Consider the following 221817-nt stretch of genomic DNA (forward strand, 5'->3'; position numbering starts at 1 on the left):
GGGGGGGGGGGGAGGGGGGGCCCCGCCCCCTCTTCCCCCACCCCGGCGGGGGGGGGCGGGGGGGCGGGGGGGGGGGGCCGGGGGGGCCCCCCCCCCCCCCACCCGCCCCAAAACAACCCCCCTCATCAAAAATGATGACCCTGCCACATTTGGCTTTTCCGTCGTGGTTCCATGCGAAATACAGGCCGGGATTTTGGAGAACACGACCGGTTTTGCGGACAAAAGGGGAAGGGGGTGGCCCCCACCCCCCCCTCCTTCGTTTTTTCTAAGAGGGGGTCACCCTCCCCCCCATGTGCCGGGCCCGGTGGGGGGTACCCCCCTCCCCCATCAGTTCGTACGGGGGGGTCCGGACCTGAGGGAATTGTGTACACAATAGACCCATCAGAGCAGAACGTAATCACTGGCCGGCACAGGATTCCCTCCCCATTCCGAATTATTTTTCCCTGTTCCGGACAATTCTCAACCAATGCCCGCCTTCGACCCCTCGCTCCTCGGGATCTTCGTCTTCGGCCTTATTGCCGGCATCTGCCCGTGCAACAGCGTCCTCTGCCTCGGCCTCATCGGGTACCTCACGAGCGGCGCCACCAAACTCTCCCTCTCCGCCATCCTCCGGCTCGTCCTCGCGTTTACCCTCGGCACCATCCTTGTCCTCCTCCCGCTCGGGCTTGTCGCCGGGTTCCTCGGCCATTACCTCCTCTTCTTAAACAGCACCATTGCCTGGTGTATCGGCGGCGTCCTCCTCATCCTCATGGGCTTCCAGCTCCTCCACCTCTACAAACCGCCCATAAAAAGCATCTTCTCCCGGCTCCGGGCCCCGGTCTCCTACACGGTCACCGGTGCCTTCCTTCTCGGCCTCTCGTTCGGGGCGATCACCATCGGGCGGGGAGCGCCCATGCTCATCGTTGTCCTCACCTACATCGCCCTCTCCCAGACCGCGGTGCAGGGAGTCTTTACCATCCTTGTCTACGCAGTAGGGATGAGCATCCCGCTCATAGTCATCAGCTCGGCCGGCGGTGCGGTCGGGAAGAAGATCAAGGAAAAAGCGAACGTCAGCGGCGAGCTTGCCGACCGGGTGATCGGGATCGCCATTATTGCTATCGGGGTGTACTTCCTGTATTTGGCGTTCGGGTGAAATCAAACAAAAATTTCTCGATAATAAATAGAAAGGGATTTGATGTAGGAATAGGTGATCTGAATTGAATAACACCGTTGACCGAATAAAAACCATTTTTATTTTTTAAGGTGATTGAGGGGAGAGAATGAACCGGTATGTAAACATCGGGATAATTACACTAGGCATAATTGTAAGTCTGGTTGCAGTTGCTACCTTTACAATGAACCAGCACGGAAACACGAAGATGAATGAGATCTATACATTTCCTGCCCCGGAGGAACGAGTCATTGCGTCATTTGGTTTAAATGAGACAAACCCGGATCGAACGGTTTTTTTAGAGAATCCGAATCTCATGGATTCATTTATTATTGCATCCGAAGCGGATATCCAGCCCTATCATTATCCCGACGGACCAGTAATCGGATTTGGGAAGGAGGGGAATGGTTCAGTTGCTGTAATGATAGATGAGACATGGGAAGTAAATCAGTCCGTTGTCAACACGATATACGACCGTCTCTCCTCACGGGGAAAAACATTCAACATAAAGAGTGTCCCATGTAAATTTATCCGAATGAGTTTTTTGAAATCGGATATTGCCAAGGATACTATGCCCTGATTGTCTTCGGATATAGAACCTTAACCATGAATTGCCATTCCGGTAAAGGATTAAACCATGATTGACCAGATTGAAAAAATCCTGAAGTATTGCGTGCTCGGGCTTCTCGCCCTCTTTGCACTTGCCACCCTGTTTATCTTTGTGATAAACTGGGAAACATGGTTCTTTGGGATCAAGCTGGATGGTCTTCCGGCCGGTATCGCCCTTGGTGCAACCTGGCTCACAGCGGCCCTGCTTGCAGCAGCATTCGTCCTCTTCCCCCGGCGGGATCGGTTAACCGGGGGACTGGCGGTTATCTATTTTGGATTCCTGTTTGTTAATTCATCAATGAAAATCCAGAGGGGCTCGTACAGTTTCCAAGGGTTCTCGGCAGTCCTTGCCGCATTTCTCCTCATCTCAATCGCATTCTTCATTATCGCCATAATAAAAGGACATCTGGACAAAACATCCTAAAAAATCATCATAATGCATCGATGAAATCCTCTCGGGACACAAATCCCGTCAGAATTTGATCAAGGAGAACAGGAATTCCGAAAACTCCCGGTGACCTGCACCGGGCTCCCGGAAAAAAATGAGATTTACTCTTTAACCGGTGAAACACCGGAGATCTTGATGTAGCGGCGGGCAAGCTTGTGCTTGCTGCCGATAACCGCAAACGTCCGCTCTTCCGCCTGCTTGGCATTGGGCGCTGCAATAACTTTCGTGTAGGGCATCCAGTCTTCGCCCATCAGGAAGGTACCTTTCACTTCAAACTTCTGCTCTGCTGCCATGATAATTACTCCAGAAATCCAAATACGTCCTCGACCCTGCCGAGTTCAAACCCGCTCGTCGCATTGCCGGCCATGTATCCCGTATCGTTCACGAGAAGGCCGGTCCCCACAAGGCCGCTGCCCATGTTGATCGTGCCGGTCCCGACCGGGATCTTCGCGATCTCTTCTAACCGTGCAATCTCCTGCGCAGTTGCCCGCGGGTGAATAATGACACCCTTGTTCGTTGCGACACCGGCCATGCCGACCGTCCGCACCCCGCCGAACGTCAGGGGGATCACCTCGACCCCCAGAAATGCGCCGATCTCCTCGGCGATCTTCTCGGGAAGGTCCGGGTGGACCACGGCAAACGTATCGTTTACCATGATCACGTTCCCCGCCGCGTTCATCGTGTCGGAAAGGAGCATGACCTTACGGTGCTTCTCTAAGACCGCAAGTTCTGCATCGGTTGCAAGCCCCGAGACCACGAGGCCCCGGCTGTTGCCTGCTACAAGCGAGCCCACGATCGAGCTGCCCTGGATCGTAGTCACTACGAGTTCTGCGCCGAGACCCTCGCGGACAGCGGCCCGGAACTCCTCCGGCGCATCCGGCGGGATCACCGCAATATCGCCTGCTACCCGGGCAAAAACCCCGATATTGGGGTCCCCGGCAAATGTGGTCGTGCGTTCCATATGCTTACGATTCCGGGGCCAGTTCTGCCTGAACCTGCCCGTCCTCCATCTTCATGGCGCGGACCCGGATCTTGGACGGCGGCTTTGAGCTGCCCCGGCTCCACACCTTCTCGTTAATGGACTTGTCAAGCTTGACTTCCTCGGTCTTCATGTGCTTGGCAAGGTACCGGCGGATATCCTTGATAGCGCCGTTCGCCCGCTTCCACCGGGGCATTCGCCTCGCATCCCGGAGCGGGATAATATAGATGTGTTCCTGCATCTGGTCTGCCATGATCTTACACCTTCAACTGGCTTCTGCGCCAGTTGCGTCTCTTCGGGTGGGACACAACCGCTCTTTTCGTCCTGATCATAACCCACTGGGGCACACGCCGGTTCTGGTCGCATGCCTTGGCGAGCCGGATCTTCCTGCCTTTGCTGAGCCTGCTCATAGTAAATTCACCGTTACTTTGTCTTTTTTCCCACCACAAGGGACTGCTCGTGGTGCGGAGGGAAGAGGGCGGCGGGATCTGCGCCGCGGGCACATATCGCCGCCCTGATCTCGGATTCGTAATCGCCGTTTGGGATCGTCCCGGTCTCCCCGTACTCGACGAGGAAGTACCGGTCTGCCAGCCGGTCGATCTCGGATCGCATGTATCCAAGGAGCGGGCGCACATAACTGCTCCCGGTCCTGCCGCAGATGCTCTGCACCTGCGACCGTGCGAGCATCGGGACCCGGTCATCGAACCGTGTCCCGTCGCCCACAACGGTATACTCTCCGGCAAGGGTCTCGATGGCAGTCTGGTGGATGCGGTTGATGGCATCGTTCGGATACCCGTCCGCAATCACCATTTCTGCCATCTCATCAGCCATTCCCGGGGGAAATACCCGTTTTATCAACGGGAACCCCAGCACCTGCGCGGCATGTTCTATTGAAGGGATTAGGCGGGTGCGGTCGAACACAAACGTGTTGAGTTCAACCTCGTAATACGTACCCAGCATTACTGCTGCAAGGGAACTATCCTTCCCGCCGCTGTAAAGCACTCCTGCTTTCATCACTTTCTGGTGATCGAGTAATCCCTTTTTGCCGGCGCAAGCTGCCGGAGCAGGTCTTTTAGCTGTGCATCGGTGATCTTCTGCTTGAGACGCCCGCTCTGGGCGAGCATGACAAGCTGTTGTTCCACGGCGCCGGCAAACTCAGGTTTTGTGAGTTTGATGGTGTTTAAGCGTTCCCGGGCATCGGGCTCGAGAACCTGCATAAGCACCATCTGCACCTGCTGCTTGAGACGCTGCTGCTGTTCGAGTTCATCCTGCATGGCTGCCTGCTGGCCGGCCTGCTGCTGGAGTTGTGCCATCCTTCGTTTCCGGATTTCACTGAGCTCGTCGTCTCCCATGGAATGTCACCTGGATTAGCTTTCAGGCTTCTTGCCTTCAGCTTTCTTGCCTTCGCCCTTCTTTGCTGCAGGCTTCTTCTCGCCCTTTGCATCGTCGGACTTGGCTGCCTTGTCGCCGCCCTTTTGGGCCTTGCCGCCTTTCTTGCCGGCTTCGGCCTTCTTGGGCTCTTCGGCAACCGGCTTTACCCTCTTCGGGACCGGTGCCGGCGGGTGGACGAGCACTTCTTTTGCCGTGTTGTCCAGGTACGCCATGCCGGCAGGGGAAACCCTGCGGCCGGTCTTGTCGTGGATAATTAAGCCCGCGGCTTCAAGCTGCTGGAGAGCTTTACGAAGAATCGATCCGCTGCCCTTCCGGAAAGCATTCGGTTTAGAGCCGCGGTTCTTGCTCCCGCCATAGAAACTCCGCATCCGTTCGACACCCAGGGGGCCGTCGACGTAGACGCGTCTCAGCACTGCTGCTGCCCGAATAAACCACCAGTCGGGGTCCTCGGGCGGCATCTCCTTATGTACCCCGGTCTTCGCGAAGGCAGCCCATGCCGGCGGCTTGATCTCCTGCCGGTTCTTGAGCTCCTCGGCAACCTTCCTGATCAGGTGGTCGGCCGGGACATCATATACGGTCGTCATGACTAGTCCTCACTGTTCTTTAAAATAAATAACAGTCTTAACTTATTGGGTAGCGAGGTTCTTATATATTTCGAGGTCACGGAAGCCCCGGTGACGCCGGGAAAATAAAACAGTTACTTTTTTGGTTTTTTGCCGCGTTCGGCAAGCACCATCGTCTTTCCCCGGACACTTACGAGTTCTGCCTTTGCGGCTGCGGCAACCGCTGCCGGGTCGACCTCGGTGTTCTGGAGCCATTTGACCTTGATGGTCTTGCGCTTCTTGAGCTGGGCAGCGATCTCCTCGACCGTTGCTTCGGTGCAGCCCTGCTTTCCGATCCAGACCGTGGGCTTGAGGTCCTGCATTCCGGGATCATTCGGTGTTGTCATGATGGTTCTCCACCCGGTACCGGGTTGTCTTTTTGCAGGACAGGCAGGTGACCGCCACATGGCCCGGGTGAATCCGGACCCGCATGTTTGCCCCGGGCACCAGGTACCGGTAGCAGTGGTGGCAGTACCGGCGCCGGAACCCGGCATCGATCCGGACCCGCTCGCGCATGGCGATCTTCCTTGCAATCTCCACGTACCGGTCGCTGTATTCGGGGTGCTCGGGAAAGATCCGTTCTGCCTCGGCAAAGAGCACCGCGATGCGTTCGCGGGCCAGCGGTTTTGCCGGGGGGATGCGGCGTCGGTCTTTCATGGTTGTTGTGCCTGCCCCTTTCTCTAGGATGTCATACTATTGACGCCCGCAACTATTAAAAGAACGGGACTATCCGGTAACGGGACCGTGCCTGCCGGGCCCTTACATCCGGACTTTGACGCTGCGGCCTTCGATCGTGAGCCGGTCTTCGCAGAAGAGCCGGACTGCTTCGGGGAGCGCGATGTGCTCCTGGATGAGGATGCGGTTTGCGAGCGTGTCCTCGTCGTCGTCGTCCAGTACCCGGACGCAGCGCTGGAGGATGATCGGGCCGCCGTCGAGGCTCTCGTCCACGAAGTGCACGGTGCAGCCTGCCAGTTTTACCCCGTGTTCGAGCGCCTGCCGCTGCGCATGGAGGCCGGTGAAGCTGGGAAGGAGCGCCGGGTGGATGTTGATCATCTTCCCGGCATATTCCCGGACAATGGCCGACCCGAGGATGCGCATGTACCCGGCGAGCACGACGAGATCGGGGTTCTGCTCTTTGAGCGCCGCAAGGAGCGCCTGCTCGTAGAGCTCCCGGGTCGCATATGCACCGTAATCGACGATGACGACCGGGATCTTCGCGGCATTCGCCCGCTCGATCGCATAGGCCTTGGGGTTGTCCGTGACGAGCGCCACGCAGTCGGCGGGGATTGCCCCCCGCTGGAGCGCCCCGATGATGGCCTGGAAGTTCGACCCCCGTCCCGATACGACAACAACGATCCGCTTTGTCATGGTACCTTCACCGTTCCGCAGTATGCTCGTCCTTATCCGCCGATTCCGGGCGTACCACGCACTTGATCTTCACGATCCGCCGGCCATGCATCTGCATGACCACAAGGGTGATCCTGCCGGCCTCGATCACTACCTTCTCGCCCGGGTGCTGGGGGATATGCCCGAGCCGGTCGATCAAAAGGCCGCCGACCGTCTCGTACGCCTCGCTCGTGGGGAGGCCGATGTGCAGGTCCTCGTTGATATCGTCCACCCACATCTGGGCGTCGAGCACATAGACCCCTTCGGAGATCGTCTGGACGTCCGGCTCTTCCTTGTCGTACTCGTCCATGATGTCCCCGACGAGTTCTTCGAGGATATCTTCCACCGTTACGATCCCGACAAAGCTGCTGTACTCGTCGATCACGATCGCGATCTGCACCCGGTGGACCTGGAGCTCTTTTAGGAGATCGTCGATCTTCTTGGTCTCGGGGACAAAGGTCGGGTCGTACATGATCTCCGTAATCGCGAGATCCTTCCTCTTCGAGGCCATGGCGGAGAAGACGTCCTTGACGTTCAAGACCCCGGTGATGTTATCGAGCTGCTCGTGGTATACCGGGATGCGGGAGAAGCCGGTCTCGCTGAAGATCCGGATCGCCTCGCTCGCCGTGGTCGTGTCTTCCATGGCGATCACATCGACACGGGGCGTCATGATCTCGCGGGCGGTAGTGTCCCCGAATTCGAGCACCGAGTAGAGCATCTCCTTTTCGTCCTGCTCGATCGTGCCCTCCTCTTTCCCCACATCGATCCATTCCTTGATCTCCTCTTCGGTGACCGCGGGTTCGGAGGTATCCTTTCCCATGCCGCGGGACGGGTACACCTTCTGGATGGCCCAGATGACCGGCGAAAGGACGCGGGACAGGGCAAGGATTACCGGCGCTACTGCCCGGGGGAAGGTATCCGAGGCACGGGACGCATAGATCTTGGGGCCGATCTCGCCGAACATTAAAAGGACGACCGTGACCACCCCGGTCGCAATCCCGACACCGATGTTCCCGAAGATGCTGATCGCAACTGCGGTTGCAATCGCAGCTGCGGCGATGTTGACGATTGTGTTCCCGATTAAGATGGTGATCAGGAAGTGATCCGGGTTCTCCTTGAGCTTTGCGAGCGCTGCCGCTCCGGGTTTGTTGTCGTTTACGAGTGTCCTGACCTTTGCTTTGGTAATCGAGATCAGGGCGACTTCCGAGCTTGAAAAAAATGCAGAAAGCACGACGCAGATGACAAAGAGCACGAGATAAAAAAAGTCCTCAATCATCCTCTTTCACGCCGTGCAAAAACACGCCAGGTTCCTTGGTTCATAATAGTTCTTGGTAGTGAAGTTATGGGAGATGTGATTTAATAAAACCAACGGGTTGTGTCAGGCGGTCTGTTTTAGGGGGCCATGCATGCCCGCATGAAGGCATTGTCCCGCGAGAGGATCGCAGTCTTCCCGGATGAGGATACCGGCCGGCCGAAGTTGAGGTCGTCGATCTCAAGCATCAGGCCGCCCGCATAGTGCCGGTCGCGGAGTGCACCCAGGATATTCCCGATGGCCGGGCTCTCGTCCAGGGGGAAGTGGAGCCTGCCCTTCTCCACCCGGCTGATATGGACGTTTGCGAGCCGGTCGCCGCAGAGCCGGATATATTCCATCGCGGTCTCCTCCGATGCAGCAAGGGCATGGGAGGTATCGAGCGTGAACTTCAGCCAGGGTTCGCGATCGAGCACCTCGCGCATTCGCTCCGGCGTGCAGATCAGGGAGTTGACCGCGGGCTCCATGTTCTCTATCGCAACCGTGACCGAATCTCTGATCGCTGCCTCGCGGAGCCTCCCGATATACAGGTCGAACCGCGCAAAGTCCGCATCGCCCGGCGGGCGTTTTGCGGTCCGCCGTCCCGGGTGGACGGTGAGCACCGCTGCCCCGAGCATCCCCGCCATCTCAAGGGACCGGACCGCCCAGTCCACCGAGACTTCCGCAACATCGGGGTTGATCGAGCAGGGATTGAGATCGAGGACCGGCGTGTGGACGGTGAGCGTGTGGATCCCGGGATGCGCTTTTTTTACAGCGAGCACCTCGCCCGCGGGAAGATCGCGGAGCCAGAAGTGGGGCGTCTCCAGCCAGTATTCTACCCCGTCAAGACCAGCCTGTGCGGCAAACGAAAAGATCTCGTCTGTGGTATATTCATGGAAGAACATGCTCGAAACGCCGAAGGCAGTCATGATACTACTAATTGATAAACGGAATCATGCATAATATTTCCTTCATGGACTGGTTCTACCGCGACGAGCCGGCAGAGGCGCCGGAAGCCCCGGCTGTCACGGATGCCCCGCTCACGGTAGCCGAGGTCTCTGCAAGGATCGAGACCCTGCTCGACAGCCCGGATCTCCAGGATATCCGGGTGCTCGGGGAAGTGACCAACTTCAAGCACCATTCCCGGGGCCATCTCTACTTTTCCCTTTCGGAGAAAGGCGGGGGGAGCACGGCGGCGGTCATCAAGTGCGTGATGTGGCGTTCCGATGCTGATCGCCTGGCCTTCGAGCCGGAGGACGGCATGGAAGTGACGATTGCCGGCTCGGTCCGGGTCTATGCGCCCCACGGGACTTACCAGATACAGGTAAAATCGATTGCCCGGGGCGGGGCCGGGGAGAAGTACCTGCTCGTGGAGAAGTGGAAAAAGGAACTCGCGGCCGAGGGTTGTTTTGCCACCGAAAGGAAACGGGAGCTCCCGGCCTTTCCCGCACGGGTGGGGGTCGTTACTTCAGAGACCGGGGCGGTGATCCACGATATCCGGACCGTGATTGCCCGGAGATACCCGGTGGAGATCGTCATCTCCCCGACTGCCGTGCAGGGCGAGACTGCGCACAGCGAGATCGCCCGGGCAATCGAACGGGTTGCGGGGCACGTGGACGTGGTGATCGTTGCCCGGGGAGGGGGAAGTTTCGAGGACCTCTTCCCCTTCAACCACCCCGACGTGGTGCGGGCGATCGTGGCCTGCCCGGTGCCGGTAGTCTCGGCGGTCGGCCACGAGGTTGACGTGACGCTCGCCGATCTCGCAGCGGATATCCGGGCGCCCACCCCGTCCGCTGCCGCAGAGCTCGTGGTGCCGGACAAAAAGGATCTCCGGCTCGCGCTCCGCGAGCTAAAAGGGCAGATGGGCGCGGCGCTGCAGGCAAAGGTGGCGCGGGCACAGGACGATCTGACCGGCCTCAGGGACCGGCTGCGCCCGCAGCGGTTCGCGAAAAAAGTGGAAGAGAAACGGCAGGCCACGGCAGATCTCGCCGACCGGCTGGAGCGGGCATATGCCACCCGGTGCGAACGCGAGCGGCTGGTGCTCTCCGGCCTGCGGACGGCGCTTGAAGGGAGGAGCCCCAAAGCACTCCTTGCCCGGGGATACTGCGTTGCAGAAAAAGACGGCATCCTTGTCACATCGGTGGATGCCCTCGCCATCAGCGACCGGCTTTCCTTACGATTTTCGGACGGCAGGAGTAAGGTGATTGTGGAGCGTGTGGACCATGACGGAAACCTATGAAGAAAAGATCGCATTGTTACGCGAGATTATCCAGAAGATCGAAGACGGATCTACGAGCCTTGACGAGAGCATGAAACTCTACGAGCAGGGCGCAGTGCTGGTCAGGCAGTGCGAGACCCTGCTTGCCGCGGCAGAAGAGAAGATCACGACCCTTGCCCGGGACGCGTGACTGTCAGGGTCACGGTCATCTCCGCACCGTTTTTGAGCGCAGCGATCAGCTCCCGGGGCAGCGTTGCCGCCACCTGATCGGAGCAGATCCCGATCGTCCGCCCGCAGGTAAACGTGCTCCGGCGCCAGACCAGATCGGCCGGGTGGTTGAGGAGGAGGCCGTCTGCACCCCGCGACCGGATCACGGCCTCGAATCCTCCGGCACGAAGACGGGTCACGAGCACCGCATCGTCGTGGGCAAGGCACTCCCTGAATTCCGGGGAGAGCCCGGCACAGCCCTTGTCGGCGCCGACCGCGATGATACAGTTGCCGTTCTCGGTAAGGTGCTCCTCGCAGGTCACCTCGAATGTCGTCGGGTGGGTGCCAAGGACAAGGGAGTGGCCCCGGCATACAATGGTTTCCCGTGCCTCCATGTTTTATCATGTGGGGGTGCCATTCATATTTTAATGTTTATCACCGTTTTATGTCCCGTGTGCAACGAGGAGACCGAGCACGAGGTCTTAAGTGAATCCCGTGACCTCCTTGTCAGGTGTACTGCCTGCGGGCACCACCACCATATCCCCAAAGAGAAAGAGCAAAAGCCGCTTGTGATAAAGACCATCATTTCCCGGGAAGGAGCGTCGATCACCGGCAGTATCGAGTTCGATCCCGACGACGAGTGCTCTGTTGACGATCATCTCGTAGCCGAAAGCGGGGACGACGCCTACGGGGTCGAAGTCACCTCCATCGAATGCGGGGAGAAACGCCCGCAGCGGGCAAAGGTCAAGGATATCACCACCCTCTGGACCCGGACCATCGACCGGGTTGTCGTGAAGATCTCCATCCACGATGGCAGGAAGACCATCCCGCTGTACAAGGAATGCGATGGCGAGGAGGAGTTCGCTGTCGGTGAAAAGTATATTGTTGACGGGAAACGCTTTGTCATCTCCCACATCAAGCTGCGCGACGGGCCCCTGATGCGGAAAGATACCTGGAAGACCGTGGCCCACCGGATAAAACGGGTCTACGGGGTTAAGGGATAACCTGCCCGGGCCCCCCGATCCGGGGGCTGTTTTTGCTTTTTTTTAATATCTTTTTGGCTTTTTTCGTAAAGACCCCTGCCGGGGCTGGCGGGGTCCCGCTGGATTTGCCGAAAGATGCCTCTATTTTCATGCCCGACCCCCTGCACCCGCCCGGTTTGTTTCGTGCATGACCGGGGAACAAAAAGAGGGGGATGCCACCACCCGGTTTACCCCGGTAAAACCAGGCAATGTGAGGGGAACGATCGCGGCCCGGGAGGGATACCGGAACCCGTTTTCGTACACTAATATATGGTCCGACCCCCTGCATGACCGGACAAAAAAGGGTGCACCATACGGGCAGTTTTACGAAGAGAGTTTAGGGCAAAAAATCGGGAAATGGCATGCAGGGGGTCGGATGAAAAAAGAGCGGGTACCGGAGGGGGCGGGAACGGGCAGGCCGCCAAAAAAACCGAGCGTACACGAGTCCGGCCGACCGCAGCGGTTCTTTTATCGGTTACGGCTGCACGGCAACCACTACACAAAGGCTGGCTAAAAAAAAAGATCCGGTTATCCGGAGGTACGATCAGGACGATGCCTTATTGAGGGAGGTGACGGTTATATCCACGGTGGGATACGCAAAGTCGATGGTGATATCGTCAGCGGTCTTGTTGGTTACCTCGCCAAGGCGCATGTAATAGTCGCTTGTCGAGTTGCTGTATTCTGCCTGGGGATTCGAAGAGACCCCGAGGGCAAGGACACTGCCGACTTTCATGGCGGAGAAATTGACCTTGTGCGCTTCCAGCTGGTCTGCCGTCCAGACCTGGGTCATGGGCTTGCTCTCGGTCAAGGGGATCGTTTTCTGACCTGTTGCACGCATCCCGACAATCCCGTTGCTGATCGCATCGTACTCGTTTGCAAACAGGGCAAACTGGGTCGACCAGCCGGTCCCTTCGCTGTACACCTGGACCGGGTACACGGACGATGTCGCAGACTGGTTCGCGGTCACGGTGAGCTGCTTAGAGTACAAGATATTCGAACCGGAGCTGAGCGCCTGCTTGTACACCGTGGCATCCGTGGTGACAAGGGGGTTCCCGTGCGCATCTTTCAGGGTATAATCCACAACGGCAACATCGCCCGGCTGTACCACGGCAAGGGACGAGATCCAGCTCGATCCCATGGCGGAGATGATCATCATTGCGGCAAAGACCACGCAGATCCCGACGGCAAGTATTTTTATCCAGAGTTTTCTCGATTTTTCATCCTGTTTTTTCGTGCCCATTCCTACAATCCTCCTTATTATGTCCATGCCAAACGGTCATAAACTATTCTAAAAGACCGCACCCGGCAGAAATACCGCAGGATTGCAAAAAAACAGGTTTTGGGAACGCCGTGGGGGAATGCCCCCCCACGAACAGCGTCCCCCGCCCGGCATCTGGACGCGAGAGGGAACTGGGGGTGTTTTTCACCGGCCCACGCATTTTACCGATCCCTTTAAAGTAATACGCGCCGGAATCTGTACTGATGGACAAGAAAAAGGTCAAGGACTATATGACCTACGACGTCGTCAGCGTCGATCTCCACGGCACCGTAGAATCGGTGATCGAGAAGATCCAGCAGACCAAGCACGACGGCTTCCCGGTCGTGGACGGCGACAAAGTGGTCGGGTATATCGCCGCCCGGGACCTTCTCTTTGTCAGGCCCGGCGAGACGATAGAACAGGCAATGTCCGGCGAACTGATCGTAGCCGATCCCGAGATGGATATCACCGATGCCGCACGGGTGATCTTCCGGAGCGGGATCCAGAAACTCCCGGTCGTGGACGAGAAGAACCACCTTCTTGGGATCATCTCGAACTCCGATGTGATCCGGTCGCAGATCGAGCATGTCTCCCCGGAAAAAGTATTCAATTTCATGACGACCCTAAAGAAGCTCTACGGTGTCGACCCGACCCTCACGCGGGGCATCGTGCCCGTAAAGGACCTTCTCCCGACCCAGTCCAAGATCTACGAGGACGAACTGGAAGGGCGGATCTACGAGATCAAAAAGGGGCTTGCCGAACCCATCATCGTTGTACGGCGTCCGGGACGGATCATTCTCGTGGACGGCCACCACCGGGCAGTAGCGGCAAAACGCCTCGGGATCACTGCGCTTGATGCTTACATCATCGAGATCAACGAGGATATCGAACTCGGGATGGAGCGTACGGCAAATACGATGAACTTAAAAACGCTCGACGATGTGCAGGTTCTGGACTATGCCCGCCACCCGCTCGTTGCAATCACGCACCGACTGGTAAAACGGCCATAAAAAAAATAGTTTTTACGATCCCTCGCACCGGAGATCGAACTTATCGTTTAAGATATGCTCTTTTACTACGGTATCGTCGCAGACAACAACCTCGGGCCAGACCCGGGTCTTTGAATGGACGATCACCCGGTCGCGGAGGACGACCCGGGGGCCGATCACCGTGTCGTTCTCGATACTGCACCCTTCGCCGACATGGGTGTCGTTGTCGAGGATGCTTCCCGAGATGGTGGTATTGGGTCCGATCACGGCACGGTTGTACAGGGATGACGAGAAGATCTTCGCATTGTTCCGGATGATACAGCGCTCACCGATGCTCGTGTAGGGTCCGATCAGGACATTGTTTCCTATCGTTGTCCCGGAGCCGATCGCTACCGGCCCGATCACCCTCGTGTTCTTCCCGAGCGTGATAGAATCCCCGAGCTGCACCGGCCCCTGCACATGGGCCCCGTGCATGGAGAGGTCGCCGATGATATCCGTGGTCATGATATCCTGGAGCTTCCACCGCTCAGCCTGGCGGAGCGAGTGGGGGCTGCCGACATCGGTCCAGTTCCCGCGGGCAAGCCAGCCTTTGAGGGTCTTTCCCTCCTCCATTAAGTGCGGGAAGAGGTCGCGGGCGAAATCGAACTTCTTTCCTGCCGGGATATGGTCGAAGACCTCGGGCTTGCAGACGTACATCCCCGTGCTTGCAAGGTTCGAGAAGATCTCTCCCGGGGCAGGCTTCTCCTTGAACCGTTTTATCTCGTAGTTGACATCGATCTCGGCAATACCGTACTCCCCGGGATCGTCGATCGAGATGAGACCGATGGAGGTGATCGCCTTCTCGGTCCGGTGGAACCGGTAGAATTCGAGGACGTTTAAGTCAGTGACATGGTCCCCGCCCACCACGAGGAAGTCCTGCCCGTCGAGGTACTTTTTCGCATTCCTGACGCTGCCGGCGGTCCCAAGCTTGGTCTTCTCGTGGACGTACGTTATATCGACACCGAAGAGCGAGCCGTCGCCAAGGGCGTTCTCGATATCCTGCCCCTTGTACCCGAGCGTCATCACCACTTCGCGGAACCCCAGGTTGGAGAGATGGGATACCAGGTGCTGGATGGAGGGGCGGTTGACAATCGGGATGCAGGGCTTCGGGCGTTCGAATGTGAGGGGGCGGAGGCGCGTTCCTTCCCCCCCGCACATAATACACACCTTCATGGGAGGTAATTTTGGTGCTGAATTGCTTTAAGTATAGTGCCTGTCTACCTATGGGATAACGAGCGAATGCTTATGGGATCCGATACGTACCGCGAACTTGAGGTAACGAAGGGCACGGTCCAGTGCCTCCCGGAAAAACGCGAGCCGGTAGCCCACTGCCGGCTCTGCATCCACTGCCGTGAATTTAAGATTAAGGACCAGTACGTAAAATCCCCGTCCCTTGCCTACTGTGTAAAATGCCAGGTGACCGGCGAGGTCGATCTCTCGGTTGTCCAGGCAGTCCGGTGCGCCGACCGGCAGGGAGAGGGGTTCCATAATATTGCAGATATCATCGGGTGAACGTACCCCGCCATTCACCGGATCAGTGCGACAATGGCATCCATGTCAACGTGCTGCTCGTAGATATCGGCAAGATCGTCGTAGGGGTCGCTGCCGGCGGCGGGAACCGGCGTATACGCGAGTCCTTTTTTTGCATACAGGCAGCCGAGGAGGGCATTGACCGCAGAGGGGTTTAAGAAGAGCCCGTGCATGTAAGTCCCGAATACGAGACCGTCCGGGCTGACCCGCCCGTCACCGGCAAATGCCTCGCGATCCTTTCCCTCCCCGGTCGTGCCCATGTGGATCTCGTACCCGGTCACGGTGCCCATTGCCGAGAGGATCGGCGGTACCGGGCACGCCCCGCGGCTGACCTGCGTGGTGTTCTTGGAATAGGAGGAAAACCGGGTAACGCAGTCGAGAAGGCCCAGACCTGCATACGTTCCTGCCGCCGATTCGAAACCGTCGTCAACCAGGCTTGTCCCAAGCATCTGGTATCCCCCGCATATCCCGATCACCGGTATCCCCGTTTCCCGCGCTGCAATGATCCGCCGGTCCATCCCGGCTTTTTTGAGTGCGGCGAGATCGTCGATGGTATTCTTGGTGCCGGGAATGATGACGGCATCGTAACCTTCGAGAGCTGCATCGCAGGGAAGGTACTCGACCGAGGCATACTGTTCGAGGAGTTCGAAATCCGTAAAGTTCGAGATATGGGGCAGCCGGATAACGGCTATCCTGACCGGGAAATTGTTCCTGGCCTTATCGGCTATCGAAAGGGAGTCCTCGCTCGGGAGCGGGAGGGAGAAATACGGGACAACGCCAAGGACCGGAAGGCCCGTGAGCTCCTCGATCTTTGTTATTCCCGAGGCAAAGATAGCCGGATCGCCGCAGAACTTGTTGATGATGATCCCTTTTACAAGAGGCCGCACGGTCTCGGGCAGGAGCTGTATCGTGCCGTAGATCTGGGCAAAGACACCTCCCCGCTCGATATCGGCAACAAGGAGGATCGGAAGCCGGAGACGCTCTGCAAGCAGGGTGTTTGCGATATCGCGGTCATAGAGATTGATCTCCGCCGCACCCCCGGCCCCTTCGACAACAACCTGCCCGTACTCCGCTTCGAGCCTTCTGAATGCAGCGACCGCTTCTTCGAGGAGATGCGGGGTTTCTGTATAATATTCTGCGATCGGGACATCCTTATACGGATGGCCGAACAGCACCACCTGCGAGACGCAGTCTCCCTTGGGCTTGAGGAGGACCGGGTTCATGTCCGTTGCCGGGGCAAGCCGGGCTGCCCAGGCCTGCATTGCCTGTGCCATCCCGATCTCCCCGCCGTCTGCGGTGACAAAGGAGTTGAGGCTCATGTTCTGGGACTTAAACGGCGCTACCCGGAAACCGCGGCGGATCAGGCACCGGCAGAGTGCTGCAACGGTTACGCTCTTTCCCACATGGGACGAGGTCCCGACCACCATGAGCGACATTCTTACAGTCATTAGAATCCCCGCACATAAAACAGATACGTGTCAGAATCGCGTGCAAAACCATCAGTACGGGACGTATATCGCCCGGACAATGCCAAGTAATAAATAACCAGAACTTAAAAATAGCTGTAATGATTGGTGGCATTTGCCCGACGTGTGGACTTCCTAGGGAATTATGTATCTGCGAGGAGGTAGCAAAGGAACAGCAGCGGATCAATGTAAAAGTGAACAAACGCCGGTACGGGAAAGAAGTGACCGTGATAGATGGTCTTGACCCTACCGATATTGATCTCGAAGACTTATCCAAATTCATGAAAGGGAAACTCGCCTGCGGTGGCACGGTAAAAGGCAATTCCATTGAATTGCAGGGCAATCACCGCGAGCGGGTAAAAGAGCTCCTCTCTCTCAAGGGATACAGCACGGAAAATATCTCTTAAAAAATCTTTTTTCGTTTTTCATTCAGCCCTGTGCGCCGGATACTTTCAGGTTTTCGTCCGGTTCGCTGCCCGTACGGTTCAGGCAGTCAGTATCTCTCAAAAAAGGGGTCCTGACCGATCCGGTACCGCACCGAACCGATCAGATGAAGAACCGGAACACAAACCAGGAGATGACGAGCATGATCGCGGAATACTTCAGACCGGCAATAACCCGTCCCTCGCCCATCTGCCCGGCACAGAGGCCCGAGAAGAATCCCTGGATCATTGCTGCGTGACAGAACAACCGTTTGTACGCCGGAAGATCGATCCGGGCCATGAACTTGCTGCTCGCCCCCGTTGCCTGTGCCGCTGCCCCGGCCGTAGCCATCGTACTTAAGAACGTGCTCACGAGGATGGCAATGACAAACATGAACACCGCCCATGAGACAAGGACGATGATTACGTAGATCAGCATATTGTTGCGGCGTTCCTGGGCAAGGTTCACGGTTTCGAAGGTATCGTTTGCCGCTGCACGCAGCACCTCGCTGATATCGCCCCCGGCCTTGCTTGCCTTGGCAATGAGATCGACGCTCCGGTCGGCAAGGGGGGTGCCAAGGTTCCGCCCGAACCGGTACATGGCCTCGACAAACCCGACCCCCCATGACATCTCGTTGTCCAGTTTCCGGATATGGGGGGTGAGGGCGCCATACTCTGCATTGGCTACCAGGTGAACGGCATTCGGGAGGGTCATGCCGGAATCGTTCATTCCTGCAAGATCCCGGAAGAAGTTCGGGAGCGCTTCCTCAAGGTTCTTTTTCCGGCTCTGCTCCCGGAAATCCAGGATCGCTACCGGAACAATCGAGATGAGGATGGCAAGAACGGCAAAGTCATCGATCATCGTCGAGGTAAAGAGGACCCTGATGCCGTACACCTGCACCATGGAGAGAAAGCCCCCGAAAAAGACGATCAGGGACAGGGGAAGACAGACCACGAGGATGTTCTCCGGTTTTTCCGTGAGCACCCGGACCGGGTGTCTAAGGAACCTGCCAAACCCTTCCCGGCTTTTCCGTTCGGCATCCAGCCTGCCGGAGATGGTGGTGAGCTCGTCTTCCTCCGTATCCGCGTTCTTCTTATAGTGGGGATCTTCGGGAAGAGGGGAGCGTTCCTTTTTTTGCCCGAACAATCCTGTGAAGGTATCCTTGATCGCCATATCAGGTCTCCGGGGTCATGGAACTGATCATGATAATGAACATCGACGTGCCAAAGGGGATCATCAGGTAGATGACCACATAGAGAAAGATCGGCTTGGAATCCCCCCCGATGACGGACATAATGGACTGGAGGATGATCAAAAACAGGGTTCCCGCCACCATTGCAGTGACATAGGATTCGGCAATGAGCGCCAGGGTATCGAGGAACATCTTCTGGGACTGCCGGTTCTCCAGCGCGTACTGGTTTGCCTTGGTGCGGAAATATTCCGTAAGGTTTCCTCCGCTCGATATGCTGGCCATGGCACCCTGTAAGAACTCCTTCATCCGGTGGGAAGGGGTGCTTGCGGAGACTATCCTGAGCGCATCGATAAGATCCCTCCCGAAGATATCGATCTCGCGGGCTACATACCGGGCTTCGGCTGCGCTTTCCCCGTAGATCGGGCTGTCGCCCAGCAGGCGGAAGATCTCCGCCGGGGTGATCCCGGCCGTGGACATGGAGGTGATATAGTTGATGGCGTACGGGAGGGTTGCGTCGATATTCCTGCGCCGGTTCCCTGCCACCATGGAAGGATAGGCCAAAAAAACCACGTAGGTCATTCCCCCGAACACAAGGAGGGAAAAGACTACGACAAAGAACGTCCCGAGGATGAGGCCGTACTGGTTGAGGAAGAGCATCACGGACGGCACTTCGCCCTTGTAGTGGATGAGGTTGGGGAGTTTTAAGACCCAGGTAAGGAGGCCAAGACAGATGGCGGAGACCAGTCCTACGATAACGGAACTGACAATGGCAGTCGAAGTATAGACTTCAAACGGGGTCCTGAGCCGGGCAGAGAGCAGATCGTTTCTGAGCTGGGCATAATCTCCCCTCCGGGCCTTCATCCGCATCCCGAGAAGGTTGAAGCAGAACCGTTCGAAACTATTCATACAGCTCCGCTCTCACCCGTTCGATAACTACTTCCGGTTCCCGGTAATACGAGATTAAGATCTTTGCCACATCCTTGTAGTGACGGATCTTCTTGATCCGCATCCACTCAAGGACCTCCTGCCGGCGCTTGAGTTCCTCCCGCATCCGGTTCTCGTTCCAGCCCCGGGCCTCCATGATCTCCTCGAGGATATAGGACTTCCCGGAATAGGCGATCTCGTCTGTTGCCGACTTCCAGCGGAAGACCTCGTTTGTGATCAGTTCGTTTGTCCGGGGATCGATATCGAGGATCTCGACGATCTGCTTGTTCCGGCGGATCCGTTTGCCCCCCATCCGGGCCTGTACCTGGATACAGACGATATCGAGCGCAGAGAGCATGTTCCGCGGGACATCCATGGGGGGGTTCTCGATACGGTGCACGACGCTTGCGACCGAGTCCGCATGGATGGTCGAGTACGTAACATGGCCGGTGCTCATCGCCTGGAAGAGCGTCTGGCACTCCTTGCCGCGGACTTCACCCACGATAATGTATTCGGGGCGCTGACGCATGGCGGCACGCAGGAGCTCGTACATGTTGATCTCCCCGCGTCCCGAGGTATCGAACGAGTCCCGGGTCACGCTCGGGATCCAGTTGGGATGGGGGAGCTTTACTTCCCTCGTATCTTCGAGGCTGACAATCTTTGCCATCGGCGGGATAAAGAGCGAGATCGCGTTTAAGGACGTGGTCTTCCCCGAAGCGGTTCCCCCGGCAAAGATGGCAGATTTCCCGTTCTCGACCGCCAGCCAGATATAGGCGAGGGAGAGCGGGGCAAACGTGTGCCATTCGATGAGATCGGTCGGGGTGATCGGTTCGTCCTTGAACTTACGGATCGTAAAGGTCGAGCCATGGGCGGTGACCTCCTGCCCGAGGGTCATCTGGATACGCGATCCGTCGGTCATGGTAGCATCGAGGATGGGTTCGGCAATGGAGATGTACTTCCCTGCACGCTGGGCAAGTTTTGTGACAAACGAATCGAGTTCCACGGCATTATGGTACATCAGCGTGGTCTTCATGGATTCGTAACTGGAATGGAACGCAAAGATGGGCGTATCCACACCGTCGCACGAGATATCCTCGATATATTTGTCGTGCATGATTGCATCGATCAGGCCGTCGCCCAAAAACTCCTTGTGCATGTTATAGAGGATCTTCTCGCGCTGGACGGGGCTGAGCCTGATGCCGTAGTCAGAGAGGATATCGTCGACGGTTGCCCGGAGCTTGTTCTGTGCCTCTCCTTTTGTGATATCCTTCGTGTTGATATCCAGGGTTTCAAAGAGCCGTTCCTTGAGCTCGGAGAGGAGCTCTTTTTCCGGTTCGGACAGGACCGGCTCGATCACCTGGTAGGTGTATTCATGGGTTGCATGATCGTAGATCACCCGCACGTAGGCATACGGTTCGTTGACCGGGTACATCTCCATCTCTTCGATGCCGGGTCCCGGTTCAAAGCTCAGATCCACAAGCGGCCCGTGGACGGATGCCTTGTACTCTTCGGGAATGGCATGTATAGCGCTAAAAAGGGACGACAGGCCGGATTTTTTCGCCGGTTCCTTTGGAAGGGCGTCAGGGTCCGGTGCAAACTCAGTTTCGAGATCCTTGAAACCCGCCGTAGAGAATTCGCGCTTCCAGATCTCGGCCAGCTCCGGGGGAAGGGAGACGGTTCCGGTCTTTTCAAAGGCGTTGAATCCGCCGTGAAGTTTAATCTCATCGATCTGGAACGTGGCGCCTTTGGGGAGGATAAGACCGGAAATTTCGGTGATCTGATCGACAGATATCACCCGGTCGCCGGCTTCCGGTTCCGCCGTTGAAGAATCGGAACCCTCCTCTTTTACGGAGACCTTTCTCTTCTTAAAAAAGGACGCAGCCCCATGGGTACGGGGGTCTTCATCAAGGATTTCAACGACAGGTTCTGCCGCCGTACCGGTGTCCTCTGGAGGAGGGGGGGTCTTCTCTTCCTTTTGGAGGGGCGCCGGCTGTGGCGCAGCCCCTGATTGCGCGAGAAACTTTCCCAGCACGGCCCGTACATCCCTGCCTTTGAGGTCCTGACCCGGAAGGTGCGGTTCCTCATCCGGGAGATCTTCAAAAAGGGCATCGTCTTCCGAAAGCCCGGTCTCCGTATCTGCCGGGGGAATACCGAAGTGAGTTCCCGACGGGGATGCCGGATTCTCTTTGGGGGGGCTGACTTCGCGGATCTTTTTTAAGAGGGCGCCAATATCGGTCTCTTTTTCTTCATCGTCTGATGTCAACCCGACCATCCTCCCCGTGACAAAACGCGGCACCCCTGCATTTAAAAATCCTATTTATCTCTGACTATATCTATCCTCTGGATTACAACCGTCAGGTCAGTACCGCGGATACGGTTCCCCCGCAGGGTCATACGGCTTCTTCCTATTCGCTCTGGAGGCTCCGGATCGCCACCCGCAAGAGCCCCAGCTGGACATCGGCCCGGGCAATGACACAGAGAGAGAGATCGCCGCAGGGGGCAATGATCACTTTCTTCTCGGCAGTTTCAAGGATCAGCTGTTCGGCCGGGCCGAAGTCCATATCTGCGGCGATCCGCGATCCTGCCCTGATGAAATCTTCTGCAAGTGCGGCGACATGCTCGAAATCCGCCTCGCCTCGCGACAGAACGGGAAATCCTTCATAAAATGCCGAAACTGCAATGACCCCGGGCTGCGAGGCAATCTTTGCAAGCAGCGCTTCGTTAAGGGGGGAGAGGGGGGAGGGCAACTGCCGGGCAGAATCGCTTCCTTTCTCTTCGGGTACGGTAGTCCCCCGCTCATATTCGGGATCTATCAGCAGGCCGCCCTGCGCACATAATGCCCGTGCCTCGGCAAAGTCCCCGGACCCATATGCCCTCAGGATAATGTTCTGCCGGATACCTTCCTCTTCGGTATCAACATCCCCCAGCACGTATTGCGCCGCAGGTTTTCCTTTCCAGGTACCCTGCCGGTTCGTGTAGTACGCAGCGATCAGTTCCCCGGTTCTCGCGAGAAGGAATCCCCGCCCCTTGTCGGAATCGATCTCGATGGCACCGGTAAAAACCTTCAGTTCCTGGATCATCCCTTCTTTGTGGGGAGGGGTAAGAACCCGTCCCCCGGTACCTGCGGGTAACTTCATAATACCGGGGCAGTAAGAAAACGGTTACAGCGCTGCAATGATGCGTTCCTTGTTCTTCTTGAGTTCGTAGCGAATCCGGCCAATATTTGCCGTTGTGTCCGCAACAAGGGCGATCAGTTCGTCCGCGGACAGGGGGGCAAGCAGTATCGGACCTTTCTCCAGTTCGACGAGCATCTGGGAAAGTTCGCCTTTCCCCAGGGTATTTCCCATGGCTTCGGAGGTCCCAAGACCCGTTGACGCCATGGCACCCAGTGCCTCTATGTCCACTTTGCCGGAGACAGCACTTTCAATAACAAACCCGTCCCGTCCCACGACAACGGCAGCGGATACCCCCTCCACTCTCAAAAACTCCTCTAACAACGGTTTGAGCATATCTTCACCACAGATAAATGACTCATTCTTGCTTTTTCTTATTAAACATTGGTTTTATAAACGACAACGCAGGAACGGGCCTGAAAACCCCGGGTTACCCCGAAACGGCAGGTCTCAGGTATCGTTACGCGGTCAATGGGGATCTGTCGCATATCCATAAAGAAAGTATATAGTTGCCCGGGAACATTAGAGGGAATATGCAACTTCCCCGCGGAACATTCCGGGAGATCAAAAAGAACCGGAAAACCGGAGATGTTCTCAGAGAACTGCAACACGACCGGTTTTCCGGGATCTGCTGTATTTCCTGCCATGATGAAGTCTGCACGCTGGTGATACGGGCAGGAGACTGCATCCTTGCCGAATACGGCACAGGCAAAGGGGATGCAGCGCTCGATACTATCCTGCATTCTTTTGGAGATGAGGATGTCGATGCAGCCCTTTCCTCGTTTGACGAGGTACAGATCCGGTTGTCCCTCGAATTCAATACCGCAGAGCAGGTACGGCTCGCCGGGCACCGGGCTTCCCAGGCACGCTCCTCATCACCCGGTAAACACCATACCGTCCTGCCGGAACATCGTCCCGAAAAAGTGCATCAAACACCTGCCGGCCAAAATAAACCATCAGATCCGCAATCAGCGATCCGGACAGCCCGTGCAGGGCAGGGAGATTATGAGGGCAGTTCCAGCCTGCATGCAGGATCGGGGGATGATGAAGACCTCTTCGATTCCATGAATATTGAAGAAGTGACCGGCAAACTCAGGGCAGAATGTAAAACTTTAGTGAAAAACCTGGACCTTGAACACCTGATGGAACGGGATTCAAAGTGACGGGGGATGCCGTATTTCCCTGATTTTTGGTATTGACAACGGTATCCTCTGCCTTGCCGGGGGAATCGTACTTGCCGGAGGAACAGCTGCGGCTCTTCTTTGGATCAGATCCCGGGCTGCAGTGCGAGAAAAAAAACTGTACAACCCACCTGAACCCTCCCATGAAGCGCCCACGGCCCGGCAGATTCAGGCACCGCTACAGGATCCCCCCGGAACTCCGCGAATCGCATCTTCCCCTGCTGCCGGTAACGAGGACCAGAATGTTCTCAAAGGTGCGACCAGTCTTTCCCAGAGCCTGAGTGCACTTGCAACAAAGTACTCTCTCGATGAGGTTACGCTTGCAACAGCAGACGGGCTCCCGATCGCATCTTCCGTCGGGTCCCCGCGGGAAGAGGAGATCGCCCGGTATTGTGGCATCCACCGGGATTCTTCCGGAAGACTACCCGGGGGGATCGGGATGTACGATGTGGAGCACAGGGGATCGTCACTTGTCCTGATAGTAAAAATTCCCAAGAACAGTACTCCTGCCCCGGGACAGGCGCTCGTGCATGAGACAAAAGCTATTTTAAACTGGTGGATGTAACACGGATATGAAAGATACGAATACCATAGTTCATCTACCTTTATATCGGAGCTAATTATCGTCCAGGCTGACAGGTGTTTGATGGTCAGGGTTTACACAATCGCATCCGGGAAAGGCGGTACCGGGAAGACCACCGTTTCTGTCAATCTGGGGACCATGCTTGCCCAGCTAGGGAAAGAGACGTACCTGATGGATGCGGACATCGGTATGGCAAACGTAGGATTGATCCTCGGGCTCCAGGACGCCCCGGTCACCCTGCACGAAGTCCTTGCCGGGAAAAATACCATCGATGAGGGGATCTACAACGGGCCGGCCGGGCTCAAGGTCATCCCGAGCGGGATCTCCCTCCAGGGATTCCAGCAGGCCGATCCGGACAAGATACGCGATGTCCTTTCAGAGATTGTCAAACGGTGCGACTATTTATTAATCGACGCACCTGCGGGCATCAGCAAGGACGGCGTAGTCCCCCTCGCTGTTGCCGACGAGGTGATCCTTGTCGTTAACCCGGAGTTATCTTCAATTGTGGATGCCTTAAAGACCAAGATCCTCACGGAAGTGGTTGGGGGACATGTCCTTGGGACGATTGTCAACCGGGTAGATGCAGAAACAAGCGAAGCGGTCTCCGCGAAAATGGAGAAAGTCCTCGGGGTAAAAGTCATCGGGATCATACCGGAGGACCCCAACGTGAGAAAGGCGGCTGCAGGGCGTTCCCCCATTGTAACCAGGTACCCTGACTCCGCCGCCTCGAAAGCCATAAAGAAGATCGCCTCGGAACTTATCGGGGTAGCGTATAAAGACGATACGCCCCCGGCAAAAGGCCGCGGGGGATTTATCGAACGGTTCTCAAACGCCCTCTTTAAAAAGAAAGCAAAAAACTGATTGTATCGTTTTTTATCAGCAGGAGAACCGGCCGTATACGATGGGCAGAACTCAGATCTTCTCTGCCATCTTGATCTCGGTCGGCGTTTTTTCCCGGATATGGATGGAAACACCGATCATCTCGTTTTTATCGTCCTTTACCGGACGTGCCGTGAGGGAAACGAACCGTTTCTTGTTGGAAAGCGAGACAAGTACCGTATTGAGCTCGTAGTTCACCACGATTTTGTCACGGATAACATCCAGTGCCGGATCATTGATCCGTTCGCCGGTCTGTTTGTTCACCAGGATCATGATATTTTTTAGGGGTTTTACCAGGGCTTCCTTTTCTGGAATATCCAGCAGCCTGCAGGCATAGGGATTCAGGAAAATAATTCTTCCCCGGACATCGGTGATGATCACGGGATCAAGGGCCGCCATGATCTTCTTGATATCCCACAGGGAGGCCTTATCGTAAAAACGCTTGCGCATATTGTGGTTATACAGGGCAATCTCGATATTCGAGACGATCTCGTTTGCGTTGAACGGTTTGATAATGAATCCGTAGGGTTCTGCCACTTTTGCCCGCGAGAGGATCGTATCGTCGCACTGGCCGGTCAAAAAGATTACCGGGATACGGAAGATAGCATAGATGTACCGGGCCGCGGTGATGCCGTCGAGCACTCCTGCAAGGTTAATATCCATGAGGACAAGATCGGGCAGAACCTCCGCCGCCTTCATAATAGCTTCTTCACCGGTGACAACCTTGCCGACAACACCGTATCCCTTCTTCTCCAGGATCACACTGATGAGGTTGGAGATAATCTCATCATCTTCTACGATCAGGATGGTAATTACGCCCGGCATAGTGTTCACAGTGAGAAACTGATAATCCCGGTTTAACAATAGGAAACGGGATTATTTAAATTTAGATTCTTATACTTCCGTGAGATATACATTCGATTAAATTATATTTCAATACAATTGAAAACAGATTTATTTTTTATTTCAGATATATCGGCAGACCTCGTTTTCATCGGGAATTTTTCTGAGGGTCACAAAACACTATCGCGACACCGGTTTTTGTGCCCCGGATTATGCAGATTTGTTGGTGATGGTAAAGACACAGTATTCATCCCCTTTCGAACGGCACCTGACCTCGCGGCACTGGACCCTGATCCCAAACGATCCCTCAATAATCCCGGCAAGGAGCCCGGCGGTACAATAACAGACATTCTTTCCGGTAGTACCAAACGCCTCGGATTCGGCAGTATGCTCGAGCGTGATCGTCTTCTCCTTCTTCTCCTCGTTCCATTCGCTTTTAACAAATCTGAACCAGCCCATCTGGGAATAGAACGTGAATGCCATATCGGAGAGCACGGTGGGCTCGGTAATACCCATCTTCTTGTAGTGCCCGACATTCTCCTTCCCCAGCTCCATATAGGCACGGTAGTTGACGCCCCCCGCCGGCAGTTCGCCCATGGTCTTTGTTAAGGAGTGCATCATGGAAGAAAAGACCAGGCGCGGCATCATAACGACAGGATCGTCAATCAGCTTGATCGTCCCTTCCACCGGACGGTGATCGATAAACTCGGTAATGGCGGAATCTCCTTTGACAACGGCCTGCGCCTTGAACTTCCAGCTGGGATCCACCTGGTCGACCACGAATTCGCAGCAGTCGTCGCCGTTTGCCACGCACCGGCGTTCGAGGCAGTACCAGTTCTTTTCGGTCACCGCCATCATCACGCCCTCGATCCATCCCATATGGACGCCACAGACCGGCATCTTCCAGTCTTTAAGGATCTCGGATTCGAAGGTATGCTTTGTGCGAAGGACGATCCGCTTTTCGCTCTGTTCCACGAGTTCGAACGGGGCACCCCAGCCCTGCTGGTGCTGGAGCTTCAAGACCAGCAGTAAAAATTCCGCCGGGGATAACTCCATCCCGGATTTTTTTAAGAAGGTATAGAGCCCGAGGGATCCCATCCCCACGGACCGGAAGAGCTTGCGCACCGCTTTTACTGCCAGTTTTTTGTTGAGATGGCTCTCGTACATATCGTAGATGGCCTTAATCAGGTAATTGGGGTTGCTTGCGGTCCTTACCCCGAAAACAGAGTATGTTCCTTCGAGCGGATTGAGTTCGATATACGGGGTGATGTCTTTTTCCCCTTTGATAAGCGCCTTAAAATCTTCCGGTCCTACCTTCATGAACGATACATCTGCTATAATATAATTAATGTATTTTGCCCGGAAATTCAGCAGGTTCCCGGCAGAACCTCGCCGTATTTTATGAGATATATTTACAGATCCAGTGTATGAGACGAGGTCGTTTGGGTAAACTCAACGGGAAACTGCGTTACCGACGGCGACCGGTCCTGGATAATGCAGGTATAGTCCCCGTACATCACCCGGAAACCGGCTTCGCCGTTCCCGGTGGTAATATCGCTCCCGACAATTTTACCGTCCTTCCGGAGGGAGACACGGACACCGTTCTGGGGCTGGTTTCCCTTACGGACCTGGATAGTCACGACCCCAATCCCCTCCGGGCGCTTTCCGATCTCGGGGAGGGTACGCGAGATATCCTTCCCGATATGAGACTTTTCAAAGATCCGGCACCCCATAACCAGCGTCCCGATACGGTCCTCACGGACCTCACAGATACCGTATCCCCTGCCCGAACGGATATGGACAACGGCATTGTCCCCGTACAGTACACCATCCGGATCCTGATAGATCGCACCTTCGGGCTCGCCGTTGTGGAAAGCCAAGTAATACCTGCGGTTCTTGTCCTGTGCTGCGGCCAGCGCATTCAGGCGACGGGCTGTCGCAATGGACAGGAGTTCGGAAAAATCATAGGATCCCTGAAACTGCAACCCGTCACTGATCGTTTCCAGAAATTCCGGTACATCCATTTTTGTCATCTCCTATCGTTGGCAAGGGGCAGGAAAGCGGGAGTTTTTCCCGTCAGTATAGTTACCGTACCATTCACATACGCATCAATAAATTTATGGTATCTCCGGCAGGACACCTCCAGGCATCCCCAAAAACCGCCCTCCCCGAACTGGCACAACTTCTTTTCCGTATCGGTAGTACCCGGTAATCGCCATGCATAAGTTATAGGAACTCTAACGTAGCTGCTAGCTATGATATTTTATCCGCTCGTCATCTCCGCTGTTGCGGTTCTTGTCACCCTTGTCTATGCCTCGTACCTGGACATCAGGGACCGCCGCGTACCGTTCAAAACCTGGTACCCGATGCTTGTCGTCGGTATCTCGGCTGCAATGGTCCTTTTCTACCAGCAGACCGGGAACTTCAGCCTGATCGTAGGATATCTTGCCCTGATCGCCAGTTTCTTTTTTGCCGATTATATCGACAACCGCGATCCGGAGGTTCCTTTTAATTTCCTCTACCTGGCAGTAGTGCTTGCCCTGCCCCTGATCTCATGGTTTATTCTGCCGTTTGTGACCGGGACAAAGGCCATAGAGACCCAGCTGATCCCCTGGTATGTACTGTTTGCCGGCCTCATCTCCTACATCTCCTACCGGGAATACAAGAAAAAACCGGTCAGGAAACTCAAAACCAAGCAGGTGAAAAAAGAGGCCGAGGCCAATGTCGAAGATGTCTTAAGCCGCTGGTACTTCGTCCTGATCGTCATCATCCTTGCCATCGCCTCATTCTATATGATTGGCGGAGGGAACTGGGGCGTTACCGGCCTGTACATCGCCATGGCAGCAATATTCTGCGGGGTCTTCTATGTATTCGGGCAGATGCGCCTGTTCGGCGGAGCAGATGCGTGGGCGCTCATCTTTATCGCGTTCTGCCTCCCGACCTTCCCCCTCACCCCCCTGCTGAACACACCGCCGCTCGGGTTCCTCTCGTTCTCGGTGCTGATCAATGCACTCATCCTCAACCTTGTAGCACCGATCGGGATATTCCTCATAAACGTTGCAAAAGGAAACCGTGCGCCGCTCCAGTACATGTTCTTCGGGTTCCCGGTCAAGGGCGAGAAGATCCAGGAATCCTGGGGCTTTGTGATGGAGGACTTTACCGAGAAGAACGGCAATGTAGAGCGGAAGTTCATCGGGTTCTGGGACTCCCTGCGCCGGATGCGGTCTGACGAGGGCCGGATCTACACAAAAGATCTCCGGGAGCACCCGGAGGAGTACGAAAAGGAGCTCGGGACCTACAAAAAGGCCGGCACGGTCTGGATCTCCTATGCAGTCCCGTTCATTGTCCCGATCACGGCCGGCCTGGTAACGGCAATATTCTTCGGGGACTTCCTGCTCGCGATCACGTCCGTTATCGCCGGAGTCCTGTAAATTATGCTTCCCCTGAACTTTGCCGGTGACGGGCTGATCCCGGTGATCGTGCAGGATGTGACAACGCGTGAGGTCCTCATGATGGCATACGCAAACGAGGAGGCCGTACACCTCACACAGTCAACCGGGTATGCCCATTACTACAGCAGGAGCCGGAAAAAACTCTGGAAGAAGGGAGAAGAGAGCGGACATTTCCAGAACGTAAAACAGGTGCTGGTAGACTGCGATGAGGATTGCCTTATCTATGAAGTCGAACAGACCGGGGCCGCCTGCCATACCGGGTACCGGACCTGTTTTTACCGGACACTTGAGGGAGAGACCATCGGGAAAAAGATCTTTGACCCGGAAAAAGTCTATGGGAAGACCGGCCACTGATGCCGGTGCATACCACTAAAAAAATCTGAAAGAGTACCTGCGAGACAACCTGTATGAACGATAGCCTGGACAAGCGGGAGGCAGCCAACCGGTTAAAGGCACAGACCGCACACCTGTCGGTGATCTCCAATACCGGTCTTGTGATCCTGAAATTTGTGGTGGGTTTTGCCATCGGTTCGGTGAGTATCATCTCCGAAGCGATCCACTCTTCCATGGATCTGCTGGCCGCAGTCATCGCCTTTTTCTCCGTGAAAAAATCGGCCGAGCCGCCCGATGCCGGCCACTCGTTCGGGCACGGGAAGTTCGAGGATATCTCCGGCCTTGTCGAGGCGCTGCTCATCTTTGTTGCGGCCATTGTAATCATCATCGAGGCAGGACTCAAACTCTTAAGCGGGACCGAACAGGAATTTTCGCCCACGCTCCTGTATGCCGGTATCGCGGTGATGGGGATCTCGGTCCTTGCCAACTGGTACGTTTCGACACGCCTCATGAAAGTGGCAAAAGAGACGGAGTCTATCGCCCTTGAGTGCGATGCGTGGCACCTGCGGACGGATATTTATACCTCGCTCGGGGTGTTTGCCGGGCTGATCCTTATCCATTTCACCGGCCTGACCATCCTTGACCCGCTCATTGCAATTGCAGTCGGTCTGGTGATCCTGAACGCTGCCTGGAGTCTCCTGAAACGATCGTTTGCCGATCTCATCGATCATTCCATCCCAAAACAGGACGAGGACCGGATTATCGCGATCATCTGCGATCATGCGAGCGAATATGCCGGGTTCCACGGCCTGCGGACCCGCCGGTCCGGCCCGGAGATCTTCATCGAATTCCACCTTGTCGTGCCCGGGGAGGTCTCCGTCACCCAGTCGCACGATCTCGCGGACCATCTCGAATCCGATCTCTGCGTGGAGTACCCCCGGGCAAATGTCACCATCCACATTGAACCCTGTACCCGGGGATGTACCAGGTGCGGTTCATTCTGTACAGTATCTGAAAAGAAGGGCTCCGGAGAAAAATAGGATTGTCGGGGAGCACCCGGCAATCGTTGGAAAAAAAAGGTTCCGGAGTGCCTCAGGGGAGTCCCGAATCAGCCGGATTTTCCCTGCGGGCGTTTTGGCTGTTCCCGGACTTCCTCGACAATATAGTTGATGACATTCTCGGATATATCGCCGGAATATTCGCCGGCCCTGCGGATGCTTTCGACGATATAGCCCAGGGAAATCGCAACAACGGTCTCCTGCTTGAGCGTCATATTGCTGATATCGCCGCAGATCCGTTCCAGCGCGGAGATGGATTCAATGGTCTTGTGAGCCTCGCGGATATCCGCACTGAAAAACGAGCTGATGCTCTTGTTAAAAATGTCCATCGAGAGGCTGCTTGCCTTCTTTATATCCCCGATAACCTTCTTTTCAATATCCGCATCGATGATCGGCTGGGCGTTTTCTGCGATTCGTACCGCGTGGTCCCCGATCCGCTCGATGATCCTGCTGATAAGGTGGTAATACATCGCCATCCCGGCCGAGATCCCCATCTTCCGGGAAAGGGAGGGGTTCTGCAGGATCATATTGGTCTGCCGGGCAATCAGCCAGTTTAACCGATCGGAATCGGTGTCGCGGTTGATCACATCGAGCGCAAGGGCATTGTTGTGCGTTTCGAGCGCCGTGACCGCGTCTACGTGCATGTTCTTTACAATAACAAACATCCGTTTGATCGTATTGTCAAACGGCATCTCCGCCGGGTTAAGGAGATCCTTTATCACGATAGCAGTATCCGTCTCTTCCGCAACTTCCTGCCCGATGGTCATCTGGGTAAAATCCCGGACAACGCTCCGTACAAACGGGGGAAACCGCTGTTTCGACGAAAGCCGGATCACGGTAAAACCGGTAATATATGCGCCGATCAGAATGCGGAAGAGGAATGACGGGTCCGTGATCTGCCCGGTATCGATCTCCTTTACGCGCTGGATCGGTTCATCCGTAGTCTTTTTCGAGACTATCAGCGTGCCATCCGGCTGGACGATAAGTCCCACCGGATCGTTTTTCTTGATCCGCATCTCGGATATCCACTCTTTGGGAAGGGTAACCACATACGAAGAACCCCCCGTCATCTGCACACGACGAATTTCCATCTCCTCATCCACTCCCTGAAACCCTGCGCAATATGATGCTACGATATACCTCTATCTGTCTCTTTATTGCATATATATATGTATATTCTATGTCGAAAAACTGTATATTCGGACGGGGAGATGTCATGATCGAACACCATGAACAGTAAACGGAGTTCGTACGTAATTGTGACTGTGTGCCTTGCGGCACTCCTTCTTGTATCGCTTCTTGCAGCAGGCTGCACGGACAGTGCCAAGTCATCGGCAACTCCCGTGCCCACTACGGCAAATGCAGTAAGTTCCCCGGCAGCAACAACCGTTGCAACAGCAGCAGTAACCGCAGCCGCCACTCCGGCAGCAGCCTCCTCCGGACAGAAACAGACCATTACCATCAGCGGCTCGACAACCGTCCTGCCTATCGTGCAGAAGGCAGCCGACCAGTATATGGCGGCCCACCCTGACGCAGACATCCAGGTCTCCGGTGGCGGCTCGGGCGTCGGCATCCAGGCAATCGGCGCAAAGACCGTGGATATCGGGATGAGCTCCCGCGATGTAACCAAGGACGAGCTCGCCAAGTACCCGGGCTTTAACATCACCACCGTTGCTCACGATGGCATTGCCGTCATTGTCAACCCGCAGAACGAGATCCCGTATATCACGCCGGACCAGGTCAAGAAGATCTACCTTGGCAAGACCACCAAGTGGACCGAGATCACCGGTGCAAATGTCCCCAATACCAACAACGCGATCGTACTTGTCGGCCGTGACAGCGCTTCCGGTACCCGGTCGTACTTCGATGAAACCGTTCTCCTGAAAGCTACTCCCAGCAGCAAGATGCTTGAGAAGAACTCGAACGGCGCCGTTACCCAGACAATCGCCCAGACCCCCGGTGCAGTCGGGTATGTCTCGATCGGGTATATCACACCCGATGTAAAGGCAGTTCCGATCTGGTACAATGCAGACAAGATCATCACCCCGAGTGCAGCAAGCGTCAAAGACAAGTCCTACCCGCTCTCCCGTGACCTCTACATTATCACCAACGGCCAGACCTCCTCACTTACCCAGGACTTCATCCAGTACCTCTTAAGCGCTGACGGCCAGAAGATCGTTGCCAATGAGGGATACGTCCCGCTTACGGCCTGATCTCCCCACCTTACCTTTTATTTTTTTATTACCAGTTACGAGGCGACAGACATGGATCTTTTGACGAAATACAGGACTGCTGCCACGGGCAGCGCTGCCCGGCTCTTCAGGATTAAAGAACAGGCAGTCAGGTCTGTCTTCTTCTGCACAGCCCTCTTTGCCGTTGTAGTTATCTCGTTTATCCTCCTCTTCTTGCTCCGGGACGGGTATCCCATCTTTGAGACCGTGGGAATCCCGGCATTCCTCTTCGGGATGTCATGGACACCGACCGCCATGGAGCCGGCATACGGGATTTTTCCCTTAATTGTCGGCACCATCTTCGTTACCCTCGGTGCCATGATCTTTGCCGTCCCGCTTTCCCTGGGCTGTGCCATCTACATATCGGAGATCGCGTCTCCCCGCATCAAGAGCATCTTAAAACCGGCCACGGAACTTCTCGCAGGCATTCCTTCTGTCGTATACGGCTTTTTCGGCCTGATCGTTCTTACCACGCTCATCCGCGAAGTCTTCGACCTCCCGACCGGGGAAACCTGGCTTGCCGGGTCGATCCTGCTGGGCATCATGGCCCTCCCCACGATCATCAGCGTGTCGGAGGACGCCATCAGTTCCGTTCCTCACGAGTTCCGCGAAGGGTCCCTTGCGGTCGGGGCAACCCGGTGGGAGACTATCAGCCGGGTTATCGTCCCGGCAGCCCTTTCGGGAATCGCAGCCGCGATCATCCTCGGGATCGGACGGGCAATTGGCGAGACCATGGCGGTCCTGATGGTCACCGGGAATGCAGCCATCCTGCCGGACCCCATCTGGAACGTCCTCTCCCCCATCCGCACGCTTACCGGCACGCTCGGTATCGAGATGGGCGAAGTCTCGGTCGGGGGAGACCATTACCATGCCCTTTTCGGCGTTGCCGTGGTCCTTCTCCTCATTACGCTGATAGTAAACCTGAGTGCGGTCCGGATCCTCAACTACCTCAATGAAGGGCGGACTTCCCGAAAATCTGCCGGCAGATCTTTCCTTTCTTTGCAGGCACGTGACAGGCTCCGCACAACACTCTCCTGGGGGCTTGCAGCCGCGGGTGCAGTCTTCCTGTGCATCATAGCACCCCCCTGGATTGCGCTCCCCCTGATTGCAGGAGCTGCACTCTGGTATTTCTACGGACGGCAGCGGATCAGCAGGTACCAGTCGGAAAAGATTGCGATTGGCCTGCTCGTTATGGCATCCGTAATCGTCATCGGGATCCTCGTCTTTATCCTGCAGGACATCGTCGTTAACGGGCTGCCGGCATTGAGCTGGGAATTCCTGACCCAGCCACCCACCGATCTCGGAAGATCGGGCGGGATCTTCCCGGCCATTATCGGGACGCTCTACCTCGTCTGCGGGGCGATCCTGATTGCCCTTCCTCTCGGGGTCGGTGCGGCCATCTACCTGGTCGAGTATACCCGCGAAGGAAAGATCACCCGGCTGATCCGGACCGGGGTCGACCTGCTTAACGGGACGCCCTCGATCGTGTTCGGGCTCTTTGCCTTCTCGTTTATCGTAATCTACCTCAACGTCGGGGTATCGCTCCTTGCCGGGCAGATCACCCTCGCCCTCATGGTCCTCCCGACTATCATCCGGACAACGGAAGAATCCCTCAAAAGCATCCCGCAGTCCCTCCGCGAGGGAAGCCTGGCCCTCGGCGCTACCCGGTGGCAGACCATAAAAAGCGTGGTCCTTCCCCCGGCAATACCGGGGATCGTCACGGGAGCCATCCTTTCCCTCGGGAGAGCCGCCGGGGAAACCGCACCGATCATGTTTACCGCGGTCGTATTCTCGTCCCGCTTCCTCCCGACTTCCGTCTTCCAGCCGGTCATGGCTCTGCCCTACCACCTCTTCATCCTCGCGACAAACATCCCGGGGGCTTCGGTGAACAAGTACGGTACGGCACTGGTCCTGCTCATCTTTGTCGTGGGAATCTACTCGGTTGCCATCCTTGTCAGGAACCATTATGCAAACAAGATACGGGGATAACGCATGTCAGAATCCATCATTTCGGCAAAAAACCTGAACCTCTGGTACAATGAGAAGCATGCTCTCCAGGATATCACCATGGAGATCGAACCGAAAAAGACCACCGCGCTGATCGGTCCTTCGGGCTGCGGGAAATCCACGCTGCTGCGCTGTTTCAACCGGATGAACGATCTGATCAACGAGGTAAAAATCGAAGGCGAGATCTGTCTTGACGGCAGCAATGTCCTCTCCCGGGACACCGATGTCGTAGCCTTAAGAAAACGGGTCGGTATGGTCTTCCAGCGCCCGAACCCGTTCCCCAAGTCCATCTATGAAAACATTGCCTATGGCCCCCGGGTCCACGGGATCAACGACCGCAGGGAACTGGATGCAATTGTGGAAAAAAGCCTGAAACATGCAGCGCTCTGGGACGAGGTCTGCGACCGACTCCATGAATCGGCTCTCGGGCTTTCGGGCGGCCAGCAGCAGCGGCTCTGTATCGCACGGACGCTTGCCGTCGGACCCGAGGTCATCCTCATGGACGAACCCTGCTCGGCGCTCGACCCGATAGCAACGGCAAAGATCGAGAACCTCGTTGAGATGCTCAAGAAGGATTACACGGTAATTATCGTCACTCATAACATGCAGCAGGCCGCCCGGGTGAGCGACTATACCGGGTTCATGTATCTGGGCAAACTCATCGAGTACGACAGTACGACTACCATCTTCGAACACCCCAAAGAAGACCTGACCGAGAATTACATCACCGGCAGGTTCGGGTGAGGGGAAATTATGACGGATAAATTCCATTCGGAACTCAAAGACCTAAAAAAACACGTCTCGGAAATGGCACGGTTTGCCCTCCAGATGCTCAAGGACTCGCAGGAGGCATTTCTCAACCAGGACGAGGCGCTCGCGGCAGCAGTGCTTGTCAGGAAAGACCAGATCCGGGAACAGACGGTCGCTCTTGAGGAGACCTGTTACCAGCTCATCGCACTCAACCAGCCGGTGGCAAAGGATATGCGGATCATTGCCTGCTCGCTCAAGGTGATCTCTGCCTCCGAACGGATCGGCAGGTACGGGAAGTCGACGGCAAAGATCGTAAAGGAGATCGCCGGCAAACCCCATATCGCGAACATGATGAGCCTCCCGCTCATGTCGGAATACGTGATCGCGATGATCGATGACGCACTGACTGCCTATGAGACAGAAAATCTCCGTAAAATCGAAGGTTTTTCGGGACGGGACGATTCCATCGACGCCCTCCGCCATTCCATTTTCCGGGAAGCCATCACCTACATGATGGAGAACCCCAAGACCATCACCCAGGCCACGTATTACATCATCCTTGCACGGTATCTCGAACGCTGTGCCGACCACGCCTGCAAGATTGCCGAGAATGTCCAGTATATGGAGACCGGGGAACGCGTCGAGATCAAGTAATTTTTTTTGTTTGCACGTTCCTTTGAGGTTCATCCGGTCTTTCCCCATCCTTTTTTCCCGTGCTCGGAATTGGCGAATGCATAATTTTTCCGGCCACAAAAATATAGAGAAAATATTTATTGTATATAGTTAATCTCTAATGTATGTGTTCTGAAATACGGACTGTCCCGGGAAAAGATCCTTCTGCAACGATCCCGGATCCCTGCACTACCTGCCCTGCTGACGATCCCACGGTTGAGCGGGACGACCTGCTCACCGATATCAACGGGTGTTCCTATATCGAAGTCAGGATCTGCGATCTGGACCGGTTTTGTTCGAAATAACCGGAGTTTCTTTTTTTTAAAGGGTGTGGCGGGCAGGATACTGCAGGGCTCATTGTTCCGCCGTAACTATTGTGTACGCTATATTCTAAATAAGAAAATATGATATTACGATGACACCCATGTGTGCATACCGATAGTACCATGAGAATCCGCACACGTTCCTTTGTCATCCTCGTCACCGTCCTGGTACTCTTTCTTGCAGTTCTGGGGTTTATCACCCAGTTCCTGATCCTGGGATCGTTCCAGTCCCTCGAAGATCGTGAGATGACGGCAAATGTCCAGCGGGTCGTTGCGAATCTCGACGACCAGAAACAATCGCTCTCCCTGACCTGCCAGGACTGGGCCGGAAGGGACGACATCGCTGCACCGATCGATTCCCGCGATCCCGGGAATACGCAAAAAGTTCAGACCGCGGATCTCGCCCCGGGCTCGGCGGATATTGATTACCTCGTTGCTTATAATGCGGAGGGAAAACTGGTCTTTTTTGAGGACATCAACCACCCCGACAACGAGACACTGCCGGCCTCCGTAACCCTTGACCGGATAATAAAAGAGAGCATCCTCCCGGAGGGGATGCCTCTGGGCGTCTCGGGAAGAGGCGGCATTTCCGACATGGACGGCACGCCGGTCCTGCTCACGGGCTGCATGATCCGCGGAAGCAATACCTCGGAACCGGTAAAGGGAACCCTGGTAGTAGCCCGGAAAATTACCGATGAACGGATCAACCAGCTGGAGAACAACCTGCAGATACCATCGATCACGTTCTCCCGGTACGACGGGAATGCCAGTGCCCTGGTAACCGACGATCACGGGATCACCGACATGAAAAAAGGCAGGATCCTGACCCGGCCTTCTGGCAGAACGGAGATGCAGGGCGTTGCCATGGTCACCGGGATCGAGAACAAGCCGACATTTATTCTCCTGAAGGTGACCACCGACCGCCCGGTCTACCAGCAGGTCCAGGCATCGATCCTGATCGTTGCCTTTGCCATCATCATCCTCGGCACCTTGATCATCCTGTCGGTTCAGTTCCTGTTACAGCGGTTCGCGCTCGATCCGCTGGACAGGCTCAACCGGAACGTAAAAGAGATCGGAACTTCCGGCGAGCTTTCCGGGAGGGTACCGGTCTCTGGTGACGAGGAGGTGGTCTCGCTCGCCCGCTCGCTCAACCGGATGCTCGATGTGATAGAACACCAGCGGGACAAACTGGCAACCGCCCGGCAGGATCTTGCCTCCCGCAACCGCGAACTCGAAGAGCTCAACCGCAAGGCAAACCTGTACCTCGATATCTACCTCGATGTGCTCACGTACGAGATCCTCAACGCCAACATGGGCCTTGCCGGATATGCCGAGTACCTCAAGGATACGGCAAGAGGAAACGAACGGGTCCTGCTCGAACGGATCAGCGAGCTCGCAAGAAAGAGCAGCAGCGTGATCCGCAATGTCGAGACTATCAGCAGGATCTACAAGACACCTCCCGAGGTGGTGCCGGTCAACCTGCTTGCGATTATTAAAAAAGAGGCTGATGCACGCCCGGGCACCCGGATCGTAATCTCCGGGTGCGACACCGACGTAATGGCAAACGATATGCTGGGGGTTGTCTTTGATAACCTCTTCTCCAACAGCCTCAAGTTCGGGGGAAGCGGTGTTGCGATCGCGGTCAGCGCACAAAACACCGGTTCCGGGATGCTCGAAGTATCCGTGGAGGATAACGGGCCCGGGATCGACGATGCCGCAAAACCCCTCGTGTTCGACCGGTTTGTCCGGGGCTCGACAGTACGGAGCAGTTACGGCCTGGGGCTCTCTATCGTGAAGATGCTTATCGAGAGTTACGGGGGAACGGTCCGGGCGGACGATCGCGTTGCCGGCAACCCGGCGCAGGGAGTAGCGATACGGTTTACCCTCCGCCTCGCCCCGGCTGTGCCGGACCGCAGCCCGGAATCCCCGGGCAGTGCCTGAAATTCCCGGAAAATATCTCTATATTTTATAGAGGCACTTGTAGCAACTATACTCTATGTCGATAAAGAATATATTTTCCGGCAACAACAGGTTAGTTGTACAGTCCGGGAATACCCGCATCATGACAGGGGTCCCCGTGAGCACTGACGGTTCCAGACCGTAACCCCCTGTCCCCGGACTGTCCAGCAATCCACATCAGTTCCTGACAATCCGGGCCCCCACGGTTATCGGGGGGCCCGGGTTCACTCCTGAGATCGGGTCTTTCTTTTAAAAAAATGCCAAAAAAGATTATTCTGGTTGCGATCCACGGAAAGCAGGATGCTGCCCGGGGATCATTTGTTGACGATAATCGTGCCCCTGATGGCGGCATTATCCGCGCAATGGTACGTATAGGTGCCGGGGATAGTGAACGAGAACTGGTACCGGTGGTTGGTTACGAGAAGGGGCGAGGTAAACGCATCCGGCATCCCGGGATCGGAGGTAACAATATGGTTGCCGATATCGGTATTAATCCAGGTGACCGTTACCCCCTTGTCGATGACCAGGATCTGGGGGTTGACACTCGCGCTTCCGATAAGGATCGTGGTTTTGGGGGAATATACGGGGGTCGGGGGCGGGGTTTTCGATGACGATGTATCTGTGCAGCCGGCAACAAATACCAGGGCGGCGGCCACTAAAAAAACGCCAAGGATCAGGATGAGAGGGCCGGATCGAACATGCATACCATACAATTTGTCGACAATCATTAAAAATTCGCGGGTAGTGCCAGTATGCCCCATCTCCCGGGTTACGACGGAAAAACCCCTGCATACCGGGATGAAAAGACCATGCCCGGGCCGGGTTTAACTAGATAAAAAGGCAATGGGTAGGTATGTCACTTTTTGTATGGTCTGACGACCTGAGCGTGAAGGTGAACGCAATTGACGACCAGCACAAGAAGCTCATTATGCTGATCAACTCCCTTCACGATGCAATGCGTGCGGGCGAAGGAAAACAGGTCCTGGATAAGACCTTAAACGAACTTGCGGAGTACACGGTCTACCACTTCCAGACCGAGGAGAAGTACATGCAGCAGTTCCATTACCCGACCTATCTCCAGCACAAGGCGCAGCACGATGCCTTTGTGAAGAAAGTTGCCGATTTCCAGAAGGAGTACATGGCAGGGCGGCTCGGTCTGACGCTCGATCTCATGAAGTTCCTGCGGGACTGGGTGGAGAACCACATCAAGTCGACCGACAAGGGATATTCAGCCCTGTTCCTGAAAAACGGGCTGAAATAACAAGATTTTTCTTTTATCGGGAATATCCGGAAAAAACCCGGCATTCTTTCTTTTTTATTCTTCGTTACCCACCGGAGGAATCCATCTGTCCGTTCCCCGGCAGGAATCTGGGAACAAAAAGAGGTGAAATGGATGCGTCCTCATGCTGCAGGCAGCAGGTGGACAATGGTCTGGAGAATCGCGATGATGATGTTAAGGAACAGGGTCCAGTCAAACATTTTCACGCTCACCTCCTTTTTGGTGTATGAATGATACTTCCCCCTGTTTTGGTATAAAACTGGCGATGAGTGAAAAATATTTTTTCGTTAACTTTGGAGAGTGGTTCAGAAGATCATGATGCTTACCATGCATTTTTCTGGGAAAAACGGGCTCCTGGGATCTCTGATCCGGCGCAAACCTATTTCACGATCCGGTATCCATGCATCGTAAAGGAGCCGGACCTGTCCCGGCAGATCAGGACCGGTCTCTTGGGAGTGACAGCGATGTACCATCCTCAGGATCCGGACACAAATAAAAAACGGCCGCCCCAACACGCGACCCTTCCCCATGCAGGTGAAAACTCCAGACCTACGGAGATGTTAGCCTCGTGGCTCCAGCAGATTGTCGACTGTTCACCCATCCCGCAGTTCGTCATCGGCAAAGACCACCGGGTAAAGTTCTGGAACAAGGCACTCGAACGGTATTCCGGCCTCAGGGCCACAGAGATGGCAGGGACTAACCGGCAGTGGCAGGCATTCTATAAGGAGGAGCGCCCCACCCTGGTCGATGTGCTCCTTGAGGGGAAGACCGATGAAATTACCCAGCTGTACGAAGGCAGGTATAACAGGTCGGTCCTCATTGAGGACGCGTGGGAGGCAACAGACTTCTTCCCCCAAATTGGTAAAAACGGCACGTGGCTTCACTTCACGGCAGCGCTGATCCGTGACGATACCGGGGATGTCATGGGGGCAGTGGAAACCCTCGAAGACATTACCGACCTGATGAAAGCCGAAGAACTGATCGCGTATATGACCGAGATGACGATGCGGGTTGCCCACCCGGTCGGGATCATCCGGGAGAACCTGCAGGACATTGCCCGGCTTACCCGGGAGGGAAAACTGGTCCCGGAGGAGATCGGGATACTTCTCGATACCCAGGTGCGTAATGCAGCGCAGATCCAGAAGAACACAGAGGACTTCCAGAAAGCGGTTGTGGAGAAACACCAGGAGATCCCGGAAGCATACCGCAAGTTCCTTTCCGGGTGATCTCGCGTGCCGACGATTGTGAACGCGGACGAGCTTGCACAGAAGCGGATCTTTCTGGTTCTTGCCACCCCCGGCAGCATACGGCAGTGCAATATCGACCTGATCCGCCAGATTACGGAGAGTGGGTTCCACACGATCGTTATCACGACGAACTTTCCGTACAGCATCCTTGTCAGGCTGTATGCGAAGCAGGGGATCGATTCGGGGAAGGTCTCGTTTATCGATGCCGTGACGCATAACTCGGTCGGTTCTGCCAAAAATATCCCGGGGGTAGTCCGGTTCGTCAACCACCCGTCCGATCTCACCGAGATGGGCATTGCGGTGACCGAGGTCTTAAAAGAGCTTTCAGGGAAAAAAGTCTGTATCCTGTATGATTCCATCAGTACGATGCTCATCTATCTCTCGTCGTCCAACATCTCCCGTTTTATCCATTTTGTTACAAACAGGCTCCGGCTCACGGATGTCTCGGGTATTTTCCTTGCGGTGGAGAAGGGGCTCGACCCGATGCTGATGACCCAGCTCACGACCTTTGTGGACACCGTGATCGATACCGGGTGAGTTCCCGGATTTTTTTAAAAAAGCAATTTGAGAGAGGGGATTATTTCCCGATCCCTTCCGGCCCTGATCGTTTTTGTCTGCCGGGCCGCCCGGTACCAGTACCACACGTTTTCCCAACTAGGATAAGGAGGAGGGTCGGCCCGGGCCGGAGGGGGGGGTACCCCCCACCTGCTCCGGCATATGGGGTGGGGGGTGATCCCCTCTTTGAAAAATAATGGGTGGGGGGGTAGGGGCTACCCCCCCTACCCCCTTGTCCGGAAAGCGGCTCCTTTTTTGCACAACCAAAACCTGTGTTTCGCGTGGAATTACGACGAGGGGGAAAACCCGGCACGATCACCATTTTTTTTGAGGAGGGGGGCCAATCCGGGCCGGAGGGGGGGGAGGGTACCCCCCACCTGCACCGGCATATGGGGAGGGGGGTAATCCCCTCTTTGAAAAATAATGTGTGGGGGGGTGGGGGCCACCCCCCCTCCCCCATTTGGCAGATATCCCCCTGCCTTTCACATTTTTTTATGACAAATTGTCGGAACAGTTTCGCGGATAAATAAATTCTAAAAATAAGCCGCATAAATCAAACATATTTTAAAATTTCAGAATCTTCGTTTTCCCCGCCCTTACCCTTATAAACCCCAGCGCCGTATAGTATTCCTATCAACGATCTGATCCATCGTTGAATCCGAATATAAGAGCATACTATATGAGAGGAGCAATATTTTATGATACTGGTACCAGATACGAGCGTCCTTATTGACGGGCGCATAACATCGATGATAAAGGCCGGTGAATACAAAGGAGCAACAATAATCGTCCCTGAAGCGGTCATCGCAGAACTCGAGGCCCAGGCAAACAATGGACGCGAAATAGGGTTCTCGGGCTTAAACGAGCTCCAGTCGCTCTGCAAGATGGCCGAGGAAAAAACGATAGAACTCAAATTCTCCGGTATACGCCCCTCGCTCGAGCAGGTCAAGCTCGCAAGCGGCGGCGAGATCGATTCGATGATCAGGGGGATTGCCATTGAGAACGCTGCACGATTTATCACGAGCGACAACGTGCAGGCAGAAGTGGCACGGGCAAAAGGGCTCGATGTCATTTACCTGAAACCGCAGGTCACGGATTTTGTCCCGCTCGGGATCGACCAGTTCTTCGACGAGCACACCATTGCCGTCTACCTAAAGGAACGCGTCTCCCCGATGGCAAAGAAAGGCACGATAAACGACATGAAACTCGTGAAGATCCGCGACCAGCCAACGAGTGAATACGAGCTGCGGAACCTTGCGCAGGAGATCCTCGAACGGGCAAAACGCGACCCGGACGGATTTATCGAGGTCGAAAAGCGGGGCATCACGGTCGTCCAGATCGGGTCCATGCGCATCGCGATAGCGAGAAGACCCTTCTCTGACGGCATGGAGATCACCGCAGTCCGCCCGATTGTCGACGTAACGCTCGACAACTACGCAAAGTCAGATCTCATCAAAAAGAGGATCGTCTCCGAGAAGCGGGGGCTCATTATCGCCGGTTCGCCCGGCGCCGGCAAGACCACGCTCGCCCAGGGGATCGCAACCTTCCTCTCCGACAGCGGGTATGTGGTAAAGACCATGGAGGCTCCCCGCGAGCTCCAGGTGCCCGACCAGATCACGCAGTACACGATGCTCGACGGCAGCATGGCAAACACTGCCGATGTCCTCCTGCTCGTGCGCCCCGACTTTGTCATCTTCGACGAACTCCGGAAGAACGAGGACTTTTCGGTCTTCTCCGACATGCGCCTCGCCGGCCTCGGCATGGTCGGCGTGATCCACGCCAACAGCGTCCAGGAAGCGCTCCAGCGCTTCTCGGACCGGGTGGACTTCTCAGTCCTCTCCCAGGTGGTCAACACCATCGTGTTCCTGGATAAGGGCGTCATCACCCGGATCTTCGACGTCAGTTTCACCATCAAGGTGCCCGAGGGCATGGCAAGCGAGATGCACATCCGGCCCGTAACCACGGTTACGGATTCCGAAGCTGGCAGCCTCGTGCTCGACATCTTCCGGTACGACGGCCAGACCATCGTCATGCCGGTGATGGAAGGCACGGCTGCCCCGGCAGCCTCCGCACCCACCCTCCGGGTCCCGCAGGTCACCAATGTCGGCCAGCCGGTCTCGCCGGTCAACAAGCCGGGCAGCTCGCTTGCAAACATCCCGGATGCGACCCCGAAAAAGGAGAGCGACGACCGGCCCGGCTGGAAGCTCACCGAAAAGGAGATCCAGCGCGAGATCGGACGCTACACCGACGGCGAAGTGGATGTCCAGATGATCAGCGACACCAAAGCCGTTGTCTACATCGACGACAAGGATGTGCCGGCCGCTATCGGGAAGGGCGGCAAGAACGTCTCGGCAATCGTTAACAAGATCGGCATCGGCATCGACATCAAGCCGCGGACCGACCTTGACCGGCAGCAGGCCCAGCCGCAGAAGCCGGAAGCGGAGTTCTCTGCCGGCACGGGGATCAAGATCCAGACCGACAAGAAACAGCTCGTGATCCTTGCCCCCGAACAGTCCGGCAAGATCGTCGATGTATTTGCCGGGAAAGAGTACCTCTTCACGGCGACCGTGAACGAGACCGGCGAGATCAGCCTTGCAAAGAACTCGAGCATTGCGCAGGAAATGATCCGGCGTTACCAGAACAACGAGAACATCAAGCTGCGGCCGGTATAGGAAAGTTGGAGATTTATACCCTAGCAGTTCCCATAATGTGAGGAGAAGGTGAAGGGATTTTGAGCGAATTCGATCTGGGAAAATTTGAGGAAGAGGCCCACGAACGATGGCTCCATGCGTTCGAGGCCAACCCCTCCAGTAAGGAGAAGTTCTATATCACCGTCGCGTTCCCGTACCCGAGCGGTGCAATGCACGTCGGTCACGGCCGTACCTATATCGTGCCCGATGTGATTGCACGGTTCTGGCGGATGCGGGGCAAACAGGTGCTTTTCCCGATGGCGTTCCACGTCACGGGCGCACCGGTGGTCGGCATCTCAAAGAGGATCGCACGGAAAGACGAGAAGACAATCCGGCTCTACCGCGACCTGTACAAGGTACCGCAGAATGTGCTCGACGGGTTTGTTGACCCGCTTACCATCGTCAAGCATTTTGCCGCCGAATACCAGCGCGTGATGACCTCCTGCGGCCTTTCCATTGACTGGCGCAGGCGCTTTATCACGGTCGATCCGACCTACAGCAAGTTCGTCGAGTGGCAGTGGAAACACCTGTACGAGGCAGGCCACGTGATCAAGGGCGTCCACCCGGTCCGGTACTGCACGGTCGATGACAACCCGGTCGGGGACCACGACCTTCTCGAAGGGGACAAGGCAGAAGTGATCAAGTTCACGCTCGTCATGTTCCACTATGGCGATGCCCTCATCCCCACCGCCACCCTCCGGCCCGAGACGATCCACGGGGTCACGAACCTCTGGGCAAACCCGAACGTCACCTACGTGAAGGCTATCGTTGACGGCAAAGCCTGGATCATCTCGAAAGATGCCGCCGAGAAGCTCGTGCTCCAGGACCACACAGTCGAGATCAGGGAAGAAGTCCCGGGAAAAGACCTCATCGACAAGACCGTGAGCCACCCGCTCTGCGGTACCGTCCCGATCCTCCCCGCCGATTTCGTTGACCCCGACATGGCGACCGGCATGGTCATGAGCGTGCCCGCCCATGCACCGTTCGACTATATTGCCCTCCGCGACCTCCAGCAGCAGGGAAAATACGCCACTATCAGGCCCGTCCCGCTGATCAAGGTCGAAGGCTACGGCGAAGTCCCGGCGCAGGACGCTGTTGAAAAGGCAGGGATCAAACACCAGATGGACAGCCGGATGGATGCCCTCACGCAGGAGATCTACTCTGCCGAGTTCTCGAAGGGGAAACTCTTCCCCCAGTTCGGCGGCAAGCCCGTCCGGGTTGCCCGTGAGGACATGGCGCAGGAGATGCTCGACAAGTACGGCTCGGTCGTTATGTACGAGTTCGACCAGCGTCCCGTCATCTGCCGGTGCGGCAACAAGGTAAAAGTCAAGATCCTCCACGACCAGTGGTTCCTGAAGTACAGCGACCCCGCATGGAAGCAGCAGGTGAGCGACCACTTAAAGGACATGGCACTCGTGCCCCCCGAGGTCCGGGCGGAGTTCGACCGGACGGTCGGCTGGCTTAAGGACTGGGCCTGCACCCGCCGTGTCGGTCTTGGCACGAAATTCCCGTGGGATACCAAGCAGCTCATCGAACCCCTCTCTGACTCGACCGTGTACATGTCGTATTACACGATCGCCCACAAGATCCGCGAGATGGAGCCAAAGCTCCTCACCCCCGAGGTCTTCGATTACATCTTCCTCGGGAAGAAGTCTCCGGACCTCCCCGAGAAGAAGAAGCTCGATGCAATGCGGGAAGAGTTCCTGTACTGGTACCCGTACGACTTCCGGTTCTCGGCAAAGGACCTGATCAGCAACCACCTCACCTTCCAGATCTTCCACCACGTAACGATCTTCCCGAAAGACAAGCTCCCGAAGGGCATGGTCGTCTTCGGCATGGGCCTTTTAAACGGCGCAAAGATGTCCTCCTCGAAGGGGAATGTTTTCCTCCTCGAAGATGCGGTCAGCGAGTTCGGCGCCGATACGGTCCGTATGTTTTTGACCGGCAGCGCCGAGCCGTGGCAGGACTTTGACTGGAGAAACGAGCTCGTCCTCTCCACGAAAAAGCAGATCGAACGGTTCTATGCAACCATCAGGGAGCTCAAAGATGTCAGAGGCGAGCCGCAGGATATCGACAAGTGGCTCGTAAGCCGGCTCCAGGAGCATGTGGCAAAGATGACTGCGGCCCTGGACAACTTCCAGACCCGGCAGGCGCTCCAGGAGGCATCCTTCGGCATCGAGACCGATCTCAAGTGGTACCGCCGCAGGCTGCCCGAGGGGTCGAACGGCAGCAGCGAGCTTGCCACGCTCTGTTCGGTCTGGACCCGGCTCCTTTCACCGTTCATCCCGTTCACCACCGAGCACCTCTGGAAGGAGCTGGGCAATAAGGACATGGTCTCCTTTGCGGAGTGGCCGGTTGCGGACTCGAAGCTGATCAATACGAAGATCGAGCTCTCCGAAGAGCTCCTTGCCCGGACGGTCGAGGATGTCGAGTCGATTAAAAAGCTGATCCAGATCACCCCGAAATCGATCACCATCGTGCTCGCCCCCGCGTGGAAGCATGAGGTATTCCGGACGATTGCACAGTCGACCGACCGGAACACGGTGATAAAAGAGATCATGAAGAACGATGCCATGAAGAAGCGGGGCAAAGAGGCCACCGATGCGGCAAAACAGTGCACCACGCTCATCCACCGCCTGCCCCCGCAGATCGTGGAACAGCTCGCAGAGGAGCCCTTAAACGAGCGTGCGGTCTTTGAGGCTGCGAAAGCCTTCCTCGAACGCGAGTTTGGCATCCCGGTCCACATTGCAGATGCGGAATCGAGCGGCCATGCAAAAGGCGCAACCGCCCTGCCGTTCAAGCCGGCGATCGTGATCGAGTAATTTTTTTTTTTTTTTACTTTTTTTTGCGTACACGTGGAGAACGGGTTCTCACGGAATGTACGATACGGGGAATACAGGCTCGTTACCGGTTCCCGCCATTCACGCTCTCTGCCCGATAACCGTGCGCTGCAAGGATTGCACGGACCCGCTCCACCCATGCGGGATCGCCCGCGGGGCTTGCCGGGCAGGGGAGCGGTTTTACCTCCTCGTCCCAGACCCGGGCGAGCACCGGATCGGCGGTCTGGATATCCGCCCTCCCGACCATCCGGCCCACCGGCACTCCGGTGGCATCGAAAATTACCATGTGGTAACAGCGGAACTCCCGGCAGAGCCGCGGCCGGGTGGCATGGATGGCACAGACGTGCCCCGGTCCTTTCGGGTTCCGGCGCAGGAAGATACAGCCGTCATGCGATCCGGGCCCGCTACAGGAAAAATCCTCATCGATCTCTTCAGCGAATTCCGGCGCAACATGCACCGGGAACACCTCTCCCGAGAGGGTATTTTTGCAGTAATAGTCCCTCTCCGAAAGCTGCCGCTCGATCCCGATATACCGGCCAAGACTCCTGCAGCATTTCCCGCAGTGATCGCAGACAAATTCGGCCATAGGTCAGTACCGTAACGGCCGGAATAAAAAAAACACGTGCGGGGTTATTCCCCTTCCACGCTCTTTGCCCGTTTTACCCGTTCTTTCGTGGAGAAGCCGGTCACTGCGTCGAGAAACTTCCGGAAGCGCTTGTTCGTATCGATGATAACCTCGTCGTTCACCGAGGAATCGGACTCCGTGTCGATGCGAATTGTTTTGCCGCCGGCACCGCAGGTCGCTTCCAGATTTTTTATTGCGCCGTAACGGATCCGGTAGGTGTTCCCGGTCTTTTCGGGTTCGACACCAAAACAGTTTTTCAGCTCCGCAACCAGCCGCTCCTCAAGATCTTTTGTTAATCCGCGCTTGATGGGGTACTCCTGCATACTCTTTTTTTAGGTTGTGCGTGTATGTTAACTTAATGACGGCAGATGCTTCTAACGATCTTAAGATTTTTTCAAAACCCCTCTCCAGTGAGGACACGGCCGTGCTCATGGGGTTTCCCGGGAGCGGACTTGTCGGCACCATCGCCCTCCAGTATATGGTCGACCAGATGGAGTTCGATCTTGTAGGCACCATGACCTCGCGGTACTTCCCGCCGCTTGCCATGATGAACAAGGGGATCATCAACGACCCGGTCCGTATGTATACGAAAAACAATATCGCCGCGATCGTAGCCGATATCCCCATCCACCCGATGATCTGCTATGAGATTTCGAACGGGATCCTCGACTGGCTGGAGCCCTTCAAACCAAAAGAGGTCCTAACCATTGCCGGGATTGTAACAAATGAGCCCGAAAAACGGGTATTCGGAGTCGCAACAACCCCGGAGGCATTAAAGCGGATCGAGGAGCACACCCAGGTCCTCCCCGTCGGAAGCATCTCGGGGATTGCATCGAGCATTCTGACCGGCTGTAAGATCCGGGGCATCCCGGCCTACGGTCTTCTCGGGGAGACGGTGAACGCACCCGACCCGCGCTCGTCGGCGGCAACCATCGAGGTGCTCAACAAGATGTACAACCTCGGCCTCGATGTCAAGCCTCTCCTCGAACAGGCAGAGGAGATCGAGCAGAGCATGCACAAGTTATCCGAAGAAGTCCAGCAGTCTGCGGATGCCACGCCGAAAAAAGATCTGCCGATGTACGGGTGATCTGTCATGAAATGCGCTGCACTCACCAGTATTTCGCCCGATGTGATCCGCGATCTGCGGTCGGGACGGCCCCGGACCATCGAACTCCAGAGCACGCATAACATTGTGACCCTTGCCGATGTGGAACCGGGCCCTGATGTACATATCTTTATGACCTCGATCGATACCGAGGACTTAAGCCCCGGGGATTCCGGGATCTGCGTTTACCTGATATCGTCAGCGATCTCGATGAAACGGATTGTAGAGTTTTCGCAGGGGACTTACTACGAGGAGCGGGAGCGGATGTCCGCACGGATACAGGTAAAATACTGCGCATCCTCCGTGGTAAAAGAGGTCTTCCACGAAGGGATCTGTTCACCGACGCAGGTGGAAGTGCTCAAATCGTCCTGCTACCACGCGGGATAACCGGCATTCTTTTTTTATTTTGTTTTTGGAAAACGGTGTTTTCCGTATAAATCCGGTCCCTATAAAAAAAGTATGGCGGGAGTATCAGACCGTCCTGCGGAGCACAAGTGCTGCAAGGCCGACTGCACCGATGATAACGAGCCCTTCAACCGGGGAAGCTTTCGTTGTGGTCGGTTTGGCCCAGGAGGTAGGAATCTTTACCGTAGTGACCTTTAACGATGTTTTTACCGTTGTCGGTGTCGATGTCGGTACCGTTGTCGCGGTCGCCGTCACTGCCTGGGAGAGATCGGCGACGATGGTGGTATTGCTGCCATACGTCACCTTGACGGACTTTGACCAGGTGGAATACCCGTCCATGGTGAGTTTGACGGTGTGGGAACCGACCGCAAGACCCGGGATAATACAGGGAGATACTCCCTTGTAGGTTGAATCCACATAGACGCTTGCCCCGGCGGGCGTGGAGGAGAGATCGATGGTTCCTACCTTATCGGTCGTAACCACAAAGGACAGCCCGCACTTCTCGGCGCCGGTCGAATCTTTGACGCAGATCTGGTACGTATCCGGACTCACCGTTGACAGATCGAACGTACCGGTAACGGAAGTCGCGGTTATGGTTCCAAGACTCGCCGTGAGGTTGGTGTAGTCCGAATTGAACAGGTACAGGCTGGAGACCGAGGACAGGCCGGTTCCCGCAACGGTAACTCCCACGCTCGACGTATTTGCCTGTGCAGTGGCTGGCGTGACAGATGATAGCGTCATCGTGCTCTGCACGGTAAACGGGGTTGGAGAGGTAGCAAAACTCCCGTCCTGGTTGGTTACGACAACGTCCCAGGTCCCGGCAGCTGCTCCGTACAGGGGAAAATTACAGGTGAGCGTCGTGGTACTGCTCCCCGGAGAAGCGATTGTGGCGGTGATATTGCTCTGCCCGGATTTTCTGAGCACCACCGATCCGAGGCTGGGGGTCAGATTGAAGTTCGATCCGGAGATCACGACATTGGTGAGCGTGCCGCTGTTATAGCCCGAGGAAGGACTGATACTGGTAATTGAGGGGTCTGCGGCAACAGGGGTGGCAAGAGTGACCAGCAGGAGGATCCATGCTAGGCACGCCAAAAAATGTGAGCCTTTCATATACTACTTTGCTTCTTTCAGATTTTATAAAGGATACGGTGAAACTATAAAAATAACCTGTTGGGTTTTCATCTGGCCGCAGGAAGCGAAACCCAGACAAAATATCGGCTCTTCCTGGGAGAGGTAGGCCCGGGAAAATACCGTGATTTCCCCGGACTGACGGTACAATACCGGATAGCGGGGGTATGATATCCGGAAAGGGAGCCATCCGGTTAAAAAAATTATTTTTTCCGGCGGAGAACCACAATCCCCAGACCAATGGCGCCGAGCACGACTGCCCCCTCAACCGGAGAAACCTTTGTGGTTGTTGCCGCTGCGGTTGTTATCTTGGGGTACGTTGTCGGTACCTTTATCGTCGTTACGGGTATCACCGTCTTGATAGTAGTTGGCATCGGGGTCGGCGGATTAGTAATAACGGCTGTTGCCATCGCGGTCAGTTCTGCATCAACCGTTGTCGTGTCACCTGATGTAACCTTTACAATTTTCGACCAGTCCACATACCCGTCTTTTGTAATTTTTACTATATGCGAACCCACCGTGAGACCTGTTGCCGCATAGGGAGTTGTGCCTACAGAAGCCGTATCGATATACACGGTTGCTCCTGAGGGGGATGACGAAATATCAATCTCGCCCACTTCATCGGTGGTGACTTCGAAGGTAACCGACGAGGAACATTTGACCGCTCCCACAGAATCCATGACACATACTTTGTAGGTCTCTTCGGATGCATCCGTCAGATCGAACGTCCCGGTAACCGTTGTTGAACCCGCAGAGATATCTGATGTGGTGATGTTGTCGTAACCGCTCTTATAGAGGTAGACCTCAGTTACATCGGACAGGCTGGTGCCGGTCAGGGTAAATGACGCATCATCGGTATTGGTCTTTGCATACGTTGGAGAGATTGACGACAGGGTCATGTCATCGGAGATCGTAAACCCGTCATAGGTACTCTCCGACCCGTCATCATTGACCACCACAACAGTCCAGGTACCCTTTGTTATTGATGATGAAATTCTACTGCTGGAGAATACCGCCACAATTTTTGTAGTACTCTTGGAGGAAATTGAGGCGGCGGTAATATTATCTTCTCCATCCATCATGAGCCGGACATATTTGTACGAGCTCGAGGTGGGCAGATCAAAACCGGTACCTGTGATAGTCATCGTAACCGAATTGCCACGATAGGCAGATGTCGGGCTGATACCCGAAATCGCCGGATCGGCTGCAACAGGTACTGCAAGTGTGAGCAGCAGAATCATCCCTGCAAGAAATATGAGGAAAATTGAATGTTTCATGGTCGTCATCCCTTATTGTAAGGTTCTACCTCGCAAAAGGGGATATATTGAGTTCATAGGAGGGCGGAATAATTGAACCGGGGAGTATTAATTAACCCTTTACAGGAGCCGGTAAACAAGGCCAATCCAGGCAGATACTACTTCCACGAGTCTTCAGATACTCGTTCCCTCCTAGGGAGGACACAGATTAATTAGCCCGGACCACGAACCTAATAGGCGTCATAAGGGGCTTGTGGCTTAGCCTGGACATAGCGCCGGGCTTCTAACCCGGATGTCGGGGGTTCGAATCCCTCCAAGCCCGTCGTTTTTTATTTCACTTACGTTAACGGGATGAACCTTTTTTTAAAAATCCGCAAAAAGGCCGTTTGAACGGGAGGGTAAAAGAAAAAAGAGAACTTACTGGTCTTCCGCCGGCTGGGCCATGGGTTCTTCCCCGGGCTTCTGGAGGATCTGGACATCGGCAATATTGTGCTGCCTCTGGGCCAGTTTCTTTGCCTTGAAAATATTCTTGCCGTTCTTGCCGATCGCAATACCGCGGTCCTCATCGCTGACATCGACTATCGCCGACCGGGCATCCTCTTCGCCGGAAAATTCAATGCTTGTCACTTTCGCGGGCAAAAAGCAGTTCTTTAAGAACTGTTCGGGGTTGCTGTTGTATTCCACAACCTCGATCTTCTTTCCCATCACTTCGGACGCCTTCTTGATCGAGGCACCCTTCTTCCCGATTGCAAGCCCCATATCGCCGGGGTTTACCACAAAGATCAGCCGCTCGTTCCGATCGTCGACAACACAGTCGCGGCTCCCCGCGCCGGTCAGCGATTCGAACTGGGAGATCAGGCGCATACAGTCTTCAGTCAGTTTGACTTCGACCATATCATGCCGTCCTCTTAAGGGAAAGGATGTCTGACTCGCCGGGGCTTGCAATGGCAAGCGCGCTCACCATGAACGGCTTACCGCATGCCTTGCCGAGTGCAACGCTCGATCCGTCGAACGTGTGGATGAAGATATTTTCATAGCCCGCAAGCTGTGATTTAAAGTTCTCCGGGCAGTTTGCCGCGATGACGACCATCTGGGCCTTGCCCTCTTTTACGCATTTTTCCGTGTTGTTCTGGCCGAGAATAACATTCCCGGTCTTGATTGCTCTTCTTAAGGAAGCATTAAAATCCATCTGCAATTCTCCTAAAATTGTTATAAGATTCCTCGTTTATCCACTTAATTGTCTCGTTGTTTGACGGCCACGAGCCGGACATCCCCGGTGCCGAGCTGGATCGGCTGGCCGACGATGACGTTCTCGGTAACACCGCTTAACTCATCGGTCTCGTTTGCGACCGCGGCGTCAAGCAGGTGGTTGACGGTCACTTCGAATGCTGCACGGGAGAGGACACTCTCCTTCTCCCCGGCAATCCCGTGACGGCCGATCTGCTTGACTTCGCCTTCCATGCACATCATGTCGGCAACGAGCATGAGATGCCGGACATCGACGAGGATACCCTGTTCGTTTAGGGTTGACTGGGCCTCGTGGATGATGGCATTTCGTGCGGCTTCGACACCGAGTACCTGGGCGATCTCACTGATGTTGTTCGTGCGGGTACGGGTCGTATCCACACCGGCAACGTCAAATACATCCTTTAGGTTGGATCCTTCAGTATAAAGTATATACTCCCCGCCCTCTTTCCTCACGACGACCCGCGCGATATCGTCAATACCCTGGACAATGACATTGCGCACATGTTCGGCAAGCTGGAAGAGGTTCTGGTAACTCTCCCGGTCCTTGGGGGTGAAGATGATCACGGCCTTTGCTTCGTCAATATCGTTCTCGAAGTCGCGATAGTGCCGGCGGTCGCGGATCTTCTTTGGCGCGACTTCCATGATCTCCGCAGGAGTGATCTTACGCTTCTCGCACACCTTTGTGTTGAGGTGAACGACGACCTGCATGTTTTCCATATCGGTCGTGATATCACCGAATTCATGGAGCGGTGCCGCTTCGATCTGCCAGCTGACTTCCCGTGCCCGGTCCCTGTCAATCCCGTAATCGGGCTCGAGGTACACGGTCATGGTCGGGGTGCTGGGCTCTTTTCGGGCATCCATGATCTCGATGAGCCGGGGCAGACCCAGTGTCACGTTAATTTCTGCGACACCGGCATAGTGGAAGGTACGCATCGTCATCTGCGTGCCGGGTTCCCCGATGGACTGTGCCGCAATCACACCGACTGCCTCGCAGGCCTCGATGCGGGTCGAGAGGAATTCCTTGTTGACCCGCTCAAGGATCTCCTTGAACTGGGCATCGGTGATCTCTTTCCCGTCAAGGAACGTGCGTAATTGCTCCTTTGTCTTCTGCAGGAGTGCCGCGGCCTCGATCTTCTTTTCGTACTTGTCCGCGATCATGTTATACCTCCTCTTTTAGGACTGCCTCGACGATACCCTTGACATCCACCGGATCCCCGAACGCACTCTTGGTCGGGTCGGTGCTGTCCTCGCCGTACTGGAACTGGATGATCCTGCCGCCGGTTGTCCTGACGGTGCCGTCGTACGCTACCTTGAGGTCCTGAAGCGCGTTAATCATACGCCGCTGGAGGTACCCGCTCTGGGATGTACGGACCGCAGTATCCACAAGCCCTTCACGGCCACCGATTGCGTGGAAGAAGAACTCGGTAGGGTTTAAACCGCCCTTGTAACTGTGCGCAATGAACCCGTGCGCATCAGCACCCCGGTCACCGCGTTTAAAGTGCGGGAGGGTACGGTCATCATACCCACGGACGATACGTTCCCCACGAACGGACTGCTGGCCGATACAACCGGCCATCTGGGTCAGGTTGAGCATCGAACCACGGGCCCCGGAGACCGCCATTACCACGGCGCTGTTCCCGAGACCGAGGTGACGGCCTGCAATCTGACCGGTCTGGTCACGGGCTTTCCCGAGCACCTGCATGATCTGCATCTCGAGGGTTTCCTCGACCGTACGCCCGGGCATCGGTTCGAGCTGGCCGTCTTCATAGATCTTGATCCTGCGGGCGACATCGAGTGCCGCATTATTCAAGACATCGTCAATCTGGCCGTACTCGGTCTTGGAAAGGTCTTCGTCGTCGATACCGAACGAGAACCCGTCGATCATGATACCGCGGATGGAGAGCTTGGTGACCTGGTCGATGAACTCCGCTGCACGCTTCATCCCGTACTGGCGGATGATACGGTTGACAATCTGGCCGTCGAATGCACCGATTGCCTTCTTATCGATGGTACCCGATTCGAGCTTCCCGTCGAAGATCCGGACATAGGCGTCACGGTCGCAGAGTTCTTTTTTACAGGTATCGCAGTTCTGGCAGGAACTGGCCTTAAAGACCATGTTCAGGGCTGCCGGGAGGATCTGGGAGAAGACCTGCTTGTTGCTCCAGTACTCGACACCGTCCTCGGTCTTGCCGGCCGGGGGCATGTGCTCGATCTTTACCGGTTTTAACAGGTACAGGGTCTCTTCCTTGTTGAACCACCGCACCAGGTGGGTCAGCATGAAGATACCGGAGATGTGGTCGTGGATACCGCCGATGATCGGACCGCCGAATCTCGGGGAGAGAATATTCTCCTGCACGGAGCAGAGCATCGAGGCTTCCGCACGGGCTTCCTCGGTCTGGGGGACGTGCAGGTTCATTTCGTCCCCATCGAAGTCGGCGTTGTACGGCGGGCAGACGGCCGGGTTGAGCCGGAAGGTCCGGCCTTCCATGACTTTTACCCGGTGGGACATGATGCTCATCCGGTGCAGCGAGGGCTGCCGGTTAAAGAGCACGACATCGCCGTCGCGGAGCTGGCGTTCAACCGTATAGCCGGGCTCGATCATCTCGGCGACGGTCTCGAGGTTGTCCGCACCGAGGCGGAGACGCCGGTTATCCGGCCGGATCACATAGTTCGCACCGCAGGGCGCGTTGACGTTCGGGCGGACCGGGCCGGTTCTTACAACCTGCCTAAGTTCCTCGATGTTATAGGAGGTTACCCGGACCGGCACGGTCATCTCATTTGCGACCGCGCGGGGGATACCGACTTCGGAGACCGAGAGGTTCGGATCGGGAGAGATAACGGTACGGGACGAGAAGTTCACACGCTTCCCGGAGAGGGAACCACGGAACCGTCCGTCTTTTCCTTTGAGACGCTGGGAGAGCGTCTTTAAGGGCCTGCCGCTCCTGTGGCGGGCCGGGGGACACCCGGCAACTTCGTTATCCAGGTACGTTGTCACGTGGTACTGGAGCAGTTCCCAGAGGTCCTCAATGATCAGCTGAGGCGCTCCTGCGTCCTGGTTCTCCTTGAACCGCTGGTTGATACGGATGATATCCACGAGCTTGTGGGTAAGGTCGTCTTCCGACCGCTGGCCGTTCTCGAGGATAATAGACGGCCGCATCGTGACCGGCGGGACCGGGAGCACCGTGAGGATCGTCCATTCGGGGCGGGCAACCTTCGGGTTGATACCGAGCGGGACAAGATCCTCGTCCGGGATCTTCTCTAATCTCGCGCGGATGTCGGCGGGCGTGAGCTTGTGCTCGACCTTCTTGCCCTCCTCTACCATCACTTCGGAGAAGGTAGTAGGCTTCTCGAAGTTGATCTTGAGCTGCTGTTCGCCGCAGTACGGGCAGACGCGCTCCTTTTTCACATCCTTTTCCGAGATCTGGTCCCCGGTTGAGTCCTCGTCGGTCCCGACGACTTTCTCGATCTCGTCAGGCGAGAGGAGCACCCGGCCGCAGGAACGGCAGGTGACACGGAGAAGTTTCCGGATAAGCCGGGTGTACCCGACATGAATCACCGGCTTTGCAAGCTCGATGTGCCCGAAATGTCCTGGGCAGTCGCTTGCTTTCTGGTCGCAGGTCTTGCACCGCAGGCCCGGGTCGATGACACCGAGGTTGAGGTCCATGAGACCCTGCGGATAGGGGAAACCATCATCATCGTAGGTGTCTGCCCAGATGATCTTCCTGACACTCATCTCCCGGATCTCCTTGGGGGAGAGCAGGCCGAACTCGATTTTTCCGATTCTCTTTGGGCTTGGCATGACTGTTTGGCACCTCCTTATACAACGTCCTCTAACCTGAGGCGGGGTGCAATTCCCATGCTCTTCATCTCATCTAAGAGGAGCTTAAAGGCGTAACTCATCTCGACCGAGTAGATATCGGTCTCGTTACCGCAGGCAAGGCAGCGGGTCATGTTGCGCTTGCGGTCGAGCATTGCAACCATCCCGCACCGGGCGCAGACATATTCCTGCACCTTATCCGATTCATCGAGCAGCCGCTCCTTTAATGCCATGGCGGCGCCGTGGCCGATCATGACATCACGCTCCATCTCACCGAAACGGAGACCTCCTTCACGGGCACGTCCTTCGGTAGGCTGGCGGGTCAGGACCTGCACCGGCCCGCGGGACCGGGCATGCATCTTGGAACTAACCATGTGGTACAGCTTCTGGTAGTAGATCACGCCGATATAGATATCGGCCTTGAATGCCTTGCCGGTATAGCCGTCGTACATCACTTCACGGCCGGTATGGGAGTAGCCGAGTTTCCTGAGCGATGCACGGAGGTCGGCCTCACTCTCGCCACCAAACGCCGTCGCATTAATCCGACGGCCTTCGAGCGACCCGACTTTCCCCCCAATCATCTCAAGCATGTGCCCGATGGTCATACGGCTCGGGATTGCATGCGGGTTAATCACAAGGTCCGGGGAAAGGCCGGCCTCGGTAAAGGGCATATCTTCCTGGGGGACAATCAGGCCGACAACCCCTTTCTGCCCGTGACGGGATGCAAACTTGTCGCCGATCTCCGGGACACGGAGGTCACGGGTCCGCACCTTCACGAGGCGCGAGCTGTTCTCACCTTCGGTGATGATAACCGTATCGACGATACCGTGCTCGTTACTCCGCATGGTGACCGAGGTGTCGCGGCGCTTCTCTTCCGCGATAAGTTCCCCGGTGGGTTCTTCAAGGAACCGGGGCGGGGAGGTCTTCCCGATGAGGACATCCTTTTCTGCAACGATGGTCTCGGGGTTGATCACACCGTCCTCGTCAAGGTTCTTGTACGAGTCTGCACCGTGGGCCCCGCTGACTTCCTCGTTCGGGACCTCGATCCGGTCGATCTGGCCGCCCGGGTACCGGCGTTCTTCGCCTTCGTAGGTCCTGAAGAAATGGGAGCGGCCGAGGCCGCGGTCGATCGAGGCCTTGTTGAAGATGAGCGCATCTTCAATATTGTAGCCTTCGTACGAGAGGATAGCCACGACAAAGTTCTGCCCGGCCGGCCGGTCGTCCGAACCGATCAGCTCGGAGGTCTGGGTGTGGGTGAGCGGTTTTTCCGTATAGTGGAGCATGTGGCCACGGGTATCGGGCCGGAGCTTCATGTTTGCCGAACCAAACCCGAGCGCCTGCTTGACCATCCCTGCGCCCATCGTGACACGGGGACTTGCATTGTGCTCCGGGAACGGGACGTGTGCTGCACCGATACCGAGGATAAGCGACGGGTCGATCTCAAGGTGGGTGTGCTCGGGGGTGATATCCCCGGGGTTCATCGCAATATAGAGATCTTCTTCCTCTTCTGCATCGACAAACTCGATCATGCCGTGTTTGACGAAGTACGAGAAATCGATCTCCTTTTTCGCGAGTTTCCTGATATCGTCTTCGCTGATGAGGGACTTCCCGTCCTTTAAGACGATGAGGGGGCGGCGGGCGCGGCCCCGGTCGGTCAGGATCACTACATCGCCGTTGAACTCCTTATAGGAGACGTTGACTTCAGCGGAGATTGCACCCTGCCGGCGCATCGTGCGGATATTCTCCACCAGGGTCTTTGGATCGTCAACGAGGCCGACCAGTGCCCCGTCGACAAATACGCGTGACTTCTTCATCGGACCTCACCCCGGATCTGTTCCACGTTTAAGGTATGCAGGATGCGCATGATCTCCTCTTCGTCGTTAACACCCTTGCTGATCTCGACCATCTGTGCGAAGTTTTTCACGAGACCACAATTTGGCCCTTCAGGAGTCTCGCTCGGGCAGATCCGGCCCCACTGGGTCGGGTGCAGGTCACGGGCCTCGAAGTGGGGCTGTGAGCGCGAGAGCGGAGAGATCACACGGCGCAGGTGCGAGAGGACGGCCATGTGGTCGACGCGGTCCAGAAGCTGCGAGACACCGGTCCTGCCGCCCACCCAGTTACCGGTGGCAAGCGGGTGGAGGAGGCGCTCGGTGAGCACATCGGCGCGGACTGCGGTTGCAATCGAGAGATCGCGGTGCCGCATACTCGCGCGTTCGAGCTGGTACTTGATATCACGGGTCAGCCGGTTTAAGGAGATACGGAAGAGGTCTTCCATAAGGTCGCCGGCGAGCTTGAGCCGCTTGTTCGAGTAGTGGTCCTTATCGTCGATCCGGCGCTTGTTTAAGACAAGATCAAAACAGGCTTCTGCCATGCGGCCGAGGAAATGCGCCTTTGCCATCCGGACCGAGGCTACTGCCTCTTCGTATCCTTCGTCGCCTTCCTTCAGCGTCGCCGGCAGGGCATAGTTGAGGTGCGGGAGCAGGTAGTTGTCGAGCACGAACTCTGCGCGCTTCTTCTGGTAGTCCCGCGTCTGGTTGGGCGCGAGTTTCTTACCCACGTACATGACGCCGTCCTCGACCGAGTCGCATTCGCTCTCTTCGAGGTTCTGCATCATGAAGGTAAGGATATCCTCATCGGTAGAGACCGCATTCACGACCTCCTGGTCGTTTGTCATGCCGAGCGCACGCATCAGGTCCACAAACTTGAGGTGCCCGGCAACGGACGGGAACGAGACCTCTAACAGGTTCTTCTTGTTCCTCTCGACAACGACAAGCGCACGGTAACCGCGGAACTGCGAGAACACCTTTGCTACATAGATACGTTCGTTGTACCGTTCGGTGAACTCGGTCATGATCTTGTTCGAGGCAAGATCCTCTAAGGTCATGAGCACGCGCTCGGTCCCGTTCACGATAAAGTACGCACCCGGGTCGAATGCATCTTCCCCGTGGGAGACGCGCTCGTCATCGCTCATGCCGTACAGGTTGCAGGCAACCGAACCGACCATGATGGGCAGCTGCCCGATGGTAGTGACGATCGGCTCCTGACGATCCTCGCCGTGTACGAGCGTCAGTCCCAGCTGGATCGGGGCCGCATAGGTAAGGTTCCTGAGACGCGCTTCGCTCGGGTATAACTCGGCCTGCGAACCGTCGGCTTCCCGGACGAGCGGTTTTTTGACCTCGATGCTTCCGAGCTCGACCCAGACCGGTTCGTTGTTCTTGCCCCGGTTTTCGATGTCGGTCTCGATGATCTTCTGTTCGTTGACCACTTTCTGGAGATTTTCCGTCAGGAAATAGTTAAAGGAGTCAAGCTGGTGGCGCGCAACATGCTCCCGTGCAAAGTATGCCCTCGATAATACGCTTCTGTCAATCAGATAGACCGCCCCCCGGCCATTATTTCTTGGGTCTCCTGATAACGAGCCGGTAGGCTTCCGCCCTGCCGGCAGTATGGCTCTTCCTGATAATCCGGATCACGTCATCGACTTTGGCGTCGATGGACTTAACAGCAGGATCGTCGTGATAGATTTTTGGTAACTGTTCGGTTGTAATATGGTAGCGGGAGAGCAGCGCTGATACTTCCTCCTCGCTCATAAGCTGGTGATCCGGCACCATCACATGTGACAGCACAGTTAACTTCGTGCTCAATGAAAAACCCCCTTAACGTTGAAACGATTGCCTCTCAGATGCATCACCGCAAAAAATCCACGATTGGATCGTGGTAACGGGCCCGGAGGGATTTGAACCCCCGACCACCTGGTTAAAAGCCAGGCGCTCTACCGAACTGAGCTACGAACCCCGGTACAAATAAGATGTACAGCATTATAACAATGCCAGAAAACTATATAAACATTACCCCCGATCATGCCATTCATTCCTGCTGCCCCGCAGGAGGTGCGGTTCTGGCAAGGAGTTCCTGAAGCTCCCGGATCCTCCGCTCGGACGAGGCTACCTTCTCCTCAAGGGCCCGTACGGCAGCCATTTCATCAGGCGAAGGAGTGCGCCCGGCCTGATCCCTCCCGACTGCCGATCTGAGGACAACGAGAAGGTTCCGGTCGACTTCGATCGACTTGCGCAAGGCACCATACTCTTTTATGAGAGAAGGATCAACCCCTTTACCTTCAGCCAGGAGTAATTCCTCTTTTATATCGTTTCTCCGCGAGAATATCCGCTGGATCGATTCGATCAGCTGCGCCGGGTTGACCGGTTTTGATACAAAATCGTCGATACTCAGGCTGTGCTCCTTAGCTTCGGCAGGAGTGATCTTCTTTGCCGAAAACATGAGCACCGGGATCTCCCTGGTATCGGGATCCCCCTTGATCTTCTCTAACGTCTCCCACCCGTCCATGGGTTCCATCATGATATCGAGGAGGATCAGATCGGGAATTGCGGATTTTAAGATCCTCAGGCACTCGTCCCCGCCATGGGCCATGATAGGAGAATATCCCTTGCGGGACAGGATGGCGGCAAGCCCGTCGACGATAAACTGACTGTCGTCAACAATTAAAATTGTGGTATCCATGAGGGGGGCTCCCGGGTAGGGCCTGATATAAAGGGGCCGGCATGTGCTGCCCTGCTTATATGATATGCTGCGGAACTATTCAAAGGTATATCCGATCGCACTGATCAACGCCGTATTTTTTTATGCAAGTTTCCCGGCGAGTTCGGTCTTTAGCTGCTGGAGCCGGGCTTCCTGGAACCTGAGATCGGTGTCCATGGTTTTTAAGGCACGGGAGAGATCTTCACTGACCCGGACTTTGGTGTCATTGAAGCTGTAGGTTGTTTCGAGGATCTTCATTAAGCGTTTATTGACGTCGATACCCTTAGAGAGCCGGGCATATTCGCCGACAAGTTCGTCATCGGCCCCGGATTTTGCAGCCTTATCCACATCGGTCCGGATATTCTGCCGGCGGCTGAGTACGTGTTCGATTGCATCGTAAAGCTCGCGGTGGGTGATGGGCTTGAGCACATAGTCCTCGATAAAAGGACCATACTCCTGTGCTTCGGCCGGGGTCAGCTGCTTTGCGGTGAGCATGAGTACCGGCACCTCTTTGGTTGCCGGATTTTCCTTGATCTTCTCCAGGGTTTCCCATCCGTCCATGGGTTCCATCATGATGTCGAGGAGGATCAGATCCGGGGTGACCGTTTTTAGGATCTCCAGGCACTCTTCGCCACCATAAGCAGCCACCGTCCGGTACCCGCCCCGCTCAAGCATCGTCACAAATACATCTACGATAAACGGACTGTCATCGACCACAAGAATCGTGTACATCGTTACATCACCTCCCCGATCTCTGCAGCAACGGCGCAGATACGCGAAGCCACATCATCTTTCTGTGCAGTACCGTTAAGGACTGCTGCGATAAGAAAATGCGCCCCGGCACCCATGACCAGCAGGGACGACCCGGCCGCCTGAATGGTAATGGAAGACGGGTCTTCCATATCCAGAAGGTGCCCGGCAGATTCTGCAGATGCAAAAAGGGTAGCAGAGAGCGCTCCGAACCAGGGTTCGTTTAAATTCCGGTTAAAATATTTTCCCTGGATAATACCGTCCCGTGAAACTAATGCGCAATCCGTCACACCATCAATGACCCGTATCTTTTCAATAAATGCTGCACGTTTATCCGCACACATCTCTCAAGGGCTCCCGGTGTTTCCCTGTCTGCACTCAATCATAATTCAAAATAACACCATATATACATATCCTTTTTTTAATTTTTTTTGAGAATTTACCGGTGAGATCTGCCGGGAATGGCAAAAAATATCAAAATACCGGATTGCGGCAAATGGTTTTTGAGAGTTTTTACGGATGCAGGCGGGATTCCCGGGATCACTCCGACAGGGATTTTTTACCAGAGGAACCTGCCTCAAGCAGGAACCGCAGGAATATACCGGTTACGCCGGCCGGCCTTTCTCACATTCGTTGAAATACCCGGCCTCCGGATCGTAAAGGTGATCCCACGCAATCAATCGTACTTGTAAAACCCCACACGAGCAAACCCGGCTCATCAAGACCAGGAACGTCCATAAGACCGGGCAGCTGTTCCCAGCCAAAAACAAGAAAGGTAGATATGGAATATCTGCGAATAGTAGAGAGCGGGGCCATAGGGTAGCCTGGCCATCCTAGGAGACTGGGGGTCTTCTGACTCGCGTTCAAATCGCGATGGCCCCATTCGTATCGTTGTTTTTTTTGGTGACTTGTGCCGTGAAGATTACGGAAACATGTATCGACTGCCTCATCTCCCGGGTCGGGATGGAGTGCGGCCTTGTCGGGGCGGACCCGGAAACGACCCGCCGGGTCTCGTCAGCCTGCCGCTCGTACCTGGTATCCATCAAGGACCAGCCCCTCACCCACCCGCAGATCGCAAGCCTCGTTCACAACCATGCCTACCAGCTGCTCTCTGCGTCCGATCCATTCCGTGCTCTCAAAAAACAGGGAAATGCAGAAGCCTTATCGGTCTGCAAAGAAGTCAGGCCCACCCTTAAAACGTTCCGGGACTTCGTGCTTGCCTCGGTGATCGGTAATACCTTCGATTACGGTGTCAAGGGCCACACGGTCACGGATAACTTCTCCGCTTTTTTCAAAGATGAATTTGTAAAAGGATTAGCCATCGACGATACCGACCGGATCTTTCCCCTTGCAAAAAAGGTGGTCTACTTAAGCGACAACTGCGGGGAGATCGTCCTTGACCGGGCCCTGATCCAGTACCTCAAACACGGGGGCGCACAGATCACGCTCGCGGTAAAAGCCCTGCCGGCGCTCAACGATGCAACCCTTGAAGATGCGCGGGAACTCGGTCTCGACCGGATCGTGGACTGCCTTACCACCAACAGCACAAAAGCGGAGATCGGTCTTTGTCTGGAAGAAGCCCCGCCGGAACTTACCCGTGCGATCAAAGACTGCACCCTCATTATCGCCAAAGGTATGGCAAATTTTGAATCCCTTTTCGAGCGTGACGATCTCCCCCCCGTTGCATTCCTGATGGCTGCAAAATGCAAACCTGTTGCAGAGATGGTCCAGGTCCCGGTCGGCGCAAAAGTTGCACTCTTAAAAATGTGATCGTCGGGGAAAAAAGCGTTCCATAGGAATTTAACTGCCCGGGCCCATCACTATTTATGGTACTGCTTGAAGGAATGGCACTGGGATGGCTCCTGATTGTCCTTGGGGCCGTCCTGCTCCTGGTCGAAGTCCACAGCCCGGGTTTTTTTGCCACCGTCCCTGCAACCGTGCTGATCATCATCGGCATCCTCCTCCTCCTGGGAATTGATATCTTCAACTCGGGGTGGGGCGTTATCGTCGGCGTTGTTGCAGCCCTCTGCGCCGCCGGGGTCACGGTGTGGATGTACAGCAGGATTAATCCCGAGGGGACCCCGACTACTATCAGCCGGGACTCGCTCATCGGAAAAGAAGGGATGGTCATTGCCGATGTCGACGCGACAACGATCAAAGGCAAGGTCAGGATCGGTACAACGGAATGGAGTGCCCACTCCACCGGCCTGATTATTCCTGTCGGGAGAAAAGTTCGGGTTGTCGATTCCGAGGGCGTCCATATTGTTGTCGAGGGGGTGGACTAAGCCATGGCATTCATCGAAACGTTACTTACCATATTTTTGATCCTTGTCATCGTCATCATCTTTGCAAAAGGTGTCGTGATCATCCAGCCGTACGAGCAGGGTCTCCAGATCCGGCTCGGGAAATATATCGGGCGCATGAACCCGGGGTTCCGCTGGATCGTCCCGTTCGTGAGCGACGTGACAAAACTCGATCTGCGGACGCAGGTCGTGGATGTCCCCAGCCAGGAAGTGATCACCAAAGACAATTCGCCGACAAATGTGGATGCGATTGTCTACGTGCGGGTGATCGATCCCGAGAAAGCCTACTTCGAGGTCTCCAATTACCGGATGGCGACCGTTGCGCTTGCGCAGACCAGCCTCCGTGGCATCATCGGGGACATGGAGCTCGACGAGGTTCTCTACAACCGGGATGTCATCAATACAAAACTCCGGGACATCCTCGACCGTGAGACCGACCAGTGGGGAGTCAAGGTCGAGCGGGTGGAGATAAAGGAAGTGGACCCGGTCGAGGCCGTCAAGAACGCAATGACCGAACAGACCGCAGCAGAGCGGGCACGGCGTGCGGCAATCCTCCGGGCCGATGGGGAGAAGCGTTCCGCGATCCTCAAGGCAGAGGGCCTGCGGCAGAGCATGATCCTCGAAGCGGAAGGAGAACGCCAGAGCAAGGTGCTCCGGGCCGAAGGGGAACGCCTGTCAAGGATCCTCCAGGCGCAGGGCGAGGCTCAGGGCCTGCGCATCCTCTCGGTGGGTGCGGCGCCGCTCGACAAGCGTGCGATCACCGTGCTCTCGCTCGATGCGTTGAAGACCATGGCAAACGGTCAGGCGACCAAGATCATCTTCCCCTTCGAGATCTCCCAGCTGATCCGTCAGGGTGCTAAGTTCCTCGGGGCCGATGAAGAGACTGTCGACGATATTGCGGGCAGGCCGGTCATGGACGAGAGCATCCTTGGCGACATTCCTAAGCGGGAGGCAGTCGATGCAATCCTCAAGGAGATCCAGGACGCAGTTCCCAAGGTCTCCGAGGAGGAGCTCAAGGATACGAGCAAGCGCCGGTTGCCGGTGAATAAAGATGGCGACAGCGAGCCGGTATCACCAGCCAGGGAATAATTCCTTTTTCCCGGATGTGGCTGAGGTCTCGTCCGGTACTTTTTTTCGCGAACAAAAAACAAATTCTAAAATTTTTTAGCCGAAAAAAATACCGATCCGGACGATTCGGTTTTTTTAAGCAATAGTGCCGAGAAAATCACGTCAGAAAAAGAAAAATATTGTCGGTTGTACATCCGATAATCGCCTAATTATCCGAATATCGGTAAGGTAACTTACCCACACTTTTCGGGCAAAAAATCGCAGTACTTTTTTGTTCGAATCTTTTTTAATGATACATCTGCCCGTTATCAGACATTATCTGAACTAATGAACGAATGGGGATGATGATACTACGGCTCATGATCACACACGACGGCAGCGAAAGCTATCGCCAGACACACCCTGCAGTAAAAAATCGGAAAGGTTCTGCCCGGCAGCCGCTCACATATGCAGCAAATACGGCAGCATGATAAGCGAGATCAGGACAACGATCATCACGTAGCTGACCGCCCCGACCACATAGCTCGAATACTTAATGAGCCCGCGCCGGTCGAGGAGCCGGTCGACTCCTTCCTTGAAGATATACCCGCCGTCCAGCGGGACCATCGGGATCGCATTGAAGATCCCCACGTTGATGTTGATCCAAGCGCACCAGAAGAGGATGTGGATCGCATCCCAGAACCCGGCAAACGGCGCCTGGTAATAGGACGTATCGGGCGTATCGAACGCTAAGATGCGCAGGTACTGGGCAGCATCCCCACTCGCAAAGGGCACGATCAGAAACTCAAAGAACCCGACCGGTGAAAGCATCGACCCTACCGCAGACTTGACAGCAGTACCGTCATAGTACTGGACTCCCATGAAACCGCTCGTCTGGTTATTGCCATATTCCTTTGGCCATGCAGCAAGCGTGATCGTATAATCGGCTGCGGTCCCGTCCTTTACCGTGGAGAGCTTCACCGTATCCCCGGGTTTTGTTGTATTGAGGATCGCAGAGACATCCGCCCGGCTCTCCACCGGGATCCCGTTGATCGCGGTTACTACCGACCCCTGCGCCACGCTCGCGTTATCGGCCGGGTAGCCCTTGTAGATCCCGTGGACTGCCGGCTGCGTGGCCGGCACCACCATACCGAACATGAGGATGATCAGCACAAAACAGGTAAACCCCACGACAAGGTTGTTCGTGATCCCGGCGCCGAACATCCGCATCTTGGGCATGCCTTTTTTCTGTTCGAGCTCCTCGTCATCCGGCTCAACAAAGAACCCGATGGGAATAACGGCAAGGAGCACGCCCATGCCCCTGACCTTGATATTTTCCACCCGGCAGAGGATTGCATGCCCGAATTCGTGGATCACAATGGTTAAGAAAAATGCAAACCAGACCGCAAATGTCGAGGGAACATACTCGTTGATCCCGGGGAGCAGAAGAATGTTCTGCGGCTCGTAGATCCCGGTCGGCTCCGGTTTGATCATGAGGGTATACCGGATCGACAAAAAGAGCATAACGGTGATAAAAACGGAGACAATGATAACCGCAATGACACCGACCGTTCCGTAGATCCTGAAAAACGTGCGGAACCGGGTAAACTTATCGAAGAACGCAACCCTGTGGGTCTTGATCGCCATGATCGGGCCGTAAAAAACAATATGGTCGGCCCAGAGGTTTCGCGAATGAATAATATACGCGACAATGGCGTACAGTGCCACCAGGGCAACGAGGATCAGGATCCAGTCCATCCATATCTTTTGGCATGGGGAACCTGATAAAGGAATGGAGGTTTATATACGAGGAGAAAAACGCCGCAACAAAAATTTTAAAAAAATGCCGCAAGGCTGCTCTGGGATTTTTTCCCGAGCAGGGCGCTGACCGTCTTCCAGCTTTTCCGGGCTATAGGCGGGGGAACGCGGTGCTCGTCGATATATGCGGAGAGGTACGCGATGGTAACCGGGTCGGACGGGTACCCGCTCCCGATATCGCCATACTTTTCCTTGAGTTTTTCAATCTCCCGGTCCCGGGTGACTTTCGCGATGATGCTTGCTGCGGATACGATTGGGTAGGTATCATCCGCGTGGTGCTCGGATACGATCTCGCAGGGGGTCGCAAGGTGGCTCTTTACGGTCTCTGCATACCGGAGCGGGTTGACATCGCAGGCATCGACATACGCGGTTTTGGGATGCGCTTTCTCGATCACCTGCGCATGCGCCCGGGCAACGATGGCATTCATCGTCATCTCGCGTCGGATACGGTCAATCTCTTCAGACGGGAGGATGACAACAGCGGTCCTGCACCGCTTTTTTATAAGAGGAAAGAGCCGTTCCCGCTCGGCCGGTGAGAGGGTTTTGGAATCCTTTACCCCGAGGTCGTCAAAGACAGCGGCGGAACGAACAGCCACTCCCGCAACCACCATCGGCCCCAGCACCGATCCTTTTCCCGCTTCGTCGACCCCGCAGATCACGGTACCTAAGGTCTGTTGCGCAAATTATTTCAATGGCGATGATGGTAACCGGTAGTCATGTATATTATCATCGTGGGGCTCGGCGGCATCGGACGCAGCCTTGTCAGGCAGGCGGTCGAACACGGCAACAACGTCGTCGTGATCGACCATGAAGAAGCCCGGTGCAGTGAGATCCTGGAGCACTACGATATCCTTGCGATCACCGGTAATGCCACGGACAAGTCCACGCTTGAGGAGGCCGGCATTGACCGGACCGATGCGTTTGTCGCAACAACGAGCGACGATGCGGTCAACCTGATGACCTGCTGGCTTGCAAAACGGTTCCACGTCCCTACGGTCGTTGCCATCGTCAACCAGTCAGCCCACTCAGAATTCTTTAAGGAAGTCGGGGTCAGGATCAGCGAGAACCCGGACGACCTCGTGGCATCGCGGCTCTACTACTGGACCGAGAACCCGCAGCTCCAGCAGCTCGCCTCGATCCCCGGCGGCAGCATCTTCGAGATCGTGGCAGAAGAGGGCGCACCGATCGTGGGCCACGAGATCCATGAACTCAAAGTGAAAGACTTCGTTTTCATCGCCATCCGGAGAACCGGCGGCGGGCTCATTATCCCGAGCGGGAATGTCCGGATCCAGGCCGGGGATACCTTCACGGTCTTTACCAAGAAAGAGGCCGAGGACGACTGCCTGCGGCTCTTAAACAAACAGTTAAAAAAATCAACGGAGTGAGGCCGCAAGGGCCCCGAGCTCCACGAGCAGCTTCGGGTTGGCCTTCAGCAACTCTTTTATCAGCGAGAGTGTGGAGAACTCTTTTAAGTCCATCTTCGATACGGAGTGGATGATCGTGTTCATCTTCTCGTCGGACTGCTTGATCATGTACTCCTTGATGTGGTAGTTGCGCTCGATGGTCTTGCCCATCGGTGACGCACGCCATGCCTTGTCGTAGGCCATGAGCGCCTTTTTCGAGGTGTCGCCCTTTGCAATGCAGGCTGCTGCGGTCTCGGCGGCGAGCTTGCCGGTAAACATTGAATTGTAAATACCGCCGCCCGTAAGCGGATCCACGACACGGGCCGCATCGCCGGCAAGCATCAGGCCGTCGGCAACCGTGCATTCCAGCGGCCGGCAGACCGAGACGCCGCCGACAATGCTTTCGATGGTCTTGCCATGCGGGAACTTCTGCTTGACGAACTTGTCAAGATAGTCCTTTGCCCGGTGGCCCTTGCCGCTCTTCCGGCCGGAGATCCCGATACCCACATTTGCCGCCCGCCTGCCCTTGGGGAAGATCCAGAGGTAGCCTTCGGGGGCGACCTCGTTTCCGATATAGAAGATCGTTGCATGGGGGTTGATGTCGATATCGGTCATCACGTACTGGACCGAGCTCATGATCTCCCGGACCGGGACGGTCGTATCGATACCCGCCCACTTGGCAAACTTGGACTCGATGCCATCGGCTGCTATTACGACCTCGGCATTGACCTTCTGGACATTGCCGCAGGATTCGAGCTGGGCGCCTTTGACCCGCCCGTTCGACATCAGCGGGGCCGAGGCCCGGGTCTTGACAAAGACATCCGCACCGGCCTCTGCCGCCCGCCAGACCAGTTCCCGGTCAAAGACCTTGCGGTCGAGGATGTACCCTACTTTTCCCCCGGCCATGGAGGATTCGAGCGTCATCTCAAAGCCGTCGGGTGCCACGACAACCGCCCCGGTCATCTCCGCAGAGATCCAGCGCGGGTCAGCGTCGATAAACTCGGCAAGGGCCTCTTTCCCGATTCCCTCCGCACAGCGGACCGGGGCACCGATTGCCGGGCGTTTCTCGACAAGGCAGACGGAGAGCCCTTTTTCTGCCGCGGTCTTTGCAGCGATGGCACCGGCCGGGCCGCCGCCGACGATCAGGATGTCGTATTTACTTTTCATGCACGACCTCCAGCGCTCCCAGCGGACAGACCTTGGCGCAGATACCGCAGCCTGTACAGTTCTCCTCAACCGAAAGGTATGCGTCGATCAGTTCCAGTGCGCCTTCAGGGCAGACTGATACACAGCATCCGCAATACCCGCAGATATCCCGGTGTACATTAAGCATTGATCGAATATGTTGGAGGCCGGTTTCATTAATCTTTACGGCTTGTTCTCGGATTGTCGGGTAACGGCCGGGTAAGTTCACCCGGCATGTTTGGAATCTTTTAAATACAATCGCTAGGAAATCTACTTCCTGCTACTCTAAAGGCATCAGGTACGGCACACACGGGTACACACCGTCCCTCCTCTCGCGTACATACCAGCCTGACGGGTACAATACAAGGTGACCAGATGGCACAAAAGACCACGATACCAAAGGTGACAAAGGACCAGATCAGCCCGATTGGTTCTCTTATAAAAAAGAAGGATCTCTCGATTGTTGATTTCAAATTCAACGACCTGCCGGGACTCTGGCAGCATTTCTCTATCCCGGCAAAAGAACTCGCAAAGGAAACCGACCCCAGCTCCGGCATCTGGGCAGAAGGGATCGGCTTTGACGGTTCGTCCATCCGGGGGTTCCAGAAGATCCAGGAGTCCGACATGGTCCTGTACCTGGACCCGTCGACGGCAGTTGTCGACCCGGTCTGCGAAGTCCCCACGCTCTCCATCGTCTGTAACGTCTTTGACCCGATCAACAAGGTAGCCTACAGCCGCGACCCGCGATACATTGCCCAGAAGGCAGAGGCATACCTCAAGTCCTCCGGCATTGGCGACGAGAGTTTCTGGGGACCGGAATACGAGTTCTTCCTCTTTAACGATGTGAGATACTCCCAGACCGTCAACGAAGGATTCTACTCGGTCGATTCCACCGAGGGTATCTGGAACTCCGGCCGCGACGAGGACCCGAATCTCGGCTACAAGATCCGGCACAAGGAAGGATACTTCCCGGTCCCGCCGCACGACTCGCTCCAGGATGTAAGAAGCCACATCATCAACAAGATGATCGATACGGGCATCCCGGTAGAAGTCCACCACCACGAAGTGGCAACAGCAGGACAAAACGAGATCGATATCCGGTACAACTCGCTTGTCAGGCAGGCCGACAACTGCCTGATGTACAAATACATCGTCAAGAACGTTGCCCTCCAGTTCGGCATGGTTGCAACGTTCATGCCAAAGCCGCTCTTTGGCGACAATGGCTCCGGCATGCACACCCACCAGTCCATCTGGAAGGGCGGCAAAAACCTGTTCTTCGATCCGAAAGGCTACGGTATGATCAGCCAGACCGCAAAGTACTACATCGGCGGTCTCTTAACGCATGCAAATGCGCTCATGGCCTTCTGCGCCCCGTCAACCAACTCGTATAAGCGTCTCGTGCCCGGCTACGAAGCACCGGTCAACCTCGTGTACTCGCTCCGGAACCGCTCGGCGGCAGTCAGGATCCCGATGTACTCCGAGAACCCCAAGTCGAAGCGGATCGAATTCCGTCCGCCCGACCCGACCTGCAACCCGTACCTTTCGTTCTCGGCCCTCCTGATGGCCGGTATCGACGGTATCAAGAAGAAGATCGACCCGGGCAAGCCCTTCGAAGGAAACACCTACGAGCTCGACGGCAAGGCGGCAAAGAAGCTCCCGACCGTTCCCGGCTCGCTCGAACAGTCCATCGATGCACTCGAAAGCGACCACAAGTTCCTGCTCGAAGGCGGCGTCTTCACACCGGATGTCATCGAGGCATGGATCGAGCTCAAGCGTGCAGAGATCGACGCAGTCCGGCTCCGCCCCCACCCGTGGGAGTTCCAGCTCTACTTCGACGTATAATTCAAACTACCCTTTTTTTCGTAACCTTCTCACGGGCAGGAAAATTCCGGGACACTGCTTCGGCGGGATTTTTTAAAAAATAGGTATCCTGCATTCCTTTGGCAATGTTCTTACGGACTCCCCCTAGCGAGACGGGTATGGCCGTGCCACCCGTCGAGCGCGAGGGGGCAGGGGGGCGAGTGCTCGCTATCGGTAAAAGTGGCAAGAAGCACGGTCTCAATACGTTGTTTTCTTTACGATGAATGTACTGGTGTATCCTGCCCAGACCTCACACCAGCGAGAACGTCCCATACTTCCCGCCGCCGCCCGGGTGCAGCACGACCCGGTTCTCCCGCAGTGCGGATACCGCCTCTGCCACCTTCGGGTGGATGGCTCGGATCTCGGCAAGCGGGACATCCGTGATAACCGCGATCTCGTTCCCGAACGCGGTGATAAACGCATCGTAAATCCCCCGACATTTCTTGGTGTTCGGCGACGATGCGCCTTCAACCGTCTGGATGATCTGGGCCAGCGGCAGCACGTGGAGATACGGCGGCCGGGGCCGGGCGGTCCCGCCTTTTGCGAGTTCCTTTGCCCGGTCAAAGACGCCTTTTTTGATCTGCCCGCCATCCGCAGGACACCGCCAGTGATGCCCGATCGCTTCTTCAAGAGAATATTGCGTGTAGCAGCGGGTGCATGCCGTCCGGTTGTACTTTCCCTCTTCCGGGAAGAACCCGGCATTTAATGCAACCTGTCCGGACCGGATCGCGGCAAGCACGCCCTTGGGAGTATTTGCGCGGAGGGTAAACCGGGTAAACTCCCGCCCGAGCTTGTCCGGCGTCGGGCTGTGGGCATCGGAGTTGGTGAGAAACGGGAGATCGTAGAGATCCGGGATGGCGGCTCCGTACGAGCTGTCCGCAGAGAGGCCGAGCTCCACAAAATCCACCGGTTCGCTCCCGTAGCAGGCGGAGATGCTGTCGAAATAGGCATACATTGCCGTCCACGGGGTAAAGGCATGGGCCGGCCCGACAAGGGCACCCACCTCGTGGGCCCGCCGGGCAATCTCCTCCCCACTGAGGTACACATGGGGCCGGCCGCTCGTTACAAAACTCTTTGCTGTTCCTGCCAGCAGCTCGCGGAGCTGGTCGAACTGGGCGGGATCCTCGGCAAGGACAACATGGTGAACCCGGCTCTTGTCCTCGATCTCTGCCTGCGGGACGATGGTGATGCCAGCATCGTTCTCAAAAAACGATTTCCATCCGGCGAGCCAGTCCGGCTGGAGTGCATCGCCGGTGCCAAGCACCTGGATCCCCTTGGTGACACAGCCCCGGATTAGCGCCTCCGGCTGCATAAACCGGGAGACGGCAATGGAATACGGCGAATGGATGTGCAGGTCGGCATTGGCAAGCATGGCTGTCTTTTCAGTTTGGACACTGCACGATAAAAAAGCCGTTGACCCGTGCCGGGCACATGCGGGAGTTTTAAAAAAAAGGTTCAGCCGATATAGCTGAGCTCTTCATCCTGCTGGAGCTTCTCGTTCTCCAGCAGGCCCTGGACCACTTTTTCCATCTCGGCGGCCCGGTCGTTGAGCTGGGTCGGGTCGATCGGCACGGCAATGATCTTCGAGAGCACCGCAAGCACGCCAGCGGCGCTCATCGGGTCGACGATATACCCGCTCGTCTCGCCCATCAGGCAGACCCCGTCGATCCCCCGCATCCCGCTCATGCCAAGGATCAGACCTGCCGCCCCGATGATCCCGCCGCCCGGTTCGTCGCGCTCGAACGTAACGCCGGCAGCCTCGATCTCGGGCTTGAGCTCTGCACGGTTTGCCGCACCGAGCACCCGGGGCGCATTGACCAGGTGGCCGACCCCGAACCCGCCGAGCGTATAGATCCTTTTTACGCCGAGCTCTGTCGCAACGTCCAGGTAGGCATCGGCCATGAGGTAGTGGCCCTCGTTTGAGGTGCTCTGGAAATCGCCCACGAGAAAGACGATATCGTGCGGCTCTGCCCGGTACAGGTAGATCTCGTTTCTCGGGAGCCGGGCGATACCGTTCTCATCGAGGATCACCTGCGGGGGCAGGTAGATCGCATGGATATCGCCGATCTTTTGTGCCCCGAGCATGTGGATCATGTACTCGGCCACGAGTTTTCCCACCTGGCCAATCCCGGGCAGACCTTCGATGAGCACGGGATCGTTAAGATGGTGATCCGCAAACGAGTCCTCGTACCGGATGCTGATATCGTCAATCATGGAGAGGTTCCCCTTTTAGCCATCCGCCGGTACCTGCCGTACCGGTCTTCCACGGAGAACCGGGCCGGGTGGGCCGGTACAGTAGCCGCTCCGCAGGTCGGACAGGACAGCAAAAGAGTATAGGTATGGTCTTTTGGGCAGTAACGGATTCTGCCGCTCATTGACTTTTCCCGGACTTGGGCTTTTTGATCAGTTTGCCCTCGCCGCCGGCCTTTTCAAGGACCGCAATGGCAGCATGGGCAGCCTTTTCAAGGGCCTTTTCCGCTTTCTTGTAATCGGGTGCAGTTACCTTGACCCGGTAATGGGGGGCGCCGAGATATAAGATCTCGATCTCGGCACCGGCGCTCTTTGAATCGTGGGCTTTTTTGAGCGCGGATTTGATGACCGAGACCCCGTCAGGCTGTGCCGACATCATTTCGAGCTGCCCGGTCACTTCCACCTTCGGGATCTTGAGATTTTCATGGGCAATATGCACCAGTGCTTCGCCGGCATTCTTTGAAAGTCCCAGCTTTTTGACCGTGGCCTCACTCTCAAGGACCAGATCCTCAAAGACCGGGTAGAATTCGCCGTACTTGTCGTAGATTACCTGCTCGATCGCAGCGGCAGGTTCCCCGGCTTTCTCCGCAGCAAACCCGATCCACTTCTTTGCCTTGGACTCGTTTTTCCATTCCCGGATCTTTTCGCGGCGCTGGTGCTCGTTAACGTCTTTTAACGAAAGATCGATGTGCCCCCGGTCCCGGTCCACATTGAGGACCTTGCAGACGATCTTCTGGCCCTCGCGGATGTGGTCCCGGATATACTTGATCCAGCCGGTTGCAATTTCGGAGATGGGAATGAGCCCCTGCCTGCCGTTGTATTCGTCAAGGGAGACGAACGCTACGAAATCCTTGACCGTTTCAACGGTGCAGACGACCAGTTCCGATTCTTGGGGCCATTCTCTGTCCGGCATGTCAGCGGCGCTCACTTGAACTCAGAGACGACTTCTGCCTTTAAGGTCGCCTTTCCGCCGGTTGGCGTTGCAAGATCCTTTCCGCAGACAACACACTTGACGGTTGTGCTGGCCTTGGAGAAGATCGTCTGTTCATTGTCGCAGTCCGGGCACTTGACCTTTACAAAGCTGCTCCGGTTTTCACGTGCTTCGCGTACCATTCAACTCACTCCGTCAACTCGAACTTGGCAACCCGGTATCCCTTGCGGAGATGTGCCTTTCCACAGGTTGTGCAACGGTACCTGACGTTGATCTTCTTTGTCGGTTTGTCGCCACCGGGGACTTTTGAGAACTTGCCCATGTTGCCTACTTTACCCCTGCGTGCTTTCTGGCGGTCGATCCAGTGAAGGCCGGTTGTCTTGCTCTTCTTGACCTTCTCCACTTCGTGGATCTGGTGACTCCTGCAGAATGGGCAGTAGGTTTTGAATTTTGCTGGCATCTTCATGATGATTTCACCGAAATACAAATCCGATAATCGAATCCCAGTATTATTTACTAAGGTTCATATTTAAGATATGGGTGCAGCCGGCATCCGGTCCGGACCCCGGCACCCGTATCGTCTCGTTTTTGTGCAATTCTCTCGTGGCGAAGAGTGTAAAGTTTTGGCGTCGGAATCTTAAATAGATTCGGATATACCGCCTTAATTAAAAAACAGGTGCGCCCGGTGCAGGTGCTCGTTTAGGCTACTTGCAGGTCGGGAGCGTGATGGCCGTAACAATCCCCCGGTCGCTTAATACCGCTGCGTTCCGCTCCGGGAGGGTTACGATATCGCCTTTCGCGAGCGCATAGTTCCGCCCGTCGATCCCCATGAAGGTGTCCATGTCCGCACGGACCCTGACGAGCAGGTAATGCGGGGTGAGGGGCGGTTCTTCGGGAGCCGCTGCGGCCACAGCGGGTGCAGGCTCTCCCGCCTCCCCGGCCTCTCCCGATGCCGTCTCGTACGCCGCCTCCCAGTCATCCTCGCTTGCATCGGTTGGGGCAGCGGGAGTAGCAGAGGCCAAAGAAGCCGGCGCTGCAACCGGTGCCGGTACAGGGACGAGCGGTTGCTTCTCGTTTTTCAGGAGCGTCCCCTGGCAGGCCAGAAGGCCGGCTGCGACCTGCTCGAACATGCTCTTCTCGGCCGGAAGCATCCGTTTGACCTCTTCACGGTCATAGTAATTGCCCTCGGCGTGCATGAGGGCGAGGGCAAGGATCTTGCGCGAGCGGATAGAGAAGAGATCGTGCAGGGTCTCTTTCATCGCGATCGTCTCCTCAATGAGCGCCCGGGCCTCGTCCGAGAGCGGGTCCTCGATCGCGTACACCTTCTTTAAGAGTTCCGCGATCTCGCCGTGCGTCCGGTCGAAGAGATCCGGGGATACCTGGAGAAGTTTCCCGGTTTCGCGCTCGGAGAGCAGGATGCTGCGCAGATCGTCAAACCCCATATAAAATGCCCCTTTTTTTCTTGAAACGGAAGGTTATGCAATTTCTGCTATGCCGCGGCAGCAGAGGAAGACCGCCACCGCTTCAGGTACTGTAGTGATCCCCTTTTGGATCTGATAAGTGCTTCCCAGCATCGGCATGGCAAGCGGGAACCGGGCGTCGACTTTTACCTCCCGCTCGGAAAAGACCACGGCATCGGTGAGGGGGTCAAAGCCGGCAAGGTCGCGGAGTTCGAGCTGCTGGACCTGCATCCCGCTCCCGCCGTGGAGGGAGGTCGGCATCCGGATCAGGCGTTTTATATCGGTCGTGACCGGCTCATCGGCAAGCGCTGCCGTGTCGTTGAGGCGTTTTTTGAACTCGCCCTCCTGCTCCTGGAGCGCTGCCCGGATCACCCGGTCCTTGAAGATCGTGGGATCGATCTTTGGTTTTGCAACCTCCGCCTCCATTTCGCTGCAACGTTTCAAAAAACCGGCTGCGGAGTCCTTTCCCACGCCTTCAAGCCCGGTCAGGTACTTCATTGCATCCTCTTCGGAGAGACTCGCGATCCATGCAAGGTACGCACCGAGCGCCTGCCGGAACCGGGCCGGCCACCCGGGCCCGGACGGGTTTGCGCCAAGCAGGATGGCCGGGTCAAGGCCGATCCCGCAGATGTAATCCACCAGTTCCCGCCGTTCCGCGCTCCCCCACCCGCGAAACGCAAGGTCGCGGATATGGACATGGTAGCCCCGGCCTCCTGAAAAGACGAGCTCGATCTGCTTTTTGTCGACCCCGAGTTCGCCGGTCAGCATGTCGAGGAGTTTCTCCGTCTCGGCCTTTACTCTCGCGAGCATCTGGTCGTAGGGACCTTTCACGATATGGTCAGCGTCGAGGTCGAAGATCAGGTCGGCCCCGCACCATCCCTTCTCCGCCATGGTCGGTGCATCCGGCTTCTCGTAATAGGCGGTCGAGTAATAGATATGCGAGGGAACGAGGTTCCGGATATAGTCCGCCATCTCCCCCCGGCCGGGAAACGCGGTGTGCCGGCGCATCCGCATCTCGGTTGCCCCCGGGTTAAAGAGGACAAAGCCCCACTCGCGCTGTTCGAGCGAGGACGGCGCAACAAGCACCGCCTTTTTGTAATACTCGGCAAAGCGCTGCCGCACGAATTCCGTGGTGGCCGGGTTCATGGCATCTCTTTTACCATGTAGGGCCCTTTTCGTTCATATCCCTGTCTCCGGTAATAGGGCCGCACCCCGATCCCGCTCATGATCGCAACGCGCCGGTACCCTGCCGCTTGTGCAATCTCCTCGGCCCGGGCAAGCAGCATCCGGCCGAAACTCCGGTGCTGCCACTCCTCGATCTCCGCGGCATCGCTCCCGACCGGGACCAGGCTGCCGTACACATGGAGCTCGCGGACGAGCGCTGCCTCGTGGAGCTCGGGCCGGAACTCGGAGGACGGGAACCGGAGCCGGGCAAACCCGATGAGCGAGTCCCCGGATACGGCGGATATGAAGTGCTCCTTCCCACCGCAGCACTCGTACGTTGTCACCCGGATCTCGGCCTTCTCGTCCGAGGGCAGGCGCCCGATCTCGCGGCAGCGGATGCAGTGGCAGCGCCGGCCCTGTGCGGTAAGCCGGTTCTGGGCCAGCTGCCGGAAGTTCGAGTGCCGGGACCCGGCCACGATCAGCTTTGCCGGGATATCACGCTGCACCCGGGAGAGACGGGTGTACTCGGGGATAAGGGACTTTGCATAGGCAATGAGATCGATGAGCTCGTTCTCCTCGTACGGGGCATAGCGTTTGAGCTCCCAGAGTTCCTCGATCTCGGAGCCGGGGGTGACGAGCGTCGGGTAGATCTTCAAAAAATCCGGCTTGAACCGGGGATCCGAGAAGATGGTTTCGAACATCTCCTTGTCCTTTGCAATCGTCGAGTGGGGGAGGTTGGGCATCATATGGAACCCGACCTTGATCCCGGCGTCCCGCAAAAGCCGGTTTGCCTCCGCGGTATCCGCTACCGTGCAGCCCCGGCGGTTAAAAGCAAGAATTTCATCGTCCGTGTGCTGGACGCCGAGCTCCACCTTGGTCACCCCAAGGTCGAGCATCCGGTCGATATGCTCTCTTTTGCACCAGTCGGGCCGGGTCTCAAACGTGATCGCAATACACCTGACATCTGCGGTCTCGTTTGCCGCCTCGACGTCGGCAACGGAGGGCGCGGTCGCAGCGGGTGAATCTGCCGGATAGGTATTCATCGCCTCGATGCACCGGGCAACAAACTCGTGCTGGTACATGATGGGCCGGGCGGTCATGGTCCCGCCCATAACGATCAGTTCCACCTTTTCCACCCGGTGGCCCAGCGTCTCGAACTGGCTGAGCCGGGCATGGACCTGCGCGAACGGGTCGTAGTTGTGCTCCCGCGCCCGTTTCGCGGCCGGCTCTTCACCCGTATAACTCTGCGGTGACCCGAACGGGTGGGCCGGCCCGCCCGGGCAGGGAAGGCACTTGCCGTGCGGACAGGGATACGGCGAGGTCATCACGGCGACAGGCGCAACGCCCGAAAGGGTGCGGGTAGGCTTGACGAGAAGGATCCTGCGGAGAACTTCCCGCTCTTCGGGCAGGGCGGCTGCTAAAATCGCCGAGTTCTTCGGGACCGATAAAAGACGGTACTTCCGGCAGACCTCGATCTTGGCACCTACGATACCGCTGTCCCCGGGGGAGAGCGAGAGGATGCGGGAGATGATCTCCCGCAATGCCGGCACCTCATCCATAAAAATTAGTGTTCGACTGCGACCTGCTGTGTGGGGGCTGTTGCAGTCTCAGGAGAATAGTTCACCACATGCACCGGGTGGTGTCCTTCTATATGGGAAACGATCTCTTCGCCCAGTGTGAGAAGAGCATCCTTGTGGGCTTTCTTGTCCTTGTGAATGTGAACGGGAGATATTGCAAGTGCATCGTATCGTTCGGTATCGATCTCCTCGTTAGTCGTACTCTCGTAATACTTCCTGATGTGTACCATCAGCATATGCAGATGAAGCAACTCTTCCTTTTGCACACTATCGCCTTCTCTCTGAAAAAATACTTTTTCTGTGCGACAGATATACCTTACTGGTGAGATTTATAAGAAACATCCTTCACCCGAGGGGTATGCTTGCGGGACTCGCAATTGGGGACGCGTTGGGTGCGCCCTTGGAGGGATCTGCCCGATATGAAGCGTGGCTGACAAACATGCGGCCCGGAGGGCGCCATTCCCGGAATACCGGACAGTATACGGACGATACGCTCCAGGCCCTTGCGGTCGCGGAATCGCTCCTTGCCTGCAAGGGATTTGACGGATCCGACCTTATTCTGCGGCTGCTTGAGGGATACCATGCACGGCCGGAATGGTACGGCCCGACATCCTCCGCATTCTTCGATCTGGTGGCCCGCGGCACCCTACCGCAGCAGGCCGCATGGCTCGTGCATAAGAAGAACGGGGGGAGCCGGAGCAACGGCAGCGTGATGCGGGGGTTCCCGCTCGGGATCTTTTACCCGGCCGACCGGGTGTATGAGGTCAGTATTGCCTGTTCCCGGCTCACGCACTACGATCCGGTTGCCGCTGCCTGTTCCGCGTGGCTCACCGGGATGGCCGCCGATCTCTGCCGGGGCGCATCGCGGAAACAGGCGTTTGTCCGGGCCCGGGCCCGGTGCCGGGATCCCGAGGTCCTCGACCGGCTTGGGAGTTACGGGAGGTATGCACCGGACCCGTCGCTCGATGCCGTGCTCTGTTCCCATGCAGCGCTCTCCTGTTTCATGAACGCAGCGACCTTCGAGAATGCCGTGCTCGCGGCCGTGAATCTCGGCGGCGATGCAGATACCGTGGGGGCCTGCTGCGGGGCGCTAGCCGGGGCATACTGGGGCCTTCCCGCAATTCCGGAGCGGTGGAGCCGGGTGCTCGAAGGATACGACCGCGTGGTCCGGGTGGCCGGGGATCTGTGGGAGGCCCGGGCGGACCGGGCACCGGTAGCATAAATACCAAAAATCTGCTAATTCTGCATCCGACCCCCTGCAGGGCTTTCCCTTCGGGAGGGTCCATGACCCCCTGCCTAAAACACCGGATCGTTCCTGTTTTTACATCGGCAGATGTTCAGATCGAAAGAGCGCCGGCCCTGCAAAATGACCGGTCATGCGTGATCTTTTCAGCACTAATTTTGTATCCGACCCCCTGCATGGGATCTGGAAAAAGGGGATAAAAACCAGCAATTCTCCGGTGAAGATTTTGCCTGAGTTCAGGAAAAACAGGTGCAGGGGGTCGGATGCATATTTAGGATTCGTGCCTGAGGGTACCGGCATCTGCTTTTTTTGGCAACCGTAACCGGTCCTGGCCCGCAGGGAACGCCCGCGATAAAAAAACGAAAAACAAAAAGAGTATTACGCCGGCCGGACTTCGACCAGTTTTAGGGCCCGGCCCTTGCTGCAGATCTCGGATGCGTTCCCGAGCACGTCCCCGACCACGTACTTCTCGCCCTCGACAACGCCGTCGGGCCGGCAGAGGGGATAACTCCGGCAGTCCGTCTTGTTGCACGAGAACTCGATCTTGATCTTCGAATTGACAATCGCCTTGTCGGCGCTGATGAGCATGGAGACCGGCGCTTCGGTCACCTCGACCGCGGTCGCCCCGTTGTAATGGACCGGGCATTCGTGGTGGGTGCTTCTTACCGAGACTACCCGGTAGCGGTGCCCCCGGTTAAGGTTGTGGCAGGCCTTTTTTACCTTGCAGGTCCCGCACTCGGAGGATTCCCCTTCGTAGATGAACTCGGTGCCGGGCTTTGCAAGAACGGTCCCGACGAGCGTCACTTTTGTTTTTATTTCTGCCATACCAAATCCCCTCCACTTCATAACCAGTCCGGCTCACTCGGAATAGAGCATCGAAACAAGGCGTTCTGCCGATTCCTTCGTGATGCCCGTATCAAAGATCGTGAAGCGCTCCGGACGGATAGTCTTTGCCATCAGGAGCGCTTCGACCGCGACCGTGTCGCTTATCCCGAGATCGGCCGGGGTTGTCGGGGCTCCGATGGTCTTGAGCGAGGCACGGATCCCCCGCCAGTCGCCGCCGTGCAGGTACATCGAGATGATGGTGCCGATCCCGCAGCTCTCGCCGTGCAGGGCTTTTCCCGGGGCGATCCTGTCAAGCGCATGGGAGAACTTGTGCTCCCCCCCGCTCGCCGGGCGGGACGAGCCGGCGATACTCATCGCGACCCCGCTCGACACGAGGGCCTTTGTCACGAACCATGCCGACTGCTCCTGGTGCGGCTTGATGAGGTCGGCGTTCTTTACCAGGATCTCGGCGGTCATCTTCGAGAGCGCAATGGCGTACTCGCTCATCGGCTCGCCCTTGATCCGGTGGGCGAGCTCCCAGTCGAGGATCGCGGTATAATTGGAGATCACGTCCGCACACCCGGCCGCGAGGAGCCGGTGGGGGGCGGCTGCAATGATACCGGTATCGGCGATGATCGCAAGCGGCGGGTGGGCTTCTAAAGAGACATTGCCCTCGCTTGTCGGGACCGAGGCCCGGGCCGAGGCGATCCCGTCGTGGGATGCTGCGGTCGGGACTGATACGAACTGCCGGTCGAGGTTATAGGAGACGATCTTTGCGGTATCGATCACCCGGCCGCCCCCGACGCCGACCACGAAATCAACGCCCTGTGCTGCCTGCTCGGCCTCTTTGATGATAGCCGGGCTGATCTCCTCGGAAATGAATACCTGCACTGTACCTGAGCGGGAAAGGTACTCCTGCACGGTCTTTCCCGCCCGGTCCATTGTGCTCTTCCCGGAGATCAGAAGCGATGATGTGCCCAGTTTTAAGTCTTCACAGACCGGGACGATCTGGCCCAGCACATCGTGGCCTATTACCACATCCCGGGGTAACTGCATCCACTTGGACTTGTCAAAGACCTTCTCTTTGAGTACTTTTATTGCATCTGGGCTCATCCGGATTATGAATGATTAGTGATTTCCTATACAAATATTACATCGATCCCGTCAAGTACGGCGAGCCCTATAATATTGTCGAGACGCTCACCTACGCAATCATTCTTATTATCGGCGTGTATTTGTTGTATCGCTGGTTCTCAAATTCAACGTGGTTGGCCGAACGGGGCATAAAACTCGATGCCGCGTTTATCCTCGCCACCCTTCCCTATGTGGTCCTGGGGGGAGTGTTACGAGTCGTGCAGGATGCCGGGATGGTCACCGGCGACTGGCAGTACCTGATCGTCACCCCGCCGATCTACTTCCTGCTCTTCTTCTTTGTCCTTGCCATGATCTTTGTCGGCGGGACGCTCAGGAAAAACGGCATGATCCAGAACTTTTTGTCGTTCTATGCGCTTGCCGGCTGCATGGCAGTTCTCGTGGTCTCGCTCATCCTCCTCTCCTGGGGGATGGTGCACAGCCATGTCGACCTCTTCATCCTTGCGATCATCCCGCTCATGGCCCTCGTTACCGGCGGACTGGTCTGGGCCTGTATGCGCTACGTCCTGAAATGGGAGTACGTGAACGACCCGCTCTACATAGCGCTGATCTTCGGGCAGATGCTCGATGCAAGCGCCACGAGTTACGGCCTCACCTTCCACCCGGCGGTACACTATATCGAGCAGCACGTGGTCGGCTCCAATCTCATCGAGATGACCGGGACAGCCTTTGTGATGTTCCCCTTAAAACTCGTGGTGCTCTTCCCGGCGATCTATATTATGCAGTTATACCGGAAAGAGGCAAACCAGGCGTTCTGGCACCTCGTGCTCCTCGCAATGATCGTGGTCGGGCTCGCACCGGGTATCCGGGACATGGTCCGGATGGTCCTCTATGTCTGATCCCAGCGAGGCACCGACCCTCCCGTCATTTCCTTTTAAAAATGCCCTTGTGGTTACGGCCCTCATTTTTATCGTGGCAATACTTGCCGGCTGGGTGGGGACGGCCCATACGCCGGCTATCGGCGAGCAGCTCATGGCGCTTTTCCAGAAAGAGGTAGCCGGCCAGATCACGATGGGGGATCCCGCCGACATGTGCGCGAAGCTCCTTGCAAACAACCTCGAAGCCTGCATCATGCTCTTTCTGGGCGGGGCATCGTTTGGGATCCTCACCCTCTTTATCCTGGGCGTGAACGGGATCGTGATAGGTTCGGTTACCGAGATCGTCAGCCAGGGCCATTCGGCGGCATTCATTGCCGCAGCCCTGCTGCCCCACGGGATCTTCGAGATCCCGGCGTTCATCATTGCCGGGGCGCTCGGGGTCTGTATGGCGCAGTCGCTTATTGCTGAATGGTACGGTGCGGGCGATACGGGCGAAGATGCCAAACGATATGCCCGGCTCTTCCTCCTGTACGTGCTCCCGCTGATTTGCGTCGCCGCCTTTGTCGAGGCTTTTATTACGCCGGCAGTCATACAATTGGTAGCTTAATACCCGAGGCTGTACATGGAGGAGGACACAGGCGCCCTGCCCAAGAAGCAGGAATTTTCCGAATGGTATAACGAACTTCTGTGGCGTGCGGAGATCATGGATGTCCGCTACCCGGTAAAAGGGCTCTATGTCTGGTTCCCGTACGGGTTTGCGATCCGCCGGTTCGTGTACGACCGCCTGCGGCTGCTGCTCGACCGCGACCATAAGGAGGCCCTCTTCCCGCTGCTCATCCCCGAGCAGGAGTTCATGAAAGAGGCCGAGCACATCAAGGGTTTCGAGGAGGAGGTCTACTGGGTGACCCATGGGGGCACGACACCCCTTGACGTGAAGCTCGCACTGCGGCCCACGAGCGAGACGGCGATCTACCCGATGTTTGCGCTCTGGGTCCGCTCCCATGCCGATCTTCCGTTAAAGATCTACCAGATCGTCAACACTTTCCGGTACGAGACCAAGCAGACCCGACCGATGATCCGGGCCCGCGAGATCACCTCGTTCATGGAGTCCCACACGGTTCACGCTACCTGGGACGATGCACAAGCGCAGGTGGAGTCCGAGATCGCGCTCTCACTGGAGTTCTATAACAGTCTCTGCATCCCGATCATTATCTCGAAGCGCCCCGACTGGGACAAGTTCCCGGGCGCCGACTACACAATCGCGATCGATACGATCATGCCAAACGGCAGGACCCTCCAGATCGGGACCGTGCACCATCTCGGCGACCACTTCTCGAAGACCTTTTCGATCCAGTATGAAGATAAAGACGGAAACCAGCAGATCGCCTACCAGACTTGCTATGGGATTTCGGAGCGCTCAATTGCAGCGCTCATCTCCGTCCACGGGGACGACAAGGGCCTGATCCTTCCCCCGGCGGTCGCCACGCTCCAGGCGGTGATCGTCCCGATTACCATCGGGAAACGCCGCGACGATGTACTGGCAGCCGCGGAAAAACTCAAAAAAGATCTCGAAGCTGCGGGATTCCGGGTGAACCTCGATGCCCGGGACATGCGGCCCGGTGCAAAGTATTACTGGTGGGAACTCCGGGGAGTACCCCTCCGGCTCGAACTGGGGCCAAGAGACCTCGATGCCGGTACAGCGCTCGCGGTCAAGAGAACGGGAGAGAAAACCACCATATGCCTCGCAAATGCGGCCGAAGATACCACCCGGGTCCTTGCCGAGGTTGCCGATGCACTCCGGGCAAAGGCGGAAGACGGTATGAAAACGCACCTGTGCAGTGTTGCCTCGATGGAGCAGCTCAACGGGGCGCTCAACGATGGAAAGGTTGCGGTTGTCCACTGGTGCCAGGACCGGGCCTGCGGGGATAAGATCGAGGAGCAGGCGAACTCGAGCATCCTCGGGACGAACGTGCGTTCACCCTATGTCAGCGAGAGCGACGGCCCGTGCATCATCTGCGGGAAGCCGGGCAAGGCAACGCTCGTTGGCCGGACATACTGACGGGCCCGCCGGAAAACCGTTTCGAGTGGCCAAATCCCCCTTTTTTCCTGCCGATTCCTGTAAACCCCCCCATTAAGAGGCGATGGGCAGGTGTTTTGGATACCGTGTACGTTTCCGGACCCGGGCCAGCGTTACAGTTATGAGTGAATACTACTCCCTATTAACTTAAGAGCGCAAAAACAGAGGTACTATTCAGTATCCTATCCCCGAAGCGATGTCTATGAAACTTCCTGCCTTCATTCTCCTTGCCATTCTTCTCGCAGCCTGCGTAAGCCTGCCGGCTTCTGCCGGCATTACTGCGGCAACCAGCGGGCCGCAGACTATCGTGAAGGCCGATACCGTCACCATCAGCGGGACGGGCGCAGAGAACGGGACGATGGCACTCTGGATCGTTGGCAGGAATTATTTTAACCTCCTCACCGCCACGCCCGATAAACAGGGCAATTATGTTTTCACGGTAAAACCCGAAGAGACCAGCCGGTTCTCCAGCGGCGAGTACGCGCTCATCATCCAGGACCCGGGGGCGGACAAGGCACTGGGGATCGCGCCCCTGCTCTGGAGCGACGGGATCCGCATCGCCGACCAGGGGAAAGTGATCGCAAATATCGGCGATAAATCATCATTCAGGGCGGATGTAACCCCGGTTGCCGCCACCATCCTCAACAGTTCTTCCCTCTCGGGTACCGACGATATTTTTACTCCCCGGTACTTCTATGTGGAAGAGCCTTCCGTGAGGTTTACCCGGGCCGGCGATAACGCAAAACTGCCGGACCAGGCCACCGGTGAAGCCATTCTTATTACCGGCACTACCAATATGGGAGCAGAAAACGTTCTCACGGTAGAGATCCGGAACGCAACGGACCGGTCGCTCGTTACTTCACGGAGCATCCCGGTCGTGAAAGGCACCAATACCAACCAGTGGACCTATTCGCTTGACGCACCCGGCATGCCGGCCGGAGAATATGTCGTAACGGTAGGACAGCAGAAATATTCCACGATAGGGAGATCGTCCGCCCTGCTTTCCATTCTCGAATACCGGCTTGCCGGAACTCCTGATGTTCCCCTCCTGCCGGCGATACCGGCAACCGGGGATCTCTACAGTCTTATCCTTCCCCTCATCATCAGCTTCGCGGCACTGGTGATTATCGGGATTATCATGATCGTATCCCTGCGAAAATAAGAGGCAGGATACAATCGGAGACTCTTTTTATTCCATTCCGTGGGATTATGGAGTGCCAGGAAAGAAAAAATCCGGTCTGGATCCTGAATTTAAGATAAAATAAAAAGGAAAAAAGATTCAGCACCGGTCGCAGAGGTACTGGATCTGGACCGCTGTGTGACGCATATCGCCGCAGATCTGCTTCTTCCCGCCGAAGACAAAATGGCGGTGGCATTTGGCGCAGCGCTTGGGCCGGATCCGGTCCAGCACTCCCATCGGCATTTCAAGGGAAAACTCGGTCTTGGTCCATTCCTCGGCAGGTTTGTCCGCATTCTGCTCGTAGCTTGTGACAAACTCCATGATCTGGGAGGGCGGGACACCGAGATCGACGAATTTTTTGAACACGAAATAATTGAAGATCAGCCACGAGAGGTCGGACCGGTCGAGGATCCCCTCGTACTCGCCCACCTCTTCGTCAAACTCCTCAAGCGAGCACCCGCACAGCGGGCATTTCCCGCCGACAAGCTCGTCAAGGAAGACCTCTTCCTGACAGCCGGGGCAGGTTGTGTGCGGTGCGTGCATCCGTGATGACATGGGTATCTCCGTATTCGGGTTTATCGGGTATTTTTTTTGCTGCATATGGTGCAGGACCGTCAGTAAATGACGGTAATTTTTCTCATCTGCTCTGGATTATCTATGAGCCGGGTGGGCAGATATAGGTATCATCCGTGCATACCATGCCCGATAATACGTTTGTGGTTTAGGGGTATTCCCGGTGCCGGTTTTCAGCTGGCTTCGGGCTCGGGGGGCTCCATGACGAGCGTGCCGAAGATCACTTTCTCCAGTACCTGGGCTACGTACCGGATATGCATTGCCTTTTCCATGTCCTCGTTCCGGTGGACATCGGCATAGAGCTGGAGCCGCAGGAGGGCGAACCGGAACCGGTCAAGAGTCTCGTCGTCCAGTTTCATGGCATCCCGGTAGATCGGTTCGAGGAGGTCGGGGAATGCCTGCGGCTGTTCGAGGCAGGCGATCACCGGTTCATAGAGGGGAAGGGGTTCGGATTTCCCGCACAGGATCCGCTGGTAGTCCATGTCGCCTAGCCCTCAACAACCTTGACAAGGGATTCCATAACCTTGTCGACGCTCGCCCAGGTAGGGCTGTCCCCGCGCCGGATGATAAAGGGCCGTCCCTCGTCGCCGGCTTTACGCATCTCTATATCGATCGGGATGGCACCAAGGAAGGGGACCGAGAACTCCTCGGCGATCTTCTTGCCGCCGCCCTTGCCGAAGAGATCGATCTCTTCACCGCAGTGGGGGCAGATCATACCGCTCATGTTCTCGATGATACCGATCACCGGCAGTCCCAGTTTCTCGACGAACTTGATCGCTTTTTTCGAATCGAGGGTGGCGACATCCTGCGGCGTGGTAACGATCACGGCGCCCCGGACATTGGGGGCGAGCTGGGCGATCGTGAGGGCTTCGTCACCGGTTCCCGGCGGAAGATCCACGACAAGATAATCGAGGGAACCCCATTCGACATCGGTAAGGAACTGGTTGATCGCCGCCATCTTCATGGGCCCGCGCCAGATGATCGGGGTGCTCGTATCCGGGAGTAAAAATGCCATGGAGATGACCGCAAGGGATCCCGTGACCTTGACCGGGACAATCTTGTTTCCCATCGTCGCGAGTTTCTGGTCCTCTAACCCGAGCATTTTCGGGATATTGGGACCGTGCATGTCGAGGTCAAGCAGGCCGACATTGTACCCGTGGCTCGAAAGCGCATAGGCAAGGTTGACCGAGACCGTGGACTTGCCGACACCGCCCTTGCCCGAGAGGACAAGGATGACGTGTTTTACATCGATTGCTGCTTTCGGAGGAAGGCCCGGTTTTGCATCGGAACAGTTCCCGGCCGATGCGCAGCCGGAACATTCGTGAGAGCAGGATTCCTTGGTGGGTGTTTGCGGGATTTTTCCTTCAGGTTTCTTTGCCATGGTAGTACCTCCTGGATCTTTTTTTACCCGATTGTGCGGTAATCTTTGGGTCTTAGTAGGTTTTTCCTGCGAGACAATAAAGATGTGGAGATGGCGGCACACGATGACCGGGGGACTGGTTCCCCGGGTCGAAAGGTCATGTCTGGAAGAATTGGCCGTTCTCCGGCCCGGCCTCGTATACACAACCGCAAGGAGGCAGGTATTTTTATCCGCAAAAACCCAGATCCATCCGATGAAACCGCTCGTAGTCTCCTTAGGTTTCCTGGAATTTCCCCTGGATTATACCGCTGACGGGGGCAACCGCTCGCCCCGGATCACCTTAAAGGATCTGGAGGCCGGTGCCGTGTCTGTTGCGATCATGGTGTTTAACCCGTTTATCAAGTCCTGCTGTTCGTTTACCCCGTGGATCATCTGGAACCTGCCTCCGGCGCCGGTGATCCCGGAGGGTATCCCGAAGGATGGCAGGGTCACCCTGCCGATATCCGCAGTCCAGGGCATCACGGACTATGGGATCACCGGGTACACCGGCCCGCAACCGCCTCCCGGAGAGACGCATCGTTACCAGTTCAGGGTTTACGTTCTCGATATCCTGCTCGATCTTCCCCCGGGATCCGACAAGCACAGCCTGGTGGCGGCAATGGATGGCCACATGATCCAGTACGGCGAGACCGTCGCGATCTGTACCCGCTGATTCTTTCCCGATACACGCTGGCATACCACGGTTTTGCGAGGGGCATTGCACCGGTCGGGTTCCCGGCAATGATCGTGCCGGCGGCTGGTTTTTTCCCCGGCCCTCCGGTATCGCGGCAGCATTAAAGCCATCGTGCTCGTACTAAAGAGGTGAGATATGGATACGGTCAGGAACCCCGCAGGTACTCACTTGCCACGCGAAGATCGGATACACCGGTATACAGAGGAGCGCGAGGCACTCTTCTCCCCCCATGCAACCCGGAGCACCCGGGCAGTGCGCAGGAAAAACCGGAAGCCGGAAGATATCCGTACACCCTTTTCCCGGGACGCGGACCGCATCATCCATACCCGGGCCTACTCCCGCTATATCGACAAGACCCAGGTATTTTACCTGGTGGAAAACGATCACATTACCCACCGGGTGATCCATGTCCAGCTGGTCTCGAAGATCGCCCGCACCATCGGGCGCTCGCTCCGGCTCAACGAAGACCTCATCGAGGCGATAGCGCTTGGCCACGATATCGGCCATATCCCGTACGGCCATTTTGGGGAGAGCTGCCTCTCCACCTTATGCGAAGAGCACGGGATCGGGAAGTTTACCCACAATGTCCAGAGCATCCGGTTTCTGGACCGGATCGAGGACCAGGACCTGACCATGCAGGTTCTGGACGGGATCCTCTGCCATAACGGCGAGAGCGACGATGTCAGGATCTCCCCGGTTCCCTGTCCGGACTGGGCAGCCTTCGACCAAAAAGTTGCCGGATATGCCGCAAAATGCCGTATGGATCCGCCGATGACGCTCGAAGGCTGCGTGGTGAAATTTGCCGATACCATCGCCTATATCGGCCGCGATCTCCAGGATGCAGAAGAGGTCGGCCTGATCGCCGGTCCTGACGAGATCCCGGAAGAATGCCGGGAGATCCTCGGGTCGGACAACCGTGTCATCGTCGACACCCTCATCCACAATCTTATCGATCATTCGGATTCCGAAAACAAGGCATATATCTCATACAGCCGGGATGTCGAACGGGCGCTCGTAGCACTCCGGGCATTTTCCCGAAAGCAGATCTATAATAACCCGAAACTTACCGCCGAACGGGAAAAGATCCAGGGGATGTACCGGACGCTCTTTTGCCGGTACCTCGACGATATCGAAGCTGATCGCCGTACCTCCCGGATATTCCCCGAGTTTATCGAATCGCCGTGGGTCAACCGGGAGTATGTAACATCGACCGCACCGGCCGGCCTTGTCCGGGACTATATCGCCGGGATGACCGACCGCTACTTCCTCAGGCGTTTCGAGGAGTGCGTGCTGCCCCACAAAACCGAAGGCTCGTTCCGGTGAAGGGATCAGTCGTACTTTCCCTTTGGCCGTTCCCACCCGGTAAAACCGCAGTAGATACAGCCATCGCCGCCACAGGCCGGGCAGTACTTCTTTGGCGCCCGTACAAGAACCGTACCGGTTTTGTTGCAATAGGTGCAGCCTGCCCCCTCGCAGTGCCTGCATTGCGCCGGTTCCCAGGATATGGTTTCGTCAGTCATTATTCCATCCCCGGTTAATCGTCCTCGTCAAGATACCGGGACAATGCATCCAGTAACTCGTCTGCGGTCTGGTACCGGTCTGCGGGGTTCTTTGCAAGGCATTTGAGGATAATCTTCTCGACCGCCTCAGCCTCGGGATTGTACTCGGTGGGCGGGATCGGTTCTTCCCGCACGATGGCATTCCCCACCTCGACAATACTTTCGCCGCCGAACGGTATCGACCCGGTCACCAGTTCGTAAAAGAGTGCCCCCAGTTGGTAGATGTCCGTCCGCACATCCGTCCTCCCGAATTCCGCAGGCGAGACCTGCTCGGGGGCCGCATAGGAGAGGGAAAACCCGGCAACGCTTGACTTCGCCATGGTGGTTGCGATGACCTTGCTCATCCCCCAGTCGGTGATCTTGGGGACAAATTCCCCGGTCATGAGGATATTGTGGGGCTTGATGTCCCGGTGGATGATCCCGTGGGCATGGGCGTAGGTAAGACCGTCGGCAATCCCGTGAACGATATGTACTGCTTTCCAGACCGGGAGGGGTTTTGTCACTTCCTCAAGCGACCCCGGTACATATTCCATCTCGACATAGGGGATGGGGAGGATGTTTACCTCGAGCACTTCTACGATATTGGGGTGACGGAGCGTCTGCCACGCAGCGATCTCGTTTAAGAAACATTTTCCGGTCACCTCATCGAAACTGATGGGGAGCTTGACGGCAACCAGGCGGTTGTCCGATTTGCGGTGGGCGGCAAAGACATTCGCCACGCCGCCGCGCCCGATATGCCGGATATCCATGTATTTTCCCTCCAGTTCGGGGGGGAAATAGGCCTTGGATGCTGCCGAAGGGGAACTGTTCTCTTCGGCAGGGAGGCTTTCGGTCTCCGGGACAAGGACGGTCTGTTCGGCCTCGTTTTCCCGCGGAATGACGGGCATTACCGGCTCTGCGGCAGGCCCGGTGTCTTTTTTCAGGTCAACGGGGCGTTCAACGCTCTTCTCTGTCGGGGGTTTTTTAAGGGAAAACCGGGGCCGGCGTTTATTCGGTGACGATAAAACCAGGAAAGCCACGACTCCGATAACCGCGAGGACCGCAAGGATGGCAAAAGCATACCAGACACGGTTTTCACCCTGTTCGGGCGCAGCGGCCACCGGGCCGGCTGTCTGGGCAGGGGAGGCAGTCACAGGGGGAGTACCATGCTGGGAGAGTATTGTCACGGTCCGGGCAGGAGCCGGGGTTGTTACGGAGGGAATTACAGAGGAAGGAGTGACCTGCGTATAATATTCGGCCGGATCCATGAGCGGGAAGGCATCCGCTTCGTTCTTTGCCCCGCCCGCACCATGCGTCATCCCCTGGCCGACCGTATACTGCGTATCGCCGATCCCGTCAGAATTCTGATCGGCGCCATGGTAGTCGCTCCAGTAATTCCCCATCCGGCTTACCGATGTCTTTCCCAGGTAGACATAGGACTGGCCCGATACCGTATCCCAGATGGCCCCGGACCCCTTGGATATCACGTTCTCCGTATTGGAAAAGGTATTGAGGACAATGGTATTTCCCCCGGAGCGTTCATCGACGGAGATCCCGACCGCATTCTTCATCACCCGGTTTTTTGTGATCACGTTTCCCTGCGCATTTTTCAGCGATATCCCGGCCTGGCGGCTGTCGGAGATTGAATTCCCCAAAACCTGGTTGTTTGCGGCCGATACGAGCTCGACACCGATGGCATTTCCCACGAGGGTATTTTCCGCAACCGTATTCCCGTTCGATGCAATACGGATCCCACCGGCCTCGCTGTTCCTGACAGAAAAACCCCGAACGGTACAACCGTCTGCGGCGATCTCGATCGCAGCTCCCCTGCTACCCGGATCGATCACCGGTACTCCGGCACCGGTATCGACACCGACAAGGGTAATTTTTTTGGTAATCTTTACCGTCTCAGGGTAGGTGCCGCTCCAGACCGTGACCGTATCGAGCGGGGACGCCCAGCTTACCGCATCCTGGATACTGGTAAAACTCGCTCCCGATGGGGCGACCGTATATTCTGCCCCCTGTACAGGAGCCCCGGCAAGAAAGAGCAACAGCAGCAGGGTACAACAGAACAGCTGAAACGGGCGGCCAAAAAAACAACGGGTAATCATGGGGCAGGTTCCGGTATTCAGGATCACGGGGCATTATCCTATTTATATCTGTATAATGGAACGGGTTATACTCCCCCTTACCAAAAGAGGAGTTCTTCAGTGGCCCGGGGGAATGATCAGCAGCAGCCGGGCGCTCCCGGCCCCTTTTGCAAGTTCCAGAAGATCGCCGTCGTGGACGGGTGTCGGCACATTCTTTTCCACCCGTGCGTTATTGAGGACCGTTCCACCGGTACTACCGCAGTCTTCATAGATCCATCCCCCTTTTTTGAGGATAAATTTTCCGTGGGGCCGGCTGATCCGGGTTACGGCCGTATACGAAGCAGACAACTCGACATCGGAGTCCCCGGTTGCATCGGCAGGCCGTTCAGGATCGATCCTCCCGACCCGGAGGCTGTCGGTCCTGAAAAGGTAAATCTTCCCGTCGTCACGACCGCCAAGGACAATAGCCGCAGGAACGTTCCCGAGCACTTCCTGCGAAAGGGTGTTTTTGACCTCTGCGAGCCGCCGGGAGATCTCCCCTCCGATGATCTGGACCCGGGTGTTGGAGAATAACCCGAGATTGCGGATAATGGATTCAAGTCCGCCCGGCACAAGGGAATACTGCCAGACCGGGTGGATGCCTTTTGAGGTGGGGGATCCAAGTCCCGCCTCTTTTTTTATCACCCCGATACTCATGAGCTTGTCGAGATGTTTCTTGGTGTTTTCATAGCTCGTCTCGATCTCGTTTGCGATCGCCCGGGCATCGCGGGGCTTTTTCTCTAAGAACTTGACAATCCTGAGCCGTGCGCTGCTGGAGAGTACATCCAGATATTCCGAGAGCTCGTCGAACGATTCCGCAGTATCCTCAACAACGATCGTAGGAGACTTGTCTGCCGGGTCCATAGGCATTCAGTACTGTTTAGTCGTTGTGTCTTACTATAACCCTATCCACGCATGTTCCGCAGGGGTACGGGATACAACCCGTCCGGGAATGGATGTAACCGGGGGGTTCAATATACCAACCTGCATCATCGGCCCAATATATGTGCTCCTGCATAAAACATAGCAATCAGGTGATACCCACAAAGCGGCGTGTCACCGACCCACAAAAAAGAACAAAAACCGGAGATGCACGCATGGATACCGGAAAGATCATGATGGGAACCGCACTGCTCCTGATTACGATCGGCCTTCTGGCACATCCTGCGGGCGCTGCAGATACCGGTACCGTGATACCGGGTATACCGGCAACAGGTACCGCAGATGCTACAACCCTTCACGGGCACTGCCTTTTGGGCAGTCTCCCGTCCACCGGTTCCTCCGGCATTGCCACGCACCCGTACGAACGATTGAACCGGTCTCCTGTACCCTGACCCGTACCGTAATCTGCATCATTGGATGGTGAGCACAAGATCGAAAACGGTGCAGGAGATCTTTACCAGCCACATCCCCGCTTAAAAAAAGCAGGGAAAATACCTCGCGCATAAAAAAACAATCCCAGTCCTCCAGGCTTCATACCGGCACATCGTGCCCCATACATTCACTTTTTTTTTAAAAGAGAGCAAAAAAAATCCCCGTACATTGTTACCAGAATATACCCGCAGGAACACGAGCCGGGTATCCCTGGCAAACCATGATCGAGATTAAAAAAAAAGAGCTGAATAAAAAAAAGGGAAGATTACTGCTTCTTATGTTCCTGCCGGAAAACCATGAGTGCGCCGATAATTCCCACTCCCGCAATTGCTGCAATGCCAAAACCCGGGGATTTTTTTGCCGGGGTAGGAATGGAGGTCAGCGGGATAATGGTAGTAGGTTTTGTGGTCGGCTTCAGGGAAAAGGTCGGCTGTGTCGTGGGCGGTGAGGTAACCGGGGTCGTAGTCACGGATGCCGAAGTCGTTGTGGCAAGCTGGATATTGTCGATCCAGCCGGTGGCAAACTTATTGGTCGAACCGTCGCCGTAATCCCCGACAGAACCAATATAGATCCGGTTCATGTTTTTCAGGGGTTCTTTCGTGGAGAGGAAATAACTCCAGAGCTGTGTTCCGGTAAGCTTGTTCGTTACGGTCATGGTCAGTATTTCAGCATCGTCGTCATACGCTACCCGAACGTGGTACGGTGTGTTGACAGCGTATTTAACCGTCGGCCCGCCGTACGAAGACGTATCGCTGGTTGTTTCCATGAGCTTCGCGCTCGGGGTGATGAGCCGGAGGGTCATGATCTGCCCGTATTTTGCATTGCTAAACGCGGTAATCACATTCGGGCCTTTTCCAACATCCATCTCGGTTCCCGAAAAGCCCAGGCGGAAGGTCGAACCTTCATCCACCGATTCCAGCGTGACATCGTAATCGAGGGTAAACGATCCCTTCTCATAATCGATAGCTGGGGAATAGGCATAATTCCCGGTCCCGGGTGCGATGCTGAAATGGTACATCTCTTTTGACGAATCCCAGTAATCGACAGACGGGTTGTTCGTTGTCCAGCGGGGATTTGTCGCAAAGTTGGTCTGGTACAGGGTTTTCTGGGCGCTGGTGTCGGCCAGGACCGGGCTGACCGTGAGGAACACCAGCAGCGTAAGAATCGATACGATGATGATTTTTGCAGCGTTCATAAAAGACTCTCCATTCGTTCCGTACAGGGATACTTTGTGATCTCACCCTGATGTTTATCGTCAGGTACTGCCCTGTCCTGATGATATATACATATATATGCGGCACCGTCGTTTTTATAAATATCCTTGCCCCGGCAAAAGCCTGCCCGGCATACTTTGACCCGGGGCCTGCCGAGCACTATATTTATCACCGAAATAGGGCAATATCATAGAGCAGAAAAGATTCTCGCGATAGTAGTCTAGCGGCAGGACAGGAGCTTCCCAAGCTTCTAACCCGGGTTCGATCCCCGGCTATCGCATCAGTTGTATGGACACGGAAACTGAACGCTGTGCGCTGCGGATCATTGCGGAGAACACGAGGGGCGTACTGCGGGATATAGCATCCGTGCTCGCAGATCATGGGGCAAACATCCTCATGGTCAACCAAGAGATCTTTGAGACCGGGCAGTATGCCGGGATGGGGGAAGTCTATCTCGAATACGAAGCAGGCCCCGCCGACCGCGAACAGCTCATCCGCGATCTCGACGCCCTGCCTCTCGTTAAAGAGGTAAAATCCTTCCAGCCTTTCGACAATATCTTCGGATCGCGGGTCATTATCATCGGCGGCGGGGCACAGGTGGCGCAGGTGGCGCTCGGGGCAGTGAACGAAGCCGACCGGCATAATATCCGGGGCGAACGGATCTCGGTAGATACCATCCCCCTTGTCGGGGAACGGACCCTTGCGCAGGCAGTTGACGCAGTTTCGCGCCTCCAGCGGGTGTCCATTCTCGTCCTTGCCGGATCGATCATGGGCGGCGATATCACAAAGGCGGTGGACCGGGTGCGGGAGGCGGGAATCCCGGTCATCGCGCTCAACATGGCAGGAACCGTCCCGGAGCATGCAGATCTTGTTGTCACTGACCCGATCCAGGCCGGTGTTTTTGCGGTCATGCACGTGAGCAGCAAGGCAGTATTCGATATCTCCCGGGTCCGGGGAAGGAAATTTTAATGGATATCATCGAGCGGGCCGTCACGGTCCTTTCCCACGATGGCCTTGTTATCTACCCCACCGATACGCTGTACGGCCTTGGCGCCGATGCGTTCTCCATCGAAGCCATCGAGAAGGTCTACGATGCAAAAAAGCGGAATCTTGCAAAACCGATCTCGATCGCCGTTTCCGATATCGAGATGCTTGCCGCAGTCTCCCGCATCGACACATCCATGCAGGAGTTCATCGAACGGTTCCTGCCCGGGCCGGTTACCGTAGTCGTCCCGGCAAAAAAGATTATTCCTGATATTCTCACCGGGGGGACCCGGACGATCGGCATCCGTATCCCGGCTCACGGGATTGCCCGGCAGGTCATAGAAAAATTTGATGCCCCGATAACGGCTACGAGCGCAAACCTGTCCGGGGGAAAAGACCCGCAGACCCCGGATGAGTGTACGGTGCCCCACGATCTTCTCATCGATGGGGGAAGGCTTCCGGGCACGCCAAGCACGGTCGTCGATCTCGTGACACGGACAATCGTCCGCCGCGGGGCAAAGGCAGAAGAGATCGAAGTGTTTTTGAAACATACGGTCTGATGGAGAAAATCATGCTGCCGGTCCGTCTCCGTGATTTTATCGAAGATCCTGACGGCTGGCTCTACGCGGTCTCGACATACGACAACACCGAAAAAATCGGGTGCGTGCTTCGGTATGTGCCGGAAGAGAACGGCGAGCGGGTCAGCCCGGCAGGCCGGCGGTACCGGAAATACGATTTCGAAGAGGCCTATGCAAAAATTGCCAGGGAAAAACCGGCCTATGCCGGCCTTGTCCAGCGGATCCCCCGAGGCGATGTGCGCCGGGTGCTCAAACCAGACGAGGAGATCGAGCGAATCGCTGTGGCATCTCCCCGGGTAAAAAAACTGCTCGATCTTTTATCCCTGCCCCGGGGAACGGTCGGTTGTACCGGCTCCCTCCTCTGCGGACTTGCCAACGAAAGTTCGGATATCGATATGGTAGTCTACGGAAGGCACTGGTTTGGCGCGCAGGACCTTGTGAAAAAAGGGATCCAATCCGGAAAGATTGAGGGGATGTCCCCAGCACTCTGGCGCAAAGTCTACGACAAGAGAAAACCCGAGATCTCCTACGATGCCTTCGTGATTCACGAGCAGCGGAAATGGAACCGTGGCCAGATCGATGGGACCTACTTCGATATCCTGTATACCCGGTCGTACGACACCCTTGCCGGTGCACCTTCGGGGAAAGGTGAGGTGCTCGGGAGAACAACGATCGAAGCAACGGTCACTGATGCCTCGCTTGCGTTCGATAACCCGGCGGTCTATCTGGTAGACCACGATGAAATCACGAAAGTGCTCTCGTTCACCCATACCTACAGCGGGCAGGCACTTCGCGGTGAGATTATAGAGGCCTGCGGGGTCGTGGAACAGCACGGCCCGGAGCGCTGGCTGATTGTCGGGACAACCCGCGAGGCGCGGGGCGAGTATATTATTTCCAAGACCCTGATAGAACAGTAAATTCTTTTTTCAGGTCATCATATTGCACGATCCTGTCCACGAATGCCGACATCTGGGAGAAGATCAGAGGGTCAATACCATTTTCAACGCACAAAAAGATGCCCGAAACATCCGAGAGTTTGAGTTTGTTGACCACGAAATGAAGAAATTTGGACGCAGTTGCCGTGGGAATATGGATCAGGAGCATGCTGACGGAATCGAAGATGATGCATTTTTTTTGCGCCGGGATCTCCTTGAGCAGCTCTGTGATAGCGATCCCCAGGCCGGTCAGATCTGACGGTTGGTTGACATACCGTATATGGGGATCCGAAATCGCGGTACCACCTGAGTAATGGGTGACCGCATCGACAACGTAATACTGATCCCGGGAGATACCCTCCTTTGCGTAGGATTTAGTGAGGACTTGGCCGGGCCGGTTGATGGAAACGATTAGGGGGGTACAACCTTCAGACAGGCTTTTTTTGACGACCATTATGTTCATGGAGTTAATATCCTGTGGGTTTGAGAGCAGGAGATAAAGCCGCGTATCGGTCGTGAGATCCAGTCCGCCGTTGTTCGTCATTGTTTTACTTCCCTACAATGAACTCGCGGAACCCATCGGGAATCTCTTTTTGCCCCTCGGCGGCCTGCCGGGCAAGATCCTTTAATGTCGCAGACATGGTATTGAGGTTTGCAACCTGCACCTGGATCTGCATCCGGATCTCTTCAGCATTGTAGTCCCCGGATCCAATCTCCGGCTCAATCGAGAGCAGATTCTGGCAGGTCAGTTCGAGAGGTTTCTGGACGCGGAGGACGGATTCATTGAGATACGCGAGCAGGGCAACCATCCGCTCCTCGGCCTTTTTCTGGTCCCTGATATCGACAAAACTCTCGATAAGGTAGGTTCGGGTCTTTACGGTCGCCAGCGCCACGGTCTTAAGGACAGGGATTCTTTCGCCGCTGGCTGAAACCAGGACACGTTCTGTGCTATGGAAGAGGTTGTGCTGATCGGTGATCGGGCATTCCCCGCAATGGGCCAGGCAGACAAAATCATGACAGGTCTTCCCGATAATCTGGTCTTTAGATAAACCTATGAGGTGTTCTGCATCATCATTTATATCCACAATTGCATGGGTCTCGGCATCGATAATCATAATGCCGGTCTGAATCCGGTCAAAGATCTCCCGGAATATATCGTTGCGCGAGATTCCTTCTTCCCAGGTCGGACTCTTGTCTGCCATTGCACTAGCCTGATCTTACATCAAACGGCGGCAGAGTATTTACATCTTGTCGTTTTCTTCGTCGGGATCAGGGATACGGCGGTCGGTATTTTCCCCTGCGGGATCCTTTTCTTCGGACATGCGTGCGGTCCGCTCTGCAACAGGCTGCCTCCAGCATTCAACGGTTTCCTCATACCATTCCGGAAGGGACTCTTCTGCACGGACAAAGTGCAGTTTTTGCAAAATATGCTGCATGATGGGCCGAGGCATCACAACCCTGACATCATACCCTTGTGCAATCCAGCGCCGGATCAGGGTCTGGGTATTTCCCTCGTTTTTATACCGGGAGATGATGAAATGGAGGTAGATCCGGTGATTTCCTTTAATTTCGAGCCAGCCGGAATAGAGCGATTCCACAAAACCAAGGGCATCGCCATCCGGAGTACCGGATTCGATACGATATGCAGTCATCCCTGTCACATCCGTACTTCTTTAGTACGGTTGCCGGACGCTCCCTAAAAAGTGAGGGTCCGGGCAGGGTGAAAGTGTTTTCTCCCCATGCACGGAAAATACGATACAATGCTTTTTCTGTTCCCCCTTCACAGATAGATGATAATAGACAACCGGGGTACGGGCATACGATAGAACCCGCTCCCCTGAGGGATACCAAAGGCAGCAGGCAGTTGGTGAAGTCATGAGCGGGGATCAGTCCGTGTACAGAAAAGATAGGGCCGTATCGGAAGTGATCGGTTCCATCCTCTTAATCAGTGTCGTCGTGATAGGTGTCGCGGTAGTCGGTGTCCTGCTGATGTCCCACCCGACCCCCCATAACCTCCCCGCGCTCAGTGCAGTCATCGCGGAGGATACTGCACAGAAAACCATCTCTATCTATCACGATGGCGGGGATTCGGTTTCCCATGAAGATATCCAGATACTTGTAGACGGCGTGCCCCAGGCGTTTTCCAGCAGCGGATCCACGGGGTGGTCCACATGGTCCATGGGGCAATCTCTGACATATACCTATACAGGTGCATCACCGGGTCTTGTCCAGATCGTATATACCGGGGGCAGTGGATCTTCGGTACTCGTATCATCCGACTTTGGACCGCTGTCAACGACTGCAACTACTGCCGTTACAACAGCCACAACCACCACACCGGTGACAACAACGACGACACCTCCAATTATACCGGTTGCCGCAAATTTCACCGTTTCACCTGCGAGCGGATATCTGCCTCTGTCCGTGCAGTTCACCGATCAGTCAACAGGTCCGGTTACCAGCTGGTCGTGGAGTTTCGGAGACGGCAACACCTCCACTCTCCAGAACCCGCAGTATACCTATCCGGGTGCAGGGAACTATACCGTCTCTCTTACCGTAACAAATGTTACCACGGGTGCATCCAGCACCGTATCAAAGACGAACGTCGTCCAGGTACTGTCCTTTGCCCAATACATCACCAATGAGAGTGTCTTTGTCTATGGCAGCAAGTTGTATTTCCAGGGGAATCAGGTCATTGGCCCCGGGGCAACGGTTGTCCTTACCGGAACTTCCATTACCACCGGGGACTTTAACGGCGGTGCCTTAGTGGCGGTCAGTAATATCTATGTCGACGGGGATGCTAACCTGGATGGCGGGAGTGCAAGCTGGGGTTCTTCAACCAGTCCCGGCGTCATCTGTGTCAATGGTGATCTGGAATTAATGACAGGGGGACGGGACATCTACGGTAATGTATATGTGAACGGTAATTTCAATGCAAAAGATACCAAAATTCATGGAAATGTGTATGTTAACGGCGATGTTACGCTGGGGTGGACACCCACGCTCGACACCAATTCGTATATCTATTATACCGGAACCCTGACGGTTCCCTCAAACTACTACACGTCCATTACGTCCAAATGTATCAAAAACTCCACTGTGCCGGGATTCACTATGCCATCCCTCCCGATGCCCTCGGTTAAATCAGATACCTGGTATACAGCCCATGGATATACCTCCGGGGGAACTCTGGCAAGCAATGCAAAAATAGTTGCAGACAGTTATTCCTCCACGGGATGGGTACCCACTGCAACCAGTGTGACCATTGTTGCACGCAATGGGGATATCACGCTGACCGGCCTGGGAGGGAGCGGGGTTACCGGCGTATTATTTGCTCCAAAAGGGAAAGTGCAGTTTGAGGGTGCGTACTTCCAGGGTGTTGTCATCGCCCGCGACGGGTTCTATGTTACCAGCGGAGGCACTACGGTGACGTTCAAGAACCTCAAGGATTATTACGCCAGTTCGGACGACTACCCGTTCTGATGGACGGGCTGTAGTATTTTTGACCGGATAATCCAGACCCTAATAACTTTATAAACCAAGTCATAAACGGATATTCTGATGATAAAAAGAGGACCTGCGATAACCTGCCATGAACGAGCACTTTCCGAAGTGATCGGATTTGTGCTGATCCTCGGGATCATTACCGCAGCTTTCTCCCTGTACCTCGTGTACGGCGTGCCGGCACAGGGCCGGGAGAGCGAGATCCTCCATATGAATGATATAAAAGACCAGTTTGTCTCTTACAAACTCAGCCTGGATTCGCTTTTTAACAACAACAAAGTAGGGACATCGGTGAGTAACGCGTTCACGCTGGGTACCAGCGGGGGATTCACCCAGGGGTCAAATAGTATCATCCCTATATTAAGCCCGGTCAGTTCGAGCGGGGTTATTGCAATCAATCAGCGAACGCCCACGCCAGAGACACTGGAGATCTCTTCGTATTCCCTGATTGTCGATCCGAATGTTCATAATACCTCACAATTAGCTCTCAGTACGCCTACTACAATCACTGCCGTACCCCAACACATCTATATCAACATCTCGAATGTTCAGCAGTCTGTTCTCAATCCCTCTACCTACTATGGCTTACAGGTTGATGGAACGGGTTGGACGGCGACGGTAAACCTCAGTCCCCGAATGGTGCCTTCCCAGGTATATAGTGTAACAACACAAAGCTCTGCCTGTCCACCGGGAACACAAACCAGTACATCCACATCAGGGACCGCGATTACGTACTATTGCCTTAATTCGGTCACCGGGACACTGTACAATGGGTCCGATATATCCATATCCGTGTTCAAAAACGGCAAGTCCACCCTCCAGAGCATTCCCGTGTATAGAGCGATCACTCCGGGAAGTTACTCTGTGGATATCATGGATCCTGCGTATGGAATTCAGCCAATAATACAGGTTCCAGACACACTCACCTTAAAAAACACACTTCCCAACAGCACTGCCGCGATCCTGGGGTCAAGCCTGATTGTAAATGGTTTCACTCAGAAAAACTACAACATGTCCTCACTTCCTCTGGGCTCTCTGGAATACCGGGCGAAAAACAATTACTGGATTCCCCAGAATTATTACTACCAGATGGGCGGGATCTTCCTTGAACAAAGTGATGGGAATATCACATGGAAACTTCCCCCGGAGATCTCGTTCTCGAACGATCCCACCCATAATCTTGTCATCGTAAATATCAACGCGCTCGCTCTCGACAACAGTTCATCAGGAATAGTGGGCGGCAATAGTCCCGTCCAGGTTAAGACAACGCTAAATTCCATTACGCCGCTCCCCTTTGCATTGGTTGCGCAGGGTACCGGCAACACGAAATGGATTCGGATTGATGTCACTACCACGGACGTTAAGGCGCAAGAGATGTGGCAGACGTATTTTAATTATACCGCAATGGCCGCAGGAATTCCCAACACGCAGGTAGGGACCTCATCTACAGGAAGTTTTATTATCATAAATGGCCCTGATGCAAATCCTGACGGGGCCTATGATATCAACGTCATCGCATCGACTGCCACGTACATGCCTTCCATCCACGGTGTCGGGGGATCTCTTCAGTGACGGAGCAGGCACGTGAAAGCGGCGTATCCGGCACACTTGGTTCTGTGTTCCTGATAATCGTGGTTGTTGCCGGCATGGGGGTTCTGATGGTCGCGGTCATCTCCCAGCCGCACCCCCAGAACGTCCCGGCCATGACCGCCGAAGTAATTAAAACCGCAAATTCCCTCTCGCTCCGCCATGACGGGGGAAACACGCTGACCCGGGGGGACTTTAAAATCCTTGTCGACGGACAGGACAAAACGGCGGCATTCGGAGATCCGGCAACCTGGTCAATCGGGCAGACACTCCAGTATACCGGGTACAACTCCACGAATCCCGCGAAAACCATCCAGATTGTGTATACCGGGGGCGGTTCGGCACAGGTAATCGAACAGCTCATGGTATAGACCCCTCACCCGACCGCAGTGACCACTACCCCAGCGATGCAGGGTAGTTAAAATTCCCGGGGAATATTTTCCGGTCCCGTGTCTCGCAAAAACAGGACGTTTTTTATCTTCTCACACCGGCACCGTGATCGTGGAATCCCGGGTTACGAAAATGTTGTATGCCTCGTGGTCGGGATTGTACCTCACCTGGACATTGCCAAATACCAGCAGATCCCCGTACCCTGCCGATAAAACGGTCTCGTTTTCGGGCCCGGCATGGAACCGGGGGAGCACCGCAAAGACCGGCTTCTCCGCAGACCCGTCGCAGATCCTGAATACGTGCGTCTTTGCATCCCCCAGGTCCCCGGACATTTTCGCGGCGATCACCGTGATCTTCTTACCGGTATTCAGGTGAACTTTCGAGAGCCGGATCGCTCTGGTATCCCGGGAGACATGGCACGCCTGCCGGGTCTTCCCGTCCTTACGCAGCATAACATAACTGTACTTGATATCCGTGTTCACGTACCGGAACGGTTCATCACACGCTACAAGCGCCTGCATGATCCGTGTCGGCTGTATCGGCGGGGCTGTAGTAAAGCTCCAGCACCGATCCGGCGTGCAGTTGGTGCCCCAGACAAAGCTGCAGGGCGCATAGATCGTAAGCCCTTTCTTTTTGAGCGCAAGGGAAAGAACCCGCAGGCCGGTCGAGGTGACCTCTTCGGCAGGTTCCACAATGAGGATCGTGCCGTCCGGGGCGAGGTGCCGGGCATATCCCATGACAACTTCGGCCCGTTTCTCAACCGAAAGTCCGGCAAGCTCGTTGAGCACATTGGAAAAGACGATGAGATCGGCCTTTGGGGGGAGCGAGGGATTGTCGGTATCGGCAATGTCTGCCCCGATGGGCGGGTGCAGGATCACGCGGGAACCCGCGACCGCAAAATGCTGTGCAAGGAACCCGAATGCTTCGATATGCTCCTTTGAGCGTTCGACCGACCAGACCTCTGCTTTCGCAGAATCGAGGTGCTGCCAGAAGTCCGCGATAGCAAGGGGGACGACACCCGGCCCGGATCCAAGGTCGAGAGCAGTCATCTCCTCTTTCAGGAGACCGTCGCGGGCAAGCTGTGCGAGCAGGTGCCGGGTCTGCATGAAGTAGACCGGGAAATGGTAGGCAAGGTAGCCAAGCACGGAGTACCCTTTCGTGTACTGGAGCGAACGCCGTTCGGTCGGTTTCCAGTAATCGTCTTTTTGTGCGACAATGGCATGCCGCAGGCGTTCGAGGACAACCGGGTCGTTTATGTCCTTCCCGGTCTTTTTTGCGATGTACCCGGCAACTGCCGCATCAAGGGCCGGCGGAAAACTGCGACATGCGAGGTAGTCGCGGACCCGGTCTTCTTCGGCTGCAGTCAGGACACAGGGGAGGGCCGGCACAATGCGCCGGACTTCGTAGTCACCGCCGGTCTTTGTTATCCCAAGACCGAGCGCGTCGAGCTGGGGAAGGAGTGCTGCATAGATCTGATCGACCGTGGCAGGTTCGTCCAGGTAGGTGGCAATCTCGGAGAGCAGGAACGCCGGTCGTGCGGATGCAACGTATTTTACCGTGGAGACCAGCTGCTTTTTGTCCATATCGTGCCGGAATCTTTGTACCGGGCGTTCATACATCTTTTGATGAGCCGGGTACTTTTATGGTCCGTAAAAAAACCGTCCTCTTCATGAACCGGGAGGACAACATACGTGGTACCTGAGGATATTATGTTCGATCACTGCCCCGGGGCGGCCAATATTCAGACGCCGACGCTCACCATAAAAAAGTGCCCGCAGTGCGGGGAGGAGGTCGAGGTGTTCTCAAACGATATCTCGGTCAAATGCAGCAGGTGCGGGTTTGTGATCTACAATGACATAGCCTCGTGCGTGCAGTGGTGCAAACATGCCCGCGAATGCGTTGGCGATGAGATATACCGCAAACTTACGGAAAAAAGCAGAACCGACGGGAAAACCTGAAAATTCACGGGGCCGAAATTATTTCCCGCAGCCGTGCCGGTGTTCCCCGGGCACCCAGCGTCCGCCGTCTTTCGTGAGTTCCTTTTTCCAGATCGGCACCCCTGCCTTTATGGTCTCGATGATGTACCGCGACCCCTCGTAGGCATCCTCACGGTGCCCTGCACTCACCACGATGACAAGGATGTTTTCGCCGACCGAAAGCCTCCCGATCCGGTGGACGATATCGACCGAGAGGAGATGCCAGGTCTTTGTGGCATGGGCCGCGATCTTCTCCAGTTCGGGGACGGCAACTTCCTCATAGGCTTCCAGTTCCATCTCCATGATATCGTCGTCGCGGACGATCCCGTCAAAGACCACGATCGCACCGGTACCGTGCCGCTTTGCGCCTTCAATCAGGTTCCCGATATCCACATCGGCAGTCTGGATAGCGATCATATAAGTGCCCCTTATCCCCCGGCCACCGGGGGGAAGACGGCAATCTCGTCGCCATCGGCAACCATGACCGTCCCGGCTTCCGCAGTCTCGATGCGCCTGCCGTTCTGCATCAGGATAACGAACTCGCGAAACGCACCCTTCTCATCGAAGATCGCATCGTAGCCCTCGGTATTTTTCGTTGCTATCTCTTTTACCTGGTCGAGGAGGCTCGTTTTTCCGCGTACCTCGACAAGGATATCGGTCCCGAGCAGCTCGCGGAACCGGGCAAAAAACCGGATCTTCGCCGTCATCACTTCTTCCTTCCGTTTAGACTGTGTTCCTTCTTTTCAGGTATCTTTTCCGCTCTGTCGCTCCCGCATGCCGGGCATTTCGGGTTTCCTGTCACCGCAATCTCTTCGGTCCGGGAGCTCATGCCGTCCCAGATCAGGAGACGGTTTGCCAGGAGGTCCCCGGTACCGAGAAGATACCGGATCACCTCGTTTGCCTGGAGGGTACCGATAACGCCCGGGGTTGCGCCGATCACCGGGAATACTTCTTTTGGGGGGGCGCAGGGGAAGATACAGCGCAGGCACGCGGTTTTCCCGGGGATGATTGTTGTTGCCTGCCCGTAAAAGCCCCGTATGGCCCCGTGGAACAGCGGGATCTTCTTTTCCAGCGCAATATCGTTCAAGAGATACCGGGTCGGGTAGTTGTCCATGGCATCGACAATGCCATCGGCGTTGCCGACGAGCCGGGCCGCGTTGGTCTCATCGATCGTGGTGTCGATGACATTCACGCGGATATCGGGGTTGAGCGCAGTCAGTTTCTCTTCAGCGGAGGCCACTTTCTTCTTCCCGATATCGGCCTGGCCGTGCAGGATCTGGCGGTTGAGGTTGCTTAAGTCGACCACATCCTTGTCCACTACAGTGAGGGTCCCTACCCCGGCCACCGCAAGGTAGATCGAGACCGGGGACCCAAGGCCGCCTACCCCGGCAACAAAGATATGGGCTTTTTTGAGGCGCTCCTGCCCTTCGTCCCCAAAGAGCATGGTCTGGCGCCTGTACCGTTCGTGTTCGCGGAGAGAGAGCATCCTTTTCACCTGCCATTACCCGACCGGATACGGGAATACCCCGTTTAGAGCGAACATCCGCCTTCTTCCTCATGCTCGTGGGAGTGAGGGTTGGTTTCCTGCCAGGGTTCAAGGCCGTGTTTTACCCGGTAATCGTTGATGGCCTTGTGGATCCCTTCCTCGGCAAGCACCGAGCAGTGCATCTTTATGGGCGGCAGGCCGTCAAGGGCCTCGGCAACCGCCTTGTTCGAGAGCTGCCAGGCATCTTCGAGCGTCTTTCCCCTGACAAGCTCGGTCGCCATGCTGCTCGATGCTATGGCCGCCCCGCAACCAAAGGTCTTGAACTTCGCGCCGGTGACGATGTTGTTCTCGATCTTCAAAAAGATCTTCATGATATCGCCGCAGACCGGGTTCCCTACTTCCCCGACACCGTCCGGGTTCTCGATCTCGCCGACGTTACGGGGGTTCTTGAAATGGTCCATTACGGTTTCGCTGTACATTATTTTCCTCCCTGTTTTGCAGACTGCTGGTACAGGGGAGACATGTCCCGCAGGCGCGATACAACTTTCGGTAACACTTCGAGCACGACATCGACATCGGCGTCCGTATTAGCATCGCCGAGCGTCAGCCGGAGCGAGCCGTGCGAGATCTCGACGGGAAGACCGGTTGCGAGCAGGACATGGGAGGGTTCGAGCGACCCGGAGGTGCAGGCGCTGCCGGTCGATGCGCAGATACCCTCGTCGTCCAGCCACAGGAGCATGGACTCGCCTTCGATGAACTCGAAGCTGATGTTGATGTTCCCCGTCAGGCGTTCGGCCGGGTGGCCGTTCAACCGGGAATACGGGATCGTTTCGAGGATCCCCTTCATGAGCCGGTCCCGCAGTGCCAGGATCCTTGCGTTATGGCCGGGGATATCGGCGGTGGCAAGTTCGATTGCCTTCCCGCAGCCAACGATCCCGGCAATGTTCTCGGTCCCGGCCCGCTTTTTGCGCTCCTGGCCCCCGCCATGGATCAGGTTCTCGATCCGGACGCCTTTTTTGATATAGAGCGCCCCGACGCCCTTCGGACCGTAGAACTTGTGGGCGGAGAGGGAGAGCAGGTCGATCCCCTCTGCCTTCACATCGATCGGGACGTTCCCGATCGCCTGGACCGCATCGGTGTGGAAGTACACATTGTGCTTCTTTGCCACCGCGGCGAGTTCCCGGATCGGCTCGATGGTGCCGATCTCGTTGTTGGCGTACATGATCGAGACGAGGATCGTCTTGTCGGTGATCGCCTTTTCGAGTTCGGCCGGGTCAACGCGGCCGTACTTGTCCACGGGGAGATAGGTAACCGCAAATCCCTCTTTTTCCAGGAACTGGCAGGTGTGGAGGACCGCATGGTGCTCGATCTTTGTCGTAATGATATGGTTGCCCCGCTTTCGGTTGGCAAATGCCACGCCCTTGATCGCCCAGTTGTCCGACTCGCTTCCTCCCGCGGTAAAATAGATCTCGTCGGGATCGGCACCGAGTGCTTTTGCCACCTGTGACCGGGCGGTATCGATGGCGGTCTTCGATTCGCGTGCAATCCCGTAGATGGACGAGGGGTTGCCAAAGTGCCGGGTGAAATACGGGATCATTGCATCGACAACCTCTCCTTTTGCCGGGGTTGTTGCCGAATGATCCATGTAGATGATGCGCTTGTCTCCCATGCTCTCTTCCCTTGCTGTTTGAATATGTGCGTGGTTCGTCTGATTATTCTTTTGTTGCCCCGGGTGCTGCCGGGCCCCGGGCACTACCCGGGAATGGCAGCCGGTCCGCCCGGGGGGAAATTTCCGTTTATGCGCCCGGTTTTCGTGTCCGGGAACCTGCCGGGCAATGTTTATTATGCAGCGGGATCAAATTCACAATTGTGAATGCAATGAATTATGTAACAATTGTGATAACTTAAAGGTTGTGATATAATGGAAGCCCCCTGCCAGAAGATCGTATGGGATGTCCTGCCGGCGATCCGTGCAGCCATCGCGGTAGAGCTGGTCAGGTGCGGGGTCTCGCAGGTGGAGGCGGCACGGATGCTGGAGATCGCTCCGTCCGCGGTCTCCCAGTACCTCTCCGGAAAACGCGGGTACCGCATAGAATTCGAGAACGAGGTAAAGAGATCCATAGAACAGCTTGCCCGGGATTTACAGGACGGCAAAACCGTGAACCTCGTTCAGCGCACCTGCGACATCTGCCACCAGCTCAGGGAAGGCGAGGAATACCAGTGCGGCGGGAGCAGTTCCGCAAACAACCGCTGCGGCAGCTGATCGCAATACTTTTTTTCATACCCGCAAACTCTTTGGATTTACTCTTATGGACGCTCCCGCTCTTCGCAAACGCACGCTTGAAAAAATTGCAGCCCGCGGATCGATGCTCGTCGCATTCTCCGGCGGCGTTGACAGCAGCCTGCTCGCCGTGCTTGCAAAGGAGGCGCTCGGCGACCGGTCGCACTGTGTCCTTCTCGACAGCCCGGTCGTGCCCCGCGAGGCCATAAAAGAGGCAGAAGCGATTGCCCGGGACTATGGCCTTACCCTCGAGATCCTGCCGGTGGCGGTGATGGAGGACGGGCGCTTTACCAAAAACCCCGCCGAACGCTGCTACTGGTGTAAAAAGAACTCGGCGGCAGCCCTCAGAAAACGGGCAGGGGAACTGGGGCTTGCCTGCATTGCCGACGGGATCAATGTTTCGGATACCGGGGAACACCGGCCCGGACTCGTTGCAAGCACCGAAGAGGGAATCGTCCACCCGTTTTTGGAGGCCGGGGTCACCAAGGAAGGTATCCGAGAGATAGCTAAAGCCGCCGGGTACTCCTTCTGGGACAAGCCCTCGGCGGCGTGCCTCTCCTCCCGTATCCCCTATGGGGAGGAGATCACCACAAAAAAACTGGGCATGATCGAGAAGGCCGAGGAGTACCTGCACAAAAAAGGGCTCCGTCAGGTCAGGGTGCGGGCACATTCCACGATTGCACGCATCGAAGTGCCTAAAGAGGAGATGCACCAAGTACTGGATATGCATGACGAGATCGCCGGCACCCTTCGCGGGTTCGGGTTCTCGTACGTAACACTCGATCTCGGGGGATACCGGAGCGGGAGCATGGACGAGGTGCTCGATCCCTCCGCCAGAAATATTCCAAAAAAACCGGAAACGAGGAGCCCGACATGACCGTGCCGATGTACAAGAATATGCCGTGTATCAGGATCGACGGCGAGTCCATGACTGCGGGAAAACACGAGGTTATCGACGAGGTGCCCGAGGCGCTTTTCGTGAACGGCAGGCACGCGATGACCGCGATGATGAGCCCGGTGGAACTCGAGGACTTCGTGACCGGCTACCTCTATACCGAGCAGATCATCAAGGGCGTGGACGAGATCGAGTCCATCCGGATCGAGAAGAACCGGATCAGCGTGATCACGAAGAACCTTTTCAAGGTTCTCGGCCCCAAAAAGACGATCCTCTCCGGGTGCGGGGGGGCGACATCGTATATCGATACCGAGAAGCTCCCGAAGATCGCCTCCGGTGCGGCCTTTCCTCCCGACCTGATCCGGGCCATGATCAAGACCGTGCTCGAATCCGAACTGCACCAGATGACCGGGGGCATCCATATCGTGGGCCTTGCCTCAGAGGACGGGCTCATTGCAAAATCAGAGGATATCGGCCGGCACAATGCGCTCGACCGGGTGATCGGTTACGGGCTCCGGCACAAGATCGATTTCTCAAAGACGTTCGTGCTCTGCTCCGGGCGGATCTCGTCGGAGATGGTAAGGAAATGCCTGATCGCAAACATCCCGCTCGTGGTCTCCCGCGGGGCAACGACAACGCTCGCGGTCACCCTGGCACAGGCAAACGGGGCCTGCATTGTCGGGTTTGTCCGCAGCGCAAAGATGATGGTGTACACGCATCCCGAACGGGTGCAGGGCGCGCCGTCACTCCAAAAGTGAGTGCCGGAGCCGGCAGACCTGGCAGAGGTCGCCGGAACAGGGATCGCCGCACTCCCGGCAGCGGTGCAGCGGTTCCATGACCGGGGCCCCGGCACAGCAGCGTTCTATGGTCTTTTTTGCGGCCACAAGGTTCTCCATCGTCCCCGGATGACGGTACTCGTAGTCCGAGAGGAGGGTACGGACCCCGGCCCGCAGGGCATATTTCGTGTACGGGCATTCGGGGAGCACGGTAAAGAACCCCTGCACGAAGAGGTATGCGGCAATCTCTTTCTCGGAGATCGTGGCAAGGGGCTTGATTCTCGGGAGGAAATCCGCGGACGTGCCGGTGCCCGTGGTGCGGAGGAGCCGGGGCAGGTCGCCCCGGAACGCGTTCATCAGGACCGACTGGGCTTCGTCGTCGAGGTTATGCCCGGTGGCGATCGCGGTTGCGCCGGCCGTCCGTGCAGCATCGGCAAGCGCTTTTTTCCGGAGGATCCCGCAGATGGTGCAGGCCTGCTCCTCCCGGCCGGCAAGCAGCGTGTCGAGGTCGCTCCCGATGAGATCCTCGAAAGAGACCAGCCGGTGCTCCACGCCGAGCCGGGCGGTCAGGGACGCTGCGGCCTGTATGGTATCGGCACGGTACCCGGCAATCCCCTCGTCAACTGTGATTGCAACAAGGCTTGCGCCCGGCAATAAGGGAAGGAGCCGCGAGAGGATCACAAGAAGCGCGGTGCTGTCCTTCCCGCCGCTTAAGCCCACCGCGATCCGGTCGCCGGGCCGGATCTGCCCGGTCTCTGCTACCGCTGCCCGGACCCGTTCCTCCACGTCCCGGACAAGGTGCGTGCCGCAGAGGTGGCGGCGCGTTACCGGCTGGAAGATCGCCGCCGGTTCCCCGCAGAGATCGCAGCGGGGCATATCGTCCTGTCCGGCACCCGGTCCCGTGCTCTCATCCCCCGTGCGCGATCCGGATGATCCGGACCTCGTCGTCCCTGCCGAGGAGGGCCTGTTCGGGAACGAGCACGCCGTTTTTAGCCACGATAACCTCCAGCGGGTGTATCCCGAGCTCGTTCAGGAGATCGCGGACCGTGACAGGGGCCTGCTCAAGTACACGCACTTCCTGATCCGGCAGAATGACTTTCATTATCGCTTCTGATCTTGGCATGCCGGGGGCATAAACATCCCGGTGCCGGTCCGGCCACGGGCGCGGGTATTTCATACCTTATGACACATAATTACGATACAAATTCTAAAAAGGATCGTGGCACGAACATGCAGGACATCACCCGGATGCAGGACGAGATCCGGCAGCAGAAAGAGCAGAAGAACGCGATCATCCTTGCGCACAACTACCAGCGCCCCGAGGTGCAGGACATTGCGGACGTGATCGGCGATTCGCTCGAGCTCGCCCGGGCTGCGGCAAAGATGGACGGCGAGGTTATCGTATTCTGCGGGGTCGATTTCATGGCCGAGACCGCGGCGATCCTCTCCCCGGAAAAGACCGTGCTCCTTCCTGCACCGGATGCCTGCTGTCCCATGGCGGAGATGGTGAGCGCAGAAGAGCTCCGGTTCGCCCGCAAAAAGCACCCGGAGGCGGCAGTTGTCTGTTACGTGAACACGACCGCGGAGGTCAAGGCGGAGAGCGATATCTGCTGCACCTCGGCAAACGCCATCGACGTGGTCAATTCGGTTGCCGAAGATACCGTGATCTTTGTGCCGGACAAGAACCTCGGGCAGTATGCAGCCCGGTTCACGAAAAAGACCGTCCTTCCCTGGGAGGGCTTCTGCCTTGTCCACGAGCGGTACACGCCTGCCGATGTGGCGGCGGCAAAGCAGGCGCACCCGGGGGCAGAAGTCCTCGTCCACCCGGAGTGCCGGCCGGAAGTGATCGACCTTGCCGATCACGTGGCAAGCACCTCGGGGATCCTAAAGCAGGTCAAATCGTCGCCAAACGAGGAGTTCATTATCGGGACCGAGAACGGCATGCTCCACCGGCTCGGAAAGGAGTGCCCGGGCAAACGCTGTTACCCGCTGTCGGAAAAGGCGATCTGCGTGAATATGAAAAAGACCGATCTCGCCAAAGTCCGCGATGCCCTTACGTCCATGAAGCCCCGGGTCACGGTGCCGGAAGAGGTTGCTGCCCGGGCGCGGACGGCAATCGAACGGATGCTCGCGCTGTGAGCGGGAATATCTCTCCCATTTATTCACTGTAATGCCGGTACGGTCTTTGCCCACTCACCGACCTGTTTTCTCACGTCATCGTCCTTGTACCCGGAGATCGTGACCCGGTCCCGGGCAATGCTCAAAAACCAGAGCGTGCCGTCCGGGTCATGGCACTGGAGGGTTGCGGAGAACAGATCGGCATCGGGGGTGTGTTTTGCCTTCCCGCCGTGGGCCAGTGCATTGGCGGTGTTTGAGACAACGGCGGCGATCCCGTCCTCGTACCCCTCCAGCGTGTGGTAAACGTCGGACTCCGATCCTACCTGGACGCGGTTCTTGTCGAGGTACACGAACTTCGCGGTGTACATCTCACGGATCTTCTCGACGGGCGGGTGGTTTTTGCGCCCGGTCATATACGATGTGCACCCGAACGGGTTTTTCAGGACAATGTCCCGGACGAACGCAGCAAACGCCCCGATATCGGGGAAGGGGGTTTTGGGGTACAGGACGGCACTTTTTGGCCCGGTCTTTTCTCTGAATACAGCCATAGCGATCAGCACGTTTTTTGGCGCTGCGGGGATATTTGCGATCCCCTCTGCCTTGTATGATAACAGATGAACGGGCGTGTTCGATACATAGTTTCCGGTCGTTTTTTTAGAGGCCCCCGGCCCGGCTCACCCCGGAGAACGGCATTTTTTGCCGGGTAAAATGAGGGGGGTCATGCTGAAAATGATGTGACCCCCCCTGTTTTTTAAGGGTTTTCCGGTCCGGTTTTTGGCATGTCAATCCGGTTCTTGGCCGGCCAAGGTTTGCCCCACATGCAAATTTTACGGCAGAAAACCGGGCGAGATCCTGCGGACCCGGGATGCCGGGATCGCGAGATTTTTGTGGCGCGGGCCGGGCTCCTAAAAATGGTATGACCCCCCTCCCCCCTTTTGCAGATTTTGGGGTTTTTCTGATAGGACTTTCCGAAGTAAAAATGGGGAAATCGGGGGCTCAAAAAAGGCTCGTGCGATAAGGGGGGGTCATGCTGATTTTGGTGTGACCCCCCTTACCCGGGTACGCGATGGGATCATTTTCAGGACGCTCTTTTAGGGCCATAAGCCCTCGCGCAGGTATTCCCTTATTTTCACCCCGGCACCGGCATCCCCGTTGCCTCCATCTCCCGCTCTATCTCCAAAATCACCGCAAGCTGCGCCTTTGTCGACGGCCCTTTTGGCACCGCCTTACACCCCGTCGCCCTGCTCGTGGACTCCTCAAAGGTCCCGATCTCCCGTGCAAGGGCGATTACATCGGCCTTGTCAAACCCGATCAGCGGGCGGTACACGGGAATCGTTGCCGCATCGGAGAGGACCACGAGGTTGTCGAGCGTCTGGCTTGCCACCTGCCCGAGCGACTCGCCGCTCACGATCCCCTTTGCCCCGGTCTCCTCGGCAACCTTCTCCGCAATCCGGTACATCCGGCGCTTGCAGAAGATACAGGTGTACTTCTCGTGGTGGCTCCTGACGAGTTCCTTCTTTGCCGCAGCAAGGTAGGAATCGTGGATCACCCGGAGCTGTATATCCGGCTGGTACTGGCGCAGCACCTCCACCACCCGTTCTGCCCGGGCAAGCACGGTCTCGTCAAGGAAGGTGTCGAGCGCAACAAAGACCGGGACGATCTTACAGCCCCGCTTCATCATCATATAGGCCGCTACGGGCGAATCGATCCCGCCCGAGACAAGCGCGACAAGGGTTCCCTCGACCCCGAGCGGCAGGCCGCCGGCGCCTTTTGTCACGATATCGTACAAGTAGCACTCGTCCTGCCGGATCTCGACATGGATCTCCACGTCGGGCGTGGCAAGGTTCACTTTCAGGTGCGGGAATGCCGCCCTCACCACGTCGCCAAGCTCGATAGCCTTGTCGTTCGAGGAGAAGTCGTGTTTTCCCACCCGCTTTATCTTCAGGGCAAAGGTCTTTGCCAGAGGAAGGCCGTGGGATCTGCCGTATTCGATCACGGCGGATTCAAGCGGGCAATCGCGGGGCACGTGCTCGACCTTCGAGAACGAGACGATCCCGAAAACGTGCCGGAGCTTCTCCGGATCGACCTCCCCGGTCAGCCAGATCCGGCCGCGTTCGCTTTTGATCTTTAACGAGGGCATCGCCTGCCGGATGTTGTTCATCAGCGTCTGCTCCCAGCGCCGGCGCACCGGGTCTGATTTCAAGAAGATCTCCGCGTACCGGACCAGCCACTGTGTTGTCATGAAAAGGTCATCCCGTTATTGCCGCACGCATGCGGGGTTGTTCGTTGCGATATCCCCGTCAAGGTGTATTCCCGGCGAGCCCCGGGCATGTGCCGGCACAGGGGTTTTTCCCGGGACAGGCATGCTCCGCGTCCGCCTCCTTAAAGGGGTGGTGGCAGTACGGGCAGGTGAAGTCGCACTCCGTTCCCTCATACGGGCAGATGGTCATCGAGAGATCGGCGAGCGGGTGGCCTTTCCCCCGGATCTCGAACTGCTTGTACCACCCGAACGGGGCACGTTTTACCTCGATTCTGCTCGCCGCAAGACCTGCTTCGAGCCCGTTGAGGATGGCAAGCGCCACATCGGGGGAACCGAGCGTGCTCGTCAGGTGGGCGTACGGGTAGATGAGGGCACGGACGGCGCCGAGTTTTTGTAACCGCACAAGAACGCTCTCGGTTGCGCTCGCAATCACGCGGCAGGGGTTCTTCTCGTCGAGTTTTTCCACGCAGCAGAAGAGAACAACGCATTCCTCCATACTGTCCTCGCGGACTGCGATCTCCTCGGCGAGCTTTGTCTTCTTTGTGGCCCGGTACCACATCCGGTCAGCGTGGATGGAGAGGATCCTCATGGGGACTGCCGCCCCACCAGCGTGCTGATCGACTCGCTCGTGACAAGGCCGGTCACGCGGTTTTCGCCGTCCACAACGGGAAGTGCGGAGATCGCGTGCTCTTCCATCTTGCGGGCCGCAGCATCGACCGTCTCGTCCCCGGTCACGGTCACCACGTCCCGGCTCATGATCTCGTCGAGCCAGAGGAAGTTCGAGGCCACCGCCTTTGCAATGTCCCACGAGGTAACGATCCCGGCAAGCTTTCCCTGTGCGGAGAGGACCGGCAGGTGGTTGACCCCGTAGCGGACCATCCTCCGCGCCGCTACCGCAATCGTGGTCCCTTCCTCGATGCACTGGACATCCCGGATCATCACGTCCCGGACCAGGGTGTGCGACAAAAACCGGGTGATGAGATACGAGAGCTGCCCGGATTCGAGGAGGAACGCATCGTGGCCGAAGTTGGAACGGATCTCCGAGTACTGCACCTCGCGCCCGTTTGCCGCAAGGGCCGCAGCGATCTCCTCCGACTGGTACGGGGGATAGAGCCAGTCCGACGATACCGAGACCACGAGGTACGATGCCTGTGCCGGGGCAAGGCCGGCGGCAAGCGATCCCCCGGTGGTGAGGTCGAAGTAATCGAGGGCTTTGGTGATGTACAGGTAGGAGTTCGCGTCGAACCTTTTGGTGAACGTGTCGCCCTGGTGGTGGAGGTAGCTCTCCACGGCAAACTCGGTAGAGAAGTCAAAGCCGACCTTCTCCTTTCCCTGCAGGGCCCGCCCGAACTTCGCGTGCATCGATTCGTCGGAGAGGTAGGTGATGTGGCCTACCATCCGGGCGAGCGCCAGGCCGTGGGCCGGCGGCTTCTTCCCGTAATAGTCCCCGTTGTTCCAGTCCGGGTCCGAGAGGATCGCCTTTCGTCCCACCTCGTTGAACGCTATCTGCTGGGGAGTCGAGTAGCCGGTTGCCGCGATCACGATCGCCTTTTTGACCGCAGCGGGATACGAGACGGTCCACTGGAGCGCCTGCATGCCGCCCATCGAGCCGCCGGCAACCGCATAGAGTGTGGTAATGCCGAGCGATTCGAGAAGGAGTTTCTGGGCATGGACCATGTCGGGGATGGTGATCACGGGAAACGCAGCGCCGTAGGGCTTGTTGGTTGTGGGGTTAACAGAAGAAGGGCCGGTCGAGCCCTTACATCCGCCGACGACATTGCTGCATATCACATAATACCGGTCCGTGTCAAATGCCCGGCCCGGCCCGATCACCGCATCCCACCAGCCGGGTTTTGCATCCCCTTCGTGGGTTCCTGCGGCATGGGCATCGCCCGAGAGGGCGTGGCAGATGAGGATCGCGTTGCTCTTCTCCCGGTTGAGCTTCCCGTAGGTCTCGTACGCTACGGTGATGCCGGGAAGGACCGCTCCGCTCTCGAGGGTGAACGGACCGGGGAGGTCCGCATGTTCCGTTGTTACAATCCCCGGGGAGCTGCCGTGCATGAGTGTCGCCTTATACGTTGTCGAGGGCCTGCCTGAGGTCGTCGACGAGATCTTCGATATCTTCGGTCCCGATCGAGAGCCGGACAAAGTCCCGGGTGACCCCGGTCTTTGCCTGCTCTTCGGGGGTGAGCTGCTGGTGGGTGGTGCTTGCCGGGTGGATCACGAGGCTTTTGGAATCCCCGATGTTTGCGAGGTTGCTGAAGAGCTTGAGCGAGTCGATGAACTTCCTGCTCGCCGCTTCCCCTCCTTTGATCCCGACACCGACGAGCGGCCCGAAACCCCCTTTGAGGTACTTCTTTGTCTGCGCATGGTACGGGTTATCCGGGAGGCCCGGGTAGTTGACCCAGGCAACCTTCGGGTGGCTTTTGAGGTACTGTGCCACCGCGAGCGCGTTCTCCGAGTGCCGGGGCACCCGGAGGTGGAGGGTCTCAAGGCCGATCAGAAACAGCCATGCATTGAACGGGCTTAAGACCGCGCCGGTATCCCTCATGAGCGAGACCCGGATCTTAAAGACAAACGCAACGTTCCCGAGACCCGGGAAGTTCCCGAACGCATCCCAGTACACGAGACCGTGGTAGCCCGGGTCGGGCTCGGTAAACTCGGGGAACCTGCCGTTGTTCCAGGCAAACTTCCCGGAGTCAACGATAACGCCCCCGAGCGAGTTGCCGTGGCCGCCGATGTACTTGGTTGCCGAGTGGACAACGATATCGACGCCGTAGTCGATGGGCCGGACAAGACCGACGCCGGTGGTGTTGTCGACAATGAACGGGATGCCGTTTTCGTGGGCGATCTTCGCAATCGCCTCGAAGTCAGGGGTGTCGAGTTTCGGGTTCCCGACGGTCTCGGCATAGATGGCCCGGGTCTTCTCGTTGATGGCTTTTCGGAACTCTTCGGGCTTCTGCGAGTCCACGAAGACCACATGGCGCCCGAACTTGGGGAGCGTGTAGTGGAAGAACTCGTACGTGCCGCCGTACAGGTTGTCTGCCGATACGATCTCGTCCCCGGGCCGGGTGATGTTGAGGATCGCGTACGTGATCGCGGCAGCGCCCGAGGCCGTGGCAATGGCCCCGGTCCCTCCTTCGATGGCCGCGATGCGCTTCTCGAACACATCGGTTGTCGGGTTCATGAGCCGGGTGTAGATGTTCCCGAGTTCCTTTAAGCCAAAGAGGTTCTCGGCGTGCTCGGTATTCTTAAAGACGTACGATGTGGTCTGGTAGAGCGGGACGGTGCGGGACCCGGTGGTCGGGTCCGGTACCTGTCCGGCGTGGAGGGCGGTCGTGCCCAGCCTGAACTGCTTCTCGGTCATGGATCTTCCTCGGTTGCGTCCTGATAGTGTGGGGGGTTTTCTTTAGTTTCCGGCGGCGTTCTTCTCCACCGGGATCTCGTATTTTTCTGCGATTTCGGTAAACGAGTCCGCAAGATAGCGGATCTTCTCCCACGAGAGGCCGTAGGTGTTGAGTTTCCAGGTGCGGGTTGCACCGGCAAACTCGCCCACGATCCCGCGTTTCGTGAGTTCGTCGGAGAGGTAGAACCCCCGGCGCTTGTGGGTCTGTGCCACGACATCGAAACTCCCGGTCGTGTCGACCTTCGTGAGCGAGTGCTTCCGCGGGTACTCGGAGAGTACCTTGGTGCCGTTGATCCGGAGCAGGGCGTCGATGAAGTAGTTGGACTTCTTGACCTCCTCGTCCCAGTGGAGCACCCGTTCCTTTACCTGCGGGAACGATGCCATCATGGAGAGCAGGGTCCCGCCCATCAGCGTGCACCCGAGCATCTCCACCTCCTTTATCCCGAACTTTCGTTTCGTGAGATCGCCGACCATTCCCGTGGTCCGGAGGGCCTTTGGCGCAAAGTCGTCGTTTATCGCAAGGACTCCTGACGGCGCCACCGAAGCCATGCTCTTGTGGCCCGAACCGACCACGAAGTCCGCCCCGATCTTCTTCCCGTCGACCGGCTGGACCCCGACCGTGTAGGCTCCGTTATACATGAAGGGGATGCCGTACTGGTGGGCGACTTTTCCTATCCCGGTAATCTCGTGCTCGTTTGCATACTGGTAATCGAAATGGTCGATCATCACAAGCACCGGGAGCTTCCCCGTTTCCGCTTTCACGTCCTCGATTTTTTGTGCGGTCGCCTCGGCGGTCACGATATGCTGATCGGTTATCGGGATCTCTTTTACCACCCCGCCGGCGTTTTCCACCGCAAGGAACTCGGTGTAATGGGCGAGCGCCGAGACGATGACCGTGTCGCCCTTGTCCACGAGCGTGTTGGTCACGGCCTGGAACCCGCGCCGGGCGCCGGGCACGACCCGGGCCTGGTCCATGTTGAGCCATTGTGCGAGATCGGCGTGGAAATCGGCGATCCCGGGCCGGCTGATCTTGTCGAGCCGGAACGGTTTGCGGCAGAAGTCGCAGGTGGAATACCCGTCGCCGTACGAGATGAGTGCCTTTCTCGCCTCGGTGGTCAGCCGTCCTGCTGCCTGGATGGGCTGGATGTTGATGAACTCCTCCTCACGGGAACGGACATCCAGCGTGCCGGCTATCTTTGTCACTTTGGGAGTCCCGGTGCCTGCCTCAAGATCGGCAATGATGCCCTTGAGGTCCTGGATCTTCTGCCGGAATGCAGCCTCCTGTTCGGCCGAGAGGCCGGTGGGGAGGGCGTCCCGGAAGATCCCCCGGATCTCCTCGAGTTCAAAGAGTGCCTCGAATGTTTTCTGCGTTCTGATACTCATGGTTTCACCAGAGAGCCAGGACCCGGAATCGAACCGGGATATACTGATCTGCAGTCAGCCGCGTAGCCTTTCCGCCATCCTGGCCTGGGAGGAGTTCACGATTGTGAATCCTACCATATTAGATAACAATCGTGAATATTTATAGATTTTCCAACCGGCAGGATTTACCTGATCCCGGTTTACGACGGCATATACCATTTTCCCCGGCTTTTTAGTATGATGATGGGAGATATTATGTGCGCATATTAAATGCCTGCCAGTAATGAAGATACTGGTATTTCCGGGTAATATAATTATTGCCGGAATACCGGGGCGGGCCCGCGGCATCCAAAAAAGAGAGATGAGAGAGAGACTGCACGGGAAAAACGAGAGGAAGAGAGCGGTATCAGACAAGCGGTTCCGGCTGCTGTTCGTTCAGTGCCGGGAGCCGGGTGGTCTTAAAGAGTACCGGGGCATCGCTCTGCCGGATCTTTTCCACGATCAGATCCTTACCGTTCTTTGTCATGGCAAAGACCGGGACGGATACACCCGCCTGGAGGAGGGCCTTTTTCCCGGCAATCTCCCGGACCGGGCCGGAGGCGCAGGCAGTGACAATATCGGCCGAGGACACCAGCATCTCTGCTTCGCTGCCGCTGAGTCCGGTTGTATGGACTGCAAATATCAGCACATCCGGGTATTGTTCACGGATCTTCTTTGCCTCCTTTGGGAGGGCGACGGTGACCGCGATTCTGGTAAAGCCCCGGTGGCAGGCCTCTGCCACACCGGCGGCCTGGTCGAGGGATGCACCGGTTTTATCGGGAACGATCCCCCCGTTCTCCTCGATCCTGCGAATGACCTCCGGGTAGGGCACGGTTTTAACGAGGCCCGACATCCTTCCCCCGATTCCCTGGACAAGTACCGGGTTCGTTGCCACAAGGGTTCCTGCGCCATCCGAGGCAAGGACAACCGCGTCGAGAATGCCGGCAGAAAGTCCGAAACTGAGGATCTCCGAGGCGCCAAACCCGACAAACGGCCGGGCATCGGTCACCTGGCGCCGGGGAGTACACATGCCCCAGGTTCTGATCCGGTTCTCGATGTTTGCCTTTACCGACGCTTTGTCCAGGACAGAGACGGGATATGCCATCTTCTGTGCAAGCGGGCACGAGGCAATTCTTGCGTCCCCTACTTCCACCACGGTACCGTTGCGGATAACCACCCGGCACCTGCCGATGGCTTCCAGGATGTGTTCGTCATCTGCCATAGAGCATCCTCCCGTACCAGTAATGGGAACGGGTTGTATCTTATCCCTATCTTTGGGGGGTAAAAACGGGGCGGGCCGGGAAAGACCGACCGGAGATGAGGTGACGTGCCCGTCGTACAGGATCTCTTCAGGGGATCATGAGCGGTGCCGGCAGAAGGCAGGGAAAAACGGTCCCGGGAAACAAAGGAACCATGAGAAACCGGGAAAAAGAGCCAGGACCCGGAATTGAACCGGGATATACTGATCTGCAGTCAGCCGCGTAGCCTTTCCGCCATCCTGGCCTGCGTCGTTCTTCACAATTGTGATTTGACATACTAATCTAGGCCGGGGTATTATTTAAGGGCCGGTTTTCCGGCAAGAGTTGCCTGATCCTGATCTGGTCGGCAGGACTGGCGGAGGGTACCGTACAGGGGAGGTAATTGTGAAAAGAACAAGGAAAATGAGGGGGTGTCAGGAAGCCGGGACCGGTTCCTGTTCTGCGGGAGCAAGCCGGTACAGGCTCTGGCGTGCATCCGCAACAGAGAGATACTCGGCAAGCACGTTCTCCGCCTTTAACCGGGAGAGCGCATAGCGCACGGTGCGTTCCGGGAGATAAGACTCACGGATGATCTCCTTCTGGGTCATCTGGCGGTTTGCCCTGATGATGGTATACACCAGTTTTGCCGATGGCGGCAGGTGCCCGAGTCTCTGTACCTGTTCATGGATGCCGGTATTCACAGCAAAGACGATCACTCATGGTTGACCACACCACAGGTATGTTCACAATTGTTAATATTCTTAGCCCTGCGGGGGGCAGCCCGGCTCCCCCTCCCGCTTCACCCCGTCTGCCGCGGGTTCAGTGCTGCCATGAACCGGTCCCGGATCTGTGCGGGGGACAAGGAAATGTTTGGCACATCGCTGTTCCCGGGCAGGATCCGGACGTGGACGAACGAGGGTCCGTCCGCGGGTCGTGCAGCAAGCGCTGCTTCAAGTTCCCGTGGTTCGTGCACGGTCATTGCGTGCGTAAACCCGGCACCGAGCGCCATGAGCGCAAGATCTGCCCGGTCCTGTCCCGGGCGGGGCTGGTTGCCGGTGCTGCCAAAGACGCCGTTGTCGAGGCAGGCGATCGTGAGGTTCCCCGGGGCAGCGGCCGCAATCACCGGGAGGACCGCCGAACCGAGCAGGCTCCCGTCCCCGTCGATCACGATCACGCGCTTATCGGGCCGGGCCATGGCGATCCCAAGCCCGATCGCCGATGCCTGCGTGTAGCTGCCCAGCATGTAGAAGTTCTCCGGCCGGTCCCGGGCAGCGCAGAGTTCCTTTGAGGGGACGCCGATGTTTGCGACAAGGACTTCGTCACCTGTAACTCCCGCAATGGTGCGGATCGCATCGTACCGCGTCATCGAAGGCGTCCGCCAGTTTCGCGTATAGCAGACAGAGAACGGGCGCACAGGCAAACCCTCCCCGGGCGCGCTGCCGGCAGCCTCCGCGATACAACCGGGTTTTACGAGGATCACATGGGGCGCATGGTCGCGGTATGCTGCTGCCACCGCCCCGCCGATCTCCGGTGCAGCATCCGGCCCGGAGACCACCGTACAGGCAATACCCGCTGCGGCAAGGATCTTCGGGAGCGGGCGGTTGAACGGGATCTGGGCCGGGATCTTCTCCCCTTCGCACCCCCGCCAGCTCGCGAGGATCGGGAGCGGCAGGCCAAAGGTCACGGAAAGGGAGAGGAGGGAGTTTAGCATGTTCCCGAGCCCCGAACTCTGGATCGCCACCAGCGGCCGGGCACCGGCAAGGTACGCTCCTGCCGAAATCCCCACCCCGTCCTCTTCCCGGGTCAGGCCGACATGCCGGAACTCGCCCGGGAGCCGGTAGAAGAGGCCCTTTGCCTTGTCGCAGGGAATGGAACAGACAAGGTCGATCCCCTGCTTCTTTAGTTCGCCGATGATCTGGTCTTCATCCATAGTGTACCACCCAGTTTTTTAGTCCGGCAACGAGTCCGTCCACGGGATCCCCGGCCCGGACCGTTGCCGCCGGTTCGAGCGGGTACTGCGGAAAGTCCTCCCGGATCCGCTCGTACCCCCCGCCCGTGATATTGAGCAGGATCGTATCGTCTCTTCCGATCGTTTTTGCCTCGGCGGCCTGCATGAGCGCCGCCGCAGCAACCGCGGCCGCCGGGTCGGGATCGATCCCCTCCGCATCCCGGATGAGCTTCTCCGCTGCCCTTCCCGAGGTATTGGATACTGCATACATCTCCCCGTTTGTTGCGCAAAGAGCATCATAGAGCCCGCCCGCGATGGCATAGGGGGGTTTGCGGTTGGTCAGCACCGGCGACATGACCTCCTGCACGGCATGGGACGCATCCGGCATATCGGTCACCTGGTCGAGGTTACGGCGGCGCTGCTGCCATGCAGAAACCATCGGGGTAAAGGGCTCGTTCTGGGCGCAGTGGAGCCGGGGCAGGACCGCACCGAATCTCCCGTCGCTTTTAAGCCGCAGGGCAGCCTCCCAGGCCGCTATTGCTCCCGTGCCGCTCCCGACCGCCTGGAAATAGTGGTCCGGCATATGCCCGATCGTGACTGCCGCGTCGAGCATCACGGTCCCCATACCGTCGCGCCGGGCTACATTCTTTGCCCCGCCTTCGGGCACGCACCCGGGAACGGCAGCAAGGGTGGTGCTGACCGCAATGGCATCCGTATAATCTCCTTTGACGGCAACGAGGAAGATATCGTGTGCCGGCGTTGTCGTCCAGAGCCGGGGGATCGCGGTTTCGGGAACGGCAATGACGACCGGCCGGCGGTACTGCGCAGAGATCCCGGCAAAGGCCCGGCCGGTGTTTCCCGCCGAGGCGATCACCGGGATCTGCCCGCCACATTCCTTAAGCCGCTGCATGGTTACGAGGGCTTCGAGTTCCTTGAACGATCCGGTGGCAAGTGCCGCACCGCGTTCGGGCCAGTACCCCGAGAACGACAGGTACAGGCGGGAGAGGCCGAGCTCGCGGGCAAGGCCGCTGCTTTTGTACGTGATCGCTCCCCCTGACGGAAGCAGCGGCCGGCTGACCGGGAGCCAGCAGAGGTACCGGAAGATCCCGGTGTACGGGGCGAGGCGCAGCCTGCGCCGGGAGTACTCGGTGCGCAGCAGGGAGTCGTGGCCGCCCGGGCAGGACTGGGCCGAACTATCGGGGATCGTCTCTCCTCCCCCGACGCACCGCAGCCGGTACCTTGGTATCGCGCAGGGCCCGTTACAGGATGCGGATATCTTCAACTCTGACGTGGATGCCATCATGTTTCTTCAACACCATATTCACGAGCGCCGTGTGCGCAAGGTCCATCATGCAGTAGCCGGGCAGGAACCGCTGCCGGATCCCGAAGGTCGGCGGGCGCAGCACGGTCTCTGCTATGCCTTCAAAGGCATGGACATGGTAGGCCTGTACGTCGAACGCCTTCTCCTTTCGTGCCGCGAGCGGGCCGACCGTGTGGCATTCGAGCACGCCGGTCACCGGGTTCGCGGAGAGGACGCGGAGCGCGTGATAGACCGGGCAGCCCGGCCCGGCTGGACGGCCGGTCACGAGCGCGCCCGGCTGAATATCCCATTTCTCCACGAGGTCGGCCCGGAACGGCACGATGAACTTGCGGGCCGAGGGTTCCCCGGGGAATGCCCGGATGATAAAATCGTAATTTGCGCCGGTAACATCGGTCCCGGAGTAGCGGACCGTATCCGGGCACACGCCCTGCCCGGCGGCGTAAAACGGGCAGTCGCTCTCGGACTTTTTCCCGGCAGTTACCGCCCCGGTAAACTCCCTGCAGGTAGGAATACCGCACGAGCCGCAGTCCTTGCCGGGAGGCGTCCATGCCATACGGGGTTAGTCCCCCCGGTAGAGGTTGTCGGCCTCGTCAAGCGGCCGGATCACACCGAAGTGGTGCTGCCACCCGATCTCTTTTTTGCCGATACAGATGGTGCAGACCCCGAGCGGCGGCGTGCCCCGCAGCGTGATGGTCTCCGCATCGGCGATACCGGGATACCTGCCGATCGCCTGGAGCAGGTAGCGGAGCCCGGTCCCCTGCACGGCATTGGTCTCGATGATATCGATCTGCGGGACCACGCTCCGTATGCATTCCCGGAACACCTCCTTTTCCGCCTGCGAGACAAGATCGGTCTTGGTAACGACCGCAGCATCGGCAAGGGCGATCAACGGCGCCATCTTGAGCGGCGCATTGCTCCCGGAGACGGCGGGAAGCACGGCAATACCGAACGCCTGGGTGGTGTACGGGGTGCACCGGAGGCAGAGCCCGGCGCTCTCGACGATGAGCATCCCGGCGTTAAGGTTCTCTGCCCACGCAATCGCGTCTTTTAACACCATGATGCCCATGTGGTCGGGGCAGAGGTCGCCCGAGTAGACCTTCCGTACCGGGATACCGAACTCCCCGTGGAGTTCCTCGTCCTCGAACGCTTTTACCACATCGATCTTGAGGTACGCCGGCTCGTCCGTTTTTAAGAATTTTTTTATGATCTGGCGGATGACTGCCGTCTTACCGGCACTGGGCGGGCCGGCTACCATGACAAGTTTCACGCAGGCACCCCGGGCTTTTTCTGGTGTACCGGGGCCTTTTCGGGATCGCCGATCAGCTCCCCGCCCCGGATCCTCTCGCGGAGGTCCCAGAGGAATGCATCCATCCCGGAGACGGTGCCGACGATATCGCGTTCCCGGTTCCCCGGTTCGAGCACCCCGGAAACCGCCCCGTTCTTCATCACGATCCGCCGGTCGGTAATAAGCGCGAGATAGGGGTCGTGGGTAACAAAGATCACGGCCTTTTTGTAATCCTTCAGGCAGGCAATGACCCGCTCCTTGTTGATGCCGGCGTTCTCCACTTCGTCGAGGAGCAGGATGGGCGTCCGTCCGATCAGGATCGCATCGGCAATCAGGAGCGACCGGGTCTGGCCGCCCGAGAGTCCGGTCATCCGCAGGGAGCCGGCAATCTTCTCGCCGGTAAACTCGTTTGCGAGCGCTATGGTGCGGGCGATCAAATCCTGAGAACCCGTGTCCCGCGCCTGCATATGGAGGGCGAGGAACCGGTCTACCGTGAGGTCGGCAATGACCCGGGTGCTCTGGGTGATGAGCGCAATGGGCTTCTTTGCCGGGTCCCGCACGAGTTCTTCCGAAGGCTCGGCGCCGTTGACAAGGATCCGCCGTCCCGTTGCGGTGTCCTCCTGCGCGAGAACCTCGATATCGTTGATGAACGCGGATTTGCCGGAGCCGGTCGGCCCCACGATCGAGATGGTGTCGCCGGGCCGGATCACGATCCGGTCGAATCCCTCCTTTTTGCCGTCGCGGCTGGTCCCGGGGAGGAGGGTTAGTTCGTACGGTTGTGAGCAGTCCATGACAGGATCATGGGCAGGGTCGTTCAAATATATTTCCTAAAGTGCAAAAATTTTTTCCTTATAGTAATAGTTATAATCCAAAAATGACTACATTAGGGTTAATATGTTCTCAAAACGGATATTCGAGACGGATTTTACCGTGGCGCTCAACGAGGAGCTGGAGCGCAGGAACATGTCGGTAAAAGACCTCGCCGACCAGACGGGAATTCCGGCATCCACGCTTTATAAGGTGACGCTCGGGGAGCGGGACCCCCGGCTCTCGACCGTAAAAAAGATCGTCGCGGTTCTCGAACCGGAGCGCCACCGGTTCATCGCGGTGATCGCTGCAAAGTTCCTGCTCGATTCCTTTGCAACCCGGGAGGTCGAATTTTCAGGACAGAAATTTGCCATTAAAGGATACTCCGCCCATTCCCTCGACGAATGCATTGTCGCAGCTGCCCGGGCGGAAAAAGACGGGGCCTCGGGGATCATCTGCGCGCCGATCCTCGCCTCGATCGTGGAGAAGATCGTGGACGTGCCGGTCGGGATGCTCCGGCCCGAACTCTCCTGCGTGGACGAGGCGATCGGCGCGGTGCTCAAGAAGATCGGGTGAACGGCAATGGAGGGCGACACGATCCGGATCGGCCACCTCTCGACCATGTACCATACCGCGTTCCTGCTCCGGGGCTCGGACCTGCTCGCGGACCAGGGCATTGCTGCAACGTGGACACTCTTTCCCTCGGGGCCGGACATCATCAGCGCAATGCAGGCAGGTACGCTCGACCTCGGGTACATCGGCCTTCCCCCGGTCATCATCGGAATCGACCGGGGCCTGGAACTCGCCTGCATTGCCGGGGGCCACGTGGAAGGGACCGTGATAGTTGCCGGGCGCAGTACGCCCGCCCTCGCCGAATGTGGCAGCATGCAGGAGTTCCTCGCACAGTTTGCAAAAAAAACCATCGGCACGCCCCCGAAAGGATCGATCCACGACGTGATCGTCCGCGAACTGCTCCGGGACTACGGGAGAACGGATGTTGCGGTAAAGAACTACCCGTGGGCGGACTTCCTTTCGGATGCTCTCGGGACCGGCGAGATCGCGGCTGCGGCCGGGACGCCGGCGCTCGCGGCCACCGCACACCGGTACGGGAATGCCCGGCTCGCGGTGCCTCCCGACCGGCTCTGGCCGTTTAACCCGAGCTACGGGATCGTTGTCATGCGGGAGATGCTCAAGAAAGCAGACCTGCTCACCCGGTTTTTAACCGCCCACGAGACAGCCTGCGAATGGATCCGGCACGACCCGGCTGCCTGCGCGGATGTCGTTGCCCGGACAACGGGAATGGTCGATCCGGCGTTTGTCCTTGAAACCTACCGGATCTCGCCGAAGTACTGCGCGGCACTGCCCCCGGAGTACATCGCGTCCGCCATGAAATTTGTACAGACGCTCCACACCCTCGGCTACATCTCGCGGCCGGTCGGCGAGGGCGAAATATTCGAGCGGTCGCTGATAGAAGAGGTCCATAAAGATCCGCACCATTACTCCGCCGGGATCGCGGATACCCGGTAGTGTCTCTTACACGACCCCCGCGTAAGTGCGATCCAAAGAACGGGATTAGTTCAGGACCCGGTATGCCCCGCGGGGGACCCGTATCGAGAACCGGGCACCGGAACGGTACTCCCCGGTCTCTGCGATCGTGATCCGGGTGATGGCAAGGATCTCCCGGGTCAAAAACAGGCCAAGGCCGGTGTTCTTCCCGATACCCCGGGAAAATATCTTCGCCTTCTCTTCTTCGGGAACCCCGATACCGTTGTCCTCGAACGAGAGGACGAGATCGGGGCCGTCCATCTCCCCGTACAATCGTATTTTCGTAACGTTCTCGCCGTACCGGAACGCATTGTCGAAGAGGTTGTAAAAGACCTTTTCGAGCATCGGGTCCGCATAGATCTCGAGGTCTTCGGTCTCGCAGGAAAACTCGATCGTATTGATAAACTGGGCATATGCCTGTGCGGCAGTGGTTTTCACGTTCTGCCAGACCGGCGCCTTGACCCCGAGATCGTCGTACCCCCGGGTAAACTCGATATGGCTTTTTACCGCAAGCAGCAGCTTTTCCTGTTTGTCGATGAGTTCCTCTGCCGCCGGGTCGGAATGCCGGTCCCGTAAGATCGCATTATACCCTAAAAGCGCGGTCAGCGAATTGAGGACATCGTGACGCGTCACCCCGATGATGAGATTGAGCTTGAGGTTTGCGATCCTGAGGGCATCGTCGACCCGCCGGACCCCGGTCAGGTCCCGTACCGAGACGATCATGACCTGGCGGCCGCCAAGGGTACAATACGCAATCGTGAGATCGGCCGGAAAGATCGTGCCGTCCCTGCGCCGGTGGTAGCGCAGCGGGATGCGGGGAACCTGCCGGGCAAGGGTCTCGCGGGTCTTCTCGGGCTCGGCGGACAGGTGGATGCAGTCCATGTTGTTCATCTGCTCGCAGGTGTACCCGTACAGCTCCCGGGCCGCCTCGTTCGAATCGACGATCTGCCGGGTCCGGGTATCGATCAGGACAAGGGGATTGTTCTTGGCTTCGAAGATGCCGCGGTACTTCTCTTCGCTCTCCTTTAACGCCTCCGCGGTTGCCTCAAGGGCAAGCTCGGCCTCCTTTCTCCGGGTGGTATCCTGGACGATCCCGATGACCCCGGTGATATGACCTTCGTGATCGAACAGGGGGGATGCAATGCACCGGATCCAGATATTCTTCTTTTTTGCGGAGAGCTCGATGAGAATATCACCCGAATCGAACGTCTCCCCGGCAAGCACACGCTTGAGATCGCCGGGAAACCGGGTATCCTTAAATTCGGGGAACCGTTCTTCGAGACGTTTTCCCACGACATCTGCCCCGGGGATCCCGGTCAGCTCTTCCATATACAGGTTCCAGAGCGTGAACCGGAGGTCGGTATCGTACGCGGTGATCCCTTCCCGGACATCGCTGATCACGCACCGCAGGTAGGCCTCCGAGGCCCGGATCTGCCGTTCCGACTCCGCGAGGCGCCGTTCGCCCATGGCGAGCTCGTTATAGTTCTGGCGCAGTTCCTCCTCGGTAGCAGTCAGCTGCTCGAAGGCTGCGTGGATCTCCTCGTGCTTCTTTTTGAGCTCCTCTTCGGCACGCTTGCGCTCGGTGATCGTGCGGGTGGTGACGATAAGGCCGCCGATACCCTCGACGCCGTACTTGTTGGTAAAGACGGATTCAACCCAGAGATACTCCCCGTTAACATTTCTCATCCGGTACTCTGCGAAAATGGAGGAATCCGGGACTTCACTCACTTTTTGGTAACAGGACACAACGCGTTCCCGATCGTTGGGATGAATGTACGTCAGGGAATCGGTTGCATGCCGGTACACCGGCTCACCTTTTGGAAAACCCAGGGCCCGGTATACCGATGGCGAATTATAGACTGCCCTGCCCTTTTTATCAAAGATCTGGATGGCATCCGAGATGTTCTCAAAGAGGGACCGTAACCGGATCTCGCTCACCCGGGCTTTCTGCTCGGCATGGTTTCTCCGGACAATCTGGGCGATCTTGTGCCCGAGCTCGGCAAACTGCGCCTGGGGATTGCCGCCTTTCTGGATGTAGGAGTCGGCGCCGCTGTTGATCGCCTCGACTACTACTTCTTCTCGGCCCCGTCCGGTAAAAACAATAAACGGGATCGTGTTGCCGGACGCCCGGATCTCTTTGAGGAGCTTTATCCCATCCATCTCCGGCATCTGGTAATCGGAGAGGACGACATCGTACCGGCCGTTTTTCAGCCGCTCGAGTGCTTCGCGGGCGGATCCGACGGGCTCTACAGAAAAATCTCCCGTCTGTTCCAGGTACAGCCGGGTAATTTCAAGTAAAGCTGGTTCATCGTCAACATAGAGGACACGGATCACGGTACGTCCACTCTTGGTAATGACGGGTTGTCGTGCCCGTTATTTATAGGATTTCCCCGGTAGTGGTACCGGGAGGGATCGAAGGGGGTTACCCGCCGTTGCCGGACTGCCTCGGTAAGGATCCGGGCTCTTCCGCCTGCACCGGCTGCAGGATCCCGCGGATGTGCCCGGGTGAGTGCAAAAAAAATCGCAGTTAACGCCATATTTATCCAAATCTCCCCCAAATGGGGAGTAATCAGATGGTGAACCAAACATGAGAAAACCCCTTTTGATCCTGATGTGTACATGCTGTATGCTCTTTGCCGCAGGCCTTGCCGCCGGCTGTGTGGGATCGGCCCCGACGGGTCATGAATCCCCGGCAGCGACAGCCGTTCCCTCCGTCCCCGTGACTCCTAATACCACGGTTATGACGCCGGTTCTGGCAACCCCGACAGCTTCTGCCGCCACAACTTCAGCAGGTACCGCCACGGTCTTTGTCAACAGCTCCGCTGACGACAGTATCCTGGTGCTCCCCGCCACAAACCATGTCCTGGTCCGGCTCTCCGAGAACCCGACCACCGGGTATGTATGGAATGCAACGGCATCGAGAAAACTCTCCGTTATCCAGGATACCTACACTGCACCGACAGGAGATCTCATGGGTGCGAGCGGCACCCACGAGTGGATCCTGGCCCCGCAGGGCGTGGATACCTATACCTTCACGGCAGTCCAGCTGCGCCCCTGGGAAGGGGCCACGGCAACCGACAAGACCTTTACGCTGGTGATTGTGGCAACACCCGAATAACCGGGGGTCACTCCCGCAGCCCTCTTTTTCACAAGGTATTTTTGCACAGGATTCCCCCGCACAGGTGCAGACCGTAAAAACCGTACGTGACGGGGCCGCACGTAAAAAAGGATGTTAGTGGTTCTTCCTTGCCATAAGGACGAGCGCCCCGCAGATCCCGGCAAGGGCCAGGACTGCCGGGATGCCTGCCCGGGTTGTGACCGTAGTGTTTCCCGATACGGGGGTCAGTGTCCCGGCTACCGGGGTATAACTCCCGCCCACGACATTCACGGTTGAGATCCAGTCCTGGTACCCGCTCTCGCGCAGCATCAGGGTGTGTCCCCCCGCGGCAATGTTTGCAAGGACTGCCGGGGTTATCCCCATGTAGGTATTGTCCAGGTAGATGGCCGCACCGGCGGGGGAAGAGGTCACGCTGATCTGGCCGGTGGTGTCCGGTGTTGTAACGACAGTGGGCACCATGGCTGCGGCAACCGTGGTCACTACCCCTGCCTGGACGACTGCGGTCTGAGTATAGGACTGGTAATCCGGCATCGTGAGCTGGACCGTATATGTCCCCGGGGTGAGCTGGGTGATACTGAGGGGCGCACCCGCATAGGTGGTTCCCTGGTAGTTGCCATTTAAAAAGACCGCTGCTCCCGAGGGTGTCGACTGTACCTGGATATCGCCGTAGGTAACCGTGGACGGGTAGGGGGTCATCCCCGGTGCAAGCGTGGTGGTTGCCCCCGGACTGATGGTGAACTGCTGCGTGGCATCGTAATACCCGGCCTTTTTGAGGACGAGTGTGTAGGTGCCGGGCGCAAGCGCGATGGTCTGCCGGCCGTTCCCGTAATACATGCCGTCAATGTAGATATCGGCATCGAAGGGGGTGATATCGAGGTATCCGACCGCCGAGGGTTCCGGGTCGAGGCTCGCCGAGACATACGTTGTGGTACCGCTGCTGCCGGCACCGACAGTATCTCTCCACATCCGGTACCCGTCTTTATAGACGGAAATGGTGTGGTAGGTAGAGTCCTCGACGGCAAACGTTATGGGGGTGTCGTCACAGCTGGACCCGTCGAGACACGCCCATGCACCCGAGGGATCGGAACTGACCGTGAACCATGCCCAGCCGGCAGAAACCGGGGTGACAACCAGGCACAGGAGGATCGCGATCATCCCCACGAGCAGCAGGGAGGGATTTTTTTCGTTAAATTTAACCATAGGGGGTATTTGGAGGAGCATATAAAAAAGGTTGCGAATCTATACCCCGCTCTCTTACCTGAAAACGTATCTGGGAACGAAGAAGAAACGCCAACCACCTGTACGAATTTGGTTCGATACACTACGTGCCATATGAGAGGGTAGCTCCATCATTAAGGAAAGGACACTCATCACAACCGATAAGAAAGATCAGGAGCGTACACACACCCACGTACCTGACAAGAGTTGTTTTATGAATACGTGCAGCTGGATGGATCCGCGCCTTGAGAAACGGAGCTCGGAGACCGAAGGATCCGGGATCTTTGCCACGGGGGATATCAGAAAAGACGAGCGCGTGGCGATATTCGGGGGAAAGGTCATGCTGATCGACGAGATGTACCAGATCCCCCCCGGGCTTATGCGATATACCATGCAGATCGAGGAGCGTTTTATCCTCGGTCCTGCCTGCGATCATGCCGAGGACACGGATTTCTTCAACCACAGCTGCGAGCCCAACTGCGGTTTTTCGGGCCAGGTCTTTTTAGTGGCCATGCGGGATATCGTGGCCGGGGAAGAGATCACCTTCGATTATGCCATGACCGTGTCGGAATCGGTGGGGAGCGACATGGTCTTTTCCATGGACTGTGCCTGCGGGTCTCCCCGGTGCAGGGGAACGATTACGGAACAGGACTGGATGCTGCCCGAACTCCAGGAACGGTACCGGGGCTATTTTTCCCCGTATATCCAGAAGAAGATCGGGGAGCTTGACGGGAAGAGGGCCCGGGCTGGCGGGGATACCGTTGTGCCCTGCGATAAGAAAGCCGGGGTCCTGCTCCGGTGATCTTCCCCGGTTCCTGAAATTTTTGTGGACTCACCGCGTGCCGGTACCTGCGATACTCCGCCGTACCTGCTCCCGCTGCCTGCCCGGGAAAAGACCGGGTTTTCCGGCAGGGGCCGTACTTCCGGGCCTGCGATCCCGGGGATCCGGTAACCACACGGGAACCGGAGCCCGTGACCAGCCCCGGCCCCTTGCCGGGACAGAAATGTTGGTAATCCCTTACGCCCAATCCCTGACGTACTGATGACGGAGAGTACCATACCGGGAACGCCCGGCGGGGCAGGGGGATTCCTGCACCGGATGGCAGGCCCGGTCTCCTCTGCCATTCTCTTTGCCCTTGTTTCAGCGGTCTCCTTCACGATTGCCTTTTTTATCACAGGCTATGTGCCCGAGGATACCGATACGCGGATGATCGGCGCGATGTGGGCGATGATCTCTGCGATTGTCGTGATGCAGGACACCCGGTCCGCAACGATCAGCACCGCATGGCTGCGGATCCTGGGCTCGCTTATCGGGGCCGTATTCTCGGCGTTCTATCTTCTCGTCTTCCCGTTCTCCATTGTCGGCATGGGCATCCTGATCGGTGTCGTTGTCCTTGTCTGCGAGCTCCTCCACCTGCCCGGCCATCTCCGGCTTGCCGGCCTTACCGCAGGTATCGTGATGGTGATCTCGGTGGTAAACCCCGACATTCCCCCGTTTGTGAACGCAGCCACCCGGTTTTTTGAGGTGATCATCGGGAGTTCGGTGGCAATTGCAGCGGCATGGGTCTGGCAGTACGTTCTGGGGAAAGACTGAACCGGCAGTAGCCGGGCATTCTGTCTTTTTGGTACCTCCGGGGGTCATTAGTGCAGAAATTCCTGCATTCAAAGACATCCTTTTCCTGCACCCGGTAAAAATCCGGTGCAGGTGTGGTATACCGTGTCGAGATCCCCTCTGCTCCCGTTTATTTTTGAAATTAAGACGTTCGTGATGTTGCGGGGGGCCTTCCGGAGATTATCCCGTTCCTCGATCCGGGCATCAATACCGCTACCCAGGGGATATCACCGGTTCTTACCGATTTCCTTGCAGCAGGCAGGGATCTCGATACCACGGCAGTGTACCTTGTCGTCGTCATCCTGCTCTACCTGGGGTTTCACCCGAAGTACGGGGTCAGGCTCGCAGCACTCTTCGGGATTGCCGGCGGCCTTAACGAAGCCCTGAAGCTCTTTTTTCACCTCCCCCGCCCGTACTGGGTCTCTGCGGCGGTGAAAGCCTATTACTCTGTTCCCTCGTTTGGGTTTCCCTCGGGAGGTGCGATGTGCAGCGTGGTGGTCTACGGGTACGTTGCAGCCGCGGTCAGGAAGTACTGGGTTGTCATGGTATGCGCTGTTCTGCTCGCCTGGGCCGTGCTTGCCCGTATTTTTGCCGGGGTCCACTTCCTGCTCGATGTGATCGGGGGCCTTTTCTTCGGGGTGCTCCTCCTGCTTGCGTTCCACGTTCTTGCCCCAAAAGCCGAAGGTTTTGCCGCAGGGCTCAGGAAACCTGCCCGGGTCCTCTGCATCTTCCTTGTCGCGGCACTGCCGCTGCTTTTTGTCGTCCCGGCATACCTCTCCCTTGCCGGCTGGCTGATGCCCCCGGAGTGGGCTGCAATGGCAGCAAACCAGACCGGCGCGCTTATCGATCCGGTTCGGATCCGGTATACGTGGGATGCATGCAGCCTGATTCTCGGGTGCCTGCTCGGGTACGAGTTCCTGACGGGACGGGGCGGGTGGACTCCGCCAAAACGGGTTCTTTTACGGGGCATGATTGCACTTTTCGGGGCGGCATCCTCCCTTGCCCTGATCGTATGGATTACGGAGGTCCTGTCTATGCCCGGGACGGCACTTCCGTACCCGGTTGCACCGTTTGTCTCCATCGCCTGTGCCGGTTTCTGGTTTAGTGCCTGCGTACCGCTTGCCGCCCGAAAACTGGGCTTCGGGAGTAAAGACCCGGGGAGTATGTGAGAACGCCCGGGAGCGGTTCGCCCGGCCCCCGCATCCCCATTGTTGCGGAATTTTAGCGGCCGCCCCGACCGTTTCCGGAAATGATCGGTCCGACCATCTTTTCTGTTGAGTGCAAGGTAGGGGGGGTGGGGGCGATCGCAAATCCGCGTGGATCAATGGCCGCCCCGACCAATGTCTGAGATCGGTCGGTCCGACCATTGATCGAGTACGGTCGGGGCGACCACCCCTTCTCGTCTGAAGTTCCAGTGGAACCACAGGTCACGGTACTGGAAAAAGTACGGCCACCCCGACCATTTTTGAAAATGATCGGTCCGATCATTTTTTCTGTTGAGTTGAAGGTAGGGGGGAGGGGGGTAGCATTTTTTTTGGAGGTCGGGGTGACCACTGCGGGAGGAGGCGGGGGGTGGGGTTGTGTGACGAACGCATGTTTCCCCTTTTAGAAATCAGCATTTTTGCTATCACCCTTGGGCCGTTAAAATCATTATTAATATCCGACTGAATTGACCAATTCAATCTTTTTAGGAGCCAAATATAGGGAGAGCATCCGCACTTTCACGCTGCACGGCCGAGGTATATATAAAAAAGAGGCCTAGCTCCTATCAATAGTCCTGAGATGGAGAGAATGAAATCGTGATAAAAACGTAAATGAGGAATTTATGGAGAGAAGATTACTCCTTCCAGTTGTTAAAACACGAAACAAAGAGACCTATATCGATAACTCGTGTGACGTTTCTGCTATCGTAATAAGGATTAGGGATTTTCTTTTTAAGGATGGATCCCTGAATTGTGCCTTAATCAAAGAAATTCAAGATGCAGGAGGATTACACCAATATTACAATTTTAAAGGGCCAATTATCTTTTCTTCAATAATGCGTGATGAAATTCTAGACTCATGCGTTGTTGAAACCTATATCTTTCTTATAAATCAGCTTAAGCCTGAGTATTACCTAACTCCAGACAGCTATACATATCGAGGATATAAGATAGATTCTCGATCAAAAATTGAAAAAATTTTAGAGATGACAAAAATCATTTTAAAAGAATGTCCCGCGAGTGAACCAATCGGTCTCATAAAAGGCTGCAATCTTTCCCAAATTGATCTTCATCTCGACAAACTAATAGAGTTGAAAATTAAGCGATTTTGTTTCCATGCGGGAGATTTCATTTATAAAGAGTCTGAATATTCCAAAAGCCAAGCAATCTTTTTTGCTAAATCGATGAAAGAAAAAAGGATTTATCTAATCATATACGGGGTTGGAAGCAACACCTATTTTAGAAAATTCCATTTTGCAGATGCTTTTGTTACAAACTCGCATTTTATGCAAGCAGCTAACCATCGTCGCATTCCCGGTTCAAAATGGATTACCTTCAAAGGAAAACCAAATCAGGAGACGATTATGGAGAATTTAAGATATCTCTTGAGGTTAGTTAACCCACCAAAGGACTTGTCTCTCCTTTCAACATGGTTATCCACGGAAGTAATCGAAAACATCGATAGTTTATCCATAGGATATTACCCTGTCATAAATAGGGAGATTAAAATTAAAGAGGTCTGATTTTCATGGGAGGAGATATTGCACCGAAGGAATATGTAGAAAAACATGGCCCGCAGGACGGTCAAGCCACAATTGAACAATTTCAGGATCTATTGACACGAAAAAGGATCCAAGATAAATCTGAATCTTACGAGACAGATATTAACGAAAAAATCAACGAAAAACTAAGTGTTTACAATGACAGGGACACAGAAATTCATCGTGAACATCTGAAGGACATCAGAAAAATAATTGAAGATGATAATGAAGGATCGATCGAGTTAAAATTTGCGGGATCTGTCAGCAAACATACCTATATTGATGGACTGAGTGATGTTGATGTTCTAGTTCTTGTCAATAATTCAGAATTGGCCGACAAATCTCCCCAAGAAATTAAAATATACCTCAAATCCGTATTGCAAAAAAGATTGAAGCATGTCAAGGAAATACATACAGGAAGTTTGGCAATTACAGTGATTTTTTCCGATGGAACCGAAATTCAATTACTTCCTGCACTTAAACGAGGTGAGGGTTACCGCATCCAAGAGGAAAAAAGGAATTCTTGGTCAAATGTTACACGACCTGATAAATTCGCAGCCAAACTAACGGAAACAAACCAAAATTGTGGGCAAAAAGTTATTCCAGTTATCAAAATTGCAAAAAGTATCAATTCTCAGTTGCCAGAGGATCAACAACTATCAGGATATCATATCGAATCACTTGCAATTAAAATTTTTAGAGGTTACCCTGAAGATGCCCCTAGGACTCCTAAATTTATGCTGAAATATTTCTTTGAAAAAGCAACCGTTGAAGTCAAAACTCAAATAAAAGATAGTACGCATCAATCCATTCATGTTGATGATTATCTTGGCCCGAATGACTCACTTCAACGAAAAAATGTCAGTGATACACTTAAAAGAATTTCCGATAGAATGAAAAATGCAGATTCTAATGCAAATATCGAAGAATGGGAAAAAATTCTTGGAGATATAAATGAGTGATAACACCACTGAAAATGAAACAGGTATTGAGCACGTAATTAAAGATCTTCAACGAAAATCAGAAATTTTACGAGAAATTCAGGTTTTTTGTTCAAAAAAATGTAAACGATGGGCCGACCTTATATTACTCCTCACGGTATTACTTACGATGGGTATCGCATTTCTATCGTTAATTGTCCCAGTATTGATCCATCTTGACGGAACTGCGAATACCATATTTGGAATTATTATTGCTCTTGCAGGAATGGGAGTATTATTTCTTTCAATATCGGATAGAATTTTTGGAATTAATGAACGGTATGCTCGCCATCTCCAAGGAGAGAAAATATTGACGGATTTTATTAGAGAATGCCATAGTTTCCGACATGTCGAATTAAAAAAATATAGTGATGAGAAAAAGATGATCAAATTAAATGCTTTGAAAGATCGCTATTCCCAGATACAGCAGATATTACCTCCAAACGATATTTCCAATTTAGAATTCCTAAAAATTAAACAACAATACTACCTTAAAGTGGACATAAGTAAAAAATTAGATTTAGATCATAATTTGGATATTGAGAAAGCAGCGTCTCTAAATAAGAATTCGGATTAATAACTTTCTTCACCTCATTTTATTCGATTAAAAGATGTGTTTTTCATAATTCCACATTGCTCAAATCAATAAAAAACAATTTTATCTTTAAAATACAATCGTAAATAATGGACGAACTAATCCTAATTGATGCGGCCTGTCTAATAATAGGGATAGTTGGGATTGTTCTAGCCTACTTTTTTTATTTGAAAACCAAGCAACAAGAGGAAGCTGTCGCAGCTGAAAATAAAACTGCTTTAATGGAGATAAGGGGCTCTATCACAGAACAAACAATAAAATTAAATGATATTGAAGTAGGACTCGCCCAATTTCAAATTCAAGGAGATGTTATAAACTATCCGGAAATTCAACAAAAGACAGACGCACGAAAAAGATTAGAAGCATTTTTTATTGGAATTTTTGTCACTATTTTACTGGCTGCGATTATTGCATATCTCACCAAACCACGTAAAAGATCCTGATTTTTCCACTAGTTTCAATCCCCAAACCGGAGTAACTCCCTATTTATCTTCACCGACAGCTCCCCCCGATAACTTCCAAAATTCCCGCAGCTTACACGAAGCATTTAACCCGGCATAACCTTGTAAGGAATAATCAACTATGTCCCTGACATTCTGCACCAAGGTAACGAGGAAGATCGCGAATATCGGGTATCCAAAGAAAGTCGCCCGCCGCTTTGCGAAAGTCTTTGCCGTCCTCATGACCCTGACCTGCGGCCTCTTCGGGCTCTTTGAGAAGGAAAAAGCACCGATCTATCTGAATGCCGGTTTCGGGATGCATGCTGCGGGTGCCCGGGCCGGGATCTTCTCGCCCGCCATCTCTTCTATACGTCGTTGACCGCCGGTCCGGTCATTACGGGTTCCTGATTACCTGCACAGCGTATGCTGCCGAAGGTTATCCGGCCCGTACCGTTTCCAAAAAAAAGCGGTATGACCCTGCACCGGGCCGGCCTTGTCATTCCCTTTGACGAGCGGATGCGCCCGCCCGTCGCGATCCCCACAAAAGAATACCCCGGCCCCGGGTCACGGGCGAAAACGAGGTGTAGTACCTATGGCAACCCAGACCACAGAACAGGGCGTGATTGCGCCGGGTGCGATTGCATCCGGTGCCACGTACAGCAACCGGATTATTCCCTGCACCATTGCAGGTGAGACAACAAATGTTCTTCTTCCGGAACCGGGCACAAAAAAGCTACCGGGCGGCACCGGCAGGACTTCACACCGCCGCACCGTAAAAAACCGCAAAACCCGGGCCGGCAGCCACCGGAAGACGAAGGCAGGATCTGCACGTCCCCATGAGATCTGGCTCCGCCCGCCAAAGGGCACGTTCGAGGCGGCAAAAATCCTCGCGGCCGAGGGATACATTATCGGCAAAACCACCGGGCCGGCCCCGGTCTTTGACCTTGTGGGCAGGTCGCCGGAGCAGGGGATCCTGGTCAAGATCGTCCGGCCACGCGAGCCGGTCCGTGGCGCTGCCCGGGTGGCAGAGCTCTACCTCCCCGAGATCCTCCTGCTCCGGTCCTACTACCGCTCACCGGCAGACAGCATCGAGCTCTGGATCTTCTCCCGGGAAATTGGCCTTGCCCGCTACCGGGTCTTTGACTGGGGCATTGCAAACGTCACAACAGTTACAAAACTCTTCAAAACGCAGCCCTCCGGGAAGGTTGCAGGACAAACCGGGCAAAAAAATCTCGTAGAACAACAGACCCGTAACTCTCCCTGACCCGATTGCGTATCCGGGCAATAATCGGGCCCGGATCCACTTCCCTTTTTTTCGCTATATATTCAGAACTCCTATGATGGTATGTCAAAGGGCGCCCCGAGACAAGAGAAAAAAAAGAAAGGAAGTGAAAAAAATGGCAGACTTCGCACCAAACAGTGCAGTAAAGAGTGCGGTCCGCAAACTCGCGGCACCGCTTGCGGATGTGGACGCGTTCAACACGCTTGTCCAGTCCGTCATCACGAACAACCCGTTCGGATGTGTATCGTATATGAACTCGGGCGCCAACCACCCGCCCGTAGAGAAGTCAAAGGAGAACTACACGGCAAAATTCGTGTACCAGGATGAGGACGCAAAAAAGATCGGCAGCGGCTCGGAGAGCTACCGCACGGTCGCCGGCTACAAGGCCGGCATCGCAGCAGTCCTTGCAAATTCCGCCAATGTCACGGCGCACGGGGGCAACCCGGCCCATGATTCGGACGGAGACCTGTTCTCCGCGACGCTCAAATGCCATGCGGCAAACGGGGAGATCTTCCTCGTGACATTTGCCCGGGAGAAGGTCTCGCTCTCGTCCTACGAAGACGAGTCCATCCGGACCGTCATCGAGACCTGGGCAGACGGTATCCCGGCCCTTGCATGAGGCGATCCGTTATGGACAACGAGATGATCCTGGCCGGTGCCTTCCTCGGCACCGGCCTCCTTGCCTACGTGGTAATCCCGGGCCTGCTGGTCATGTGGGACCGGGTCCTCGACCACATGGAGACAAACGAAGAAAAGAAGTAAGAACAACCGCCGGCGGGGGAGGTTTCCCTGCCGGCCCCCGTTTTAGGACGCTCCGTGTAGTTCCTAAAAAAGCAAACCCATAATAGGAAGCATTGATAACAGAACCGCCATGAAGCGCTGTATTCCAGTCCTGATAGTAGTATTCCTTGTAATTCTGGTCCTGTCTGCCGGCTGTACCGATTCCGCACCGCCGGCATCCGGCGGATCGTCTGCCACCGGTACGGGTAAAGGCGGCATGAGCGTGAACGTCAGCGCAATGGACAGCGTCCTTGCCTCCACGTATCTCCAGATGCCCGACCTCAACATGACCTTTATCGATTTCGACATCACCAACCCCTCGGACACCGCCCGCACGGTCACCGTGGAATCGGAGATCCAGGGGTATACCGAGAAAGCGATCAACACCGTCGAAGTTCCTGCCCACGGGAACATAACGGTCGGGCAGACCCCGCAGCTTCGCACAAGCGCCATCCCCGCGGAAATGACCTCCGCAACGCTCCACTACAAGGTCGCCCTTTCTGACGGGACCAGCATCGACGAGCAGACCGAGCCCGTCAAGATCTATGCAAAGGATACCATGGTCTGGTCTATTTACGATGGCGCGGAATGGAACGACATGACTCCGTACATTGCCGCGTGGGTAACCCCGCATGCTGCCGATATCGACCCGCTCGTGCGCAAGGCTGCCAACTACAATGCCGGGAAATCGATGACCGGGTACCAGTGCGGCGACACCTGCACGGATGCAGAATGGGAAGCCGACACCAATGCCCAGGTAAAGGCGATCTTTACCGCGCTCAAGAACGATTACCAGATCACTTACGTCAACTCGCCCCTTGCCTACGGGCGGGAGACCGAAGCCTCGCAAAGGGTCCGGCTGCCGGCAGAGTCCATCTCCTCGAAATCGGCCAACTGTATCGACGGCACCGTCCTGTATGCCTCGGCCTTTGAATCCATTGGCATAAACCCCCACATCATCGTCCTCCCCACCCATGCGTTCGTCTGTTACGACACCAAACCCAATGCTGCCGGCCAGATGGCCTGCCTTGAGACCACGATGACCGGGTCTTCGACATTCGAGGAAGCAGCCGCGTACGGGGACCAGGAGTACCAGACGGAGATAACAAACGGGAACTTCAAGTCCGGTAACTCCCAGGACCTGTCCGTTGCCGAGTTAAGGAAAATCGGCATCCTCCCGATGCAGTAAAACGAAAGACCGGGCAGACAAAAAACTGCCCGTTTTTCGCAAACCCCGAATTTTTTTTATAGCCTTGTGCCGGTACGGAAAAGAAACGAGCCTGCCCGCACAGGATCAACTAAAAAAAGAAACCTTTTACCCGGTAAAAGGAGAGGCCGGGATCAGAACCAGCTTTCGAGCGTCTTTTGCCCGGCCTTTGTCGAGTACCGTTCAAGCGCGGCATCGACCCGCTCCGGGGCAAACTCGTACCCGTCGCAGAGCATCCGTTTGATCCCTTCAACGCTCGGGTGGCCCCAGGCAAGGGAGTATTCGGTCGTCACCGGGGGCCGGAGGAAAAAGTCCATCACCGGCGCCGGGTCAAAGCCCGGGCACTTCTCGGCAAGCTTTGCTGCAAACTCCCCGTTTCTTACGATCTTCAACGCGGTCTTTGCCCCGACACCGGCCGCCCCCGGGTTAAAATCGGTCCCGACAAGGACCCCGATCTCCACGAGCTGTTCCCGGGTAAGCGAGAGGCCGGCGAGCACCTCGGGGAGTGCCACCCGCTCCGGGTTTACCGTCACGACCCGGCCCCGGATCTTGCGCTTCCCGCTCACGGTCAGGTTCCGCATCAGGAGCGGTGCGCCAAAAAGGAGCGTATCGTAGTCCTGCGAGACCGCAAACCGGGCATCCCCCCGCTGCACCATGAATGCCGCCTGTGCCTCGCCTTCCGAGGGAGCCTGCACGTACGGGATCCCTAACAGATCGAGGAGCTCTTTAGAGGTCGCGATGATCGTCTCGTCCACCCGGGTCGCCGACCGGGCCTGCTTGTATGCCTCCTCATCGTCGCCCCGTTCGACTGCTGCCTTGTACTTCGCCCCGGCCTCGTCGCGGAGCTTTTTACGCTCTGCGTTCGTCTCCTGCTTGAGCTCGGGCGGTTTCCCGTCAAAGACAAAGACCGGCTTGATCCCTTTCTCAAGGAAGTTGACCATCCGGAACAGGATACCCGAGAGGTGCGAGGTTACACGGCCTTTGGAATCCATCAGCGGCGTCCCGTCCGGCTGCCGGATGATGGTTAAGAACTGGTAGAGCGTGTTATTCGCATCGACCGCTGCCACTCCCGAGAGCCCTTCCCAGGAGACCGGGGTTTTGTAATCGGCGATGATATCCCGCAGTGCGACACCCATGGCACGTCACTCTTCCTTATAGGTTTGTGCTCCCCGCACGCTTATTTGTAGGCCCGTTTGGAGAGTTCGGTCACCAGGTCTTCGAGTTTTGCCGTGGTCTTATCGTATTTCTCTGTCATATTGCCGGAGATCTCCTCGAGGTTCGTGCGCAGCATCCGCTCCCGGGTGATCACGTTCTTTTCAAGGTTTCTCACCTTGATCTCCAATGAGAGGAAGAGCCCGCCAAGCGAGAGCGCCATGAGGGCGGCGGCGACTGCGATGATGATGTCCTGCCAGAACCGGAGGATCAGGACGAGGGTGGAGACGACCATGACGGCCGTAAGGATAATATCGGGGAGATACTCGGGAATGTCCATGCTTTTAGATGATGAGAGCGCACATCATTAAGTTAACTCTCTCACCTTCAGGAGCACGTACTTCATGGACACGACACTTGCCCGCTTCAGGGACGCCCTGCCCGTCCTTGTCATGCCGATCTTTCTTATCATCGTGGAACTCGGCGCCCTCCTCCTTGCCTTCCCGGTCCAGTCCGCGGGCCTCGTTGCCTTCGAGGACCCGGAATCGGTAGCAAACCCGTTTATCTTCCTTGCGATCATCCTCGGGTTTACCATCGTCCTTCTGGTGCTGATCAAATATGCCCTAAAAAAGCTGATCGCCGCCATCATCGGCGTTGCCATCTTCTTTACGTTCTGCTTTGTCTTTGCCGCCATTGTATACGGCCTTGCAAACATCAGCACCACGGGGACCGGCGCCTGGTGGGAGGATATCGTGCCGGCGGTTCTCGTGTACTCGACAACCGCTGAAACCCTCCTTGCAACCGGTCTCGTGCTCGGGCTCTCCGTGGCTGCCACCCTGCTCCTGTACAAGTACCCCGAGTGGTACGTGATCGACCTGCTGGGACTCCTCCTTGCCGCCGGCGTTGCCGCGATCTTCGGGGCATCGCTCGATGTGCTGCCGGTCCTCCTCCTCCTCGCAATCCTCGCAGTCTACGATGCGATCTCGGTATACAAGACCAAGCACATGCTCACCCTTGCCGAGGGAGTGATGGACTTAAAAACGCCGATCCTCTTTGTGATCCCCAAAAAGCGCGACTACTCGTTTATCAAAGAAGGGATCGGGAAGATTGAGGAAGGCACCGAGCGTTCCGCCTTTATCATCGGCATGGGCGACCTCATCATGCCCGCGATCCTCGTGGTATCTGCCGCGATCTTCACCCACGGGACAAAATATTTCGGCCTTTTTAACCTGCCGGCGCTCGGGGCAATTATCGGCTCGGTCTGCGGCCTTGTCATCCTGCTTCACTTCGTGATGTCGGGAAAGCCGCAGGCCGGCCTGCCCCCGTTAAATGGCGGGACGATCCTCGGGTTTCTCATCGGCTGGGCTCTCATCGGCTTTGCGTGAGGATTCCCAGTCCTTTTTGTGGGAGAGGAGCTCGGCGAGCACCTCGTCCACCCCGTCTTTTGTCTCCGTTGACATGGAGCGGTAGCCTTCCGCAACCGTAAGGTCGGACTTGTTTGCCACGACAATCACCGGAACGCTGACCATGCCCTTTACCTCGTCGAGCAGCCGCAGCTGCATCTCCATGGGGTACCCGCAGTGCTCGGAGGGGTCGAGGACATAGAGGATCACGCTTGCCACGTTCATCATTGCGGAGAGCGCCTGCCGTTCGATGGGGTTTCTCTCTTCGGAGGGGCGGTCGAGGATACCCGGGGTATCGACGAACTGGACCCGTTCCCTGCCGGTCTGGCGGAGTCCTACGATCACGCCCTTTGTCGTGAACGGATAGGACGCAATCTCGGGCGTTGCCGTGGAGACCAGCCGGATAAAGGAGGACTTGCCGACGTTCGGATATCCCGCAATCACGACCGTAAATGCATCCTCGACATGGGGCAGCTTGCGGAGGGTATTCCTGACCTCGTTTAAGAAGTGCAGGTCATCGTCGATCTGGTGGACCATGGAGGCAAGCCGCGCCACCGCACGTTTCCGGTACACCATGGTATCGGCTGCTTTCCGTGTCTGGACCGCGATCTCGTGGCCTACCATCTTCGTGTGCTTTGCCGCCCAGCCGACCGCCCCGAGGGACTGCTTGATCTTATCGACCCCGTAGAGGATATCGGCCATCTCCCGGTAAAAGGGCGGGATCTTTTCAAACTCAGGGAATCCCCGGATGATGTAGACCAGCCGGTCGTGGATTGCCGCGCCGACGGCTCTTACAAACTCTTCGTTAGCCCGATCCTTGTTTGTCTTCTCTTTACGCTTTTTTGCTGCACGGCGAAAGCTCCGGTCAAGGATCTCATCTGCTGTGGGCACTGTCGGCATCCGTTCGAATTCCACAAAACTCCAACCTATATATCCATAGACAGTTATACGTCTTATCGTTATGGAGCTCTCGCTCATCCAGAAGGATATCTTAATCACGCTCATTACCCTCTATCACCAGCAGTCGCATTCCATCAAAGGCGAGGAGATTGCCGATATGATCATGCGCAACCCGGGTACTGTGCGCAACCAGATGCAGTCCTTAAAGGCGATCGGCCTTGTGGATGGCGTGCCCGGGCCAAAGGGCGGGTATATCCCTACGGAACTGGCGTACAAGGAGCTCAACTTAAATGTCTCGGGCGGGGACTACGATGTCCCGATCAGCCGCGATGGCGTGGAGGTCAAAGGCGTGCACGTGCAGGAGGTGGACTTTACCACCCTCTGCCACCCGGACATCTGCCATGCGGTAATCAAGCTCGTGGGCAGCTCGAAGATCTTCGACATTGGCGACAAGATTACGATCGGGCCGACCCCGGTGAACAAACTGCTGATTCGGGGCGAGGTCTTTGGGAAAGACGAGGTCAAGCAGTCGCTTCTCATTGCCACGTCCGAGATGATCTCGCTCCCCAAGCAGCCGATCAAGGCCTACATGAGTACGCCGCTCTTATCGCTTGCAAGCACATCGACACTCCGCGATGCGGTAGCCCTCTTTACCCGGGAGCATATCCATGGCGCACCGGTGATTGACGGGGAACACCTTGCAGGGATTGTCACGATGAGCGATATCACAAAAGCCCTCGACCAGGACCTGCCCTTAAAGACCCCGGTCTCAAAGGTGATGACAAAGGAGGTTGTCGAGGCTCCGTCCGACATCAAGCTCTTTGAGGTGGTCCGGCGGTTCAAGGAACGCGAGATCGGGCGGTTGATCGTGACCGAGAACAATAAACCGGTCGGGATCCTCACCCAGTCCGATGTTATCCGGGTCATCCCCTCGCTCTGAGTGTGAGGCATCGGCAACGACCGGATAATTTCCCTTTTTTCCCCGGCAGTACGGAAAAATAACCAGAATTGCCGGTTGGATTCAGAAAAGCGCCTTTCCTGCCCCGCCATTTCAGAACAATTTAAATAGTAACAGGGCTGTATTTTTTTTCATGACTCGTACGTTTGCCCGCAGTCTTTCGCGGAAAAAGATCATGAGCAACGATGGAAAGCTCGTCGGTGTGCTCAAGAACCTCCGGGTCGATTTCGATTCGGGGCAGGTCCTCGATTTAATCATCCACCCGGACCAGTCCTTTGTGACCGACGGGTATGCATTAGAAGACGGCAACCTGCTTGTCGTTCCCTTTGAGGCAGTAAAGGACATCAAGGACTATATCGTCGTCGACCGTTACCTTGCCCGGAGATAGGGCCGATACTTTTTTACGGCTTGTACAAAGCCGGTTCCATACCCCGCGTCCATCACGTCAGAGGCGGCCTTTTTTGTTTCGGGATGGGCATTTGCAACCGTGACCCCTTTACCGGCAGCAGCGATCATGCCGGCGTCGTTAATCCCGTCGCCGATGGCAAAAAAGTCTTTTGGGGAGAGCTCCAGGTCGCGGGCAAGGAGGGAAAGGGTCGTTCCCTTGCTGACGCCTTCAGACTGGAGGTGGATGGCAAACCCGGTGTCGATCACCTGGACCGGCTGGCCGGCGAGTACTTCTTTTACTTCGTCTGCCGGCACCGTGCGGGCAAAGGCAAGGTCCGCGAACCGGTACGCGAGGTTGTAGTACTCCAGGGAAATGCCCTTCTTTTTGAAATGCGCTTCTACCGTTTCAAGGGCCCTGCGGCAGACCGCCTGGTCGCCGATAACATGGATTTCGCCGGAGTACCCGATACGGTACACCCCCCCGTTCTCGGCAATGAACGTGCCTTTCGTGCCCGCCATTTTGCAGAGGGCGTCCATGAAACAGGAGGTATTCCCGCTTGCAAGGACGACCTCGATGCCGTCCTGTGCAAGCTCCTGGAGACCTGCCAGAGCTTCCGGGTCGATTCTCCGGGCTGGATCCGTTATTGTCCCGTCAATATCCGTAACAAGCGCACTTAACACGGTTTAAGTCCCGCCTCTTCGACCATGAACGGAGCCTCTCCCTCGGGAAGGTTCGGGCTGTCCACGAGCCGGGCAATCCGTTTGCCTGCCTTGCTCTTACGCAGGTAGATACGGAAGGTTGCAGTGTGGCCCACGATGTTTCCCCCGATGGGCTTTGTCGGGTCGCCGAAGAAGACTGCGGGGTTGGACATGACCTGGTTTGTTACAAGGCCGACCGCGTTGTGCTCGTCGATGAGCTTGAAGAGGTCGTGCATGTGCCGGTTGAGCTTCTGCTGCCGTGCGGCGAGCGTGCCACGGCCGGCGTACTCGGCACGGAAGTGGGCGGTGAGCGAGTCGATGATAAAGAGTTTCACCGGCTTGTCGGTCTCTTTGAGCTCGTTTGCAAGATCGCGGGAGTTCTCGACGAGGAGCATCTGGTGGTCCGAGGTGTGGGCCCGGGCAATGTGGATATTGTCAAGGAACGTCTGGGTATCCGGGACACCGTCTATCCCAAGGCCGGCAACCATCTGTTCGATACGCTCGGGACGGAACGTGTTCTCGGTATCGATGTAGATCACGCTGCCGTTCATGCCGCCCTGTTCCTCGGGCAGCTGGACGTTGACTGCCAGCTGGTGGACGATCTGGCTTTTACCGGAACCGAATTCACCGTAGAGTTCGGTGATTGCCTGCGTCTCAAGGCCGCCACCGAGAAGTGCATCTACTTCGGGTACGCGGAACGAGAGCTTTTTGATCTCCTTCCTCTGCTCGAAGATGTCTTTTCCGGTCCTGAAACCACCGATATCTGCGGCCTCGCGGGCGGCTTTTATGATCTTCTTTGCCGTGGACTCGGAGATCTCGGTGATCTCGGAGAGCTCGGCAGGCGAGGCGGTTGCAATGCTCTCGACCGAAAGGTATCCTGCTTCGCGCAGCTTGTCAGCGGTGGACGGCCCGACTCCGGGCAGATCCTCTATATCCAGTGGTTTGTCAGCCATTTCTTGTTACATCTCCTATGGCACAACACCATTTTAATTCTCGCTATATAACCCGGGGCCCTGCGGGGGGTGAAAGTGAAAAAGTATCAGGGCCGGGATGCTTCCAGCCGTGCGATAAGAGCGGCGAGACGCCCGGCAACATCCTGCAGATCCTTTTCGGCCGGTACCGCAGTATCGGGGATGATCCGGCTGCCGGCAAGCACCCCGGTGACTGCGATCTCGGTACCGGCCGGGTAATCGCCCTCGACAAGGTAGCGTTCGGTCCCGTTGTCGATGAACGTGCCCCCGTTCCCGGGGATTACCGTCCCGGTAAAGACGACTGCCCGGCGCTCTTCCTGCGGAAGCCGGAAGACGCTCCCCCTGCCAACGCCAAGCTCGATCCCGACGAACCGTCCTGCCCGGGCGGACCCGTGGTAAATCTCGACCCGGGTGCCCGGGCGGACCGGCTGGAGGGCAAAATCTCCCCAGAGCACCACCGCGAGATCGTCGGTCCCGTCGCTGATGCGGATGTTTCTCACCCACGACGGGTTGCCGGCCTTGGTGGTGAATGACCGGGGTTCCTGCACAGCCTTTACCTCGCCCGTGACGGAGTACTGTCCGGTATCCGCGACTGCCCCGAGCGGGGTAAAGGGAACGGTCACGGCCGTGTCCGTGAGGGTCACCGTGCTTGTCTCATCTATACTGTAAGCCCGGCCCTCTGCACGCCGGTCGGGCTTTGCCCCGGTAATATGGACCGTGCTTCCCGGTGCTATGCCCAAAAGAAGGTCGGGTGCCCAGGCAACGAGCCGGGCAGTACCCTGTGCATCCCCGACAAGGCACTCCCTGAGTTCCCCGGTCGTCCCGTCACGGCGGGAGAAGGTGCGGGGCTCGTCTGCATTGATCACGACAACATCGAGATCAACCGGCTCCATCGAGATGCTGTTTCCCGCCGTTGCCGCACAGGTAATCTCGCAGGTGACCTTCCGGAGCGCAAGGGCATAGATCTCCCTCGTGCTGTTTGCCGGGTGCCTCCCGATCACTTCCAGCACGTCGCCAATAACGATCTCGCAGACCGCTCCCGCCCGCTCGTCCCAGAGCACGATCCGGGTGGTACCGGTCTCGTCTCCGGCAAGGATTGTCGCAACCCATCCCTTCTCCCCGTCTTTCCGGTCGAACTCCTTTGGCTCGGTCTTGTCGACGACCTTTGCAAAGAAACAAAAAAGGCTGGATTTCCCCGAGAGTTCCTTTACTTTGACATGCTGGCGCCCGAGTGCATCGACCACAAGCATCGCCGCGGTCGGCTCGTCGAGGAGATCCCCGCACTCGTCGATCTTTGCCTCTACGCGCCGTTCGAACTCTTCCTGGCTGATGAGGTCGTCGACCAGCGCATAGTGGAAGAGGACCACGATATACTCCCTACCGCTGCCAGGGTGGCCGGATCATGGTGCCGGTCAGGTCGGCAAGTGTCTCGCCGCGCCGCATGAGCGCCTCTTCATTGCCGTGGATGAGGACTTCAGGACAGCGGGGCCGGCCATTGTACTGCGAGGACATAGCGTACCCGTATGCACCGGCGTCCAGCACGGCGATCAGGTCTCCTGCCGCAAGTTCGGGCAGCTTCCGGTCTGCGGCAAGGATGTCCCCGGTCTCGCAGATCGGCCCGGTCACGGTGTATTCGGAGGTGAGCGGGGCGTCCGCACGGTTTGCGACAACGACCTCGTGGTAGGAGTCGTACATTGCGGGCCGTATGAGCAGGTTGAACCCCGCGTCAACGTTCGCAAACCGCTTGTGGGCGGCCTTTGTCGAGTTCACCCTTGTGAGAAGGACCGTTGAATCGGCAACAAGGAACCGGCCCGGCTCGATCCAGAGCGTGGGGGTGATCCCCGCTTTCTTAATCCCGTCAAGGAAGACCGGCATCACGGCATTCGCGTAGTCCTCCGGCGTCGGTGCCGGATCGGTATCGTGGTGGTACGGGACGCCAAGGCCGCCGCCGAGATCGAAGAACTCGAGCTTCACGCCCATATCGGCGAGTTCCTTTGCAATTCTCACCATGACCTCTGCTGCCTTTGCAAACGGTGCTACTTCGAGGATCTGCGAGCCTATGTGGCAGTGGATCCCGACAGGTTTTACGTGTTTGCAGGCCAGCGCTTCCCGGTATGCCGCAGGGATCTGCTCGTGCGGGATCCCGAATTTGCTGGTTTTCAGGCCGGTAGCGATCTTCGGGTGGGTCGGGACTTCGAGCGCCGGGTTGACCCGGAACGAGACCTCCGCAACTTTACCGGCCTTTGCCGCGATTGCATCGAGCTGGTGGAGCTCATCAAGGGAATCGAGCGAGACTTTCACGCCGTGCTTTACTGCAAGGGCATGGTCCGTGGGGGTCTTTGAGCTGCCGTTAAAGAGCAGCTTTTCCGCCGGCATCCCCGCTTCGAGGGCGAGGGCGAGTTCGCCTGCGGAAAAGATGTCCGCCCCGGCGCCGAGTTTTGCGAGCGCCCTCATCACGGCAAGGTTGCCGTTTGCCTTTGCCGCAAAGAGGACCTGTATCTTCTCGTACCGTTTGGAGAGCGCGGCACGGTACGCCGTAAAGTGCTCGCAGATCCGGTCCTCGCTGGTCACGTAGAGCGGGGTGCCGTATTTTGCGGCAAGGGTAACGCAGTCCTGGCTCCCGATGTGCAGGTGGCCTCCTTTGACCGCGAGGTGAGAGGGAAGTTTCACAGCGATAACCTCCGCATCCGTTCAAGAGCCTCGCGTATCCGCTCCACCGGCCGGGTGATTGCAAACCGGACATAGCCCTCGCCCGCGGAACCAAAGCCAACGCCGGGGGTCACGACGATACCGGCTTCATTCAGGAGCTTTGCCGTAAAGGACATGCAGTCCTTTACCGGCATCCAGACATAGAATGTCGCCTTCGGGGAGGGAACATCAAAGCCGAGCTCTCGAAGCCCGCCGACCAGTACGTCGCGGCGCTCCTGGTAGATAGCACAGGCCTCTCTGACGCAGTCCTGGGGGCCCGAGAGGGCGGCAATTGCCGCGTGCTGGACAGCGTTAAAGACCCCGGAGTCAACGTTGGTCTTGACCCGGCCAAGGCCGGACAGGATCTCCGCATTCCCGACTGCCATCCCGATCCGCCAGCCGGTCATGTTGTAGGTCTTCGAGAGCGAGTGCATCTCGATCCCTACCTCCATGGCCCCTTTTGCCTCTAAAAACGACGGGGCTTTGTAACCATCGAATGCTACCTCGGAGTACGGGTTGTCCGAGACAACCACGATGTTATGGTCCGCGGCAAAGTCCACGACCTCTTTGTAAAACGAGAGGGGGGCAATGGCTGCCGTGGGGTTGTTCGGGTAGTTGATGAACATGAGCTTTGCCGAGCGGACAACCTTGTCCGGGATATTGTCGAGGACCGGGAGGAAATTATTCTCCCGCAGGAGCGGCATCTCGTGGACTTTTCCTTCGGAAAACAGGGTGCCGGTCGAGTACCCCGGGTAGCCGGGGCTCGGGGCGAGCACGTAGTCGCCCGGGTTCACGAATGCCTCGCCGATATGGGTGATCCCGTCTTTTGAGCCCATCAGGGCAAGGGTTTCTTTTGCAGCATCGAGCCTGACCCCGAACCGCTTGTGGTACCAGCCGGCAACAGCCTCGCGGTACGCCGGCATCCCGGCATACGAGGGGTAATGGTGGTTTGCTGGGTCGCGTGCGGCGGTGCAGAGGGCTTCTACTATGTGGGGCGGGGTGGGGAGATCCGGGTCGCCGACGCCCAGATCGATTATGTCCACACCTTTTTTCTGCTGCTCTGCTTTCATCTCGTCAATCCGTGCAAAAAGGTACGGCGGGAGATTGCTCATGCGTGCGGAATACATACGTGTACCTATCATTGGAGCAGGCGCTACTAGAAAGTTACCCAGATACGGGACAGACCGTATACCCTTATCTGTCGGGAGCCGCTAACACCCACCCATGGAGACAGGACAAAAAACCGAACCGCCCGGGGAGATCTGCGTCCTGTACGTGACCGCCCCGCCATCGCAGTCGGAGGCCCTCGCAAAGAGCCTCCTCTGTAAACGCCTTATTGCCTGTGCAAATATTACCCCGGTAAGATCCCTGTACCGCTGGAAAGGCAAAGACTGCGACGACAAAGAAGACCTGCTCATCATAAAAACGAGAAAAAGCCTCGTGCAGGCAGTCATTGCCGCGGTAAAAGCAGAGCACCCCTACGAGGTCCCGGAGATCATTGCACTCCCGGTCATTGCCGGCCACCTGCCCTATAGTGACTGGGTGTACGCGGAGACTGAACAGGCAATACCGGGGACTGCCCCGGCCGCATAGCGAAGGTTTTTCCATGCCCCGGCGTATGCTGTACAAGGCTTGATATGGCAGGGAACGATACCACGACCGAAGCTTTGCAGGCAAAGAAGACGGCAGTCCTTGTCCTCGGCTGCCCGCAGGTCCCGGTGCAGACAAGCATTGCGCTGTACCTGGCAGACAAACTGTCCGGGGCGGGCATTGCCCCGGTGATTGCCGGGAACAAGGCGGCAAACACCCTCCTTGTAGTCGCCGACCCGAAACGGCATTACCTAAAAGAGGTCATGGACCTCGACCGGGCGGTTGCCCAGATATCCGACAAGAAGCGGGATTTCGACCTCTGCTTTGTCTTTATCCACAACGATGCCGGGGTCAGCTATGCCGCGACCATGGCAGCGATCTCGAAAGCAGCGATCTACCCGGTGATCTACGGCGAGCACTGGGAGGAGATGGCTGCCCAAATCACCTTCCCCTGCACAAAAATTGCCGCAAAGGCCGTGCACAATCCCCTGCCTTTAAAGAAGATAATCGACGAGGTGGCACCGTCATGGGCTGCGTAGAATCACTCCCCTACGAGGTTGTCATAAAGGACGCCTCGTTCAAGGAATGCCGGGAATACATCAAAAGCCATTTCCCCGAATCCATCGATGTGGAGCCGGGATTCAAGATCTTCGATGTCCACACTATCGGCGTCCCCCCGATCGCAGTGGGCCTGGACGGCAATTTCGTGATCTTCCCCTACACAAAGCCCTGCCACGGGACCTTCCTGCTAAGGGTCGAGGATGCACAAGAGGCCGCCCGGCTCCGTGCATTAAAAAAATAGGTATCACGGAGACCGGGACTGCATATCCCCCGGGTGTCTCCCGATCGTCCCTTCCCGTAACAGGGGAGAAAATATAATAATTGGTGTGCGCGAAGTAATAGTATAAAAAGGGATTTTTGAACATATGGAATCAAAAGGAAAAGTGCTTCTGGTTGACGACGAGGAGATCATCATCGATGTCTCAAAGGAAGTACTCAGGTTTCTTGGCTACGATGCAGTCTTTGCCCGGGAAGGCAGGGCTGCAATGGATCTGTACCGCCAGGAAAAAGAGGCAGGCAGGCCCTTTGACCTTGTTATCATCGATCTCACCATGCCTGAAGGAATGGACGGGCGCGAGACGATCGAAAAGCTCCGCGAATACGACAGCAGCGTAAAAGCGGTTGTCTCAAGCGGCTATGCGAACGATCCGGTTGTTCAGGATTTTGGCAGGTATGGTTTTTCAGGCCGGCTCACGAAGCCCTACCGGATCAACGAGATGAAGGCCATTCTCGAAGAGCTGATCCAGAAATAATCTTTTTTTAGCCCGTCACTATCCCAACATATATACCGTTTCCTGATCACCAGTCTGGTAGTGGGAGCTGGTTATGAAGGACATATCCGTACTCATCGGTGGCAGGGCAGGAGACGGGATCAACAGTGCCGGTGCAGTCGTGGCCTGGCTTTTCTCCCGGCTCGGGTATTACGTATTTGTATCAACGGATTATCCCTCCCTTATCCGGGGAGGCCATAATTTTACCATGGTCAGGGCCGCGGATCATCCGGTCGGGGCATACAATGACCGGTTCGACTACCTGGTAGCGCTCAACCAGGAGACGCTGGACCTTCACGCACCGCACTGTCCCGACTGCATTATTGTGGCAAATGCCGATCAGGTCAAAAAGCCCGGCTCCGGGCAGACTATTTCTGTAGGGGAGATCCTCAAAGAGGAATCTGCCCCACCGGTCACCGGGAACTCCGCGATGATCGGTGCATTTGCAAAAGCTGCGGGAATTCCCTGGAAGACCCTCGAAGAGGTCTTTACGGCACATATGCCAAAGGCAGCAGATGAGAACCTCCGGGTTGCACGGCGGGCATACGGTGCGGTTAATACGGTACGGCCGGTCCCGGTCCTTGGAAAGGCACCGCTGTCCCTTATCACCGGAAACGAAGCGATCGGCCTTGGTCTTGCCTCCGGCGGCCTTGACTCCTATATCGCCTACCCGATGACTCCCTCCTCCACACTTCTCCATTACCTTGCAGGCAATGCGGAACGGCTCGGGATCACGGTCTTCCACCCGGAGAGCGAGATCGCGGTGATCCTTGCCGGGATCGGGAGCGCGGTCGCCGGGAAAAAGACCGCAGTCGGAACATCCGGCGGAGGATTTTGCCTGATGACCGAAGGACTCTCTTTTGCCGGGATGGCAGAGGTCCCCCTCGCAATCCTTGTCTCGCAAAGGACCGGGCCGTCAACCGGTCTCCCCACCTACACAGGTCAGGCGGATCTCCGGTTCGTACTCCATGCCGGGCAGGGGGAGTTTCCCCGGATCGTTGTTGCCCCCGCCGATGCCGGGGAGGCATATGTCTGGTCGGACGCCGCGCTCCGGCTGGCCTGGAAGTACCAGGTCCCGTCGATCGTGCTCTCCGACAAGTCTCTTTCAGAGAGTACCTACAGCCTCAGGTATGAAGATCTGGCGCTGCTCTCCATTGGGGAACGCGGCACTGCGGGGGACAATGACGTCCCGTACCGGAGGTACCGTACCACCCTTTCAGGAGTATCGCCCCTTGCATTTCCCGGAACCACCGGCGCCGTTGTCAAGACCAACAGTTACGCTCACGATGAAGACGGGATCACAACCGAAGACGCGGCCCTTGTTGCAGAGATGGCGGACAAGCGCCGGCGAAAGGAAACTGCCCTTATCGAAGAGCTGGCACACCTTCCCTGCGTTAGTACCGGGGGAAAAACAGATGCCCCGGTTGCGCTCCTCTGCTGGGGTTCTGTCGGAAACGCGTGCAGCGAGGTGGCTGCGGAACTGGGCCTTCGGGTGATCCGGCCGCTCGTACTCTCACCGTTCCCGGACCGGCAGTTCACCGATGCCTGTACCGGGGTGGAGCGCCTGATCGCTGTTGAGGAGAACGCAACCGGGCAGCTGGCGTCGCTCGTGAAAGAACACGGGGGCAGGGCAGACGCTACGGTCCTCAAGTACGATGGCCGGCCGTTCACGCCCGAAGAACTGAAACTGCGGGTACAGGAGGTGCTCGCATCATGACCCGGAACCTGATCACCCCGGCCCAGAACACCTGGTGCCCGGGCTGCGGGAACTTCTCGATCCAGCACACGCTCAAGGATATCCTCGCCGGCATGGAAAACGAGGGAAGATCTCTGGACAACGTGGTGCTCGTCTCCGGAATCGGCTGCCACGCGAAGATCGCCGATTACCTCAACATCAGCACGGTCTATACCCTCCACGGGCGGACGATCCCGGTGGCGACGGGGCTTAAACTTGCAAACCCGGAACTTACCGTGATCTGCTGTGCCGGGGACGGGGATGCATATGCCGAAGGGCTCGACCACCTGATCTTTGCGGCCAAGAGAAATATCGATCTCACCATGATCGTCCACAACAACCGGGTCTATGGTCTCACTACCGGCCAGTACACGCCAACTTCGCCGCTCGGGTTTAAAGGGAAGTCCACGCCCACAGGGACAGCCGAGTACCCGTTCAACCCGCTGGAACTGATGCTTGCCGGGGGAGCCACCTATGTTGCCCGGGGGTATACGAGGAAGATGCCCCAGCTGGCCGCACTCATCCGGCAGGGCATTGCCCACAAGGGTTTTGCCTTCATCGACGTCCTCCAGATCTGTGCAAGCTTCTTTAACATGACCGAATATTACCAGTCCCGGGTCTACGACCTTGCCGGCCACGATCCGGCGGACTTCGATCAGGCCTGCAAAAAAGCCCGGGAATGGGACTACAACCGCGATGCCCCCATCGCCCTTGGGGTATTCTATGAGAAAGGGTATCCTGCCTTTAACGATCGCTTCCCCTTAAAAAAGGCGATGACTGCCGAGGAGCGACAGCAGCAGATCCACGATCTTTTTGTGGCTGCAACATGAATATCCGGAAGGGATCCGCAAATGATACCGGCAGACCGCAAACAGTGTAGGTATGATTCAGGGGTGGAATAACGGATACTTCCAAAGAGGGCCCCGTGATGCCCCCGACGGATCAGCAGCAGCCGTCCACGGTATCCCTTATCCTTATCCCGTTCCTGATCGTTGCTGTCTGGATCATTGAAAATTACCTGTTCTCCGGGGGAGATCTGGTATCCTTAAAGACATCTGTTTCGGGACTCCTCCTCTATACGTTCCTTTCGTGTATCCTCGTCGGGATCATCGTGCCGCTCATCCGGATCCGCGCGGCCTTCCGGGCCGGGGCGGTAAATATGTTCCAGCTAGGGTTTCGATCCCTGCGGCGTACGGTCGCGGCCGTCGGCCTGACCATCCTGGCAGGATATACAATCATTCTCTTAATGAGGGTGTACGGGATTGGGCCGGGCAGGGATGCCGGGTTTTTCCTCTTTGTTTATTTGTTCCCGACAACCATTGCAGCGACAATGATCGTCTGGGGACTCCTGGGAACCCATATTCAGGCATATGTACGGAACGGAGGAGTCCTCGTATCCATCGTCACCGGGGTGATAATGACGGCACTTCTCTTTGCATGCTCAATGACCCTGCTTCTGGCGTCCGGCAGGATAGCGGAGGCCTTCCCGGGGTACCTGGCCGCAGGTATCGTTGCCGCCCTCTTCTTCTTTGCGGTGCGGGACATCTATGCCACGATTATCGCAGTCACCTGCGCCCTTGTCGTGATCGCAGGGTCTGTACCGGATTTTTCCATCCCGTATTCCCTTGCTCCCGCTGCGATCCTCTGCTCGTTTCTTACATTCGGGGTCCTTCTCGCAGCCCACGGGCATTTTTCCCGCCACTATACTACCGTGAAACTGCCATAAAACCGGCAAACCGCGAGAGTTTGCACAGTTTTTTGGTATTCCGGGTCTTCCCCGCCAGCGTATCGCCCAAAAAAGCCAAATTTTATGAATCTGTGAGATGAACGGTATGCATATGTCTCACGTAAAAGTATACGGACCGCTGCTGGGTCTGCTTCTTATCGCGTGCGTGCTCCTTGCCGGCTGTTCAAGCCAGTCCTCTACCTCAGTAACAACCACGGTTCCGACCACGCAGGCAACGGCAAAGTACACTGCCGGCGATGTTGTCGCAAAGACATCCTCTGCCCAGACCGGGGTCTGGCTGATCGTGTCATACGATTCAGCTAAGGATCAGTACGAGCGGACAACTATCGTAAAGAATTCCGATGGATCCTGGGGCCACCGGGAAACGAGCACGACAGAAAAGTTCCCCCGTGCGGAGATGGAGAAATTATATCCCGCCAAAATCACGCATGTCTCCGTCACGTCCATCCAGGTCCAGACACCCACCATCGCAACCACGGCAACAACCGTTGCATCGGGACCGGCGCCATCTATAACCTCGATATCTCCCACGAGCGGTGCAACCGGATCTACGGTCAGCCTGACCATCAACGGCAACAATTTCCAGAGCGGTGCAACCGTGCGCCTGATCCAGCCGGGAAAGATGCCCGTCGTGGCAACCGGGGTCTCTGCCTCCTCAAACCAGATCACCTGCAATGTCGCACTGAGCAACCTGGATGCCGGAACCGCTAATATCCAGGTCACGAACCCTGGCGGCCAGTCAACCTCGCTCCCGGGTGCATTTACGATCGGTGCCGCATCGCCGACCATCTCCAGCTTCAGCCCTACAAGCGGTGATCTCGGCGAATCGATCACCCTGACCGTCAACGGGCAGAATCTGGCCAACGTTCTCTCGGTAATTCTTGTGGGCTCATCAGATTCCCAACAGATTCCCTGTACGGGTATCTCAAACGGAGGAACATCCACAAAGCTGACCTGCAATCTTGCGATCTCCTCATCTGCAACATCCGAGACGTATGTGGTAAAAGTTATTGGTGACGGAGGGGTTGCGGGAACCTCCGGTTCCACCTTTACCGTTACGAACAAGACAGCATGATACCCTATTACCTATTTTTCCCGGTCTGTTGATGCCTGAAATGCCGGTGACAGGATGGAGACACTCCTTTTTTCGGTTCTGATCCTGGGCGTTACCGGCTGTGCGATCGGTTTTGCTTCCGGCTTTTTTGGGATAGGCGGGGGTTTTCTCATGGTGCCGGTGCAGTACTGGCTGCTCACCAGCCTCGGGTTCGATCCAACCCTCTCCCTTCGGATCGCATTTGGCACCAGCCTTGCCGTTATCGTGCCGACGGCACTCTCCGGCACCTGGGGCCACCACTGCCGGCGCTGCGTACTGGTGCGTCCCCTGCTCCTGATGATAATCCCCGGTATTCTCGGGGCGGTCACCGGTGCGGCAATTACCATCCACGCACCGGGCAGGCTCATGGAATGCCTTTTTGGCGTACTTCTCCTCCTTGCAGCAGCACGGATGTTCCTTTCCGCAATTCCCACCGGGGACGGGCAGATCCGGCAGAATCCCGGCTTGTACCTGATATGGGGATTCGTGTTTGGCCTTGTCTCCGGGCTTTTTGGGATTGGCGGCGGGATCGTGATGGTACCGGTGATGACAACCGTTCTTGGCATTCCCCTTCGTCAGGCCATCGGTACATCGACGGCGTTTATGTTCTGCTCGGCTGCGACCGGCGTGGTGTCTTATATCGTGGGAGGAATGGGCGTTCCCGGTCTGCCCCCGTTCTCCTTTGGATATGTCAACGGGATGTTCTGGGCGGTTCTCGCCCTTGCAAGCGTGCCCTTTGCACTTCTGGGAGTCCGTGCCGCACATACCATCCCGCCGGAGAAGATCCGTCTGCTCTTTGTTTTGGTAATGCTCGGAATGGGAACCTATATGATATCAGGCATTGCCTGACGTGATTGACGGGCGGCAGATACTACAAGTACTATCGAAATAATTATTCCCTGCGCTCTACCACACTCTACCAGCCGTAAAAAGGAATGGTTTTTACGGATCGATACACGTGTAATTTCCAGCGGACCTGTCTGCCATCCGAAACAGGGGAACGGGAGCAGGATATCCCACGGGGTGTTGATTTGCCCGCTGACCGGACCTGCCCGGCGGGGTTTGCATCAAAAGACCGATTCAAAAAAGAGGAGTAAAACTGGTAATTATGGTTTCCCGAGAACTTGTGCCCGGCGTGTACTGGGTCGGCGCCTATGATTTTGACCGGCGGATCTTCGATGAACTGATCCCGCTGCCGGAAGGAACGACATACAACGCGTATCTGGTAAAGGGCAGCGAAAAGACGGCCCTGATCGATACGGTCGATCCGACCAAGGAGTATGATCTGATCTCGAACCTTGTCAAGCTCGGCATCGAGAAGATCGACTATATCGTGATCAACCATGCGGAACAGGATCATGCAGGTTCGCTCCCGATGGTGCTTGAGTTCTATCCTGACGCGCAGGTAGTCACCAATGCCAAGTGTCGGGACCTCCTTATTGCCCTCCTGCATCTCCCCGAAAGCCGGTTTACCATTATCGAAGACAACGGGACCCTCTCGCTGGGAGACCGGACGCTCCGGTTTTTGATCACGCCCTGGACGCACTGGCCCGAGACCCAGCTGACGTTCCTTGCCGAAGACCGGATCCTCTTTCCCTGCGACCTCTTCGGGTTCCATGCTGCAACTACCGAACTCTTTATCACCGACGAGGCATGGGCCTGCCGGTCGGCAAAACGGTATTATGCAGAGATCATGATGCCGTTCCGCAGCAGCATCAAGGGGTACGTGGAACGGGTGCGGGAACTCGATCCGGCCATTATCGCTCCCAGCCACGGCCCGCTGTACAAAAATCCGAAGTTCATCCTCGATGCGTACGCCGGATGGGTTTCGGACGAGGTCAAAAACGAGGTTATCATCCCATATATCTCGATGCACGGGAGCACGGCAAAGATGGTGGATCACCTCACCGGGGCCCTTGTCACCCGGGGGATTGTGGTAAAGCCTTTTAACCTCTCCCGGACGGATACCGGCGAACTTGCCTGTTCCCTTGTCGATGCAGCAACCCTTGTGATCGCCACGCCGACGGTCCTCTTTGGCCCGCACCCTTCCGTTGTATCGGCAACCTACCTTGCAAACGTGCTCCGGCCCAAGACCCGGTTTGCAACCGTCATCGGGTCCTACGGGTGGGGCGGCAAGACCGTTGAGACTATCACAAAGATGCTCGACCATGTCAAGGTCGAACTTCTCCCCCCGGTTACCGTGCTTGGCGAACCGGACGAAAAGGCCATGCTGGACCTTGACCGGCTGGCAGACGAAATCTTAAAGAAGCACAAAGAACTCAACATCGTATAAAGGAGGGTGTAACCATGACAAAACTGCTTGAAGTCTACAAGTGTATGGTCTGCGGGAACATCGTAAAGGTCGTCCATGCATCCGGAGGAACACTCGTCTGCTGCGGGCAGCCGATGGTGCTCCAGCAGGAAAAGACCGAGGACCAGGGAAAAGAGAAGCATGTCCCTGTCGTCGAGAAGACTGCCAACGGTATCCTCGTGAAGATCGGCGCCGTTCCCCACCCGATGGAAGAGAAACACTACATCGAATGGGTCGAGGTCCACGATGGGGAGAAGGTCTATGTCCGGTATTTCAAACCTGGCGAGAAACCCGAGGCAGAGTTCCCGGTCAAGAGTGCCGAGGTAAAAGTCAGGGAATACTGTTCGGTCCACGGTCTCTGGACCAACAAGGCCTGAACCTTTACCATTCCTTTTTTTTTATCGTTTATGGCAGGCAAATGCTCATAGAGCACCAGCGACAACCACCTAAGTGATGCGCCGTCTCCTTTATCTCTCCACGATCGCTGCCGATCTGGGAGATATCTTCTTTTTTATCGCCCCGCTGACCGCGATCCCCCTCATAGTGACGGTGCTCTTTGCAGAGTGGTCCATCTTTCTTCCCATGGCGGTCGTCCCGGTCGTCTTTTTCCTGTTGGGGGCGGGGATGAAACACCTCCCAAGAAACGAGCGCGAGAACCGGCTCTCGACATCCCTGTGCTCGATCGCCCTCTTCTGGATGGCTTGTGCAATGGTGAGCGGCCTCCCGTTCCTGTTCGGCCTTAACATGAGTTTTACCGATGCGGTCTTTGAAGGGATGGCCGGGTGGACCGGGACAGCGTTTACCATGCTGCCATCCCTCGATACGGTCCCTTATACCCTGCTCTTCTGGCGCACGTTCATGCAGTGGATCGGTGGGATCGGGATCATCGCATACGTTATAGCCCTTGCAAGCAGCAGCGGGCTTTTCCAGGGAAAAATCTACCGGACGGAGAGCCGGGAGGAACCCCTGATGCCAAGCATCGTCTCGACCGGCCGGGCGATCTGGAAGATCTACGGCCTCCTGACATTTGTCGCCATCGGGCTCATCCTCTTTACCGGCCTCTCGCTCTGGGATTCGGTAAACCTGGCCCTGTCCGCGATCTCGACCGGGGGATTCTCCGTTGTCGATGGGGGGATCGCCTCGTACCACAACCTCATGCTCGAACTGCTCCTGGTCCCGATCATGATCGCCGGCGCACTCCCATTCCGGCTCTATTACCTGATAACCGAGAACCGGCGCTTCAGCCTTTTCGGGGACGAGCAGATCAAACTCTTCCTCGTGATTGCGGCGGCAGGGACCGCACTGCTGGCCTACGATCTGGTCTATTTCGGGAATACCGACATTCCCCTTGCCCTTGAACAGGGGCTCTTTATGGCGGTCTCCGCCCTGACCACCACCGGCTTCCAGATCACCGATATCGGCAACTGGGCGAGCGTCACGCTCCTCTTCCTTGCCATGCTGATCTTCATCGGCGGTGCTGCGGGAAGTTCCAGCGGGGGGATCAAGCTTAACCGGGTAGTCCTAGGCTTCCGGGCGCTGGTCTGGTGGTTCCGGCGGCTCTTCGTGAGCGGGAAGGTGCTGATCCCGTTTAAGAGCGAGGGCCGGGTGATCCCGCGGGCCACTGCCGAACTGGAGACCGCAAAGATGCTGCTGGTCATCATCCTCTCGGTAGTCGTGATCTTTATCGCAACCCTTACCGTCCTCCAGTTCCACGTAACGACATTCCCCAGTACCGATGTGCTCTTCGATGTGATCTCGGCTTTTTCCACCTGCGGGATGACGACCGGCTATGTCTCATCCTCCATGCCGGCCATCTCGAAATGGGTATTTATCATCGTCATGTGGGTGGGCCGTCTCGAAGTAATTCCGGTGCTCGTGCTCTTCCTTGCCCTGTTCCGCGGTTCCGACTAAAACCCCGGGGAACAGGTAACGCAATTATACTTTTCTTAACATCAGGAGGTCTAATATAACGTGCCGGCCCATAGTAGAACAATGAAACAGATCGCCCTGTACGGGAAAGGCGGCATCGGGAAGTCGACTACATCAGCCAATCTTTCCGCTGCGCTTTCTCTTGCGGGACATTCTGTCCTCCAGATCGGGTGCGATCCGAAGCGCGACAGTACCCGGATGCTGATGGCGGGCCGGCTGATCCCGACCGTGATGGATCTGGTGCGCGAGCGCGGCGCCAGTGCAGTAACCCCGCAGGATGTGGTCTTTACCGGTTTTCATGGCGTCCGCTGCGTTGAGGCGGGAGGCCCCGAACCCGGGGTTGGCTGTGCCGGGCGGGGAATCATCGCCACCTTCCAGCTGCTGGAGAAGTTCGGGACACTCACCGGGGACATCATCGTCTACGATGTGCTGGGCGACGTGGTCTGCGGCGGGTTTGCCATGCCGATGCGGGAGGGGTATGCGCAGGAAGTATACCTCGTGACCTCCGGGGAACTCATGTCCCTGTATGCGGCAAACAACATCTGCAAGGCGATCCAGCGGCTCGCAGCACGGCCGAAGAGCAGGTGCCGGATTGCCGGCGTGATCTGCAATGCCAAGAATATGCCCCGCGAAGAAGAGCTCGTTGCGGAGTTTGCGCGAAGGGTCAACAGTCACCTCATCCAGTACATACCCCGCGACCGGACCGTCCAGCTCGCAGAACTCGACCGGAAGACCGTGATCGAGTACGACCCGGCAAGCGAACAGGCACAGCGGTACCGCGATCTTGCGGCCCGGGTCATGGAAAACAGCCGGTTGACCATTCCCACCCCTCTTGAGATCGATGACCTCGAATCCCTTGCCCGCCAGTACGTGTAGGACTGCCGGCTGTACCCTGACCGGCGCACTCTCGGTGGTGACGCAGGTAACCGATACGGTTACGGTCGTCCACGGGCCGGGGGGCTGCACGCACCACAATTTTTCGCTCCTGTCCGCAACGGCTCTCGATAATGGCAGGCCTGCCCTTCCCCCGCTTGTTTCTACCGATCTGCGGGAGACCGACATCGTCTTTGGCGGCGAGGAGGCGCTCGACCGGACACTCACGCGGGTCATGAACGGAAATCCCGGAGCAATCTTTGTCCTTTCGACCTGCATTGTCGAGACGATCGGCGACGATATCGAGAAGATCTGCCAGGCACAGCAGGGCTGCCCGGTCATTATCGTGCCGACCGCAGGTTTTCTGGGAGGCTCGTTCCAGGCCGGCGTCAACAACGCGCTCATTGCCCTTGCAGCGATGGCGGAATCGTCAGCTCCCAACGGGAGGGTGAACCTCATCGGGGAAAAAAATCTCGAATATGAAGTCGAGGAGAACTATGCAGAAGTGAGCCGGCTGCTTTCGTTGCTTGGCCTGTCGGTGAACCTGCGCTTTGTACGGAACATTACCACGGATGAGATAGCGAGGCTTGGCGCCGCACGGCTCAACGTGCTCCGCGACCCGGCCCTTATCCCGGTGGGGGAATATCTCAACTCGCGCTTTGGCACGCCTTACATCACGGGATTTCCGATCGGTCTGTCCGGGAATTCCTCGTTTCTTGCCGAAGTTGCAAAAACCTGCGGGATAAACGGGACAGATGCGGTTACCCGCGAACGTGCCCGTGAAGGGGAACTCCTCGAAAAGTTCCATGACCTGGCGGGGGAGGGTGTCTTTTTCTCTCCTCTCCCCCCGGATCCCGAAGGGAGGATCGCGGCACGGGATCTTGCCCGTAATGTCGGCCTCCGTTTCTCAGATCAAGGAAACCCGGTGCCGGTCCCCGTGATCCCCCCCGTGGGACTGGCAGGAACAGAACGGTTACTCCACCGCTGGAGGAGGGCTATCTTTGCCTGAGTGCGGGACGCCGTTATGGCCGTGCGCCATGACCGGGGCTGCGGCATGCCTTGCCGGTTTCGAAGGGATCCATGTGGTTATCCACGGGTCGAGCGGCTGCTACTATTACCCCTCGACCCTGATCGGCGCCCCGCTCTACGGGACGTTTATCCTTGAAAACGAAGTTGTGTTCGGATCTGGCGACCGCTTAAAAGAGGTGATCGGCGACCTGTCAGGCAAAGGCGGCAGGATTGCCGTGATCACGACCTGTGTCCCGTCAGTCATGGGCGAGGACATCTCCGCGATCCTGCCGGAGAACGATATCATCCTTGTCGACAGCCCCGGTTTTGCCGGTGAACTCGAGACAGGATACCGGGCGGCACTGGCGGCACTCAGTCCTAAAGTCGACCCGAAGCGCAAAGGGGTCAACATCGACGGGGTCTCCCTCTCCGATCCGTTCCACAAGGGAAACATTGCAGAGGTCACGCGCCTGCTGCGCATGGCCGGCATCCCGGTCGGCACGGTCTTCTGCCGGGACTGGGCGGAGATGGCGGCACACGCGGCCCCGTTCACTATCGGGACAAACGCGGACTTTGCTTCCGGCGTAGGAAACTCACTTGGCGGAACCCTCGGGATACCCGCGCTCCGCGCCACGTTCGAACAACTGGAGCGCGAACTCCCCGAAGCCGACGCTTCACGGGTCTTTGAAGAGCTCGATCTTGCGGAAGGGCGGGTCATCGGGGTATGCGACCGGTTCCTCCGGCGCCATACCCCGCCTTCCGTTGCGATCTTTGCCGGGGCAGCCTATGCGGATTATGCCGCAGAAACGCTCAAAGCCTACCTCGATGCCGAGATCCGTTTTGTGGGGACAAGGAACGAACCCCCGGCCGGCAAAAAAACAGGGTACCGCAGGGAAAAGGCAAACGATCTCGGCGTGGTTGCAGAACGGATCCGGGAGGCTGCCCCGGATCTCGTGATCGGCTCCGCGTTCGAGCAACCGGTCTGCCCCGGTGCGGCATTCGTCGGGCTCATCCCCCCGCTCCAGGACCGTGTCCGTCTCACGTATCCCCCGCTTGCAGGTACCGAAGGTACGCTCCGGTTCGTGGAGGAGATACTCAATACCTGCATGGACCGTGTTAAACGCCGGAGTGTCCCGGAACGCTGACCTGCCCCTGAATCTCCGGGCATATCCTCTTCTTCGTCGATCCTTCACTTTCACCCCGCGCACGGTCCCGGGTTATATACCCGGTTTCCCAGATGCGTTACTACGACAAAAAGGTGGTCGTGTATGATGCAGAAAGCAGGCTATATCCAGCGGACAGGATGCAGGGCAGTCGACCGTGACGGTAGTCTCCACGAAGTCGTGGAACTGCATGTCCTGGGCACCCGGTATGCTATCCGGCTGGACGATCTCGTGAAGGGAATTGCCGGCCGTCAGGTTGCCGTGCAGGTGGACACACTCGTCCGCGAGTGGAACTACTACCTTGGGACAACCTGCGGTATGGGCCAGGTCTCGGCTTCGGGGAAAGCGCTCAACATCGAGCTCTTCGAAGCGGGAAATTTCACCATCTCGCTTCTGGCCCTCCGTTCGATTCTCTTTGGCCGGGAGCGCACCGCACCCGTGGCACGCATCCCCGAGCAGCCGGCATCCCCGGTCTGGAAAGCCCGCCGGGGCGATGTCCAGCAGCAGATCGTGGCCCTCGTCTGATATCACGCACCCTTTTTTTGTCGCCCTCTCACCTTTTTTTCTCCCACGCTTCACGGGGATACATCCCGGATTCCCGTATGCAACATTAATACCCCTCAAAGGAGACCTGTACATGAGAAAACGGGGATTATCGGTCTATAGGTTCATACCACCCCCGCTGTTTCATACGGAGATCATCAATGAGCAAACCAGACGATGCCCTCTATAAGGAACTCCTCGATCACCAGCAGGACCTGCTGGTCAAGTTCAGCCCCGAGGGGCGTCTTTTGTTTGTAAACAGGGCCTACTGCGAGGCAATGGGGAAGACCGCCGAGGATCTTGTCGGAAGCGTGTTTATGCCGACGGATGACGAGCGTTACGCAGACGCCCTTGCAACAAAGATGACAAGCCTCTTTCGCCCGCCGCATACCTGCATCGTGGAGCAGTGGATCAGTTCCCGGAAAGGGCCCCGGTGCATCAGCTGGTCGGCACGGTCGGTTGTTGACAAAGACGGGAATGTCGCATCCATCGTTGCCTCAGGCCGCGATGTGACAGAATTAAAAAAAGCGCGCCGGACCACAACGCACCGCGACGAACACCTCATGCTCCTTATCGAGAGCGGTACCCCGATGTATTACACGCACAGCCCCGAACACAACCTGCTGTACGTGAGCCCCCGAATCCGGGCCATGCTCGGCTATACCCCGGGGACCGGCAAACGGGCATGGACTGATTTTCTCACCGACCACCCCTTTAATGCACAAGGGCTCGAGCGAACCCTCAGGGCGATCGCTTCCGGCCGGCGCGAACCGCCGTACCGGCTCGAGATGGCAAAAAAGGATGGCGGCCGGATCTGGGTGGAAGTCGACGAGATCCCGGTGATAAAGAACGGGAAAACCATTGCAATTGCGGGCTCCCTGGTCGATGTGACCGCGAAGATGAAGGTGGAAGAGGGACTTGCTGAAGCCGAGATCCTCATCAAGGAGTATAAAGGACACAATGGCACAGCCGATGAAAACGGTCCGCTGGCTGCGCTGAAATCCATCTTTGCCCCCAAAAAAGCCAAAAGCGACGAAGAACTCCCTTCGGAGTTCCCCGATGGCTTAAAGTAATTTTTTTAATTGCCGGTAATTCCCGGCTACCTGCCCGCCGAGGACCCAGTGCCCCGGGACACTGGTTACTCCCCGGTGTTCCCGGCAGGGAACCGGATATTCCCTCTTAAAAAAACAAAAAAGTCTTATTTCCCTTTCTTCACGCACTCTGCGATATAGGACCCGGCTTTTGACGTCCCCGCAGTCCCGCCGAGGTCTTTGGTGACAACGCCGTCCCTGATACTCTTTTCAATGGCAAGGACAACCGCCTCTGCTGCCTTGTGCTCGCCAAGGTGGTCAAGGAGGAGCGAGCCGGCCCAGATGGTTGCGATCGGGTCTGCAACGTCCATCCCTTTATACTTCGGCGCCGACCCGTGGATCGGCTCGAACATCGAGGTTCCCTTCGGGTTGATATTCCCGCCCGGGGCAAGCCCGAGGCCACCCTGGATCATGGCCCCGAGATCGGTGATGATGTCGCCGAACATGTTGGGCGTGACAACCACATCGAACCACTCCGGGTTCTTGACAAACCACATCGTGACTGCATCGACGAAGTTGAAGTCGGTGGCAACCTTGGGGTACTTCTTTGCGGTCTCGTTGAAGACGTCCCGCCAGAGCCCGTACACATCGGAGAGTACGTTTGCCTTGTCGACCGAGGTAAGCTTTTTGCGGCGCTGCATGGCAAGGTCAAAGGCATAAGTCTGGACCCGGCGCGATCCTTCCTTTGTCACGACGCCGATCTGGTACGCAAGTTCCTCGGCATCGGTCTCGATATCGAGCCCGAACTTCACGTTGTAGAGGTCGCGGACAACAGAGAGTTCGGTCTTCTGGTGCTTTTTGAACCGGGAGCCGATACCCACATAGAAGTCCTCGGTATTCTCCCGCACCACGACAAAATCGATGTCCTTTGAGGTCTTGTTTGCAAGCGGCGTCTCGACCCCTTCGAGGAGCCGGATAGGCCGGAGGTTCACGTACTGGTCGAACGAGAACCGGAGGGCAAGGAGGATCCCTTTCTCAAGGATGCCCGGGGCTACCCGGGGGTCCCCGATGGCACCGAAGTAAATGGCCTTGAATTTCTTAAGCTCTGCAAGGTCGTTTTCGGTTAAAAGCTCCTTTGTCCTTAAGTAACGGTCCGCCCCGATATCGAAATCCGTCCATTCGATATCGAAGTTATACCGTTCCCCTGCTGCTTCGAGTACTTTCTTTCCTTCGGCCACGATCTCCGGGCCGATCCCGTCCCCGCCTATTGCTGCGACTTTGTACATCCCGGCACCTCCTTTAACCCTTTCGCGTATTCGACAAGTCCCCCGGCATCGGCAATCTTCTGCATAAAGGGAGGCACCGGCTCAATGGCCAGTTTCTTTCCTCCGGCCTCCACGTATCCCTCCTTCAGGTGAAGGGTGACGTTCGCACCGTCGGCGATGGTATTGGCTTTCGGGCAGACCACCGGAAGGACCCCGGTGTTGATGGAGTTCCTGAAGAAGATCCGGGCAAACGACTGCGCCAGCACCACGTGTATTCCGCTCCCGATAAGGGCGAGCGGGGCATGTTCCCGCGACGAACCGCACCCGAAGTTCTTCCCGCCGACCACCACGTCGCCGGCCTTTACCTTCTTTGCAAACTCGTCCCGGGTCCCCTCAAAGGCGTGTCTGGAGAGTTCTTCCGGGGTGTTGAGCACCAGGAACCGTCCCGGGATGATCGCATCGGTGTCGATATTATCGCCGAACTTCCAGGCCCTTCCTCCGGTTGCCACGGGAGTTTTTGCCTGTTTTGCACCCTTACCCTTTACCGCTGCTGCTTTCTTTGCTGCCATTGCTCACACCTCCCTCGGGTCGGCGATCTCGCCCTTGATCGCGCTTGCCGCTGCCGTTGCGGGCGAACAGAGGTATACCTTCCCTTCTGTACTCCCCTGCCGGCCCTTGAAGTTCCGGTTCGATGTGGAGAGCGAGACCTCGCCCGGCGCAATCAGGCCAAACGACCCGCCCATGCAGGGCCCGCAGCAGGGCGCTTCCACGAGCGCTCCTGCCTTCACGAACTTTTCTACCAGCCCGTGTTCGAGCGCTTTGAGGTATTCGTCCCGGGATGCAGGGATGACGAGCACCCGGACCTTCGGGGAAAACTTCTTCTTGCCCAGCACCTCTGCCGCCTCTGCAAGATCCTCGTACCTGCCGTTCGTGCACGAACCGATGAAGACCTGGTCGATGTGGGTTCCCTCGACTTTACCCACCGGTACACCCGTGTCCACATTGTGAGGGATGGCGACCTGTGGTTCGAGATCGGAGACATTATAGGTCCGCTTCTCCGCGTACTTCGCATCGGCGTCGCTTGCGAGTGCGAACGGCTTCATCTTCCGCCTGCCCTTCATATACTCCCACGTTATCTTGTCGGGAGGAACGATCCCGGCCTTTGCGCCCATCTCGATAGCCATGTTGCAGCAGGTCATTCGCCCAGGCATGTCCATCTTTTCCATGGTTTTCCCGGTAAACTCGATCGCCTGGTAGGTAGCCCCGTCGGCCCCGATATCTGCCGCTATCGCGAGGATCAGGTCTTTTGCCCCGACACGTCTGGAAAATTTCCCCGAGACCTCGGCCCGGATCGTCTGGGGCACCTTGAAGTACAGGGCCCCGAACTTGAGCGCAAAGCCCATGTCGGTCGACCCGATCCCGGTCGCAAAGGCCCCGGCCGCACCGTACATGCAGGTGTGGGAGTCTGCCCCGACCACGATCTCGCCAGGCGCTGCCCTCCCTTTTTCGAGCACCACCTGGTGACAGACCCCTTCGTTGATATCGTAGTTGTAGATCCCCTGTTCTTTCGCAAACTTCCGCATGAACACATGGTTCTGTGCCGCTTCGAGGGAATCCGCCGGGATCTGGTGGTCAAAGAGCATGATCACACGTTTCGGATCGAAGACGTGTTTCCCGCCCATCTCGGAGAACTTCCGGATGGCAAGCGGGCCGGTAATATCGTGAATCATGGCCCCGTCAATGGGTGCCATGACCACTTCGCCTGCCCTGATATCGCTGCCGCATTTCCGTGAGAAGATCTTCTCGACGATAGTTGCTCCCATGCTCTATCGCCTGTACTATACTCTCTGCCGGCTCATGTAGTTTGGGGGAGATCAATCCGGGGCCGTTTCCTTTCGGATTTTTGATAATTACGAATAATTTCGCAGTCAAAGCAATCTTTAATCTGCCCGGTCTCCAACTATGAGCCTGATAAACCATGCAAAAAACAAGAATTGCGGTATGTGCCCTGGTGCTCTTCGCCATGGCAATGATCGGCTGCGTGGCCGCAGCTGACACCCCCGATCACGTTATCACGGTAAGCGGGTCCGGTACCGTTATGGGAACCCCCGACCGGGTTACGATCAGTTTCTCGGTCCAGACGGAAAACTCCGATGTCAAGCTTGCGCAGTCCAGTAACTCCCTTGCCATGAACAATGTCGTGGATGCCCTCGCGGCAGCCGGCGTACCCCGGGACCAGATGAAGACCACCGACTACTCCATCACGCCGGTGTACCAGGACGACAAGGGGGTTTTCAGCTCGAAGGTCAAGACCTACCAGGTAACAAACACCCTGCGGGTCACCTTAAAGGACACCAACCAGACCGGCCAGATCATCGACACTGCGGTGAACGCCGGTGCCAACCAGGTGGACTCGATCCAGTTCATGCTCTCCGATGCCCAGGCCCAGGTGCTCCGTAACCAGGCCCTTAGTAAGGCAGTAACAAACGCTCGTGCCGATGCGGACACGGTTGCTTCCGCGCTCAATGTGACGATCACCGGGACAAACACGGCCGATATCGCCCAGTCGTACACCCCGGTTGCCTACAGCCAGTACAACCAGGCAATGGACGCTGCAGGCGCCAAAATGGCAGCAGCGACACCCATCCAGTCCGGCAGCATCACGGTCACGGCCCAGGTAACGGTTACCTACAACATCCGCTGATCGCATCCGGCAGGAACCCCGTACTTTTTTCCAAACTTTTTTAGCCGATCAGCGTGTGATCATTTCTTAATCCGGCAGACACTCTATTCCGGCATATCCGGATCCATATCCAAGCATCGAATATAAAAAAATCAAACTGCGGATACCATAGGATTGATTTTAAAATGGAGCGCAATATCGGTTTTAAGGAGCGAAGGTACATCGAAGAGCTCCGGATCCTCACCCGTTCGACCGCACTGGACTGCGTGATCGACGACCGGTTCGACCGGGTGATCTACGTGATCCGGCAGGGAGACATGGGCCTTGCCATCGGGAAAAAGGGCGAGAACATAAAACGGCTCCAGAACGTGCTGGGCCGGCGCATCGAGATGGTGGAATACGCCGAGGATCCGGTGGCGTTTATCACCAACATCTTCAAGCCGGCCGAGGTCACGGGGGTCGAGCGGGGCGCAGATGGCGGCCCGGTCAATGTTCTGGTGAACAAGAAAAGCGATCTCGGGATTGCAATCGGCAAAGCCGGGTGCAATATCGAAAAGGCGCGCATCCTCTGCCGCCGGTTCTGCGCCATCGAGATCGGGGAAGTCCTCTTACAAGAGGCACCACAGGAGGAGACAGCATGAGCGCGACAGGAAAAGAACCGGTTGACCCGGCAGTGATCCGCGAACTCTGGGAGGTCATCTGCGACCGGGCCGACCACCCGGGCGAGGCCTCGTACACGAGCCGCCTGTTACGGGACCCAAAAGGGATCGACAAGGTGCTTGAAAAGGTGGGCGAGGAATCAAACGAGTTTGTCATTGCAGTGAAAAACGGCGTGCCGCAGCGGACAACCGAGGAAGCGGCAGACCTCCTCTTCCACCTGCTTGTGGCACTCAAAGCCGCAGACATCGACCTTGCCGATGTGATCCACGAACTGGAACACCGGCGAAAATAAGGCAGATCCCTCAGCTGCAGAGAAACGTGGAGAGATCGACCATATCGGCGACCGTATCTCCCGTTTCCGCGGCTGCAAGCACCTCTTCGGTAACGGAGATCGGGGCGTGTGCGCGGAGCGCCACCGCGATCCCGTCGCTCGGCCGGCAGTCGAGGCTCTCGTCTTTTCCATCTCTTGATAAATCCAGCTGCGCGTAATAGACATTGTCTTCCAGGCTGTCGATCCGGAGCCCTTTTACCGCGATCCCGTAGCGTTCCAGGGCACAAAGGAGCAGGTCGTGGGCCTGGGGCCGGGGCAGCACTTCGCCGTTCTGGGCGCTGTTGATCGATACCGCCTCCCAGAGGCCGACAAAGATCGGGAGCTGGCGGCCCGCCCCGTCCGCCAGTATCACGGCAGGGACGGTGGCAGCATTGCTCATCACGACAAAAACCCCTTTTACCTCGCACCTTACCGGTTCTGCCATGTCCGTTCAGGAGACAGTAGACGCCTGCGGGGATAAGCGTTGAGGTACCGGGTTTTGGTTTTTAAAAAAAAAGGACCGGTTACGGTTTTGCGGATTCGCGCCGTACGATGATAAGGCTCGACATGACCCCGAGCGCGATATTGAAGTAATAGAGCACGACCCGCCAGAGGACGACAAAGACCCCGACGATGGCTGACGGGAGGAACAGGGCATACATCGAGGTTGCACCGACTTCTGCAATCCCCGAGCTGCCCGGGGTTAAGGGGAGCATCATTAAGATCGCGAGGATGAGCTGGATCACAAACGACTCAAAGAAGAGCGGGGGCTGGCCGAGGCCCATGAGGATCAGGGACGCCGTGACAATCTCGGAGACCCAGTAGAGCAGGGTAAAGACCATACCCCAGGCAAGACCGCCTTTTGCGGTCCTGACGAACTTGAGCACCGCGGCGTGGAAATTTGCAATCTCTTTTTCAATGCGTTCGAGGAGTGCCGTAACCTTGGCCGGCTCCCACTTGCGGGTAAAGAACCGGGCGGCCTTGTCTGCCATCCGCTTCATGACATCGGGCCTCCGGATGGCAAGGTAGAAGAGGACGAGGCAGCCTGCCACGAAGATCCACGTGATAAAGACCATTACTTCCGAGATCGCCCCGAGGCTCTTCCACTGCTCGGTGAGGGCAAACATCGCAAACGCGGCAAGACCGGCAAGGGCAACCCCGTCCAGCACCCGCTCCATGAGCACGATCGCGGTTGCATCGCCAAGCGGGACCTTTGCCTTGTAGAGTTCGTGCACCCGGACCGGTTCCCCGCCGGCCTGGGCCGGGGTGACCGCTGCGGCAAGGAGGTTTGCAAAAACGAGGTTTAAGGAATAGAAGAACTTGATCGGGTAGCCAAGCGATCCGGACATCTTCTTCACCCGCATCGCCCAGAAGCACATGGTCAGGATATGGGTGAGGAACGCAAGGAGCAAAAACCAGGGGTTGACTTTTTTGAGGTACTGGATCGTGTTTGCGTTGATGGTGAAGAACAGGATGATGACAAGAACCACGAGCGAGAATGCAACGGATATGTACAGCCATTTCCTCTGCGATCGTTCCATTGCCACACCCCGTCGTCCAGGCTTTAGCCTGCTTATCCTACAAGATTGGGAGGGCTAGTATAAACAATTTTACCGGAACGGTGGTTATACCGCTCTGACCTTTTTAGATCGTGAAGATCTCGCGGTTGGCAGTGACGGCAAACAGGCCCGCACGCACGCCGGCATCGATCCACCCGTGCCCGTAGCTGAACGAGGCAAGGGCCTCCTCCCGTTCACCCCGTGCAACGAGGAAACTGCCGTGGCGGGCATAGCAGGTGCCGGCGCAGAGGACCCGGTCTGCAAAGGCGCCGGCTGCGGTCTCCTTATCCGGTGCCCGCGCTACCGAAGAACAGGCAGTATCGAGCAGCCGGAGGTACCGTCCTGTCTTCTCGGTAAGCCGGCCGGTAAGGGACGGCGGGATCTTCTCGGTCGGAGCGGTAAACGGGCAGGCCGACTGCTCCCCCGCATGGGCAAGCAGGCCGTATGCCATCCCGAAGTGGAGCCAGCCAAACCCGTAATAGTACGAGGCAAGGGCATTGATGGGATCGCCTTTTTGTGCAAACACTGCCCCGTCATCCGCATAGGCCTGAACCATCCCCTTGATCGTAGCCCCCAGCGCCCCGAGCGGAGTGTCCTTTGGCGGCACGATGGCCGAACCGCTCAGCCCGGCCTTTAAGAGCGTCCCGCACTCCCCGATCAGCATAGGCCGGCAAACCTCTCCAGGTACTGCCGCTCCATGTCGTGCAGTTCCCCGGGAACGATGAGGATATGCAGAGGCGGGCCGAAATCTGTTTTTGCAATCGTACCGGCAGGGCCGGCCCTGACAACAGGGCTTGCGGACCCGGCCCGGGCAATCCCCACGTAGAGCGGGATGGTTACCCCTTTTCTCTCTGCCATTCCTTCGAGCAGGCCGACCGCTTCGTTGACGGTCATGTACCGGGTATCCTGGATATCGAGGTACACCAGCGTGTGCAGCCGCTGGCCCTGGTTCTCGCAGATCACGTCGAGCGGCGAGGTCGGGTTCCAGTGGGCTTGAGGGAACGGCACCGAACAGGACTTCCCGAACCGGTAGTTCTGGAGCCCCGATAACCCGCAGACCGCGCTCACGATCGAGGCGCCGTGGACGATGGCCGTCGGGATGCCCCGTTCCGCTGCCCGGATCCGGAGATCGGCATGGGTTGTCGAGACCATCGGGTCGCCGGCACATAAAAAGACGGCGTTCCCGTGTGCAGCGCAGTCGAGCAGCTCGCCCGGGTGCTGCTCCACATCGGCACGCATGAGCACGCGGACCGGATGCCCGTAGAATGCTTCGAGCTCTTCTTTTGCCGTTCCCATGAGCTTTGACGTGTAGCCTTCGAGAAAGACCACGTCCGCACTGCGGATGATACGCAGGCCCTTCTCCGAAACGTCTTCCTTGTCGAACAGGCCAAGGCCGATAAAGGTGAGCATTGCGGTTGTCTCCCTCGTGAGCGGTCAGCTGATGATCCGGGTGATGGAGGCCACCAGGCATTCAAGAACGTCCCGCACATCGTTCTTCTGCAGGGCCGAGATCGGAAAGACCGGCACGTCCTTTCCGATCCCAAGACCGGTGCGGATCTCGTCCTCGCCCATAACCCCCGGGATATCCTTCTTTGTGGCGGCCACAATGAGCGGCAGGTGCAGCTTTGCAATGGTTTTAAAGAGCTGCTTTGCCCGGGGGAGCTGTTCGCGGTCGGTTGCGTCCACCAAAAGGACCGCGCCCATCGCGTTCCGCAACACCCCGGGGAGCATTGCATCGAACCGGGGCTGGCCCGGGGTGCCGTAGAGCGTAATGTCGAAGTCCTGCCAGTGCAGCCAGCCAAAGTCCATGGCGGTCGTGACGGTGGGGCCGTCACAGCCCACGCGGTCCACCGATACCCCCAGTGCCGTTGCGTTCAGGACGAACCGGGACTTCCCCGAGTTCGGCGGGCCGGTCACCACGATCTTGGGGATGTAGGGGACGATATGGCCGCTTTTCACCTGGAACGGCACCGAACGCCGGAGCTGGGTCGACCACGAGGTGTAGAGGATGGTAAAGTAGTTGAAATGCGGCAGGGGCTGGAACGACGCCTTGATGGCAAGGATGAGATCGAATGCCCGACGGACCTCCGGGAGATCGAGGGACGCGTCCCCGTCGAGGTTGAGGTGTTCCACGATCACGGTGGACTTTTTCGTGCAGCAGGCCGACGAGAGCAGGGACAGCCCGTTTTCGAGTCCCAGGTCCTCGTAGAGAACATCGAAGTACCCGAAGAGCACCTCGATCTTCTTCTCGGTACAGATCTTCTTTATTTGTTCCTGCCAGGCATTTACCATCTGGCCGCCCTTTCCTGCCTGCCGCCGGATCCGTTCCCGGTCGGAGCTGTCGAGGAAGGTAATGCCCTGTTCTTCGGGCCGGATCTTGTGGCCCCGGAGATGCTCCACCTCGTGCAGGAACGCTTCCACGGTCGTATGCGGGATGATCACCAGGCAGGTTTTCTTCTGTTCGAGCGCCTCGTACAGCGTCGAGATCATAAAGAGCTGGCCGTCGACTCCCGGGTCGAGGCTGTAAAGCACCCGGCTGCCGTCAGGGATTCCCCCGCCCAGCATATCGTCGATCCCGTACATTCCCGTAGATATCATAATCCAAGCACCACCTGGCCGTTATTGATCGTGAACTTGTGCCAGTCCGCGTTCACCCCGGGGATCCCCATCACCCGGAAATAGGTATCCGTCCGTTCGACCTTGATCTCGATCACGATGGTCATCAGCTGCTTGATGAGCGAGACCGTCCTCTCGTCAAACGCCTCGTTGTTGAGCACGTAGATCCCAAAGCCCTCGACTTTCTTGAGTTTGGCCGTCATCACGTGCAGGAACTGGTAGAGGACTTCGAGTTTCCGGTACATGAGGAGCGTCGAGATCGAGTTGACGCAGAACCGGATCGGCGGCGGGAAGAGCCCGGACTCCTTCCCCGAGAAGGTCCCGTCGAAGATTGTCTCGATCATGTGGGAGAACTTGATCCCGATCCCGGTGAGATCGGTGGGGTTGGTGACGAACATGAACCGCTCGGTATCCGTGACCCCGGGGGTCGAACTCTTGGTGATGGCATCGATCACGCCGATATAGTGCTTGTCGGCTCCGATCGTCTTGAACTGGTCGGTCACTTCCGAGGCCCGTTCGTTGGTGGAGAGCATGATGGCGTACTCCCCTGACTGCGGCTTGGTGAGGGCGTACGCGAACTGCTCGGCATAGCTGAGAGCCGGGGCGAGCAGGAGGAGGTTTGTCCCTGCCTCGAATCCTCCGGTAGCCATATCGATCTGGGGGATACCGGTCTTGTAGGCATACATCTGTTGTTTGATCATTACCTGACAAGGCTTATAAGCACTTTTACCCGTACCGGGGGTCGTTTACTGCCCGTATGCAGGGTCGGGTAAACCCTCATAACCTTCCCGGCCAAACGGTTATGTCAGATGTTCTACTGGCTGTATGAACGGATGCTTTTTGGGCAGATCCAGCTCCTGCCCCGCCACATCTGTTTCATGCTCAGCGGTGCCGACCTTGCCGCAGACCCGGGAAAGTGCGCCCGGGTGGCAGAGTGGTGTACGGAGATCAACGCAGCCCTGGCCCGGTCGTCCCTGCCGGCAGAGAGCGGGGACCGGACCGAAATAAAAAGCCTCACCTTCCATGTAAATCCCCTCCCGGACAACGAGATCGCCCGCTGCCTGCCGGAGATCAAGAAGATCGCGGAGGTGGCACGCCTTGTCCTGCACTACGGGGACAAGGAAGAGGTCTCCGGCAGCGGTCTTGCGGTTGTGGTTGCGATAGGAAAGAGCGGGCGGGAAGAGATCACCGACTGTATCAGGAAACTTGCCAGAAACGGCATCTCCCCGGACGAGATCGACGAGAAGGCCTTAGAGTCCTGCCTGACCTTCCGGTACGACCCGGATATCGTGATAAAGACCGGGGGCGACCACCTGACCGACTTTCTGATCTGGCAGTCGGTGTACTCGGAACTCTTCTTCTCCGATGTCAACTGGAAATATTTCCGAAGGGTGGACTTTTTGCGGGTGCTCCGCGATTACCAGTCCCGGATCCGCCGGTTCGGGAAGTAAAAAGGTTATTTTACCCGGATCCCGTACCAGCTCGGGACGCCGCCAATCGTGCGTTCCCCGAAGGCGTACTTGTTCTTGAGGGCAACGGCAAACGCCCTCTTCTCGGGAAGCGGGTAATCGTGGTCCCGGCACCAGCGCCCGAACCGCTCGTAGAGCTCGTCTTTTCCGATAATCGCATCGGGGCCCTCCTCGGTCTCCCGGGCGATCTTCGTGCTGACGAACTTTTTGATCGTATCCTCTTTTTTGCTGCCCTTTGCAGCCTTCTTTCCCGCGGGCGCAGGGGCCGGTGCTGGTGCGGACACGGGCTGCGGGGCTTTTTTTACGGCTGCGGGTTCCGGCACCGGGACTACCGGGGGTTTTACGGCCGGCGCCGCCTTCTTCTCCTTGTGCTCCTTGATGACCTTCCCCGGGACGGAGGGGTCCTCGGCATTGATCACCGGGGCCGGGGGAACCGCCTGCCGGGGGGGATGTACAGGCGCGGCAGTCTGCGCGATAATGACCCGCGCTGCCTTCTTCTTTTCCGGCACGGCAGGATCGTACGCAATCCCGAGCTTTATCGCGAGCGCACGGTTGCAGGTGTCGCTGATATCGAGCCGGTTCTTGTCTGCCGATTTCAGGATATCCGAACGCACAAGAACCTGTACCTGCTGCCACCCGGGCCTGTCTGTATCTCCCGCACCCATAGGATCACTCGTACCCGATCTGGTATCTTATGGGAAATATAGTACGCGAAAAGATCGCTAGGAGCCGGGCAGGGTATTAGTGCGCCTTTGCCTGCATCCGCTGGTCGTAGGTGCGGATCGCCCGCAACAGGTCGATCTTCCGGAAGAGCGGCCAGTAGGGAGCGCAGAAATAGACCGCCGACTCGTGGCCGTTTGCAAGCCAGGGCAGGAAGTTCGAGGTGCGGTAATCGTTTCCCGTCCGGATGATGAGATCGACCGGCGGGATACCCTTTCCCTCGTGAAGATGGTCCTCGACCATCTGGACGTCGATTGATTCGGGGGAGATCTTCCCGCTCCGGACATCTGCCACGATCTCCTTTGCGGCAAGGACGATCTCGTTCCTGCCCCCGTAGGCAAGCGCGATGTTGAGGGTGAACCCTGAATAGTCCTTTGTTGCCTCTTCGGCGGATTCGACCACCTTCCGCAGGTCGTCGGGCAGCATCGTGCGGTCCCCCACCATCTGGACCCGGATCCTGTACCGGTGGACGCGTTCGTCGGTGATGGTCTGGACAAACTTCTCCTTGAAGAGCCGGAAGAGGTCTTTTACCTCGTCCTCGCTGCGGCGGAAGTTCTCCGTGGAGAACGAGTAGAGGGTGATATACCGGATCCCGAGATCGTGGGCCCAGTCGAGCATCTCCTCGGTCTTGTCCGCCCCGGCCCGGTGGCCTTTTGCCGTGTCGAGGCCCATCTCCTTTGCGAACCGCCGGTTCCCGTCCTGGATGATGGCGATATGGGTCGGGATTTTCGTGCACTGCATCCGGAGGTACTTCTCGTACAGGGGACGGAGGATCGAACCGGCGGTCATAACGGGGTCACCTCGACAACCATCCCGCCGTCGGGATACCGCTCGACAACGGTCTTCTTCCCGGGGATCTTCTCCCTGAATTCTTCAAGGAGCCACCACGCGGTCTCTACCCGGTCGCCGCAGTCGGCAAATTCATCGTCGGCAAGGTATTTGCGGCACCGGGCAACCACCTCGTCCCGGGTGCCCGGGTGGAGGTCGAGGACGCCGTACACAATGGTCCCGTCGTCGGTGACTTCGTCAAACGGCCGTGCGGTGTTCTCCGCGATGCGTTTGAGGCGTTCCCGGAGCTGGACCGAGTCCTTGAACGACGAGGAGCACCAGTGGACCTTTTTGTGTTTTACGAGTTCCTCCGCCCAGTCGTCTGCGCCGGCAATAGCGTTGTGCACGCCGTCGGCCGGCTCGTAGCCCCGCTCCCGCATTTCGTCCGCGTTCGTTTCGCCCCATTCGAGCTCGTTGATGTTGAGGAAATCGAGGTACGGGAGGGCAGGGACAAGGAGTTCGAGGCCGGGAAGGGCCGGGACTTCGATCCCGATATCGAAGCCCGCCTCCTTTGCCATCTTCGCGGACGCGATAAACTCCGTGTCGCAGATATGGTCCCAGCAGTCGCGGGGCGGGTGGAGCCGGATCTCGTCCACGACTCCTTTGAGCTTTTCCAAATCCGCCTTTGTCGGGGCCTGCGCCGTGTAGAGGTGGATCTGGTGGTCCGGCCCGAAGTGCTCTTTTAATGCTTTCCCGTACTCCGCAACCCGGTCAAGGCAGAGGAGCGGTTCGCCACCGGTGATCCCGGTGCCGAGCGCGCTCATCTTTTCGGCAACCGCGATGGCTTCCGCTGGCGTGGTGATGCGGTGTTCGTTTGCGAAGACCACGTCGTTTCCCTTCCGTTCCTCCGAGAGCGGGCAGTACCAGCAGGAGCGGCGGCAGCGTCCCGTGATAAAGAGCACCATCTTTGCGCCCTGGTAGCAGAGCACGCAGCCTTTGGCAAGGTTTGCGGGAATTTTTGCCGCAGATGAAGGAACGGTCATGAAAAGTATGCGTAGTAGATTCGCTATGGGGATTCAAAATTCTTCTTGAAAGAAACCGCCCGGGTCCGTCCGGTTGCAGCCTGAGGGGGAGGGGGTGGGGGCCACCCCCCCTCCCTCTTTTTTTCAAAGGGGGGATCACCCCCCCACCCATGTGCCGGGGCAGGTGGGGGGTACCCCCTCCCCCCTTTTGGCCCGGACCGGCTCGCAGCCGCGAACAAAAAAATCACGCTGTCGGAAACCTTCCGTCGGAGACTCCACGCGAACATACTTTAGTTTCCCGTGCAAAAACGGCGTGCATCTCATTTCCGGTGGAGGGGGGTGATCCCCCTACCCCCCCTCCTCTTTTTTTCCAAGAGGGGGTCACCCCCCACCCATGTGCCGGAGCAAGTGGGGGGTACCCCCTACCCCTTTTGGGCCGGGCGGCCCGTCCGCAGCTGACCCAGGGCAACTTTGGCCAGTTCCTTGCCACGCTCGTACGCTGGGGCCTGATCGCAGAAAATGAGATGCCGGGCCGGGAATCGATCCGGTTGTACACGATCACGCCCGATGGCGAGTTCGCGTTTGCGCTCTATTTTTCACATGATCTCTGACGTGAGGGCGTCTGTAAGATTACAGACCGTCTGTAACTTTACAGCCGGTCTGTAGAGCTAAGTACTCTGGCCGGGCCGGGATTTTCTCTAAAAATATCACGCTATCTCATTTATTCATTAAGATATTCGTCCACTTGCATTCAGAAATTAGAGGTAAAAACAGTTGAGTTACTCTTCCGGATCGAAAATTTGTTCGATGGCAGTCTTGAAGCACTTTTGTAATTCTGGTTCTTTCCGTAATATTGCAAGATACCCGCTTGTGCCTTCAACGGAAGTTGCGAGATCTTTCACAAAATGTGTAATGCTTAAATTAAATTCATAATCACATGGGATCTCCCACGTAGTGGTCACGGAAACTTTTGAACCCGAGGGAAGTTTTATCAATTTAAGGTGTTTCTCTGGGTTTTCGTGCCAATATCTCCAACATATACTCCGCTGAACATCAATGAATACTGCCTTTGGTTGTGCCAAGTGAACGATTTTATGTCGGAAGAGACTTTGCAGAATACGACTTTGCTCTTCAGTATAGTTCATAAAACATCGCATATAAACGGCAGATTGCTGTGCTGTATGAGATTTTTTCGTGGCACAACCTGCATTAAGAGCGCCTAACAGATCAATAGTAGAAAAACAATAAAGCAAAGCCGGAAATACGGCTTTTCCTTGAAGACAACATGCCACGTCTTTTTCCAGTGAGGCTATCCTTTCTTCGATAAAATTCTCTGCAAATTTCATCAATTCATTTTCATCTTTGAAATGAGGCATTTTCACCATCTCACAACAGCTCACTCAGCCGGTGCCCGCCGCTCTCCTCGCACCGGACCTTGTACTTGCACCGGTTACACGGAGCATTCAAAGGATGGGCCGGCGCCTTCCCCTCGTTAATCCCTTTGAGGGTGTGGAGCGTGGAAAGGAGCTGGCGCCGGTCCCGGGGCTGGACCGCATGGTACCGCGACATACCGTCCGGAATATACTCCACGTGGCCGCCCTCCACCTCCTTTCCGGTCATCTCCTCTAAACAGAGGGCGATCCCCGCGATCCGGAGCCGGTCTGCCGCATAGGTGCCAAAGGGCATGGCCCCTGCCGCCCGCACGATCGAGAAGGTGCCGTCCGCTGCCACCCGGTCGATCATCCCCGAGATACCGTGCTTTTTCGAGACCACCGTCACATCGGTCTGCGCCGCCTCGTGCCACTCGTGCTTGTTGCAGGACGCAATGCAGATATCAAGAAACTCCTTGAGCGCCGGATCGGTCTTCGGGCGGACCGTGAGCACCTCGTCCCAGATCGCATCTGCAACGAGCGGGCTGCCGAGATGGTAGGAGATCTGCTTGCAGATCGCGTACCGGTCCGATTCGGTCACGGGCTCGTTCTTCTCGTAGTAAAACCGGACCGGGCAGGCGTGCACCCGCACCAGCTCCGAGATCGTGACATGCCGGTCCCCGTCTGCCAGAATAATTCCTCTACAGGAACGAGGAATACCGGCCACATAAACTTATGGGCGGGAACGGAACCCCGCACCCCCCAAGAACTATTCATACCAGCAGAGAGTACAGATCCGGTATGACCGGCCAGGAAATCTCCGTCAATATCCCCCCCACGCTCGACCCCGTGTACAGCAACATGATCCAGATCGCGTACAAGGACGACGAGTTCACCTTCGTCTTCCTCCACCAGCTCCCGCAGGTCAACCAGGCCCGGGCAAAGGCGATCGTCTCGATCACCCCTGCGCACGCAAAGAACCTGCTTGCCGTTCTCCAGAAGACCGTTGCCGACTACGAAGGCAAGTTTGGCACCATCTCCCCGGCAAAGGAAGCACACCCGGCCGAGAGCGTGACCACGCTTCGCGGGTACTCATAAAAATCCAAGCATATATTTTATTAGTGCCCGGGTCGATATTGTGAGGCAGTGCGCCGCCGTGGCTTAGCGGTATAGCGGCTGATTCGTAATCAGCAGGTCGAGGGTTCAAGTCCCTCCGGCGGCTTAATCACCAGCGTTCAGGTCTTTTTTATCGTGTCTCGTTCACAGGGTTTTTTCTTATCCGGGGGATTCGGACAAAACCGCGATCCAAAATTATTCATGCTTACAATGTTTACAATACGATCATGGCCGCAGTGAAAAGGATCCCGGTTACGGAACCGGTCTGGAGGGAGCTCTCAGAGATGCGCTCCGCAGGCCAGACCTATGCGGAGCTCCTGGAGGATATGATCGAGGAGCGGAAGAAGCGGCGGCTGGAAGAGGACGTGAAGGTATGGCACGGCCGCAGGGCAGATGAATTTGTCCCCCTCTCGGAGATCAAGGATTGAGTTTTACGCTCTTTCTCTGGCACGAAGTCTCCGACGATATCAACCACCTGCCGGACAAGACCCGCAGAATTATTCAGGCTGCCTTAAAACGATTGGAAGAGGATCCCTATCCCGGAAAGGACGGGGACAAGGAAAAGATCGTTTTAAAGGGGGGCGAGGTTATCTACCGGCTCCATATTTCCCGGAGTTTTACCGCGTTCTACGATATCGATAAAGAGAACAAACGGATCCTCGTTCAGGAAGTTCTTCCGATAGGAAAAGCCCACAAAAAATACGGATATTACTGAACGAAAAGATCCCAGTAATCTCACAAGCCCGGGTATTCCCCTGCGCTTTTCCCTACCGCTTCATCGCGCCCGGTTCAAAGCCTATATCTCTTCCCGGCACAACCCCCTCTTCTGAACATACATGTCCGCATGGCTTGCCATGGCGACCTGGTCGCCGTATATTGCGGGAGCCGGGATCGGCGTCCTGATCTGGACGGTCTTTTTACTCTCCGATCACCCGCTCGGGTGTTCGACCGCGTTCTCCCATACTGCGGGGATGATCGAGTCCGCAGTCTCCAAGGGGAAGACCGCAGCGATGCCGTACTACCGGAAGTTCGTGCCGGCCGCTGACTGGCACTGGATGCTTGTTGTCGGTGTTGTTATCGGGGGTTTCCTCTCGGCGTACCTCTCCGGCACGCTCTCGTTTGTTACCGTGCCGCCGATGTTTGCCGCCGCGTTTGGCCCCTCCGTTGCGCTGCGCCTTGCGGTTGCCCTCATCGGCGGGATCCTGATCGGGCTCGGGGCCCGCTGGGCCGGCGGCTGCACCTCCGGCCACGGGATCTCCGGGACCCTCCAGCTCGCCCTTTCAAGCTGGGTGGCGGCGATCTGCTTTTTTGCCGGCGGGATCCTGGTAGCAGGACTGCTGTACGGATTTACGGTGATCTGACATGCCCGGTATGACACTCGGACAGGTACGATCCGATAAAAAGATCCAGCTCGCCCTTGGCCTGCTCTCGGGGATTGCCTTTGGCTTCCTCCTCCAGAAAAGCGGGGTGGCCGCATACAACGTGGTGCTCGGACAGCTCCTGCTCACCGACTTTACGGTTCTAAAAGTGATGTTCTCCGCGGTCCTTGTCGGCATGATCGGGATCTACGCACTGAAAGCCGCCGGCCTTGTCCGCCTGCACACGAAACCGGGCTCCCTTGGCGCAACGGTGATCGGCGGCCTGATCTTCGGGGCCGGCTTTGCCCTTCTCGGGTACTGCCCGGGCACCGCTGCTGCCGCAACGGGGACAGGGGCGCCCGACGCCCTTGTCGGGATGGCGGGCATCGTGCTCGGTGCCGGCCTCTTTGCCCGGCTCTACCCTGCGCTTGACCGCACGGTCTTACACCGGGGCGAATTCCCGGAGGGAACGGTTCCCGAAATTCTTGGGATCCCGCCATGGATCGTTGTCGCGCTCGTTGCCCTCATGATCGTCGGGATATTCTGGGCGCTGGGCGCATACGGGCTGTGAGGAGAAAATTTTCCCCCACCCGCATTGCTCTTTTCTCCTGCCCTTCAGATCGGTTCTTCACCGGGATGCGGCGCCTTTGATGAACGTCCCTTGTTCGTATTCGTCGAATGCCTGCCGCAGCTCTTCCTGCGTGTTCATGACAATGGGGCCGCCCCATGCAATGGGTTCGCGGAGAGGCTTCCCCGAGAAGAACAGGAACCGCACGCCGTTTTTGCCCGCACGGATCCCGACGGCATCCCCGCTCTCGCCAAATAACAGGATAGTGCCGTTCCCCGACTCCTCGTCCTGGTGCGGTTCGAACATGCCGCTCCCACCGATAACATAGACGGCAGCCATGTATCCGGGCCGCACCGGGTGGGAAAAATGCGCTCCCGGTTCAAGTGCGATATCCAGGTACTCGGGCCCTGCCACGATATCGCGGACAGGCCCGGAAACCCCGGCAATCTCCCCGCAGATGACCCGGGCACTCGCACCGCCCGGGAGTGTGGCCGTGGGGATCTCGTCAGCCCTGATCTCCTGGTACCGCGGGTCCATCATCTTGTGCGCTTTTGGGAGGTTCACCCAGAGCTGGAAACCCCCCATCCTGCCGTTCACCGGCTTTGGCATCTCCTGGTGGACGATGCCGGAACCGGCGGTCATCCACTGCACCCCGCCGGCATCGATACTGCCGGAATGGCCCATGCTGTCCCCGTGCTCGACCCTCCCTTCGAGCATGTAGGTCACGGTCTCGATCCCCCGGTGCGGGTGCCACGGGAAACCAGCACGGTAATCCTCCGGCCGGTCTGCACGGAAGTCGTCGAGCATCAGGAACGGGTCAAACGCCGGGAGCTCCTGGTACCCGAAGGCCCGGTGGAGCTTTACCCCCGCCCCTTCCAGCGTCCCGCGGGAGCGGGACTTCCATACTATGGATCGTACCTGCTGCATATGATGAGGCATTAGGGAAAACGCGGGATAAAGATGCAGGAAGGGGCAGTTTTAGGCGCTGTCAGCAGGCTCGCGATAAAAAAACAAATGGGGGGTTGGCCCGGTGCCACGGTTTCCGGCTTACGGTGCAAGGCCGAGCTGCTTCATGTAGGTCTGGTTGTCCCAGAACAGGTACTCCTCGACCATAACGCCGTCCTTCCAGCGCCCGATGGTGCACATAGGGAGCTTGAAGGATTTGCCGGTCGGCGGAATCGAGGTCCCGTCCGGCAGGGGCATCGGCTTTGTGAACGTGCCTTCCATCTCACCGATGACCGCAGTCCACTCCCCGGACCCGAACTTGACCGGGTGTTTTTTGATCCGGGTATCCGGTGCGTAGACAAACATTGCGTCGAGATCTTTGATGTGCGTCTCCGCGCCGGTTGTCGTGTGGCCGTCGGGCCAGTGGACGAGGATATCCTTTGCATGGCTCTCTCCAAGATCCTCCCACTTCCGTCCGGTAAATACCCGGAAATCCAGATCGTCGAACGTCTTTATGTGCTGCTCGACGGTCTTGTCCTGCCTGATCTCTTTTGCCATGGTTTCTCTCCTCCTTTTTTCATTCCCCCGCACGGTGGCGGGTCCTTGTTCAACGTTCTTACACGTCCGGCTGGACATCTTTGCCGGCGGTTTTCCTGTTACCGGCCGGCACGTCATCTGCCCGGATTGCGATCGCCAACGTATACAGGACACGGCATTACGGGTTCCGGACGCTGGTACGGTCAGTGCTTCTCCGACCGGATGATATAGGCGGCCATCTCCCCGATGTAGGTGACCGGTGCCATCGTATGCCCGCGGTTCACCTGAGGCATGATGGATGCATCCGCAACCCGCAACCCTTCCACACCGCGGACCCGCAGGTGGGAATCCACCACGGCCAGGGGGTCTTTTGTAAGATCGCCGATACGTGCGGTTCCAACGGGGTGGAATACGGTGCTGGCTTCGCTGCGGATAAAGGCTTCAATCTCGGCGTCACTTGCATCCACGGCAGGGTGCACCTTTTCCGTATAGGGCAAAAGCGCCCGGGTTTTCGTGAGCTCCAGCACATACCGCACGCCCTTGATAAACCGTCTCATGTCATCCGGGTTGCTGAAATAATTCGGATCGATGAGGGGCTTGTCATGGGGGTCTGCCGAGGCCAGCAGGACGTTTCCTCTGCTTTTGGGGATCATCAGGATCACCGCAAGGGAGTACCCGCTCCTCTCTACGATAGTCCCCGCTCCCGCAAACTCTTTTTCAGAACCGGTCGCGGAATGGACATACTGCAGGATCACTTCAAAGTCCGGGCCGGTGTGTGTCCCGTCGCTCGAAACCAGGCCGGCCGCCGGGCCGGGATAGTAACAGGCAGGCCCGGTCTGTTCTTTTCGCCACTGTGCTATGGCCTCGTCGCTCGTTGGGTTAAACCGGGTATCCGGGAGGGGAACGGGAGAGAGGGCCCGGGGGTACACCATCAGGTGATCGTTGAGATTTTCACCGACGCCCGGGACATCCGCAACCACAGGGATGCCGTGCTTTGCCAGTTCCTTTTTAGGCCCTATTCCTGACAGTTTCAGGATCTGCGCCGTGTTATAGGTTCCCGCCGATAGAATGACTTCGGCACGTGCCGTGATCTGCTGCACAGTGCCCTGATGTTCAGCTTCAACGCCCACTGCCCGGTTTCCTTTGAAGATTACTTTGCGGACAAAGGTATCGGTCCGGACTTTCAGGTTGGGCCTTTTACGGATCTCGTCGGACAAGTAACTGTCCGCAGGGGTACGCCGGACCCTGTTGAGGTAATCTTTCTGGACAACATCGGCCTGATACGGATTTTCAGCCTGGAAATCCCCGATGCTGCCGAACCCGGCTTCCTTGAATGCCTCAAGCAGGGTATGGACAAATTTCGTTGGATACGCTGAATCTTCCAGGTGTACCTTGCCGCCTTTTCCCCGGTACCGGGTCGGTCCCTTGTCGGTATCCTCGATCTTCTGGAACATTTCCAGCGCCTTTTCGTAATTCCAGCCTTTGGCGCCCTGTTGTTCCCAGAAATCGTAATCTTCCTTTGTCCCCCGCATCCAGAACCCGACGTTGATTGCCGAAGATCCCCCGACAACGTGGCCCCGGGGAGAGTAAATTTTCCGGTTGTTCAAGCCCTTTTGCGGTTCTGACTCGTACTGCCAGTCGTAATCAGTTCCCCAGACCTTGAAAAAGGCTCCCGGTGCCCGGGAAATATCGTTTATGTTCTCCCCGCCGGCCTCCAGCAGCAGGACTGATACATGAGGATCTTCACTCAGCCGGGATGCGACAATCGGCCCGGATGTGCCGGCCCCGACAATGATATAATCGTAGGTTTGTCTGCTCTCGTTTGCCATGGTTTTGCTCCTCCGTTTTCTCTCTTTAAACCCGGACGATACGGTTTTTATCCGGCGTTCTTACACGTTTACCAGAATATCCATACCCTCAGTCTTCACGTCATAGGACGGCACGTCGTAGGTCTTGATCGAGCTCTGTGCCGCGGCAATACCCTCAAACATTGCTCCCATCTCTTTTCTCACCGGTTCGGGGCACCCGCTGAATTTCTTGGCAATCCCGGCCAGTTCGAGGACGGGTCCGGCAACTTTTTTCCCGGTCGTTACATCAAACTTGGAAGCGTGCATGGGGCAGACAACATGAGTACCTTCCAGTTTTCCCCGTGCAAGGCTTGCATTCTCGTGGCCGCACCGGTCGCCGATGGCATAGAACTTCCCGCCGACATTTGCAATGCAGAGTTCTTTTCCGGCAATCTCAACGTGTTTCATGGTCCCGGGAGAGATGTCCCCGGTCTTTGCAACTTTGACAAAACTCATACATTCCCTCTGAAATCTTTGCTTTTTCTCTAGTGCTGCACGTGGCTGCCGTCGCAGAACGGCTTGTTCTCCGACTTCCCGCACCGGCAGAGCGTGAGACGGTTCCGGATATGGTACGGTTTCCCGTCAGCAGATACCACCGGTATCCCGCCCCGTACCCAGAGCGGCCCATGCTCCCCGCGCGGGGGATACTCGATCACAACGATGGACGGTTCCAGTTCAGGCTCAATGGTTTTTCCGGTCTCCCGATCTTTCATGACCAGCCTTCCTGACGGGCAGTTGCAGGCCTCCTCGATAGCAATCTCCCGGGCCTCCGGGTTGTCCGACTGTTCGGTGAGCCCCCAGATCCCGCCGGCCCGCATGCAGAACCGGGCATGGACGCAGAGGTTCTCGTAATCGAGCAGTTCCAGTTCCGGACCCCGGATGATCCGCGGGTGCCGGAGATACGGCTCGTCTCCTGCGGTCTCGGTCCCGTCAAAGCCGATCTTCGCATGCATCCCGGTACAGAACGGCTTGTTCTCCGAATGGCCGCACCGGCAGAGGGCATAGGTCTCCTGCACCGGGTACCGCTTTACCTCCCGCCATGTCCGGCAGTAGCCCTCATCGTCATTGCAGATCTCCATCTGGATGAGGGGCACACCTCCGCTGACGATATAGGGCCCGTTTTTCGTAACCGTGATCTTCATGGTGTCGTGTCCGGGTTTTTGTGGTTCTTTTGAGGTCTTTGTCATGAGTGGATCGTGAGAGTCACCAAATGCAGGGCTTTTTGGTTACCGGCCCGGTATGCACCAGATCCCTCTGCTGCACCGGATCGCAGTTTCCTGCAGCCCGGCAGGTTCTGTTTTCTTTACAATTGTGAATCGCCCGGTTTGTTCATAAGGATTTTGTAACTTATATATGGGGAAATGTTACAGTACACCCTACATGCCTGCTGATAAGAAGACCATCGACCTGCTTGGGACGCTCGGGCTCTCCGCGTACGAGGCAAAAGCCTATACCGCACTCATAGAGAGGGGGAGCATGACACCCTTTGCCCTCGCAGAGGTCTCGGGGATCCCAAGGACCAAGATCTACGATACCATCAGACTTCTCGAAGACCGGAAATGGCTCACCGTAGAGAAGGGGAGACCCGGGAAGATCTCCCCGGTCTGTCCCTCGGAAACGGTGGGCAGCCGCAAATTAAGCCTTGATGCCGAGCTCGACCGGTTAAACGATGATTTTACCCTGTATTATGAGAAACGCGGTGAGAGTGAGCCCCCGAAAACCCATATTGTACGGGGACTGGATAACATCGCTGCCACGACTGCCGACATGATGCGGCGGGCAAAGACGAGTCTCAACCTCTTTGGAACCCTCTATTACCCCGAGGAACTCGAACCGATCAAAGAGCAGCTTGCCGCAGCAAAGCGCAGGGGCGTGGTCATCCGGATCTCGGCAAACAACCCGATCCGGGTAAAAGGGGAGATCCTCGATGTACGGGAATCCTTCTCTCCCGTAACCCCGGATATCCAGATCGCCCCGGAACCGTTTATCCGTACCCTGACTATCGACAGCAGGGAGATGCTCATGATCTTCCCCCTGCCCGAAGACAAGTCCGCAAACCGTACCGATCTCGTTGCCCTCTGGATCGAGAACGAGATGGTGGCAAAAGCGGTAAACAATGTCTTTAACATTATGTGGGCAAATCCGAACTGGACCGGGACTGGTGCGGGTAAATCCCGCCAGAACCCCCCTAAAAAAAAGAACGCATCCTGAATACCAGGGCATGCGCGGATAATTCCGTTACTGCCGGCCAAGGCCGATCATGTACCCGTACCGGGAATACACTTCCTTTACCAGTTCGCCGGCCTTCGGGTTGGTCCACTCGTGCATCCATTCCGAGACCAGCGATTCTACCGTGATCGGGACGACACCGGCCTGGATCATCCTTTCCACCCCGTACTTGTGGGCGTCCGGTGTGGAGTCGCCGCCGGCATCTATCAGGCCGTACACCTCGTACCCTTCCCGGATCCCGTGCAGGGCCGTGTAGGCAAAACACATGCTGGTCCAGAGGCCGGAGATCACGAGCTTCTTTTTGCCGGTCTTTTTAAAGGCGTTCAAGGTCTTCTCGTCCTCGAATGCATCGAAGCTGGGCACGGCACGGGCATACACTTCCTGGCCCGGGAAGAGATCGGCGATCTCGGCAAGGAACTTCCCGTTGCCTGCCGGGTTGATCGCCGAGAGCACGACCGGGACGTTGAGGATCTGCGCGGCTTTTGCCGCACAGTATGCCGCGTTCCGGATGATCGTCTTGTCTCCCGATGCAACCCCCGCAAACATCGTGGGCTGGTAGTCCACGAGTACGAGTGCGCTGTTCTTGTCCGTCAGCAGTTCAAGCCTTCCGTCTTTTTTGTCTGGCATTCCATTTTCCCTCCTTCTGGCTATACCAGTGGATTCCTTCCCTGGCCTAAATAGGTATTGACCACGGCAAAGGGGCTACCCGATCACGGCGGTATCGTTTTTGGCATCCCAGCCGATGATCTTCTCCGCATGCCCGATGACGGCACCGGTCGACGGGTCGGCGACCGCAAGCGAGATATGGACCTGCGGGCGCGGGAGGGTTTCATTCTCGCCGATATAGGTCCAGTACACTTTTGTCCGGTTGCCGGTAACGGTTGTCCCCCGTTCGTTTACCGTGTAATCCGGGGCATCCCAGATAAGGAAGTGGCCATAGTCTGTTGTCCAGGTGCAGGTGAGGTTTGCCGGCTGGGGCTGCCCGGTAATATTCGGAGAGAGGCCGATCCCGGGTGCCGATGACATCTGGACCGTGTAACGGGGGATATCCGGCTGGATGGAAACGGAGAGCAGCGCGGGTGTTGTTGCAGGAGCTGCCGGGGTGGCGGGGGCAGTCGAGGTACACCCCGCCACAACGATGGCCGCGATACCTACGGCAATAAGGGCAAGGAACGTTATCTGCATACCTTCCTGTCGTTTTCCGGGATTATATACACGGCGTTGACTGCGAAAATTTTCGCAGGTATGACCGCGGATAAAACAAGGCAGCGTATCCCGCGACCGGCACTGATTCAGGCTTCTTTTCCTTTGAGCACGATCCAGTTCTTCTCCCCGGCTTTTGCGAACCGGAGGAGGACGTACTTCCCGGTGTGCTCTTTCCCGTGGAGCAGGACTTCGATCCGCTCGTTCGTCCATGCGAGCGTCTCGTACGTGCCGGCATCGGCAATCTTCACCTCTCCCGCCCCGTACTCGCCCCCGGGGATCGTGCCCTCGAACGTCCCGTAGGAGAGGGGATGGTCCTCGACCTGTATGGCAAGCCGGCGTTCCCCGGGTTTTTCGGGAAGGCCTTTGGGGACTGCCCAGCTCGCCAAGACCCCGTCGTGCTCCAGCCGGAAGTCGAAGTGGTGGTGCTTTGAAAAATGTTCGTGGAGCACGAAGGTGTCTGCCATTACCGGCGCCCCGCTTTTGCCGCTGCGATTCGCTCCCTGAGGTCCCGGGCCGCTGCGGTGATATCCGGTGCTGCCACGACCGCCGAGATCACGGCGATACCGTCCGCACCTGCGGCGATTACCTCACCAAGGTTTTCCCGGGTGATCCCGCCGATGGCGATCACCGGGATGGAGACCGCGGCCTTCATCTCCCGCAGGACCACGAGGCCCTGGCCGGGGCCGGCATTGTCTTTTGATGCTGTTGCAAAGACCGGGCTTAAGGCCACATAGTCTGCCCCCGCCTTTTCGGCGGCAACAGCTTCTGCAACGGTCCCGGCCGAGATCCCGATGATAAACGGTCGGGGCGCTCGCAGACGGGCCATGCCCGCTGCCATATCGTCCTGCCCGAGGTGCACACCGTCAGCACCGCAGGCAAGCGCCACGTCGAGGCTGTCGTTTACGATAAAGAGCGCCCCGGCCCCGCGGGTGATCGCCCGTATCTCCCGGCCGATGCGGATGAGTTCTTCCGGGGCCCGGTGTTTGTCCCGGAGCTGGATCGCACCGGCCCCCCCGGCGCAGGCGAGCCGGGCGATCTCCGCATGGGAGCGCCCCTTCCCGATCTGTTCATCGGTGACAACGTAGAGATCGAGTGCCATACCCGTTACACGGTGGTGACTCTGGCGCCGGTCTTGAGATCGGCGGGTTCAAGCGCAGCCATCTCATCGAAGAGCGCAACCTTGAACGACCCCGGGCCTGCTGCCCGTGCCGCTGCCCGTTCCCCGGCAAGCCCGAACGCTGCAAGGGCGGTTGCCGCGGCCATGACCCGGTCCGGGGAGACCGCGGCGCAGACACCGGTGACCGATGAGGCCATGCAGCCGGTCCCCGAAATGGTTCCCATCATCGGGTGGCCGTTCTTTACAAAGAGGACGCGTTTCCCGTCGCTCACGATATCGGTTGCCCCGCTTGCAACAACCGTTATCCCGGAGGATTCAGCGTAGTCACGGACAATGCCGACAATGTCGCCGGTGACTCCTGCCGAGTCCACGCCGCGGACCTTTGCGTTGGCACCGGCAAGTGTACCGATCTCGCCGGCATTGCCTTTGACAATCGCGATATCGAGTTTGTCAAAGAGGCGCCGGGTGCTCTCGGTCCGGAGCTTTGTTGCACCGGCACCGACCGGATCGAGCACCACCGGGATCCCCCGCTCGTTTGCCGCCTTCCCGGCAAGGATCATGCTCTCGATGATCCCGGCATTGAGCGTCCCGATGTTTAAGACAAGCGCCCCGGCAAAGCCCGCCATCTCCCCGGCCTCTTCCCGGGCATCGGCCATGACCGGCGCTCCCCCGGCGCAGATGGTGATGTTGGCGCAGTCGTTCACGGTCACGTAATTGGTGATATGGTGGATGAGGGGGTGCTGTTCCCTTGCCCTGGAAAAGACGTCAGAGAAGATCTGGTTGTCCATGGTAGTCACCGGATATACCGGTAGATTGGGCGGGGGGCGTAATAAACCGTGGCTGATCGGCAAAAAAGCGGAGGCGGGAAGAGTCTTACCGGGTAATCTCTTCAAGCGTGGCCGCGAGCAGGTCGATATCCTGTCGGGTAGTGTAGTAGGCAAGGCTTGCCCGTACGGTCCCGTCGGGAAGCCCGAGGCTTTCTACCAGCGGCTGGCAGCAGTGGTGGCCGGACCTGACCATGATGTCTGCCGCCTCATCGAGCTGCTGGGCCACCTCGTGGGGGTGGAAGTTGTCCACGGTAAAAGAGACTACCCCGATCCGCCGGGCCGGATCCTTTGGAGCATAGACATGGACGCTCTTGTTCTCGGAAAGGGAGCCGATGAGCCGGTCCGTAAGGCCAGTGAGGTACCGGTGGATCCGGTCCATGCCGAGATTCTGGAGATAGTCCACGGCAGCGCCAAGGCCAATGCCCCCGGCAATGTTCGGGGTCCCCGCCTCGTACTGCTGGTAGCCCGGCGCAGGCGTGTACCCGTCCGCGGTCACCGCATCAACCATTCCCCCGCCGAGAAGGAGCGGCTCGATGCAGGGCTCCTTCATCCAGAGCACGCCGGTCCCGGTGGGCCCGGACATCTTGTGCCCCGAGAAGCAGTAGAAATCGCAGCCGAGCTCCCTGACATTGACCGGCATATGGGCAACAGCCTGCGCCCCGTCCACAAGGAGGAGGACGCCTTTCGCGTGGCAGATCTCCGCAATCTCCTTTACCGAGGTAACCACGCCGAGCACGTTTGAGGCATGGGTGATGGCCACGAGCTTCGTGGACCCGGTGATCGCTTTTTCAAGCGCCCCGAGATCGGGCTCATAATCGGGGTCGATACCGATAATATCGGTGGCAACACCCTGCCGGGCGAGCCTGCGCCACGGGAGCAGGTTCGAGTGGTGTTCGAGGATCGTGGTGATAACCCGGTCGCCGGGTTTCCAGGAGAGGCCCTGAGCGACCATGTTGACGGACTCGGTGGTGTTCCGGGTAAAGACGGTAACCCCGTCTTTTCCGCCGATAAAGTCTGATACCTTCTCATGCGCATGCCAGTAGCGCTGGCTTGCAATGCTCGTGAGCCGGTGGACGCCCCGGCCCACGTTTGCCCGGTAGTTGTGCTCGAACTCGACCTGCGCTGCCACCACGGGCTCGGGCGAGAAGCTGGTGGCGGCATTATCGAGATAGATAATATCGGAGAGGATCGGGAAATCCCGCCGGACTGCATCCACATCGTACTCCCCTGCCGCCGTACCTGACATATGCTGATCCATGGTACTCCCCTGTGCTATTTCAACCGTCTTTTCGTGCTCCACCGGCGGTTCGGCCTGGAGTGTGTAGTCGTCCCGGACCGGGATGCCCCGGTCCCGGCAGAGCTCGCGCATCTTGGGGGGAAGCGCCTTCCAGCGCCAGAGGCCCCACTGATAAAATGCATCGGGGAGCCCCTTCTTCTCCGCCCATTTGGTAAGGAAGGTATCCCACCGTGCCGTATACTCCGGGTGCATTCCCCTGAGGCCCTCGTACTCGCTTTCGAGCATGGAGGGACAGACCCAGCAGCCGATCCGTTCGACCCCCTGATCGTAGAGCGGGTTGATTGCGGCCTTCTGCCACCAGAGGTACAAAAAGACCTCGAGCGCCCGCCAGTTCCGGATCGGTGAGATATTGAGCTGGAGGGGATTGGCCGGGTTCTGGCTGGTCTCTTCGAGCGCTGCCCGGTTCCATGACTCGTACCAGCGGTTGCCCTGCACGGTCACGCAGGGGCCGACCTCTGCGAGATGGATCTGGAGGGGCCGGAGTTTTAGGAGCTTACAGCACCAGCGGTTGTCCTTCCCCGGCGGCCCGGCCTTTTCTACCGCCGAAAAGAAGTCCCCGGCTTTTTCGATCACGGGCACGCCCTGCGAACGGACAAATGCAACGGTCTCGGGGAACTCGATGCCGGTGTCAAGGTAGAACGCATCGGTCACGCCGGCCTTTCGTGCAAGCGTCAGGACCGCGGTGCTGTCTTTTCCCCCCGAGAACGAGACATTGCAGACCGGGCGGTCGTGGATATGGGACTTAATCATCCGCACGGCGCTGCGTTCGAGATTTTTAAGGTGATACTGGTTCTGTTCGATCACCTGCGCCCAGCCCGGGTTCGGCGCGGTCCGGGTCTCGACCGGGGCAAGTTCCTTTACCCGGATCTGCCCGTTCTTGACCGCCCCGGTCCCGTACCGGTTTTTGAGTTTCACGATCGCGGTGCCGTCGGGTACGGGGTTGTTCAACCGGAACTTCTTGCCCCCCATCCTGCCCGGGCCGGCCGGGGCCTCTATCCCGGTCTCAAGGTCGACGATGCCTTTTGTCACGTGTTTGAGGATAAAGGGAAGCGCCTCGGGCGAGAGGTCGAACGAGAACTTCCGTGCCACCGGGTCAAAGGTGAGCCACCCGAACCGGTACCCGTGGGCGATCACAAGGTCTGCCCGGTCCACGCCGCCGGTCTTGTTGAGGAGGAGGACGGTCGGGACCGGCACGTTCCCGAAGCGTTCCCGCACGAGCCGGATAATGAGCGCCATGTCGGCGGCAAGCGCCGGGCGTACATCGTACGGCTGGAGGAGTTCGAGGGGCCGCCCCTCTCCTTTGCAGGAACAGGTCCGGCCAATCAGGGGGATATTGCACCGGTCGCACCAGTACAGGATATTTTTTACCGGCGGCTCATGCGTCACACCGGGTACTTGGGGCGGGAGGGGAGATAAGAGAAACGCTTGGGGCGGTCTTTTTGCACCGCTTTACCGGGGCGCCCGGATATGGAGCCGTTCGTAGAAGGGTTCCATGGAGGGCTCTTTTTTGAGGAATGCCCGCAGGAGTTCGTCGCCGGGCTGCATGTTTCCCTGTTCGAGGATGGTGTGCCGGTACTCCGCGCCGGTGGCCGGGTTAAAAAGTCCGCCGGCCTTAAAGCGGGCAAAGACATTGAGGGCGTACACCTCGGCCCAGAGGTAACTGTAGTACCCGGCATCGTACCCGCCCATGAAATGGCCGATGGTCGAGGGTTCGTGGCCGCCCGCGAGCGGTTCGATCCCCATGAGCTCGCGGTAGAACCGGTTGCCGGTTGCAGTCACATCGACCGGCCCTTCTGCGGTATGGAACGCCATGTCCTCGGAAGAGATCACGAGCATCCGGGTATACAGAAGGCCGGCCCCGAGGTCCCGGGCGGCGATGATCCGATCGCAAAGGTCTCTTGGGAGTTTTTCCTCCGGCCGGGCATAATGCCCCGAGACCGCATCGAGCACCGCGGGTTCCCACGCCCAGTTTTCGAGCGCCTGCGAGGGGGTCTCGACAAAGTCCCACTCAACGCTCGACCCCGCAAGGCTCGCATAGGGGACCCGGGTCAGGCACCCGTGGAGCGCGTGGCCGAACTCGTGGAAGAGTCCCTCCACATCGTCGTGGGTGAGGAGCGAGGGGGTAGCGCCCGAGGGTGCCCGGAAGTTGCCTACAATAGCAGTGACCGGGACCGAGTACCCGTCTTTTGTCCTCCGGCCTGCGATCAGGGGCACCATCATCATGTGCCCGTACTTGCCGTCCCGGGGGAACATGTCGAGGTAAATATACGCAAGGGTCCGGTTGTCGGCGCTGTCCGTGATCCGGACAAGGCAGACGCCCGGCGCCCAGACCGGGGCATCCGGGACAACGCTAAACCGCACGCCAAAGAGCGGGCCGAAGATCCCGAGCATCCCGGAGAGCACGGTATCGAACGGGAAGTACTTCCGGATCGCCTCGTTGTCGAGCGCGAACCGGCGTATGCGCAGCTGCTCGGTGAGATAGGCAAGGTCCCAGGGATCGATCCGGTCAGCACCCGGGACAAGCTCTTTTTTAAGGGCGAGCAGGACAGCGAGGTCGGCCTCTTCCTTCTCTTTTACCGGGCTTTTGAGATCGCCAAGGAACGCCAGCACTGCGGCAGTAGTCTTTGCCATCCGGCCGTCGAGCCGGTAGTCCGCCCAGCTTGCGTACCCGAGTTCGTGTGCGCAGGCCTGCCGGACCAGGATCGCTTTTTCGAGGAGCTCCGTGTTTGCCGCTGCCTGCCGGTTGACAAACGCGGTGTACAGCTGTTTGCGGGTCTCGCCGTTCTTTGCGTTCTGCATCACCGGGATATAATCGGGATACTTGGTGGTGACATGGTAGCGCCCGTCGCTGGTCCGCGAGAACGTGGCGAGCACGTCCTCCGGGACGCCGTCGAGTTCCTCTTTTGAAAAATCTATTGCAGAGGTGTCGTTGTTGAGGTTTGCCGTGAACCGTACTTCGAGCCCGGTGATCTCTTCCTTGTGTTTTCTGACGCGGGCAAGACCGTCGTCGGGCAGGGCAAGACCGTTTTTCTTAAACTGCCGCAGCGTCTCGGAGAGGAGCCGTTCTTCCTCTTTGGTACGGGGGACGGCGGTCTTTATCGCATCGTAGAGGTCGCGGCGGGTGTAGATGCCGACCGAGAACTTCCCGGCCTTCTCCTCTGCTGCCGATCCTTCGGCTGCGACATCCTTGTCGGGATAGACATAGCCCATGAGGGTGACCGGCAGGACCGCATCGCCATAGTCCGCCATCGCGCTCTCGAATGCGAGCAGGGTGGACTCAAAGGTCCGCGATTCCGGGGGAAGATGTGCAATCCGGTCGAGCGCCTTTGTCGCGGTGGCAATCGCTGCATCGCAGATGGCGGTGATATCGCCGGGCCGGTATGCGGTCCGGATAGGGGTGGGAACAGTGTCCGGGGTCATGGAAACGATCCTTTCTGCTATCGGGGAATTATTGCAGGGTACTGGAACTGCCCGGGGTAAAAGGGGATGGGTTATACCCGGGCCGGGAAGACCTTTTCAGGCGATTAGATTACGGGGCCGTGGTGCCTTTTTCAGCAAGGGCCGTCCGGATCTGGTCCTTGACGGAATCGGCGATGTCGAGGCTGTCGAGCGCCCGTAAAAGGAGGAGCCGGGCCATGTCCTGGCCTGCGGGGGTCGAGAGGTATGCATCGATCGCTTCTTTTCCCTGCGGGGATGAGAGGAAATTTTTCATCGTCTCCTGCCCGCCGGGGGAGATGAGGTATGCCGCGACCATGCCCTGTATGCCGTCAAGTGCGCCCATTCTTGTGTCTCCGTATACAGGTAGTACTGGCGCGAGGCTCCTGCATAAAGGTGCCCGAACCGTGCCGGGCAAAAAAAGGTTACCAGCCCCGGCTGTATTCGCCGGCGCAGGGAATGCAGACCATCTTATTGTTTTTCACCCGGGCCCGGTGCTCGGCCACGATCTCGCCGCAGGAAGCGCACTGGACCGAACCGAAGATCCGCGCCTTCTCGGGGATCTCCGACCGGGCCTCTTTCTTGATAAAGAGTTCGGAAAAGGGGATCGTGAGGATCTTCCGGATGATCGCGGCCTGCCGCTCCTCAAACTCCTTCTCCTCGGCAGGCGTTGCCTTCCCGCTCATCACCTTTGCCCGGAGCGCTGCTGCCGCCGGGTCGAGCCGTTCGGTGAGGGGCTCCGGGCGCTGGACGAGCCGGATGGCAGAGCCGGTCTTCCGGTTGATGAAGGTGTAGGCGTGCTTGCCGAGGTCTTTTAGGATCAGGTTGCCCTTTCCCACCGAACAGCCGGCGATTGCCTGCACGGCATCGACCCCGCAGGCATCGTTCTCGACAATCGCCACCAGGTCTTCGTCCTCGGAACGCTCCGCGTGGAGGGCTTTGAGGGCGTACTCCGCCACCCGGTAGCCGAGCGCAAGGCCCGGGCAGGTGTGGCCGTGGAAGGCGACGGCATCTTCGTAGGTAGTAAGTTTCCGGCTCATGATCTCACGTGATCACGACATTATACCCCGGAACAGTAAAACCGTTTCGTCAGGTCTGCCCTGCCGGTAACAGAAGATCACTTCTCAAACTGCGCCACCGCGTCCGGCAGGCAATGGGCCACGCCCCGGATCCCCGAAACGGTGACCGTCATGAGGATCGCATCGATCACTTCCTCCCGGGTTGCCCCGGCTGCCTTTGCCATCGGGATGTGGGCGTTTACCGCGGCATCGTCCCCCATCGCTGCCTTCATCGCGATGTAGATCAGCTGCTTGGTCTTTGCATCGAGCGCCGGCCGTTTCACGACCGCCATGATCAGGTTGTTGAACGCAGCCGCCACTTCGGGGGCTTCGTTCTGGAAGAGTTCCATCGTGGTTGTCATTTTACATCCCTCAAAGAAACGATAGGAAATACAATCGGATATACCGTTTCCTTCTTTTGCGGGCAAGCGCAAAATCGGTAAGCTCACATAACAGGACGGTACAGATCTCAATTCAGGAAGCCGGTATGGAGCTTGGCGAAGAACTCAGATCCTGCGCACTCGGGCGCGGGGCGGACTATTTCGGTGTGGCGGACCTGACCCTTGCAGAGGAGTTTGTCAGGGGCCAGGGCGGCGAGCTGGTGGCCCGGTACCCCCGGGCCATTGCCATAGGAATTGCCCTGCAGGACTCGCTTGTCGATCTCATCCCCAACCGTGCCGAGTACGCGGCGGCAATGCTCTACAAGCACAACAGCTACGATGTCATCAATTCGATGCTCGACCAGGTGGCAGTCGAGGTCGCGAACCGGATCCAGCGGGCCGGCTACCGGGCGCTTCCCGCCCCGGCCTCGAAACGGGCAAGCGACGAGAAGATCGCGGGCATCATCTCGAACAAGCTCCCCCCGCACCTTGCCGGCCTTGGCTGGATCGGGAAGAGCTGCCTCCTAGTCACCCCGGACCACGGCCCCCGGGTCCGGTGGGTGACGGTGCTCACCGACGCCCCGCTCGAACCGACCGGGACCCCGATGGAGGAGCGCTGTGGCAGCTGCATGCAGTGTACCGATGCCTGCCCGGTCCATGCGTTTACCGGGCGGGCGTTTCGGGCAGACGAGCCCCGCGAGGCCCGGTTCGATGCAGCGGCCTGCGAGCGCTACTTTAAGGAGATGGAGCAGAACGGCGGCCCGGCGGTCTGCGGGATGTGCCTCTATATCTGCCCGTATGGCAGGAAAAATTCCAGAAGAGACGTGCAGTAACAAAAAAAGCGCTGGAGGGTCAGAGCCCGGCCCGCTCCACGATCGTGTCGGCGACCGCGTTCGCATTTTTAAACGGGAAGTCGGAGGCTGTGAGGAGCTTTCCTGCCTCCCCCGCAGTCATCTTGAGATCCCCGACGCAGCAGGTGGTATCCGCACCGTTCGGGAACGCTTCGAGGAGCGCTTTGGGGGTTTTGATCGGGAACTTTGCCCCGGCAAGGGCTCCCGTGATCTGACCGTGGATCAGGTCCTTTACGGACGGTTTCTCATCGATCATCGCTGCAACCGCACCCGCCGCATGGGCAATCGCACAATCGCTGCTGTGGGTCTCGCACTTAAAACAGGCGCTCTTGATCGTTGCAAGGGACTTCTCTGCCTGTGCCTTTGTCACCGTTTTACCGGTACAGTTCCAAACTGGCATCTTCTTTCACCATACTCTTCTCCATGTGTTATGGATATATACAAGAGCGTCAGTAAACTATACAAAGAACGGAGGGTCATGGCACTGACCCTTTTTAGTGAGACGAGGATACCATGGGTGCGGTACTGGGATCGTTAACCGAGATCCGGGAGCTCAAAACAGAGATCACCGGTCTGCGGACGGACCTGAAGAGGTTTATCGAGCGGGCTAACCAGCAGCATATCGATGCGGTGCTCGGGGAGGTAAAGAGGAACTACTCCGGGCTCATTGCCGATCACCAGGTAGGAGCGGCAAAGGCCGAACTGCCGGGCGAGATGGTGCAGGACTGCCCGATGCGCGACAAGTGTTTTTCCGTTTTTATGGAATTTTTAGAGAGCACGGCCGGGCATATCCGGAACGGCGAGGTCACGGACGAGGTGATTGCAGCGTGCAGAAAGGAGATGAAGACACTCCGGAAAAAGGGCACGACATCCCGCTGCGATACCTGTTTTTCCGAGGTATCGCGGCTCTTTGAGAAGCAGATCGGCCTGATGCAGGCGCTCGGGGTCTATGCAAAAGCCGCCGAACCGGGCGAAGCGGCCGGGCCGGTCCCCGAGGAAGAGACCGTAAAGGAGATCCTCGAACCGCTCGCAAACACGCAGAGGCTCCAGATCCTCCAGTCCCTTGCAACCCAGACCCGGACCTTCTCCGACCTCTCGGCCCTCACGGGCCTGCGGGGGGGTAACCTCCTCTTCCACATTAAAAAGCTCGCCGATACCGGCATGATCCTCCAGCGCCACGAGCGGGGCGACTATATCATCACCGAGAAGGGATTCTCGGCCCTGCGAGCCGTTGCCGCACTGTATGCAACCCTCTGCCCGAAACAGGACTGCACGGATCCCGCAGCATAAGGTAAAAATCCTCAGGATAATTCCGTTTTTCTTTCGGTTTCCCTGGATCCGCCACGGCGGGATGCTAACGTTTATATTACAAAATGTAAAATAAACTGTACAAGATGCCGGCAAAGCAGGCCGCGTCCCATTCCATCACGGAGTTGATCGTATGACATTCGTTATCCGGGGGGCAGGAAGGATCGCGGTGGTCCTCTCTGCCCTCATTATCCTCGGGCTCGCGATCGGACCGGCAGCCGCGGCAGGCATGGCGCAGGCCGGCGGCGAGACCGTACAGCACGGTCACGCGCCCGGGTTCCGGTTCGCTGCAAACAGCAGCCACCCGCACACCGGTGCAGGCTTCAACCTCACCGCGAACAAGACACAAGGACCCTTAAAGAAGAACGCAACCGCCGGATCGGCCGGTTCCCGCTTTGGCGGGATTGGCCGGGCGGGAAATAGTACCCATGAAAAAACCCCGGGCATTACGGCGAATGCAACTATGCAGCAGGAACGGCTCCAGAAGCTGGTGACAGGACTCCAACAGAAGGGCGTCGACGTAAGTGCGCTCCAGACTGCGATCAGGAACAACGACACCGCAGCAGAAAAGGCATGGTTTGCCTCGTATTACCCGGCCCACAACGGGCAGGTTACCAGCACTACCCGCCAGCAGTGGCACCCGCGGAATGCAACCGCATCCCGGTCTGCCTGATACACACTACTTCCCTCTCAAAAAATTCCTCTCGAAAATTTTTTCTTTTTTTTTGCCGGGACAGCCTGACAGCCCCCGGGCATTCTCCTAAAAGAGCAAAACTTCCAACAGCGGGATCGTTGCAAGGCAGAGCACGGTCGAGATGAAGACGCCCTGCGAGGCAAGAGTCGCATCCACGCCGTACTCTTCCGAGAGAAGCACCGAGTTTGCCGCCACCGGCATGGCGATCATGAGCACGGCAACGCCGAGCAGCAGGTGGTCGGAGACAAACGGCGACAGGATCAGAAATGCCGCCACCGGGAAGACGATAAGCCGGAGTGCGGTAGTAAGGTAGATCCTCCAGTCGCCGGCAAGCCGGTGCAGGGGGAGGGTGGCAAGCATGGCGCCGACCACGATCATCGCAAGCGGGGTTGTGGCAGATCCGATCAGCTCGAGGCCGGACTGGACCGGGGAGGGGAGATTGAGCTGGAAGAGGAAGAGCACGAGCCCCGCGATTGCCGCCACAAGACCGGGGGAGAGGAGGACCTTGAGGTCGATCTTTCCCGGCCGGCCCCGGGCAAGCAGCCAGACGCCGAGGGTAAAGACCAGGAAATAGAACGGGACGTTAAAGAGGATCACGTAAAAGAGCGAGCTTGGGCCGAGCACCGCCAGCGCCACCGGGATGCCCATGAACATGGAGTTCGGGAAGACCAGCATGAACTGGAAGACCCCCTTCTCCTCTGACGTTGCGGGAAGGAACCGGCAGAGGAGGAGCCCGATGGCAAACGCAGCAAGGTAGTAGCCCACGGCAACGACGAGCATCCGGTCTACGATCCCCATGGTCTGTGCCGTCTCCGGCACCTGCATGCTTGCAATGGTCAGGGCAGGCAGCGAGACGCTGACGAGGATATGGGAGATGAGGTGGACATGGTTGTCTTTAACGAGGCCGTACTTCCGGGCGCCAAACCCGGCCGCGATCAGTACAAAGAGGGTGGCTATCGCGATGACTACGGTGATAAAGTCCATGTACGGCATCCCCGGTTCGTGCCCGGTGCGGTATGCGGGCAGTTGCAGCTGGTACTTTCTGCGGGATCGGGCATATATCTTGGGAACGGGGCACGGCGCCGCAGTACCCCCGGTCTCCGCAGGTATTTATGGGAACCTCGCAAAAAAATACCTCCACAGATGGTTGCAAAGGATATTTTCCTCCAGCCGGTATTTGTTGCCGGTCTCATCATCGGGCTCTGTGCAGGAGCCCTCGCAGGTTTCTATGCCATCGGCCCGGCACTTGCCGGAACCGGCACCACGACCTGCGCGATCCCGGCAGGAGTTTCAACGGCTGCCACACCGGGAGACATCATCAGCTTCCTCTTTGTGCAGGAAGGAACCTCGGGGTCGCTTGTCCCCGGGGAGAACGGCACGATGACCTTAACCCTTACCGGTGTCCGTCCCGATACGATCTACTTCTCCGATACGCCGGACCGGCTCTCGGGCGGGATCTCCACTAATACGTTCAGCACGAGTTCGCTCTGGAACAGCACATCCTCACCGAACGCCGCGCTGATGCTCGCCAATGCACCGGCAGCAAACGATTCCGTGATCCTGACGCTCTCGAACCCGGCCTATGACCGGGCAAACGCCACGCTCCGGTACACCGCGGTCCAGGTCCCCCATTATACCGGCGAGGGCCTGAAAGCCTACGAGGTCTTTGCCGACCCGGGCATTCCGCAGCACTTCGGGCAGGCCATGCTCTTTATCGACAATGCGGAGATCAGGGTGACGGCGATCAACACTACCGAAGACCGGGACCACCCGGACATCATTATTACGTAAGGATTCGTGCCGGGAAAACCCGGTCTCTTTTTATCGCCCGGTAAAAAAGGGATTGCCGGTCTCCGGCTCAGTCCGCGGCAATCTTTGTGTAGAACAGCGCGGCAACGACCGCCCCGCAAATTGGACCTATGACATAGATCGGGAAATACATCCAGAGGTTCGAGCCCCCGAGCAGGCTGTCGGCAAGGTACGGCCCGAACGTACGGGCCGTGTTGAGCGAGGCGCCGGTGATGTTTCCCGCCATCGTGATAAGGCCCGCAACCGTGAGGCCGATGATGAGGCCGGCAAAGCCCGGCGGGGCCCGCTCGTCCACCGCAACGCCCATGATAACGAGCATCAGCACAAAGGTAGCGATAGCCTCGACAAGGATCGCCTGCCCGTACCCGATGCCCGGGAAGGGAGCGGTCGCCCCGAGCCCGCCGGTTGTCACCGCGGCAGCGCCGAGCGAGAAGTACAGGAGAACGCTCCCGGCCGCAGCCCCGATACACTGGGCGACAATATACCCGAGAGCTTCTCCCGACGGGAACTTCTTTACCGCCCAGAGCCCGATCGTCACCGCCGGGTTGAGGTGCGCCCCCGAGACCCGGCCGAGCGCATAGATGACCGCGGCGATCGTGATGCCGAAGACCAGCCCGATCGCCAGCCAGTCGCCCATACCTCCCAGTTCGCCGATCCCGACATTGAACGCCGAGACCGGCTTTGTCCCGGCGGCAAGCATCAGCGTTATTACCGCCGCCCCGGTCCCGAAGTACACGAGGAGCAGCGTCCCGACCCCTTCTGCAATGCAGCGGGTGGAGAGCGATGCCATCACAACTCTCCTTTGTAGGCCCCGGCGCAGTCGGGACAGAACATCCTCGGCATCTTTTTCGGGAGTTTCCGCGAGGGGAAGGGATAGCCCCCCTCCCAGACATCGACTTCCTTTCGTATCGTATGCTTCATGCAGGTCCCCATGCCGCAGACCGTGCAGACGGCGACCGCATCCGAACTAACTCCCTCCTTCGCACACACGTAGCACTTCATACAGGATCCCCCACGTTCAGCCCTATTGCCGGGCTTACACCGCATCCTTCCACTGGCAGGCGCAGTGCCGGAAATCCATGAGAGCAGCAGATGCGCAGTCCTTGCAGATCCGGGCCGGGGCTGCTGCAACAGTCTTGTTCAACGCGATGATGTTGGTCATCAGGGTTGCCGTGACCGGCTCGCTTGTTAAGAGACACGGGTAGTCGGCAAGGCGCATCATCGCCGAGAACCGGACCGTCATCGCACACGCCGGGTAGGCATACCGCTGCGGGTTTGCGAGCACCTCGTTTTTCAGGATCGGCGCAAGGTTCACGTCGTAGCCGCCCACCTTTGGCGTGAGCATGCCTTTTGTCCCGGCCTGCATCCTCCGGGCCTTGTCCACGAGCTTCCAGCCCCGGTACACCATGTCCATGAAGTCGCAGTTGTGCAGCTCGACCGCTGCTCCCCGCTTCGGGTAGAGCTGGACATAGTTGTGGTAGCGTTTCGTGAGCATGTCCACGACCATGACCGCGTTGAACCCGTCGAGTTCGAGCAGATACTCGGCTGCGCTTGCCGAGGCCCCGGTGGCAAGGGAGAGCACTTCGGACTCGTTTTTGATCTTCGGGGCTGCCGCGGCAAGCGTCTTGTCCATGACCTCGGTCACCGCCTCGATCACGGCCATGATCACGTCGTCCTTGCACATGTTGTACGTAGACTGGGCGATATGGTGGGCAATGTCGCCGACACAGTAGGCCGGCACGGTCACGATATTGCCGTAGTGGACGCCTTCGTCGATGGCGGCTCTTACCGCACCGGTCATCTTTGTCCGGTACGATTTCATGTACTTCCGGCAGTCAAACGAGGACTGGCCGGCATCGTCCATGAGCTTCGCCTGGGCTGCGACCGGTGTCCGGTAGATCGACTGGATCATCGCAACCTCTTTTTTTACCGCGTCCGCAAGGGTCGCCCCGTCCTCGACTGCGTGGGCAAAGACATCGCCAAAGCCGTACGAGGTGTTCATGCCCCAGGACTTTGCCGCAAGGATCGCCTGCTTGTGGGCGACCGGGATCTTCGTGGTCCTTAAGATCTGGTTGACGATGTTGCTGCTGCTCCCCGGGATGAGCGCAAAGTCCACGACACAGGTGGGCCCGTAGAACCCCGCGTAGCGCCGGGCCGACTCCTTCCCGATCAGGGCCTCGGACTTCCCGACAGCCGCAATAAACGTGTCAACGCTTTTCTTAAACGCCGGGTCCTCGTCGTACAGGATCTCCATGATCACCGGCGTCTGGTAATGTTCGACAAAGGGGTCGTCCTCGGGACGGATGGTGTTCGTGAGCCCTTTGAGGATCGTATAGTGGGCATCGACCGAGTCCTTGTGCAGGGCAAAGACCGCTTTACTCTGGTTCCCTGCCGGTTTCATGCATTTCACGGCATCGGCATAGGCTTTCGTGTCGCCGATGACGAATTTTTCTCCCCGCTTCTTTTTTATCTGGTTCACATCGGCGTGCTGGGCAGCCATCGCCTCTGCGATCATCTTCTTTACTACCGTCTGCATATCCTCGACTCCCGGCACCCGTAGTATGAAAGGGTGCCAACATGCCTACAATGGGAGTGACCCTATATATGTTTTTATATAACGGGGAGAATCTTCGCAAACGCCGGAAAAAAGGGTATTTTCAGACCTCGCGTTTCAGGCTGCATGCCAGCCGGAGCGAGCTGTTGACCATGTCCACGAGATCTTCCTGCGTATAGGGATTTTTCTCGATCTGCTCCCAGTCCCGGGTCGTGTCCTCGTTGTTCTCCCCCACCCAGGCAGTGATCGAGACCTCGGGGCTGTGGAACCCGAGCCAGGAGAAGAAGTTTAAGAGGTTGCCGGCCACGTGCTGCATCCCGTCCACGTGGCCGATAATAATGAGCGCTACGACCTTGTTTTTGATCATCCGGTTGCCGAACCACGAGTACTGGTTCTCGATGCAGTTCATCCGTTCGACGAATTTCTGGACAAGGGCCGAGTGGTTGTTCCAGCGGATGGGGGTTGCAAGGAAGAGCACATCGCAGTCGAGGACTGCCGCATAGACCTTGTCCATCTCGTCGTCCTCGTACTTCATGGTGGACTGGCAGGGATACGTGCAGTACTCCGGGTTCTCCGAGTAGTTGCCCTCGCACTCGTAGATTTTGAGGTCTTTTAACCGGAGAAACGTGGTCTCGCACCCGAGATCTTTGCACCGGTCAAGGGCGCTCAGCAGCAGGCGCTCGGACTTCGAGAGCCCTGCCTGCTCCCGGCTCGACCCCGAGATCCCGACAACCCGTATTCCCTTCACGTTCTCCGGCTGCGGCGGGAGGATCGTCCCGACACCGATCTTGCGTCCGACAAGGGGGGATGGCATACGGGTATGTGGGCAGGAGGAGGTCTTATGGTTTTGGCCCGGTCTTCCGGTACGAGAACGCAGCCGAAACAAGGCAGATGATCCCGCCGGTATACATCGCGATCCCAAAGAGCGGGGCAAGAACCGCGGGGCCTGCGGAGAGGACGGCGCCGGTATACCCGAGCGCATCGAGCTGGAGGACGAGGAGGATGGCTGCCGCAGAGATCCCGAACATGACCCCGAGGTCCTGGAGGATCACAAGCACGCTTGAGGCAACCCCGGCCTTCTCTTTCGGGATGGAGACCATGATCTCGATGGTGTTGGGGCCCTGGTAGATCGACCGGCAGATGCCGGCAATGGCAAGAGCGAGGATCACGAGCCAGATGTTTACCGTGGCATAGCCGTACCCGCACAGGAAAAAGGAGAGCCCTACGCCAAAGACGCCGAACGTGGCGTAGTTCTTCGGGCAGTACTTGTCGTAGATCCAGCCGCAGACCGGGGATGCGGCCATCATGGCGATCGGCATCACAAAAGCGATGAGACCGACCTGCGTGGGTGCATAGCCCATCACCCCCTCGAAATAGAAGGGCAGGAGGATGATTAAAATGAATGTCGCGGTGAAGTACAGGACGAGGCTTGCCCCCGGGAGGACGAATGCCCGGGTGGTGACGAGCGTGAGGTCGAGAAGGGGCGCTTCTGCAGTCCGCTCGCGGTACACAAAGAGGGCGAGGGCTACCAGGCCAACGCCGGCGCTTGCCGCAAACCGGAGGGGATCAACCGGAGGGTTCGCAAACTCGTTCAGGACAACCGCCAGAGCGGCCATGACGAGAACGAGGAGAACAGCGCCGGAGTAATCGGTGCGGGTATCGCCGGCCTGCACAGACGGGACTTTCAGGTACCGGGCGGCAAGGAGCAGCAGGACGCAGCCTATCGGCACGTTGACAAAGAAGATGAACGGCCAGCCAAAGGAATCGACAAGGATCCCGCCGAGCGCCGGGCCCACGATAAGGCCGAGCGCAACGGTTGCGGTGATATAGCCCATGGCCCGGCCCCGCTCGTCGGCCGGGAAGACCTGCATGATGATCGCCATGGAGATCGACATCATCATCGCCGCCCCGAGGCCCTGGACGATCCGGGCAAGAATGAGGAGGGGAAGCGAGCCGGCAAGCCCGCAGGCGGCAGAAGCCGCCACAAAGACCACGAGGCCGAGGATGAAGAGCCGGGCGGTGCCGATCCGGCCCGCAAGCGTGCCGAAGATGAGCACCGTGGCAACGATCGTCATCATGTACGCGGTCGCGATCCACTGGGAGAGGCCGAGCGGCACGCCGAATACGGCTGTGATGGTCGGGAGCGCTATTGCTACGATATTGTTGTCGAGCACCGCCATGAAGCAGCTCACGAGAATGACGAGCAGGATGGCGAGGCGGTGCCGGTAGGCAAACTCAGCGGGGGCCGGTATGTCCGTGTCGGTCAGGGAATATCACCGTGCAGTAAACGATATTGGGCCCGGGGAGGGAAAATGCCCTGCATGGATCATTTCCCGAAATATTCTGCAACTTCTTTGAGGTGTTCCATAATGGGAAGGCCCTGCGGGCACTTCTCTTCGCATTCGCCGCAGGAAAGGCAGCAGGAGGCATAGCCGGGGACGCCGTCGATGACCCCGCTCAACACCCACGTGTAGACCCCGCCGCACTCCTCTTTTGCATCGAACATGTGCGCCTGGTTGTAGGACTCGAAGCACCGGGGAATGTCCACCCCGTTCCTGCAGGGCATGCAGTACCGGCAGCCGGTGCAGGGGATCGTTACCCGGGATTCGAAGGCGGCTTTTACCTGCCGGATCACCTCGCGATCCTTCGGGGTAAACGACCCGGGCCGTCCCCGCTCTGCATATGCAAGGTTCTCTTCGAGCTGCTGCATCGAAGACATGCCGGAGAGGACGGTGGTGACCTCGGGATGGTCCCAGACCCATGAAAGGCCCCATTCCGCGGGCGTGCGCCGGACCGGGGCTGCGGCAAGGATCTCTTTAGTTGCCGGGAGGTCGCGGGAGAGCAGGCCGCCCCGGAGGGGTTCCATCACGACAATGCCAAGACCTTTTTTCGCAGCATAGTGCAGCCCTTTTGTCCCGGCCTGGTACTGCTCGTCCATGAAGTTGTACTGGATCTGGGCAAAGGTCCAGTCGTACGCGTCCACGATCTCCTGAAAGATCGGGAGGTCGTCGTGGAACGAGAAGGCGGGGTACCGGATCCGGCCGTCCGCAACAGCCTCGTCCAGGAATTCGAGGACGCCGAGGTTTGAGAGGTTCTCCCACCAGGCTTTGTTCAGGCCGTGGACCAGGTAGAAGTCGATGTGATCGGTGGCGAGCCGGGCCAGCTGCTCGTCGAGGTACCGGTCCATGTCCTCCCGGGTCTTGATGAGCCAGCTCGGGAGCTTGGTGGCAAGCATGACCTTCTCCCGGTAGCCGCCGGCAAGCGCCTTTCCCACGAGCGGTTCGCTCTCGCCATCGTGGTAGGGGTACGCGGTGTCGATGTAGTTGACACCATGATCGATGGCGTGGTGGATCATGGCGATGGCTTTTTCCTCATCGATCTTTCCGGCAAAGCCCGAGCCTTCGGCCTGCGGCAGCCGCATGCACCCGAACCCGAGGATCGAGATGTCATGGGGCACTTTGGGGAATCTCCTGTACAGCATGGCATGTCACCAGTACCAGAGAAATGCAGTCCGCAGGTATATACCGGACAGGGGCAAAATGGTGCCTTAATTTCACCAGGGATAGCGGGGGGTGCCCGGGAGGGTCCGGAGCCGGGTGTCCCGATCTCCGGTACCCTTTTATAGAATAAACAAAGATTACGAAACATATGACCCACGGGGAGATATCCCACCCGCTCAGCATTTTGTATGTCGACGACGAAGCGGGGCTCCTTGATATCGGGAAGATGTTTTTGGAGACCATGGGGGGATTTAATGTAACCACCCAGATCTCCGCGGGTGCCGCTTTAGAATCGCTCACGACCACGCCCTACGATGCGATCATCTCCGACTACCAGATGCCGGAGATGGACGGGATTGCATTTCTCAAGCAGGTCCGGGCAGACCATCCCGACATCCCCTTCATCCTCTTTACCGGCCGGGGCCGGGAGGAGATCGTGATCGAGGCCATCGAGAACGGGGCCGACTTTTACCTCCAGAAAGGCGGGGATCCCACCGCCCAGTTCTCCGAGCTCGCCCACAAGCTCCGGCAGGCAGTCCGGAGCCGGATCGCAGAGCGTGAACTGGCCGAGAGCCGGGATTACCTCGGGCAGATCTTTTCGAACGTGAAAGCCGGCATCTTCGTGATCGACATTGAAACCCACCGGATCACCGACATCAACCCGGAAGCCTCCGTTCTCATCGGGCTCAAAAAAGAGGAGATCGTGGGAAAGATGTGCCATAACTTCATCTGCACTGCCGAAGAGGGACGATGCCCCATCACCGACCTCGGGCAATCGGTGGACGATGCAGAGCGGACCCTTCTTTCCGCGGACGGCAGGCAGGTCTCGGTCATCAAATATGTTACCCGGATCACGCTCAACGGCCGGCCCTGCCTTCTGGAGACCTTCATCGACAATACCCGGCGCAAGGAGACCGAGCAGCAGCTCCAGGCAGCGTACCGCAAACTCTCGGACAGCCAGAACGAGATCGAGGCTGCCTATGCGGAGGTGGAAGCAGGCGGGGAGCAGCTCCAGGCCCTTATCGATTCCGTCTCCGATGCGGTCTTTTTGATCAGCGACGGGAAGTTCGTGCGCTGCAACCGCCGTACCCCGGAGATCTTCGGCTGCAAGGATACGTCCGAGATCCTCGGGCATACCCCGGCGGACTTCTCCCCCCGGTACCAGCCCGACGGTTCGTTCTCGGCAGACCTGATCGCTGCCTACGATCGTACCGCACTCAGCGGGACGCCGTTCTCGTTCGAATGGGTCCACCTCCGCCGCAACGGGACGCCGTTTTCCGTAGAAGTCTCGCTCAGCCCGGTCGAGATCCGGGGCAAAATGTACATCCGGTCCATTGTGCGGGATCTCTCCGACCGCAAAAATGCCGAGCAGGCGGCAGCACTTGCCACCCGAAAGCTGGTGATGATGCAGGCGTTCACCCGCCATGAGACAACAAACACGATCACCGGCCTTACGGGTCTCATGGATATGGCTCAAAAGATGCCTGAGGGCAGCGACCGCGACCGGATCTTTTCCGAAATGAAGGAGAAAGCAGGCGAGCTGCAGCGGCAGATGGCGTTCACGAAAGAGTACCAGGAGGTGGGGGTAAAAGCGCCGCGGTGGCAGGCCGTGCGGGAGATGATCCCGGCCCAGGAAGAGCCTGCCATCCATTGTTCCCCGCAGATTTCCGGTCTTGAGATCTACGCCGACCCGCTCGTGGGAAAGATCTTCTCCTACCTTGCCGAGAACGTGGTAAAGCACGGGGTCCGGGCAACCCGGATAGATATCGGTGCGGAGGTGCAGGGCCCGCTCAGGCTCACGTTCCGGGACAATGGCGTCGGGATCGGTACCGAAATGAAATCCGCGATATTTTCCCGCAAGGCAGGGGAGACCCGGGGCATGGGGCTCTTTTTGGTGAGCGAGATCCTTATGATCACCGGAATAACTATCGCGGAGACCGGGACGCCCGGAGAAGGGGCCTGTTTCGAGATCACGGTCCCCGAAGGCGGGTTCAGGTTCGCAAACGGTGGATAGGGTTCCTGCCTCCACCAAAACCCTCATTGCCCGGAGCGCACAAGCCTCCCGTACCTCTGGTGTTTTCCATGCAGTCGGTGATCGTGCAGCCGGGCGATCCGGCACGGAACTTCTCGTTAAAGGATGCAAACGACCGGACCTTCGATCTCTACGAGCAGGAGAAAAAACGGGTCCTCCTCTCCTTCCACCCTCTCGCGTGGACGGAGTACTGCGCTCTCCAGATGCGGTCGCTCGAAGAGAACGCGGATGCTTTTTCCCGGCTTACCTGCGTGCCGGTCGGTATCAGTGTCGATTCCCGGCCCTGCAAGCTCGCGTGGGCGAATGCAATCGGTATCTCCCGCACGCCGCTCCTCTGCGATTTCTGGCCGCACGGTGCGGTGGCACAGAAGTACGGGCTCTTCCGGGACGAGAACGGGTTCTCGGAGCGGGCGAACGTGATCGTGGACGAAGAGAAAAAGATCGTGTTTGTGAAAGTGTACCCGGTCCATTCGGTGCCGGATATCCGGGAGATCCTGGACTTCCTGGAAAAGACCGCGTAAGGGAGCGGGGCGGTGGAGTCTGTCGCATACCGTACGGAACATCCCCATATCCCTTCACCGTCGTAAACCCGTTCCTCCGACGGTGAACCGGCCCCGTATTGCGGCCCCTTTGCCGAAATACGCCCAAAATGAGACGCATATAATGCGTTCTAAGGCACCTTCCTGCGGTTTGGCGGGCGGTTCTTTGGGGCCCCGCTCCTTTGGCCAGCACCATTCTTAAACGCGAAAACTCGCCCAGATCATAAGAACGGCATATCGGGCGCATCCGGGAAAAAGGGGGACGAATCGGCCCCGGATGGAATCCGGGCGTTTTACGGGTTTTTCTAAAAACGGCCCGTTTGGCAAACCGGGCATTTTACGCAGAGATCGGGGATCAGGCCCCCCGCTCTGCACGACCCCCCGGATCGGTGCCGGCAGGGGTAGTGCCGGAGTGCCGGGCGTTTTTCCCGGCAATCGCCCGGCCGGCCGGAATTTTTTTGGGACGTTTCCGGTTTTTGCCGGAACTTTTTTCGGGTTTTAAAATTTCGACCGGAATTTTTTAAAAATTTTCAACTTTCGCGCCAACTTTTTTTTCTTTTTTCAACTTTCAACCGGAAAATTTTTGGGATTTTCAAATTTCAAACCGGAAAAAATTCCCGGAAACTTACGATCAGGTTCGCTCCCGGGCCGAACGGTTTACGACGGTGATGTGAGTTAGTTAGCTAACTAACACCTTTTTTTCCAACTTTCGCGCCAGATTTTTTTAAAATTTTCAACTTTCAATCCAAAATTTTTTAGGATTTTTAACTTTCGCGCCAAAAAATTTCCGGCATTTCAACTTTCAATCCGAAAATTTTTGCGCGGAAAAAATTTCAGCGCGAGCGTGCCGGGTCCGATCGGTCGTACGGGATTTTGTCGCGGGGTACGCGCTCCGTCGGAGATGTGGGTAAAACCGGGTATTTTTCCGGGTTTTGTTGCGATCGTCCGGAATTTTTTTGGGATTTTTCAATGTTCGGACCGGAAAAAAATCCGGGAATGGGGGGGAAACCGGGAGACATGGGCATCCCACAATGATGCCGGGAGGAAATACACACCCTTTAAAAAAAAAGCAGCAGGAGTGGCCCGGGGGAGTGAGCTCATTCCCCGGGTTTTTCCTGATCCCGGATGAATTTTTTTACCAGGCCCCTGAACCGGTCCATCGTCTGCCAGTCCTCCATGAGGATACCGTGGACACGGCGCGTGTCAAGACCGGTATACTCATGCACAAGGATGTTCCTGAACCCGGCAAGCCGCGCCATCCCGGTGGCAAGTTCTTCCGGAATAATCCCGGATTTCCCCAGTACATAAAAGGTTTCGCGGTAGGAATCCGGCCTTTTGGGGGTTTTTGCCACCGCCATGCCGGTTGCAAGATCTATGGACGCCTGGATAGCAAGGAGCATCGCATGGCATACCATGTACTGCGTATCTTTCTCACGATCAAACGTTTCGAACGGGATCTGCTGGTACCGCTGCCACGCCGCAAGCGTTTCATCGAGAGTCTGTACCTGGGAAAGGAGTCTCATATCAGGCCCGGGCAAGATATTCCCGGTCAAAGAGATCGTACATGAACTTTAGATCCTGGTACTCGATGAGCACCCGGGTCTCGAAATCGATCCGTTCATTTTCATCGCGGACAACCACCGCACGACCGGTACTGATCACCTCGTACTGGAACCAGACCGGCTCGAAATTGATGACCCTGACATCGCACTCGTACTGGAATCCAAGGGCTTTTTCAAGAGTATCTGCAACCCGCGATGCGAAGGCAAGGGAATCCTCTCTCGAAACCTGTTCGCTGGCAAGCAGTCCGATATCGATATCGCGGAAATCATCGCGGGAGAGAAACGATCCGTAGAGATATGCCACCCGCAAGGAGGGATAGGATACCATCGCGTCCCGTATCAGGCTGGTAATACGTTCCCGTTCCTCCTGTCCGCTCATATTGAGAGATATAAGCAGCAGGAGATTAAAAAAGATACTTGCTCCTTTGTATCAGGTGACCGGCCGGGTAAGCTCCCCTCCTGCTGCCGGCTTATTCCGCCGGCCTAGTCGTACTCCATAAACAGCGCCGGGTTCTGCCTTCTGATCCACCAGCGGCGGATATACCATCCGGCGCCGATGAGCACCGCGACACCGGCGCCGATCAGGACAACCGCCATGACCGGGACCCCTCCGGTAGTTCCTGCAAATACCGGGACCGCTGTTGTCCGGACCGGGGCCGCAGCCATGACCCCGGTACCGTGAGTGGTAACCGCTGCCATTGCCGGTGCTGTGGTCACAAGACCGGTGGCCGTTGCGGCGAGGGTCCCCGTGACTGCGGTTGTTGCAGCGGCGGAGGCTTTCTTTGTCACCGCGAAGTACGAGAAGCCCGGGGTCGTTGCCGTGAAGTAATCCAAGCCGCCGGACGAATATGCAAACGTTGTGGGGAGATCGACCCAGTTCCCGTTGGTGTTCCGGGCAAGGACAACATCGGACGGTGCGAGATTGTTTGCCGAGAGCCAGTCCGAGCTTACCGCAAACGCGATCGCGGCGCTTTTTATTGCCGAGGGGTTCACCCCGGAAGGTTCGATACTGATGATACCGGCAACGGGCCTGCCCGAGAGCTGCGAGGTACCGACATCAGTCCTGTCCGAGACAACAAGATCGGTCGAGGGTATCCCGGTTGCGGCGGTAATCGTAACCGCCGTGATCCCGGCCGGGGCGGATGCGGACACCCCCTGGTTGACCGTGAGGGTTGCCGATTCCCCGGCAGAAAGCGAGGCCAGGCTCTTTGTGAGCGAGGAGATATGGCCAGCCGATCCGTACCGGAGCGTTGCTGAAGACGAATCCGAACTGTCGCCGCCGGAACCGGAGGAGCTGCCCCCGGACGACACGGCCGAGACTGCCGCGACCGAGAAGGTCGAGAGGCCGTTGGGGGAGTATACGGTCAGGATATAGTAGCCGGAAGCGTCCGGGCCGGTGATCGACGGAGTCAGGATTTGGGTCGTGCCGTCGTCTGCCCTTCTCATGACCACGATATTGTTGGTACCCCCGTGGGCCGTGACCCAGTCTGAACTCACCGTCATGGTAAGCGTCGCGGATGTGATGATCCCGCCGTCCCCTGCATTTGCAAGATCCGTTTTCCGGACATTGAGCGTGTAGGCAATATCGTCGATCTGCTTGCCCGCACTGGCTGCCGCCACCGTAAACGAGGTCCGGGCCGTTGGCGAGGGATCCTTGGTGATCGTCTGGGTAATCGCGGCGGTTGACTGCGGGACCTCGCTCATGTTGAGCTGGATCTGGACGGACGGGGTGCCTGCCGATCCCGCCGATGCGGTCACCCGGTCGGTTACTGCGGTGACCGAGGAGACCGTACCGTCTATGGTCGATGAGCTGGTATCCACCGGTCCGGTCATGGTGATCGCAACCGAGGACCAGCTGCTGCCGGTGGTATTGAGGGTGACCTTATCCCCGTCGGTGGTCACGTGCGCAGTGGTGGTGTCGATGGTCACGTTCTGGGTGGTCCCGTTGGTTGTCGTGCTCACACCGGTGGTGACCGATGAGAAACTGTTGGTCTGGACCGTCGGGGCGATGACCGTGATATACCCGGATTTTGTGGCCGTGGTAGTGCCCGCACTGTTAGCTGCGGTCAGGTTTACCGTGTAGTTCCCGGCTGCCGCATACGTGTGGACCGGGTTCTCCTCCACTGAGGTATTGCCGTCGCCGAACGTCCATGCCCAGCGTAGCGGCAGGTGTGTGGTGGTGTCGGTGAACTGCACGGCCAGGGGCCGGTCGCCTTCCGTTGTGTTTGCAGTAAAGGCTGCGGCCGGGGGGAGAATCCCAAACGAATATAGGAAGACCGAGCCGCTCCCGGTGCCGCAGTAGATAACGCTGCCGTCAGGGCTTACTGCAAGGGCATAGATGGACTGGTTGCCAGGCACGGTGGCAAACGGGCCGTTTGTGATCCACGTGCCGGTATCCGCCGCACAGATCCCGCAAAGGGCAGTAAGAATAAGAGCGCAGGTCAGGTATCGCGCCCATCTTCGTGAATCCGCGACACCACTCTTCATGCCGACAGCCCCATATTCATCGTTGTCCAGTGTGCACATTCGTCCGTGCTCACAAAGATCCCAACATCCGTCCCGGCAAAGACTGCGCCGGTGGAGTTTGTCACAAGCGCCCGGACGTTCTGGTTCGACAGGGCTGTACAGGAATTCCACGTTGTAGTGCCGGTCGTGCTCCGGAACACCCCGCCGCCGTACGTGCCGGCATAGACCGCGTGGTCTGAGGCCGGGCTTATCGCCAGCGCCCGGATATCCGTACGGGGAATCCTTCCCATCGGGTTCCACGTGCTGCCGCCATTGGCGCTGGTGTACACGCCGACACCGCTAATCCCGGCATAGATGTTTGAAGGAGTGGCCGGGTCGATGACGATACTCGTGGCCGGTCCACCGGCAACTACCGTGACCGGTACGGTTACACTCTGGCCGTCAACGGTCGCGGTAATGTATGCCGTCCCGGTGGATGAGGGGGTAAAGGTGGTGGATGCAATGCCGGAATCGGTGTATACGGTACTCGCTGAAAGCGTGCCGCCGGTGACGGTGAATACCACCGGTATATCGTTGGCAACCGTACCGCCGGAGGTGGGATGTTTGTCTGAACCGTATGTCAGGTTCGCGCTGATGGTGGAGGTCCCACCGGTTGTAATCGTGGATGGCGATGCCGAGATGCCGAGCACGAGCCAGGGTGAATACGGGTAGATGCTGCCGCTGAGATACGCTGAGGGATCGCTGTTTGTGCCCCACCAGTTGTCCGATGCATCGAGATAGTCGTAACGACTTAGGATCTCCGTCGGTCCGGGGTTGTAGATCCGGCAGAACCGGATAGTGCCGCCGTGGAAGACCTGGATGATCTGGCCGCTGTTACCTACCGAGCACCCGGTGAAGGTGCTGGAGGTGATGTTGACGCTTCCGGCAACGATCACGCCGCTGTTGCCTGCCAGGCACCCGGTGAAGGTGCCGGAGGTGATAGTCACGCTGCCGCTCCCGGCATAGATCGCGCCGCCTGAGCTGGAGCTGCCGCTGCTGCTTGCCGAGCATCCGGTGAAGGTGCTGGAGGTGACCGTCACGCTGCCGTTCTCGGTATAGATCGCGCCGCCTGAGCTGGAGCCGCCGCTGCTGCCTGCCGAGCACCAGGTGAAGGTGCCGGAGGTGACCGTCACGCTGCCGCCGGAGGTATAAATTGCACCACCCCTGCCATAGCCGCCGCTGCTGCTACTTGCCGAGCACCCGGTGAAGGTGCTGGAGATGACCGTCACGCTGCCGCTGCCGGTATTGATCGCGCCGCCGAAGCCTCCGGAGCCGCCGGTGCCGCTGCTTGCCGAGCACCCGGTGAATATGCTGGAGATGACCGTCACGCTGCCGCTTCCGGCATTGATCGCGCCGCCATAGCCTCCACTGCTGCTGCTGTTAACGCCGTTCTGGAACGTCAGGTTATCGATGGCGAGAGCATAGTCGCCAGAGACCGTGAAGATACTATTCCCTGATCTCGAGCCGTCGATGCGGGTATCCCACGGGCCGTGGCCGTCTGCTGCCCGGATGGTGATGGCATTGCCGACCGTGATACCGCTCTGGTAGTATACCCCCGGGTTCAGGATAACGGTACCACTGCTGCCGGCGGACATGATTGCAGCTCCGATATCATTTCCGGGATTGATCGTTACGGTGCCTGCTGCCACCGGCGCCGCAAGTGCCAGCAGCGCGATCACCAGCAGTGCAGATAACAACCCATAGCGTTTCGTAATCCTGTTCACCATCTCCGTCATTATGACAGCCCCGAGTTCATCGCGGTCCAGCTGGCGCAGTTGTCGCTGCTCATGTACACCCCATTGTCGGTACCCGCGTAGAGTAGCCCGGTGGAATTGGCCGCAAGTGAGAGCACGTTCAGGCTGGAAAGACCGCTGTTGGAACATGCACTCCAGGTCACACCGCTGTCCGTGCTCTTGTACACCCCGCCGCCATATGTGCCGGCAAAGAGTTTCGTGTGATCGGCCGGGCTTACCGCCAGCGCCCGTATATGGGTATTTGCCGGCTGCGTGGTGGCGGCCGTCCAGATGCTGCCGCCGTTCGTACTCCGGTATATTCCCCGGTTATCGATACCGGTCCAGAGTTTTGCGCTTGCGGACGGATCCATCACGATACTGGTGACCGGGCCGATAGTACCCGTGAGTACGTCTACGTAAACGCTCTGGCTGTCGACAGTCGCAACGATCGTTCCTGTCCCAAGTGCAGAGGGAGTGTATGTCGATTCAAACGTACCGGTATGCATGTACCCGCTGGCAGGAGCGAGCGAACCGCTGGTGGTGGTAAACAGTACGGGTATTCCTTCAGGAAGAGAGGTTGTCCCGGGTGTGGCCGAAAGATTGGTACCATCGGACTCTGATAGCAGGTCGGCAGTGACGAGCGAAGTACCGGTACTGGCGATCCTGGCAGGCAGTGCCGAGATCCCGAGCACCAGCCACGGGCTTGCCGTTACGCTCCCGCCAATATCCGATGAGCCCGGGCCGCTGTTGCTTCCCCACCAGTTGTCGGTGGCATCAAGCGCGCTGCCGCCATAGAGCGAGGTCCCGGTTGCGTGGTTGCCCGGCAGCCGGCAGAAGGTAACCGCCCGTGTGCCGGCAGAACTGCCGCCGGCCCAGACCGCGCCGCCGTTGCCGTTGCTGCCACCAGGACGGGTACACGTAGTAGAACCCTGATACGATCCGGAACCCCCTGCACCTCCCGTTCCTCCCGAACATCCGGTGATCGTGGATGAGGTAACCGATACCGTACCGGTTGCATACACCGCGCCCCCGCTTCCGCCATTGCCGCCAGCAGAACAAGCCCCATAAGCGCCGTTACTACCCCCGTTAGCGCCGTTTCCTGCCCGGCATCCGGTGATCGTAGAGGATTGAATCGACAGGGTGCCGGTCGAGTACACAGCACCACCGTATCCTCCCTCACCGGCGGAGCCGAAACCGCCATATCGGCTACCCCCGTTAGCGCCGTTTCCTGCCCGGCACCCGGTGATCGTGGAGGATCGAATCGACACATTCCCGGGTGAATAGATTGCACCGCCGGAGCCTCCGGAGCCTCCATTGCCCGCGCCGTTCCATGCGCTCCCACCTCCGCCCCCGTTTCCTGCCGAACACCCGGTGATCGTGGATGCTATGACCGATACATTCCCGGTTGAATAGACTGCACCACCGGAGCCACCCCGGCCGCCGGAGCTCCCGGCTTGGTCGAGGGCCGTTCCGCTGCCTCCGTTTCCTGCCGAACACCCGGCGATCGTGGACGCGATGACCGATACATCCCCGGTTGAAATGATTGCACCGCCGGAACTTCCATCGCCTCCGGGATACCCGCTGCTGCCTGCTGCCGCGCTCCCGTTCTTCAGCGTCAGGCCGTTAATCGTGAGCGGATATCCACCATTATCAACGAAGACCCGGCCGTATGTCTGTGCGTCGATGATGGTATCGGATGCGCTATGGCCGTCCGCCGCCCGTATCGTGACGCTGTTTGCTACGCTGATGTCGTACTGGTTATACGTGCCCGGCGAGAGGATAACCGTCCCGTCGCTGCCGGCATCGGCAATCGCCTGGGCGATCCCCCCGGAATAAGAGGTATCGATGGTGATCTCTGCCGCTCCTGCAGGCCCCGCCAGTACAAGCGCTATGAATCCGATCACAAGGATTGCCGGAACCAGGAAGGATCGTCCCGTACCGTTTGCAGATATTCCCGCCATATCAATTCCTCACGTTTTTGCACCGGGCCCGTCACAGGTCCTTAGTAAAAATAATCCCGTCAAACGACCGGTCACCCGTATCCGGTAAGGAATCCCGACGGGTACTATCCGTCAGCATCCTTCTCGTTAGGATCTGGGATAAGGAGGCTCTTAAAAAAATTGCGAATCACTAGTGATAATCACTTGTGAACCGTCAGGTGTGAACCCGGACAGACCGCTCACGTATTTTGCGGTATTTTTCTTTTTGGGCGCTTTGTGGGGGCAGACTTCGGGACGCTGCGGAGCACCCCGGTAATCTCGGTGCGTTCCGGTAATCCCCCGGGGATGCGGTGTTCGGATTCGGGTTGGGTGCCGGGAACAGAAACCTAATCATCACTGCCGCCATATATCAAATCACAAAATTCGTGGAATATGAATATGCCAGAGAAAAAAACCGGAACACAGGGAAAACAAGCACCGGCAGGCCGGGGAGAAGGTCTTAACCCGTCAGAGCGAAGCATCCTGCAAAAATCCACCGAGCGCCACGACAAGGCACTCCGGATACTCAGTAAACTTTAATGTTCCATCGTTTTTACATGGTCCTTAAGCCATTGTTCAACCTCGCCGGGCTCACATTTGTATGAGGCTACCGCCAGCATGAATTCCACGATGGTATCCTCATCCGCTGCAATATAATATCCCTCCGACCCGAGAACATTTTCTGCAACAACAAGTGCAGTTCTTTTATTCCCGTCAATAAACGGATGTTGTGACCCGATGGCATGCAGAACGGTTGCGGCTCTTCTGAAAACATCTTTGATCTTGTTGACACGGAAGATCATGAAATGGAGAGTAGATTCGGACAGGACACCATTGGTACCATCGAACTTCACGATGATCTCATCATGAATCTCGACAATCTTCTCGACGGTGAGACCCGGCATGGTATTTTTATCTGTGTT

Annotated in this window: 245 protein-coding genes and 7 tRNA genes; 109 read left to right on the forward strand and 143 right to left on the reverse strand. The window is 57.3% G+C overall.

Features of this window, described 5'->3' with window-relative positions:
* The first annotated feature begins 466 nt into the window (after window positions 1–466).
* The 3 genes from BP758_RS05255 (at window position 467) to BP758_RS05265 (ending at window position 2183) form a co-directional block, all read left to right on the forward strand.
* A complete protein-coding gene (locus tag BP758_RS05255; RefSeq protein ID WP_292369410.1) occupies window positions 467–1132 on the forward strand; it encodes a cytochrome c biogenesis CcdA family protein in 666 nt (221 codons plus the stop codon).
* Window positions 1133–1259: 127 nt separating this feature from the next.
* Window positions 1260–1730 (forward strand): hypothetical protein, encoded by a 471-nt coding sequence (locus tag BP758_RS05260; protein WP_292369412.1) that lies wholly within the window; start codon window positions 1260–1262, stop codon window positions 1728–1730.
* Window positions 1731–1787: 57 nt separating this feature from the next.
* Window positions 1788–2183 carry a hypothetical protein gene (locus tag BP758_RS05265; RefSeq protein ID WP_292369414.1) on the forward strand — a complete coding sequence of 132 codons (396 nt, stop codon included), beginning with the start codon at window positions 1788–1790 and terminating at the stop codon, window positions 2181–2183.
* Between the two features lie 125 nt (window positions 2184–2308).
* Here BP758_RS05265 and rpl18a read toward each other — a convergent pair whose 3' ends face one another.
* The 12 genes from rpl18a to BP758_RS05325 form a co-directional block, all read right to left on the reverse strand.
* Window positions 2309–2500: a 50S ribosomal protein L18Ae gene (gene rpl18a, locus BP758_RS05270; RefSeq protein WP_292369416.1), complete on the reverse strand. Its 192-nt coding sequence runs from the start codon at window positions 2498–2500 to the stop codon at window positions 2309–2311.
* A gap of 5 nt (window positions 2501–2505) precedes the next feature.
* Window positions 2506–3168, reverse strand: a complete 663-nt coding sequence (locus BP758_RS05275) for a translation initiation factor IF-6 (RefSeq protein ID WP_292369418.1) — start codon at window positions 3166–3168, stop codon at window positions 2506–2508.
* Window positions 3169–3172: 4 nt separating this feature from the next.
* On the reverse strand, window positions 3173–3439 hold the full coding sequence (locus tag BP758_RS05280) for a 50S ribosomal protein L31e (RefSeq protein WP_292369420.1): 267 nt from the start codon (window positions 3437–3439) through the stop codon (window positions 3173–3175).
* A gap of 4 nt (window positions 3440–3443) precedes the next feature.
* A complete protein-coding gene (locus BP758_RS05285; protein WP_292369422.1) occupies window positions 3444–3596 on the reverse strand; it encodes a 50S ribosomal protein L39e in 153 nt (50 codons plus the stop codon).
* A gap of 13 nt (window positions 3597–3609) precedes the next feature.
* Window positions 3610–4200, reverse strand: coding sequence for a DUF7411 family protein (locus BP758_RS05290; protein ID WP_292369424.1), 591 nt, complete (start codon window positions 4198–4200; stop codon window positions 3610–3612).
* Window positions 4200–4538 carry a DNA-binding protein gene (locus BP758_RS05295; RefSeq protein WP_292369426.1) on the reverse strand — a complete coding sequence of 113 codons (339 nt, stop codon included), beginning with the start codon at window positions 4536–4538 and terminating at the stop codon, window positions 4200–4202. Before BP758_RS05295 ends, BP758_RS05290 begins: the two co-directional genes overlap by 1 nt.
* 15 nt (window positions 4539–4553) lie before the next feature.
* Window positions 4554–5162 carry a 30S ribosomal protein S19e gene (locus BP758_RS05300; RefSeq protein ID WP_292369428.1) on the reverse strand — a complete coding sequence of 203 codons (609 nt, stop codon included), beginning with the start codon at window positions 5160–5162 and terminating at the stop codon, window positions 4554–4556.
* 113 nt (window positions 5163–5275) lie between these two features.
* Complete coding sequence (locus BP758_RS05305) at window positions 5276–5527, reverse strand: YhbY family RNA-binding protein (RefSeq protein ID WP_292369430.1); 252 nt, start codon at window positions 5525–5527, stop codon at window positions 5276–5278.
* Complete coding sequence (locus BP758_RS05310; protein ID WP_292369432.1) at window positions 5511–5837, reverse strand: ribonuclease P protein component 4; 327 nt, start codon at window positions 5835–5837, stop codon at window positions 5511–5513. The genes BP758_RS05305 and BP758_RS05310 overlap by 17 nt, the downstream gene beginning before the upstream one ends.
* Window positions 5838–5939: 102 nt before the next feature.
* Window positions 5940–6548, reverse strand: coding sequence for a phosphoribosylglycinamide formyltransferase (purN, locus tag BP758_RS05315; protein ID WP_292369434.1), 609 nt, complete (start codon window positions 6546–6548; stop codon window positions 5940–5942).
* Window positions 6549–6555: 7 nt separating this feature from the next.
* Window positions 6556–7842 carry a hemolysin family protein gene (locus tag BP758_RS05320; RefSeq protein WP_292369436.1) on the reverse strand — a complete coding sequence of 429 codons (1287 nt, stop codon included), beginning with the start codon at window positions 7840–7842 and terminating at the stop codon, window positions 6556–6558.
* A gap of 116 nt (window positions 7843–7958) precedes the next feature.
* Window positions 7959–8783, reverse strand: coding sequence for a sugar phosphate isomerase/epimerase family protein (locus BP758_RS05325; RefSeq protein ID WP_292369438.1), 825 nt, complete (start codon window positions 8781–8783; stop codon window positions 7959–7961).
* 44 nt (window positions 8784–8827) lie between these two features.
* Between BP758_RS05325 and xseA the strand changes: the two genes are divergently transcribed.
* Together xseA and xseB are read left to right on the forward strand one after the other, a co-directional pair.
* Window positions 8828–10093, forward strand: coding sequence for an exodeoxyribonuclease VII large subunit (gene xseA, locus BP758_RS05330; protein ID WP_292369440.1), 1266 nt, complete (start codon window positions 8828–8830; stop codon window positions 10091–10093).
* Window positions 10077–10262 (forward strand): exodeoxyribonuclease VII small subunit, encoded by a 186-nt coding sequence (gene xseB / locus BP758_RS05335; RefSeq protein ID WP_292369442.1) that lies wholly within the window; start codon window positions 10077–10079, stop codon window positions 10260–10262. Before xseA ends, xseB begins: the two co-directional genes overlap by 17 nt.
* Here xseB and BP758_RS05340 read toward each other — a convergent pair.
* On the reverse strand, window positions 10237–10674 hold the full coding sequence (locus BP758_RS05340; RefSeq protein ID WP_292369444.1) for a DUF371 domain-containing protein: 438 nt from the start codon (window positions 10672–10674) through the stop codon (window positions 10237–10239). The genes xseB and BP758_RS05340 overlap by 26 nt on opposite strands.
* Before the next feature lie 33 nt (window positions 10675–10707).
* Between BP758_RS05340 and BP758_RS05345 the strand changes: the two genes are divergently transcribed.
* Window positions 10708–11283, forward strand: a complete 576-nt coding sequence (locus tag BP758_RS05345; RefSeq protein ID WP_292369446.1) for an HVO_0476 family zinc finger protein — start codon at window positions 10708–10710, stop codon at window positions 11281–11283.
* Window positions 11284–11845: 562 nt separating this feature from the next.
* Here BP758_RS05345 and BP758_RS05350 read toward each other — a convergent pair.
* Window positions 11846–12541, reverse strand: a complete 696-nt coding sequence (locus tag BP758_RS05350; RefSeq protein ID WP_292369448.1) for a hypothetical protein — start codon at window positions 12539–12541, stop codon at window positions 11846–11848.
* Between the two features lie 242 nt (window positions 12542–12783).
* Between BP758_RS05350 and BP758_RS05355 the strand changes: the two genes are divergently transcribed.
* On the forward strand, window positions 12784–13569 hold the full coding sequence (locus BP758_RS05355) for a CBS domain-containing ParB/RepB/Spo0J family partition protein (protein ID WP_292369450.1): 786 nt from the start codon (window positions 12784–12786) through the stop codon (window positions 13567–13569).
* Window positions 13570–13581: 12 nt separating this feature from the next.
* Here BP758_RS05355 and BP758_RS05360 read toward each other — a convergent pair whose 3' ends face one another.
* The gene (locus tag BP758_RS05360; RefSeq protein WP_292369452.1) at window positions 13582–14760 is read right to left on the reverse strand and encodes an NDP-sugar synthase; all 1179 of its coding nucleotides are present in this window, start codon (window positions 14758–14760) and stop codon (window positions 13582–13584) included.
* Between the two features lie 66 nt (window positions 14761–14826).
* Between BP758_RS05360 and BP758_RS05365 the strand changes: the two genes are divergently transcribed.
* Window positions 14827–15099, forward strand: coding sequence for a hypothetical protein (locus BP758_RS05365; RefSeq protein ID WP_292369454.1), 273 nt, complete (start codon window positions 14827–14829; stop codon window positions 15097–15099).
* A gap of 14 nt (window positions 15100–15113) precedes the next feature.
* Here BP758_RS05365 and BP758_RS05370 read toward each other — a convergent pair whose 3' ends face one another.
* On the reverse strand, window positions 15114–16553 hold the full coding sequence (locus BP758_RS05370; RefSeq protein WP_292369976.1) for a cobyric acid synthase: 1440 nt from the start codon (window positions 16551–16553) through the stop codon (window positions 15114–15116).
* Window positions 16554–16684: 131 nt separating this feature from the next.
* On the opposite strand from BP758_RS05370, the gene yciH reads away from it, so the two are divergent.
* On the forward strand, window positions 16685–16990 hold the full coding sequence (gene yciH / locus BP758_RS05375) for a stress response translation initiation inhibitor YciH (protein ID WP_292369456.1): 306 nt from the start codon (window positions 16685–16687) through the stop codon (window positions 16988–16990).
* A gap of 139 nt (window positions 16991–17129) precedes the next feature.
* On the opposite strand, the gene BP758_RS05380 is transcribed toward yciH, so the two are convergent.
* The 5 genes from BP758_RS05380 to BP758_RS05400 all read right to left on the reverse strand — a co-directional run bounded on the left by BP758_RS05380 (window position 17130) and on the right by BP758_RS05400 (window position 22631).
* The gene (locus BP758_RS05380; RefSeq protein WP_292369458.1) at window positions 17130–18179 is read right to left on the reverse strand and encodes a type II secretion system F family protein; all 1050 of its coding nucleotides are present in this window, start codon (window positions 18177–18179) and stop codon (window positions 17130–17132) included.
* A gap of 1 nt (window position 18180) precedes the next feature.
* Complete coding sequence (locus BP758_RS05385) at window positions 18181–19104, reverse strand: type II secretion system F family protein (RefSeq protein ID WP_292369460.1); 924 nt, start codon at window positions 19102–19104, stop codon at window positions 18181–18183.
* Window positions 19097–21385 (reverse strand): type II/IV secretion system ATPase subunit, encoded by a 2289-nt coding sequence (locus tag BP758_RS05390; protein WP_292369462.1) that lies wholly within the window; start codon window positions 21383–21385, stop codon window positions 19097–19099. The genes BP758_RS05385 and BP758_RS05390 overlap by 8 nt, the downstream gene beginning before the upstream one ends.
* A 142-nt stretch (window positions 21386–21527) precedes the next feature.
* Complete coding sequence (locus tag BP758_RS05395) at window positions 21528–22259, reverse strand: roadblock/LC7 domain-containing protein (protein ID WP_292369464.1); 732 nt, start codon at window positions 22257–22259, stop codon at window positions 21528–21530.
* 24 nt (window positions 22260–22283) lie between these two features.
* The gene (locus BP758_RS05400; RefSeq protein WP_292369465.1) at window positions 22284–22631 is read right to left on the reverse strand and encodes a roadblock/LC7 domain-containing protein; all 348 of its coding nucleotides are present in this window, start codon (window positions 22629–22631) and stop codon (window positions 22284–22286) included.
* Between the two features lie 197 nt (window positions 22632–22828).
* Here BP758_RS05400 and BP758_RS05405 point away from each other — a divergent pair, with 197 nt between their 5' ends.
* From BP758_RS05405 to minD, 3 genes are all read left to right on the forward strand, one after another.
* On the forward strand, window positions 22829–23458 hold the full coding sequence (locus BP758_RS05405) for a hypothetical protein (RefSeq protein ID WP_292369467.1): 630 nt from the start codon (window positions 22829–22831) through the stop codon (window positions 23456–23458).
* Between the two features lie 121 nt (window positions 23459–23579).
* Window positions 23580–24041 carry a hypothetical protein gene (locus tag BP758_RS05410; protein ID WP_292369469.1) on the forward strand — a complete coding sequence of 154 codons (462 nt, stop codon included), beginning with the start codon at window positions 23580–23582 and terminating at the stop codon, window positions 24039–24041.
* Between the two features lie 81 nt (window positions 24042–24122).
* Entirely contained in the window at window positions 24123–24920 is a 798-nt protein-coding gene (gene minD / locus BP758_RS05415) for a cell division ATPase MinD (RefSeq protein WP_292369471.1), read from the forward strand.
* A 51-nt stretch (window positions 24921–24971) separates the two neighbouring features.
* On the opposite strand, the gene BP758_RS05420 is transcribed toward minD, so the two are convergent.
* The 3 genes from BP758_RS05420 to BP758_RS05430 form a co-directional block, all read right to left on the reverse strand.
* Window positions 24972–25763 (reverse strand): response regulator, encoded by a 792-nt coding sequence (locus BP758_RS05420; RefSeq protein ID WP_292369473.1) that lies wholly within the window; start codon window positions 25761–25763, stop codon window positions 24972–24974.
* Between the two features lie 228 nt (window positions 25764–25991).
* A complete protein-coding gene (locus tag BP758_RS05425; RefSeq protein ID WP_292369475.1) occupies window positions 25992–27101 on the reverse strand; it encodes a V4R domain-containing protein in 1110 nt (369 codons plus the stop codon).
* Window positions 27102–27193: 92 nt separating this feature from the next.
* Window positions 27194–27805, reverse strand: a complete 612-nt coding sequence (locus BP758_RS05430) for a hypothetical protein (protein WP_292369477.1) — start codon at window positions 27803–27805, stop codon at window positions 27194–27196.
* A gap of 231 nt (window positions 27806–28036) precedes the next feature.
* Here BP758_RS05430 and BP758_RS05435 point away from each other — a divergent pair, with 231 nt between their 5' ends.
* The 3 genes from BP758_RS05435 to BP758_RS05445 are packed head-to-tail and all read left to right on the forward strand — an operon-like array spanning window position 28037 to window position 30606.
* Window positions 28037–29212 carry an A24 family peptidase C-terminal domain-containing protein gene (locus BP758_RS05435; protein ID WP_292369479.1) on the forward strand — a complete coding sequence of 392 codons (1176 nt, stop codon included), beginning with the start codon at window positions 28037–28039 and terminating at the stop codon, window positions 29210–29212.
* A 3-nt stretch (window positions 29213–29215) separates the two neighbouring features.
* Window positions 29216–29587: a phosphoribosyl-AMP cyclohydrolase gene (hisI, locus tag BP758_RS05440; RefSeq protein WP_292369481.1), complete on the forward strand. Its 372-nt coding sequence runs from the start codon at window positions 29216–29218 to the stop codon at window positions 29585–29587.
* Between the two features lie 53 nt (window positions 29588–29640).
* Window positions 29641–30606, forward strand: a complete 966-nt coding sequence (locus BP758_RS05445; protein ID WP_292369483.1) for a cation diffusion facilitator family transporter — start codon at window positions 29641–29643, stop codon at window positions 30604–30606.
* Between the two features lie 68 nt (window positions 30607–30674).
* Here the strand turns inward: BP758_RS05445 and BP758_RS05450 are convergent, their stop codons facing one another.
* Entirely contained in the window at window positions 30675–31715 is a 1041-nt protein-coding gene (locus BP758_RS05450) for a phosphate uptake regulator PhoU (RefSeq protein WP_292369485.1), read from the reverse strand.
* A gap of 138 nt (window positions 31716–31853) precedes the next feature.
* Here BP758_RS05450 and BP758_RS05455 point away from each other — a divergent pair, with 138 nt between their 5' ends.
* From BP758_RS05455 to BP758_RS05480, 6 genes are all read left to right on the forward strand, one after another.
* Entirely contained in the window at window positions 31854–32837 is a 984-nt protein-coding gene (locus BP758_RS05455; RefSeq protein ID WP_292369487.1) for a phosphate ABC transporter substrate-binding protein, read from the forward strand.
* A gap of 51 nt (window positions 32838–32888) precedes the next feature.
* A complete protein-coding gene (pstA, locus tag BP758_RS05460; protein ID WP_292369489.1) occupies window positions 32889–34844 on the forward strand; it encodes a phosphate ABC transporter permease PstA in 1956 nt (651 codons plus the stop codon).
* 3 nt (window positions 34845–34847) lie between these two features.
* Entirely contained in the window at window positions 34848–35606 is a 759-nt protein-coding gene (gene pstB / locus BP758_RS05465) for a phosphate ABC transporter ATP-binding protein PstB (protein ID WP_292369491.1), read from the forward strand.
* 9 nt (window positions 35607–35615) lie between these two features.
* A complete protein-coding gene (gene phoU / locus BP758_RS05470) occupies window positions 35616–36266 on the forward strand; it encodes a phosphate signaling complex protein PhoU (RefSeq protein ID WP_292369493.1) in 651 nt (216 codons plus the stop codon).
* 143 nt (window positions 36267–36409) lie between these two features.
* Entirely contained in the window at window positions 36410–36589 is a 180-nt protein-coding gene (locus tag BP758_RS05475) for a hypothetical protein (protein ID WP_292369495.1), read from the forward strand.
* Between the two features lie 141 nt (window positions 36590–36730).
* Complete coding sequence (locus BP758_RS05480) at window positions 36731–38548, forward strand: ATP-binding protein (RefSeq protein ID WP_292369497.1); 1818 nt, start codon at window positions 36731–36733, stop codon at window positions 38546–38548.
* Window positions 38549–38880: 332 nt separating this feature from the next.
* On the opposite strand, the gene BP758_RS05485 is transcribed toward BP758_RS05480, so the two are convergent.
* Window positions 38881–39270: a cupredoxin domain-containing protein gene (locus BP758_RS05485; RefSeq protein WP_292369498.1), complete on the reverse strand. Its 390-nt coding sequence runs from the start codon at window positions 39268–39270 to the stop codon at window positions 38881–38883.
* Between the two features lie 149 nt (window positions 39271–39419).
* Between BP758_RS05485 and BP758_RS05490 the strand changes: the two genes are divergently transcribed.
* From BP758_RS05490 to leuS, 5 genes are all read left to right on the forward strand, one after another.
* Window positions 39420–39827, forward strand: coding sequence for a bacteriohemerythrin (locus BP758_RS05490; protein WP_292369500.1), 408 nt, complete (start codon window positions 39420–39422; stop codon window positions 39825–39827).
* 575 nt (window positions 39828–40402) lie between these two features.
* Window positions 40403–41071, forward strand: a complete 669-nt coding sequence (locus BP758_RS05495) for a PAS domain-containing protein (protein WP_292369502.1) — start codon at window positions 40403–40405, stop codon at window positions 41069–41071.
* A 6-nt stretch (window positions 41072–41077) separates the two neighbouring features.
* The gene (locus tag BP758_RS05500) at window positions 41078–41629 is read left to right on the forward strand and encodes a DUF7504 family protein (protein WP_292369503.1); all 552 of its coding nucleotides are present in this window, start codon (window positions 41078–41080) and stop codon (window positions 41627–41629) included.
* 716 nt (window positions 41630–42345) lie between these two features.
* Window positions 42346–44319 (forward strand): PINc/VapC family ATPase, encoded by a 1974-nt coding sequence (locus tag BP758_RS05505; RefSeq protein WP_292369504.1) that lies wholly within the window; start codon window positions 42346–42348, stop codon window positions 44317–44319.
* Between the two features lie 59 nt (window positions 44320–44378).
* Window positions 44379–47159 (forward strand): leucine--tRNA ligase, encoded by a 2781-nt coding sequence (leuS, locus tag BP758_RS05510; protein ID WP_292369505.1) that lies wholly within the window; start codon window positions 44379–44381, stop codon window positions 47157–47159.
* Between the two features lie 82 nt (window positions 47160–47241).
* Here the strand turns inward: leuS and BP758_RS05515 are convergent, their stop codons facing one another.
* Both BP758_RS05515 and BP758_RS05520 read right to left on the reverse strand, forming a co-directional pair.
* A complete protein-coding gene (locus tag BP758_RS05515) occupies window positions 47242–47763 on the reverse strand; it encodes a YkgJ family cysteine cluster protein (RefSeq protein WP_292369507.1) in 522 nt (173 codons plus the stop codon).
* Window positions 47764–47807: 44 nt separating this feature from the next.
* Entirely contained in the window at window positions 47808–48125 is a 318-nt protein-coding gene (locus BP758_RS05520) for a DUF5611 family protein (RefSeq protein ID WP_292369509.1), read from the reverse strand.
* Window positions 48126–48160: 35 nt separating this feature from the next.
* Here BP758_RS05520 and BP758_RS05525 point away from each other — a divergent pair, with 35 nt between their 5' ends.
* Both BP758_RS05525 and BP758_RS05530 read left to right on the forward strand, forming a co-directional pair.
* Window positions 48161–48889, forward strand: a complete 729-nt coding sequence (locus BP758_RS05525; protein ID WP_292369511.1) for a proteasome assembly chaperone family protein — start codon at window positions 48161–48163, stop codon at window positions 48887–48889.
* Window positions 48890–48895: 6 nt separating this feature from the next.
* Window positions 48896–49294: a DUF473 domain-containing protein gene (locus BP758_RS05530; protein WP_292369512.1), complete on the forward strand. Its 399-nt coding sequence runs from the start codon at window positions 48896–48898 to the stop codon at window positions 49292–49294.
* 84 nt (window positions 49295–49378) lie between these two features.
* Here BP758_RS05530 and BP758_RS05535 read toward each other — a convergent pair whose 3' ends face one another.
* Window positions 49379–50422, reverse strand: a complete 1044-nt coding sequence (locus BP758_RS05535) for a PEGA domain-containing protein (RefSeq protein ID WP_292369514.1) — start codon at window positions 50420–50422, stop codon at window positions 49379–49381.
* 221 nt (window positions 50423–50643) lie between these two features.
* Window positions 50644–51717, reverse strand: a complete 1074-nt coding sequence (locus BP758_RS05540) for a PEGA domain-containing protein (protein ID WP_292369516.1) — start codon at window positions 51715–51717, stop codon at window positions 50644–50646.
* Between the two features lie 226 nt (window positions 51718–51943).
* On the opposite strand from BP758_RS05540, the gene BP758_RS05545 reads away from it, so the two are divergent.
* A tRNA-Arg gene (locus BP758_RS05545) sits at window positions 51944–52018 on the forward strand.
* Between the two features lie 95 nt (window positions 52019–52113).
* Here BP758_RS05545 and BP758_RS05550 read toward each other — a convergent pair.
* The 11 genes from BP758_RS05550 to BP758_RS05600 form a co-directional block, all read right to left on the reverse strand.
* Window positions 52114–52590 carry a NusA-like transcription termination signal-binding factor gene (locus BP758_RS05550; RefSeq protein WP_292369518.1) on the reverse strand — a complete coding sequence of 159 codons (477 nt, stop codon included), beginning with the start codon at window positions 52588–52590 and terminating at the stop codon, window positions 52114–52116.
* 1 nt (window position 52591) lies between these two features.
* Complete coding sequence (locus BP758_RS05555) at window positions 52592–52885, reverse strand: 50S ribosomal protein L30e (RefSeq protein ID WP_292369520.1); 294 nt, start codon at window positions 52883–52885, stop codon at window positions 52592–52594.
* A gap of 44 nt (window positions 52886–52929) precedes the next feature.
* A complete protein-coding gene (gene rpoA2, locus BP758_RS05560) occupies window positions 52930–54102 on the reverse strand; it encodes a DNA-directed RNA polymerase subunit A'' (RefSeq protein ID WP_292369521.1) in 1173 nt (390 codons plus the stop codon).
* Window position 54103: 1 nt separating this feature from the next.
* Window positions 54104–56743: a DNA-directed RNA polymerase subunit A' gene (locus tag BP758_RS05565; protein WP_292369522.1), complete on the reverse strand. Its 2640-nt coding sequence runs from the start codon at window positions 56741–56743 to the stop codon at window positions 54104–54106.
* Between the two features lie 17 nt (window positions 56744–56760).
* Window positions 56761–58575: a DNA-directed RNA polymerase subunit B gene (gene rpoB, locus BP758_RS05570; RefSeq protein ID WP_292369523.1), complete on the reverse strand. Its 1815-nt coding sequence runs from the start codon at window positions 58573–58575 to the stop codon at window positions 56761–56763.
* Window positions 58572–60131: a DNA-directed RNA polymerase subunit B'' gene (locus tag BP758_RS05575; protein WP_292369977.1), complete on the reverse strand. Its 1560-nt coding sequence runs from the start codon at window positions 60129–60131 to the stop codon at window positions 58572–58574. Before BP758_RS05575 ends, rpoB begins: the two co-directional genes overlap by 4 nt.
* A 19-nt stretch (window positions 60132–60150) precedes the next feature.
* Complete coding sequence (locus BP758_RS05580) at window positions 60151–60402, reverse strand: DNA-directed RNA polymerase subunit H (protein WP_292369525.1); 252 nt, start codon at window positions 60400–60402, stop codon at window positions 60151–60153.
* Between the two features lie 77 nt (window positions 60403–60479).
* Window positions 60480–60553, reverse strand: a tRNA-Lys gene (locus BP758_RS05585).
* Between the two features lie 72 nt (window positions 60554–60625).
* Entirely contained in the window at window positions 60626–61276 is a 651-nt protein-coding gene (locus BP758_RS05590) for a response regulator (RefSeq protein WP_292369527.1), read from the reverse strand.
* Window positions 61277–61396: 120 nt separating this feature from the next.
* Window positions 61397–62026 carry a response regulator gene (locus BP758_RS05595; RefSeq protein ID WP_292369529.1) on the reverse strand — a complete coding sequence of 210 codons (630 nt, stop codon included), beginning with the start codon at window positions 62024–62026 and terminating at the stop codon, window positions 61397–61399.
* A 2-nt stretch (window positions 62027–62028) separates the two neighbouring features.
* Complete coding sequence (locus BP758_RS05600) at window positions 62029–62388, reverse strand: roadblock/LC7 domain-containing protein (protein ID WP_292369531.1); 360 nt, start codon at window positions 62386–62388, stop codon at window positions 62029–62031.
* A gap of 464 nt (window positions 62389–62852) precedes the next feature.
* On the opposite strand from BP758_RS05600, the gene BP758_RS05605 reads away from it, so the two are divergent.
* The 4 genes from BP758_RS05605 to BP758_RS05620 all read left to right on the forward strand — a co-directional run bounded on the left by BP758_RS05605 (window position 62853) and on the right by BP758_RS05620 (window position 65436).
* Window positions 62853–62926, forward strand: a tRNA-Pro gene (locus BP758_RS05605).
* Window positions 62927–62959: 33 nt separating this feature from the next.
* Window positions 62960–63814, forward strand: coding sequence for a damage-control phosphatase ARMT1 family protein (locus BP758_RS05610; protein WP_292369533.1), 855 nt, complete (start codon window positions 62960–62962; stop codon window positions 63812–63814).
* 56 nt (window positions 63815–63870) lie between these two features.
* Window positions 63871–64329 carry an NfeD family protein gene (locus BP758_RS05615; RefSeq protein WP_292369535.1) on the forward strand — a complete coding sequence of 153 codons (459 nt, stop codon included), beginning with the start codon at window positions 63871–63873 and terminating at the stop codon, window positions 64327–64329.
* Between the two features lie 3 nt (window positions 64330–64332).
* Complete coding sequence (locus tag BP758_RS05620) at window positions 64333–65436, forward strand: SPFH domain-containing protein (RefSeq protein ID WP_292369537.1); 1104 nt, start codon at window positions 64333–64335, stop codon at window positions 65434–65436.
* A 420-nt stretch (window positions 65437–65856) separates the two neighbouring features.
* Here the strand turns inward: BP758_RS05620 and BP758_RS05625 are convergent, their stop codons facing one another.
* A complete protein-coding gene (locus tag BP758_RS05625; RefSeq protein ID WP_292369539.1) occupies window positions 65857–67152 on the reverse strand; it encodes a site-2 protease family protein in 1296 nt (431 codons plus the stop codon).
* Between the two features lie 77 nt (window positions 67153–67229).
* Window positions 67230–67871 (reverse strand): ribonuclease HII, encoded by a 642-nt coding sequence (gene rnhB / locus BP758_RS05630; RefSeq protein WP_292369541.1) that lies wholly within the window; start codon window positions 67869–67871, stop codon window positions 67230–67232.
* Between the two features lie 57 nt (window positions 67872–67928).
* On the opposite strand from rnhB, the gene BP758_RS05635 reads away from it, so the two are divergent.
* Window positions 67929–68597, forward strand: a complete 669-nt coding sequence (locus BP758_RS05635) for a potassium channel family protein (protein WP_292369544.1) — start codon at window positions 67929–67931, stop codon at window positions 68595–68597.
* Here the strand turns inward: BP758_RS05635 and BP758_RS05640 are convergent.
* The gene (locus BP758_RS05640) at window positions 68586–69782 is read right to left on the reverse strand and encodes an NAD(P)/FAD-dependent oxidoreductase (protein WP_292369546.1); all 1197 of its coding nucleotides are present in this window, start codon (window positions 69780–69782) and stop codon (window positions 68586–68588) included. The genes BP758_RS05635 and BP758_RS05640 overlap by 12 nt on opposite strands.
* Window positions 69772–69948, reverse strand: a complete 177-nt coding sequence (locus tag BP758_RS05645) for a 4Fe-4S binding protein (RefSeq protein WP_292369548.1) — start codon at window positions 69946–69948, stop codon at window positions 69772–69774. The genes BP758_RS05640 and BP758_RS05645 overlap by 11 nt, the downstream gene beginning before the upstream one ends.
* Before the next feature lie 227 nt (window positions 69949–70175).
* On the opposite strand from BP758_RS05645, the gene glnA reads away from it, so the two are divergent.
* Window positions 70176–71642, forward strand: a complete 1467-nt coding sequence (gene glnA, locus BP758_RS05650) for a type I glutamate--ammonia ligase (protein ID WP_292369550.1) — start codon at window positions 70176–70178, stop codon at window positions 71640–71642.
* A gap of 268 nt (window positions 71643–71910) precedes the next feature.
* Here glnA and BP758_RS05655 read toward each other — a convergent pair whose 3' ends face one another.
* The 10 genes from BP758_RS05655 to BP758_RS05700 form a co-directional block, all read right to left on the reverse strand.
* Window positions 71911–73032: an endonuclease Q family protein gene (locus tag BP758_RS05655; protein WP_292369552.1), complete on the reverse strand. Its 1122-nt coding sequence runs from the start codon at window positions 73030–73032 to the stop codon at window positions 71911–71913.
* A gap of 83 nt (window positions 73033–73115) precedes the next feature.
* A complete protein-coding gene (locus BP758_RS05660) occupies window positions 73116–73874 on the reverse strand; it encodes a proteasome assembly chaperone family protein (protein WP_292369554.1) in 759 nt (252 codons plus the stop codon).
* The gene (locus BP758_RS05665; RefSeq protein ID WP_292369556.1) at window positions 73871–74035 is read right to left on the reverse strand and encodes an RNA-protein complex protein Nop10; all 165 of its coding nucleotides are present in this window, start codon (window positions 74033–74035) and stop codon (window positions 73871–73873) included. The genes BP758_RS05660 and BP758_RS05665 overlap by 4 nt, the downstream gene beginning before the upstream one ends.
* The gene (locus BP758_RS05670; RefSeq protein WP_292369558.1) at window positions 74032–74823 is read right to left on the reverse strand and encodes a translation initiation factor IF-2 subunit alpha; all 792 of its coding nucleotides are present in this window, start codon (window positions 74821–74823) and stop codon (window positions 74032–74034) included. The genes BP758_RS05665 and BP758_RS05670 overlap by 4 nt, the downstream gene beginning before the upstream one ends.
* Before the next feature lie 11 nt (window positions 74824–74834).
* Window positions 74835–75023 (reverse strand): 30S ribosomal protein S27e, encoded by a 189-nt coding sequence (locus tag BP758_RS05675; RefSeq protein ID WP_292369560.1) that lies wholly within the window; start codon window positions 75021–75023, stop codon window positions 74835–74837.
* 5 nt (window positions 75024–75028) lie between these two features.
* Window positions 75029–75307: a 50S ribosomal protein L44e gene (locus BP758_RS05680; RefSeq protein WP_292369561.1), complete on the reverse strand. Its 279-nt coding sequence runs from the start codon at window positions 75305–75307 to the stop codon at window positions 75029–75031.
* 238 nt (window positions 75308–75545) lie between these two features.
* Window positions 75546–76283 (reverse strand): hypothetical protein, encoded by a 738-nt coding sequence (locus BP758_RS05685; RefSeq protein ID WP_292369563.1) that lies wholly within the window; start codon window positions 76281–76283, stop codon window positions 75546–75548.
* A 33-nt stretch (window positions 76284–76316) separates the two neighbouring features.
* Window positions 76317–77447, reverse strand: coding sequence for a DNA primase catalytic subunit PriS (gene priS, locus BP758_RS05690; RefSeq protein ID WP_292369564.1), 1131 nt, complete (start codon window positions 77445–77447; stop codon window positions 76317–76319).
* Window positions 77444–79024, reverse strand: coding sequence for a tRNA uridine(34) 5-carboxymethylaminomethyl modification radical SAM/GNAT enzyme Elp3 (locus BP758_RS05695; protein WP_292369566.1), 1581 nt, complete (start codon window positions 79022–79024; stop codon window positions 77444–77446). Before BP758_RS05695 ends, priS begins: the two co-directional genes overlap by 4 nt.
* 5 nt (window positions 79025–79029) lie before the next feature.
* Window positions 79030–79308 (reverse strand): UPF0058 family protein, encoded by a 279-nt coding sequence (locus BP758_RS05700; RefSeq protein ID WP_292369568.1) that lies wholly within the window; start codon window positions 79306–79308, stop codon window positions 79030–79032.
* A gap of 92 nt (window positions 79309–79400) precedes the next feature.
* Here BP758_RS05700 and BP758_RS05705 point away from each other — a divergent pair, with 92 nt between their 5' ends.
* On the forward strand, window positions 79401–80264 hold the full coding sequence (locus BP758_RS05705) for an ADP-ribosylglycohydrolase family protein (protein ID WP_292369570.1): 864 nt from the start codon (window positions 79401–79403) through the stop codon (window positions 80262–80264).
* 399 nt (window positions 80265–80663) lie between these two features.
* On the opposite strand, the gene BP758_RS05710 is transcribed toward BP758_RS05705, so the two are convergent.
* Window positions 80664–81110, reverse strand: a complete 447-nt coding sequence (locus BP758_RS05710; protein ID WP_292369572.1) for a UPF0179 family protein — start codon at window positions 81108–81110, stop codon at window positions 80664–80666.
* A gap of 33 nt (window positions 81111–81143) precedes the next feature.
* Window positions 81144–82223: an NAD(P)-dependent glycerol-1-phosphate dehydrogenase gene (locus BP758_RS05715; protein ID WP_292369573.1), complete on the reverse strand. Its 1080-nt coding sequence runs from the start codon at window positions 82221–82223 to the stop codon at window positions 81144–81146.
* 11 nt (window positions 82224–82234) lie between these two features.
* On the opposite strand from BP758_RS05715, the gene BP758_RS05720 reads away from it, so the two are divergent.
* From BP758_RS05720 to BP758_RS05735, 4 genes are all read left to right on the forward strand, one after another.
* The gene (locus BP758_RS05720) at window positions 82235–83101 is read left to right on the forward strand and encodes a DUF63 family protein (RefSeq protein WP_292369575.1); all 867 of its coding nucleotides are present in this window, start codon (window positions 82235–82237) and stop codon (window positions 83099–83101) included.
* The gene (locus BP758_RS05725; RefSeq protein ID WP_292369577.1) at window positions 83094–83687 is read left to right on the forward strand and encodes a stage II sporulation protein M; all 594 of its coding nucleotides are present in this window, start codon (window positions 83094–83096) and stop codon (window positions 83685–83687) included. Before BP758_RS05720 ends, BP758_RS05725 begins: the two co-directional genes overlap by 8 nt.
* 15 nt (window positions 83688–83702) lie before the next feature.
* The gene (gene proS / locus BP758_RS05730; protein ID WP_292369579.1) at window positions 83703–85139 is read left to right on the forward strand and encodes a proline--tRNA ligase; all 1437 of its coding nucleotides are present in this window, start codon (window positions 83703–83705) and stop codon (window positions 85137–85139) included.
* Between the two features lie 220 nt (window positions 85140–85359).
* Window positions 85360–86319: a hypothetical protein gene (locus tag BP758_RS05735; protein WP_292369581.1), complete on the forward strand. Its 960-nt coding sequence runs from the start codon at window positions 85360–85362 to the stop codon at window positions 86317–86319.
* A gap of 117 nt (window positions 86320–86436) precedes the next feature.
* On the opposite strand, the gene BP758_RS05740 is transcribed toward BP758_RS05735, so the two are convergent.
* From BP758_RS05740 to BP758_RS05750, 3 genes are all read right to left on the reverse strand, one after another.
* A complete protein-coding gene (locus tag BP758_RS05740; RefSeq protein WP_292369582.1) occupies window positions 86437–86892 on the reverse strand; it encodes a hypothetical protein in 456 nt (151 codons plus the stop codon).
* Window positions 86893–87083: 191 nt separating this feature from the next.
* The gene (locus tag BP758_RS05745; RefSeq protein ID WP_292369584.1) at window positions 87084–87392 is read right to left on the reverse strand and encodes a hypothetical protein; all 309 of its coding nucleotides are present in this window, start codon (window positions 87390–87392) and stop codon (window positions 87084–87086) included.
* Window positions 87393–87397: 5 nt separating this feature from the next.
* A complete protein-coding gene (locus tag BP758_RS05750; RefSeq protein ID WP_292369586.1) occupies window positions 87398–88291 on the reverse strand; it encodes an Mrp/NBP35 family ATP-binding protein in 894 nt (297 codons plus the stop codon).
* Between the two features lie 232 nt (window positions 88292–88523).
* On the opposite strand from BP758_RS05750, the gene BP758_RS05755 reads away from it, so the two are divergent.
* On the forward strand, window positions 88524–88982 hold the full coding sequence (locus BP758_RS05755; protein ID WP_292369588.1) for a YbhB/YbcL family Raf kinase inhibitor-like protein: 459 nt from the start codon (window positions 88524–88526) through the stop codon (window positions 88980–88982).
* A gap of 189 nt (window positions 88983–89171) precedes the next feature.
* Complete coding sequence (locus BP758_RS05760; protein WP_292369590.1) at window positions 89172–90326, forward strand: deoxyguanosinetriphosphate triphosphohydrolase family protein; 1155 nt, start codon at window positions 89172–89174, stop codon at window positions 90324–90326.
* A 5-nt stretch (window positions 90327–90331) separates the two neighbouring features.
* Here BP758_RS05760 and BP758_RS05765 read toward each other — a convergent pair whose 3' ends face one another.
* The 3 genes from BP758_RS05765 to BP758_RS05775 all read right to left on the reverse strand — a co-directional run bounded on the left by BP758_RS05765 (window position 90332) and on the right by BP758_RS05775 (window position 93534).
* Window positions 90332–90523, reverse strand: a complete 192-nt coding sequence (locus BP758_RS05765; RefSeq protein WP_292369591.1) for a hypothetical protein — start codon at window positions 90521–90523, stop codon at window positions 90332–90334.
* Window positions 90524–90537: 14 nt separating this feature from the next.
* Window positions 90538–92652: a protein kinase domain-containing protein gene (locus BP758_RS05770; RefSeq protein WP_292369593.1), complete on the reverse strand. Its 2115-nt coding sequence runs from the start codon at window positions 92650–92652 to the stop codon at window positions 90538–90540.
* 96 nt (window positions 92653–92748) lie between these two features.
* Window positions 92749–93534 carry an FHA domain-containing protein gene (locus tag BP758_RS05775; protein WP_292369595.1) on the reverse strand — a complete coding sequence of 262 codons (786 nt, stop codon included), beginning with the start codon at window positions 93532–93534 and terminating at the stop codon, window positions 92749–92751.
* Between the two features lie 233 nt (window positions 93535–93767).
* Between BP758_RS05775 and BP758_RS05780 the strand changes: the two genes are divergently transcribed.
* Window positions 93768–94004: a hypothetical protein gene (locus tag BP758_RS05780; protein WP_292369597.1), complete on the forward strand. Its 237-nt coding sequence runs from the start codon at window positions 93768–93770 to the stop codon at window positions 94002–94004.
* A 305-nt stretch (window positions 94005–94309) separates the two neighbouring features.
* On the opposite strand, the gene BP758_RS05785 is transcribed toward BP758_RS05780, so the two are convergent.
* Entirely contained in the window at window positions 94310–95239 is a 930-nt protein-coding gene (locus BP758_RS05785) for a hypothetical protein (RefSeq protein WP_292369599.1), read from the reverse strand.
* 228 nt (window positions 95240–95467) lie between these two features.
* Here BP758_RS05785 and BP758_RS05790 point away from each other — a divergent pair.
* From BP758_RS05790 to BP758_RS05805, 4 genes are all read left to right on the forward strand, one after another.
* Window positions 95468–95538: transfer RNA gene (locus BP758_RS05790), tRNA-Gly, on the forward strand.
* Between the two features lie 8 nt (window positions 95539–95546).
* Window positions 95547–96227 carry a DUF5612 domain-containing protein gene (locus BP758_RS05795; protein ID WP_292369601.1) on the forward strand — a complete coding sequence of 227 codons (681 nt, stop codon included), beginning with the start codon at window positions 95547–95549 and terminating at the stop codon, window positions 96225–96227.
* Complete coding sequence (locus BP758_RS05800) at window positions 96227–96802, forward strand: L-threonylcarbamoyladenylate synthase (protein ID WP_292369602.1); 576 nt, start codon at window positions 96227–96229, stop codon at window positions 96800–96802. Before BP758_RS05795 ends, BP758_RS05800 begins: the two co-directional genes overlap by 1 nt.
* 11 nt (window positions 96803–96813) lie before the next feature.
* Window positions 96814–97737: a nucleotidyltransferase domain-containing protein gene (locus BP758_RS05805; protein WP_292369605.1), complete on the forward strand. Its 924-nt coding sequence runs from the start codon at window positions 96814–96816 to the stop codon at window positions 97735–97737.
* Here the strand turns inward: BP758_RS05805 and BP758_RS05810 are convergent.
* The 3 genes from BP758_RS05810 to BP758_RS05820 are packed head-to-tail and all read right to left on the reverse strand — an operon-like array spanning window position 97709 to window position 99407.
* Window positions 97709–98299, reverse strand: a complete 591-nt coding sequence (locus BP758_RS05810) for a DUF7504 family protein (RefSeq protein ID WP_292369607.1) — start codon at window positions 98297–98299, stop codon at window positions 97709–97711. The genes BP758_RS05805 and BP758_RS05810 overlap by 29 nt on opposite strands.
* A 4-nt stretch (window positions 98300–98303) precedes the next feature.
* Window positions 98304–98957 carry a PAS domain S-box protein gene (locus tag BP758_RS05815; RefSeq protein WP_292369608.1) on the reverse strand — a complete coding sequence of 218 codons (654 nt, stop codon included), beginning with the start codon at window positions 98955–98957 and terminating at the stop codon, window positions 98304–98306.
* A 39-nt stretch (window positions 98958–98996) separates the two neighbouring features.
* Window positions 98997–99407, reverse strand: coding sequence for a hypothetical protein (locus tag BP758_RS05820; RefSeq protein WP_292369610.1), 411 nt, complete (start codon window positions 99405–99407; stop codon window positions 98997–98999).
* 241 nt (window positions 99408–99648) lie between these two features.
* Between BP758_RS05820 and BP758_RS05825 the strand changes: the two genes are divergently transcribed.
* The 3 genes from BP758_RS05825 to BP758_RS05835 all read left to right on the forward strand — a co-directional run bounded on the left by BP758_RS05825 (window position 99649) and on the right by BP758_RS05835 (window position 103217).
* The gene (locus tag BP758_RS05825) at window positions 99649–101238 is read left to right on the forward strand and encodes a PKD domain-containing protein (RefSeq protein WP_292369612.1); all 1590 of its coding nucleotides are present in this window, start codon (window positions 99649–99651) and stop codon (window positions 101236–101238) included.
* Between the two features lie 78 nt (window positions 101239–101316).
* Window positions 101317–102831 carry a hypothetical protein gene (locus BP758_RS05830; RefSeq protein ID WP_292369613.1) on the forward strand — a complete coding sequence of 505 codons (1515 nt, stop codon included), beginning with the start codon at window positions 101317–101319 and terminating at the stop codon, window positions 102829–102831.
* Window positions 102828–103217 carry a type IV pilin gene (locus tag BP758_RS05835; protein ID WP_292369615.1) on the forward strand — a complete coding sequence of 130 codons (390 nt, stop codon included), beginning with the start codon at window positions 102828–102830 and terminating at the stop codon, window positions 103215–103217. The genes BP758_RS05830 and BP758_RS05835 overlap by 4 nt, the downstream gene beginning before the upstream one ends.
* Before the next feature lie 111 nt (window positions 103218–103328).
* Here BP758_RS05835 and BP758_RS05840 read toward each other — a convergent pair whose 3' ends face one another.
* Window positions 103329–104855 carry a small ribosomal subunit Rsm22 family protein gene (locus tag BP758_RS05840; RefSeq protein WP_292369616.1) on the reverse strand — a complete coding sequence of 509 codons (1527 nt, stop codon included), beginning with the start codon at window positions 104853–104855 and terminating at the stop codon, window positions 103329–103331.
* A gap of 72 nt (window positions 104856–104927) precedes the next feature.
* Between BP758_RS05840 and BP758_RS05845 the strand changes: the two genes are divergently transcribed.
* On the forward strand, window positions 104928–105194 hold the full coding sequence (locus BP758_RS05845; RefSeq protein ID WP_292369618.1) for a hypothetical protein: 267 nt from the start codon (window positions 104928–104930) through the stop codon (window positions 105192–105194).
* 18 nt (window positions 105195–105212) lie between these two features.
* Here the strand turns inward: BP758_RS05845 and BP758_RS05850 are convergent, their stop codons facing one another.
* Genes BP758_RS05850 through nifS form a run of 5 tightly spaced genes read right to left on the reverse strand, consistent with a single transcriptional unit; the run spans window position 105213 to window position 108367 of the window.
* The gene (locus BP758_RS05850; RefSeq protein ID WP_292369619.1) at window positions 105213–105629 is read right to left on the reverse strand and encodes a molybdenum cofactor biosynthesis protein MoaE; all 417 of its coding nucleotides are present in this window, start codon (window positions 105627–105629) and stop codon (window positions 105213–105215) included.
* Window positions 105630–105640: 11 nt separating this feature from the next.
* A complete protein-coding gene (locus BP758_RS05855) occupies window positions 105641–105919 on the reverse strand; it encodes a MoaD/ThiS family protein (RefSeq protein WP_292369621.1) in 279 nt (92 codons plus the stop codon).
* Window positions 105919–106698: a HesA/MoeB/ThiF family protein gene (locus BP758_RS05860; protein ID WP_292369623.1), complete on the reverse strand. Its 780-nt coding sequence runs from the start codon at window positions 106696–106698 to the stop codon at window positions 105919–105921. The genes BP758_RS05855 and BP758_RS05860 overlap by 1 nt, the downstream gene beginning before the upstream one ends.
* A 44-nt stretch (window positions 106699–106742) precedes the next feature.
* Window positions 106743–107177: a Fe-S cluster assembly scaffold protein NifU gene (gene nifU / locus BP758_RS05865; protein ID WP_292369625.1), complete on the reverse strand. Its 435-nt coding sequence runs from the start codon at window positions 107175–107177 to the stop codon at window positions 106743–106745.
* Window positions 107177–108367, reverse strand: coding sequence for a cysteine desulfurase NifS (gene nifS, locus BP758_RS05870; protein ID WP_292369627.1), 1191 nt, complete (start codon window positions 108365–108367; stop codon window positions 107177–107179). The genes nifU and nifS overlap by 1 nt, the downstream gene beginning before the upstream one ends.
* Window positions 108368–108619: 252 nt before the next feature.
* Here nifS and BP758_RS05875 point away from each other — a divergent pair, with 252 nt between their 5' ends.
* The 3 genes from BP758_RS05875 to fdhD are packed head-to-tail and all read left to right on the forward strand — an operon-like array spanning window position 108620 to window position 110632.
* Window positions 108620–108961, forward strand: a complete 342-nt coding sequence (locus tag BP758_RS05875; protein ID WP_292369629.1) for a transcriptional regulator — start codon at window positions 108620–108622, stop codon at window positions 108959–108961.
* Window positions 108962–109007: 46 nt separating this feature from the next.
* Window positions 109008–109856: an ATP-dependent sacrificial sulfur transferase LarE gene (gene larE, locus BP758_RS05880; RefSeq protein WP_292369631.1), complete on the forward strand. Its 849-nt coding sequence runs from the start codon at window positions 109008–109010 to the stop codon at window positions 109854–109856.
* Window positions 109853–110632 carry a formate dehydrogenase accessory sulfurtransferase FdhD gene (gene fdhD, locus BP758_RS05885; protein WP_292369634.1) on the forward strand — a complete coding sequence of 260 codons (780 nt, stop codon included), beginning with the start codon at window positions 109853–109855 and terminating at the stop codon, window positions 110630–110632. The genes larE and fdhD overlap by 4 nt, the downstream gene beginning before the upstream one ends.
* On the opposite strand, the gene BP758_RS05890 is transcribed toward fdhD, so the two are convergent.
* Together BP758_RS05890 and BP758_RS05895 are read right to left on the reverse strand one after the other, a co-directional pair.
* Window positions 110618–111526, reverse strand: a complete 909-nt coding sequence (locus BP758_RS05890) for a TIGR00269 family protein (protein WP_292369635.1) — start codon at window positions 111524–111526, stop codon at window positions 110618–110620. The two genes, fdhD and BP758_RS05890, sit on opposite strands and share 15 nt — an antisense overlap.
* A 31-nt stretch (window positions 111527–111557) precedes the next feature.
* Complete coding sequence (locus BP758_RS05895; RefSeq protein WP_292369637.1) at window positions 111558–111752, reverse strand: MoaD/ThiS family protein; 195 nt, start codon at window positions 111750–111752, stop codon at window positions 111558–111560.
* 80 nt (window positions 111753–111832) lie between these two features.
* On the opposite strand from BP758_RS05895, the gene nadA reads away from it, so the two are divergent.
* Window positions 111833–112789, forward strand: a complete 957-nt coding sequence (gene nadA, locus BP758_RS05900; protein ID WP_292369639.1) for a quinolinate synthase NadA — start codon at window positions 111833–111835, stop codon at window positions 112787–112789.
* Between the two features lie 23 nt (window positions 112790–112812).
* Here the strand turns inward: nadA and BP758_RS05905 are convergent, their stop codons facing one another.
* The 15 genes from BP758_RS05905 to BP758_RS05975 all read right to left on the reverse strand — a co-directional run bounded on the left by BP758_RS05905 (window position 112813) and on the right by BP758_RS05975 (window position 126418).
* The gene (locus BP758_RS05905; protein ID WP_292369641.1) at window positions 112813–113316 is read right to left on the reverse strand and encodes a hypothetical protein; all 504 of its coding nucleotides are present in this window, start codon (window positions 113314–113316) and stop codon (window positions 112813–112815) included.
* A 581-nt stretch (window positions 113317–113897) separates the two neighbouring features.
* Window positions 113898–115010 carry a tRNA uracil 4-sulfurtransferase ThiI gene (gene thiI, locus BP758_RS05910; protein ID WP_292369643.1) on the reverse strand — a complete coding sequence of 371 codons (1113 nt, stop codon included), beginning with the start codon at window positions 115008–115010 and terminating at the stop codon, window positions 113898–113900.
* 58 nt (window positions 115011–115068) lie between these two features.
* The gene (locus tag BP758_RS05915) at window positions 115069–115617 is read right to left on the reverse strand and encodes a threonyl-tRNA synthetase editing domain-containing protein (RefSeq protein WP_292369645.1); all 549 of its coding nucleotides are present in this window, start codon (window positions 115615–115617) and stop codon (window positions 115069–115071) included.
* On the reverse strand, window positions 115614–117089 hold the full coding sequence (metX, locus tag BP758_RS05920; protein WP_292369647.1) for a homoserine O-acetyltransferase MetX: 1476 nt from the start codon (window positions 117087–117089) through the stop codon (window positions 115614–115616). The genes BP758_RS05915 and metX overlap by 4 nt, the downstream gene beginning before the upstream one ends.
* 10 nt (window positions 117090–117099) lie before the next feature.
* Window positions 117100–118395 carry an O-acetylhomoserine aminocarboxypropyltransferase/cysteine synthase family protein gene (locus tag BP758_RS05925; RefSeq protein WP_292369648.1) on the reverse strand — a complete coding sequence of 432 codons (1296 nt, stop codon included), beginning with the start codon at window positions 118393–118395 and terminating at the stop codon, window positions 117100–117102.
* Between the two features lie 42 nt (window positions 118396–118437).
* The gene (pscS, locus tag BP758_RS05930; protein ID WP_292369650.1) at window positions 118438–119817 is read right to left on the reverse strand and encodes an O-phospho-L-seryl-tRNA:Cys-tRNA synthase; all 1380 of its coding nucleotides are present in this window, start codon (window positions 119815–119817) and stop codon (window positions 118438–118440) included.
* A gap of 13 nt (window positions 119818–119830) precedes the next feature.
* A tRNA-Cys gene (locus BP758_RS05935) sits at window positions 119831–119901 on the reverse strand.
* Window positions 119902–120202: 301 nt separating this feature from the next.
* Window positions 120203–121057 (reverse strand): methanogenesis marker 8 protein, encoded by an 855-nt coding sequence (locus tag BP758_RS05940; protein ID WP_292369652.1) that lies wholly within the window; start codon window positions 121055–121057, stop codon window positions 120203–120205.
* Between the two features lie 210 nt (window positions 121058–121267).
* Window positions 121268–121338: transfer RNA gene (locus BP758_RS05945), tRNA-Cys, on the reverse strand.
* A 169-nt stretch (window positions 121339–121507) separates the two neighbouring features.
* A complete protein-coding gene (locus BP758_RS05950) occupies window positions 121508–121789 on the reverse strand; it encodes a winged helix-turn-helix transcriptional regulator (RefSeq protein WP_292369654.1) in 282 nt (93 codons plus the stop codon).
* 83 nt (window positions 121790–121872) lie between these two features.
* Window positions 121873–123003, reverse strand: a complete 1131-nt coding sequence (comE, locus tag BP758_RS05955; protein ID WP_292369656.1) for a sulfopyruvate decarboxylase subunit beta — start codon at window positions 123001–123003, stop codon at window positions 121873–121875.
* Window positions 122996–124321: a cysteate synthase gene (locus tag BP758_RS05960; protein WP_394339195.1), complete on the reverse strand. Its 1326-nt coding sequence runs from the start codon at window positions 124319–124321 to the stop codon at window positions 122996–122998. Before BP758_RS05960 ends, comE begins: the two co-directional genes overlap by 8 nt.
* On the reverse strand, window positions 124281–124895 hold the full coding sequence (locus BP758_RS05965; protein WP_292369660.1) for a (Fe-S)-binding protein: 615 nt from the start codon (window positions 124893–124895) through the stop codon (window positions 124281–124283). The genes BP758_RS05960 and BP758_RS05965 overlap by 41 nt, the downstream gene beginning before the upstream one ends.
* Before the next feature lie 6 nt (window positions 124896–124901).
* Window positions 124902–125609: a GTP-binding protein gene (locus BP758_RS05970; protein ID WP_292369663.1), complete on the reverse strand. Its 708-nt coding sequence runs from the start codon at window positions 125607–125609 to the stop codon at window positions 124902–124904.
* Window positions 125606–126418, reverse strand: a complete 813-nt coding sequence (locus tag BP758_RS05975; protein ID WP_292369665.1) for an ATP-binding cassette domain-containing protein — start codon at window positions 126416–126418, stop codon at window positions 125606–125608. The genes BP758_RS05970 and BP758_RS05975 overlap by 4 nt, the downstream gene beginning before the upstream one ends.
* 103 nt (window positions 126419–126521) lie before the next feature.
* On the opposite strand from BP758_RS05975, the gene BP758_RS05980 reads away from it, so the two are divergent.
* Both BP758_RS05980 and BP758_RS05985 read left to right on the forward strand, forming a co-directional pair.
* Entirely contained in the window at window positions 126522–127010 is a 489-nt protein-coding gene (locus tag BP758_RS05980) for a helix-turn-helix domain-containing protein (RefSeq protein ID WP_292369667.1), read from the forward strand.
* A gap of 6 nt (window positions 127011–127016) precedes the next feature.
* Window positions 127017–127961 (forward strand): ABC transporter substrate-binding protein, encoded by a 945-nt coding sequence (locus tag BP758_RS05985; RefSeq protein ID WP_292369669.1) that lies wholly within the window; start codon window positions 127017–127019, stop codon window positions 127959–127961.
* A 45-nt stretch (window positions 127962–128006) separates the two neighbouring features.
* Here the strand turns inward: BP758_RS05985 and BP758_RS05990 are convergent, their stop codons facing one another.
* The gene (locus tag BP758_RS05990) at window positions 128007–130313 is read right to left on the reverse strand and encodes a PAS domain S-box protein (RefSeq protein WP_292369671.1); all 2307 of its coding nucleotides are present in this window, start codon (window positions 130311–130313) and stop codon (window positions 128007–128009) included.
* 253 nt (window positions 130314–130566) lie between these two features.
* On the opposite strand from BP758_RS05990, the gene BP758_RS05995 reads away from it, so the two are divergent.
* Window positions 130567–131097 (forward strand): protease inhibitor I42 family protein, encoded by a 531-nt coding sequence (locus BP758_RS05995; protein ID WP_292369673.1) that lies wholly within the window; start codon window positions 130567–130569, stop codon window positions 131095–131097.
* Window positions 131098–131211: 114 nt separating this feature from the next.
* Here BP758_RS05995 and BP758_RS06000 read toward each other — a convergent pair whose 3' ends face one another.
* Window positions 131212–132297, reverse strand: a complete 1086-nt coding sequence (locus BP758_RS06000) for a PEGA domain-containing protein (RefSeq protein WP_292369675.1) — start codon at window positions 132295–132297, stop codon at window positions 131212–131214.
* Window positions 132298–132547: 250 nt separating this feature from the next.
* On the opposite strand from BP758_RS06000, the gene BP758_RS06005 reads away from it, so the two are divergent.
* The 13 genes from BP758_RS06005 to BP758_RS06065 all read left to right on the forward strand — a co-directional run bounded on the left by BP758_RS06005 (window position 132548) and on the right by BP758_RS06065 (window position 141936).
* A complete protein-coding gene (locus BP758_RS06005) occupies window positions 132548–133117 on the forward strand; it encodes an SET domain-containing protein (RefSeq protein WP_349680500.1) in 570 nt (189 codons plus the stop codon).
* A 24-nt stretch (window positions 133118–133141) separates the two neighbouring features.
* Window positions 133142–133267 (forward strand): hypothetical protein, encoded by a 126-nt coding sequence (locus BP758_RS06010; protein ID WP_292369677.1) that lies wholly within the window; start codon window positions 133142–133144, stop codon window positions 133265–133267.
* Window positions 133268–133357: 90 nt separating this feature from the next.
* Window positions 133358–133909: an FUSC family protein gene (locus tag BP758_RS06015; RefSeq protein ID WP_292369679.1), complete on the forward strand. Its 552-nt coding sequence runs from the start codon at window positions 133358–133360 to the stop codon at window positions 133907–133909.
* A gap of 299 nt (window positions 133910–134208) precedes the next feature.
* A complete protein-coding gene (locus tag BP758_RS06020; protein WP_292369681.1) occupies window positions 134209–135096 on the forward strand; it encodes a phosphatase PAP2 family protein in 888 nt (295 codons plus the stop codon).
* 656 nt (window positions 135097–135752) lie between these two features.
* On the forward strand, window positions 135753–136652 hold the full coding sequence (locus tag BP758_RS06025) for a hypothetical protein (RefSeq protein WP_292369684.1): 900 nt from the start codon (window positions 135753–135755) through the stop codon (window positions 136650–136652).
* A gap of 5 nt (window positions 136653–136657) precedes the next feature.
* Complete coding sequence (locus tag BP758_RS06030; RefSeq protein WP_292369686.1) at window positions 136658–137632, forward strand: CBASS oligonucleotide cyclase; 975 nt, start codon at window positions 136658–136660, stop codon at window positions 137630–137632.
* On the forward strand, window positions 137625–138227 hold the full coding sequence (locus BP758_RS06035; RefSeq protein WP_292369688.1) for a hypothetical protein: 603 nt from the start codon (window positions 137625–137627) through the stop codon (window positions 138225–138227). Before BP758_RS06030 ends, BP758_RS06035 begins: the two co-directional genes overlap by 8 nt.
* A gap of 107 nt (window positions 138228–138334) precedes the next feature.
* Complete coding sequence (locus BP758_RS06040) at window positions 138335–138688, forward strand: hypothetical protein (protein ID WP_292369690.1); 354 nt, start codon at window positions 138335–138337, stop codon at window positions 138686–138688.
* A gap of 139 nt (window positions 138689–138827) precedes the next feature.
* Complete coding sequence (locus BP758_RS06045) at window positions 138828–139064, forward strand: hypothetical protein (RefSeq protein WP_292369691.1); 237 nt, start codon at window positions 138828–138830, stop codon at window positions 139062–139064.
* Between the two features lie 213 nt (window positions 139065–139277).
* The gene (locus BP758_RS06050) at window positions 139278–139949 is read left to right on the forward strand and encodes a hypothetical protein (RefSeq protein WP_292369692.1); all 672 of its coding nucleotides are present in this window, start codon (window positions 139278–139280) and stop codon (window positions 139947–139949) included.
* Window positions 139950–140082: 133 nt separating this feature from the next.
* Complete coding sequence (locus BP758_RS06055) at window positions 140083–140586, forward strand: hypothetical protein (RefSeq protein ID WP_292369694.1); 504 nt, start codon at window positions 140083–140085, stop codon at window positions 140584–140586.
* The gene (locus BP758_RS06060; protein ID WP_292369695.1) at window positions 140583–140729 is read left to right on the forward strand and encodes a hypothetical protein; all 147 of its coding nucleotides are present in this window, start codon (window positions 140583–140585) and stop codon (window positions 140727–140729) included. Before BP758_RS06055 ends, BP758_RS06060 begins: the two co-directional genes overlap by 4 nt.
* A gap of 109 nt (window positions 140730–140838) precedes the next feature.
* A complete protein-coding gene (locus BP758_RS06065; protein WP_292369696.1) occupies window positions 140839–141936 on the forward strand; it encodes a hypothetical protein in 1098 nt (365 codons plus the stop codon).
* Window positions 141937–142088: 152 nt separating this feature from the next.
* Here BP758_RS06065 and fen read toward each other — a convergent pair whose 3' ends face one another.
* The gene (gene fen, locus BP758_RS06070) at window positions 142089–143090 is read right to left on the reverse strand and encodes a flap endonuclease-1 (RefSeq protein ID WP_292369698.1); all 1002 of its coding nucleotides are present in this window, start codon (window positions 143088–143090) and stop codon (window positions 142089–142091) included.
* A 41-nt stretch (window positions 143091–143131) separates the two neighbouring features.
* Window positions 143132–143446: a hypothetical protein gene (locus BP758_RS06075; protein WP_292369700.1), complete on the reverse strand. Its 315-nt coding sequence runs from the start codon at window positions 143444–143446 to the stop codon at window positions 143132–143134.
* Between the two features lie 64 nt (window positions 143447–143510).
* Here BP758_RS06075 and BP758_RS06080 point away from each other — a divergent pair, with 64 nt between their 5' ends.
* Complete coding sequence (locus BP758_RS06080; RefSeq protein ID WP_292369702.1) at window positions 143511–144491, forward strand: presenilin family intramembrane aspartyl protease PSH; 981 nt, start codon at window positions 143511–143513, stop codon at window positions 144489–144491.
* Here BP758_RS06080 and BP758_RS06085 read toward each other — a convergent pair.
* Entirely contained in the window at window positions 144432–145424 is a 993-nt protein-coding gene (locus tag BP758_RS06085) for an NOG1 family protein (RefSeq protein ID WP_292369704.1), read from the reverse strand. The two genes, BP758_RS06080 and BP758_RS06085, sit on opposite strands and share 60 nt — an antisense overlap.
* 46 nt (window positions 145425–145470) lie before the next feature.
* Here BP758_RS06085 and BP758_RS06090 point away from each other — a divergent pair, with 46 nt between their 5' ends.
* Together BP758_RS06090 and BP758_RS06095 are read left to right on the forward strand one after the other, a co-directional pair.
* On the forward strand, window positions 145471–146349 hold the full coding sequence (locus BP758_RS06090) for a CBS domain-containing protein (RefSeq protein WP_292369706.1): 879 nt from the start codon (window positions 145471–145473) through the stop codon (window positions 146347–146349).
* Window positions 146350–146500: 151 nt separating this feature from the next.
* Window positions 146501–146755, forward strand: a complete 255-nt coding sequence (locus tag BP758_RS06095; RefSeq protein ID WP_292369708.1) for a PRC-barrel domain-containing protein — start codon at window positions 146501–146503, stop codon at window positions 146753–146755.
* On the opposite strand, the gene BP758_RS06100 is transcribed toward BP758_RS06095, so the two are convergent.
* From BP758_RS06100 to BP758_RS06120, 5 genes are all read right to left on the reverse strand, one after another.
* On the reverse strand, window positions 146737–147435 hold the full coding sequence (locus BP758_RS06100) for a phosphoglycolate phosphatase (RefSeq protein WP_292369711.1): 699 nt from the start codon (window positions 147433–147435) through the stop codon (window positions 146737–146739). The genes BP758_RS06095 and BP758_RS06100 overlap by 19 nt on opposite strands.
* A complete protein-coding gene (gene radA / locus BP758_RS06105; RefSeq protein WP_292369714.1) occupies window positions 147429–148406 on the reverse strand; it encodes a DNA repair and recombination protein RadA in 978 nt (325 codons plus the stop codon). Before radA ends, BP758_RS06100 begins: the two co-directional genes overlap by 7 nt.
* An 86-nt stretch (window positions 148407–148492) precedes the next feature.
* The gene (locus BP758_RS06110; RefSeq protein ID WP_292369716.1) at window positions 148493–149791 is read right to left on the reverse strand and encodes a nucleic acid-binding protein; all 1299 of its coding nucleotides are present in this window, start codon (window positions 149789–149791) and stop codon (window positions 148493–148495) included.
* 10 nt (window positions 149792–149801) lie between these two features.
* A complete protein-coding gene (gene lysA, locus BP758_RS06115; protein WP_292369718.1) occupies window positions 149802–151094 on the reverse strand; it encodes a diaminopimelate decarboxylase in 1293 nt (430 codons plus the stop codon).
* Window positions 151091–152239, reverse strand: a complete 1149-nt coding sequence (locus tag BP758_RS06120; protein ID WP_292369720.1) for an LL-diaminopimelate aminotransferase — start codon at window positions 152237–152239, stop codon at window positions 151091–151093. The genes lysA and BP758_RS06120 overlap by 4 nt, the downstream gene beginning before the upstream one ends.
* Window positions 152240–152336: 97 nt before the next feature.
* Here BP758_RS06120 and cutA point away from each other — a divergent pair, with 97 nt between their 5' ends.
* The 17 genes from cutA to BP758_RS06205 all read left to right on the forward strand — a co-directional run bounded on the left by cutA (window position 152337) and on the right by BP758_RS06205 (window position 167508).
* Window positions 152337–152705, forward strand: coding sequence for a divalent-cation tolerance protein CutA (gene cutA, locus BP758_RS06125; RefSeq protein WP_292369722.1), 369 nt, complete (start codon window positions 152337–152339; stop codon window positions 152703–152705).
* Window positions 152706–152749: 44 nt separating this feature from the next.
* Window positions 152750–153241: a DUF1890 domain-containing protein gene (locus BP758_RS06130; protein ID WP_292369725.1), complete on the forward strand. Its 492-nt coding sequence runs from the start codon at window positions 152750–152752 to the stop codon at window positions 153239–153241.
* Window positions 153229–153504 (forward strand): DUF1894 domain-containing protein, encoded by a 276-nt coding sequence (locus tag BP758_RS06135; protein ID WP_292369727.1) that lies wholly within the window; start codon window positions 153229–153231, stop codon window positions 153502–153504. Before BP758_RS06130 ends, BP758_RS06135 begins: the two co-directional genes overlap by 13 nt.
* Before the next feature lie 124 nt (window positions 153505–153628).
* On the forward strand, window positions 153629–154015 hold the full coding sequence (locus tag BP758_RS06140) for a response regulator (RefSeq protein ID WP_292369729.1): 387 nt from the start codon (window positions 153629–153631) through the stop codon (window positions 154013–154015).
* A 73-nt stretch (window positions 154016–154088) separates the two neighbouring features.
* Window positions 154089–155750 carry a 2-oxoacid:acceptor oxidoreductase subunit alpha gene (locus BP758_RS06145; RefSeq protein ID WP_292369731.1) on the forward strand — a complete coding sequence of 554 codons (1662 nt, stop codon included), beginning with the start codon at window positions 154089–154091 and terminating at the stop codon, window positions 155748–155750.
* The gene (locus BP758_RS06150) at window positions 155747–156598 is read left to right on the forward strand and encodes a thiamine pyrophosphate-dependent enzyme (RefSeq protein ID WP_292369732.1); all 852 of its coding nucleotides are present in this window, start codon (window positions 155747–155749) and stop codon (window positions 156596–156598) included. The genes BP758_RS06145 and BP758_RS06150 overlap by 4 nt, the downstream gene beginning before the upstream one ends.
* Before the next feature lie 98 nt (window positions 156599–156696).
* Window positions 156697–157494, forward strand: a complete 798-nt coding sequence (locus BP758_RS06155; protein ID WP_292369733.1) for a hypothetical protein — start codon at window positions 156697–156699, stop codon at window positions 157492–157494.
* Between the two features lie 112 nt (window positions 157495–157606).
* Entirely contained in the window at window positions 157607–158590 is a 984-nt protein-coding gene (locus BP758_RS06160) for an IPT/TIG domain-containing protein (protein WP_292369734.1), read from the forward strand.
* A 54-nt stretch (window positions 158591–158644) separates the two neighbouring features.
* Complete coding sequence (locus BP758_RS06165) at window positions 158645–159457, forward strand: sulfite exporter TauE/SafE family protein (protein ID WP_292369735.1); 813 nt, start codon at window positions 158645–158647, stop codon at window positions 159455–159457.
* Window positions 159458–159716: 259 nt separating this feature from the next.
* Window positions 159717–160901, forward strand: coding sequence for an FprA family A-type flavoprotein (locus BP758_RS06170; RefSeq protein WP_292369737.1), 1185 nt, complete (start codon window positions 159717–159719; stop codon window positions 160899–160901).
* Window positions 160902–160915: 14 nt separating this feature from the next.
* The gene (locus tag BP758_RS06175; protein WP_292369739.1) at window positions 160916–161296 is read left to right on the forward strand and encodes a desulfoferrodoxin; all 381 of its coding nucleotides are present in this window, start codon (window positions 160916–160918) and stop codon (window positions 161294–161296) included.
* Between the two features lie 76 nt (window positions 161297–161372).
* Window positions 161373–162830, forward strand: a complete 1458-nt coding sequence (locus BP758_RS06180; RefSeq protein WP_292369741.1) for a TrkH family potassium uptake protein — start codon at window positions 161373–161375, stop codon at window positions 162828–162830.
* Between the two features lie 81 nt (window positions 162831–162911).
* The gene (gene cfbC, locus BP758_RS06185; RefSeq protein WP_292369743.1) at window positions 162912–163724 is read left to right on the forward strand and encodes a Ni-sirohydrochlorin a,c-diamide reductive cyclase ATP-dependent reductase subunit; all 813 of its coding nucleotides are present in this window, start codon (window positions 162912–162914) and stop codon (window positions 163722–163724) included.
* Entirely contained in the window at window positions 163690–164730 is a 1041-nt protein-coding gene (locus BP758_RS06190; RefSeq protein WP_292369745.1) for a nitrogenase component 1, read from the forward strand. The genes cfbC and BP758_RS06190 overlap by 35 nt, the downstream gene beginning before the upstream one ends.
* Complete coding sequence (locus BP758_RS06195) at window positions 164723–165874, forward strand: nitrogenase component 1 (protein ID WP_292369747.1); 1152 nt, start codon at window positions 164723–164725, stop codon at window positions 165872–165874. The genes BP758_RS06190 and BP758_RS06195 overlap by 8 nt, the downstream gene beginning before the upstream one ends.
* Before the next feature lie 123 nt (window positions 165875–165997).
* Window positions 165998–166417 (forward strand): hypothetical protein, encoded by a 420-nt coding sequence (locus BP758_RS06200; RefSeq protein ID WP_292369749.1) that lies wholly within the window; start codon window positions 165998–166000, stop codon window positions 166415–166417.
* A gap of 179 nt (window positions 166418–166596) precedes the next feature.
* Window positions 166597–167508, forward strand: coding sequence for a PAS domain-containing protein (locus BP758_RS06205; protein WP_292369750.1), 912 nt, complete (start codon window positions 166597–166599; stop codon window positions 167506–167508).
* Between the two features lie 125 nt (window positions 167509–167633).
* Here the strand turns inward: BP758_RS06205 and BP758_RS06210 are convergent, their stop codons facing one another.
* From BP758_RS06210 to BP758_RS06220, 3 genes are read right to left on the reverse strand one after another with little or no spacing between them, the layout of a single operon-like run.
* Window positions 167634–168752: an isocitrate/isopropylmalate dehydrogenase family protein gene (locus tag BP758_RS06210; protein WP_292369752.1), complete on the reverse strand. Its 1119-nt coding sequence runs from the start codon at window positions 168750–168752 to the stop codon at window positions 167634–167636.
* Window positions 168731–169300: a 3-isopropylmalate dehydratase small subunit gene (locus BP758_RS06215; RefSeq protein ID WP_292369754.1), complete on the reverse strand. Its 570-nt coding sequence runs from the start codon at window positions 169298–169300 to the stop codon at window positions 168731–168733. The genes BP758_RS06210 and BP758_RS06215 overlap by 22 nt, the downstream gene beginning before the upstream one ends.
* A 3-nt stretch (window positions 169301–169303) precedes the next feature.
* Window positions 169304–170554, reverse strand: coding sequence for a 3-isopropylmalate dehydratase large subunit (locus tag BP758_RS06220; protein ID WP_292369756.1), 1251 nt, complete (start codon window positions 170552–170554; stop codon window positions 169304–169306).
* 155 nt (window positions 170555–170709) lie between these two features.
* Here BP758_RS06220 and BP758_RS06225 point away from each other — a divergent pair, with 155 nt between their 5' ends.
* The 3 genes from BP758_RS06225 to hisE all read left to right on the forward strand — a co-directional run bounded on the left by BP758_RS06225 (window position 170710) and on the right by hisE (window position 172366).
* Complete coding sequence (locus tag BP758_RS06225) at window positions 170710–171435, forward strand: SIMPL domain-containing protein (protein WP_292369758.1); 726 nt, start codon at window positions 170710–170712, stop codon at window positions 171433–171435.
* 164 nt (window positions 171436–171599) lie between these two features.
* Complete coding sequence (locus BP758_RS06230) at window positions 171600–172055, forward strand: NusA-like transcription termination signal-binding factor (RefSeq protein WP_292369760.1); 456 nt, start codon at window positions 171600–171602, stop codon at window positions 172053–172055.
* Window positions 172052–172366 carry a phosphoribosyl-ATP diphosphatase gene (gene hisE, locus BP758_RS06235; RefSeq protein WP_292369763.1) on the forward strand — a complete coding sequence of 105 codons (315 nt, stop codon included), beginning with the start codon at window positions 172052–172054 and terminating at the stop codon, window positions 172364–172366. The genes BP758_RS06230 and hisE overlap by 4 nt, the downstream gene beginning before the upstream one ends.
* Window positions 172367–172376: 10 nt before the next feature.
* Here hisE and BP758_RS06240 read toward each other — a convergent pair whose 3' ends face one another.
* The 6 genes from BP758_RS06240 to BP758_RS06265 form a co-directional block, all read right to left on the reverse strand.
* On the reverse strand, window positions 172377–172829 hold the full coding sequence (locus tag BP758_RS06240; RefSeq protein WP_292369765.1) for a bifunctional nuclease family protein: 453 nt from the start codon (window positions 172827–172829) through the stop codon (window positions 172377–172379).
* Window positions 172830–172908: 79 nt separating this feature from the next.
* The gene (locus BP758_RS06245; RefSeq protein ID WP_292369767.1) at window positions 172909–173925 is read right to left on the reverse strand and encodes a lysylphosphatidylglycerol synthase transmembrane domain-containing protein; all 1017 of its coding nucleotides are present in this window, start codon (window positions 173923–173925) and stop codon (window positions 172909–172911) included.
* A gap of 103 nt (window positions 173926–174028) precedes the next feature.
* Window positions 174029–174607, reverse strand: coding sequence for a DUF357 domain-containing protein (locus BP758_RS06250; RefSeq protein ID WP_292369768.1), 579 nt, complete (start codon window positions 174605–174607; stop codon window positions 174029–174031).
* Window positions 174601–175353: a diphthine synthase gene (dph5, locus tag BP758_RS06255; protein ID WP_292369770.1), complete on the reverse strand. Its 753-nt coding sequence runs from the start codon at window positions 175351–175353 to the stop codon at window positions 174601–174603. Before dph5 ends, BP758_RS06250 begins: the two co-directional genes overlap by 7 nt.
* Window positions 175354–175377: 24 nt before the next feature.
* Window positions 175378–176541, reverse strand: coding sequence for a GTP-binding protein (locus BP758_RS06260; protein WP_292369773.1), 1164 nt, complete (start codon window positions 176539–176541; stop codon window positions 175378–175380).
* Entirely contained in the window at window positions 176538–177260 is a 723-nt protein-coding gene (locus BP758_RS06265) for an RAD55 family ATPase (RefSeq protein ID WP_292369776.1), read from the reverse strand. The genes BP758_RS06260 and BP758_RS06265 overlap by 4 nt, the downstream gene beginning before the upstream one ends.
* 108 nt (window positions 177261–177368) lie before the next feature.
* On the opposite strand from BP758_RS06265, the gene BP758_RS06270 reads away from it, so the two are divergent.
* Window positions 177369–178010: an undecaprenyl diphosphate synthase family protein gene (locus tag BP758_RS06270; RefSeq protein WP_292369779.1), complete on the forward strand. Its 642-nt coding sequence runs from the start codon at window positions 177369–177371 to the stop codon at window positions 178008–178010.
* Window positions 178011–178015: 5 nt separating this feature from the next.
* Here the strand turns inward: BP758_RS06270 and BP758_RS06275 are convergent, their stop codons facing one another.
* From BP758_RS06275 to BP758_RS06285, 3 genes are all read right to left on the reverse strand, one after another.
* Window positions 178016–178693 (reverse strand): hypothetical protein, encoded by a 678-nt coding sequence (locus BP758_RS06275; RefSeq protein ID WP_292369781.1) that lies wholly within the window; start codon window positions 178691–178693, stop codon window positions 178016–178018.
* Window positions 178694–178769: 76 nt separating this feature from the next.
* Complete coding sequence (gene uppS / locus BP758_RS06280; protein ID WP_292369783.1) at window positions 178770–179537, reverse strand: polyprenyl diphosphate synthase; 768 nt, start codon at window positions 179535–179537, stop codon at window positions 178770–178772.
* Window positions 179534–180559: a radical SAM protein gene (locus BP758_RS06285; protein ID WP_292369785.1), complete on the reverse strand. Its 1026-nt coding sequence runs from the start codon at window positions 180557–180559 to the stop codon at window positions 179534–179536. Before BP758_RS06285 ends, uppS begins: the two co-directional genes overlap by 4 nt.
* A 410-nt stretch (window positions 180560–180969) precedes the next feature.
* On the opposite strand from BP758_RS06285, the gene BP758_RS06290 reads away from it, so the two are divergent.
* Entirely contained in the window at window positions 180970–181149 is a 180-nt protein-coding gene (locus BP758_RS06290; RefSeq protein WP_292369787.1) for a hypothetical protein, read from the forward strand.
* A gap of 168 nt (window positions 181150–181317) precedes the next feature.
* Here BP758_RS06290 and BP758_RS06295 read toward each other — a convergent pair whose 3' ends face one another.
* Both BP758_RS06295 and BP758_RS06300 read right to left on the reverse strand, forming a co-directional pair.
* Window positions 181318–181923 (reverse strand): hypothetical protein, encoded by a 606-nt coding sequence (locus BP758_RS06295; RefSeq protein ID WP_292369789.1) that lies wholly within the window; start codon window positions 181921–181923, stop codon window positions 181318–181320.
* 1 nt (window position 181924) lies between these two features.
* Window positions 181925–182635 (reverse strand): CRISPR-associated protein Cas4, encoded by a 711-nt coding sequence (locus BP758_RS06300; protein WP_292369791.1) that lies wholly within the window; start codon window positions 182633–182635, stop codon window positions 181925–181927.
* 74 nt (window positions 182636–182709) lie between these two features.
* On the opposite strand from BP758_RS06300, the gene BP758_RS06305 reads away from it, so the two are divergent.
* The 6 genes from BP758_RS06305 to BP758_RS06330 all read left to right on the forward strand — a co-directional run bounded on the left by BP758_RS06305 (window position 182710) and on the right by BP758_RS06330 (window position 184953).
* Window positions 182710–183006 (forward strand): DUF3467 domain-containing protein, encoded by a 297-nt coding sequence (locus BP758_RS06305; RefSeq protein WP_292369793.1) that lies wholly within the window; start codon window positions 182710–182712, stop codon window positions 183004–183006.
* 52 nt (window positions 183007–183058) lie between these two features.
* Window positions 183059–183130, forward strand: a tRNA-Thr gene (locus BP758_RS06310).
* 121 nt (window positions 183131–183251) lie between these two features.
* Entirely contained in the window at window positions 183252–183452 is a 201-nt protein-coding gene (locus BP758_RS06315) for a hypothetical protein (RefSeq protein WP_292369795.1), read from the forward strand.
* Window positions 183449–183739, forward strand: coding sequence for a type II toxin-antitoxin system RelE family toxin (locus BP758_RS06320; RefSeq protein WP_292369797.1), 291 nt, complete (start codon window positions 183449–183451; stop codon window positions 183737–183739). The genes BP758_RS06315 and BP758_RS06320 overlap by 4 nt, the downstream gene beginning before the upstream one ends.
* 121 nt (window positions 183740–183860) lie before the next feature.
* Entirely contained in the window at window positions 183861–184385 is a 525-nt protein-coding gene (locus tag BP758_RS06325; protein ID WP_292369799.1) for a YeeE/YedE thiosulfate transporter family protein, read from the forward strand.
* A gap of 10 nt (window positions 184386–184395) precedes the next feature.
* Window positions 184396–184953: a DUF6691 family protein gene (locus BP758_RS06330; protein ID WP_292369802.1), complete on the forward strand. Its 558-nt coding sequence runs from the start codon at window positions 184396–184398 to the stop codon at window positions 184951–184953.
* Window positions 184954–185010: 57 nt separating this feature from the next.
* Here the strand turns inward: BP758_RS06330 and BP758_RS06335 are convergent, their stop codons facing one another.
* The 5 genes from BP758_RS06335 to BP758_RS06355 all read right to left on the reverse strand — a co-directional run bounded on the left by BP758_RS06335 (window position 185011) and on the right by BP758_RS06355 (window position 189466).
* Window positions 185011–185877, reverse strand: a complete 867-nt coding sequence (locus tag BP758_RS06335) for a pirin family protein (RefSeq protein WP_292369804.1) — start codon at window positions 185875–185877, stop codon at window positions 185011–185013.
* A gap of 120 nt (window positions 185878–185997) precedes the next feature.
* Window positions 185998–186453 carry an ester cyclase gene (locus BP758_RS06340; RefSeq protein WP_292369806.1) on the reverse strand — a complete coding sequence of 152 codons (456 nt, stop codon included), beginning with the start codon at window positions 186451–186453 and terminating at the stop codon, window positions 185998–186000.
* A 182-nt stretch (window positions 186454–186635) separates the two neighbouring features.
* Window positions 186636–188261: a GMC family oxidoreductase gene (locus BP758_RS06345; protein WP_292369808.1), complete on the reverse strand. Its 1626-nt coding sequence runs from the start codon at window positions 188259–188261 to the stop codon at window positions 186636–186638.
* Between the two features lie 60 nt (window positions 188262–188321).
* Window positions 188322–188735, reverse strand: coding sequence for a Rieske (2Fe-2S) protein (locus tag BP758_RS06350; protein WP_292369811.1), 414 nt, complete (start codon window positions 188733–188735; stop codon window positions 188322–188324).
* A 29-nt stretch (window positions 188736–188764) separates the two neighbouring features.
* Entirely contained in the window at window positions 188765–189466 is a 702-nt protein-coding gene (locus BP758_RS06355; RefSeq protein ID WP_292369813.1) for a CDGSH iron-sulfur domain-containing protein, read from the reverse strand.
* Window positions 189467–189659: 193 nt separating this feature from the next.
* On the opposite strand from BP758_RS06355, the gene BP758_RS06360 reads away from it, so the two are divergent.
* On the forward strand, window positions 189660–190490 hold the full coding sequence (locus BP758_RS06360; RefSeq protein WP_292369815.1) for a TrmB family transcriptional regulator: 831 nt from the start codon (window positions 189660–189662) through the stop codon (window positions 190488–190490).
* A 27-nt stretch (window positions 190491–190517) separates the two neighbouring features.
* On the opposite strand, the gene BP758_RS06365 is transcribed toward BP758_RS06360, so the two are convergent.
* The 10 genes from BP758_RS06365 to BP758_RS06410 form a co-directional block, all read right to left on the reverse strand.
* On the reverse strand, window positions 190518–191135 hold the full coding sequence (locus tag BP758_RS06365; protein ID WP_292369817.1) for an isochorismatase family protein: 618 nt from the start codon (window positions 191133–191135) through the stop codon (window positions 190518–190520).
* Between the two features lie 75 nt (window positions 191136–191210).
* Entirely contained in the window at window positions 191211–191693 is a 483-nt protein-coding gene (locus BP758_RS06370) for a hypothetical protein (RefSeq protein WP_292369818.1), read from the reverse strand.
* 107 nt (window positions 191694–191800) lie between these two features.
* Window positions 191801–192178 carry a DNA polymerase ligase N-terminal domain-containing protein gene (locus BP758_RS06375; RefSeq protein ID WP_292369820.1) on the reverse strand — a complete coding sequence of 126 codons (378 nt, stop codon included), beginning with the start codon at window positions 192176–192178 and terminating at the stop codon, window positions 191801–191803.
* Entirely contained in the window at window positions 192178–192813 is a 636-nt protein-coding gene (gene thiE, locus BP758_RS06380; protein WP_292369822.1) for a thiamine phosphate synthase, read from the reverse strand. The genes BP758_RS06375 and thiE overlap by 1 nt, the downstream gene beginning before the upstream one ends.
* 5 nt (window positions 192814–192818) lie before the next feature.
* Window positions 192819–193619 carry a hydroxyethylthiazole kinase gene (gene thiM / locus BP758_RS06385; RefSeq protein ID WP_292369824.1) on the reverse strand — a complete coding sequence of 267 codons (801 nt, stop codon included), beginning with the start codon at window positions 193617–193619 and terminating at the stop codon, window positions 192819–192821.
* Between the two features lie 85 nt (window positions 193620–193704).
* Window positions 193705–196341, reverse strand: a complete 2637-nt coding sequence (locus BP758_RS06390) for an aminotransferase class V-fold PLP-dependent enzyme (RefSeq protein WP_292369827.1) — start codon at window positions 196339–196341, stop codon at window positions 193705–193707.
* Between the two features lie 63 nt (window positions 196342–196404).
* Window positions 196405–198375, reverse strand: a complete 1971-nt coding sequence (locus tag BP758_RS06395) for a M3 family metallopeptidase (RefSeq protein WP_292369829.1) — start codon at window positions 198373–198375, stop codon at window positions 196405–196407.
* Between the two features lie 109 nt (window positions 198376–198484).
* Entirely contained in the window at window positions 198485–198736 is a 252-nt protein-coding gene (locus tag BP758_RS06400; RefSeq protein ID WP_292369831.1) for a hypothetical protein, read from the reverse strand.
* 79 nt (window positions 198737–198815) lie between these two features.
* Entirely contained in the window at window positions 198816–199430 is a 615-nt protein-coding gene (locus tag BP758_RS06405; protein ID WP_292369832.1) for an FmdE family protein, read from the reverse strand.
* 77 nt (window positions 199431–199507) lie between these two features.
* Window positions 199508–199810, reverse strand: a complete 303-nt coding sequence (locus BP758_RS06410; protein ID WP_292369835.1) for a carboxymuconolactone decarboxylase family protein — start codon at window positions 199808–199810, stop codon at window positions 199508–199510.
* A gap of 125 nt (window positions 199811–199935) precedes the next feature.
* Here BP758_RS06410 and BP758_RS06415 point away from each other — a divergent pair, with 125 nt between their 5' ends.
* Complete coding sequence (locus tag BP758_RS06415; protein WP_292369836.1) at window positions 199936–200661, forward strand: 4Fe-4S double cluster binding domain-containing protein; 726 nt, start codon at window positions 199936–199938, stop codon at window positions 200659–200661.
* A gap of 19 nt (window positions 200662–200680) precedes the next feature.
* On the opposite strand, the gene BP758_RS06420 is transcribed toward BP758_RS06415, so the two are convergent.
* A complete protein-coding gene (locus BP758_RS06420; RefSeq protein WP_292369838.1) occupies window positions 200681–201079 on the reverse strand; it encodes an MTH865 family protein in 399 nt (132 codons plus the stop codon).
* 113 nt (window positions 201080–201192) lie between these two features.
* Between BP758_RS06420 and BP758_RS06425 the strand changes: the two genes are divergently transcribed.
* Both BP758_RS06425 and BP758_RS06430 read left to right on the forward strand, forming a co-directional pair.
* Window positions 201193–201969, forward strand: a complete 777-nt coding sequence (locus tag BP758_RS06425) for a winged helix-turn-helix domain-containing protein (RefSeq protein WP_292369840.1) — start codon at window positions 201193–201195, stop codon at window positions 201967–201969.
* Between the two features lie 151 nt (window positions 201970–202120).
* Window positions 202121–202660, forward strand: a complete 540-nt coding sequence (locus tag BP758_RS06430; RefSeq protein WP_292369842.1) for a hypothetical protein — start codon at window positions 202121–202123, stop codon at window positions 202658–202660.
* An 87-nt stretch (window positions 202661–202747) separates the two neighbouring features.
* Here BP758_RS06430 and BP758_RS06435 read toward each other — a convergent pair whose 3' ends face one another.
* Window positions 202748–203665 (reverse strand): AEC family transporter, encoded by a 918-nt coding sequence (locus BP758_RS06435; RefSeq protein ID WP_292369844.1) that lies wholly within the window; start codon window positions 203663–203665, stop codon window positions 202748–202750.
* 159 nt (window positions 203666–203824) lie between these two features.
* Here BP758_RS06435 and BP758_RS06440 point away from each other — a divergent pair, with 159 nt between their 5' ends.
* Window positions 203825–204472: a hypothetical protein gene (locus BP758_RS06440; RefSeq protein ID WP_292369846.1), complete on the forward strand. Its 648-nt coding sequence runs from the start codon at window positions 203825–203827 to the stop codon at window positions 204470–204472.
* 67 nt (window positions 204473–204539) lie between these two features.
* Here the strand turns inward: BP758_RS06440 and BP758_RS06445 are convergent, their stop codons facing one another.
* The 6 genes from BP758_RS06445 to BP758_RS06470 all read right to left on the reverse strand — a co-directional run bounded on the left by BP758_RS06445 (window position 204540) and on the right by BP758_RS06470 (window position 210525).
* Window positions 204540–205280, reverse strand: a complete 741-nt coding sequence (locus BP758_RS06445) for an MIP/aquaporin family protein (protein WP_292369848.1) — start codon at window positions 205278–205280, stop codon at window positions 204540–204542.
* The gene (locus BP758_RS06450; protein ID WP_292369850.1) at window positions 205280–205492 is read right to left on the reverse strand and encodes a DUF2180 family protein; all 213 of its coding nucleotides are present in this window, start codon (window positions 205490–205492) and stop codon (window positions 205280–205282) included. The genes BP758_RS06445 and BP758_RS06450 overlap by 1 nt, the downstream gene beginning before the upstream one ends.
* Window positions 205493–205526: 34 nt before the next feature.
* Window positions 205527–207026, reverse strand: a complete 1500-nt coding sequence (locus tag BP758_RS06455) for a DUF2193 domain-containing protein (RefSeq protein ID WP_292369852.1) — start codon at window positions 207024–207026, stop codon at window positions 205527–205529.
* Between the two features lie 121 nt (window positions 207027–207147).
* Window positions 207148–207858 carry a flavodoxin family protein gene (locus BP758_RS06460; protein WP_292369854.1) on the reverse strand — a complete coding sequence of 237 codons (711 nt, stop codon included), beginning with the start codon at window positions 207856–207858 and terminating at the stop codon, window positions 207148–207150.
* A gap of 25 nt (window positions 207859–207883) precedes the next feature.
* Window positions 207884–209311: an MFS transporter gene (locus BP758_RS06465; protein ID WP_292369979.1), complete on the reverse strand. Its 1428-nt coding sequence runs from the start codon at window positions 209309–209311 to the stop codon at window positions 207884–207886.
* Between the two features lie 59 nt (window positions 209312–209370).
* Window positions 209371–210525 (reverse strand): aldo/keto reductase, encoded by a 1155-nt coding sequence (locus BP758_RS06470; protein ID WP_292369856.1) that lies wholly within the window; start codon window positions 210523–210525, stop codon window positions 209371–209373.
* Between the two features lie 167 nt (window positions 210526–210692).
* Here BP758_RS06470 and BP758_RS06475 point away from each other — a divergent pair, with 167 nt between their 5' ends.
* A complete protein-coding gene (locus BP758_RS06475) occupies window positions 210693–212558 on the forward strand; it encodes a PAS domain S-box protein (protein ID WP_292369858.1) in 1866 nt (621 codons plus the stop codon).
* A gap of 68 nt (window positions 212559–212626) precedes the next feature.
* Window positions 212627–213097: a redoxin domain-containing protein gene (locus BP758_RS06480; RefSeq protein ID WP_292369860.1), complete on the forward strand. Its 471-nt coding sequence runs from the start codon at window positions 212627–212629 to the stop codon at window positions 213095–213097.
* A gap of 1115 nt (window positions 213098–214212) precedes the next feature.
* On the opposite strand, the gene hepT is transcribed toward BP758_RS06480, so the two are convergent.
* The 6 genes from hepT to BP758_RS06510 all read right to left on the reverse strand — a co-directional run bounded on the left by hepT (window position 214213) and on the right by BP758_RS06510 (window position 221799).
* Window positions 214213–214638 carry a type VII toxin-antitoxin system HepT family RNase toxin gene (hepT, locus tag BP758_RS06485; RefSeq protein WP_292369862.1) on the reverse strand — a complete coding sequence of 142 codons (426 nt, stop codon included), beginning with the start codon at window positions 214636–214638 and terminating at the stop codon, window positions 214213–214215.
* A 1-nt stretch (window position 214639) separates the two neighbouring features.
* Window positions 214640–215056 (reverse strand): nucleotidyltransferase domain-containing protein, encoded by a 417-nt coding sequence (locus BP758_RS06490; protein WP_292369864.1) that lies wholly within the window; start codon window positions 215054–215056, stop codon window positions 214640–214642.
* Window positions 215057–215160: 104 nt separating this feature from the next.
* Entirely contained in the window at window positions 215161–217203 is a 2043-nt protein-coding gene (locus tag BP758_RS06495) for a PGF-pre-PGF domain-containing protein (protein WP_292369866.1), read from the reverse strand.
* Window positions 217161–218909, reverse strand: coding sequence for an Ig-like domain-containing protein (locus BP758_RS06500; RefSeq protein WP_292369868.1), 1749 nt, complete (start codon window positions 218907–218909; stop codon window positions 217161–217163). Before BP758_RS06500 ends, BP758_RS06495 begins: the two co-directional genes overlap by 43 nt.
* A gap of 8 nt (window positions 218910–218917) precedes the next feature.
* On the reverse strand, window positions 218918–220876 hold the full coding sequence (locus BP758_RS06505) for a hypothetical protein (RefSeq protein WP_292369870.1): 1959 nt from the start codon (window positions 220874–220876) through the stop codon (window positions 218918–218920).
* A 554-nt stretch (window positions 220877–221430) separates the two neighbouring features.
* Window positions 221431–221799, reverse strand: a complete 369-nt coding sequence (locus BP758_RS06510; RefSeq protein WP_292369872.1) for a type II toxin-antitoxin system death-on-curing family toxin — start codon at window positions 221797–221799, stop codon at window positions 221431–221433.
* Window positions 221800–221817 lie beyond the last annotated feature (18 nt).

It is taken from the genome of Methanoregula sp. UBA64 (assembly GCF_002502735.1).
Taxonomy (GTDB): Archaea; Halobacteriota; Methanomicrobia; order Methanomicrobiales; family Methanospirillaceae; genus Methanoregula.

What these genes read in the sequence shown, in the direction of transcription:
- BP758_RS05715 (WP_292369573.1), bottom strand. Translation starts at nt 82,223, where the DNA reads ATGAGCCCAGATGCAATAAAAGTACTCAAAGAGAAGGTCTTTGACAAG.
- BP758_RS05535 (WP_292369514.1), bottom strand. Translation starts at nt 50,422, where the DNA reads ATGAAAGGCTCACATTTTTTGGCGTGCCTAGCATGGATCCTCCTGCTG.
- BP758_RS06050 (WP_292369692.1), top strand. Translation starts at nt 139,278, where the DNA reads ATGGCAACCCAGACCACAGAACAGGGCGTGATTGCGCCGGGTGCGATT.
- BP758_RS05565 (WP_292369522.1), bottom strand. Translation starts at nt 56,743, where the DNA reads ATGCCAAGCCCAAAGAGAATCGGAAAAATCGAGTTCGGCCTGCTCTCC.
- BP758_RS06220 (WP_292369756.1), bottom strand. Translation starts at nt 170,554, where the DNA reads ATGGGAGCAACTATCGTCGAGAAGATCTTCTCACGGAAATGCGGCAGC.
- BP758_RS05890 (WP_292369635.1), bottom strand. Translation starts at nt 111,526, where the DNA reads ATGCCCCGCTGCGATCTCTGCGGGGAACCGGCGGCGATCTTCCAGCCG.
- uppS (WP_292369783.1), bottom strand. Translation starts at nt 179,537, where the DNA reads ATGACCGCCGGTTCGATCCTCCGTCCCCTGTACGAGAAGTACCTCCGG.
- BP758_RS06200 (WP_292369749.1), top strand. Translation starts at nt 165,998, where the DNA reads ATGATGCAGAAAGCAGGCTATATCCAGCGGACAGGATGCAGGGCAGTC.
- xseB (WP_292369442.1), top strand. Translation starts at nt 10,077, where the DNA reads ATGACGGAAACCTATGAAGAAAAGATCGCATTGTTACGCGAGATTATC.
- BP758_RS06350 (WP_292369811.1), bottom strand. Translation starts at nt 188,735, where the DNA reads ATGAGTTTTGTCAAAGTTGCAAAGACCGGGGACATCTCTCCCGGGACC.
- BP758_RS06060 (WP_292369695.1), top strand. Translation starts at nt 140,583, where the DNA reads ATGAGGCGATCCGTTATGGACAACGAGATGATCCTGGCCGGTGCCTTC.
- BP758_RS05525 (WP_292369511.1), top strand. Translation starts at nt 48,161, where the DNA reads ATGACGGCAGATGCTTCTAACGATCTTAAGATTTTTTCAAAACCCCTC.
- BP758_RS06145 (WP_292369731.1), top strand. Translation starts at nt 154,089, where the DNA reads ATGAAGGACATATCCGTACTCATCGGTGGCAGGGCAGGAGACGGGATC.
- BP758_RS06325 (WP_292369799.1), top strand. Translation starts at nt 183,861, where the DNA reads ATGTCCGCATGGCTTGCCATGGCGACCTGGTCGCCGTATATTGCGGGA.
- BP758_RS06355 (WP_292369813.1), bottom strand. Translation starts at nt 189,466, where the DNA reads ATGACAAAGACCTCAAAAGAACCACAAAAACCCGGACACGACACCATG.
- BP758_RS06305 (WP_292369793.1), top strand. Translation starts at nt 182,710, where the DNA reads ATGACCGGCCAGGAAATCTCCGTCAATATCCCCCCCACGCTCGACCCC.
- BP758_RS05595 (WP_292369529.1), bottom strand. Translation starts at nt 62,026, where the DNA reads ATGTACACGATTCTTGTGGTCGATGACAGTCCGTTTATCGTAGATGTA.
- BP758_RS05620 (WP_292369537.1), top strand. Translation starts at nt 64,333, where the DNA reads ATGGCATTCATCGAAACGTTACTTACCATATTTTTGATCCTTGTCATC.
- hisE (WP_292369763.1), top strand. Translation starts at nt 172,052, where the DNA reads ATGAGCGCGACAGGAAAAGAACCGGTTGACCCGGCAGTGATCCGCGAA.
- BP758_RS05925 (WP_292369648.1), bottom strand. Translation starts at nt 118,395, where the DNA reads ATGACCGAGAAGCAGTTCAGGCTGGGCACGACCGCCCTCCACGCCGGA.
- BP758_RS05285 (WP_292369422.1), bottom strand. Translation starts at nt 3,596, where the DNA reads ATGAGCAGGCTCAGCAAAGGCAGGAAGATCCGGCTCGCCAAGGCATGC.
- BP758_RS06120 (WP_292369720.1), bottom strand. Translation starts at nt 152,239, where the DNA reads ATGTATTCCGCACGCATGAGCAATCTCCCGCCGTACCTTTTTGCACGG.
- BP758_RS06440 (WP_292369846.1), top strand. Translation starts at nt 203,825, where the DNA reads ATGGTTGCAAAGGATATTTTCCTCCAGCCGGTATTTGTTGCCGGTCTC.
- fdhD (WP_292369634.1), top strand. Translation starts at nt 109,853, where the DNA reads ATGACCGTGCCGATGTACAAGAATATGCCGTGTATCAGGATCGACGGC.
- BP758_RS06205 (WP_292369750.1), top strand. Translation starts at nt 166,597, where the DNA reads ATGAGCAAACCAGACGATGCCCTCTATAAGGAACTCCTCGATCACCAG.
- BP758_RS05640 (WP_292369546.1), bottom strand. Translation starts at nt 69,782, where the DNA reads ATGAAAAGTAAATACGACATCCTGATCGTCGGCGGCGGCCCGGCCGGT.
- BP758_RS06225 (WP_292369758.1), top strand. Translation starts at nt 170,710, where the DNA reads ATGCAAAAAACAAGAATTGCGGTATGTGCCCTGGTGCTCTTCGCCATG.
- rpoA2 (WP_292369521.1), bottom strand. Translation starts at nt 54,102, where the DNA reads ATGATCGCGGACAAGTACGAAAAGAAGATCGAGGCCGCGGCACTCCTG.
- BP758_RS06370 (WP_292369818.1), bottom strand. Translation starts at nt 191,693, where the DNA reads ATGCAGATAACGTTCCTTGCCCTTATTGCCGTAGGTATCGCGGCCATC.
- BP758_RS06500 (WP_292369868.1), bottom strand. Translation starts at nt 218,909, where the DNA reads ATGGTGAACAGGATTACGAAACGCTATGGGTTGTTATCTGCACTGCTG.
- BP758_RS05550 (WP_292369518.1), bottom strand. Translation starts at nt 52,590, where the DNA reads ATGGTCGAAGTCAAACTGACTGAAGACTGTATGCGCCTGATCTCCCAG.
- BP758_RS06270 (WP_292369779.1), top strand. Translation starts at nt 177,369, where the DNA reads ATGTTCTACTGGCTGTATGAACGGATGCTTTTTGGGCAGATCCAGCTC.
- BP758_RS05785 (WP_292369599.1), bottom strand. Translation starts at nt 95,239, where the DNA reads ATGAACGCTGCAAAAATCATCATCGTATCGATTCTTACGCTGCTGGTG.
- BP758_RS05855 (WP_292369621.1), bottom strand. Translation starts at nt 105,919, where the DNA reads ATGACGGCGAAGATCCGGTTTTTTGCCCGGTTCCGCGAGCTGCTCGGG.
- minD (WP_292369471.1), top strand. Translation starts at nt 24,123, where the DNA reads ATGGTCAGGGTTTACACAATCGCATCCGGGAAAGGCGGTACCGGGAAG.
- BP758_RS05750 (WP_292369586.1), bottom strand. Translation starts at nt 88,291, where the DNA reads ATGGCAAAGAAACCTGAAGGAAAAATCCCGCAAACACCCACCAAGGAA.
- BP758_RS06130 (WP_292369725.1), top strand. Translation starts at nt 152,750, where the DNA reads ATGGCAGGGAACGATACCACGACCGAAGCTTTGCAGGCAAAGAAGACG.
- BP758_RS05720 (WP_292369575.1), top strand. Translation starts at nt 82,235, where the DNA reads ATGATTAGTGATTTCCTATACAAATATTACATCGATCCCGTCAAGTAC.
- BP758_RS06160 (WP_292369734.1), top strand. Translation starts at nt 157,607, where the DNA reads ATGTCTCACGTAAAAGTATACGGACCGCTGCTGGGTCTGCTTCTTATC.
- BP758_RS05810 (WP_292369607.1), bottom strand. Translation starts at nt 98,299, where the DNA reads ATGACGAACAACGGCGGACTGGATCTCACGACCGATACGCGGCTTTAT.
- BP758_RS06315 (WP_292369795.1), top strand. Translation starts at nt 183,252, where the DNA reads ATGGCCGCAGTGAAAAGGATCCCGGTTACGGAACCGGTCTGGAGGGAG.
- BP758_RS06505 (WP_292369870.1), bottom strand. Translation starts at nt 220,876, where the DNA reads ATGGCGGGAATATCTGCAAACGGTACGGGACGATCCTTCCTGGTTCCG.
- comE (WP_292369656.1), bottom strand. Translation starts at nt 123,003, where the DNA reads ATGGATGAAGACCAGATCATCGGCGAACTAAAGAAGCAGGGGATCGAC.
- BP758_RS05275 (WP_292369418.1), bottom strand. Translation starts at nt 3,168, where the DNA reads ATGGAACGCACGACCACATTTGCCGGGGACCCCAATATCGGGGTTTTT.
- BP758_RS05445 (WP_292369483.1), top strand. Translation starts at nt 29,641, where the DNA reads ATGAACGATAGCCTGGACAAGCGGGAGGCAGCCAACCGGTTAAAGGCA.
- cutA (WP_292369722.1), top strand. Translation starts at nt 152,337, where the DNA reads ATGGAGACAGGACAAAAAACCGAACCGCCCGGGGAGATCTGCGTCCTG.
- BP758_RS06015 (WP_292369679.1), top strand. Translation starts at nt 133,358, where the DNA reads ATGACGGAGAGTACCATACCGGGAACGCCCGGCGGGGCAGGGGGATTC.
- cfbC (WP_292369743.1), top strand. Translation starts at nt 162,912, where the DNA reads ATGAAACAGATCGCCCTGTACGGGAAAGGCGGCATCGGGAAGTCGACT.
- BP758_RS05895 (WP_292369637.1), bottom strand. Translation starts at nt 111,752, where the DNA reads ATGAAAGTCATTCTGCCGGATCAGGAAGTGCGTGTACTTGAGCAGGCC.
- BP758_RS05830 (WP_292369613.1), top strand. Translation starts at nt 101,317, where the DNA reads ATGATAAAAAGAGGACCTGCGATAACCTGCCATGAACGAGCACTTTCC.
- BP758_RS06170 (WP_292369737.1), top strand. Translation starts at nt 159,717, where the DNA reads ATGGTTTCCCGAGAACTTGTGCCCGGCGTGTACTGGGTCGGCGCCTAT.
- BP758_RS05520 (WP_292369509.1), bottom strand. Translation starts at nt 48,125, where the DNA reads ATGCAGGAGTACCCCATCAAGCGCGGATTAACAAAAGATCTTGAGGAG.
- BP758_RS05665 (WP_292369556.1), bottom strand. Translation starts at nt 74,035, where the DNA reads ATGAGCGGCAGAATCCGTTACTGCCCAAAAGACCATACCTATACTCTT.
- BP758_RS05740 (WP_292369582.1), bottom strand. Translation starts at nt 86,892, where the DNA reads ATGTCATCACGGATGCACGCACCGCACACAACCTGCCCCGGCTGTCAG.
- BP758_RS05840 (WP_292369616.1), bottom strand. Translation starts at nt 104,855, where the DNA reads ATGTATGAACGCCCGGTACAAAGATTCCGGCACGATATGGACAAAAAG.
- BP758_RS05540 (WP_292369516.1), bottom strand. Translation starts at nt 51,717, where the DNA reads ATGAAACATTCAATTTTCCTCATATTTCTTGCAGGGATGATTCTGCTG.
- BP758_RS05420 (WP_292369473.1), bottom strand. Translation starts at nt 25,763, where the DNA reads ATGCCGGGCGTAATTACCATCCTGATCGTAGAAGATGATGAGATTATC.
- BP758_RS05475 (WP_292369495.1), top strand. Translation starts at nt 36,410, where the DNA reads ATGTGTTCTGAAATACGGACTGTCCCGGGAAAAGATCCTTCTGCAACG.
- BP758_RS06075 (WP_292369700.1), bottom strand. Translation starts at nt 143,446, where the DNA reads ATGGACATTCCCGAGTATCTCCCCGATATTATCCTTACGGCCGTCATG.
- xseA (WP_292369440.1), top strand. Translation starts at nt 8,828, where the DNA reads ATGGACTGGTTCTACCGCGACGAGCCGGCAGAGGCGCCGGAAGCCCCG.
- BP758_RS05405 (WP_292369467.1), top strand. Translation starts at nt 22,829, where the DNA reads ATGCAACTTCCCCGCGGAACATTCCGGGAGATCAAAAAGAACCGGAAA.
- BP758_RS05365 (WP_292369454.1), top strand. Translation starts at nt 14,827, where the DNA reads ATGCTTATGGGATCCGATACGTACCGCGAACTTGAGGTAACGAAGGGC.
- nadA (WP_292369639.1), top strand. Translation starts at nt 111,833, where the DNA reads ATGACACATAATTACGATACAAATTCTAAAAAGGATCGTGGCACGAAC.
- BP758_RS06035 (WP_292369688.1), top strand. Translation starts at nt 137,625, where the DNA reads ATGAGTGATAACACCACTGAAAATGAAACAGGTATTGAGCACGTAATT.
- BP758_RS06045 (WP_292369691.1), top strand. Translation starts at nt 138,828, where the DNA reads ATGTCCCTGACATTCTGCACCAAGGTAACGAGGAAGATCGCGAATATC.
- BP758_RS06425 (WP_292369840.1), top strand. Translation starts at nt 201,193, where the DNA reads ATGGGTGCGGTACTGGGATCGTTAACCGAGATCCGGGAGCTCAAAACA.
- BP758_RS05345 (WP_292369446.1), top strand. Translation starts at nt 10,708, where the DNA reads ATGTTTATCACCGTTTTATGTCCCGTGTGCAACGAGGAGACCGAGCAC.
- BP758_RS06510 (WP_292369872.1), bottom strand. Translation starts at nt 221,799, where the DNA reads ATGCCGGGTCTCACCGTCGAGAAGATTGTCGAGATTCATGATGAGATC.
- BP758_RS05705 (WP_292369570.1), top strand. Translation starts at nt 79,401, where the DNA reads ATGCTTGCGGGACTCGCAATTGGGGACGCGTTGGGTGCGCCCTTGGAG.
- BP758_RS05295 (WP_292369426.1), bottom strand. Translation starts at nt 4,538, where the DNA reads ATGGGAGACGACGAGCTCAGTGAAATCCGGAAACGAAGGATGGCACAA.
- BP758_RS05485 (WP_292369498.1), bottom strand. Translation starts at nt 39,270, where the DNA reads ATGCATGTTCGATCCGGCCCTCTCATCCTGATCCTTGGCGTTTTTTTA.
- BP758_RS06275 (WP_292369781.1), bottom strand. Translation starts at nt 178,693, where the DNA reads ATGGGTGCGGGAGATACAGACAGGCCCGGGTGGCAGCAGGTACAGGTT.
- BP758_RS06175 (WP_292369739.1), top strand. Translation starts at nt 160,916, where the DNA reads ATGACAAAACTGCTTGAAGTCTACAAGTGTATGGTCTGCGGGAACATC.
- BP758_RS05975 (WP_292369665.1), bottom strand. Translation starts at nt 126,418, where the DNA reads ATGGACTGCTCACAACCGTACGAACTAACCCTCCTCCCCGGGACCAGC.
- BP758_RS06065 (WP_292369696.1), top strand. Translation starts at nt 140,839, where the DNA reads ATGAAGCGCTGTATTCCAGTCCTGATAGTAGTATTCCTTGTAATTCTG.
- glnA (WP_292369550.1), top strand. Translation starts at nt 70,176, where the DNA reads ATGGCACAAAAGACCACGATACCAAAGGTGACAAAGGACCAGATCAGC.
- BP758_RS05985 (WP_292369669.1), top strand. Translation starts at nt 127,017, where the DNA reads ATGGAGGGCGACACGATCCGGATCGGCCACCTCTCGACCATGTACCAT.
- BP758_RS05305 (WP_292369430.1), bottom strand. Translation starts at nt 5,527, where the DNA reads ATGACAACACCGAATGATCCCGGAATGCAGGACCTCAAGCCCACGGTC.
- BP758_RS05765 (WP_292369591.1), bottom strand. Translation starts at nt 90,523, where the DNA reads ATGACTGACGAAACCATATCCTGGGAACCGGCGCAATGCAGGCACTGC.
- BP758_RS05495 (WP_292369502.1), top strand. Translation starts at nt 40,403, where the DNA reads ATGTTAGCCTCGTGGCTCCAGCAGATTGTCGACTGTTCACCCATCCCG.
- BP758_RS05735 (WP_292369581.1), top strand. Translation starts at nt 85,360, where the DNA reads ATGAAACTTCCTGCCTTCATTCTCCTTGCCATTCTTCTCGCAGCCTGC.
- BP758_RS06495 (WP_292369866.1), bottom strand. Translation starts at nt 217,203, where the DNA reads ATGTGCACACTGGACAACGATGAATATGGGGCTGTCGGCATGAAGAGT.
- BP758_RS05450 (WP_292369485.1), bottom strand. Translation starts at nt 31,715, where the DNA reads ATGGAAATTCGTCGTGTGCAGATGACGGGGGGTTCTTCGTATGTGGTT.
- BP758_RS06180 (WP_292369741.1), top strand. Translation starts at nt 161,373, where the DNA reads ATGCGCCGTCTCCTTTATCTCTCCACGATCGCTGCCGATCTGGGAGAT.
- BP758_RS06215 (WP_292369754.1), bottom strand. Translation starts at nt 169,300, where the DNA reads ATGGCAGCAAAGAAAGCAGCAGCGGTAAAGGGTAAGGGTGCAAAACAG.
- nifS (WP_292369627.1), bottom strand. Translation starts at nt 108,367, where the DNA reads ATGGGAGACAAGCGCATCATCTACATGGATCATTCGGCAACAACCCCG.
- BP758_RS06245 (WP_292369767.1), bottom strand. Translation starts at nt 173,925, where the DNA reads ATGGAACGATCGCAGAGGAAATGGCTGTACATATCCGTTGCATTCTCG.
- BP758_RS06480 (WP_292369860.1), top strand. Translation starts at nt 212,627, where the DNA reads ATGCAGTCGGTGATCGTGCAGCCGGGCGATCCGGCACGGAACTTCTCG.
- dph5 (WP_292369770.1), bottom strand. Translation starts at nt 175,353, where the DNA reads ATGCTCACCTTTATCGGCCTTGGCCTGTTCGACAAGGAAGACGTTTCG.
- BP758_RS05635 (WP_292369544.1), top strand. Translation starts at nt 67,929, where the DNA reads ATGTATATTATCATCGTGGGGCTCGGCGGCATCGGACGCAGCCTTGTC.
- BP758_RS06210 (WP_292369752.1), bottom strand. Translation starts at nt 168,752, where the DNA reads ATGTACAAAGTCGCAGCAATAGGCGGGGACGGGATCGGCCCGGAGATC.
- BP758_RS06080 (WP_292369702.1), top strand. Translation starts at nt 143,511, where the DNA reads ATGGACACGACACTTGCCCGCTTCAGGGACGCCCTGCCCGTCCTTGTC.
- BP758_RS05310 (WP_292369432.1), bottom strand. Translation starts at nt 5,837, where the DNA reads ATGAAAGACCGACGCCGCATCCCCCCGGCAAAACCGCTGGCCCGCGAA.
- BP758_RS05940 (WP_292369652.1), bottom strand. Translation starts at nt 121,057, where the DNA reads ATGGCAGATGACGAACACATCCTGGAAGCCATCGGCAGGTGCCGGGTG.
- BP758_RS06005 (WP_349680500.1), top strand. Translation starts at nt 132,548, where the DNA reads ATGGATCCGCGCCTTGAGAAACGGAGCTCGGAGACCGAAGGATCCGGG.
- BP758_RS05680 (WP_292369561.1), bottom strand. Translation starts at nt 75,307, where the DNA reads ATGAAGATGCCAGCAAAATTCAAAACCTACTGCCCATTCTGCAGGAGT.
- BP758_RS06285 (WP_292369785.1), bottom strand. Translation starts at nt 180,559, where the DNA reads ATGACCGTTCCTTCATCTGCGGCAAAAATTCCCGCAAACCTTGCCAAA.
- thiE (WP_292369822.1), bottom strand. Translation starts at nt 192,813, where the DNA reads ATGGCACTCGATCTCTACGTTGTCACCGATGAACAGATCGGGAAGGGG.
- pstB (WP_292369491.1), top strand. Translation starts at nt 34,848, where the DNA reads ATGTCAGAATCCATCATTTCGGCAAAAAACCTGAACCTCTGGTACAAT.
- BP758_RS05820 (WP_292369610.1), bottom strand. Translation starts at nt 99,407, where the DNA reads ATGACTGCATATCGTATCGAATCCGGTACTCCGGATGGCGATGCCCTT.
- BP758_RS05615 (WP_292369535.1), top strand. Translation starts at nt 63,871, where the DNA reads ATGGTACTGCTTGAAGGAATGGCACTGGGATGGCTCCTGATTGTCCTT.
- BP758_RS05860 (WP_292369623.1), bottom strand. Translation starts at nt 106,698, where the DNA reads ATGCTCTCTCTCCGCGAACACGAACGGTACAGGCGCCAGACCATGCTC.
- BP758_RS06230 (WP_292369760.1), top strand. Translation starts at nt 171,600, where the DNA reads ATGGAGCGCAATATCGGTTTTAAGGAGCGAAGGTACATCGAAGAGCTC.
- BP758_RS05675 (WP_292369560.1), bottom strand. Translation starts at nt 75,023, where the DNA reads ATGGTACGCGAAGCACGTGAAAACCGGAGCAGCTTTGTAAAGGTCAAG.
- BP758_RS05260 (WP_292369412.1), top strand. Translation starts at nt 1,260, where the DNA reads ATGAACCGGTATGTAAACATCGGGATAATTACACTAGGCATAATTGTA.
- metX (WP_292369647.1), bottom strand. Translation starts at nt 117,089, where the DNA reads ATGCACGGCAGCTCCCCGGGGATTGTAACAACGGAACATGCGGACCTC.
- BP758_RS06450 (WP_292369850.1), bottom strand. Translation starts at nt 205,492, where the DNA reads ATGAAGTGCTACGTGTGTGCGAAGGAGGGAGTTAGTTCGGATGCGGTC.
- BP758_RS05800 (WP_292369602.1), top strand. Translation starts at nt 96,227, where the DNA reads ATGGATATCATCGAGCGGGCCGTCACGGTCCTTTCCCACGATGGCCTT.
- BP758_RS06420 (WP_292369838.1), bottom strand. Translation starts at nt 201,079, where the DNA reads ATGCCAGTTTGGAACTGTACCGGTAAAACGGTGACAAAGGCACAGGCA.
- BP758_RS05590 (WP_292369527.1), bottom strand. Translation starts at nt 61,276, where the DNA reads ATGGATACCACAATTTTAATTGTTGACGACAGTCAGTTTATCGTCGAC.
- BP758_RS06415 (WP_292369836.1), top strand. Translation starts at nt 199,936, where the DNA reads ATGGAGCTTGGCGAAGAACTCAGATCCTGCGCACTCGGGCGCGGGGCG.
- BP758_RS05370 (WP_292369976.1), bottom strand. Translation starts at nt 16,553, where the DNA reads ATGTCGCTCATGGTGGTCGGGACCTCGTCCCATGTGGGAAAGAGCGTA.
- BP758_RS06335 (WP_292369804.1), bottom strand. Translation starts at nt 185,877, where the DNA reads ATGCAGCAGGTACGATCCATAGTATGGAAGTCCCGCTCCCGCGGGACG.
- BP758_RS05555 (WP_292369520.1), bottom strand. Translation starts at nt 52,885, where the DNA reads ATGGATTTTAATGCTTCCTTAAGAAGAGCAATCAAGACCGGGAATGTT.
- BP758_RS06470 (WP_292369856.1), bottom strand. Translation starts at nt 210,525, where the DNA reads ATGCTGTACAGGAGATTCCCCAAAGTGCCCCATGACATCTCGATCCTC.
- BP758_RS06250 (WP_292369768.1), bottom strand. Translation starts at nt 174,607, where the DNA reads ATGCTGATCGGGGAGTGCGGGACGCTCTTAAAGGCCGGGCTGAGCGGT.
- hisI (WP_292369481.1), top strand. Translation starts at nt 29,216, where the DNA reads ATGCTTCCCCTGAACTTTGCCGGTGACGGGCTGATCCCGGTGATCGTG.
- BP758_RS05710 (WP_292369572.1), bottom strand. Translation starts at nt 81,110, where the DNA reads ATGGCAGAAATAAAAACAAAAGTGACGCTCGTCGGGACCGTTCTTGCA.
- BP758_RS05530 (WP_292369512.1), top strand. Translation starts at nt 48,896, where the DNA reads ATGAAATGCGCTGCACTCACCAGTATTTCGCCCGATGTGATCCGCGAT.
- larE (WP_292369631.1), top strand. Translation starts at nt 109,008, where the DNA reads ATGGACGCTCCCGCTCTTCGCAAACGCACGCTTGAAAAAATTGCAGCC.
- BP758_RS05455 (WP_292369487.1), top strand. Translation starts at nt 31,854, where the DNA reads ATGAACAGTAAACGGAGTTCGTACGTAATTGTGACTGTGTGCCTTGCG.
- BP758_RS05505 (WP_292369504.1), top strand. Translation starts at nt 42,346, where the DNA reads ATGATACTGGTACCAGATACGAGCGTCCTTATTGACGGGCGCATAACA.
- BP758_RS06455 (WP_292369852.1), bottom strand. Translation starts at nt 207,026, where the DNA reads ATGCAGACGGTAGTAAAGAAGATGATCGCAGAGGCGATGGCTGCCCAG.
- BP758_RS05685 (WP_292369563.1), bottom strand. Translation starts at nt 76,283, where the DNA reads ATGGGGTTTGACGATCTGCGCAGCATCCTGCTCTCCGAGCGCGAAACC.
- BP758_RS05340 (WP_292369444.1), bottom strand. Translation starts at nt 10,674, where the DNA reads ATGGAGGCACGGGAAACCATTGTATGCCGGGGCCACTCCCTTGTCCTT.
- purN (WP_292369434.1), bottom strand. Translation starts at nt 6,548, where the DNA reads ATGACAAAGCGGATCGTTGTTGTCGTATCGGGACGGGGGTCGAACTTC.
- BP758_RS05490 (WP_292369500.1), top strand. Translation starts at nt 39,420, where the DNA reads ATGTCACTTTTTGTATGGTCTGACGACCTGAGCGTGAAGGTGAACGCA.
- BP758_RS06295 (WP_292369789.1), bottom strand. Translation starts at nt 181,923, where the DNA reads ATGGTGAAAATGCCTCATTTCAAAGATGAAAATGAATTGATGAAATTT.
- BP758_RS05965 (WP_292369660.1), bottom strand. Translation starts at nt 124,895, where the DNA reads ATGGCATGGACGCCTCCCGGCAAGGACTGCGGCTCGTGCGGTATTCCT.
- BP758_RS06095 (WP_292369708.1), top strand. Translation starts at nt 146,501, where the DNA reads ATGACTCGTACGTTTGCCCGCAGTCTTTCGCGGAAAAAGATCATGAGC.
- BP758_RS06460 (WP_292369854.1), bottom strand. Translation starts at nt 207,858, where the DNA reads ATGCCATCCCCCCTTGTCGGACGCAAGATCGGTGTCGGGACGATCCTC.
- rpoB (WP_292369523.1), bottom strand. Translation starts at nt 58,575, where the DNA reads ATGAAGAAGTCACGCGTATTTGTCGACGGGGCACTGGTCGGCCTCGTT.
- BP758_RS06375 (WP_292369820.1), bottom strand. Translation starts at nt 192,178, where the DNA reads ATGGCAGACACCTTCGTGCTCCACGAACATTTTTCAAAGCACCACCAC.
- BP758_RS05400 (WP_292369465.1), bottom strand. Translation starts at nt 22,631, where the DNA reads ATGCTCAAACCGTTGTTAGAGGAGTTTTTGAGAGTGGAGGGGGTATCC.
- BP758_RS06190 (WP_292369745.1), top strand. Translation starts at nt 163,690, where the DNA reads ATGACCTCGAATCCCTTGCCCGCCAGTACGTGTAGGACTGCCGGCTGT.
- BP758_RS06000 (WP_292369675.1), bottom strand. Translation starts at nt 132,297, where the DNA reads ATGGTTAAATTTAACGAAAAAAATCCCTCCCTGCTGCTCGTGGGGATG.
- phoU (WP_292369493.1), top strand. Translation starts at nt 35,616, where the DNA reads ATGACGGATAAATTCCATTCGGAACTCAAAGACCTAAAAAAACACGTC.
- BP758_RS06445 (WP_292369848.1), bottom strand. Translation starts at nt 205,280, where the DNA reads ATGGCATCGCTCTCCACCCGCTGCATTGCAGAAGGGGTCGGGACGCTG.
- BP758_RS06405 (WP_292369832.1), bottom strand. Translation starts at nt 199,430, where the DNA reads ATGAGCCGGAAACTTACTACCTACGAAGATGCCGTCGCCTTCCACGGC.
- BP758_RS06330 (WP_292369802.1), top strand. Translation starts at nt 184,396, where the DNA reads ATGACACTCGGACAGGTACGATCCGATAAAAAGATCCAGCTCGCCCTT.
- pscS (WP_292369650.1), bottom strand. Translation starts at nt 119,817, where the DNA reads ATGAGTATCAGAACGCAGAAAACATTCGAGGCACTCTTTGAACTCGAG.
- BP758_RS06340 (WP_292369806.1), bottom strand. Translation starts at nt 186,453, where the DNA reads ATGGCAAAAGAGATCAGGCAGGACAAGACCGTCGAGCAGCACATAAAG.
- BP758_RS05300 (WP_292369428.1), bottom strand. Translation starts at nt 5,162, where the DNA reads ATGACGACCGTATATGATGTCCCGGCCGACCACCTGATCAGGAAGGTT.
- BP758_RS05995 (WP_292369673.1), top strand. Translation starts at nt 130,567, where the DNA reads ATGAGAAAACCCCTTTTGATCCTGATGTGTACATGCTGTATGCTCTTT.
- BP758_RS05795 (WP_292369601.1), top strand. Translation starts at nt 95,547, where the DNA reads ATGGACACGGAAACTGAACGCTGTGCGCTGCGGATCATTGCGGAGAAC.
- BP758_RS05670 (WP_292369558.1), bottom strand. Translation starts at nt 74,823, where the DNA reads ATGCCGGACAGAGAATGGCCCCAAGAATCGGAACTGGTCGTCTGCACC.
- BP758_RS06365 (WP_292369817.1), bottom strand. Translation starts at nt 191,135, where the DNA reads ATGCCAGACAAAAAAGACGGAAGGCTTGAACTGCTGACGGACAAGAAC.
- BP758_RS05875 (WP_292369629.1), top strand. Translation starts at nt 108,620, where the DNA reads ATGGAAGCCCCCTGCCAGAAGATCGTATGGGATGTCCTGCCGGCGATC.
- BP758_RS05265 (WP_292369414.1), top strand. Translation starts at nt 1,788, where the DNA reads ATGATTGACCAGATTGAAAAAATCCTGAAGTATTGCGTGCTCGGGCTT.
- BP758_RS06410 (WP_292369835.1), bottom strand. Translation starts at nt 199,810, where the DNA reads ATGACAACCACGATGGAACTCTTCCAGAACGAAGCCCCCGAAGTGGCG.
- BP758_RS05745 (WP_292369584.1), bottom strand. Translation starts at nt 87,392, where the DNA reads ATGGACTACCAGCGGATCCTGTGCGGGAAATCCGAACCCCTTCCCCTC.
- BP758_RS05695 (WP_292369566.1), bottom strand. Translation starts at nt 79,024, where the DNA reads ATGGATGAGGTGCCGGCATTGCGGGAGATCATCTCCCGCATCCTCTCG.
- BP758_RS05425 (WP_292369475.1), bottom strand. Translation starts at nt 27,101, where the DNA reads ATGAAGGTAGGACCGGAAGATTTTAAGGCGCTTATCAAAGGGGAAAAA.
- BP758_RS06475 (WP_292369858.1), top strand. Translation starts at nt 210,693, where the DNA reads ATGACCCACGGGGAGATATCCCACCCGCTCAGCATTTTGTATGTCGAC.
- BP758_RS06135 (WP_292369727.1), top strand. Translation starts at nt 153,229, where the DNA reads ATGGGCTGCGTAGAATCACTCCCCTACGAGGTTGTCATAAAGGACGCC.
- BP758_RS06360 (WP_292369815.1), top strand. Translation starts at nt 189,660, where the DNA reads ATGCCTGCTGATAAGAAGACCATCGACCTGCTTGGGACGCTCGGGCTC.
- BP758_RS05280 (WP_292369420.1), bottom strand. Translation starts at nt 3,439, where the DNA reads ATGGCAGACCAGATGCAGGAACACATCTATATTATCCCGCTCCGGGAT.
- BP758_RS05360 (WP_292369452.1), bottom strand. Translation starts at nt 14,760, where the DNA reads ATGAAGGTGTGTATTATGTGCGGGGGGGAAGGAACGCGCCTCCGCCCC.
- BP758_RS06400 (WP_292369831.1), bottom strand. Translation starts at nt 198,736, where the DNA reads ATGGGCGCACTTGACGGCATACAGGGCATGGTCGCGGCATACCTCATC.
- BP758_RS06090 (WP_292369706.1), top strand. Translation starts at nt 145,471, where the DNA reads ATGGAGCTCTCGCTCATCCAGAAGGATATCTTAATCACGCTCATTACC.
- BP758_RS06395 (WP_292369829.1), bottom strand. Translation starts at nt 198,375, where the DNA reads ATGACCCCGGACACTGTTCCCACCCCTATCCGGACCGCATACCGGCCC.
- BP758_RS05350 (WP_292369448.1), bottom strand. Translation starts at nt 12,541, where the DNA reads ATGGGCACGAAAAAACAGGATGAAAAATCGAGAAAACTCTGGATAAAA.
- BP758_RS05770 (WP_292369593.1), bottom strand. Translation starts at nt 92,652, where the DNA reads ATGATTACCCGTTGTTTTTTTGGCCGCCCGTTTCAGCTGTTCTGTTGT.
- BP758_RS05805 (WP_292369605.1), top strand. Translation starts at nt 96,814, where the DNA reads ATGCTGCCGGTCCGTCTCCGTGATTTTATCGAAGATCCTGACGGCTGG.
- BP758_RS06140 (WP_292369729.1), top strand. Translation starts at nt 153,629, where the DNA reads ATGGAATCAAAAGGAAAAGTGCTTCTGGTTGACGACGAGGAGATCATC.
- BP758_RS05320 (WP_292369436.1), bottom strand. Translation starts at nt 7,842, where the DNA reads ATGATTGAGGACTTTTTTTATCTCGTGCTCTTTGTCATCTGCGTCGTG.
- BP758_RS05395 (WP_292369464.1), bottom strand. Translation starts at nt 22,259, where the DNA reads ATGAAGTTACCCGCAGGTACCGGGGGACGGGTTCTTACCCCTCCCCAC.
- BP758_RS06030 (WP_292369686.1), top strand. Translation starts at nt 136,658, where the DNA reads ATGGGAGGAGATATTGCACCGAAGGAATATGTAGAAAAACATGGCCCG.
- BP758_RS05775 (WP_292369595.1), bottom strand. Translation starts at nt 93,534, where the DNA reads ATGGACCCGGCAGACAAGTCTCCTACGATCGTTGTTGAGGATACTGCG.
- BP758_RS06150 (WP_292369732.1), top strand. Translation starts at nt 155,747, where the DNA reads ATGACCCGGAACCTGATCACCCCGGCCCAGAACACCTGGTGCCCGGGC.
- hepT (WP_292369862.1), bottom strand. Translation starts at nt 214,638, where the DNA reads ATGAGACTCCTTTCCCAGGTACAGACTCTCGATGAAACGCTTGCGGCG.
- BP758_RS05430 (WP_292369477.1), bottom strand. Translation starts at nt 27,805, where the DNA reads ATGGATGTACCGGAATTTCTGGAAACGATCAGTGACGGGTTGCAGTTT.
- BP758_RS05625 (WP_292369539.1), bottom strand. Translation starts at nt 67,152, where the DNA reads ATGGACTGGATCCTGATCCTCGTTGCCCTGGTGGCACTGTACGCCATT.
- BP758_RS05645 (WP_292369548.1), bottom strand. Translation starts at nt 69,948, where the DNA reads ATGCTTAATGTACACCGGGATATCTGCGGGTATTGCGGATGCTGTGTA.
- BP758_RS06155 (WP_292369733.1), top strand. Translation starts at nt 156,697, where the DNA reads ATGCCCCCGACGGATCAGCAGCAGCCGTCCACGGTATCCCTTATCCTT.
- BP758_RS05290 (WP_292369424.1), bottom strand. Translation starts at nt 4,200, where the DNA reads ATGAAAGCAGGAGTGCTTTACAGCGGCGGGAAGGATAGTTCCCTTGCA.
- BP758_RS05380 (WP_292369458.1), bottom strand. Translation starts at nt 18,179, where the DNA reads ATGGCGATCAAGGATACCTTCACAGGATTGTTCGGGCAAAAAAAGGAA.
- BP758_RS05385 (WP_292369460.1), bottom strand. Translation starts at nt 19,104, where the DNA reads ATGAATAGTTTCGAACGGTTCTGCTTCAACCTTCTCGGGATGCGGATG.
- BP758_RS06025 (WP_292369684.1), top strand. Translation starts at nt 135,753, where the DNA reads ATGGAGAGAAGATTACTCCTTCCAGTTGTTAAAACACGAAACAAAGAG.
- BP758_RS05915 (WP_292369645.1), bottom strand. Translation starts at nt 115,617, where the DNA reads ATGAGGATCCTCTCCATCCACGCTGACCGGATGTGGTACCGGGCCACA.
- proS (WP_292369579.1), top strand. Translation starts at nt 83,703, where the DNA reads ATGGAGGAGGACACAGGCGCCCTGCCCAAGAAGCAGGAATTTTCCGAA.
- BP758_RS05960 (WP_394339195.1), bottom strand. Translation starts at nt 124,321, where the DNA reads ATGGCATCCACGTCAGAGTTGAAGATATCCGCATCCTGTAACGGGCCC.
- BP758_RS06435 (WP_292369844.1), bottom strand. Translation starts at nt 203,665, where the DNA reads ATGGACTTTATCACCGTAGTCATCGCGATAGCCACCCTCTTTGTACTG.
- BP758_RS05905 (WP_292369641.1), bottom strand. Translation starts at nt 113,316, where the DNA reads ATGGCTGTATTCAGAGAAAAGACCGGGCCAAAAAGTGCCGTCCTGTAC.
- pstA (WP_292369489.1), top strand. Translation starts at nt 32,889, where the DNA reads ATGGATCTTTTGACGAAATACAGGACTGCTGCCACGGGCAGCGCTGCC.
- BP758_RS05755 (WP_292369588.1), top strand. Translation starts at nt 88,524, where the DNA reads ATGAAACCGCTCGTAGTCTCCTTAGGTTTCCTGGAATTTCCCCTGGAT.
- BP758_RS05850 (WP_292369619.1), bottom strand. Translation starts at nt 105,629, where the DNA reads ATGATCGCTATCCAGACTGCCGATGTGGATATCGGGAACCTGATTGAA.
- BP758_RS05515 (WP_292369507.1), bottom strand. Translation starts at nt 47,763, where the DNA reads ATGGCCGAATTTGTCTGCGATCACTGCGGGAAATGCTGCAGGAGTCTT.
- BP758_RS05435 (WP_292369479.1), top strand. Translation starts at nt 28,037, where the DNA reads ATGATATTTTATCCGCTCGTCATCTCCGCTGTTGCGGTTCTTGTCACC.
- BP758_RS06265 (WP_292369776.1), bottom strand. Translation starts at nt 177,260, where the DNA reads ATGATCAAACAACAGATGTATGCCTACAAGACCGGTATCCCCCAGATC.
- BP758_RS05980 (WP_292369667.1), top strand. Translation starts at nt 126,522, where the DNA reads ATGTTCTCAAAACGGATATTCGAGACGGATTTTACCGTGGCGCTCAAC.
- BP758_RS05815 (WP_292369608.1), bottom strand. Translation starts at nt 98,957, where the DNA reads ATGGCAGACAAGAGTCCGACCTGGGAAGAAGGAATCTCGCGCAACGAT.
- BP758_RS06240 (WP_292369765.1), bottom strand. Translation starts at nt 172,829, where the DNA reads ATGGCAGAACCGGTAAGGTGCGAGGTAAAAGGGGTTTTTGTCGTGATG.
- radA (WP_292369714.1), bottom strand. Translation starts at nt 148,406, where the DNA reads ATGGCTGACAAACCACTGGATATAGAGGATCTGCCCGGAGTCGGGCCG.
- nifU (WP_292369625.1), bottom strand. Translation starts at nt 107,177, where the DNA reads ATGTACAGCGAAACCGTAATGGACCATTTCAAGAACCCCCGTAACGTC.
- fen (WP_292369698.1), bottom strand. Translation starts at nt 143,090, where the DNA reads ATGGGTGTCGCACTGCGGGATATCATCGCCGATTACAAAACCCCGGTC.
- BP758_RS06055 (WP_292369694.1), top strand. Translation starts at nt 140,083, where the DNA reads ATGGCAGACTTCGCACCAAACAGTGCAGTAAAGAGTGCGGTCCGCAAA.
- BP758_RS05780 (WP_292369597.1), top strand. Translation starts at nt 93,768, where the DNA reads ATGGATACCGGAAAGATCATGATGGGAACCGCACTGCTCCTGATTACG.
- BP758_RS05655 (WP_292369552.1), bottom strand. Translation starts at nt 73,032, where the DNA reads ATGCTTGCCAATGCCGACCTGCACATCCATTCGCCGTATTCCATTGCC.
- priS (WP_292369564.1), bottom strand. Translation starts at nt 77,447, where the DNA reads ATGAACCCGGCCACCACGGAATTCGTGCGGCAGCGCTTTGCCGAGTAT.
- BP758_RS05660 (WP_292369554.1), bottom strand. Translation starts at nt 73,874, where the DNA reads ATGATTGACGATATCAGCATCCGGTACGAGGACTCGTTTGCGGATCAC.
- BP758_RS05255 (WP_292369410.1), top strand. Translation starts at nt 467, where the DNA reads ATGCCCGCCTTCGACCCCTCGCTCCTCGGGATCTTCGTCTTCGGCCTT.
- BP758_RS06345 (WP_292369808.1), bottom strand. Translation starts at nt 188,261, where the DNA reads ATGGCAAACGAGAGCAGACAAACCTACGATTATATCATTGTCGGGGCC.
- thiI (WP_292369643.1), bottom strand. Translation starts at nt 115,010, where the DNA reads ATGACAACACAGTGGCTGGTCCGGTACGCGGAGATCTTCTTGAAATCA.
- yciH (WP_292369456.1), top strand. Translation starts at nt 16,685, where the DNA reads ATGATTGGTGGCATTTGCCCGACGTGTGGACTTCCTAGGGAATTATGT.
- BP758_RS06490 (WP_292369864.1), bottom strand. Translation starts at nt 215,056, where the DNA reads ATGAGCGGACAGGAGGAACGGGAACGTATTACCAGCCTGATACGGGAC.
- BP758_RS06165 (WP_292369735.1), top strand. Translation starts at nt 158,645, where the DNA reads ATGGAGACACTCCTTTTTTCGGTTCTGATCCTGGGCGTTACCGGCTGT.
- thiM (WP_292369824.1), bottom strand. Translation starts at nt 193,619, where the DNA reads ATGGACAACCAGATCTTCTCTGACGTCTTTTCCAGGGCAAGGGAACAG.
- rpl18a (WP_292369416.1), bottom strand. Translation starts at nt 2,500, where the DNA reads ATGGCAGCAGAGCAGAAGTTTGAAGTGAAAGGTACCTTCCTGATGGGC.
- BP758_RS06260 (WP_292369773.1), bottom strand. Translation starts at nt 176,541, where the DNA reads ATGATATCTACGGGAATGTACGGGATCGACGATATGCTGGGCGGGGGA.
- BP758_RS06430 (WP_292369842.1), top strand. Translation starts at nt 202,121, where the DNA reads ATGACATTCGTTATCCGGGGGGCAGGAAGGATCGCGGTGGTCCTCTCT.
- BP758_RS05600 (WP_292369531.1), bottom strand. Translation starts at nt 62,388, where the DNA reads ATGTGTGCGGATAAACGTGCAGCATTTATTGAAAAGATACGGGTCATT.
- BP758_RS05325 (WP_292369438.1), bottom strand. Translation starts at nt 8,783, where the DNA reads ATGACTGCCTTCGGCGTTTCGAGCATGTTCTTCCATGAATATACCACA.
- BP758_RS05355 (WP_292369450.1), top strand. Translation starts at nt 12,784, where the DNA reads ATGGACAAGAAAAAGGTCAAGGACTATATGACCTACGACGTCGTCAGC.
- BP758_RS05480 (WP_292369497.1), top strand. Translation starts at nt 36,731, where the DNA reads ATGAGAATCCGCACACGTTCCTTTGTCATCCTCGTCACCGTCCTGGTA.
- BP758_RS05725 (WP_292369577.1), top strand. Translation starts at nt 83,094, where the DNA reads ATGTCTGATCCCAGCGAGGCACCGACCCTCCCGTCATTTCCTTTTAAA.
- BP758_RS06040 (WP_292369690.1), top strand. Translation starts at nt 138,335, where the DNA reads ATGGACGAACTAATCCTAATTGATGCGGCCTGTCTAATAATAGGGATA.